Source organism: Variovorax sp. EBFNA2 (assembly GCF_033802765.1).
In the GTDB taxonomy this organism is placed as follows: Bacteria; Pseudomonadota; Gammaproteobacteria; order Burkholderiales; family Burkholderiaceae_C; genus Variovorax; species Variovorax paradoxus_H.
This window is the reverse complement of the sequence record NZ_CP138496.1, coordinates 1,443,205-1,663,555: the sequence shown is the minus strand read 5'-3', so window position 1 is coordinate 1,663,555 and position 220,351 is coordinate 1,443,205. Positions and strand designations below refer to the sequence as shown.

Sequence of the window (220,351 nt, the reverse complement as noted above, 5' to 3'; positions counted from 1 at the left end):
GCGCCTGCTGAAGCAGGCCGTGGCGCTGCTCGCGCGCGGTGAGATCGTGGCCGTGCCCACCGACTCCAGCTACGCGCTGGCCTGCCACCTGGACGACAAGGACGCGGTCGACCAGCTGCGCCGCATCCGCCAGGTCGACGAGAAACACCACCTCACGCTGCTGTGCCGCGACCTGAGCGAGCTGGCCAACTACGCGCGCGTCGACAACAAGCAGTACCGCCTGCTGAAGGCCGCCACGCCCGGGCCCTACACCTTCCTGCTCGAAGCCACCAAGGAAGTGCCGCGCCGCGTGAGCCATCCGCAGCGCAAGACCATCGGCCTGCGCGTGCCCGACCACAAGGTGCTGCTGGAGCTGCTGTCGCTGCACGGCGCGCCGCTCTTGGCCACCACCCTCATCGCGCCCGGCGAGACCGACGCGCTGAACGACGCGCAGGAAATCCGCGACCGCTTCGAAAAGCAGATCGGCGCCGTCATCGACGCCGGCGCCTGCCCTTCGCAGCCGACCACCGTGGTCGACCTCACGCCCATGGGCACGGGCGACGACCCGGTCGTGGTGCGCCAGGGCCGGGGTGCACTCGCGGTGCTTGGCCTCTGACAAACGGCTCGGCCGCCCCATTCCTCTCTGACACAATCACGCAGTGGATATTTCCAATCTGATACAGACGGTCCTGATTTACGCACTGCCGGTGATCTTCGCGATCACCGTGCACGAAGCGGCGCACGGCTACGTGGCACGCCACTTCGGGGACAACACCGCGGCCATGATGGGCCGCGTGACGCTCAACCCGCTGAAGCACATCGACCCCATCGGGACCATCCTGATGCCGCTGATGCTGTACTTCGCGACCTCAGGCGCCTTCCTGTTCGGCTACGCCAAGCCGGTGCCGGTCAACTTCAACCGCCTGCGCCATCCCAAGCGCGACATGATCTGGGTCGCGCTCGCGGGCCCCGCGTCCAATTTCATCCAGGCCATCCTGTGGGCCGTGCTGCTGATCGTGATCGTCGCGGCCGGCGTCAATGAAACCTTTTTCATCAAGATGTGCCAGGGCGGCGTGCTGGTCAACCTCGTGATGTGGGCCTTCAACCTGTTTCCGCTGCCCCCGCTCGACGGCGGCCGCGTGCTGGCCGGCCTGCTGCCCAGCGGCCCGGCGCAAAACTTCCTGGCGCGCATCGAGCCCTACGGTTTCTTCATCGTGATGGCGCTGGTGATTGCCGGCATCGTCAGCACCTACTGGCTGCGCCCGCTGATGGATGCCGGCTACTTCGTGGTCAACCTGCTCATCACGCCGCTCAAGGCAATGCTGCTCTAAGTTTCTCCTTCCGTCACATGGCTTCGTCTTCTCCCGCTCCCCTGCGCGTCCTGACCGGCATCACGCCGTCGGGCACGCCGCACCTCGGCAACTACGTCGGCTCGATCCGCCATTCGGTGCGCCAGAGCGTCGCGACCGGCGTCGAGAGCTACTTCTTCCTGGCCGACTACCACGCACTCATCAAGGTGCAGGAGCCCGCGCTCATCCAGCGCTCCACGCTCGAAATTGCGGCCAGCTGGCTGGCCTGCGGCCTCGACCCCGAACGCGTCACGTTTTATCGCCAGTCGGACATCGCCGAGATCACCGAGCTCACCTGGTTCCTGACCTGCGTCACCGGCAAGGGCGTGCTCAATCGCGCCCATGCCTACAAGGCCCAGCTCGACAAGAACATCGCCAAGGGCGAAGAGCCCGATGCCGACGTGACGGCCGGCCTGTTCATGTACCCCGTGCTCATGGGCGCCGACATCCTGATGTTCAACGCCCACAAGGTGCCCGTGGGCCGCGACCAGGTGCAGCACATCGAGATGGCGCGCGATATGGCGCAGCGCTTCAACCACCAGTACGGCGAGCACTTCACGCTGCCCGACGCCGAGATCGACGATGCGGTCGCCACCTTGCCCGGCCTGGACGGCCGCAAGATGAGCAAGAGCTACAACAACACGATCCCGCTGTTCGCGCCGCGCGCGCAGCTGCAAAAGCAGATCGCCAGCATCGTCACCGACTCGCGCGCGCCCGGCGAGCCCAAGGACACCGAGGGCTCGGCCCTGTTCCAGATCTACCAGGCCTTCGCCAGCGCCGAGGAAACCGAAGCCCTGCGCAAGGCGTACGCCGACGGCATCGCCTGGGGCGACGCCAAGCAGGTGCTGTTCGAGCGCATCGACCGCGAAGTGGCACCGCTGCGCGCGCGCTACGAGGCGCTCATGAACGACCCCGCCGAAATCGAACGCATCCTGCTGTTGGGTGCCGAGAAGGCGCGCAAGCTGTCGCGCCCCTTCATGACCTCGCTGCGCCACGCGGTCGGCCTGCGCAACCTCGCGGCGGGCCGCGACGGTGGCAACGCCAAGGCCGCGAAGGTGGCAAAGCCCAGCTTCAAGCAATATCGCGAGAAGGCCGACGGCCTTTTCTATTTCAAGCTGCTCGATGCGCGCGGCGAAACCCTTTTGCAAAGCCGTGGATTCGCGTCGCCGCAGGAAGCGGGCCGTACCATCGCCGACTTGCAGGCGCAACGCGGCGCGGCGCTCACGGCACTGGCCGCGCAGCTCGAACCGGTCGACGCGCAACAGGCTCACGCCGCCACCGAGGCGCTGGAGGCACTGGCGGAGGCAACGTCCACCACCCAGGGACATTGATCCGGCAACAACCCGCGGGCCATCCACCGGCGGGTGTGACAAGAGAGAAGACGGTGCGATCACAAAGGAAGAAAACATGAGCATTTATGTCATCGACGACCACCCCCTGATGCGCGACGCGATCGTGATGGTCCTGCGTCGCCTGCGCCCCGCCGAGAACATCGTCGAGCTCGAGCGGCTCGACAAGCTCGCCAGTTCGGTCCAGCAGCGTGGCGCGCCCACCCTTTTCTGCCTGGACCTGAAGCTGCCGGACACCAACGGGGTCTCGGGCGTGATCGCGGTCAAGCAGGTCTATCCGAACGTGCCGATCGCCGTGTATTCGGCGGCCCCGGCTGCCGACATGGAAGACGCCTGCATCGAGGCCGGCGCTGATACCTACATCGAGAAGTCGGCCAGCTCCAACGAGCTGGCAGCCGCCCTGCGCGGTCTGCTGATGGCCGGGTCGGAAGACGACACCGAAGAGATGCCGGCCGCCAACAGCGGCAAGCTCTCCAAGCGCCAGACCCAGCTGATCGCCATGCTCGACAAAGGCATGAGCAACCGCGACATCGCGACCGACCTGGAGATCAGCGAACACACGGTGAAGGTGCACCTGTGGCGCCTGTTCCGCCGCCTGGGCGTGAAGAGCCGTACGCAGGCGCTGCACTACGCACGCACCAACGGGCTGCTGTCGGGCTGAGCCCGCGAAGCTGCTGGCTTGATCAGGAACCGCGCCTCGTGCGCGGTTTTTTCATGGGCGGTGCAACAACAACCGATCAGCCGCCCGACGCACTCACCCGCGCCTGCGCCACCGCCTCGTCGGCATCGTGCAGCGCCACGCGGAACACGCTGCCGCTGCCCAGGCGCGAGCGCACGCTGACCGGGTGGCCCAGCACGTGCGACAGCCGTGCGACGATGGCCAGGCCCAGGCCGAAGCCGTCGGAGGTGCCGGCGTGGTCGGCCACCTTGTAGAACTCGAGGAACACGTCGCGCAGGTGCTCGGGCGCGATGCCGATGCCGGTGTCCCACACCTCCACGCGCATGCCCTCGCGGGTCTGGCGCGCGGCCAGCAGCACGCCGCCTTCGGTCGTGTACTTGATGGCGTTGGCGAGCAGGTTGCCGATCATGCGGCGCACGCGGATCGGGTCGGTGAGGAACGAGCCTTCGGTCACATGCACCCGGAAGTCCAGGCCCCGGCTCTCGGCCACGGGGCGGTACTGCAGCTCGAGGTCGTGCAGCAGCTCGGCCACGTCGACGCGCTCGATGTGCAGCCGCACCTGGCCCGCGTCGATGCGCGCGAGGTCGAACATGGAGTCGAACAGCGCGTTCACCGCGTGGGTCGCGCGCACGATCTTCGGGGCGAGCTCGAGCACCAGCTCGGGCTCGTTGCGCAGCCAGTCGGCGTACAGCGACAGCGCCAGTACGGGCTGGCGCATGTCGTGCGCGGCGCTGGCCAGGAAGCGGTTCTTCATGGCCACGGCCGACACCGCCGCCTGCCGCTGCTGCGTGAGCGACTTGATCAGGATGTGGTTGTGGAACAGCAGCTCCAGGCTGTTGCGCGCCGTCTCATGGATGTTGCGGCCGGCGCGCAACAGCAGGAACCAGTGCAGCGCCGGCAGCAGCGGCATCAGGTAGCCGTACTGGAAATGCGGGTGCTGCATGGTGACGGCCACGAGGCGCACCAGCACCGCGCCGAGCATGGTGATGAACAGTGTGTTGACGTAGCGCTTGAGCAGCGGCGGGTGCAGCGCCAGCCCGTTGAGCGGGAAGGTGCCCACGCCGGCCACGATGAGCCAGCTCATGAACTGGTTGACCTGCGGCGTGCGCTCGAAGAACAGCAGCACCGAACAACCCCAGACCACCGCACTGGTGCTCCACACGAAGCCGTAGCGGTCGGTGAACTGCTGCTGCGCGACCGCGCTGCGCCCGGCATAGCGCACGGCATACACGCGCGCGCCCCAGGCCCGGCAGGTGGTGGCGATGATGCCGGCGGCCAGCCAGGTCAGCAGCTCCCAGCGGGGCACGTGGCCCCAGCCCAGGCCGACCATGGCGGGCATGAGCGCCGCCGAAACGATATAGGAGCCGCGCGCCGAGCGCATCAGGCTGCGGATGAGTTCCCCGCGCACCCACGACTCGGCCTCGTCGGCCGACGCCGGAGCGGGTGTCACGCTTGCGATCGACGCATTCGCCATGGATGCATGACCGCGGTTGATGCGGCCAAACCAGAGAAAGATGGAGACAGACGCCTGCGCAGGCGCCAGAAGTTCGCGATCTTAACGGTCTGTCGCCCACGGTTTCGGGAAGTAACCGCAGAAAATCCGCCCTCCCCGCACGCCGGCCTGCCGCGACGCCCCGTTTACCATGCGGGCTGCCGACACACACCGCACGCCATGCTGAACAACATCACCCCTTTCCTCGTCCACTGGGCCATCACCGGCATCTCGCTGTGGGTCGCCAGCCACCTCTTCAAGGGGCTCAAGTTCGACAGCACCGCGGCGCTGATCGTGTCGGCGCTGCTGCTCGGCCTGGCCAACGCGGTCGTCAAGCCGCTGCTGATCTTCCTCACACTGCCGCTGACGCTGCTGACCTTCGGCCTGTTCCTGCTGGTCATCAACGCGCTGATGGTCATGCTCGTGGCGGCGCTGGTGAAGGGCTTCAAGGTGTCGGGCTTCTGGACCGCCCTCTTCGCGAGCATCTTCATCTCGCTGCTGAGCATCCTCATCGGCTCGTTCGTGACGGGCGGCGATCCGGCCGAGCAGATCCAGATGCCGCAGGGCGGCAACTGGCTCTGAGCGGCCAACGGAAGCAGCGCGCTCAGCGCTGCGCGCCCGCCATGTAGTCCACCGTCAGCTGCGACAGCGTGCGCACGCCGATCAGCAGGCTGGCTTCATCGACGAAGAAGCGCGGCGAGTGGTTGGGCTCGGCTTTGGCTGCGTCGCGACCGGGCGGCGTGGCGCCGATCATCACGAACAGGCCCGGCGCCTTCTGCGCGAAGAACGAGAAGTCTTCGCCGCCCGTGCCCTTCGGAATCACCACCGGCTTGGCGCCCGGCACGCGCTGCAGGCTGGGCACCATCTGCGCGGTCAGGGTGGCGTCGTTCACGGTCGGGGCGTAGCCGTCGGCCTCGAAGCGGACCTCCGCCGTGCCGCCGCCGCTTTGCGCGATGTGCGAGGCGGTCTCGCCCATGCGCTTCATGATGAACTGGCGCATCTCGTCGTCGTAGGTGCGCAGCGTGCCGCTCATCTCGACCGCGTCGGGAATGATGTTGTAGCGCGTGCCCGCGTTGAAGGTGCCCACGCTGAGCACCGACGGCTCCTTGGTCACGTTGACCTGGCGGCTCGCGATGGTCTGGAAGCCCAGCACGATCTGCGAGCCCAGCACGATCGGGTCGACCCCGCTCCAGGGTTGCGAGCCGTGCGTCTGGCGGCCCTTCACGCTCACCTTGAAGGTGTCCGAACTCGCGGTGATGGGGCCGGGCTTGTAGCCGATCTGCCCGGTGTTCAGCGCCGAGACCAGGTGCAGGCCGAACACCGCGTCGGGCGTGGGCGCGTCGAAGGCGCCTTCGGCCAGCATGCGGCGCGCACCGCCGATCTCGGCGTTGGGCAGTTTTTCTTCGGCCGGCTGGAAGATCAGCTTCACGGTGCCCGGCAGCTGCGCCTTCATCGAGGCCAGCACCTCGGCCACGCCCATGAGGATCGCCACGTGGCCGTCGTGTCCGCAGGCGTGCATGACGTCGACGGTGGCGAAGCCCCACTGCGCGCGGGCCTTGGAGGCGAAGGGCACGTCGACCTGCTCCTTCACGGGAAGCGCGTCCATGTCGGCGCGCAGCGCCACCACCGGGCCGGGCCTGGCGCCGCGCAACGTGGCGACCACGCCGGTCACGGCCACGCCTTCGCGCACCTCGTAGCCCAGCGCCTTCAGGTGGGCCGCGACCAGCGCGGCGGTGCGCTTTTCCTGGTTGCCGAGTTCGGGGTGCTGGTGGATGTCGCGGCGCCAGTCGATCACCTTCTGCTCGATGGCCTTGGAACGCTCGGCGATCAGCGGGTACAGCGGCACGGCGGCGGCCGGCGCGGGCGATGCCGCAGCGGCAGGCGCCTCCTGCGCCGAGGCGCACAGGGACGAGACGGCAAGAACGATGGGCAGGCACAGGCGTGCGGCCGGACGGAATCGGTGGGACATGGTGAGGTGTTGTCTGAAGAAGAAGGGAAGGACCCGCCGGGCGGGGGCCCTTCGTCCGCACGGCCCCGTCGGGCCGGCAGCCGATGCGCCCTTGTCTGCCGCCCGACCCCATGAGCGTAGGAAGGCCACCGATTGGCGTCCAATCGCTTTTGCATCGCTTGATAATGATTGCCTATCGATGGCCCCCGACACGCCCACACCCTCCTCCGTGCTGCACGAGCGGCTGCTCGCGCGGCTGCGGCTGCGTCACCTGAAGCTGATCGACGCGCTGGCCGCGCACTCGCACCTGCGCCGCGCGGCCGACGCGATCCACATCAGCCAGCCGGCGGCCACGCAGATGCTGCAGGAGGTCGAGAGCCTGATCGACACGCCGCTGTTCGAGCGCCACGCGCGCGGCATGCGCATCACCGAGGCCGGGCGCCTGCTGGCGCTGCATGCGCGCATGGTGATCGACGCGATGCAGGTCGCCAGTGACGGCCTCGCGGCGCTGGCCGCGCAAGAGACCCGCGCGCTGCGCATCGGTGCCATCGAGGCGGCCATCGCCAGCGTGCTGCAGCCCGCGCTCAACGGGCTGCATGCGAAGCACCCCAAGCTGCGCCTGTTCATCGAGGAAGGCAACATCGAACGTCTCACGATCGGCCTGCGCGCGGGCGCTTTCGACGCCGTGCTGCTGCGCCAGCCGGCGCGCGTGCCCGACGCCCACCGCTTCGTGCCGCTGCGCAGCGACTCGGTGGTGGTCATCGCCGGCATCAATCACCCGGCGGCGCAACGCAAGCGACTGCGGCTGCGCGACCTCGCCGACTCGCGCTGGGTGCTGCCGCCGTCGCACTTCGCGGTGCGTCAGGTGATGGAGGCCGCCTGGGCTGCCGAGCAGATCGTGCCGCGCCCGCACGCCATCCAGGTGCTCACGCCGCAGCTGGTGCGCGCCCTGCTCTCGCAGCCCGACGTGGTGGTGCCGGTGCCGCGCACCGTGCTCGACCAGCTCGACCGCTCGGCCGTGGTCGAGCTGCCGCTGCGCATGAACGCGCCCATCGCGCCGCTGGGCATCCTGTATCGCGCCGACCACGCGGTCGGGCCGCTGGTGCTGCTGGTCGATTTCCTGGTCGCGCAGGCGAAAAAGAAGCCGTGACAGAAGCCCAGACGGCCACGGGCATCGCCCTGCTTCACACCTGCTTAACCGGGCGATAGCACACTCGACCCCACCCGCCGGCCCTTCCCGGGCATGGCACGGTTTCCGCTCTGTAAAGTTCGCCGCCCCCGCGCCGCGGCATTGAACTCGACGGCGCGTGCCCGCTCCATCTTTGGCTTTCGTTACTTCTGCTTGCCCATGCCCGCCCACTTTGCCTTCCGTTCCGCCCCGCTCCTCACGGCCCTGTGCATCGCCGCCGCCCTCGTGGGGTGCTCGCGCACCAACGTGGAGTCTCCCGGCACGGCCAAGGCGCCCCCTGAAAAAGAAGTCGGCATCGTCACGCTCAAGTCCGAGGTGCTGGCCCTGAGCACCGAACTGCCCGGGCGCACCGCGGCCCCGGTGATCGCCGAGATCCGCCCGCAGGTCGGCGGCATCCTCAAGGAAAGGCTCTTCACCGAAGGCTCGCAGGTCAAGGCCGGCCAGGTGCTCTACCAGCTCGACCCGGCCTCGCTGCAGGCGGCGCATGCCAGCGCGCAGGCCAGCGTGCGCAAGGCCGAGTCGGCCCTGGCCACGGCCCGCACCGTGGCCAAGCGCAATGCCGAGCTGGTGAAGATCGACGCCATCAGCCGCCAGGTGTTCGATGAAACCCGGGCCGCCGCGCAGCAGGCCGAAGCCGACCTCGGCGTGGCGCGCGCCGCCGAACAGACCGCGCGCATCCAGCTGGGCTACACGCGCATCACCTCGCCGATCACCGGCTGGGCAGAGCTCTCGACCGTGACCCCGGGCGCGCTGGTCACAGCCAACCAGGCGGCTGCCATGACCACCGTGCAGCAGCTCGACCCGATCCATGTGCACGTCACGCAGTCGAGCAGCGAGTTGCTGCGCCTGAAGCGCGAGCTCGCCAGTGGCCGGCTGCAACGCGCCAGCGAGGCCGAGGCGCGCATCCAGTTGCTGCTCGAAGACGGCAGCCCCTACCCGCACGCCGGGCGCCTCACCTTCAGCGGCGTGACGGTCGATGCCGGCACCGGCAGCGTCACGCTGCGCGCCGTGGTGCCCAACCCCGACAAGCTGCTGATGCCCGGCATGTACGTGCGCGCCGTCTTGCAAGAGGGCGTGAACGACGCCGCGCTGCTGGTGCCGCAGCAGGCCGTGACGCGCGCGCCCGACGGCAGCGCCTCCACGCTGGTGATCGATGCCGACAACAAGGTCGAGAAGCGCCCCATCCGCATCGGCCGCGCCATCGGCACGCGCTGGCAGGTGATCGACGGCCTGGTCGCGGGCGACCGCGTGCTCATGGAAGGCTCTCAGCGCGTGAAGGTGGGCGACAAGGTGCGCACGGTCGACCTGGGCGCGCGCCCCGCCGGCGCCGCCGTCGCGAGCGCCAAGCCCGACGCCGCTTCCGCCACCCTCGCACGCTGAGGCCGATCCATGGCCCAGTTCTTCATCGACCGCCCCATCTTCGCGTGGGTGCTTTCCATCGTCGTCATGCTCGCCGGCCTGATGGCCATTCGCACGCTGCCGCTCGAGCAGTACCCCGACATCGCGCCGCCGCGCGTGTCCATCGGCGCCACCTACACCGGCGCCTCGGCCAAGACGGTCGAAGACTCCGTCACCCAGGTCATCGAACAGCAGATGAAGGGGCTGGACAACCTGCTGTACATGCAGTCGACCAGCAACTCGTCGGGGCAGGCGCGGCTGTCGCTCACCTTCGACGCGGGCACCAACATCGACGTGGCCCAGATGCAGGTGCAGAACAAGCTGCAGCAGGCCATGTCGCGCCTGCCGCAGCAGGTGCAAAGCCGCGGCGTCACCGTCACCAAGGGCGGCAACGACTTCCTCATGATCGTCTCGATGTTCTCCGGCGACGGCAGTGCCTCGGCGGTGGACGTGGGCGACTTCATCAGCAGCAATCTGGTCGACGTCATCAGCCGCATCGACGGCGTGGGCGAAGTGCAGACGCTGGGCACCGGCTACGCCATGCGCCTGTGGCTCGACCCCGACAAGCTGCGCAAGTACGCGCTCATGCCCTCCGACGTGGGCAGCGCCATCACCGCGCAGAACGCGCAGGTCTCCGCCGGCCAGCTCGGCGCGCTGCCGGCCGGTGCGCAGCAGCAGCTCAACGCCACCATCACCGCGCGCAGCAAGCTGAAGACGGTCGAGGAGTTCGAGAACGTGGTGCTGCGCGCCACGCCCGACGGCGCCGTGGTGCGCCTGAGAGACGTGGCCCGCGTCGAGCTGGGCGCCGAGAACCTCACGGTGCGCTCGGTGCTGAGCGGCCGCCCCGGCGCCGGCATGGGCATCGTGCTGGCCGACGGCGCCAACGCGGTGCAGGTGGCCGAGGCCGTGAAGGCCAAGGTGGCCGAGCTGCAGCCGCTCTTTCCCAACCAGATGCAGACCTTCGTGAGCTACGACACCACGCCCTTCGTGAGCGCATCGATCGACGAGGTGGTGAAGGCGCTGGCCGAGGCCATGGTGCTGGTCGTGCTGGTGATGTACGTCTTTCTGCAGAACTTCCGCGCCACGCTGATCCCGGCCATTGCCGTGCCGGTGGTGCTGCTGGGCACCTTCGGCGTGCTCTCGATGGCCGGCTACTCGATCAACACGCTCACCATGTTCGGCATGGTGCTGGCCATCGGCCTGCTGGTGGACGACGCCATCGTGGTGGTGGAAAACGTCGAGCGCGTGATGCACGAGGAAGGCCTCTCTCCCAAGGAGGCCACGCGCAAGTCGATGGCCGAGATCACGCCCGCACTGATCGGCATCGCGCTGGTGCTGTCGGCCGTGTTCATCCCGATGGCCTTCTTCGGCGGTTCGACCGGCGTGATCTACCGCCAGTTCTCGATCACCATCGTCTCGGCCATGGCGCTGTCGGTGTTCGTGGCGCTCACGCTCACGCCGGCGCTGTGCGCCACGCTGCTGAAGCCCGTTGCCAAGGGCGGCCATGCCGCGCCGCGCAAGGGCGTGCTGGGCGCGGTCGACCGCTTCTTCGCGGGCTTCAATCGCACCTTCGACAAGGGCGCCGACCGCTACCAGGGCGTGGTCGGCGGCATCATGCGGCGCGGCAAGCGCAGCCTCGTGGTGTACCTGCTCATCGCGGCCGTGATGGCGCTGCTGTTCATGCGGCTGCCCACGTCGTTTCTGCCCGATGAAGACCAGGCCTTCCTCCAGGTGCAGGTGACGCTGCCGCCGGGCGCGTCCGATGCGCGGCTGCAGCCGGTGGTCGCGCAGATGCAGGACTACTTCACCAAGCAGCCCGAGGTGGTGAGCGTGAACGTGATCACCGGGCAGAACGGCGACCAGAGTTCGGCACGCGCCTTCGTGAAGCTGAAGGACTGGGCCGAGCGCGAAGGCGCCGGCCAGTCGGCCGCCGAACTCGCGCGGCGCGCCAACAAGGAACTCTCGACGATCCGCGACGCGCGCATCTTCGTGCTGCTGCCGCCGGCGGTGCGCGGGCTCGGCGCCAACGCGGGCTTCAACTTCCACCTGAAAGACATCAACGGCCTGGGCCACGACGCGCTCGTGAAGGCGCGCGACCAGCTCATCGACCTGCTCTCCAAGCGCCCCGAGGTGGCGAACGTGCGCAGCAACAACCTGGACGACACGCCGCAGTTCGCGGTGGACATCGACGACGCGCGCGCCGGTGCATCGAGCCTGGCCACGTCCGACATTGACAGCACCTTGTCGAGCGCCATGGGCGGCACCTACATCAACGACTTTTTGGACAACGGCCGCGTCAAGCGCGTGTACATGCAGGGCGACACGGCCTTTCGCATGCTGCCCACCGACATCGACCGCTGGAGCGTGCGCAACAGCCTGGGCCAGATGGTGCCGTTCCCGGCGTTCTCGAGCTCGCGCTGGACCTACGGCTCTCCGCAGCTGCAGCGCTACAACGGCAGCCCGAGCTACGAGTTCGTCGGCGATGCCGCGCCCGGCGTGAGCTCCGGCGTCGCCATGGCCGCGGTCGATGAAGTGATGAAGCAGATGCCCGCCGGCATCGGCTACGAATGGACCGGCGCCTCGTTCCAGGAACGCCTGTCAGGCGCGCAGGCGCCGCTGCTCTACGCCATCTCGATCCTGTTCGTGTTCCTGTGCCTCGCCGCCCTGTACGAGAGCTGGTCGGTGCCGTTCTCGGTGATCCTCGTAGTGCCGCTGGGCATCGTCGGTGCGCTGCTGTTCACCAGCCTGCGCGGGCTGAGCAACGACGTGTACTTCCAGGTCGGCCTGCTGACCACCGTGGGCCTGTCGTCGAAGAACGCGATCCTGATCGTCGAGTTCGCCAAGCAGCTGCAGGAGCAGGGCAAGGGCGTGATCGAGGCCACGCTGGAAGCCGTGCGCCTGCGGCTGCGCCCCATCCTCATGACCTCGCTGGCCTTCGGCTTCGGCGTGCTGCCGCTCGCCATCGGCACCGGCGCGGGCGCAGGCGGACGCCACTCGATCGGCACCGCGGTGCTCGGCGGCATGGTGGTCGGCACGGCGCTGGGCATCTTCTTCGTGCCGCTGTTCTTCGCATTGATTCGCGGCTGGCTGGAAGGCCGCCGCAAGCCGGCCGCCGCGCCGGATGCAGTGCCCGCGGAACAGGGAGCACACTGATGAATCGCACCACCCTGCCCCGCCTTCCCCTGCGCGCACTGGCCTGCGTCGCCATGGCCTCGGTCGTGCTCGCGGGCTGCGTCAACCTCGCACCCGCGTATGAAACGCCCGCCTCGCCGGTGCCCGCTGCGCTGCCCTCGGCTGGCGTCACCGCCGCCACGCCACTCGACATCGGCTGGCGCGACTTCTTCGTCAACAAGCAGCTCCAAGGCGTGATCGAACTCGCGCTCGCCAACAACCGCGACCTGCGCGTGGCCGCGCTCAACATCGAACGTGCGCGCGCCCAGTACGGCATCGCGCGGGCCGACCTGTTCCCCACCGTCAACGCCGGCGCGGCTGGCACGCGCGCGCGCACGCCGGGCAGCCTGTCGACCAGCGGCGAGCCGCGCATCGCTTCGCAGTACAGCGCCAACCTCGGCATGACGGCCTACGAACTCGACCTGTTCGGGCGCGTGCGCAACCTCGGCGAATCGGCGCTGCAGAGTTACTTCCAGACTGAAGAAACACAGCGCAGCACGCAGATCAGCCTCGTGGCCTCGGTCGCCACCGCGTGGCTGCAGCTGGCCGCCGACGAGCAGCGCCTGCAGCTCGCGCGCAGCACGCTCGAGAGCCAGCGCAAGTCCTTCGAGCTGGTGCAGCGCAGCCATGCGCTGGGTGCGCAGTCGGGCCTGGCGCTGGCGCAATCGCAAAGCACCGTCGATGCCGCGCGCGCCGACGCCGCGGCCTTCGACAGCGAGGTCGAACAAGACCGCAACGCGCTCGCGCTGCTGGTCGGCGCCACGCCGCCACCCGAGCTGCTGCCGACCGCCGCGACCACCGCCGACGTGGCCCAGTTGCTCGTGCCCCCGGCCGGCCTGTCGTCGAACGTGCTGCAGCAGCGCCCCGACGTGCGCGCCGCCGAGCACGCGCTGCGTGCGAGCAATGCCGACATCGGCGCAGCACGCGCAGCTTTTTTCCCGCGCATCGCACTCACGGCCTCGGCCGGCACCGCGAGCAGCACGCTCTCGGGCCTGTTCACCAGCGGCAGCAAGGCCTGGAGTTTTGCGCCGTCGATCAGCGTGCCGATCTTCGACGGCGGCGCCAACCGCGCCACCCTGCAGGTCGCGCAGGCGCAGCAGAAGATCCAGATCGCCACCTACGAGAAGGCCGTGCAGACCGCGTTCCGCGAAGTGGCCGACGCGCTGGCCGAACGCCGCACGCTGGCCGAACGCCTCGACGCCCAGCGCTCGCTGCGCAGCGCGACCGCGCGCAGCTTCGAGCTCTCGCAGGCGCTCTTCAAGAGCGGCGCCGCCAACTACCTCGACGTGCTGGACGCGCAGCGCAGCGACTATGCGGCGCAGCAGACGCTGATCGGTTTGCAGCTCACGGAGCAGACGAACCGGCTGGCGATCTACAAGGCGCTGGGGGGCGGGTGGAGCGACGTGGGAACGGCCAAAAAAGAAAACGGTGCCTAAGGAACGCTGCGCCACGCCGCGATGGCTCGAGGCATACGTCAAGTCCGGCGGGTGCAGCGTCGATGGAGACATGAGAGTTGGCGTCGAGCGCGCACTCATGGTGCCTGGCTGGGTGTGCTGTTGGCGTAGCGCTGGAAAATTTGCGTCGCTCAGCGCTTTCTCATGGTTGCTGAGCCTGGGGCCCCGCCTCAATGCCTGCCTAGTGACCAAAGGGATCGATCCAAAGCCACCCTAACCCTATCGCCCAAGGGAGGCCCAGTGCCGCTTTCGACAGAGCCCGCGCAACCTCTTCCGAATCAGACCCAACCCAGGTCCAGCGCGCTTACTTCTCGCACTTTGAAACGGCAAGTATCTGCGCCTGATAGTCAGAGGCTTCGCGCCTGAGTTCGGCAACGCGCTTGTCGCGTTCCTCGGGGGTGAAGGTGTTCCAGTTGTCCTGCCCCACCTGCACTCGCCCCAGCATCACCTCGGCAGCCTGCTTGCCTACACGAAGATCACGGATGTGCTGAACCATGGAACAGGCATCGAGGGATTGGTCTGAAGCCGTCTTGACATTGTTCACGAGTTCCTCGTACAGCCTCTTCCACCCGATCGCGAATTCTTCGGCCTGAGTCGCCCGCTGCTTCTCGTTGGAGAGTTCGCGCTCCTGCAACGCAATGCGTCCCTCAAGACCGGGGATACGAACCTTCTCGTACGTAACCGCTGTCAATCCGACCGCTCCGGCGGCGACGACTCCCAAGGCCGCCAGCCAAACTGGCAAGCCGATTTTTGTAGCAACTTCGTTGATGTCAGCCACGCTCAATTGATCCTAGTGTTGCTCATTTGCATATTCTCAAACTGGCTGCCCGTGAAGTCCACGCGCTCGCCAGCCAAGCCATCGGCCTCCACGGTCGTTCCTGTGCTGTCCAGCACATCGACGTTGCGCCAGTGCGCCCCGTCGAAGGTCAACTCGTTCCATTGACAGCGCTCGAACCTGCAAGCATCGAACCGGCTTTGCCGAAACCGCGACTGCGTGAAGGTGCAATCGGTAAACGTGCAGCCTGCGATGGAGATGCCCTCGAAGTCACAGGCGGAGAAGGTGCAGCCCGTGAACTGGCAACCCGTCCAGCCGGCCTGCCTCAACGTGCACCCGGTGAAACTGCTGCCCGTGAAGACACTGGCAGCGAACTGCGCAAGGTTCAGGTCCAGGCTTGCATAGGCGTGGTTGTCGCTTTGTCCGGCCAAGCCAGCTGGCGCACCGCCGGCGCCTTTGCGCCATCGGTCGTGGTCCCGGATGATTTGCTGGCTGCTCATGGGCTGCTCCTTCGCATGCCTCCGGAGACGATCTCGCGCACGGCGCTCCACTGGTGGATCGCGTCTTCTTCGCCAGCACCGCCTTCGCTCTGAAAGCGGATGTCGGGCGTCGTTCCATCGATGGCCGAGGCCAAGGTGGTGTCGTCGGACAAAACGAGCGTGTGGCCTTCGCGCGTGTGCTCGTACCAGTAGCTGTAGCCGGCGGCCTCCCAGCGCCGGTGCAGGTAGTTGTGATCGCTCTCCCCTTGAGCGCCGCCGCCCTGCGCGGCCATGGTGATGGCCGCGTCTTCGCCGCGCACCTGCCACGTCCATTGGGGCAATGTGTCGTAGCCGTCGAAGATGGCCTGGGTCTGTTCCTGCAGCTTCTTGCGGTGGAACAGCCGATTGTTCGACCGCAGGCGCAGGTACTGCAGCCACGGGCCCAACCTTGCTTCATAGAACGCGAGATTGCCGTCGGTCTTGACGAGGCGAAACGCGAAGACGATGCCGTTGAAATGGCGCAACGTGCCGTCCGGGCGCACGAGTTCGATGCAGAGCATCTTGCCCTGCATGTCTTTCAATGCGAGATCGGCACGGTGCGAAAGCAGTTCCGCGGTGAACTCGAAGTCGCGCGACAGGCCTTCGCTGGCCTCCAAACGGTTGATGACCAAGTCGGCTTCGGCAGGCTCCCCACCCTTGGGGAACGAGAGGCGCAGCAGCCGGTGGTTCTGCCGATCGACAACCAACGGCGATGACGAGCGCGTGCGCAATGGCACACTGCCGTGAATGGACATGAGACTCCCTGAATAGCTTTTCTCCCTCGCGTCGCAAGGGGCGGTATTCAGTCGATTGTTCGAGTCCCTTCGGCTGCGCGGAAGTACCTGAAAGTAGCAAGCGCCCCTGTTTGTGACCAGCGCGGCAGCGAAAGCCGGTCAACCCATGCGTCATTCACACGCGAAGCGCATGCATGTGAATTTCTCTACAAGTTCAAGCATGCATGGTGACGTGCAAATGCCACGAAGCGTCTGTCATCCGCTGACGAATCACGCCCCCGCCACCGCATACGGTGTGAACCTGCTCTCGTTCTCGTTCACATCCAGCGGCCGCCCGATGAACGGGAACGCCCGCTGCGGGCAGGCCACGCGCTCGCACACCTTGCAGCCCATGCCGATGGGCGTGGGCACGTCGGGGTCCTTCAGGTCGAGGCCCTTGGCGTAGACCAGGCGCGGGGCGTGGCGGATGTCGCAGCCCAGGCCGATCGAGAAGGTCTTGCTCGGTGAGCCGAAGCCGCGCTGGCCGTGCGACACGGTGCGCGCAATCCACAGGTAGGCGCGGCCGTCGGGCATGCGCGCCAGTTGGGGCAACACGCGCCCGGGCTGCGCAAAGGCCTCGTACACGTTCCACAGCGGGCAGGTGCCGCCGGTCTTCGAGAAGTGGAAGTGCGTGGCCGACTGCCGCTTGGAGATGTTGCCGGCCCGGTCCACGCGGATGAAGAAGAAGGGCACGCCCGACGCGCCCGGCCGCTGCATGCTGCTGAGGCGGTGGCAGACCGTTTCGAAGCCGACGCCGAACTGGCGTGCGAGCAGATCGATGTCGTAGCGCAGCGCCTCGGCCGCCTGCAGGAACGGGCCATACGGCAACAGCACGGCCGCCGCGAAGTAGTTCGCCAGCCCGATGCGCGCCAATGCATGGGCCGGCGCATCGCCGAAGTCGGCCTGCGCCACCAGCAATTCGATGAGCGCGGCCTGCTCGAGCAGCGCCAGCTGCGTGGCCAGCTGGAAGGCCTGCTGACCCGGCTCGAGACCGGCCGACAAACGCAGCACGCGGCTGGCCGGGTCGTAGCGGCGCTGGCTGTCGAGCGCGCCCGCGGCGTCGTCGTCGGGCACCACGCGCACGCCGTGCACCTTCAGAAGCCGCTGCTGGAGCCATTCGGCGAGCGGTCCGCCGTGCGCGCGGGCTTCTGCGGCGAGCGATTCGGCGGCGGTGTCGAGCGGGTCGAAATGGTTCTGATGGGCAAAGAAGAAATCGCGCACCACCTCGAAGGGCATCGGCCGGCTGCGCGAGATGTCGCCGCGCCCGTCGCCGAGTTCGGCGGCCATGAGCTCCAGCCGCTCCTGCGCCTCCTGGTGGCGGCGGTGCAAGGCGAGCAGCGCGCGCGCCACGGCCGGCATTTGCGACGCCACCTCGCGCAGCTCGGGCAGTGCCACGGCCTCGCCGCCGGGGTTGTCCGCCAGCGCCTCGCGCATGTTCGCAACCAGCCGCGCCTCTTCGTCGTCGGAGAACTGCTGCACATCGACGCCGAGCGTCTTGCTGATGCGCAGCAGCACGGCCACGGTGAGCGGACGCTGGTTCTGTTCGATCTGGTTCAGGTAGCTCGGCGACAGGCCGAGCATCTGCGCCAGCGCCACCTGCGTGAGGCCGCGTTCGGCGCGCAGCGTGCGCAGGCGCACGCCCATGAAGGTCTTGCTCATCGGGTCACCTCGTGGGTCTTTGCGATATTCGCAATATTTGCAAAATCAGCTGTTTTCATTCGCAATGATTCGCCAATTCAGTCCTTCATTATGGGCGTTCGATTGCGTAAATTGCGAAGCATGACCCACCGATCTGCCGCCATCGAGCTGACCGACATCGTGTTCCCCGCGCACGCCAACCACTACGGCACGCTGTTCGGCGGCAACGCCCTGCTGCTGATGTCGAAGGCCGCGTTCCTCGCCGCGCGCGCCTTCGCCAAGTCCGACGTGGTCATGGCCAGCCTGGGCGACGCGCAGTTCTTGGCGCCCGTGCCGGTAGGCCACGTGCTGCGCCTGCGGGCCTGGGTGACGCGCGCCGGGCGCAGCTCGCTCACCGTCTGCGTCACCGGCGCGGCCGAGCCGCCCGACGGCGAGCCCCGCCCTTCGCTGAAGGGCCTGTTCGAGATGGTGGCCGTCGATGGCCGCGGCCGTCCGGCGCGCCTGCGCCACGCCTACCTGCACCCCGTGCCCACAGACAAGGAACCCGCATGAACGACATCGCCACCCCCACCGGCTTCAAGCCCAAGAAATCCGTCGCCCTGTCGGGCGTGACCGCGGGCAACACGGCGCTGTGCACCGTGGGCCGCACCGGCAACGACCTGCACTACCGCGGCTACGACATCCTGGACATCGCCGAGGTCTGCGAGTTCGAGGAAATCGCGCACCTGCTGGTGCACGGCAAGCTGCCCACGTCCGCCGAGCTGCGCGCCTACAAGGCCAAGCTGAAGGCCATGCGCGGCCTGCCCGCGAGCCTGAAGGAAGCGCTGGAGCAGCTGCCCGCCAGCGCGCACCCGATGGACGTGATGCGCACCGGCGTCTCGTCGCTGGGCTGCCTGCTGCCCGAGAAGGAAGACCACAACCTGCCCGGCGCGCGCGACATCGCCGACCGCCTCATGGCCTCGCTCGGCTCGATGCTGCTGTACTGGTACCACTGGTCCACGCAGGGCCGGCGCATCGAGGTCGAGACCGACGACGACTCGATCGGCGCGCACTTCCTGCACCTGCTGCACGGCCGCAAGCCCGGTGCGCAGTGGGAGCGCGCGATGCACACCTCGCTCAACCTGTATGCCGAGCACGAGTTCAACGCCTCGACCTTCACGGCGCGCGTGGTCGCGGGCACGGGCTCAGACGTGTACTCGGCCATCACCGGCGCCATCGGTGCGCTGCGCGGCCCCAAGCACGGCGGCGCCAACGAGGTGGCCTTCGAGATCCAGAAGCGCTACGACGCGCCCGACGAAGCCGAGGCCGACATCCGCCGCCGCGTCGCAGCCAAGGAAGTCGTGATCGGTTTCGGCCACCCGGTCTACACGGTGAGCGACCCGCGCAACGTGGTCATCAAGGGCGTGGCGCGCACGCTGTCGCAGGAGGCCGGCTCGACCAAGATGTTCGACATTGCCGAGCGGCTTGAAGCGGTGATGTGGGACGTGAAGCAGATGTTCCCCAACCTCGACTGGTTCAGCGCCGTGAGCTATCACATGATGGGCGTGCCCACGGCCATGTTCACGCCGCTGTTCGTCATTGCGCGCACATCCGGCTGGGCGGCCCACATCATCGAGCAGCGCATCGACAACAAGATCATCCGGCCGAGCGCCAACTACACGGGCCCCGAAGACCTGAAGTTCGCGCCGATCCAGGATCGGAAGTAAAAACACCAAAAGAAGAAAAGCACCCGTGCCTGCGTGCGGGTGCCGAGCGACAAGCGCCCCATGAACACCGACTACCGCAAGAACCTTCCCGGCACCGCGCTGGATTATTTCGACGCGCGCGAAGCCGTCGAAGCCATCTGCGCCGGCGCCTGGGCCACGATGCCCTACACCGCGCGCGTGCATGCCGAGAACCTCCTGCGCCGCTGCGACCCCGCGATCCTCGTGCAGAGCCTCACGCAACTCGCGCTGCGTCGGCGCGATCATGACTTTCCGTGGTTCCCCGCGCGCGTGGTCTGCCACGACATCCTCGGCCAGACCGCGCTGGTCGACCTGGCCGGCCTGCGCGACGCCATCGCCGAACAGGGCGGCGACCCGTCGCAGGTGAACCCCGTGGTGCCTGTGCAGCTCATCGTCGACCACTCGCTGGCCGTGGAGTGCGGCGGTTTCGACCCCGATGCCTTCGCGAAGAACCGCGCCATCGAGGACCGGCGCAACGAAGACCGCTTTCACTTCATCGAATGGACGAAGCGGGCCTTCCGCAACATGGAGGTGATCCCGCCGGGGAACGGGATCATGCATCAGATCAACCTGGAGCGGATGTCGCCCGTCGTGCATGCACAAGACGGCGTGGCCTACCCCGACACGCTGGTCGGCACCGACAGCCACACGCCGCACGTCGACGCGCTGGGCGTGGTCGCCATCGGCGTGGGCGGGCTCGAGGCCGAGAACGTGATGCTCGGCCGCGCCTCGTGGATGCGGCTGCCCGACATCGTCGGCGTGCGCCTCGCGGGCCGGCCGCAGCCGGGCATCACGGCCACCGACGTCGTGCTGGCGCTGACCGAGTTCCTCCGCGCGGCAAAGGTCGTGGGCGCGTACCTCGAGTTCCACGGCGAAGGCGCGGCCACCCTCACGCTGGGCGACCGAGCGACCATCTCCAACATGGCGCCCGAGTACGGCGTCACCGCCGCGATGTTCGCCATCGACACGCAGACGCTCGACTACCTGCGCCTCACGGGCCGCGCCGACGAGCAGGTGCGCCTCGTCGAGATCTATGCGAAGCAGGCCGGCCTGTGGGCCGACACGCTGAGCGAGGTCGTGTACGAGCGCGTGCTGCACTTCGACCTCTCGACGGTCGTGCGCAACATGGCCGGCCCGTCGAACCCGCATGCGCGCGTGGCCACCGCCGACCTCGCGGCGCGCGGCATCGCCGCCCCGTGGGACGACGTGCCCGGCCAGATGCCCGACGGCGCGGTGATCATCGCGGCCATCACCAGCTGCACCAACACCAGCAACCCGCGCAACGTGATCGCCGCGGGCCTGCTCGCACGCAACGCCAACCGCGTGGGCCTGACGCGCAAGCCCTGGGTCAAGACCTCGCTGGCGCCGGGCTCGAAAGCGGTGACGCTGTACCTGGAAGACGCGGGCCTGATGCGCGAACTCGAACAGCTGGGCTTCGGCGTGGTCGCCTATGCCTGCACCTCATGCAACGGCATGTCGGGCGCGCTCGATCCGGCCATCCAGCAGGAGATCGTCGAGCGCGACCTGTACGCCACCGCCGTGCTCTCGGGCAACCGCAACTTCGACGGGCGCATCCACCCGTACGCGAAGCAGGCCTTCCTGGCCTCGCCGCCGCTGGTGGTGGCCTACGCGATTGCGGGCACCGTGCGCTTCGACATCGAGAAAGACGTGCTCACCGTGGTCGACGGCAAGGAGATCCGCCTCAAGGACCTCTGGCCGCGCGACGAAGAAATCGACGCCATCGTCAAGGCCAGCGTGAAGCCCGCGCACTTCCGCCAGGTGTACGAGCCGATGTTCGCGATCCAGCCCGACACGGGCGAGAAGGTGGCGCCGCTGTACGACTGGCGCCCCGCCTCCACCTACATCCGCCGCCCGCCGTACTGGGAAGGCGCGCTCGCCGGTGAACGCGCGCTCAAGGGCATGCGACCGCTGGCGATCCTGCCGGACAACATCACGACCGACCACCTGTCGCCATCGAACGCGATCCTGCTGGACAGCGCGGCCGGCCAGTACCTGCACCGCATGGGCTTGCCCGAGGAAGACTTCAACTCCTACGCCACCCACCGCGGCGACCACCTCACGGCACAGCGCGCCACCTTCGCCAACCCCACGCTCAAGAACGAGATGGTGCGCAAGGCCGACGGCACCGTGCGCGCCGGATCGCTGGCGCGCGTGGAGCCCGAGGGCCAGGTGATGCGCATGTGGGAAGCCATCGAGACCTACATGCTTCGCAAGCAGCCGCTGATCATCGTGGCCGGTGCCGACTACGGCCAGGGCTCGTCGCGCGACTGGGCCGCCAAGGGCGTGCGGCTGGCCGGCGTCGAAGCGATTGCGGCCGAGGGCTTCGAGCGCATCCACCGCACCAACCTGATCGGCATGGGCGTGCTGCCGCTCGAATTCAAGCCCGGCACCAACCGCCTCACGCTGGGCCTGGACGGCACCGAGACTTACGATGTGACCGGCGAGCGCACCCCGCGCGCCGATCTCACGCTGGTCGTGCACCGCCAGAGCGGTGAACGGCTCGACGTGCCCATGACCTGCCGCCTCGACACCGCCGAAGAGGTCTCCATCTACGAAGCCGGCGGGGTGCTGCAGCGCTTCGCACAAGACTTCCTCGCCGCCACGAAAGCCGACTGACGATGCCGCACATTCCGCAGATCAAGATCCCCGCCACGTACATGCGCGGTGGCACCAGCAAGGGCGTGTTCTTCCGCCTGCAAGACCTGCCCGAAGCCGCGCAAGTGCCGGGCAAGTCGCGCGACGCGCTGCTGCTGCGCGTGATCGGCAGCCCCGACCCCTACGGCAAGCAGATCGACGGCATGGGCGCCGCGACGTCGAGCACCAGCAAGACCGTCATCCTCTCGAAGAGCGAGCGGCCCGGCCACGACGTGGACTACCTGTTCGGCCAGGTGTCGATCGACCAACCCTTCGTGGATTGGAGCGGCAACTGCGGCAACCTTTCGGCCGCCGTCGGGCCGTTCGCTATCAGCAACGGCCTCATCGATGCGGCACGCGTACCGCGCGATGGCGTGGCGGTCGTGCGCATCTGGCAGGCCAACATCGGCAAGACCATCGTCGCGCACGTGCCGATGACTGGCGGCGCGGTGCAGGAGAGCGGCGACTTCGAACTCGACGGCGTGACCTTTCCCGCGGCCGAAGTCCAGCTCGATTTCATGGACCCCGCCGCCGAACAAGAAGACGGCGCGGGCGGCGCGATGTTCCCGACCGGCAACCTCGTCGACAACCTCGACGTGCCCGGCACCGGCACGCTGCAGGCCACGATGATCAACGCCGGCATCCCCACCGTCTTCGTGAACGCCGACGCCATTGGCTACACCGGCACCGAGCTGCAGGACGCGATCAACGGCGATGCCGCCGCGCTCGCCCGCTTCGAGGCCATCCGCGCGCAAGGTGCGCTGCGCATGGGGCTCATCCGCACGCTCGACGAAGCGGCCAGCCGCCAGCACACGCCCAAGGTCGCCTTCGTGGCGAAGCCGGCGGGCTACACCGCATCGAGCGGCAAGGCCGTCGCGGCCGGCGACATCGACCTGCTCGTGCGCGCGCTGTCGATGGGCAAGCTGCACCACGCCATGATGGGCACGGCGGCCGTGGCCATCGGCACGGCCGCCGCCATTCCCGGCACGCTGGTGAACCTCGCGGCCGGCGGCGGTGCGCGCGAGGCCGTGCGCTTCGGCCACCCCTCGGGCACCTTGCGCGTGGGCGCACAAGCAAACCAGGTCGAGGGCGAATGGCGCGTGACCAAGGCCGTGATGAGCCGCAGCGCGCGCGTGCTCATGGAAGGCTACGTCCGCGTGCCCGGCGACACCCTTTGAACTTTCAGATTCATTCACAGGAAATTCCGATGTCGACTCGCAAGACCCTCCGTTCCCTGGCCGAGGCCCGCCGCGGCGTGCTGGTGCCGGGCGCCTTCAACGCGCTGTCGGCGCGCGTCATCGAAGACCTGGGCTTCGAAGCCATTTACGTCACCGGCGCGGGCGTCACCAACATGTGGTTCGGCCTGCCCGACCAGGGCTTCATGGGCCTGCACGAGATCGCCGACCACACGGCGCGCATCCGCGACGCCGTGAACCTGCCGCTGATCGTCGATGCCGACACCGGCTTCGGCAATGCGCTGAACGTGCGCCACACGGTGCGCGTGCTGGAGCGCGCAGGCGCCGACTGCATCCAGTTCGAAGACCAGGTCGCGCCCAAGCGCTGCGGCCATTTCTCGGGCAAGGAGGTGATCTCCACCGAGGAAGCCGTCAACAAGATCAAAGCCGCTGTCGATGCCCGCACCGACCCCGACCTGCTCATCATGGCGCGCACCGACGCGGCGGCGACGCTGGGTTTCGAGGCTGCGATCGAGCGCGCACAGAAGTTCAGCGAGGCCGGTGCGGACATCCTGTTCGTCGAGGCCGTCACCACGGCCGACGAGATTCGCGCGCTGCCGCAGCGCCTGCACAAGCCGCAACTCATGAACATGGTGATCGGCGGCAAGACACCGATCTTCGGCGCCGAGGAACTCGGTGGCCTCGGCTACGGCATCGTGCTGTACGCCAACGCCGCGCTGCAGGGCGCGCTGGCCGGCATGCAGAAGGCGCTCACGGTGCTGCGCGACACACGGCGCATGGACGAAGACCCGTCGCTGGTCGCTCCCTTCGCCGAGCGGCAGCGGCTGGTGCGCAAGCCCGAGCTCGATGCGCTCGACGCGCGCTACGCCAATTGACTTTTTCTACAGCGCGTCTTTGAGCTTCGCACGCAGCCGGCTCACCGCCTGCCCGTGCAGCTGGCAGACGCGCGACTGGCTCACCTCGAGGACCGCGCCGATCTCGCGCAGGTTCAGCTCTTCCTCGTAGTAGAGCTTGAGCAGCAGCTGGTCACGCTCGGGCAGCTCGCCAATCGCGTCCACCAGCTGGTGGCGAAAGCCGCTTTCGAGCAGGCGCGCCAGCGGGTCGTCGAACTGGCCGCGGCCCTTGCGCGCATCTTGCGCGTGCAGGTCGAGAAAGGGGTTGTCGGGGTCGCCCTTGGCGAAGTCTTCCACGTACAGCAGCTGGCTTCCCTGGATGTCCTGCAGCATCGACTGGTAGGTGTCCAGGTCGACCTTCAGCTCCTTCGCGATCTCGCCTTCGGTGGGCGCGCGGCCCAGCCGGTGGCCCAGTGCCTGGATCGCTTTCTCGATGCCGCGCGCCGACTGGCGCAGCCCGCGCGAACCCCAGTCGCTGGCGCGCAGCTCGTCGAGCATGGCGCCGCGGATGCGCTGGCTGACGAAGGTCTCGAACTGCGCGCCGCGGTGGTCCTGATAGCGGCTCGATGCATCGAGCAGGCCGAGCATGCCGGCCTGGATCAGGTCGTCCAGCTCCACGCTGGCCGGCAGCCGCGCCATCATCTGCAGCGCGATGCGGCGCACCAGCGGCTGGTGCTGTTCCAGCAGATGCGATTTCTCGATGGTGCCCTGCGCGGTGTACACGGCCGTCCGTCCTCGTCGTCGTGTCTCAGGCGGCGAGCGCCTGCGGGAACACGGCCGGGCGCGCGGGCGTGCGCCACGGCCAGCGGCCCATGTCGTCGGCGATGGCGCGGAAATCGACCGCCGCCGCGCTGGCCGGAAAGGCCTCGACCCCGGTCTGGCGCAACCGCGCCGCATCAGCCAGCCAAGGGTCGGTGCGCACCCAGCCCACGGGCAGCAGCGACAGCGCGAGGTAGCGACTGGCCGCCTGCGCGAGGTTGTGCATGACCTGCTGCGCGGTCGCCACGTCGGTCACACCGTTGAGCAGGAAGCGCAATTGCTTCAGCGCATGCGCGCGATGCAGGCGCTTGATGCCCGCGTAGGCCGAGGTGATGGCTGCCGGGTGGGGTTGCAGCACGAGCAGCAGTTCGTCGGCGCCTTCCGCCAGCGGCGACAGACGGCCCTCGTCATCGAAGGCCGCATCGACGAGCACGATGCCGCGTGGCCACAGCGTGCGCGGGTCAACCGTCGCGCCGGGGGACGCGGGCAGCACCTGCACGCCGCACACCGCGCTGGCGGCGGCCTGATCGACGCGCAACCGCCGACTCGTCACATCGGCCAGCGTTCCGCGCGGACCGAGCGCCCACACATCGCAAATTGAACGCAGCTTCGGGTGATGCTCGTCGAGCAGCAGCACGTCCTTGCCCTGCTGCGCCAGCGCTGCGCCCAGGCTCATCGCAGCCGTGGTCGCGCCCGCGCCGGGGCCCATGCCCGCCACGGCAACGACGCGCACCGGCGCCTGCCCGAGCAGCCGCCGCAGCCCGTCGGCCTGATCCGTGACGCGTCCACTCATGACGTTCAGCCCTGGCGTTCCAGCGTGCGGGGTGCTTGCGCAGGCGCAGCCGATTCCGTGCCCAGCGCATCGAGCAGCAGGAACAGCTTGCCCACGCCCGCGTACAACGCGCCGCCCGTCATGGCCCGGCCAGCGCGCGTGGCGCGGCCCGTGAGCTGGCCCAGCAGCAGGCGTGTGCGATCGGCCCATTCGCCCTCGGCCTGCAGCAGCCGCCACACGGTGGTCGTGACCTGTCCGGCGACGAGCAGGCGCTTCATCATGTGCGGATCGCCAGGCTCGCCCATGCCGCCCACGAGCTGCACGCCATCGCGCAGCAGGCGGAAGCACGGCTCGGCGTCAGCGGCCCAGCCCTGCCATTGGGCGAGCTGCGGTGCGCTCACTTCGTCGCCCAGGTTGGTGAGCACGCAGGTCTGCGACAGCGGTTTGCGGCTGCGCGCATCGACCACGCGGACGGCCACGCAGCGCAGCGCGGGCATGGCGTCGCGGTCGATGGCGCCGCGCGGCAGCACCTCGACTTGCGCTTCGCATTGCAGTGCACCCTTGCCGCGAAAACGCACAGCCCGTTCAGTCGCGTCATCGAATGCAAAGGCCAGGCGCGCGAGCGTGGTCGCGGTGCCGGTGCGCACGTCGGTCACGGCTGTGCTGCCCGGCGCGCGCGCCAGCCACTGCGTGCCTTCGGCCTGCCACGCCAGCATCTGTTCGACGGCCGGCGGCTTGCCCAGCACATGCACCAATCGCTTGCCGAAATCCTGCTGCCCCAGCCACTGCGCCTGACGCAATCCCGGTGCGGCCGACTGGCGCGCCGCGGCGGTCGAAAGCCACTGGTTCGGCGCGGCCAGCGGCAGGCCGCCTCGGTCCGACAGCAGCAGGCTGCCGTGGCACACGTAGGCATCGCCACTGTCCGTCGCGCGCAGGCCCACCTGCCCGGCCAGCGCGAGCACATGGGTGTCGCAACCCGCAGCCACCTCGCCGCGCGCGAACGCCGACAGGTCGTGCAGCACGGCCTTGGCATCGATCGCCTCGTCACCCGCCTGGCGCCACAGCGTGCGCGCACCGTCGAAGCCGATGTGCGCACCGGCCAGCGCGCCAGCCGTCGTCGCCAGTTCCTGCGCGTCATGCGCCATCGCACGGATCAGGCTCTGGTAGCGCAAGCGCAGGCGATCGGTCTCACCCTGTGCCTGCACCGAAGGCACAACGTCCTCCGCCAGATCAGCTTCCGCCGGCACGAACAACGGGCTGTGCTGGCGCGGCTGGAACACGCTGTCCACCAGCTGCACGCGGTCGGCGCGCAGCAGGTTCTCGGGCACCTTCTGGCCACCCGAGATGTAGTGCACCGGCAGGCGGTGGCGGATCACGGTGTCGATCAGCGCGCCCGGGTGCGTGGCCTCGTCGACCTTGGTGAAGATGCAACCCGCCAGCGCATGGCCCTGGCGGTAGGCGTGCACCACCTCGTTGAGCGTGTCGCCGTGGCTGGTGGCGTTGAGCAGCAACAGCCGCTTCACCGGCCGCTGGCTGCTGCCGAGCATGGCGATCTGCTCGGGCACGGCGCGGTCGCGCTGGCTCATGCCGACGGTGTCGATGAGCACCATGTGGCGGTCGCGCAGGTCGTGCAGCACCAGCTGCAGGTCGGCCGCGTCCTTCACGGCGTGCACCGGCACGTTGAGGATCTGGCCGTAGATGCGCAGCTGCTCGTAGGCGCCGATGCGGTAGCTGTCGGTGGTGACGAGCGCGAGCTTGTCGGCGCCGAAGCGCATCACGCAGCGCGCGGCCAGCTTGGCGGTGGTGGTGGTCTTGCCGACGCCGGTCGGGCCCATCAATGCATAGACGCCGCCCTGCGCGAACAGCGCGTCTTCGTCTTCATGCACCGGCACCGCGCGCACGAGTTCGGAGCGCACGAAAGCCATGCCGTCGGCGTAGCTCTGGCCCGTGGGCAGCTTCTCGAGCATGGCCTTCGACAGGCGTGCGCTGAAGCCGGCACCGAGCAGCGTGCGCAGCAGGCGTCCGCGCACGGGGTCGCGGCGCTGGCTGTCGCTCCAGACCACGCTGGCGAGCTGCTCTTCGATCATGCCGCGCATCGAATGGAGTTCGCTGAGCACGGTGGGGTCGGCGGATGCGGTCGCGACAGGCGCAACTGCGGGCACGGCGGGCACTGCGGCCTGCACCGTCTCCTGCACATCGCCCTCGGCCATGGCGACGATCTCGACGCCCTGCGCGGTGGCGCGGTGCGTGAGCACGATGGCCTCGGCGCCGAGGGATTCGCGCACCAGGCGCAGGGCCTCGCGGCCGGTGGCCGCGACGAATTTGCGTGCGGTGGTGCGCACGTCGCGCACATCGCGCACGTCGGTCTGTGGATTCAAACGGCTCGTCCTCCAATGGCGGCGGTGATCTTGATGGTCCGGGCGTCAGGAATCTCGGCGTGCGAGAGCACCTTCAGCTGCGGCAGGCTGCGCCGCAAAAAGCGCGACAGCAGCACGCGCAGCGCGTGCTGCACGACCAGCACCGGCGCCAGCCCCATCTGCTCCTGCCGCACGATGGCGGCCTGTGCCTGCTTGAGCAGGTTGTCGGCAATGCCCGGCTCGATGCCGCTGCTGTTGTTCAGGGCCTGCTGCAGCACGCTGTCGAGCGAGCCGTCCAGGCCGATCACCTGCATCTCCTCGTCGCCCGGGAACAGCTGCTGCGTGATGGCGCGGCCCAGCGCCAGGCGCGTGAGCGTGGTGAGCTCGGTCGGGTCTTTCACCGTCGGCGCGTGCTCGGCCATCACATCGAGGATGGTGCGCATGTCGCGGATCGGCACCTCTTCGTCGAGCAGGTTCTGCAGCACCTTGTGCAGCGTGCTCAGCGACAGCACCTTGGGCACCAGGTCTTCCGTGAGCTTGGGCGCGGTCTTGGCGATCTGGTCGAGCAGCTGCTGCACTTCCTGGCGGCCCAGCAGCTCGGCCGCGTGGGTGTGGATCAGGTGGTTCAGGTGCGTGGCCATCACGGTGCAGGCATCGACCACGGTGTAGCCGTACACCTGCGCCTGTTGCCTCAGGCTGCCGTCGATCCAGGTGGCCTCCAGGCCGAAGGCCGGGTCGCGCGTGGGCGTGCCGGTCAGCGTGCCCGTCACCTGCCCGGGGTTGATCGCCATCCACTGGTTGGGGAAGGCTTCGCCGCGGCCGATCTCCACGTCCTTCAGGCTGATGACGTAGGCGTTGGGCTTGATCTCCAGGTTGTCGCGGATGTGGACCACCGGCACCAGGAAGCCCAGCTCCTGCGCGATCTTCTTGCGGATGCTCTTGATGCGGCCCAGCAGCTCTCCCTGCTGCGACTGATCCACCAGCGGGATCAGCCGGTAGCCGACCTGCATGCCCAGCGGATCGACCATGGCCACGTCGTCCCACGTGGCTTCGGCCTGCTCGGCCGCGGCCGGCACGCCTGCCGCACCTTGCGCGGCTGCAGCAGCAGCTGCCTGCTTGGCGGCCTCCTGCGGCTTGCGCTGCACCAGCCGCCGCCCGAGCCACACCAGGCCGCCCGCGATCAGCAGGAAGGCCAGGTTCGGCATGCCCGGGATCATGCCCAGCAGGCCGACGATGCCGGCCGTGAGGAACAGCACCTGCGGGTTGGAAAAGAGCTGGCCCGTGAGCTGGCTGCCCACGTCCTCGTCGGTGGTCACGCGCGAGACGATCACGCCGGCCGCGGTGGAGATCACCAGCGCCGGAATCTGCGCCACCAGGCCGTCGCCGATGGCCAGCAGCGTGTAGGTCTTGCCGGCCGTCGAAAAGTCGAGCCCGTGCTGAACCATGCCGACCACCAGGCCGCCGATGATGTTGATGACCATGATGAGCAGGCCCGCGATCGCGTCGCCGCGCACGAACTTGCTGGCGCCGTCCATCGAGCCGTAGAAGTCGGCCTCTTGCGCGACTTCGGCGCGGCGCTTGCGGGCGATCTCTTCGCCGATCAGGCCGGCGTTGAGGTCGGCGTCGATCGCCATCTGCTTGCCCGGCATGGCGTCGAGCATGAAGCGCGCGCCCACCTCGGCAATGCGGCCCGCGCCCTTGGTGATCACCATGAAGTTGATGAGCACGAGGATGATGAACACCATCACGCCCACCGCGAAGTTGCCGCCCACGAGAAAGTGGCCGAAGGCCTCGATCACCTTGCCGGCCGCGTCGGGCCCGGTGTGGCCGTGCATCAGCACCACGCGCGTGGAGGCCACGTTGAGCGACAGGCGCAGCAATGTCGAGAACAGCAGCACCGCAGGAAAGGCCGCGAAGTCCAGCGCCTTCATGGTGTACATGCTCACCAGCAGCACCATCACCGACAGCGCGATGTTGAAGGTGAACAGCAGGTCGAGCAGGAAGGGCGGCAACGGCAGCACCATCATGCTCAGGATGAGAATGATGAGGATCGGGCCCGCCAGCCCCTTCACGTGCGAGCCGGAGAACATCCGCGCCGGCAGGCGCATCAAATCGGTCAGCGCGTTCATGCAGTGGCCGGCGAATACTGAAGATCGGCCGGCACGGGCAAATCGGTCGGCGTGCGCGGCGCCTCACCGCCTTCGCTGTTCCAGCGCTTGAGCTGGTACACCCACGCCAGCACTTCGGCCACGGCCGTGTACAGGCCTGTCGGAATTTCTTCGCCCAGCTTCGTGTGCCGGTAGAGCGCGCGCGTGAGCGGCGGCGCTTCAAGGATCGCGACCTTGTGTTCCTTCGCCAGTTCGCGGATGCGCGCGGCCACCAGCTCGGTGCCCTTGGCGACCACGCGCGGCGCGCGCATGTCGCTGTCCAGGTACTGCAGCGCCACGGCGAAGTGCATCGGGTTGGTGAGCACGATGTCGGCCTTGGGCACCTCGGCCATCATGCGGCGGCGTGCCATCTGCTGTTGTTGCCGGCGGATCTGCGCCTTGATGTGCGGATCGCCTTCGCTTTCCTTGTGCTCCTGGCGCACGTCTTCGCGCGACATGCGCAACTTGCGGTAGTAGTTCCAGAGCTGAAACGGCACGTCGACGAGCGCGACGAGAAAGAGCGTGGCGGCGATCAGCGCGCAGTGCTTGGCAACCAGCACCAGCGCGTGCGGCAGCGCCTCGTGCGCGGGCTGCGACATGAGCGCCATCACGGCTTCGATGTCGTCCACGATGACCCACCACGCCACGCCGCCGATCAGCGCCGACTTGGCCAGCGCCTTCACGAGTTCGGCCAGCGCCTGCGCCGAGAACATGCGGCCGATGCCGGCCAGGGGATTGAGTTTTCCGAAGTTGGGCGCGACGGCCTTCCCTGAGAACATCCAGCCGCCGAGCATCAGTGGCGCGGCCACGGCGGCCACGACCATCATGGCGAACAGCGGCCCGATGGCGACCAGCGCCTGCAACACCATGCGCCCGCTCTGCGAGAGCATGTGCGCGGGATCGAAGGCGCTGGCGCGGTCGAACTGCAGGCCATGGCGCAGCGCGCCGTTCAGGCTCGCGCCGAGCGATTCCGCCGCGAACCACAGGCCGGCGCTCGCGGTGGCGAGCATGACGAAGGTGGTGAGTTCGCGCGAACGGGCCACGTTGCCTTCCTCGCGCGCCTTCTCCAGGCGCCGCTCGGAGGCGGGTTCCGTTTTCTCGAGATCGCTTTCCTCAGCCATTCATGCTCCGAACCAGCACTGGCGACGTACGCCTTGCCCAGACCCAAATTATTGAATCCGGTGGTTCGGAACAATCGCCCGATCAGGGCCGGTATCGCCCTGCAATTCGGCCAATCAAGCGACTCAGAACCCGAGGCTCTCGAGCAGGTCGTCGACCTGCGACTGGTCGGTCACGGCATCGGGGTTGCCGGCCTTCACCTGCGGTCCGTTCTGCAGGCTCTGCACCGCCTCGTGGCGCTTCTCGGGCGGCGAGTTGTCGATGAGCACCTGCAGCAGCTGCGTCTCGACGTCGTTCACGACTTCCATCATCTTCTTGATGACCTGGCCCGTGAGGTCCTGGAAGTCCTGCGCCATCAGGATCTCCATGAGCTGCGTGTTGATGGCGCTCGCGCGCTGCGGCACGTCGCTCAGGTAGCCGCGCGTGTCGAGCACGAGCTCGCGCGCGTGGTCGAGTTCGATCGGGTTCTCGAACCACTGGTCCCAGCGCTGTGTCAGCGCCTTGGCATCGGTCGCCAATGCTTCCTGCAGCGGCTGCGCGACGTCGATGGCGTTGAGCGCGCGATGGGCGGCGCGCTCGGTGGTGGCCGCCACGTAGTTGAGGCGGTCGCGCGCATCGGGGATGGCCTGCGCGGCCTTGGCCACCTGCTTGTCCAGGCCCAGCTCGCGCAGGCCTTCGCGCAGCTGGCGCGTGAGGTGGCCGATGCGGCCTAGCAGTTCTTCGGTCGTGTTGGCGGGTTCCGGGGCGTTGTCGTTCATGTCAGTGATTCCTTGTGCTGCAGGGTCTGGTCTTTTCGGGGGGTGTGCACAGGCCACCGGGTACTTCCCTCCGCGAATGTCCCCCGCTTCGCTCCTCCTTGATTTCGCTGCGGGAAGCACCCAGTGTCCTGCGCACACTGAGCGCTGTCGTTGTGCTGGCCGATCAACGACCGCACTGAACACGCTCACGTCGATGGGGTGCCTTGCGCAGCGAAATTAAGGGGGAGGCCGCAGGCCGGAGGACATTCGCGGAGCAAGGTGCCCCGTCGGCGGGAGCGTCGCCCTGAACCAGAGCGCGCACACCCAAGCCACATCAAGCCGCCTCTTTGGCCAGCTTCTCGAAGATCTTCGTGATCTTCTCTTCCAGCGTCGCCGCGGTGAATGGCTTCACCACGTAGCCGTTGGCGCCGGCTTGCGCAGCCGCGACGATGTTTTCCTTCTTCGCCTCGGCCGTGACCATCAGCACCGGCAGCTTCTTCAGCTCGGGGTCGGCGCGAATCGTCTGCAGCATGGTCAGGCCGTCCATGTTCGGCATGTTCCAGTCAGAGACCACGAAGCCGAAGTTGCCGCCGCGCAGCTTCTCCAGCCCGGCCACGCCGTCTTCGGCCTCGTCGACGTTGAGGAACTCCAGCTCCTTCAGCAGGTTGCGCACGATGCGGCGCATGGTCGGGAAGTCATCCACAACCAGAATCTTGATGCTCTTATCGATCACGATGTTTCCAACTCCACAGGTCGTTATTCAAATTCGTCACACCCGGTTCGCGCGTTCACCGAACGTGCGAAGGTGCGCCATCACGCGGCGGCTGATTTCGTTCAGGGGCGACACCTCGTCCACTGCGCCCAGCGCCACCGCCTCGCGCGGCATGCCGAAGACCACGCAGCTGGCCTCGTCCTGCGCCAGCGTGTGCGCGCCCGCGCGCCGCATGCGCAGCAGGCCCTCGGCGCCGTCCTTGCCCATGCCGGTGAGGATGATTCCGATGGCGTTCTTGCCCGCGTGCTTCGCGGCCGAATCGAACAGCACGTCGATCGACGGCCGATGACGATTCACGGGCGGCTCCTGGTCCAGGTGCGCCACGTAGTTGGCGCCGCTGCGCGCCAGCGACAGGTGAAAGCCGCCCGGCGCAATGTAGGCATGGCCCGGCAGCACGCGCTCGCCCTGCTCCGCCTCCTTCACGCGGATGCGGCACAGGCCGTCCAGCCGCTGCGCGAAGGAGCGCGTGAAGCCGGCCGGCATGTGCTGCGCGATGAGCACCGCGGGCGCGTCGGGCGGCAGCGGCTGCAGCACCTCGCGGATGGCCTCGGTGCCGCCGGTGGAGGCGCCGATGATGAGCAGCTTCTCGGTGCTCAGCAGCGGGCTGCGCAGCAGCGCCTCGGGCGCAACCTCTTGGGTGGTGCGCGCCGCGGTGGCTGCGGGCCGGGCCGGCAGCAGCCGCGCGCTGGCCGCCGTGCGGATCTTGCCGGCGATGAGTTCGGTGTAGTTCAGCAGGCCGTCGCGCACGCCCAGGCGCGGCTTGGTCACGAAGTCGATGGCGCCCAGCTCCAGCGCGCGCAGCGCGATCTCCGAGCCGCGCTCGGTGAGCGACGACACCATGACCACCGGCATCGGCCGCAGGCGCATGAGCTTCTCGAGAAACTCCAGGCCGTCCATGCGCGGCATTTCGACGTCGAGCGTGAGCACGTCGGGGTTCGTGACCTTGATGAGGTCGCGCGCCACCAGCGGGTCGGCCGCGGTACCGACCACGGTCATGTCGGGCTGGCTGTTGATGATCTCGCTCATCACGCTGCGGATCAGCGCCGAATCGTCGACGCAGAGCACCTTGATCTTTTTTTGGCTCGTCAGGCTCACCGGCTTCCTTTGGTTCTGTCGTTCTCGTGCGGCGCGCCGGGCACCGACAGCCGGCGCAGCAGTTCGCCTTCGTCGTGGTGCACCCGCAGCACCTCGGTCTGCGCGCGCAGGCGGCGCACCACGGCCTTGCCGCTTTCGGGCATGAAGCACACGCGGCGCGCGTGCGGGCCGCGCAGGTCTTGTGCCGCCACTTCGATGCGTTCCGCCTGCAGGTAGCGCAGCACGAAGTCGGCATTGCGGTCGCCGATGTGGAGCGTCGTCATGCCGGCCAGCACGGCGCCGCCGCCGAACACCTTGGCCTGCAGCCGCTCGCGCCGCGCGCCCGCGCGCACCAGTTCGCGCACCAGCACGTCCATGGCGTAGGCGCCGTAGCGCATCGAGCCCGCACCGGGTTCGCCGTCGTCGGGCAGCATGAAGTGGTTCATGCCGGCCACGCCCGCCTGCGCGTCGTGCAGGCAGGCGGCCACGCAGGAGCCGAGCACGGTGCTCAGCACGGTGTGGTCGGTGGTCACGTAGTACTCGGAGGGCAGCAGCTTGACGGCCATGCGCCCGACATCGCGGTCGAAGTAGTGATGGCTCGCCAGGCTCATGCGAGGCCCGGCGTGCGCGACAGCTCGTACACCGTCTGCCCCAGCGGCCGGAAGGCCGGGTTGACGAGCGACGCGTTCTCGGAGTGCCCCGCAAACAGCAGGCCGCCCGGCTTGAGCAGCGGCGCGAAGCGGTCGAGCACCTTCTTCTGCGTCGGCTTGTCGAAGTAGATCATCACGTTGCGGCAGAAGATCGCGTCCACCGGCTCCTTCACCGCCCAGGTGTTGTCCAGCAGGTTGACGCGCGAGAACTTCACCAGCGCGGCGACCTCGGGACGCACGCGCACCTTGCCGGCGTTGGTGCCGGTGCCCTTGTTGAAGAAGCGCCGCAGCCGTTCGGGCGACAGGCGCCGCACCTGCTCGGTGGTGAAGACGCCGGTCGCGGCCTTGGCCAGCACGGCCGTGTCGATGTCGCTGGCGATGACGCGGGCCGAGCCCGCACGGTCGCCGAGGGCTTCCATCAGCGTGATGGCGATGGAGTACGGCTCTTCGCCCGTCGAGGCGGCGGCGCACCACACGGTGATCGGTCCGGGCATCTTGCGCACGTGCGCGCCGAGCGTGGGAAAGTGATGCGCCTCGCGAAAGAACGAGGTGAGGTTGGTGGTGAGCGCGTTGATGAACAGCTGCCACTCCTCCCCGTCGTGGCGCGCCTCGAGCTCGTCCAGGTACGACGCGAACGCGGGCACCTGCAGCTCGCGCAGGCGCCGCGACAGCCGGCTGTACACCATCTGCCGCTTCTGCTCGCCCAGGGCGATGCCGGCGCGGCGATGGATGAGGGTCCGGATTCGGGAGAAGTCGTGGTCGGTAAAAAGGAACTCGGTCGTCACAGCCAGCCTGGAAGCGTGACTTTCAATGGTCACAGAGGCCACCGTTTTCAATCGGCCGATCAGACGCGCAAATGCCCTGCATTTCCGTAGCTCAGGCAGGCGGCGCGGTCACGGCCGGGCCGGCGTCGAGCGCCCACACCAGCGCCGACAGCTGCGCGGCATTGACCTGCGCGGCACTCAGGAAGAGCGCCTCCGACAGCCGCGCCGCACGGCCGTCGTCGGTCTCGCAGCTTTCGGCCAGGGCCACGAAGGGGCCATAGACGCCGCTGCGCGAAAGAATCGCCTGCTGCACCGCTTCGGTGAGCTGCACCTTGCGCAGCACGCCTTCCATCGGCACACCCAGCAGCTGGTCGAGCAGCGAGAACATGCCGGCGACGAACAGGTTGTCGGCTTCGCTCGGCGGCAGCATGCCCTGCCCCATCAGCTCGACGAAGCGCCCGCGCAAAATCGCCTTCTTCATCATGAAGGGCGAGCTGACCTTGTTGCTGGTGGCCAGCAGCAGCGACAGCCAGCGGTACAGCGGCGAGTAGCCGAGCATGGCGACCGCATGGCGCAGCGAGTGGATCTCGACCGCGAGGCCCACCGAGGGCGAGTTGATGTAGCGCAGCAGCCGGTAGGTGAGCGCCGCGTCGTGCTTGAGCGCACCCTCGATGGCGCGCACGTCTTCGTTGCGCAGGATCATCTGCATCAGGTGCACGATGAGCTGCGACTCGGGCTGCAGCGCATCGGCGCTGTCGCGCGCGGGCGGCAGGCGCACGGCGCCGTCGACGAACACCTGCACGCCGCGTGCGGCGCAGGCCTCGAACTCGGACCAGTTCGCCACACGCGCGGCGATGGGCGCCGGGCCTGCGGGCGACACGGCCGCCAGGTCGGCGGGCGCCACCTCCACATGCGTGACGATGGCGCGCAGTTCGTCGTCGTCCGGCAGCGCAGCGCCGCCGCACAGCATGAAGCCGAAGCCCTGCTCGCGCAGGAACAGCAGGATGGAGCGCATCTCGGGGTCCGTCAGCTCGTCGGCCTTCATGCAGAGCACGACGTTGCGCGGCGGCAGCGACTGCAGCTCGCTCTGGAACAGCGCATCGACCGTGACATCGACGAACACCCGCTGTTCGCCCAGCAGCCAGCCGTGGCCGCCCGGGTTCAGGTGCAGGCCCAGCGTGTCCATGAGCGCCTTGACGCCGGCTGCTGCGCCGGCATCGGTGCCTTGCCCGGCCGCGCGCCAGGCCATGCGGTAGCCGACCACGCGGCGCTTGCCGTCGAGCAGCATGGCGTAGGCGACATGGCCGTCGGCGCCGACCGCGGGTGCGATGGGTGGCATTGCCTCGGCGGGCACGCCGTTGCCGTCGGCGCCCGGGCGCCGGAAGAAATCGAACCTCATGCGGCCGTCCGTCGAATGAACTGGTTCAGGACGCGAGGGCGTCGGTGCTGCGGCGTGCGGCGCCGGCCAGCGCCGCCGCACTCGCAGCCTGCGCGCGCTGGATGCGCGGCATCGCGCCCACGTCGACGATGAACGCCACGCTGCCGTCGCCCACGATGGTGGCGGCCGAGATGCCCGGCACCTTGCGGTAGTTGGTCTCCAGGTTCTTCACCACCACCTGGTGCTGGCCGAGCAGTTCGTCGACCAGCAGCGCGAAGCGGCTGTCGTCGGCCTGCACGATCACGAGGATGCCCTGCGTGGGCTGCGTCTGCGCGCCAGCCACGTCGAACACGCGGTGCAGCTCGATGAGCGGCAGATACTCGCCGCGCACGCGGATCACGTGGCCGTCGGCGGTGATGGAATGCAGGTGCTCCGGCAGCGGCTGCAGCGACTCGATCACGTAGCTCAGCGGAAGGATGTACGCCTCGCTGCCCACGCGCACCGACATGCCGTTGAGGATGGCGAGCGTGAGCGGCAGCACGATGCGCGTCGACGTACCCTGCCCGCCGCGCGAATGAATCTCGACGTGGCCGCCCATCTCCTGGATGTTGCGCTTGACCACGTCCATGCCCACGCCGCGTCCCGAGATGTCGGTGACCTGCTCGGCCGTGGAGAAGCCGGGCGCGAAGATCAGCTGCCACACCTCTTCGTCGGGCATGGCGTCGCTCACCGGCAGGCCCTGCTGGCGCGCCTTCGCGAGAATGCGCTCGCGGTTCAGGCCCGCGCCGTCGTCGCTCACCTCGATCACGATGTTGCCGCCGTGGTGCTGCGCCGACAGCAGCAACTGGCCCGTGGCGTCCTTGCCCTTGGCCAGGCGCACGTCGGGGGCCTCGATGCCGTGGTCCAGGCTGTTGCGCACGAGGTGCGTGAGCGGATCGACGATGCGCTCGATGAGGCCCTTGTCGAGCTCGGTCTCCTTGCCGTAGGTGTCCAGGCGCACCTGCTTTCCGAGCTTGGCGCTCACGTCGCGGATCACGCGCGGGAAGCGGCTGAACACGTAGTCCATCGGCATCATGCGGATCGACATCACCGATTCCTGCAGGTCGCGCGCATTGCGCTCCAGGTGGCCCAAGCCGCTCAAAAAGCGCTCGTAGGCCACGGGGTCGAGCACGGTCGCGGCCTGCGTGAGCATCGACTGCGTGATGACGAGCTCGCCCACGAGGTTGATGAGCTGGTCGACCTTCTCGACATCGACGCGGATGGAGCTGGACTCCTTGGCGCTGGCAGGCGCGGGTGCGGCTGCGGCCGGTGCAGGGGCCGGTGCGGCGGGCTGCACGACTGGCGCTGCAACTTCGACCACGGGTGCGGCAACGTCAGTCACTTCGCGCGTGATGTCGATCTGCGATTCGTCGATGACGAAGCAGCACACGGCCACGATGTCGTCGGGGTCGCAGGTGGTGGCGAGCCGCACGGTCAGCTGGTCGTTGCTGCGCGTGCGCGTCAGCACGGTGCCGAGGTTGGTCAGCTCGCCGGCGAGCAGGTCGCATTCGCTGTCGGACAGGCGCGCGAAGCGGATGACGAGCACGCCGTCGCTGCTGCCTTCATCGGCCGGTGCAGCGGCTTGAACGACAGGCGCCGGTGCAGGCGCGGGCGCGGGAACCGGCGCGGGCGCAGCGGCGTGGTGGTTCTCCATCGCCAGTTGCTGCAGCACGCCGCAGATGTGGGCGACCCGGTCGGCGTCCGGCTCCTTGCCGGCCTGGTAGGCGGTGAGTTGGTCTTGCAAGGCGTCCTTCGTTTCCAGAAAGGCATCGATCATCGGAGCGCTCAGGTGCAGCTGCCCGTGGCGGGCCCTGTCCAGCAGCGTTTCGAGCACATGCGTGGTGTTGGTCAAGGCGGTGAAACCGAAGGTGGCCGCGCCGCCCTTGATCGAGTGCGCCGCGCGGAAGATGGCATTGAGCTGTTCGCTGTCGGGCGCCTCGACGTCGAGGTCGAGCAGCAGCTGCTCCATCTCCGCCAGCAGCTCGATGGCTTCGACGAAGAAGGCCTGGGTGAATTGACTGAGGTCCATCTGTGGTGCTCCAGGGCCCGCGCTCACGCACGCGGCCGCTTCCTTGTTCTTGTTATCCCGCCGTGTGTCCCGCCGCCGTGCGGGCCTGCGCGGCCGGCGGCGGCAGGCCGATGCGCGTGGCGCCGGCGTCGTTGCTGTTCTCGCGCTCGATGCGCTCCTGCGTGCGGTGGTTCAGCAAGATGATGCTGATGCGGCGGTTGATGGGGTTGCGCGGGTCCGCGCGGTCCAGGTGCATGCTGTCGGCCAGGCCGATCACGCGCAGCACCTTGTCCTCGGCCATGCCGCCCGTCACCAGCTCGCGGCGCGAGGCGTTGGCGCGGTCGGCCGAGAGCTCCCAGTTGCCGTACGAACGATCGTTGGTGTAGACGATGGCGTCGGTGTGGCCCGACAGCGTGAGCTTGTTGGGCAGGCCGTTGAGCACCGGCGCCAGCTCGCGAAGAATGGCGCGCATGTGCGGCACCACGCGGGCGCTGGCCAGCTCGAACATCGGGCGGTTCTCGCTGTCCACGATCTGCAGGCGCAGGCCTTCGGTCGTGATGTCGATGAGGATCTGCGAGCGGAACTGCTGGAACACCGGGCTCTTCTCGATCAGTTCGTCGAGCTTCTTCTTCATCTCGGCCAGGCGGCTCGCGTCGGCCGCGTCTTCGCTGTCGGCTTCGGTCTGGCGCACTTCGCCTTCGGTGTGCATCACGTCGGCGCCGCCGCCGGGGATCATGCTGGTGCTCATGCTGCTCTTGTCGCCGCCGGCCAGCGCCACGCGCAGCGGCATGCGAAAGTGCTCGGCAATGCCTTCGCGCTGCTTCGGGCTCGAGATCGACAGCAGCCACATGACGAGGAAGAAGGCCATCATGGCCGTCATGAAGTCGGCATAAGCGATCTTCCAGCCGCCGCCCGCATGGCCGCCGCCATGCCCGCCGCCGTGGGCACGCTTGATGATGATGCGGGGCTTCGCGTCGCTCATGGCGGGTTGCGGGTCAGCGCGCCTTGACTTCGCGGACGTGGTCGTCCAGCTCGGTGAAGGACGGGCGCTCGGTCGAGAACAGCACCTTGCGGCCGAACTCCACGGCCAGCTGCGGCGCGTAGCCGTTCAGGCTGGCCAGCAGCGTGACCTTGGCGCATTGATAAGTCTTCATGGCCTCTTCGACCTTCTGCTCGATCAGCGAGGCCAGCGGCGACACGAAGCCGTAGGCCAGCAGCACGCCCAGGAAGGTGCCGACCATGGCGTGCGCAATGAGCGCGCCCATTTCCGACGGTGGCAGGTGGGCCGAGCCCAGCGCATGCACCACGCCCATCACGGCCGCGACGATGCCCAGCGCGGGCAGTGCGTCGCCCACGCGCGAGAGGCTGTGGCCGGGCACGGCGGCCTCGTGGCGGATGGTCTCGATCTCGTGGTCCATGAGGGCCTCGATCTCGTGGGCGTCGGTGTTGCCGCTGATGACCAGGCGCAGGTAGTCGCACAGGAACACGGTGATGCCCTCGTGCGCAAGGATGGTCGGGTAGCGGCTGAAGATTTCGCTCTGCGCTGGCGCTTCCACGTCGGACTCGAGCTTCATCATCCCCTCCTTGCGGGCCTTGGCGAGCAGCTCGTACAACAGCGCCAGCAGGTCCATGTAGAGCTGGCGGTTGTGCTTGGAAGAACGCAGCAGCAGCGGCAGCTCCCGGATGGTCGCCTTGATGGTCTTGCCGTTGTTGCCCGCAATGAACGCGCCGAGCGCGGAGCCGCCGATCATGAGCAGCTCCACCGGCTGGAACAGCACGCCGAAATGCCCGCCCATGAGGCCGTAGCCGCCGAACACGGCGCCGATCACCACCAGATATCCCAACAGAACCAGCACGCGCTTCCCCTATGCCCTGAGGCGTCCAAAACAAAAAACCCGCGCCGGGCGCCGGGGCACTTTCACGAGACGGCGCCGCCGATGTCGAGCACCGGACCGCCGGCGATGAGACCAGCGCGGCGCACGGGCGCGAGCTTGGGCTTGCGCGCCTTGCCCGCGCGCGAAGGCGGGCGGCACAGCACGCACACATAGCCGTGCTTGTGGTCGTGGGCATGCGCCACGAAGTGGCCGCCGCAGCGGCTGCACGGGCTGAGCTGCAGCATGTCGCTGTCGAAGAAACGCACCATGGTTTCGGCGCGCGTGAAGTCGAGCACGACCTCGCTGCCTTGCGATTCGACCTGCTCCGTGTACAGGCGGTAGGCCTTGATGAGCGCGGGCAGTTCGTCCTCGCCGGCCTCGTCGCGCATGAAGCGGTAGATGTTGTAGAACATCGACGAGTGGATGTTGGCCAGCCAGGTCATGTACCAGTCGGTAGAAAACGGCAGCAGGCCCTTGGGCGGCGAGACGCCCTTGAGTTCCTTGTACAGGCGGATCAGCCGTTCGCGGCTCAGCGCGACCACGCCCTCCAGGAACTGCAGGCGCGCCCCCAGGCCGATGAGCTCGACCGCGAGCTGCACCTGCCGGACCTCGCCCAGGATGCTCTTGGCAGTCATGCGCTGGCCGACCCCGCCTTGCGCATCTGCGGCTGGGCTTGAGCCTGGGCCTGCGCCTGGCGCGCGCTCATCAGGATCGACATGTGGGCCTGCTGCAGCGCCGACTCCTTGCCCTCGCCGACCACGGCAAACATGGGCCGGTCGTCTAGGCGAAAGCTGCACAGCAGGAAGTTGGACGCGGCCAGCTTCACGATCTGGCTGAGCGACATGTTCATGAGCAGATCGGCCAGCTCGCGCCCCACGCCGAGGCGGAACATGGCTTCCGCCCGATCCCGCTTCACCAGCTTCTGCGCGAGCAGCATGTAGGCCAGATTGATCTCGCCAATTTCCTTCGAAATCACACCGCCTGCGTTGACATTGCAATTTTCCACGTCTAGTTCCATTTCCGATTCCATGTCGACTCCGCCGTCCAATCCAACATGTATACATTATATACACACTTATTTACACTTAGAAGACAAGTAGCCCAAAAAGTTAAATGGACAGTCGACGGGAAAGCCCGACCTTCCCTCTGGGGAATCGGTTTCATGCACGGTGCGTGCGAGTGCTCGGGCAACGCAAGCAATTGTTACTGGCGTGTGTATTTCGTCATTGGCAATCACCTCGCCAATTGAATTTAAAAAGACTATCGAGCGACGTCCGGCGTTAAACGGCGGGCGGGTTATTTAAATCCTTCAATAGATCAATGACTTTCCATAGAAGATCAATCCGTCACGGCGCTGCAGCCTCGGCACCACCCTCCAGCCGATGAATCCAGGCCATCACTTCAGCGACCGCCTGGTACAGCTGCGGCGGAATCTGGCGGTCGAGGTCGACCTGCATGAGCAGCTTCACGAGGTCCGCCGATGCATGCACATACAGCCCGTGCGCGCGCGCCTCGCGCATGATCGATTCGGCCACCACGCCATAGCCCTTCGCGACCACGACGGGCGCCTTGCGCGTGTCCGCGTGCGAGAGCACGACGGCGCTGTGGCGGTTGCGAAGGTCATCGCTCATCCCGCTTCCTTCGCCGTGACCTGCAACTGCTGCAGCTGAAGGCCCACGGCTTCAAAACGTTGCGCGAGCCGGCCGGCGTCGCCGCGCAGGCGGGCCACGGTGCTGTCTTCGCGCGCATGCAGGTGCGCCTGCACGGTCGGACCGCAAAGGCTCAGGCGCAGATCGACTTCGCCGAGGCGCGGCAACACGAGCGACACCGTGGTGGACCAGCGGCGTGCGCCTTCTTCGTCGGATGGCTCGCCTTCGCGTGCACCGGGCCTGGCTTGCTCTTCCTCGATCGCCCACGCCATCGGTACCTCGGGCCACGCGTGGCCGCTCCAGCGGAAGGCGGCGCTGGCCAGCAGGTCGAGCTGCTGGTGCACGACGGTGACGGCTTGCGGGTGGATCACTTCGGCGCCGCGTGGGGCGGGCGTGCTGGCGACATCGACTGCGGCGCGTGCTTGTTCTGCGATGCGGGGCGCGGGCATTTCCGGCTCAGCATCGGACACACCGTAAGCCGCTTGCACGCGCGCCGCATCCGGCGCGGGAGCGGTGACGGTTTCGCTGCGCGCGACCACGCGCTCAGGTTGCGTGATTTCAGATTCCGGCGCGTCGGCCGGCGCCGCTGCATTCGGCGCGGGCTGCGTCGCACCATCAGCCACAGTCAACGCCGTCGCGGCAGTCACCACGCCCTGCCCTGTTGGTGCCAACGTCGTCGCCACCATCACCGGACTCGCCCAGCGCGCCTGCGGCTCCCGCGCCATCTGCGCCAGCGTGCGCGTGCCCGCCGCGAACTCGGCCAAGTGCGATTCGTAGAACAGCCCGCTGTCCGACACCGTCTGCGCCAGCGTGCCCGAGAGCGCGGCGGCATTCACGCCTTGTCGCGCCACGGGCAGCAACAACGGCGCCTCACCACGCACCGGCCCGGGCTCGGCCTGCAGATCGGCCAGCACCGCGCCGATCACGCGCGCAGCCACCGACAGGCGCGTGTCGATGGAAGACGGTGCACCGCCACCTGCAGGCGCAGCCACGTCACCACCCGACGCCCCCGAGGGCACGAGCCGGTCCAGCGCCGCACGCGAAGGCAGGCGCACATCGTTCGCCGTCTTCGGCACGGCCACCGCCGCACCGGGCGCGCCCACCGTGGTCTCCGACTTGAGGCCGAGCAGGTCCAGCCGCGGCGTCAGGCGCGCGGCCATCAGCGCATCGATCAGTCCGGTGAGTCCCAGCATGGCCACGGTGGTGTTGTCCTGTCGGTTCGCGTCAGTGCGCGAGGCCGTAGGCCCTGCCCAGGTTCTTCTGGTGGTTCAGCGAATCCATGCGGCGGATCAGGTCGTCGAGCTGCGGCTTGATCAGCCCCGACAGCTCGGCCTGCTCGGTACAGATGCGCTCGAGCAGATGCAGCACGAGGTCGCGCTGCGCAGGCTCCAGCGACGCCAACGGCTGGAGCGCCTTCAGGCGCTCGACCGATGCCGAGCACCGCGCCTCCAGCTCGGGCAGCTGCCCCCATTCCTTGGCGCGGGCCAGCGCCAGCATCCGCGAGATGCACGCGGCCAGCTGCTCGTAGCAATGAACGATCTCGCTGCGCACGGCCATCTGTTCCTGTCCCGGGGTCACACGCTGCACCATCAGTTGGAAGGCCTGTCGTCGATCTCCCGCCAGGCGGAAGCGAGGTGGTCGAGCAGGCGGTCGGCTTCGTCCAGCGCCTGCGCGTCGTTGCGCAGGTTGGCCTGCAGCAGGCGTTGCACGACGTAGTCGTACAGCGACGAGAGGTTGCCGACGATGTCGGTGCCGCCCTCGCCGGCCGCCCCGGCATCGAGGCTGGCCTTCAGGCCGTTGTCGACGATGTTGATCGCCTTCGAAATCGCCTGCCCCTTGGCGCCGATGTCGCCGGCCGCCATGTGCAGGCGCGCCGCGCCGATGGCGGTCTTCGCGCCGTCGAACAGCATGTGAATGAGCTGCAGCGGCGACGCGCTCATGGCGCGCGTCTCGATGCCGACACGCGCGTAGGCGCCGACACCGGTGCGGGAGTGGTGAGAGCTGTACATGCGGCCTCCTGTCCTCAGCCCTTGCTGGCGTTCATCGCGTCGAACTGCTGCGCGAGGTACTTCAGCGTGCCGTTCATGCTGCTCATCGCCACGTCCAGCTGCACGAACTGCTTGCGGTAGCGCTCCACGGTCGCGTCGGCCCGCTCCTTCATTTCGGCGTACTGGGTGTCGATCTGCTTGAGCGTGCTTGTCACGCCGTCGGTGGCGGCCTTGAGCGCGCCCTTGCTGCCGGTGAGGTCGTCGATCACCGCCGTGAGCTGCTTGCCGTAGCCGGTGGTGCTGCCGGTGCCGCTGGCAAAGAGCTTCGACACGCCTTCCAGGTTGGTGTCGATGGCCTTGTCGAGCTTGTCGTTGTCGACCGCGAGCGTGCCGTCCTTCTGGAACGAGATGCCGATCGACGTGAGCACCTTCAGGTCGTTCGCACCGCCGGGCTGGGGGCTGGTGAGCGTCTGGCGGATGCGCGTCTGCAGGTTGCGCAAGGTCGAGTCGCCCACGAGCGGCGCGGCGGTTTCGGCGTCGGTGTCGAAGGCGGTGAGCGACTTGGCCGTGCTCTGCAGCGCGTTGTAGGCCTTCACGAAATCGGTGATGGCCGTCTTCACTGCCGTCGTGCTGGCCTTCATCACGAGGTTGAGCTTGCCGGTCTGCACCAGCGTGAGCGTGGTGCCCTGGATGGCGTCGGTCACCGAGTTGGTCGTGCTGGTGACGGCGATGCCGTTGACGGTGAGCTTCGCGTTCTGCGCCGCCGCGGTCTGCTGCAGGTTCTGCGCGCCGGCGGGGTCGTTGCCCAGCAGGCCCTGCAGCGCGGCGTCGCCGTCCACCGAGATGCGCATGGCCGAGCTCTCGCCGGTCTGCGTGGAGGTGAGCACCAGCCGGTGGGGCGTGCCGCTGCCGTCGTTCACGATGGTGGCCGACACGCCCGCGTTGGCCGCGTTGATCGCATCGCGGATGCCGCCCAGCGTGTTGTTGCTGGCGTCGATGGTGATCGGCTTGGCCGTGCGCGTGGTGTCCTTGTCGAAGGTGGCGCCGGTGTACTGGCCGGTTACCGGGTCCAGCGTGCCGCCCGAGACCTTGCCGAAGTCGATGGTGATCTTGCCGCTGCCGATCGCGGTGGTGGTGTTGGCCTGCCCCTTCGCGATGACCGACTGCGCCTGCGCGAGCTGCGAGATGTCGATGGCATAGGTTCCCGCCGAACGCGGGTCGGTGCCGGTGGCCGCCATGATGCCGCTCACGCTGGGCGTGCCGGTGATGGCCTGAAACAGCGCCGGGTCGCCCAGCTTCTTGGCAGCGGCCTGGATGCCGGCGAGCGCGCTTTGCAGCGTGCCGTAGGCCGAGAGCTTGCTGTTGTAGCTGGTCTGCTTGGCCTTCAGGGCCACGAGCGGTTGGTTCTCCGCGGTCTGCAGTTGGGTCAGCAGAGCGCTGAGGTCAAGGTTGGCGCCAACGCCGATGCTGCTGATCGATGCCATGTCGAGTGGTGTCCTGAAAAGCGAATGAAGTGAAAGCTCGGAGGTTCGGCGGTCAGGCCTGCTGGCTCACCAGCAGGCCGGCCTGTTGGTCCATGACCTTGGCGATGCGAACGACCTCTTCGGTCGGAATCTGGCGAATGACGTCGCCGTTGCTGCGGTCGACCACCTTGACGATGAGCTTGTCGGTGTCGCGGTCGAGCTCGAACTGCAGGCTGATCGAACGGCTTTCGAGCGACGCGTTGACGGACTTCACCGCCATCTCGATCTGCACCGGCGTCGCTTCTTCGACCTCGGCCTTGCGCAGTGCCGTGGCCTCGGTCGCGGCTGTCGCAGCGGCGCCACCGGTGCGGCCGGCAAGCAGTTGCTGCAGCCATGGGCTTTCCACGGCAGAGGCGGCGGGTACGGGCTGGGACATGGTCTGCGTTCCGTTTCTTCTTCTGGAGTTCGTTGTCCTGTGCGGCCTCGCCCACAACGTGGCCGCACAGGACAACGCAGGCGGCTTCGGGTGTCCCCGAAGGCCTGCGAGCAAAAAAACAAAGACGCCGGGCGCCGCCCTCGCGAGGGGCGCCCGGCGGTCTTCGCGAATCAACGCAGCAGCGAGAGCACGCCTTGCGTGGTCTGGTTTGCCTGTGCCAGCACCGAGGTACCAGCTTGTTGCAGGATCTGCGCGCGCGTCATGTTCGACACTTCAACGGCGTAGTCCGCGTCTTCGATGCGCGAACGAGACGACGACAAGTTGGTGATGGTGGTGCCGAGGTTGGCGATCACCGAGTCGAAACGGTTCTGCACCGCACCCAGCGACGAGCGCAGCTGGTCGACCTTCGACAGGGCAGCGTCCAGGGCCTTGAGCGGGTCGACCGTTGCGGTGGTGTTGCTGACCGTCTTGGTGGTCAGGGCGCCGGTCTTCGTGGCGTCTGCGTAGACGGTGTTGGCCTTGCTGTCCGTCACGGCGCCGTTTTCGTGCATCGTGATCGTTTCCGACGTGGCGGCGCCGATGGCACCGCTGATGTCGACGAATTGCGCAGCAGCGGCGGCACCCGTCACCGCGCCGTTGACGGCCACGCTGAAGGGGTCGGTCGCACCAGCAGCACCGTCGATGTCGATGGCAGCGACAGCCGCGAACGAGTTGACGCGGGCATTGACCGTCGCAGCAGCCACGGGCTCGCTGGTCACGTCCATCGTGCCTGCAACAGCCGTGGCCGTGAACACGGCGCCGGTGTTGTTGATCTTGATCGTGTCGCCAGCGTTGTCCATCGCCGTGGTCAGCGACGAGACAGTTGCAAGCACAGCCGCGCCACCGCCGTTGTTGGTCGGCGTGAGGTTGCCGTCGGTGGCGTCGATGTACAGGGCCGAGCCATCGGCTGCCGTGATGCCGCCCGAGCTGTCGATCTTGACGTCCGTCGACTTGCCGCCGAGCGTCACCGTCGCGGACAGGCTCTGGCCAGCCGGCGCCTTCAGCGAATCGGTCAGGGCAGTGCCGGTGCGGCCGGTTTCAGCCAGCGTGTAGCTCTTCGAAGAAGCGCTGTAGGTGTAGGTGGCCGTACCAACGGCGACCGTGCCCTTGTCCTGCATCTTGCCGAGCACGTCGTTGGCCGTGGCGGCCACGGTGTTCTTCGTGTAGGCGGTGTTGCCGTTGGTGGTGGCGCCCTTGGCCCAGCCGGCGACCAGCAGGTCGGCTTCGGTGGCGGCCTTGTTGGTGGCGCCCTTGCCGTTCACGTTGAAGTTGTCCAGGCCCAGGGTCTTGGCGCTGATTTCCTGCAGGTCGATGTCGATGGTTTCGCCATCGTTCGCGCCCACTTGCACCGTCAGCTTGCCGGCGTCGGCCGACAGGACCTTCACGCCGTTGAACTGGGTCTGTTCCGAGACGCGGTTGATTTCGTCCAGGCGCTGGCCGATTTCAGCCTGGATCGAGTCCAGGTCGGTGGCCGAGTTGGTGCCGGTGGCGGCTTGCACCGACAGGTCGCGAATGCGCTGCAGGTTGTTGTTGACTTCGGTCAGCGCGCCTTCGGTCGTCTGGGCGATCGAGATGCCGTCGTTGGCGTTGCGCGAAGCTTGCGTCAGGCCCTTGATGTTGGCCGTGAAGCGGTTGGCGATGGCCTGGCCGGCTGCATCGTCCTTGGCGCTGTTGATGCGCATGCCGGACGACAGGCGCTCGATGGCCGTGTTCAGTGCCGATTGCGACTTGTTGAGGTTGTTCTGCGTGAGAAGAGAAAGGCTGTTCGTATTGATGACTTGCGCCATGTTCGACTCCTGATTGACAAAAGGTTGTGGACTCCGGCCATCGGCCGTAACGCTGGACCCGCTTCCACGGTGAGACTCAAGCCATCGTTGAAGGAGATATCGGCGGGTGTCCGCAAACCTTTAGGGCGACGACGAAAAAAGTTTGACGTCGCGGCCCTGCCTCGTCATGCCTGCATGCCCATGATTTCCTGGTAGGCCGTCACCAGCCGGTTGCGCACCTGCAGCCCGGTCTGGAACGCCACGTTGGCCTTCTGCAGATCGACCATCACGTCGTTGAGCGCCACGCCGGGCTTGCCCAGCTCGAACGATTCGGCCTGCGCATAGGCCTGCTGCTGCGCGCCGCTGATGTTGGCGAGCGAGCGCTGCAACTCGGCCGCAAAGCTGCCCGCGCCGGCCGGCGCAGAGGCCGCAGGCCCCATGCCGCTGGCGAGCGCGGTGGCGCGCATCTGCTGCAAAACGGATTCGATGGCATTGATGGAGGACATGGGGAAAAGTTCACTTCCAGCTGACTTGACACGGAGCGCGCGAGCCCTCCGACCGGCAGGCAGCGTACCAAGGGACAACCCCGATTCAAACGCGCAACTGAGGGCAAAACCCCCGGCTGTTCGACCGATCGAATTGGGCGGTGCCTGCTGAAAATCGTTCGCGAAACGAACAGGCCTTGGCCGAGATCGCCGGCCCCCTGGAATGACATCCCCCTACCGAATCCTCTCTCTCACCCCGGCGCCGGCCCTGTGCGGCGCAACGGCCGCAGCGAAGGCGCGCCGATGAGCATGGCCGCGCCCACGGGCAGCCTGCCGACGGGCGGCAACGGCCTGCCTCCGATGCTGGAGCGCATGCGCGCACAGCCGCGCCTGCCGCTGATCATTGGCGCCGCGGTGCTGGTGACGGTGGTCGCCGCCTTTGCGCTGTGGAGCCGCGGCCCCGACTACAAGGTGCTCTACACCAACGTGTCGGACCGCGACGGCGGCGCGATCATCGCGTCGCTGCAGCAGATGAACGTGCCCTACAAGTTCGCCGAGGGCGGCGGCGCGATCCTCATCGCGGGCGACAAGGTCGCGGAAACGCGCCTGAAGCTTGCGGCGCAGGGCCTGCCCAAGGCCGGCGGCGTGGGCTTCGAACTGATGGACAACCAGAAGTTCGGCACCAGCCAGTTCGCCGAACAGGTCAACTACCAGCGCGGACTCGAAGGCGAGCTGGCGCGCTCCATCGAATCGATCGGCACCATCGAAGCGGCGCGCGTGCACCTGGCGCTGCCCAAGCCGTCGCTGTTCGTGCGCGACCAGAAGAAGCCTTCGGCCTCGGTGGTGCTCACGCTCATGCGCGGGCGCAGCATCGACGAAGGCCAGGTGAGCGCCATCGTGCACATGGTGTCCAGCAGCGTGCCCGACCTGGACGCCAAGAACGTGACGGTGGTCGACCAGCGCGGCAACCTGCTGTCGTCGGCGCGCGGCACCAGCCAGGGGCTGGACGTGAGCCAGCTCAAGTACGCGCAGGAGATCGAGCAGGGCTACGTGCGCCGCATCGAGGCGATTCTTCAGCCGCTGGTGGGCGCGAGCAACGTGCGCGCGCAGGTCGCGGCCGACATCGACTTCTCGGTGGTGGAACACACCGACGAGAAGTACAAGCCCAACCAGGACCCGGCGCAGGCCGCGATCCGCAGCCAGCAGTCGAGCGAGTCGGCGCAGCAAAACGGCGCACCACCCGGTGGCGTGCCGGGCGCGCTGTCGAACCAGCCGCCGGTGAACCCGACGGCGCCGATCACGACGCCCCGGCCGCCGAACGCACCCAACGCACCGGGCGCGGCGAACACGCCGCCCGCTGCCGCACCGGCCACCGGCCCGAGCAACACGCGCAAGGACGTCACGACCAACTACGAGCTCGACCGCACCATCCGCCACGTGCAGCAGGCCGCCGGCGGCGTGAAGCGCCTGTCGGTCGCCGTGGTGGTGAACCACCGCGACACGGTCGATGCCGCGGGCAAGGCCAGCAGCCACGCGCTCACGCCGGCCGAGCTGGAGCAGATCCGCAACCTCGCGAAGGAAGCGATGGGCTTCAGCACCGAGCGCGGCGACTCGCTCAACGTGGTCAACAGCGCCTTCGCCCGCGACGCCGGGGCTGGCCCCGCGCCCGCGCTGCCGTTCTGGCGCGACCGCGACCACCTTGCGCTCGCCAAGGCGCTGGGCCCGTACCTGCTCATCGGCCTGCTCGCGCTGTTCGCCTGGTTGGCCGTGGTGCGTCCGCTGATGCGCCGGCACCTGGCCCCGCCGCCGCCCGCGCAGCCCGTGGCCGATGCGGCCGACGTGACCACCACCCCCACCGACACGGCCCCGGCCGCGCCCGAAGAAACACTGCAGCAGCGCGAGTCCGCACGCCAGAAGGCCGACATGGACTACGCCCAGCAGACCGCCGACAAGGACCCCAAGCTCGTGGCCGCCCTGATCCAGCACTGGATGCACACCGATGACTAGCGAGGCAGGAACCCGCAAGAGCGCCATCCTGCTCATGGCGCTGGGCGAAGACCGCGCCGCCGCCGCGCTGCACCTGCTGCCCACCTCCGAGGTGCAGGCGCTGGGCCTGGCGATGTCGAAGCTCAGCGCGGTGTCGCGCGACGAGCTGGCCTCGGTGCTGGCCGAGTTCCGCCAGGAAACCGAGCAACTGTCGGCGCTGCACCTGGGCTCGACCAGCTACATCCGCGCCGTGCTCAAGAAGGCACTGGGCGAGGACCGCGCGAGCAACCTGCTCGAGGACATCCTGCAGCCCGACGAGCCGCACGGCGGCATCGAGCGCCTGAACGAACTCGAGGCCGGCGAGGTGGCCGAGCTCATCCGCGACGAGCACCCGCAGATCCTTGCGACGCTGCTGGTGCACCTGGACCGCATGAAGGCCTCGGAGGTGCTCGAGAAGCTGCCGGCGCGCCTGCGCCACGACGTGATCATGCGCGTGGCCACCTTCGGCGGCGTGCAGCCGTCGGCGCTCAACGAGCTGACCGAGGTGCTCACCGAAATGCTCGCGGGCCAGGGCTTGCGCCGCAGCCGCCTGGGCGGTGTGCGCACCGCGGCCGAGATCGTCAACCTGATGAGCACCACGGTGGAAGAAGAAGCCATTGCCCATGTGCGCGAGCAGGACGAGGCGCTGGCCCAGCGCATCGTCGACGAGATGTTCGTGTTCGAGAATCTGCTGGGCCTGGAAGACCGCAGCATCCAGCGCCTGCTCAAGGACATCGAGTCCGACTCGCTCATCATCGCGCTCAAGGGCGCGCCGCTGGAGCTGCGCGACAAGTTCCTCAGCAACATGTCGCAACGCGCCGCGGAAACGCTGCGCGAGGACATGGAGCTGCGCGGCCCCGTGCGCGTGTCACAGGTCGAGACCGAGCAGAAGGCCATCCTGCAGGTGGCGCGCCGGCTCGCGGACGCCGGCGAAATCGTGATCGCGGCGCCTGGCACCGATGACTTCGTCTGACCCCGACGCCTTCGGCGCCTTCGGCGCCTTCGGAGGCTCGCGCGAGCGACTCGCCGCCATCCATGCGGCCGCGCGCCAGGCCGGCGCCGGCACGCCCGCGCTCTCGGCCTGGGAGCGCTGGGAGATGGGCACGCTCGATGGCAAGGCGCCACCGTCCGCCACGCGGCAGGCTGCGCAACGCCTCGCCCCACCGCCTGCACCTCCCGCACCGAAGGTCGACCTCGCCGAACTGGCCCGCATCCGCAAGGAAGCACGCGCCACGGGCGAAGCCGAGGGGCGCGCCGCCGGGCTGGCCGAAGGCCGCCAGGTCGGCCACACCGAAGGCCTGGCCACGGGCCTCGCCGCCGCCAGCGTGCACGCCGAACGCCTGCGCGCACTGGCCCGCTCGCTGCCCGAAGCCTTGCGCAGCGCCGAAGCCGAACTGGCCGAAGCCGTGCTCGCACTCGCGCTCGACGTGGCGCGCCAGGTGGTGCACCGCACCTACCAGGCCGAGCCCGAATGGGTGCTGCCGCTGGTGCGCGACCTGCTGCACGCCGAGCCCGCGCTGCGCGGCGAACCGCGCCTGCTGCTGCACCCCGACGACGTGGCGCTGGTGAAGAACAGCCTGGGCAGCGAGATCGAGGCAGCGGGCTGGCAGCTGCGCGCCGACGACAGCCTGGCACGCGGTGGTTGCCGCGTCCAATCGGCCACGGGCGAGCTGGACGCCAGCCTGGTGACGCGCTGGGAGCGTGTGGGTGCGGCGCTGCGTGGTGACGCTCCCTGAGCCGATGCAGACCGCGGCCACCAACCCTCATCTGAACAGCGTGCGCGCCGCGTTGGAGCAGGCGCGCGCCGACGTCGCCCGCTGCACGACCACGACCGCCTCGGGCCGCCTCACGCGCGCCGTCGGCCTCGTGCTCGAAGCCGTGGGCCTGCAGCTGCCCGTGGGCAGCGACTGCCTCATCGAACTGCCGCCCGGCCATCCGCAACGGCATGCAGAAGCGGAGGTCGTCGGCTTCGCAGGCGACCGTCTTTTCCTCATGTCGCAGACCGAAGTGGCGGGCCTGCTGCCCGGCGCGCGCGTGTTCGCACGGCCCGGCCTGCGCGAGCCCGGTGTCACCGGCGACGCCCACACGAAGCGCCTGCCCGTCGGCGAAGGCATGCTCGGCCGCGTGGTCGATGCGGCCGGCCGACCACTCGACGGACTCGGCCCGCTCGACGTGGCACGGCAGGTGCCGCTCGCGGCGCCACCGATCAACCCGCTGTCGCGCGCGGCCATCGACTCGGTGCTCGACGTCGGCGTGCGCGCCATCAACGCGATGCTCACCGTCGGCCGCGGCCAGCGCATGGGCCTGTTCGCTGGCTCGGGCGTGGGCAAGAGCGTGCTGTTGGGCATGATGGCGCGCTACACCAGCGCCGAGGTGATCGTGGTCGGCCTCATCGGCGAACGCGGGCGCGAGGTGAAGGACTTCATCGAGAACACGCTGGGCGAGGAAGGCCTGGCCCGCGCCGTGGTCGTGGCCGCGCCGGCCGACAACTCGCCGCTGCTGCGTTTGCAGGGTGCGGCCTATGCCACCTGCCTGGCCGAGTACTTTCGCGACCAGGGCAAGGACGTGCTGCTCATCATGGATTCGCTCACGCGCTATGCGATGGCGCAGCGCGAGATCGCATTGGCCGTGGGCGAGCCACCCGCCACCAAGGGCTACCCGCCCTCGGTGTTCGCGCGGCTGCCTGCCTTGGTCGAACGCGCTGGCAACGGCGCGCGCGACGCGCAGGGGCGCGGCGGCTCGATCACTGCCTTCTACACCGTGCTGTCCGAAGGCGACGACCAGCAGGACCCGATCGCCGATTCGGCGCGCGCGATTCTCGACGGCCACATCGTGCTCTCGCGCTCGCTGGCCGAGGCCGGGCACTACCCGGCCATCGACATCGAAGCGTCGATCAGCCGCGCGATGACGTCGCTGATTCCGTCCACGCAGTTCGATACCGTGCGCCGCTTCAAGCAGATGCTGTCGCGCTACCAGCGCAACCGCGACCTGATCAGCGTGGGCGCCTACGCGCCGGGGCACGACCTGCAACTGGACCAGGCGATCGCGATGTACCCGCGCATCGAGGCCTTTCTGCAGCAGTCGATGCACGAACGCACCGGCTACGAAGAGGCCATCGCCCACATGGACAGCCTGTTCACGCACACATCATCACCGGGACGCCCATGAGCAGCAGCAACAAGCTCCCCCTCGGCATGCTCATCGACCTGGCGCAGAGCCAGACCGACGACGCCGCGCGCCGACTGGGCGCATTGCAGAGCGCGCACCTGAGCGCGCAGCAGAAGCTCGATCTGCTGCTGCAGTACCGCCAGGACTACCACGCGCAGCTCGACACGCTGATGCGCGGCGGCCTGCCGTCGTCGCAGTGGCGCAACTACCGCAACTTCCTCGGCACGCTCGACCACGCGATCGCGCAGCAGCGCGCCATCGCCGAACGGGCCGGGCACCAGCTCGACCGCGGCCGCACCGACTGGCAGCGCGAGAAGCGCCGCCTCAGTTCGTTCGACACGCTGGCCGATCGCGTGCGCGCACAGGCGCTGATGGCGCAGGCCAAGCGCGAACAGCGCGACAGCGACGAACGCGCCGCCCGCCAGTTCTTCGACCGCGCCTCGCACCCCACCCATTGAATCTTCGCCAGGAACCGACATGCCTCCCATGATCCCGCCGTCCGTCACCCCTGCCGCCACGTCGCCGGTGGCACAAGGCGGTGCACGTGGCCGCAGCAGCGCCGACGAGACGCAGGGCCGCGCGTTCGGTGCGGCGCTCGAACGCTCGCGCGCGAGCCATGCCGAGAAGACAACGGATGCCGACGCCGCGGTCGCGGAGGCCAAGCCGGCGCGCAAGACCGCGCTTTCTGAAGAGATGCGGGACGCGCAGCCCGCAGAGCCGGATCTCGCGTTCCTTGCTGCGGCTGTCACGCCGCAACAGGCATTGACTCTTGCGGGACGTGCGGCCACGCAGAACAGTGGTGCGCCAGACACTGTCCTAACGCCCGATGCGCCAGCCGCCCTGCCTGCAGGCCCGGCGCGCCTGAGCAGCGATGCCGCAATCACGCCCGAACCCGCCCTCGCCACTGAAGACGCGTCCGCTCCCACCGCAACCGCCGCCGCACAGAGCGCAGCGACCGAAGCCGAGAACGCGGCACCGTCTTCGCTGTACGAGATCGTGCGCGCCGCCGTGGCCGCGCAGCCGATGGCTGTCGATGGAAAGAAGCCGACTGCCGCACCTGCAGGCCCACCCGTCGGCACCGCCGCACCGGGCCGCGCCGGCGCACCGCGCACCGTGAGCGCCACCACCACCGAACAACTCGCAGCCGCTGCGCAAGCCCAGCCCGCTGGCGATGCGAAGCCTGCGACGACAGAAGCCGCACCCGTCGCCGCAGCGCCCGCCACCGCTTCAAGCGACGATGCGGCAACACCGTCCGCGTCCTTCGCGCTTCAGCAACCTGCCGCGGCCTCCACCGAACGCACGACCGAGAGCCCCGCCGCGCGCCCCGCCATGCACACGCTCGCCCCCGAAGTCGGCAGCGAGAAATGGGCACCCGCGCTCGGCCAGCAGCTCGCGCGCATGAGCCTCACCGGCACGCACACGGCCGAGCTGGACCTCAACCCCGCCGGCCTCGGCCCATTGAAGGTCACGCTGTCGATCGGCGAGCACCAGGCGCAGGCCGCGTTCGTGTCGGCGCACGAGAGCGTGCGCAAGGCCGTCGAAGCCGCGCTGCCGCAGCTGCGCACCAGCCTGTCGGAACAAGGCATCACGCTGGGCCAGACCTCGGTCGGTGCGGACACGCGCGCACCGTTCGGCCAGGACGCCACGTTCGCGCAGCAGCAACAGCAGCAACAACACCAGCGGCAAGGCGCGTGGCGACCGCAGGGCACGTCTGCCGCAGCCGACATCGCCCGCGCGACCACGGCGGCACCCCGCCCCGCTGCCACCTCACGCACCGGCCCGGGCGTCGACACCTTCGCCTGAAACCGCCCCGCCCGCCTCCCGCAATGAACGGATGTGAAGCGCCTTTGTGCGCTTGTTCGGCCGTTCGCTCGCGGGGGACTTCGCAAAGAATAGACCGGACCCGTCCACCGTTTCACCATGGCTACCTCTTCTCCCGCCGCCACCGCGGCTGCGTCGGCCGCGACCGACCCGCCGGCCTCGCGCCGCACCTCGAAACTGCTGATCGGATTCGTGGCCGCCCTCGGCCTGGCCGCGGCCGGCGCGGCTGCGTACGTTTTCGTGCTTCCCCGCTTCACCGACCACGCGGCCGCCGAGACGGCCAAGGCGCCGGTGCCCGAGAAGCCCATCTTCCTCATGCTGGAGCCGCTCACCGTCAACCTGCAGTCCGAAGGCCGCTCGCGCTTCCTGCAGATCGGCTTGGCGCTGAAGCTGCGCGACGAGCAGGCCAAGGCGCAGATCGTGGAGTTCATGCCCGAGCTGCGCAGCCGCCTGCTGGTGCTGCTGTCGAACCGCCCGCCCGAATCGCTGGTCACGTCGGAAGACAAGGCCCGGCTGGCCACGGAGATTCACAGCGCCCTGAACGCGCCGCTGGCCGAGGGCCTGCCCGAGCTGGGCATTGCGAGCGTGTCCTTCAACTCCTTCGTCGTGCAGTGACGGCGATGCCCGTTTGCGGACCCGCGATCCATGGCGTATGAACAGGTGCTCTCCCAGGACGAGGTCGATGCGCTGCTGCAGGGCGTCACCGGCGGCGACCTCGACCAGGCCGCCGCGCCCGCGCCGCCGCCCGACGGCCTGCCGGCCTACGACCTCGGCGCGCCCGACCGCGTGGTGCGCAACCGCATGCACACGCTGGAGGTCATCAACGACCGCTTTGCGCGCGGCCTGCGCAGCGCGCTGCTGAACTTCATGCGCCGCAGCCCCGACATCTCGGTCGGGCCGGTGCAGATCCAGCAGTTCGGCGAGTTCGTGCGGCACCTGCCGGTGCCCGCGAACATCAACATGATCCACATGAAGCCGCTGCGCGGCACCGCGCTCTTCGTGTTCGACCCGAAGCTCGTGTTCCTCGTGGTGGACAACCTGTTCGGCAGCGACGGGCGCTACCACGTGCGCGTGGAAGGGCGCGACTTCACGCGCACCGAGCAACGCATCATCAAGCGCCTGCTCGACCTGTCGCTGCAGTGCTACGGCGACGCGTGGCAACCCGTGTTTCCGCTGGACTTCGACTACGTGCGCGCCGAGATGCACGGCAAGCTCGCCAACATCGTCGCGCCCAACGAGGTGGTGATCAACACCACGCTGCAGATCGAGTTCGGCCCCATCGGCGGCTTCCTGCATGTGTGCCTGCCCTACTCGATGATCGAGCCGATCCGCGACCTTCTGTCCAACCCGATCCAGGACGAGGTCGAGGTCGACAAGCGCTGGGTCACGCAGATGTCGCGCCAGATGCAGGCCGCCGACGTCGAGCTCACCGCCGACTTCGTGACCATGCCCTCGACGCTGGGCGACGTGATGAAGCTGCGCGTGGGCGACGTCATTCCCATCGAGCTGCCGTCGACGGTGGTCGCCAAGGTCGGCGGCGTGCCCGTGATGGCCTGCGGCTACGGCACCTCCAACGAGCGCTACGCCCTGCGCGTGCAACACATGATCTCCCACCAAGACAGCGATTCGAAGAACGACCATGACTGACAACACCTCTGCCGCCAGCGACGCGGACGACTGGGCCAGCGCACTGGCCGAGCAGACCGCGGCCAGCGCGCCCACGCCCGAGCCGGCCGCAGCGCCGGCCACCGCGCACGTCTTCCAGCAGATCCAGGACGCACCGGCCGCCTCATCCACCACGCCTGTCGACATCGCGCGCGTGCTCGACGTGCCGGTGCAGCTCACCGCCGAGATCGGCCGCACGCGCATCACCATCAAGAACCTGCTGCAGCTGTCGCAGGGTTCGGTGGTCGAGCTCGACGGCCTGGCCGGCCAGCCGCTGGACGTGCTGATCAACGGCTACCTCATTGCGCAGGGCGAGGTCGTGGTGGTGAACGAGAAGTACGGCATTCGCCTGACCGACATCGTCACGCCCTCCGAGCGTATGCAGAAGCTCGCGCGCGCATGAACCTGACGCGGGTGTCTTCGTTGGTCGCGCGCGGAACCGCGCTGCTCGCACTGGGACTGCATGCGGCCCATGCGGCCTTGCCCACCGTGCCCACGCCGGTGCGCGAAGCCGCGCCGCCGTCCGCGGTCGGCGGCGCCGGTCTGCTGCAAGCGGGCTTCGGCATGGCGGCGGTCGTCGGCCTGATCTTCCTGTGCGCGTGGCTGGCGCGGCGCTTCGGCCTGCAGCGGCTGGGCGGCGGCCAGGTGGTGAAGGTGGTGTCCACCGCCATGGTCGGCCCGCGCGAGCGCGTGGTCGTGGTGGAAGTGGCCGGCCAGTGGCTGGTGCTCGGCGTCACCGGCAGCCAGGTCAACACGCTGCACACGCTGCCGGCGCAGGCAACGCCTGCGGCAGTCACACCCATGTCGCCACAGAACCCCGTGGGCCTGTTCGCACAGAAGCTGCGCGACTCCCTCGCCGGCAAGGCCCGCGCGACCTCATGACCCGCCCCGCTTTGCACCGCGGCCTGCGCACCGCCTTGCTGCTGCTCGCCGCCACGCTGCCCGCTGCTGCATGGACGCAAGGCCTGCCCGGCCTCACGAGCACGCCGGGCCCCGGCGGCAGCCAGACCTGGTCGCTGAGCGTGCAGACGCTGGTGCTGCTGACCTCGCTCACCTTCCTGCCCGCGCTGCTGCTGTCGATGACCAGCTTCACGCGCATCCTCATCGTGCTGGGCCTGCTGCGCACCGCCATCGGCACGCAGACCTCGCCGCCCAACCAGATCCTCGTGGGGCTGTCGCTGTTCCTCACCTTCTTCGTGATGTCGCCGGTGTTCGACAAGGCTTACACCGAGGCCTACGTGCCGTTCTCCGAGAGCAAACTCAGCGCCGAAAAAGCGCTGGAGCGCGGCATTGCGCCCTTCAAGACCTTCATGCTCAAGCAGACGCGCGAGACCGACCTGGCGCTGTTCGCGCGGCTCGCCAAGGTGCCCGAAATGCAGGGCCCCGAAGACGTGCCGCTGCGCATCCTGCTGCCGGCCTTTGTCATCAGCGAGCTGAAGACCGCGTTTCAGATCGGCTTCACCATCTTCATTCCCTTTCTCATCATCGACCTCGTGGTGGCCAGCGTGCTGATGTCGATGGGCATGATGATGGTGCCGCCCGCGTCGATCGCGCTGCCCTTCAAGCTGATGCTGTTCGTGCTGGCCGACGGCTGGCAGCTGCTCATCGGCGCGCTCTCGCAGAGCTTCTATTTATGACGCCCGAGTCCGTCATGACCATGGGCCACCGGGCCATGGAAATCTCGCTGCTGCTGGGCGCACCGCTCTTGCTGGTGGCGCTGGTGATCGGCCTGGTGGTCAGCATCTTCCAGGCGGCCACGCAGATCAACGAGGCCACGCTGTCCTTCATTCCCAAGCTGCTCGCCGTGTTCGCGACGCTGGTCATCGCCGGGCCGTGGATGCTCGACCGCATGCTCGACTACATGCGCGCCCTGTTCGCCAGCATCCCGCAGATGCTGGCGTGACGCCCTCGGTTTTCTCCGTCACCTCGGGGCAGCTCGAGGCCTGGACGGTCGCCTTCCTCTGGCCCTTTGTGCGCATGCTGGCCATGGTCTCCACGGCGCCGGTGTTCGGCGAGCCGTGGGCGACGCGGCAGCTGAAAGTCGGCATCGCCGCCGTGCTCGCAATCGTGATCTCGCCCACCCTCGGGCCGCTGCCCGCAGTGCCCGTGGTGTCGGCAGGCGGCTTCTGGATCATCGTGCAGCAGGTGCTGATCGGCGCCGCCATGGGCTTCTCGATGCGGCTCGTGTTCACCGCCGTGCTGGCCGCGGGCGAGTACATCGGCCTGCAGATGGGTTTGTCGTTCGCGTCGTTCTTCGACCCCATGAGCCACGGCAGCACGATGGTGGTGTCGCGGCTGCTGAACATGCTGGCGATGCTGATCTTCATGGCGCTCGACGGCCACCTGCTCATGCTGGAAGCGCTGGCCGCGAGCTTTCACACGCTGCCCATCGCCGACGCGCCGTTGGCGGCCGGCGGCTGGATGTTTTTGGTGCTCGCGGGCGGCGACATCTTCGCGACCGGCCTGCTGCTGGCATTGCCGCTGATCACCGCGCTGCTCACGCTCAACCTCGCCATGGGCATCCTGAACCGCGCCTCCCCGCAGTTCAGCATCTTCGCGGTGGGCTTTCCGCTGACGCTGCTGGCGGGGCTGGTGATGCTGCAGTTGCTGATGCCGCACCTGGCGGCGTTTCTGGAGCCGCGGTTTGCGCAGTCGCTGGCGAACATGCTGCGGTTCACGCAGGGACTGCGGCCTTGAGGGCTGGACGCCTGCTTCCGGCTGTTCCGCCATTTCGAAGAACGGCAGTTTCTTTTTGAGGCTGAAGCCGCTCTGGGGCCCGTTGCAGATATTTGGCTTCCCCGGAAGCAGACGTCTGTGAGGCAACCACCGGCTTGCGGGTGTTTATCCTCCCGATTCAGGCGTCAGGTTTCACTGAGGTAGCCCCTCTCCACCTGCTGTTGCTGATTCTCGAAGATGGCCATGGCAGTCTTCATTCGCATGAAGCCGAGCTTCCTGTAGAAAGGTTCTTTTCCAGGGACCGCATACAAGATGATCTTCTTGTGACCGCATGACATCTCCACCAGCTCGCTGACAACCTGTTTGCCGAGGCCTGTGCCCTGATGGCTCGGCAATACCGCAATGTCGCAGATGTACGAGCAGTCTCCACCATCGGCAAGCGCACGCCCCGCCGCCACGAGCTTCCCGTGCTCGTAGACGAAACACTTGAACATGCTGTTCGAGAAGACCTTTTGCAGATGAAGCGGCTTCTTCTCGCCCAGTGGGGCGGCGCGATACAGGGCAGAAAGTTCTTCCCAGTCGATTCCATCGGTGGCGTGTTTCCATTCGAGTGTCACTTGGGGCTCCGATGTCGGGTTGTGGCCGGCTGTAGCGGGTCGAGATAGCGTCGCGAAGGCCCGCAGCAGGCATGTGGCGCTCCGGGGAGCGGTCGTTCAAGTCCCACGCGAGGGCGGCACACGGCGGTAATTCACTTCAACAGCCAGAGCCTCGTCGCCGGCGGGGCTGATGTTGTACATGCGCAGGTCGAGCGTGTCGTCGTCCGGTTGTTCGATGGTCGTGCGCCAGCCCCAGCGCGAGCCCCCTTGTCCGTCGCCGTAGCTGCCCAGCATCGACAGGCGCGGGTCGCCGCTGGCGCCGGTGCTGAACATGAGCGACGTGCCGGTGCCAAAGCTCTCGGCCCAGGCCGATTCGTAGCGGCGCTCGTCCAGGTGGTGGGCGATCAGTGCCACACCTTCCATCGGCTCGCCGCCGCAGTGGCCCGTGTATTCATGCAACAGCACGCGGCCGCCCAGCAGCACGCGGATGCTGCCGCGCTGCACCGAATCGTCGGCCGGCGCCCCGGGCTCGAACCAGAGGCGAAATCGGCCCTCCCACTGGCCCGCCATGCGCGCCAACTGCGCGTGCACACCTTCAGCCAGCGATGCTTCGAATTCCTTGCGACCCATGGGCTTTCCTTCAAGGCGATGACGTGTTCGACGGATGAACTTTGCCACGACGGAAGAACGCGTCAACTCCCGGCACGCCCTGCAAGAACCTGGTTGGCGGCCGAAACCTGAACCGCGAGAATGCAGCCAACACCCTACAGAGGAGCTCATCTTGACCACCGTCGCCATCACCCCCGCAATCAACGTCAGCAACAGCGACGGCTTTGTCCTGTTCGGCGGCGTGAACGTCCTCGAGTCGAAGGACATGGCCCTGCGCGCCGCGGAAGAATACGTCCGCGTCACGCAAAAGCTCGGCATTCCCTACGTCTTCAAGGCCAGTTTCGACAAGGCGAACCGCTCGTCCATCCACTCCTACCGGGGCCCCGGCCTGGAAGAGGGCCTGAAGATCTTCGAGGCCGTGAAGGCGGCGTTCGGCGTGCCGGTTCTCACCGACGTGCACGAGCCATGGCAGGCGGCTCCCGTTGCCGAAGTGGTCGACGTCCTGCAGCTGCCCGCGTTCCTCGCCCGCCAGACCGACCTGGTCGTCGCGCTCGCCAAGACGGGCAAGGTCATCAACGTCAAGAAGCCTCAGTTCCTGAGCCCGACGCAGGTGCTCAACATCGTCGAGAAGATCAAGGAAGCGGGCACCTCCCCCGTCATCCTGTGCGACCGTGGCACCTGCTTCGGCTACGACAACCTCGTGGTCGACATGCTCGGCTTCGGCACCATGAAGAAGGTCACGGGGAACCTGCCGGTCATCTTCGACGTGACCCATGCGCTGCAGCAACGCGAGGCGAACGCCATCGCTTCGGGCGGGCGGCGCGAGCAGGTGGCGGAGCTGGCGCGCGCGGGCCTGGCGGTGGGCCTGGCGGGCCTCTTTCTTGAAGCGCATCCCGACCCGGCGCAGGCCAAATGCGACGGTCCCAGCGCGCTGCCGCTGGACCAGCTGGAGCCGTTCCTCACGCAGTTGAAGGCGTTGGACGACCTGGTGAAGTCATTCGCGCCGCTGAACATCCGCGCCTGAACCAGACGCCGCGGCTCAGGCGGCCTTCTGCTCTTTCTGCACGGACCTGGGCGCCTCGCTGCGCGCCAGCCACAGTCCGCTCGCGATGATCAACGCGCCGCCGCCCAGCGTCCACGCGTCGGGCGCGGCCTGCCAGAACACCCAGTCCAGCACGAGCGCCCACGCGAGGGCGCTGTATTCGAAGGGCGCGATGGCCGCGGCCTGGCCGTGGCGGAAGGCCTCGGCGATGGCCAGCTGGCCCAGGAAGCCACTGACGGCCAGGCCTGCAAGCACCCACATGTGCTCCGCCTGGATCGGCACCCAGTGCGGTGCCGCCAGCAGGCTTCCGCCGAGCGCCATGCCGGCCGTGGTCCAGAAGACCAGCGCGGTGCTCGGTTCGGTGCGGCTGATGAGCCGGCCCAGCATGTTCGACAGCGCGTAGCAGACCGCAGCCACCAGAATCGCCACGGCGCCCGTCGAAAGAAAGGCGTCCTGCTCGGGCCGCAGCGCGATCACGACACCGACAAAGCCCAGCCCGATGGCGATCCAATGGCGCGGAAGAATCGACTCGCCCAGCAGCGGCACGGCGATGAGCACCATCAGCAGCGGCGCGATGAACGTGAGCGTGTAGGCCTCGGCCAGGCCCAGGGTCTTCAGGCCGTGCACGAAGAGCACGAGCATCGCCATGTTCAACCCAGTGCGCAGCAGGTGCAAAGGCCAACGCAGCCGGCGGTTGAAGACACCGGCGGCCTCGCGCCGCCAGGCGATGTACAGGCACACCAACGGCAGCGCCGTGAGGCCGCGCAGCGCCATCACCTGCACCGGCGGGTAGTGCCCGGCCAGGTTCTTGAGCAGCGCGTCCATGCAGGCGAAGAAGGCGCAAGCCAAGAGCATCGCGGCAATGCCGCGCAGGGTTCCGGTCGGGTGCATGGTGACGTTGTCTCGCGGCAGTGGCCGGCAGAGACGGGGCTTGTTCTTGACCGCCAAGCATAGGCCCTGCGAACGCCTGGTGCTGCAGGGGCCGCCGTCTTGGCGCAAGCCGCCACGGTCGCCCCGCGCACCCTTACAGGTAGTTGAACAACGAAATACTGTTCAACCGCGCAAAGGTCATCTGCGTCGCCTGCAATGACGTCTGCCGCTGGTAAAAATCCGAGATCGCGGCGTACGGATCGAGGTCCTCGATCGACGACAGGTAGCTCTCCTCCTGCAGCTTGTTCATCGCACCGGCGCTGTCGAGCGCCTCCAGTTCGACCTGGCGCGAGCCCACCGACGACAGCACGGTGAGCACGTTGTCGTGCGCGTTCGTCACCTTCACGTTGGCGGTGCTCAACGCGTTGCGCAGTTGCGCCTGAGCCGCGTCGCCGCCGCCGTTGAGCGGTGCGCGCAGCGCGGTCACCAGCTCGCCCAGGGCCGCGAAGATGTCGGTGCCGGCGTTCTGCGCGGTCGACACATCGAAGCTGTCGCCGTTGGCGGGCGTGCCGCTGATCGCAATCTGCACACCACCGAACGTGATCGGGCTTCCCGCGGTGAACGTGCCGCTCGCGGCCACGACCGGCGGCGTGTCCTTGGTCATCACCGTGTAGTCGGTGCCGGTGAAGCGGATGGTGAGATCTTTGCCGTAGTTGGGTGCGGTGGCATCGGTGGTGCTCACCGCACCGAACACGCCGGAGCCGGTGTTGCCGGGCGCGCCCGAGGCCACATAGCCCGCGCCGCCTTGCACCGTCTGAAAGATGCTGCGGCCGTCGTCCGAGGTCGACATCTGGCGCGCCACGTCGATCTGCATCAGCCGCTCGCCCTGGTCGCCCACGTACTGCACGCCGCCGCCGTCGGCCGTCACGAAGGGCGGGCTGCCGCTCTTGAAGCCGGCGAACAGATACTGCCCGCTGCCGTTGTCGCTGTTGGCCACGCCCACGAGCTGCTCCAGGCTGCTCTGGATGGCGGTGGCGAGCGAGCCGCGGTCGGCGTCCGACAGGCTGCCGCCGCCGGCCTGCACGACCAGCGTCTTCACGTGCTGCAGGATCGACGTCACCGAGTCGAGCGCGTTCTCTTCGGCCGACAGCGCCAGCGCCGCGCGCTGGCGGCTGGTGGTGAACTGGGCGCCCTCCGCCAACGTCTGGCTCACGCCGAGCGCGCGCGCCGCGCCCACCGGGTCGTCGCCGGCCGACAAGAACTTGGAGTTGGTCGCCAGCTGCTGCTGGACCCTGAACAGCTTCTGCTGCTGCAGGCCCATCGACTGCAGGCTCTGTTCGAAGAAGGATTGGGTGCTGATGCGCATCGCGGGTCCTGGAATCTGTGCGGGGGGTGGGGAGTTCAGTTGCTGATGCCAAGGATCGCGTCGAACATCGCCGAGGCGGTCTGGATCACCTTGGCGTTGGCCTGGTACATCTGCTGGAACATCAGCAGGTTGCCGGTTTCCTCGTCCTGGTTGACGCCGGAAATCGCGCGCTGGCTGGCCTTGATCTGGCCGGTCACGCTGTCCTGCGTGGTGGCGGCCACCTTGATCGACATGGCGCGGTTGCCGACGTCGCTCACCAGCTGCGAGTAGGCGCCGTTGAAGGTCGCGGTGCCGTTCGACATGGTGGTCTTGCGCTGCAGCGCGCCCAGCAGCAACGCGTTGCCGCCGTCGGAGACGCCGCCGGTGTTCTTGCCGAGGGTGAAGGTGTCGCCCTGCGCGGGCGCGCCCGTCATGCCCACGGTGATGCCGTCGAAGCTCATCTTCGCGCCCGCCGTGTACGGCACGGGCGTGCCGGCCGGGTAGCTGGTGGCGGTGCCGTCGGCGCGCGTGACGGTCACGGCCGAGCCGGCCGGAAAGCCCGACAGCGTGCCGGTGCCCGCGTTGAAGCTCAACGTGACGTTGCCGGCCAGCGGCGAGCCCGGATAGGCGGCATCAACGGTGGCCGCGCCCAGTGCGCCGCTGCCCTTGTTGCCCGCGGTGTTGCCGGTGATCACGGGCGATGCGGCGGCCACCTTGGCCGGATCGCGCACCAGCACGTCGACATCGCGCGCGCCGGTGCGCGTGGGCTGCACCAGGAACGAATCGCCGGCCTGCGCCGTGCCGCTCGCGGCCGTGAGGCTCACGCCGTCGAAGCTGATCGGGAAGGTGGTGAAGCTGCCCATCGGCGTCTTGTCCGAGAGCCGCGTGACGGTGTAGGTGAGCGTGCCCGCCACGTCGGTCACGCTCACGTTGTAGTCGCTGGTCGTGAGCTTCGACGCATCGGTCAGCGCGGCGCCGAACTCGAGGGTGCCGGTGTTGCCGGCATTGGCGATCGTGCCCGGCACGGCCTGCGAGAAGAAGTTCTGGCCCAGCGCGCCGTTCAGGTCCACGCCCAGCTTGTGCTGCGCATTCACCGCGTCGGCCACCGACATGGCGAGCCGGCCGATGGCGTTCTGCGTGGGAATCAGCGTGTCCTTGCGGAAGGCCATGAGGCCGCCGAGCACGCCGCCGGTGAAGGCGCTGTCGTCGAGCTCGACGGTGTTGCCGGCAAAGCCCGACAGCGCCACCACCTGGCGCGTCGGGTCCGACGACGACGCCACCGCCGCCATCTTCGACGCATGGTCGCCCACCACCAGCGACTGGCCGGTGGCGATGAACACGTTGTACTTGCCGTTGTCCTGCTGCAGCACGCGCACGTCGACCACCTGGCTCAGCTCGCTCACGAGCTGGTCGCGCTGGTCGAGCAGGTCGTTCGGCGCCTGGCCGCCCGCCACCGCGCTCATCTGGCTGATCTGCTGGTTCAGGCTGGCGATCTTGGCGGCGTAGGTGTTGATCTGGCTCACGCTGCCCACGATCTGCTCGTTGACCGAGGTGTTCAGGTCCGACAGGTACTGGTCGGTTGCGCGGAACTTGCTGGCCAGCGACTGCGCCGCACTGATCATCTGCTGGCGCGCCGCCGGATCGGCCGGCGTGTTGGCCACGCCCTGCACGCTGGTGAAGAAGCTCTGCATCAGCGGCGCGATGCCCGAGGTCTTGTCGGCCAGCAGCGTGTCGATGCGGTTGACCTGCACGCCGTTGGTGGCCAGCGCGGCCGACTGCGACTGCGCGGTGGCCAGCTGCGCCGTGAGGTAGCGGTCGTAGCTGCGCGCCACGGTCGTCACGTTCGCGCCCGAACCGATGAAGCCCGAGCCGCTGGCAATGCCGCCGGCCGTGGCGATCTGCGCGATCTGGCGGCTGTAGCCGGCCGTGTACACGTTGGCGGTGTTGTGGGCCGTGGTCATCAGCGCGGTGCGGGCGACCGCGAGGCCGCTCAGACCTGTGTAGAACATGCTTCCGGACATAAGGCTTTACCTGTCAAAGGGGTGTGTGGGAGCGGCATCGCGCGATGCCTCTCTCTGGTTATCGGCAGCGCGCGGCCGAAGTTGAGGGCGCGCGTGCTGATGCGTCTTTCTCAGAACTCCGACCAGTCGCCCTTCGCGTCGCCGGCCATGGCGAGCTGCGGTGCGCCACTCGGCTCGCGGCGCGTGGGCAGCGCCTTGGCGCGCGGCTTGGGCGTCGGCTTCGGTGCTTTCGGAATCGGCGTGATGCGCGTGAAGCCGGCGCGGGTCGACGCGACCGCGTTCGCGTCGAGCTTGAAGACACTCACGGCCTGCACGAGGCTGCCGGCCTGCTCCTGCAGCGACTGCGCCGCGGCCGAGGCCTCTTCGACCAGCGCCGCGTTCTGCTGCGTCACCTGGTCCATCTGCGTGATCGCCTGGTTGATCTGCTCGATGCCCGAGGTCTGTTCCTGGCTGGCGGCGGTGATCTCGCCCATGATGTCGGTCACGCGCTTCACGCTGCCCACGATCTCTTCCATCGTGCGGCCGGCTTCTGCGACCTGCTTGCTGCCCTCTTCGACTTTTTCCACCGAGTCGCCGATCAGGGTCTTGATTTCCTTGGCTGCGGCTGCAGAGCGTTGCGCGAGGCTACGAACTTCCGAGGCAACGACAGCAAAGCCGCGACCTTGCTCGCCTGCTCGTGCGGCTTCGACCGCCGCGTTCAGCGCCAGGATGTTCGTCTGGAACGCGATGCCGTCGATCACGCCGATGATGTCCACGATCTTTTTCGACGATGCATTGATCGAGCCCATCGTGTCCACCACCTGCGACACGACTGCGCCGCCCTTCACCGCAACCTCAGATGCGGAGACGGCCAGCTGATTCGCCTGCCGCGCGTTGTCCGCGTTCTGCTTCACCGTCGAGGTCAGCTCTTCCATCGACGCCGCCGTCTGCTCCAGCGAACTCGCCTGCTCTTCGGTGCGCGACGACAGATCCTGGTTGCCCGAAGCGATCTGACCCGACGCCGTGGCGATCGTCTCCGTGCCCGTGCGCACCTCGCCCACCACCTTCGCCAGGTTGGCGTTCATGTCCTTCAGCGCCTGCATCAGCTGGCCCGTCTCGTCGCGGCTTTCCACGCGGATGTTCGCGCTCAGGTCGCCGGCGGCCACCGTCTCGGCCACGCCGACGGCCTTGGCCAGCGGGCGCACGATGCTGCGCGAGATGAAGAAGGCGAACAGGCCGCCCAGCAGCACCGTGAGCGCCGTCAGCAGCAGCCGCAGGTTGAAGCTCTTCGAATTCGCCGCGTCGATGGCGTGGCTCATGTCGTCGATGGCGCGGCGTTCGAGGGCCAGCAGCTCGAGCACGCGGTTCTCGTACGCCTTGGCGGCCGGCTGGAACGACAGCTGGTAGGCGCGCACGGTCTCGACCGTGTTGCCACTGGCCTTGGCGCGGGTCACGTCGTCCTTGGCGGCCTGGTACTTGGCGCGCAGCTCGACGATCGACTTGTAGGTCGCTTTCTCTTCGTCGGTGACCAGCAGCGCCTCGACCTTGGCCATGGTCTCGCTGCCCTTCTTCACGCTGTCAGTGATCACGTCGGCAAACAGCATCGGCAGCGCCTCGTCGGTGGTGCGCGCGATCATCGAGGTGCGCGCAATGGCCGAGTAGGTCAGCACGTACCAGTCGGAAATGAGCCGCTCCTTGGCCAGCGGGCTCTGCATCATGATCCGCGTGGCCTCGGCGTTCTTGTGCGCGGACATCAGCCCCACGGCGCTGGAGATGATCGACAGCCCCAGCACGACGGCGAAGGCGAGCGTCAGGCGGGTGCCGATGCGAAGGTTCAAAAAGAAGGTCATGGGGTGGTCTTCAAACGGTGGCGGCCGCTTCGATGAGGCCCATCTCTTCGCTGGACATCAGCCGGTCGATGTCCACCAGGATCAGCATGCGTTCGTCCAGCGTGCCCAGGCCGATCAGGTAGTCGGTGTCGAGCACCGAGCCCATCTCGGGTGCCGGCTTGATCTGCTCGGCCGTGAGCGTGATCACGTCCGACACGCTGTCCACCACCATGCCCACCACGCGCCCCGAGATGTTCAGCACGATCACCACCGTGAACTGGTCGTAGGTGGGTGCGCCCAGCTCGAACTTGATGCGCATGTCGATGATCGGCACGATGATGCCGCGCAGGTTGACCACGCCCTTGATGTAGTTCGGCGCGTTCGCGATGCGCGTCACGGCGTCGTAGCCGCGCAGCTCCTGCACCTTCTGGATGTCGATGCCGTATTCCTCGTCGCCGAGCTTGAAGGTCACGACCTCCAGGCGGTTGGCCACGGCGGACGCGGACGACGATGTGTTGTCTCTGGTGTGGTTCAGCATGTGTTCTTCTCCTCGTTCAATACGCATTCCGGACGCCGGCACCCTCGCCCGCCCCGGTCCTGAATACCCCTGCGGCCTGGACCAGGTCCTGCGCCTGTTCCTGCAGCGACTGCGCCGTGGCCGTGGCCTCTTCGACCAGCGCGGCGTTCTGCTGCGTCACTTGGTCCATCTGCGCGATGGCCTGGTTGATCTGCTCGATGCCCGAGGTCTGCTCCTGGCTCGCCGTCGTGATCTCGCCCATGATGTCGGTCACGCGCTTCACGCTGCCGACGATCTCCTGCATGGTCCGGCCGGCCTCGGCCACCTGCTTGCTGCCCGCCTCGACCTTCTCCACCGAGTCGCCGATGAGGGTCTTGATTTCTTTCGCGGCAGCCGCCGAGCGCTGCGCCAGGCTGCGCACTTCCGACGCGACCACCGCAAAGCCCTTGCCCTGCTCGCCCGCGCGCGCCGCTTCCACCGCCGCGTTCAGCGCGAGGATGTTCGTCTGGAACGCGATGCCGTCGATCACGCCGATGATGTCGACGATCTTTTTCGACGAGGCGTTGATCGAGCCCATCGTGTCCACCACCTGCGACACCACGGCGCCGCCCTTCACGGCGACCTCCGATGCGGAGACAGCCAGCTGGTTCGCCTGCAGTGCGTTGTCCGCGTTCTGCTTCACCGTCGAGGTCAGCTCTTCCATCGACGCGGCCGTCTGCTCCAGCGAGCTGGCCTGCTGCTCGGTGCGCGACGACAGGTCCTGGTTGCCCGAGGCGATCTGGCTCGACGCCGACATCACGCCCGCGACATTCGCGCCCACGTCCGCGACGATCGCGAAGAGGTTGGCGCTCATCTGGTTCAGCGCGCGCAGCAGCCCCGCGATCTCGTCGCCAGGCCGCACCGTGAAGCGCACGAGGTCGCCGCCCGCGATGGTTCGCGCGACCTCGATGGCCTCGTCGAGCGGACGGAAGACCGTGCGGCCGAGGAACGCACCGAGGCCCAGCCACGCCAGCGCAGCGCCGAGGCTGCCCGCTGCCACGGCGGCAGGCAGCCAGCTGTGCGCGCCGGACGCTGCCGTCAGGCGGGATGCTTCCATCCAACCCACCGCGCCCAGGCCCGCTGACAGTGCAGCCGCCGCGACGGTCACGCCGAACACGCGGCGGCGTACGGGGATGCGCCGCAGCCGCGCCAGCGGATGGGCCCAGCCGCTGCGCACCACTTCGCCCTGCAGCAGCTCGAGGCCCTTGGCCTCGCCCTCGCGCATGCGGCGGTAGAGCGCATTGGCTATCGCCACGTCTTCGCGCGCAGGACGGCTGCGCACGGACATGTAGCCCTCGACGCCGCCCTGGTGGCGGATCGGCGTGACGTTGGCGAGCACCCAGTAGAAGTCGCCGTTCTTGCGCCGGTTCTTGATGAGGCCGGTCCACGGCAGGCCCTGGTCGAGTGTTCGCCACAGGTCGGCGAAAGCCTCGGGCGGCACGTCGGGATGGCGCACGATGTTGTGCGCCTTGCCCAGCAATTCGGCGGGCGTGAAGCCGCTGGCCGCGACGAAGGCCGGGTTGACGTAGGTGATGCGGCCCTTGAGGTCGGTGCGGGACACCAGGGCCTCTTCCTTCGAGAGTTCGTATTCGATGTCGGTGACGGGCAGATTGACGCGCATGGCCGGTGTGCCGCCTCAAGCCAGCGCCAAGGCGCTGCTGCTGCTGCCGCCGAGGCGGAACACGCCGACGACCTGCGACAGGCTGCCGGCCTGCTCCTGCAGCGACTGCGCCGCCGCCGAAGCCTCTTCGACCAGTGCCGCGTTCTGCTGCGTCACCTGGTCCATCTGCGTGATCGCCTGGTTGATCTGCTCGATGCCCGAAGTCTGCTCCTGGCTCGCCGCAGTGATCTCGCCCATGATGTCCGTCACGCGCTTCACGCTGCCCACGATCTCTTCCATCGTGCGGCCGGCTTCTGCGACCTGTTTGCTGCCTTCTTCGACCTTTTCAACCGAGTCGCCGATCAGGGTCTTGATCTCTTTGGCGGCGGCGGCTGAGCGTTGAGCCAAGCTGCGAACTTCCGAGGCAACGACAGCAAAGCCGCGACCTTGCTCGCCTGCTCGTGCGGCTTCCACGGCCGCGTTCAGCGCCAGGATGTTGGTCTGGAACGCGATGCCATCGATCACGCCGATGATGTCCACGATCTTCTTGGACGACGCATTGATCGAGCCCATCGTGTCGACAACCTGCGAGACGACAGCGCCGCCCTTGACGGCCACTTCAGAAGCGGAGACCGCCAGCTGATTGGCTTGCCGCGCGTTGTCCGCGTTCTGCTTCACCGTCGAGGTCAGCTCTTCCATCGACGCTGCCGTCTGCTCCAGCGAGCTGGCCTGCTCTTCCGTGCGCGAAGAAAGGTCCTGATTGCCCGAAGCGATCTGCCCCGAGGCCGTGGCGATCGTCTCCGTGCCCGTGCGCACTTCGCCCACCACCTTGGCGAGATTCGCGTTCATGTCCTTCAGCGCCTGCATCAGCTGGCCCGTCTCGTCGCGGCTTTCCACGCGGATGTTCGCGCTCAGGTCGCCGGCCGCCACCGTCTCGGCCACTTCGAGCGCATGGCCCAGCGGGCGCACGATGCCCAGCGTGAGGCGCCAGGCGAACAGCGCGCCCAGCACCAGGGCGATGGCCGACAGCGCGAGCAGCGTGGTGCGGCCGTCGGTGTGATCGGCCGCGATGCCCTTGGCGGCGGCGTCGATCTTCTCGCGCTGGTGGTTCGCCAGGCTCTCGACCGCGTTGGCGTAGACGGAGAGCGCCGCGCTGAACTTGGTGTCGACCAGCACATTGGCTTCGTCGAGCTTCTTCTCGTCTTTCAGCTTGTTGAGCGTGCCCACGGTCTCGAGCACGACGACGCGCGCCGCGACCACGGCGGCATAGAGCGCCTTTTCTTCCGGGCTGGCGAGCATGGCCTCCAGCTGCTTCTGCGCCGGCGTGATGCGCGCCGACCCTGCGGCCTGGACCTTGGCGAAATACGCCGCAACCTCGGGATCGGTGGTCTTCACCATCGCGTAGTTGGCGACGGTGTTCGACCTGAGCAGGCTGAGCCATTCGTTCGCCAGCCGCTCCTTGACCAGCGCACCCTGCACCATCTCATCGGTCGCCTGGCCCACGTTCGTGAGGCGCAGCACGCCGGTGCCCGCGATGAACGCCATCAGCAGCAGCAACGCCGCGAAGCCGAGCCCGAGGCGGGTGCCGATTTTCAGATCCTTCAAACTCATTGCGCTTTTCTTCCTTCCAGAACGGGGACCATGTCGGAGTGGCTCGAGCCACCCCGTCTCCCTGTTATCGGCAGCGGCCCGCCAGACTTGAGTTCTTTTTTCTCAAAATTCGGTCCAGTCGTTCTTGCCGTCGGTGGCCATGGCAAGTTGGGGTGCGCCGCCGGCCTCGCGGCGGGCAGGCAGTGCCCCGGTGCGCGGCCAGGCGGTCGGCGCAATGCGCGTGACGCCGGCGCGTTGGGCCTGTGCCGGGTGGGGGTGGGCATCGAGTTTGAAGACGCTCACGGCCTGCACGAGGCTGCCGGCCTGCTCCTGCAGCGACTGCGCCGCCGCCGAGGCTTCCTCGACCAGCGCTGCGTTCTGCTGCGTCACCTGGTCCATCTGGACGATGGCCTGATTGATCTGCTCGATGCCCGAGGTCTGTTCCTGGCTCGCCGCCGTGATCTCGCCCATGATGTCGGTCACGCGCTTCACGCTGCCCACGATCTCTTCCATCGTGCGGCCGGCTTCGGCGACCTGCTTGCTGCCCTCTTCGACTTTTTCCACCGAGTCGCCGATCAGGGTCTTGATTTCCTTGGCTGCGGCTGCGGAACGTTGGGCGAGGCTGCGGACTTCCGAGGCAACGACCGCAAAGCCTCGGCCTTGTTCACCGGCGCGTGCCGCTTCAACGGCTGCGTTCAGCGCGAGGATGTTGGTCTGGAACGCGATGCCGTCGATCACCCCGATGATGTCCACGATCTTCTTGGACGACGCATTGATCGAGCCCATCGTGTCGACGACCTGCGACACCACAGCGCCGCCCTTCACCGCGACTTCCGACGCCGTCACCGCCAGCTGATTCGCCTGCCGCGCGTTGTCCGCGTTCTGCTTCACCGTCGAGGTCAGTTCTTCCATCGACGCCGCCGTCTGCTCCAGCGAACTCGCCTGCTCTTCCGTGCGCGACGACAGATCCTGGTTGCCCGAAGCGATCTGCCCCGACGCCGTGGCGATCGTCTGCGTGCCCGTGCGCACTTCGCCCACGATCTTCACCAGGCTTTCGTTCATTTCCTTGAGCGCATGCATCAGGCGGCCGGTCTCGTCCGTCGACCGCACCTCGATGCGCGAACTGATGTCCCCCGCGGCCACCTTCTCGGCCACCTGCACGGCCTCGTCGAGCGGGCGCGTGATCGAACGCATGATGAGCCACGCAATGGCGGCGCCCACCAGGATCGCCACCGCACCCAGTGCCAGCATCAGGTTGCGTGCCCACAGGTAGCCGGCCATGGCCTGCGCGTTGGCCGACGCGGCCAGGACGCTTTCCTGGGCACTCATGGCGTCGAGCTCCGTGATCACGCTGCGCACGGCCGGCTGGAACTTCGAGATGAAGAGCGTCGTCGCCTCTTCGTTGCGGTTCTGCAGCGCCAGTTCGGTCATCTGGTTGTTCAGCGGCACGACCACCGCCACCTTCTCGTCGGCTCTCGCAAGCAGCGCCTTGCCGTCGGCCGTGTCCACCAGCCCGGCGAGCACCTTGCGCGCCCCGGAAAACTGCTCGCGGGCCGCTGCGATGCGCCCGGCCTCCTCGCGCATGGTGTCCGCATCGGTCAGCAGGATCATGTTGCTGTCGAAGATCGCGATGTCGCGGATCGCATCCGCCATCTTGTTGACGGCTTCCAACCGCGCGTTGTTGCCGGTGACGATGCTGTCCAGGCGCGCCTGCACGTCGGCCATCGACCGCAGGCCAAGGCCGGCCACGCCGGCCAGCAGAAGGAGCACGGTGGCAAAGCCCAGGCCGAGGCGGGTGCCGATCTTGAGATTGGAGAATGAATTCATGGGGTTGTCAGGAGTCTTTTGCGTTGACGTTTTGGAAGATCCGGTCGAGCCGCTCGGCGACCTTCGCGTCCCGGTGGCACGCACCGGCCCTGGCATGTGCCGCGAAACACGCGAGGCCCAGGCCCAGGCCGGTCAGGCAGGCGGCGATCGCCAGCGCCCACACGGCGTGGAGCGCACAGGCGCAGCCGGTGCTGGTGACGACATGGAAGCCGGCAAAGAGCGCCATGCACAGCAGCAGGAGCAATGCGGCCAGGCCGAAGCCGACGCGGTGCAGGGCTTTGGGAGCGACATGCGTAGCCATGGCGCGTTCAGGCCGCAACGGCTTCGTCGGCGTCGAGCTTGAAGGTGCTCACCGCCTCCACGAGGTTGCCGGCCTGCTCCTGCAGCGACTGCGCGGCCGCCGAGGCTTCCTCGACCAGCGCCGCGTTCTGCTGCGTCACCTGGTCCATCTGCGTGATCGCCTGGTTGATCTGCTCGATGCCCGAGGTCTGCTCCTGGCTCGCCGCGGTGATCTCGCCCATGATGTCCGTCACTCGCTTCACGCTGCCCACGATCTCTTCCATCGTGCGGCCGGCTTCGGCGACCTGCTTGCTGCCTTCTTCGACCTTTTCCACCGAGTCGCCGATGAGGGTCTTGATCTCTTTGGCCGCTGCGGCGGAGCGTTGCGCGAGGCTGCGAACTTCGGAGGCAACCACTGCAAAGCCGCGACCTTGCTCACCCGCACGAGCCGCTTCGACCGCCGCATTCAGCGCGAGGATGTTGGTCTGGAATGCGATGCCGTCGATCACGCCGATGATGTCGACGATCTTCTTGGACGAGGCGTTGATCGAGCCCATCGTGTCCACGACCTGCGACACCACAGCACCACCCTTCACCGCCACCTCAGAAGCCGACACCGCCAGTTGATTAGCCTGTCGCGCGTTGTCCGCGTTCTGCTTCACCGTCGAGGTCAGCTCTTCCATCGACGCCGCCGTCTGCTCCAGCGAACTCGCTTGCTCTTCGGTGCGCGACGACAGGTCCTGGTTGCCCGCCGCAATCTGCCGCGACGCCACCGCGATCGAATCGGTCGACGCCTTGATGCGCGTCACGAGGTCGGTGAGCGTGTCTTCCATCTCGCCCATGCCGCGCAGCAGCCGGCCGAAGTCGCCGCCGCGGTCGGTCTCGAATTCCTGACTCAGGTCGCCGGCGGCCACGGTCTCGGCGATCAGCAGTGCCTCGGCGACCGGCTCGGCGATGCTGCGTGTGAGCAGCCATGCGAGCACCGCGCCCAGCGCGAGCGCGGCCGCGGCCAGCGCGACGATGTAGAGCCGGCCCGCGCGGTACTGCGCGTCGATGGCGGCCGCCGTGCTGTCGATGTGCTGCTGCTGGTGCGCCACCATCGCGCGGATGCTCGCGTCGTAGCCGTCGAGCATCGGCAGCAGCTGCGTGTCGGTGCGCGTCGCGGCCTCGTCCTTCCGGCCGTCGGCCTTGAGCTGGAGGATCTGCTTGCGCAGCGCGATGTAGTCGCCGCGCCGCTTCTGGATGTCGGCGCTCAGCGCCAGCTCGGCCGGCGACACCAGCAGCGCCTCGAGCGCCGTCTGCGTCTCGGAGATGGTGGCGCTGGTGGCGGCAATCTGCTTTTGCAGGTGCGCCTGCACCTGCGCATCGTCGCTCTTGAGCAGCGAGAAGGTGCGCACGCTGTTGGTGGCGGTGCCCAGCTGCCAAGCCGTGGCCAGCCGCTCCTTCGACAAGGTGCGCGAGGCCAGGTCGTGCGTGGCCTCGCCCACGCCCTGCAGCCGCAACACGCCGATGCCCGCCACGGCCACCAGCAGCGCCAGCACCAGCGCAAAGCCGGCGCCCAGGCGCATTCCGGTCGTCCAATTCTTGATCGTCATTCGCTTGTCTCCTCTAGGGGCCTCTGGTGTCGTTGTTCTCGGGTCCGGGCAGTCAAGTCGGGCTGTGCGATCGGCTCAGCCGAACTTCTGCATGATGCGAACCAGCTTCTCGCCGTACTTCGGGTCGGTCGCATAGCCCGCGCGCTGCAGGCCGTGCGCGGCCTGCGCCGGGTCGGCGGTGGCCAGCACGTTCGCGTAGCGCGGGTTGCGCGTGATGAAGCGCGCGTAGTCGGTGAAGGCCTCCTCGTACGAGGCGTAGGCGCGGAACTTCGCGCGCACCTTCTGCGGCTCGCCGTCGATGTACTCGGTGGTCGTGGTCTCGACGGTCGCGCCCTTCCAACTCTTGTCGGCCTTGATGCCGAAGAGGTTGAAGCTCCGCGTGCCGTCGTCGGCGCGAATTTCTCGCTTGCCCCAGCCGGATTCGAGCGCGGCCTGCGCCAGGATCAGCGGGGCGGGCACGCCGCTGGCGGCGCTGGCCGCCTGCGCCGAAGCGCCCATGCGGTCCACGAACGCATCGACCTGGCCTTGCAGCGAGGCGTTGGCCGCCGGTGCGGGGCCGCTCTTCACTTGATAGACGCCGAGGTCGGCGGCGGTCGACACGCGCGCGCCCGGCGCCGAACCGACGGGAATGCCGGCGCGCGGGCCGTACGGCAAGCCGCCCGGCGGCTCGAGCGAGATCGGCCGCGTGCCGATGCCGTCGTCGGCTTCAGGCGCCGCCGAAGGCATCTGCCGCCGCAGCTGCGCCAGCATCGCCTCGGCCAGCCCCACGCCGCGCCCCGAGAGGTTCTGCGTGAGCTGCTGGTCGAACATCGACAAATAGACCTTCTGGTCCTGGCTGTCGAGCAGGCCGCTCGAAGGCGTCGCCTCGCGCATGCTCTTGAGCACCATGTTCATGAACAGCGCTTCGAACTGGCGCGAGACCTGCTGCAGGCCTTCCTCGGGCGAGGTGCGCACGGTGCGCCGCAGCGCATCGACACCCTGCACGTCGAGCGCGAAACGCTGGTCGAGCGCGCCGCTGCGGCTGGCCGCGTCGGTGCCGGTCCATGCGGTGTGGGCGGAGATGGTCATGCCGTCGTCCTCAGATGATTTCGAGTTCGGCGCTCAAAGCACCGGCCGACTTCATGGCCTGAAGAATCGACACCAGGTCCTGCGGGTTGGCGCCCAGGCTGTTCAGCCCCTTCACCACGTCGGCGAGCGAGGCACCGCCGCGCACCATCTGGATCGCACCGCCGCCCTGGTTGACGGAAATCTGCGAGGTCTGCGCCACCACCGTGCTGCCGCCCGAGAGCGCGCCCGGCTGGCTGATCACCGGTTCGGTGTTGATGACCACCGACAGGTTGCCGTGCGCCACGGCGCAGTCTTTCACGCGCACCGCCTGGTTCATCACGACCGAGCCCGTGCGCGCATTCACCACCACGCGCGCACCCGCCTGCGTGGGCGTGACTTCGAGCTCCTGCAGCTGCGCGAGAAAGCCCACGCGCCGCTGCGGCTCGGGCGCCTGCACGCGGATCACGCGCGCGTCCATTGCCTCGGCGGTGCCGGCGCCGAACTGGCGGTTGATGGCGTCCATGGCGCGCTGCGCGGTGCCGAAGTCGGAGCGGTTCAGCTCGATGGTGAACGAGCCTTCCGCGCCCACCGGCGCCTCGACCGTGCGCTCCACCAGCGCGCCGGCGGGAATGCGCCCCGAGCTCAGCTGGTTGACCTGCACCCTGCTGCCGTTGGCCGCGGCACCCGCGCCGCCCACCACCATGTTGCCCTGCGCCACGGCATAGGTCGCGCCGTCCACGCCCTTGAGCGGCGTCATCAGCAGCGTGCCGCCGCGCAAGCTCTTGGCATTGCCCATCGACGACACCGTGACGTCGATGTTCTGGCCCGGCCGCGCGAACGACGGCAGCGTGGCCGTCACCATCACGGCCGCCACGTTCTTCAGCTGCATGTTCACGCCCTGCGGGATCGTGATGCCCAGCTGCTGCAGCATGTTGTTCAGGCTCTGTGTGGTGAACGGCGTCTGCATCGTCTGGTCGCCCGTGCCGTCCAGGCCGACCATGAGGCCGTAGCCGATGAGCGGGTTGTCGCGCACGCCCTGGATGCTGGCGAGTTCTTTCAGGCGCTCTGCGTGCGCAGGCGCGATGAACAGGAGCGCGCAGAACGCGGCAATGCGCCAGCGCGTCGAAAAAGATGAAGCCTGGAGGTGTGTCATCAGAACGGCATCACGTTCAGGAAAATTCTTTGCATCCAGCCCATGTGCTGGGCTTCATCGATGTAGCCCTTGGCCGAATACTCGATGCGCGCATCGGCCACCAGCGTCGAAGGCACGGTGTTGTTGCCCGACACGGTGCGCGGGTTCACCACGCCCGAGAAGCGGATGTACTCCGTGCCCTGGTTGATGCCCATCTGCTTCTCGCCGCTCACCAGCAGGTTGCCGTTGCTCATCACGTCGGTCACGGTGACGGTGATCACGCCGTTGAAGGTGTTGTTGGCGTTGGCGCCGCCCTTGGCGTTGAGCGTGTTGGTGCCCGACAGCTTGGTCTCCTGCCCGTCGAGCAGGCCGCCGATGAGCTTCGGAATGGCCGCGAACACGCCGGTCGTATTGCCCGTGCGGCTGGCGTTGGCGCCCGAGTTCTTGGTCGCGTTGACCTTCTCGCTGATGACGATGGTGAGGATGTCGCCGACATTGCGCGGGCGGCGGTCTTCGAACAGCGCGTTGGCGCCGGGGCCGTCCTGGAAGATCGCACCGGGGGCGCGCCGCGCCTGCACGGCCGCGTACTGGTCGGCGCGCGCCGTCATCGGCTGGTGCACCAGCGGCTCGCGCGGCACCTGCGCGCAGCCGGCGGCCAGCGCGGCCACGAGCAGCAGCGCCGCCGCACGGCGAAGAAGACGCTCCCCCGCACGCATCACAACTGGGCCAGGCGCTGCAGCATCTGGTCGGACGTCTGGACCGCCTTGCTGTTGATCTCGTACGAGCGCTGGGTGGCGATCATGTTGACCAGCTCTTCCACCACGTTGACGTTGGAGGCCTCGACATAGCCCTGGCTCAGCGTGCCCGCGCCGTCCACGCCGGGGTTCACCTGGTTGGGTGCGCCCGAGGCGTCGGTCTCGGCATACAGGTTCTCGCCCTGGCTCTGCAGGCCCGTCGGGTTGACGAAGGTCGCCAGCTGCAGCTGGCCGATCTGCACGGTGTTGGTGGCGCCCGCCTGCACCACCGACACGATGCCGTCGCGGCCCACGGTGATGCTGGTGGCGTTGGCCGGAATGGTGATGGCCGGTTGCACCGGGAAGCCGCTGGCCGTGACCAGCTGGCCGTCGCGGTCGGTCTGGAACGAGCCGTCGCGCGTGTACGAGGTGGTGCCGTCGGGCATCAGCACCTGGAAGAAGCCGCTGCCGCTGATGGCCACGTCGGTCGGCTTGTCGGTCTTGGTGAGGTTGCCCTGCGAGTGGATGCGCTCGGTGGCGACCACGTGCACGCCGGTGCCGACCTGCAGGCCCGAGGGCAGGCGCGTCTGATCGGAGCTCTGGCCGCCGACCTGGCGCAGGTTCTGGTAGACCAGGTCTTCGAACACGGCGCGGCTGCGCTTGAAGCCGGTGGTGCCGACGTTGGCCAGGTTGTTCGACACGACGTCGAGCTGCGTCTGCTGCGCGTCCAGGCCGGTCTTGGCGATGTAGAGGGAGCGGATCATTTCGAGAGTTCTTGAGAAGGGTTTAGCCGTAGGCCAGCAGCTTGTTGGCGGTCTGCGCGTTGATGTCGGCGGTCTGCAGCGACTTCATTTGCATCTCGAAGCTGCGCGCGTTGGCGATCATTGCGACCATGGCATCGACCGGCTGCACGTTGCTGCCTTCGATGGCGCCCGAGATGAGCGTCACGGCCTCGTCGGCCTCGGCCGGCGGCAGGTCGGCGCGCATGCGGAACAGGCCGTCGTCGCCGCGCACGAGGTCGGTCGTCGGCGGGTTGACCAGCTTGAGCCGACCCACTTCGGCGATGCCGGTAAGCACGGTCGAGGCTGCGTCGCGCGAACCCACGAGGCCGTTCGACGCAATGCTCACGGCCGAACCCGGCGGCACGGTGAGTGCGCCGTTGTCGCCCACCACGGGGCGCCCGCCCATCGTCGTGAGCTGGCCGTCGGCACCGATCTGCAGATTGCCGACGCGCGTGTAGGCCTCGCCGCCGTCGGCCGCCTGCACCACCAGCCAGCCCTCGCCGCCCACGGCCACGTCGAGTGCGCGGCCGGTCTGCGTGAGCGGACCGTGGGTGAAGTCGGCGCCGGGCGTGGTCGCGGCCACGAAGGCGCGCGTGGGCGCTTCGTCGCCGACCACGGGCACGGCGCGGAAGGTCGCGATCTGCGAGCGGAAGCCCGGCGTCGAGACGTTCGCCATGTTGTTGGCGACGACGGCCTGCTGCTCCATGGCCTGCTTGGCGCCGCTCATGGCGACATACAGCATTCGGTCCACGCGATGCTCCCGGTCAGCGGATGTTCATGAGCGTCTGCATGACCTGGTCCTGCGTCTTCACGGTCTGTGCATTGGCCTGGTAGTTGCGCTGCGCGACGATGAGGTTCACCAGCTCGGAGGTCAGGTCGACGTTGGACGACTCCAGCGCACCCGAGGCCAGCGAGCCGGCCTTGGTGCCTTCGCCCGGCGTGCCGGTGAGCGCATTGCCCGAGGCCTGCGTCTCGGCCCACACGTTGTTGCCCTTGGGCTCCAGGCCGTTCGGGTTGGCGAACGACGACAGCACGACCTGGCCCAGCAGGCGCGTCTGCTCGTTGGAGAACTTGCCGGTGATGGTGCCGTCGGGGTTGATCGAGAACGCGGTGAGCTCGCCCGACTTGTAGCCGTCCTGGCCCAGCTTGCTCATGCCGTTGGCACTGCCGAACTGCGTGGTGCCCGTGAGGTCGACCGAGGTGGTGAGCGGCGAGGCGCCGTTGGTGAAGGTGAGCGGCCCGATGTCGAACCTGCCCGAGGCCGGCGCGGTCATGACGCCCTTGGCATCGAAGGTCACGTTGGACAGCGCGGCGCCGCCGTTCAGCGGTGCGCCGTCGGAGGTGCCGTACACGTTCCAGGTGTTGGCCGCCGTCTTCACGAAGTACACGGCCACGTCGTGCGGATTGCCCAGCGAGTCGTAGATGGGCCCGATCGCGTTCGGGTAGTTGTAGGTGGTGGCGTCGGTGGGGCTGAACGGCGTGCGGGCGGGCACCGTGCTGCGCGCGTCGAGGTTGAACTGCGCGTTGATGTTGGCCGTGGGCTTGGGCGGCATCATGCCGCCCTGCACCTGGATCGGCCCCGGCGTGCCGCCGCTGATGCCGCCGCTGGCGTTGGCGCCGTAGCCGGTGAGCTGCAGGCCCTGCGCGTTGACGATGTAGCCGTCCTTGTCGCGCGTGAACTGGCCGTTGCGCGAGTAGAAGACCTCGCCGCTGGTGCTGGCCAGGCGGAAGAAGCCGTCGCCGTTGAGGATGGCCACGTCGAGCGGGCGCGTGCTCGACTGCGTCACGCCCTGCGTGAAGTTCTGCGTCACGCCCGACACCGAGGCGCCCAGGCCCACGCGCGAGCCGGCGTACACGTCCTGGAACGTGGCGGCGGCCGACTTGTAGCCCACGGTGCCCGAGTTGGCGATGTTGTTGCCGATGACGTCGAGGTTTGCCGCGGCCACGCCGAGTCCGCTGATGCCTTGGGAAAAACTCATGAGAGGGTCCTTGTTCGATGCGAGGAAAAGATGCGCAGCCCACGCGGGCCACGGCGAAAACGGAGACGAAAGCTCAGAGGAACAGGCGCACGTCGCCCAGGCCGATGCTGGCGCCCGAGGCCAGCTCCAGCGTGACGCCGTCGGCGCCCTGCTTCACGGCGGCCACCTGCGAGAAGGTGAGCGCGGTGGCCTTCACCGTCGTGCCGTCGTTGCTGGCATCGACCGTGAAGCGGTAGGCGCCCGGCGGCACGGCCACACCGAGGTCGTCCTTGCCGTCCCAGGTGACGGCGTTGACGCCTTCCTTCATGGCGCCCGCGTCGAGCGTGCGGATCACCTTGCCGGTGCTGTCGACGATCTTGATCTCGACATCGGCGGCGGTGCCCGGCAGCTGCACGGCGAAGGCCTGCGTGGCGGGGTCCTTGCCGTCTTCGGGCTTCTTGGTGGTGAGCACGTCGCCGGGCGACAGCACGTTGTAGCCAATGAGCGAGGTGGCCTGCAGCAGCTGGTTGGCGCCGCCCTGGTTGACGAGGCCGGAGAGCGTGGCGTTGAGCTTCTCGATGCCGCTCACGGTGCTCATCTGCGCGAGCTGCGAGGTGAGTTCGGCGTTCTGCATCGGGTTGAGCGGGTCTTGGTTGTTCAGCTGCGTGACGAGCAGCTTGAGAAAGCGCTGTTCGCTGTCGGCGCTCGATACGTTGTTGTTGCTGTTCGCCGCCGTGGGCGCGTTCAGCCCACTGATGGACGAGGTGTCGGAAAGGGCCATGGGGTCGGGGGTCTTCCTGCGGGAGGTGTGCGTGCGTGGATTACTGGCCGATGGTCAGCGTCTTGACCATCAGCGTCTTGGCCGTGTTGAGCACCTCGACGTTGGCCTGGTAGCTGCGCGAGGCCGAGATCATGTTGGTCATCTCTTCGACCACGTTGACGTTGGGCATCGCCACGTAGCCCTGCGCATTGGCGTGCGGGCTCTTGGGGTCGAACACCAGCTTGGCGGGCGACGGGTCCTCGATGACACCGGCCACCTTGACACCGCCGATGTCGCGCCGACCCGAAGCCGCCACCTCGAACACCACCTGCTTGGCGCGGTAAGGCTGGCCGTCGGGGCCGGCCACGCTCTCGGCGTTGGCGAGGTTGCTCGCGGTCACGTTCATGCGCTGCGATTGCGCGGTCATGGCGGAGCCCGCCACGTCGAAGATGTTCATTGCTGTACCGCCGACAGGAGCGACTTGATCTTGGCGTTGATGAGGGTCAGGTTCGACTCGTAGCGCAGCGCGTTGTCGGCGAAGGCGACGCGCTCGACGTCCATCTCGACGGTGTTGCCGTCGAGGCTGGACTGGTGCGGCACGCGGTACTGCAGGTCGTGGCCGGCCGTGGCCTGCGCCTGGCCTGCGAGGTGGCGTGACGAGGTGAGCGCCATCGACACCGACGACGATGCGCGGCCGCGCTCGACGGCTTCGCTCAGGCGCGCGCCGAAGTCGAAGTCGCGCGCCTTGTAGTTCGGCGTGTCGGCATGGGCGATGTTGGCCGCGAGCACCTCCTGGCGTTCTGCCCGGAGATGGAGCGCTTCGCGGTGGAAGCGAAACGCCGCATCCAGCTTGTCGATCATCTTTGTTCCATCTGTTGAGGCGTCGCCAGTGCACGGGGCGCAGCGACCGATGGAAAGCGAGTCTATGCATGCCGCGCGTTGGCAATCGCCCGAACAAAGGGGGGTTTCGCCTGCTGCTTGCACCTTCGCTTGAGGGGCAAATTCATAAAAATCCAGGGGCGCCGGCTGTGGGTTCCTTGCACCGGCGCCTTCGATTTTTCACCCACTTCTCTCGCCTTCGATGACCCTCTCGCCGCTTCACCGACGCCTGCTGTGCACTGCCTGCGCGATGGGGCTGGCGTGCGCGATGTCGTCCGTTGCGATTGCAAGCGACGCGGCCGAGAAGGCCGTCGAAACCTACCTCCAGGTGCAGAGCGCCGGCCTGCCCGGCAAGGTGACGGTCAGCCTCGAAGGGCGTGGCACGTCGGCACTGCCGCCCTGCGATGCGCCCGAGGTGTTCCTGCCGCCGGGCGTCACGCCCTGGGGCCGCATCTCGGTGGGCGTTCGTTGCCATGCCGAGCGGCCATGGACGCGTTTCGTGCAGGCGCGCGTCGCGGTGACAGGCCGCTACTTGGTGGCCGCGCACGCCATCGACGCGGGCCGCGCGCTGGGCGCCGGCGATGTGGTCGAGCGCACCGGCGACCTCACGCGGCTGCCGCGCTCGGTGGTCACCAGCGCGGCCGAACTGGCCGGGAGGGTGAGCGCCAACCGCGTCGCGCCCGGCGCCCCGATCCGCAAGGAACTGCTGCGCGGCGTCGCCGTGATCCAGCAGGGCCAGGCCGTGAAGGTGGTGGCGCAGGGGCCGGGCTTTGTGGTCAGCACCGAGGGCAAGGCCTTGAGCGGCGCCGCGGTGGGCGCCGTGGTGCAGGCCAAGACGCTGGACGGCCGGGTGATTCGCGGCGTGGCCGACGAGGAAGGACAGGTCCGGCTGGTGCAGTAGCGGCCGCCGCGTTTGCGCAGGCTTCACTTCATGCACGCCCTTCCTAAAGTTCTTGCACCGGCTGCCGATATACGGGTCAGCCCCTGAGGAATCACCTTGAAAATCGATCCCACCGCCCCCTCGGCCACGCCCCCGCATCGCACGGGTGCTCCGACGACGTCCGCCGAGGCCGTGCAGCGCCCCAAGGAAGCGCCCCCCGTTTCCGCGCTCGTCCATGCCATGCCCGCCGCCGTGGGGGGCCGCGATTTCGACGCGGCGCGCGTGGCCGCGATCCGCGAGGACATCCGCGCCGGCCGCTACGAGATCCGCCCCGAGCGCATTGCCGACGGCCTGCTGGCCAGCGTGCGCGAGCTGCTTGCACCGAAGGGTGAGGCATGACGACCTTGCTGACACAGCTGCGTGAGGAAGCCGCCTGCATCGGCGAATTTCTCGTCGCGTTGGGCGAAGAAGCCCAGGCCATGTCGGACAGCGCCTTCGACGCACTGAACACCATCGCCGGCCGCAAGACCGCGCTGCTGGACCGCATGGCCGAGCTCGACCAACAACGCGAATCGCTGCAGGCGGCATTGGGCTTCGCGCCCGGCCGCGCAGGTGCGGACGCCGCCGCTGCAGCGGGCGGTGAACCCACGCGCCAAGCCTGGCGCGAACTGCTGGCGCTGGCCGAAGACGCGCGCAACCGCAACCTGCACAACGGCACGCTCGTGTACGCGCACCTCGACTTCACGCAGCAGGCGCTGCACTTCCTGCAGGCGCGCGCTCAACCTTTCTACGGCCCCGACGGCGTGCGCAAGACGCAGGCCGGCGCGGGCACCCGGTTGGCGGCCGGCTGAGCAGTCTCGTGAACGCGTCCGCACGTTTCGCCGCCCCACGCACAGCGATTTCGTTGGTGCTGCTGTGGCTCGCGTGCGCCGGCGTCCATGCCTTCGAGCTCGCGCCCGCCGTGCGCTCGGACGACGCCATCAACCTCGGGCAGCTGCACCCGGTGCGCACGGCCGTCGGCGAAACGGCGCGCATCGCGTACTCGGGCGCGGCAATGGCCATCGCCATGTCGGCCGCCTACGTGCCGTCGTACCGCCCCGGCGAACAGGCCCTCGGCCTGGCTTTCGGCAACTACCGGGGCTACACGGCCGCGTCGCTGGGCTTCAAGCGCACGTCGGGCGACGGCGACACGGCCTGGGGCATGGCGGTGTCCAGCACGGGCCGGGCGTGGGGCTTCAACGCGGGCATCGGCTGGAAGCTGCCGCGCAGCACCGCCGCCGCCCGCCCCTGACGCCATGCCATTGCCCCGGGACGCCCTTCACCACCTTCGCATGGATGCCACCGACATGAAGACCCTTCCTTCCACGCCAACGTCCCGTCACCCGAAGCTCGCACCTCGAGGAGCCTGCGCATGATGGCCGCGCAGCAGGGCGCGCGCCGCATCGCGATGGTCGGTTGCGACGAAGCGCAAGAAGCCGGCTGGGGCAACCGCCTGCGCCTGATGGGCTGCGACCCCGTGTGCTTCGGCGACAGCACCGACTTTTTGCTGGCCATCACACAGGGCCAGCAGTTCGGCCTGCTGCTGGTCGTGCTGAAGGACGAAGGCGCGTGGCCGATCCTCACGGCGATGTGCCGTGCGCTGCGCATTCCGATCTTCCTGGTGGCGCGCGCCTCGCAGCGCGACCTGCTGGTCGATGTGCTGTCGGCCGCGGGCGGCGAGACGCTGGGCGCGAGCATCGACTTCGCGGTGCTCCCCGTCGACGAGTTCGAGCTGGAGCTGCGCGTGCGCGAATCGCTGCGGCGCAACCGCACGCTGCTGCAACCGCAGGCCACGGCCGCGTGCTTCGGCGATTACCAGTTTCTCGGCGAGCGCCGCGTGGTGGCCTACGGCGGCACCGAGGTTCGCCTGAAGCCGCGCGAGTTCGAACTGGCGCTGCTGCTGTTCCGCAACGCCGGCCGGCTGCTGGAGCGCGACTGGTTGCTGGCCTCGCTGTGGGTGGACGCGCGCATCGAACGCACGAGCCGCACGCTGGACTGCTGCGTGGCCAGCATCCGCCGCAAGCTGTCGCTGCACAAGGGCGGCGAGTTCGTGCTGGTGTCGGTGTATGGGCGGGGCTACGAGCTGCGGCACATGGCGCCGGCGGCGCGTTGCGCGTCGAGAGCCAGTGAAGGCGATGACGCCTCGCTGGTCGACACCGCCGACTTCCCCGATACATCGAACGAGCCGGTGTGGCTCGGCGAAAGCGCGCGGGCATGAGGCCACGCGTTGTTGAGAAAACTGTGACGACCTCCGGCCTCGAGGAACCACCCCGGAGGGCGGGTGCCGAAGCGTCCTCTACCAACGCCAGAAGACCGTCGCCGCCAGTATCGGCCTCGAACCTGAAGCCCGGCTGAAGCCCCGCACAAAACCCCTCTCGCTTCCGCACTCAGCCGCCAGTCAGCGAACGCATGTTCAATGGCCAGCCACACCGTGAGGGGGAGATTCATTGCAAGACACCATGAGATTACTCGCAGAGGCATCGCTGATCCTGGCCCTGGCCGTCGTCCTCGGCGGGTTCGTGCTGGGCCTGCTGGCCGGGCCTCAGGACCCTGACGACTAGGGCTTTTTCACCTGCGCACCCGGCGCCATCGCCGCGAGGAACTGCTGCGCCACGGCCGCGATGATTTCCGCCCGGGGCGCATTGCGCAGCTGCACCAGTGCGAGTTCGCGGCGCTCGGCGGCCTGTGGAATGGGCAGCAGCCGCAGCATCGGGTCGGCGCCCCAGTCACGCTCGGCCAGGTGGGGCAACACGGCGACGCCCAGCCCGTCGCGCACCAGATCGACGATCGCCTCGATCGAGTTCAGCTCCAGAAACTCCTGCGGTTTGGCGCGCAGCCGGCGCAGCGTGCGCTCCACCAGCTCGCCGGTGTGCTCGCCGCGGTCGAAGCGGATGAAGGGATAGCGCTCCACCATGGCGCGCGGGCTGGCCGGGCGCGAGGCGGCCGGCGTGAGCAGCACCATCGGTTCGGCATACAACGGCGTCCAGACGAGCGACGGCCGGTGCAGGGCCGGGTTGTGCACCACCACCGCGGCATCGAGTTCGCGGCTTTCCACCTGCGCGATGAGCGGGTTCGACTTGCCCGAGACCACATGCAGGTCGACCGCCGGATGGCGGCGCTTGAGCTCCAGCGTGGCGCGCACCAGCTGCCCCAACCCCGACACGATGGCGCCGAACTGCACGGTGCCGGCCAGCGGCGCGTCGGCCTGCGTGCCGTGCCGGGCCTGCTCGTACAGCGTGACGATCTGCGTGGCCACCGGCACCAGCGCACGCCCCTGTTCGTTGAGCGTGACCAGCTTGCCGCGCCGCGCGAAGAGCGGGCGCTTGAGGTCGCTTTCGAGGGTGCGCATCTGCAGGCCGACGGCCGCCTGCGTGAGCGCGACACGCTGCGCGGCTGCGGTGAAGGAGCCTTCGGCGGCCACGGCAAGGAAGGTGCGAAGCACGCGCAGGCTGGGCATGGTGGTGAGAAAGTATTTCTTTCAAGTTGACGAAGAAATTATCGCTTTCGCAAAAGTTTTCCCATCATCAGAATCGATGCTTCCGCCCGCGCGCCCGCGGGCGCCCTTCCCTGTTTCCGGACTTCCCCTTGACCACGCATCCCACCCGCCGACTGTTCGCTGCCCGCACCTTCACTCTCGCCCTGCTCGCCGGCGCCATGGGCCTGGCGGGCGCTGCCACTGCCGCCGAGGCCTGGCCCACGCAGCCGCTGAAGATGATCGTCGGCTTTGCGCCCGGCGGCGGCAACGACATCCTGGCGCGCATCCTCGCCAAGGAACTGCAGCAGAGCCTGGGGCAGACCGTGGTGGTCGAAAACCGCGCGGGCGCCGGCGGCCTCATCGCCGGCGAGTTCGTCGCCAAGGCACCGAAGAACGGCCACACGCTGCTGCTGGGTTCCATCGGCGGCAACACGATTGCGCCGGTGCTGGCCAAGAGCCTCAGCTTCGATCCGCGCAAAGATCTCGCGCCCGTCTCGCTGGTGGCCGAGTCGGGCAACGCGCTGCTCGTCAACGCGAAGCTGCCGTACAAGAACGTGAAGGCCTTCATCGAGGCCGCGCGCAAGGAGCCGGGGCTCATCAACTACGCGTCGTCGGGCACCGGCTCGACCTTGCACCTGGCGGGCGCGCTGTTCGCGCAGCAGGCCAACGTGAACATCGTGCACATCCCGTACAAGGGCAACAGCCAGGCCCTCACCGACGTGGCCGGCGGCCAGGTGCAGGCGATTTTCTCGGGCATTCCGCCCGCCATCGTGTCGGCCAAGACAGGCCAGACCCGCATCCTGGCCGTGACCAGCAAGCAGCGCGTGAAGTCCCTGCCCGACGTGCCCACCGTCGCCGAGGCCGGCCTGCCGGGCTACGCCTTCACCTCGTGGTATGGCCTCTTCACCACGGGCGGCACCGACCCGGCCATCGTCGAACGCCTGGCGCGCGAGGTGCACAAGATCATCCACAAGCCCGAAGTGCGGGCGCAGTTCGAGATGCAGGGCGTGGAGCCGGTCACCAGCGAGCCCAAGGCTTTTGCCGCGCAGATCGACCGCGAACTCACGCGCTGGGGCCGCGACGTGAAAGCGATGAACATCACGCTCGATTGAGCGTACATAAGCCCTAGGCCTTGGCCGGCACCGGGTACGCCTCTTGAATCAGCAGGCGCACCGCATCCGCCACGCCCTGGCGGCCCCGGCGGCGCCAGGCCAGGTGGACCTCGACATCGAAGCTGTCGACCTCGTCCAGCGGCCTGAAGCGCACGCCCGCGTAGCCCAGCTTCTGCGCCGAGCGCGGCACCAGCGCCACGCCCACGCCCGCATCCACGAGCGCCAGGATCGAATGCGTGTGGCTCAAGGTCTGCACCGTTTCCGGCGCGACACCTTGCGCGCGCAGCCGGCCCGCAATCAGCTCGTAGAGGTAGCGCGATTCGGACGGGCAGAACTGGATGAAGGCCTCGCCTTCCAGGTCCGACAGGCGCATGCACGCCTGCTCGGCCAGGCGGTGCTCGCTGGGCATCGCGAGCACGAAGGGCTCGCGAAAGATCGCGGCCGATTCGGCAAAGCTGCGCGGGGCAAACGGCCGCACGATGCCCAGCTCGATGCGGTCGGTGCCGATCGCCTCGAGCTGGTCGAGCGTCTGCATCTCGCGCAACACGATCTGCACATCGGGCAGTTGCGCCTGCACTGACGCCAGCAGCTGCGGCAGCAGCGTGAAGCTCGCCGCGGGAATGAAGCCCATCGTCACGCAGCCGGCATCGGCGCGCATTGCACGGCGCGCGGCGAGCGCGGCCGACTGGCTGCGGCGCAGGATGTCTTCGGCCTCGCGCAGGAACACGACGCCCGCGGGCGTGAGCCGCACGTTGCCGCCCGAGCGCTCGAGCAGCAGCACGCCGAGTTCGTGCTCCAGCAGCTGGATCTGACGTGTGAGGGGCGGCTGGGTCATGTTCAGCGAGACGGCCGCACGTCCGAAGTGAAGTTCGGTGGCCACGGCCACAAAGCATCGGAGTTGGGTCAGCTGGAACACGGCGATTCAATTCTTGGATTGCAGCATCCCGTGTATGGATTGGACGCTGCTTCAGGTGACTTCTAGAGTAGCCGTTTTCTCCGCCACTCCACTTCGGGACAACCAGATGAGTCACTTTCACGGCGCCGCGCTGCGCGCTGCGCTCCACGGCATTTCGGGCATCCTGATCACGCCCTTCGATGCCGACGACACGCTCGCGCCTTCGCGCCTGAACGTCGTGGTCGACCGCGCGATCGATGCCGGCGTGCACGTGCTCGTGGCCAACGGCAACACGAGCGAGTTCTATGGTCTGCAGGCGCATGAAGCCGAGCAGATGGTGCATGCCGCCGCCGAATGCATCGGCGGGCGCGCGCCGCTCCTGGCCGGCGTGGGCCGCAGCGTGCACGAAGCCTGCGCGCTGGCCCGCGCCTCGCGCAAGGCCGGTGCCGATGCCTTGATGGTTCACCAGCCGCCCGATCCGTTCGTGGCACCGCGCGGCGTGGTCGCCTACCTGCGCCAGATCGCCGACGCGGCCGACGGCCTGCCGCTCGTCCTCTACCTGCGCAACGAGGCCATCGGCCTGGCCGCGATCGAAGAACTCTGCCGCATCCCGCAGATCGTCGGCGTGAAGTGGGCGTCGCCCACGCCGCTGGTGCTCGCCGAAGCCATGCGCCGCACGGCCGATCTCGGGCTGGCCTGGGTCGGCGGCCTGGCGGAAGTCTGGGCGCCGCCGCTGTATGCGGTGGGTGCGCGCGGCTTCACGTCGGGCCTCATCAACGTGCGGCCAGAACGCTCGGTCGCCATCTACCAAGCGCTGGAGGCGGCCGACTATCCGCAGGCCATGCGGCTGATCGAAGAGATGCTGCCCTTCGAAGAGCTGCGCGCCCAGGAAAACAACGGCACCAACGTGACCGTGGTGAAGACCGCGCTGCAGATGATGGGCAACGACTGCGGCGCGGCGCGCGCGCCTTCGGCGTGGCCCCTGTCGGACAGCCAGCAGCGGCAGCTGCATGCGCTGATGGCGGGCTGGAACCTGCTGCGCTGACCGTTCCCCTCGCGGTGCCGACGCGGCGCCGCTGTTCGAAGCTTTCCCACAACTATCAAAGACAAACCATGAACCGCCGATCTCTGCTCGCTCTCGCCGCCCTTCTTTCGTTGAACGGCGCTGCCGCCATCGCCCAGGAATTTCCTGCACGCCCGCTCACCATCGTCGTGGGCTCGAGTGCCGGCAGCGCCACCGACGGTCTGGCACGTGCCGTGGCGCAGGAGGTGACGAAGGCGACCGGCCAGTCGGTGATCGTCGACAACCGGCCCGGCGCCTTCGGCGGCATTGCCGCGCAGTTCGCATCGCGCGCGCAGCCCGACGGCTACACCGTGTTCATGACCACCAACACCACGCAGGCCGCCAACCCGCACCTGCAGAAGAAGCTCTCGTACGACCCCATCAAGGACTTCGCGCCCGTCGCCTTGCTGGCCAAGGGCTATCAGTTGCTGGTGGTGAATCCGCAGGTCAAGGCGAACAGCGTGGCGGAGTTGATTGCGCTGGCCAAGGCGTCGCCGGGCAAGCTCAACTACGGCTCGGGCAGCTCGTCCGCGCAGGTCGCCACCGAGCTGTTCCAGCAGATGACGGGGACCAAGTTCAACTACGTGCCCTACAAGGCCAACCCGCCGGCCGTGATCGATCTCGTGGCAGGCCAGACCGACCTGATGATTGCCGACCTCGCCACGACCTTGCCGCAGGTCAAGGCCGGCAAGCTGCGCGCGCTGGGCCTGACCAGCCCGAAGCGCCTGTCGCTCGTGCCGGGCACGCCCACGGTCGCCGAGTCGATCAAGGGCTATGAGTTCGGCTACTGGAACGCGCTCTATGCACCCGCAGGCACGCCGGCACCCGTCGTGAGCCGTCTGAACGCGTTGATGCAGGCCGCGATGAAGGCGCCCGCCGTGCGCAACGCGGCCGAGCAGGCGGGCATGGAGGTGTCGCTGTCGAGCCCTGAGGAGCTGGACAAGTTCCAGCAGGCCGAGCTGGAACGCTGGGGCCAGATCATCAAGACCGCGGGCATCGTGGCGGAGTGATTTCCTTCGGGCCGCTGCCGTTGGCGGCCCCGTCTTTTCGACGCAGACACGGGGCGAGATGGGCCGCAGCCTTCGCCCCGCGAGGCGTTGTTCCGTAACGAACAGGCAAAAAAATAGCCCCTTGCGGGGCCATTCTTGGAGGAGAGGGAGGGATTCGAACCCTCGGTACTATCGCTAGTACGCCTGATTTCGAGTCAGGTACATTCGACCACTCTGCCACCTCTCCGGTGCTGTCGAGCCTCAGATTATAGCCAGAAAAATCTGACTTTTGACGCTTTGAATCTCAACCGCGCAAAACTTCAAGGCCGCCGAGGTACGGACGCAACGCCGCCGGCACGTTGACCGAGCCGTCTTCGTTCTGGTGGTTCTCCAGCACGGCGACGAGCGCGCGGCCCACGGCCAGGCCGGAGCCGTTGAGGGTGTGCACCAGCTCGTTCTTGCCCTGGGCGTTCTTGAAACGGGCCTGCAGGCGGCGCGCCTGGAAGGCTTCGCAGTTCGACACCGAGCTGATCTCGCGGTAGGTGTTCTGCGCGGGCAGCCACACCTCGAGGTCGTAGGTCTTGGCGGCGGTGAAGCCCATGTCGCCGGTGCACAGCAGCACCACGCGGTACGGCAGCTCCAGCGCCTGCAGCACGGCTTCGGCGTGGCCGGCCATCTGCTCGAGCGCGTCGTAGCTCTTCTCGGGGTGCACGACCTGCACCATCTCGACCTTGTCGAACTGGTGCTGGCGGATCATGCCGCGCGTGTCCCGACCGGCGCTGCCGGCTTCCGAGCGGAAGCAAGGCGTGTGGGCGGTGAGCTTGATCGGCAGTTGCGCCTCGGGCACGACCTCGTCGCGCACGAAGTTGGTCAGCGGCACTTCGCTGGTCGGGATGAGGTACAGCGCCGAATGGTCGGGCGCAGCCTCGCCGTCCTGGCCGCCCTTCTTGGCGGCGAACAGGTCGCCTTCGAACTTGGGCAGTTGGCCGGTGCCGCTGAGCGTGGCGGCATTGACGATGTAGGGCACGTAGCACTCGGTGTAGCCGTGCTGTTCGGTCTGAAGGTCGACCATGAACTGGGCCAGCGCGCGGTGCAGGCGGGCGATCGGGCCCTTCATGACGGAGAAGCGCGAGCCCGAGAGCTTGGCGCCCATCTCGAAATCGAGCCCCAGCGGTGCGCCGAGGTCGACGTGGTCCTTGGGCGCGAAGGTCAGCGGCGTGGCGTTGGCGCCGGCGCCACCCTTCGGGGCCCAGCGGCGCATCTCGACGTTGCCGGCTTCGTCTTCCCCGAGCGGCACGCTGGCGTGCGGCAGGTTGGGCACGGCGAGCAGCAGCGCGTGCAACTCGGGCTGGATTTCTTCGAGGCGCTTGGACTGCGATTCCTGCTCGGCCTTGAGCGCGTTGACCTCGGCCATGAGCACGTCGACCGACTCGCCCTTGGCCTTCAGCGGACCGATCTGCTTGTTCAGCGTGTTGCGGCGCGCCTGGATTTCCTCGGTGCGGGTCTGCAGCGTCTTGCGCTCGGCCTCGAGCGCGCTGAACGCCGAGACGTCGAGGTAAGGCTGGTTCTTCTTGCGTTTTTCGAGGCCGGCCACAGCGGAGGCCAGGTCTTTGCGGAGCAGGGTGATGTCGAGCATGGGGAGATTTTAGGTGGGCGCCCGGCCCGTGCCCGCCCTCCCCGCTCGCACGCCTGCGACGACTCAGGCGACCGTGGCCGGATCGACGTTCGCCCCGCAGATGATCAGGCACACCTTCTCGCCCTCGCGCGGCACGTAGGCGCCGGTCTGCAGCGCGGCCAATGGCAGCGCGGCGGCCGGTTCCACGGCGAGCTTCAGCTCTTTCCACAGCCACTGCTGGGCGGCGCGGATGGCGTCGTCGGACAGCAGCAGCGCATCGCGCACCTGCTGCTGCGTGATCTCCCAGGCGATGGCGCCGATGCGGCGCGCGCCGAGCGAATCGGCTGCCACGCCGCCAACGTCCACGTCGACGGGCTCGCCGGCCTCGCGGGCGCGGAACAGCGTCGGGGCCTTCTCGGGCTCGAGCGCGACCACGCGGGCGCGCTGCTCGAACCAGCCGGCGAGGCCGCCGATGAGGCCGCCGCCGCCCACACTCACGAGCACGGCGTCGGGCAGTCCGCCCTGCGCCTCGATCTCGCGGCCGAGCGTGCCGGCGCCGGCCACCACTTCGGGCTGATCGTAGGCGTGGGTGAGCAAGGCGCCCGTTTCCTTCTGGCGCGTCAGGCAGGCGGCCAGGGCGTCGGGGTACAGCTCGCCGACCACGACCACTTCGGCGCCCAGCGCCCGCAGGCGCGCGCGCTTGGCTTCGGGCGAGACGCCCGGCAGGAACACCTGGCAGGGCACGCCCAGCGCCTTGGCGGCCGCGGCGGTGGCGATGCCGGCGTTGCCGCCCGAGGCGACGATCACGCCCGCGGCGGGGATGTCGTTGGCCAGCAGCCGGTTCATCATGCCGCGGGCCTTGAAGCTGCCGCTGACCTGCATGTGCTCGAGCTTGAGCCAGACTTCGGCGCCCGGCGCGGTCACGCCGACGGCGGCGGCCGGCAGCTTCCACAGCGGCGTTTCACGCAGAAAGTGGCCGGCGCGTTCGCCCAGCCTGCGGGAGGCGCTTTCGATGTCGGAGCGCCAGTGGGTGTTTGTCATGGGATTCAGGAGATGTGCCCGGGGGGCGGAATGTCGTCGAGCTTGAGGCCCTTGGGAAGCGGGAACTTGATGGTTTCTTCGATGCCGTCCATCTTGCGCACCGACACGGCGCCGAACGCGCGCACGCGCTCGATCACCTCGTGCACCAGCACCTCGGGCGCCGACGCCCCAGCCGTGAGGCCCACGCGCGACTTGCCTTCGAACCACTCGGGCTTGAGCTCGTCGGCCGAATCGACCATGTAGCTTTCGGTGCCCAGGCGCTGCGCCAATTCGCGCAGGCGGTTGCTGTTGGAGCTGGTGGGGCTGCCGACCACGATCACGAGGTCGACCTGCGGGCTCATGATCTTCACCGCGTCCTGGCGGTTCTGGGTGGCGTAGCAGATGTCCTGCTGCTTGGGCTCGCGCACGTTCGGAAAGCGCGCGCGCACGGCGGCGGCGATCTCTGCGGCGTCGTCCACGCTGAGCGTGGTCTGCGTGACGACGGCGAGCTTCTCGGTCTGCAGCGGCGCGGCGTTGGCCACGTCGGCCACGTCTTCCACGAGGTGGATGCCGCTCGACAGCTGACCCATCGTGCCTTCGACCTCGGGGTGGCCCTTGTGGCCGATCATGATGAATTCGTAGCCCTCTTTCGCGAGCTTGGCCACCTCGACGTGCACCTTGGTCACGAGCGGGCAGGTGGCGTCGAAGATCGAGAAGCCGCGGTCGCGCGCCTCTTGTTCCACGGCCTTGCTCACGCCGTGCGCGCTGAACACCAGCGTGGAGCCGGGCGGCACATCGGACAGCTCTTCGATGAAGATCGCGCCCTTGGCCTTGAGCTCGTTCACCACGTAGGTGTTGTGCACGATCTCGTGGCGCACGTAGATCGGCGCGCCGAACTTGGCGAGGGCGCGCTCGACGATCTCGATGGCGCGGTCCACGCCGGCGCAGAAACCGCGCGGCTCGGCCAGGAGGACTTCTTCGATGCTGGGGTTCATAGCACGCCGATCAGCTTCACTTCGAAAGTGACCGGTTGGCCGGCGAGCGGATGGTTGAAGTCGAAACGCACGCCGGTCTCGTTCGACTCGACGACCGCGCCCGCGTAGCTGCCCGAGCCGTCGGGCGTGGGGAATTGCACCACGTCGCCGACGGCGTACTGCTCGTCGGGGTCGCCCATCTGGGCCAGCAGCTTGCGCGCCACCCATTGCTGCATGTCGGGGTTGCGCTCGCCGAAGGCCTCGCCGGCGGGCAGCTCGAAGGTGGCGTGCGCGCCCTCTTCCATGCCCATCAGGCGCTGCTCCATGGCGGGCGAAAGCTCGCCGGTGCCGAGCGACAGCGTGGCGGGCTTGTCGGCGAAGGTGTTGATGATGTCGCCCGCCGGACCGGCCAGCCGGTAGTGCAGGGTCAGGAAGGAGCCGGAAGTCACAACTTGGGACATGGGTGCAGCAAAGGTGGGCAAAGAGGAGGGAGGTGTCCCGATAAACTGACCCTCATTTTAAGGATCGGGGCAACATCTCGCCTCGGCCAAGGTTTCAGCAGGGTTTCATGGCATTCAAGGATCTCCCTCTCGACGCCCGCCCGCGCGAAAAGCTCATGGCGCGGGGCGCCGCCGCGCTGGCCGACGCCGAGCTGCTGGCGCTGCTGCTGCGCACCGGCGTCGCGGGCAGCAATGTGCTCCAGCTGGCCCAGCAACTGCTCGAACGCTTCGGCGGCCTGTCGGGGCTGCTGCACACCGCCCCCGACGACCTCAAAGAGGTCAAGGGCATGGGCGGCAGCGCCAAGCGCTCCGAACTCATGGCGGTGCTCGAGCTGGCGCGCCGCGCCATGGGCGAGCGCCTGAAGGAGCGCACGGTGTTCGACTCGCCCGAGGCGGTCAAGCAGTACCTGCAGCTGCACATCGGCTCGCGCCCGCACGAGGTGTTCGCGGTGCTCTTTCTCGACGTGCAGCACCGCCTGCTCACGCTCGAAGAACTGTTTCGCGGCACGCTCACGCAGACCAGCGTCTACCCGCGCGAGGTCGTCACCCGCGCGCTGCACCACAAGGCTGCGGCCGTGGTGCTGGCCCACAACCACCCGAGCGGCAGCATCGAGCCCTCGCGCGCCGACGAATCGCTCACGCAAACCTTGCGCGCCGCGCTGGCGCTGGTCGACGTGCGCGTGCTCGACCACGTCATCGTGAGCCCGGGCCAGAGCTTCTCGATGGCGGAACGGGGACTGATCTGATGGCTTCATCTTCCCGTCCTCCTGCCCTGAAAACCCTCGCCGACCTCAAGCAGGTGCAGCGCGTGCTCGCTGAAACCCGCGAGCGCGAAGCCGCCGAGGCCTCCGCGCGCGCCGCGGCCGAGCGCAAGCGCGCCGCCGAGAAGGACCTGTTCACGCGCGCCATCGGCGCCACCGAGCCGCTGCGCCGCAAGGCCTCGGTGCCGCTCGCGCCCGAGCCGCCCGCGCCCATTCCGTTTCAGCACCAACTCGACGAGCAGCGCGTGCTGCGCGAGTCGCTGTCCGACGAGTTCGACGTGACCACGCTGCTCGACGTCGACGACGCCATGAGCTTTCGCCGCCCCGGCATCGGCACCGAGATCACGGCGCGGCTGCGCAAGGGCGACTGGTCGATCCAGGCGCAGGTCGACCTGCACGGCCTGCGCAGCGACGAGGCGCGCGAGGCACTGGGTGGTTTCATCCGCAATGCCCACAAGCAGGGGCTGCGCTGCGTGCGCGTGGTGCATGGCAAGGGCCTGGGCTCGCCCGGCAAGCAGCCGGTGCTCAAGACCAAGACGCAGCGCTGGTTGATCCAGAAGAACGAGGTGATTGCGTTCGTGCAGGCGAAGCCGGCGGAGGGTGGGGCCGGGGCGCTGGTGGTGCTGTTGGCGCCCGTGCGGCGCTGAATTGCGTGTCTTGCTCCTTCCCCTTCCGGGGGAAGGTTGGGATGGGGGCACGCGGCCTTCGAGGCTGCGCGGCGTTGGAGGCCGCGAGCCCCCACCCCTGCCCTCCCCCAGCGGGGGAGGGAGAAACTCAGGTCACTTGCTCAGATCGACCTTGTAGACCGAGCGCCCCTTGCCGCTGTTGTCATCCGCCGTCAGCAGCGAGATGTTCGTCAGCCCCGCATCCGTCGCCGCGCTCAATTGCCCCTGCCCCGACGTGATCGTCACATTCCCCGCCGTCGTCACCTTGGTGAAGCGCCAGCTGCGCGCCGCGCCGTTGGCCGCGCGCGTGATGGTCTTCTTCGCCTTGATGTACGCGATCAGCACGTCGCGGTTCGCATCGGGCGAGGCGTAGATCGTCGCGCGTCCGTCCAGCGCCGGAATGAAGCTCGCACCGCTGGTCGCGCGGTAGTTGTTCGTCGCAATGACGAACTCCTTCGCCGCGTCGATGGGCGCGCCCAGGTACATGAGGTTCTTGATGCGGCTGCCCACGGCCTGCGTCACGTCGATCTCGTACTGCATGTCGGGCGTGGTGAACATGTCGAAGTTGTAGCCCGGGAACGTGCTGATCAGCGGCTGGTCGGTCGTCAGCGCCGGGTCGATGGTGTTGAAGCGCTTGGCCGCGGCTTCGAGCCAGCCCTTGATCTCGGCGCCCGTCACCTTCACCGCGTACACCGTGTTCGGGTACAGGTACAGGTCGGCGGCGCTGAAGATCGCGAGGTTGCCCACGGCCACGTCGGTGTAGTCGCGCCCGCCCTCGAAGCCCGACTTGAAGGGCGCGCTCACCGACAGCACCGGCAGGCTCGCGTACTGCGGCAGGTTGGCCTGGATATAGGTCTTCACGTAATCGGTCTGCGCCTGGTTCACGATCTGGATCGCGCCCGGGTCGCCCACGTCGGCGAAGAAGGTGTTCATGCGGAAGTCTGTGGTGCCGATGGGCGTCTTCACGTAGTCGATCGCGGCCTGATGCTGCGTGTCGACCAGCGGCGCCACGCTCGGGTCGGCATCGACGTACACGGCCTTGCCTGCGCCGTCCTTGCCGGTTTGCGTGGAGCGCGCCTCGACCAGCGTCTTGCTCTTGTCCACGCCCCAGGCCTTGCCGTCCCACACGAGCTCGAGCTTCACGAGCCCCAGCGCCTTTCCCCACGAGCTGGGCATCACGGCCGGCACGCCATTGACGGTGCCGGCGGCGTTGTCGACACCCGCCTGCGTGTAGCCGGGCTTGGCGCCGCGGTCGGGGAACAGGCCGTGCTGGTGGCCCATCATCAGCACGTCGATGCCGGGCACCTTCGACAGGTACAGGCCCGGGCTTTCCATGGTCGGCGAATACGGCGAGCCGTCGAGGCCGCCGTGCTGCAGCGCGACGACGATGTCGGCGCCCTTCTCGCGCAGCTCGGGCACGTAGCGCTTGGCGGCTTCGACCGCGCCTTCGGTGCGCAGCTTGCCTTCGAGAAAGCGCTTGTCCCAGTTCATGATGCCGGGCGTGGTGAAGCCGATCACACCGACCTTCACCGGCACCGTCACGCTCTTGCCGTCAGGCGCCGTCGCGGTGAACTGCTTGGTGACGATGGTGTACGGCGCCACGAGCGGCTTGCCGCTCTTGAGGCTGTGCACGTTGGCCACGACCATCGGGAAGTTCGGGCCCGCGCACTTCTTGCTGCCGTCCACGCCCTCGACATCGAGGCCGCCACCGAGCACCTGGTTGAGGAAGTCCAGGCCGTAGTTGAACTCGTGGTTGCCCAGCGTGCCGGCGTCGTAGCCGGTGGCGTTCATCACCTTGTACATCGACAGCGGCTGCGTGCACGGGATGCGGCTGATCAGCGCCTCGTAGTCGGCCAGCGCGGTGCCCTGGATGGTGTCGCCGTTGTCGAACAGCATCGTGTTCGCGAACTCCTTGCGCGCGGCGTTGATGAGCGTGGCGGTGCGCTCGTAGCCGTACGACTTGTCTTCGGCAAGCTTGAAGTAGTCGTAGCTGCGAACGTTGAAGTGCAGGTCGGTCGTTTCGAGCAGCGCGACCGTGGTGCGCGTGCCGGCAGCCACGGGCGCCGGAGCCGGGGGCGGAACGATCGGCGGAAAGGCGGTGCCGCCCCCGTTGCCACCGCCACAGGCGGTGAGCACGGCGGCCAGAACGGCGGCACAGGTGGACATGGGGGCGAGGCGCGCAAGCGACGCGGCCACTGCGTTGTTCATCGAGAGGTCTCCCTACGGATATGAGGAAGGCCAGTCTCCGAAAGCAGGGTGACAGACCGGTGAATCCGGGCCTGTCGTGCAGCGCCTTTGCGACAGCAGTTACACCAGGTTCAGGCCAGGTGATTCTTTAGTGGTACCGCCGCATCCGCCACCGCTTCCGGCGCGGGGCTGCGGCCCGCTTCGAGCAGCTTGCGGCTCATCATGTGATCGACCGGCGCGTTCACCGATTCGACGCACACGAGCTGGCCATCGACGTAATGAAACAGCGAGAACGCCTCGGGCTTCGGCCCCGCGCGGCGCACGCTCACCAGGCCCGCCGTGCCTTCGGCCGGCATGAGGCCCGCCATCTGCAGGCGCAGGCCGCCCTGGTCGGACCAGAACCACGCGACCGCGTCGTGATCGCGTGCGGCGCCGGTCAGCGTGGCCACGGCCGTGCGCGCCTGGTCGTTCGCGTTCTGCACCGATTCGAGCCGCAGCGCGCGGCCCGCGCGGCGGTCGGGGAAGCGCGTGCAATCGCCCACCGCGAGCACGTCGGCCGCGCTGGTCTGCATGTGCGCGTCGACCACGATGCCGTCGGCGCACTCGATGCCTACCGCTTGCGCAAGCGCGGTCTCTGGCACGGCGCCGATGCCCAGCAGCAGCAGGTCGACCGGCTGCTTCGTGCCGTTGACTTCAACCGACACGAGCCGGTCGCCCACGACTTCGAAGGCGCCGGTCTGCGCGCCCAGCACGATGTCGATGCCGGCCGCGCGGTGCGTGGCCAGCACGTGCGCCGACAGCTCGGGCGACACCGCGCGGCCGAGCAGGCGCGGCGCGCATTCGATCACCTGCACGCGCTTGCCCAGCGCCTGCGCGGTGGCCGCCACTTCGAGGCCGATGAAACCACCGCCCAGCACCGTGACCTGCTGCGCATCCGCCAGCCGCGTGCGCAGGCGATGTGCCTCATCGGCGGCGCGCAGGCTTGCGACGTTCTCCAAACCCTGCGGCAGGTCAGGCATCTGACGTGCGCGTGTGCCGGTGGCCAGCACCAAGCGCTCCCACGGCAGCACCGCGCCCGAGCGCAGCGTGACGGTGTGCGCCTCGCGGTCGATGGCCACGGCGGCGTCGCCCAGGTGCAGCGTGATGCCCGCTTCACGGTACCAGTCGGTGGCCTTGTGCGGCTGCGTGGTTTCTTCGGCGCTCTTGAGGAAGGCCTTCGACAGCGGCGGGCGGTGATAGGGCTCGCAGGCCTCTTCGCAGACCAGGTGCACGCGCGCGCCCTGCCCGGCTTCCGCCAGCCCCGCGCAGAGCTGGGCCGCGGCGTGACCGCCGCCGATGATGACGATGGAATTCATGGAGAACAGTCTTTCGGGAATCGTTGTCTGGTCACTCACCGCGGTTGCGCATCCAGTCCGCGGTTTTGAAGAAGGAGTCGCGCAACCTCGCGCGCAGGTCTTCAGGCACACCGGTCTCGCCCATCGCCTGGTCCATGCAGGCCAGCCACTGGTCGCGTTCCTTGATGCCGATGCTGTGGCCGCCGATGGCCTGCGGCATGTGTCGCGCGCGCAGCATCGGGTGGCCGAAGCGGTCGGTGTAGTGGGCGGGCCCGCCGAGCCAGCCGCACAGGAACCAGAAGAGGCGCTGGCGCGCGTTGTCGAGGTCGGTGCCGTGCACGGCGCGCAGTTGCGCGTAGGCCGGCTCGAGGTCCATCAGGTCGTAGAAGCGCTCGACCAGCGCCTCCACCTTCGGCTCGCCGCCGATCCACTCGAAGGGCGTGCCGGCGGGCGGTTTGTCTTGAATCTGCATGAAAGCGAGTATCCCTGCGGGGGCACTCTAGAGTTGGATCAGATCGGGAATGCCCACATCCGTGCTCACGTCGGCCGTGTAGTCCACGCCGTCGACGGCAAAGCCGAACAGGCGCAGGAACTCGGTCTTGTAGCCCGCGAAGTCGGTCAACTCGTTGAGGTTCTCGCCAGTCACCTGCGGCCAGAGTTCCTGCACGCGCGCCTGCACCTGCGGCGCCAGTTCCTTGTAGTCGGCGCGCAGGCGGCCTTCGTCGTCCAGGTGCGGCGTGGCGCCGTACAGGCTGTCCGCGTACAGGCCGTGCACCTGCTCGATGCAGCCCTCGTGCGTGCCTTCGGCCTTCATCACCTTGAACAGCAGCGAGAGGTACAGCGGCATCATCGGAATGGCCGAGCTGGCCTGCGTGACCACCGCCTTCAGCACCGACACGCGCGCGTCGCCGCCCTTGGCGGCAAGCTGCGCGCGGATGTCCAGCACCTTCTCGTCGAGATCCTTCTTGGCGGCACCGATGGAGCCGTTCCAGTAGATGTCGTGGGTGATCTGCTCGCCCAGGTAGGTGAAAGCCGTGGTCTTGGCGCCGTCGGCCAGCACGCCGGCCTGCTGCAGCGCGTCGATCCACATCTGCCAGTCTTCGCCGCCCATGACGGCCACGGTGTTGTCGATTTCTTCCTGCGTGGCGGGCTCGAGCACCGACTCTTTCACGGCCCCGCTGTCGGTGTCCAGGCCGCGCAGCGTCACGGCCTTGCCGATGGGCTTGAGCACGGAGTTGAAGACCTGCCCCGTCTTCGGGTGCGTGCGGCGCGGCGCGGCCAGGCTGTAGACCACGAGGTCGACCTGGCCGAGGTCGGCGCGGATGGTCTCGATGGTCTGCTGCTTCACCGCGTCGGAAAAGCCGTCGCCGTTGATGCTCTTGGCGTAGCGCCCTTCGGCCTTGGCGGCGCGGTGGAACGCGGCGGTGTTGTACCAGCCGGGCGAGCCGGGCTTGGTCGCGCTGCCTGCGCGTTCGAAGAACACGCCCAGCGTGTCGGCGCCGCAGCCGAAGGCCGCGGTGATGCGCGCGGCCAGGCCGTAGCCGGTGGAGGCGCCGATCACCAGCACGCGCTTGGGGCCGCCCGCGATGGGGGGCCTGGCTTTGACGTAGTCGATCTGTTGCCGGACATTGGCTTCGCAGCCCACGGGATGGGTGGTGACGCAGATGAAGCCGCGCACGCGGGGTTGGATGATCATGAAAAGCTCGCTCGGTAAGACATTGGGGGGACGGCGGCGGGGCACGTCGCGGCGCCGCGAATTTAACCCAGCCGGCAACAGGCCGATTCATCAGCCCCATATGCATATGTCGATTGACGATTTAATAATCTTGGGTTTTATTGATATGGTTCCGGCCTGAATTTCACTCTAGAGAGAGGACGATCCCCACCATGCGCCACACCCTGCTTGCCGCGGCCCTTGCCGCTTCCGCCCTGCTGACCGGCGTTGCCGCCCACGCGGACCAGCTCGCCGACATCAAGAAAAAGGGCGAACTCGTGGTCGGCGTGCTCGGCACCGACGAGCCCGCCACCTTCATCGATCCGAAGACGCGCCAGATCGTCGGCTACGAGGTCGACCTGGTGAACGCGATCGCGAAAAAGATCGGCGTGAAGCCGGTGCTCAAGCAGATCGCCGTGGCTGCGCGCATTCCCGAACTGCAGCAGGGCCACGTGGACCTGGTGGCGGCCGGCCTCACGCACAACAAGGAGCGCGAGGCGCAGATCGACTTCTCGCTCACCACCTTCGTCACCGGCCAGAAGGCCGTCGTGAAGAAGACCAGCGGCATCACCGACGTGCCGCAGCTCGGCGGCAAGAAGGTGCTGACCATCCGCGGCGGCACGCAGGAACCCAACATCCGCAAGGCCGTGCCCACCGCCGAGGTCGTGACCTTCGACACCAGCCAGCAGGCCTTCCAGGCGCTGCAGCAGGGCAAGGGCGTGGGCTACGTGGACGACGAGGCCGCGCTGCTGCGCAGCTACGCCAAGCTGGGCCCGCAGAAGGCGCAGTACGTGGTGCTCAAGCAGAACCTGAGCACCGAGTCGCTGGCCATCGGCATCAAGAAGGGCGAGAGCGGCCTGAAGGCCGTGGTGGACGACACGCTGCGCGAGCTCGAGAAGTCGGGCGAAGCGCAGAAGATCTTCCTCAAGTGGTACGGCCCGAACACGGCGTCGGGCTTCCAGACGCGCGACTTCAAGCTCGAGACCGACAAGATCGACTGACCGGTCTTTTGACTTTCTCCTTCCCCTTCCGGGGGAAGGCCGGGATGGGGGGCTGACAGCCTTCGCACAGGCCGCGGTGCATCAACCGCCGCCGTGCCCCCACCCCTACCCTCCCCCAGCGGGGGAGGGAGAAGATTCCCCTCGCGACGGTGATACTGTCGCCCCCCATGCCCCTGTTCGACTATTCGCTGCTGCTCACCGGCCAGTACCACGACATGCTGGTCGCGGGCCTGTGGCTGTCGCTGCAGCTGCTCGCGGTCTCGCTCGTCCTTGCGCTGCCGCTGGCGCTGGTGGTGGCGCTGCTGCGGCTCTCGCCGCTCGCACCGCTGCGCTGGCTCGGCTTTGCGTACGTGGAATCGATCCGCAACATCCCGCTGCTGGCCCACATGCTGTTCTGGTATTTCGGTGCGCCCGAGCTGCTGCCCGAAGGCATCAAGACCTGGCTCTATGAAGGCCACATCGAGGCCTACAGCGCGATCGTCGCGCTGTCGCTGTACACGGCCGCCTTCATGGCCGAGGACATCCGCAGCGGCATCCGCTCGATCCCGGCCGTGCAGTTCGAGGCCGGCCGCGCGCTGGGCTTCAGCTTCCTGGCCACCATGCGCCGCGTGGTGCTGCCGCAAGCGCTGCGCGTGACCGTGCCGCCGCTCATCTCGCAGACGCTGAGCCTGTGGAAGAACACCTCGATCGCCACGGTGATCGGCGTGGCCGAGCTGATGTACCAGGCCGGACAGGTCGAGAGCGCGACCTTCCGCAGCTTCGAGTCGTTCGCGTTCGCGAGCGCGGCTTATCTGACGGTGTCGCTGGCCATCACCGGATTGGCGACCTGGTACCACCACCGCTTCCCGGTGCGGACCATCTGAAGGCACGGTCGACATGTTGGAAATCATCAACGACTACTGGGTCTACTTCCTCATCGGCCAGTACCCGAACGGCCCGCTCGGCGGCCTGGTGCTCACGCTGCTGCTGGCTTCGTGCGGGCTGGTGCTCGCGCTGCCGCTGGGCATCGTGCTGGGCCTGGCGCGCGTGAGCCCGTGGCGCTGCGTGCGCTGGCCTGTCACGGCGCTGGTGTTCGTGGTGCGCGGCCTGCCGCTGTTGATGGTGATCTTCTGGGCCTACTTCTTCCTGCCCAGCGTCACGGGCGTGAAGACCGACCAGTTCACCACCATGCTGATCGCGCTCGTGATCTTCGATGCCGCCTACCTCGCCGAGATCGTGCGCGCCGGCATCCAGGGCCTGCCGCGCGGGCAGATGGAAACCGCGCGCGCGCTCGGCCTGAGCTACATCGGCGCGATGCGCCTCGTGGTGCTGCCGCAGGCGCTGCGCAGCATGCTGCCCTCGCTGGTGAACCAGTTCGTCTCGACCATCAAGGAGACCTCGCTGGGCTACATCATCGGGCTGGCCGAGGTGTCGTTCATTGCCACGCAGATCAACACGCAGGTGTTCACCAAGCCGGCGCAGATCTACCTGATCCTGGGCCTGACCTACTTCATCCTGTGCTTCGGCCTCTCGCGCTTCGCCTACTGGCTGGAGCGCCGGCTCGCGCGCCGCGGCCTTCCCGCCGCGACCCTCAAGGTGCCCGCATGATCGAACTCCAACAAGTCAACAAGTGGTACGGCAGCTACCACGCACTGGTCGACGTGACCGAAACCATCCACAAGGGCGAGGTGGTCGTGGTGTGCGGGCCTTCGGGCTCGGGCAAGTCGACGCTGATCCGCACCTTCAACCGGCTGGAGCCGATCCAGTCGGGCCGCATCACGCTCGACGGGCAGGACATCCACGCGCCCGGCCTGGACGTGAACGCGTTTCGCTCGCGCATCGGCTTCGTCTTTCAGCAGTTCAACCTGTTCCCGCACCTCAGCGTGCTGCAGAACTGCTCCATGGCGCCGATGCAGCTGCACGGCCTCTCGCGCAAGGAGGCCGACGCGCGCGCGATGGCGCTGCTGGAGCGCGTGGGCCTCGCGAACAAGGCCAATGCCTGGCCCGGCGAGCTGTCGGGCGGCCAGCAGCAGCGCGTGGCCATTGCGCGCGCACTCGCCATGAAGCCGCCGCTGATGCTGTTCGACGAGCCCACCAGCGCGCTCGACCCCGAGATGGTCGGCGAGGTGCTGCTGGTGATGCGCGACCTCACGCGCGACGGCATGACCATGGTGTGCGTCACGCACGAGATGGGCTTCGCCCGCGAGGTGGCCGACCGCGTGCTCTTCATGGACCAGGGCCAGGTGCTCGAACGCGCCACGCCCGACGATTTTTTCAACCGCCCGCAGCACCCGCGCGCGCAGCAGTTCCTGTCCGACATCCGTTCGCCTTTTTCGAGAGACGCATGACCGACTCCACCCTTCCCCTCATCGACGTCGCCCCGCTGGTGGCCGGCGCGCCCGAACGCGCACGCGTGGCGGCGCAGATCGGCGACGCCTGTCGCGCGCACGGCTTCTTCTACGTCACGGGCCATGGCGTCGACCCAGCGCTTATCCAGCGGCTCGAAAACCTGAGCCACCAGTTCTTCGACCTCCCCGAGGAAACCAAGATGCAATGGCGCATGGCCCTGGGCGGCCGCGCCTGGCGCGGTTATTTCCCGCGCGGCGGCGAGCTGACCTCGGGCCGGCCCGACTGGAAGGAAGGCCTCTACCTGGGCACCGAGCTGCCCGCCGACCACCCGCTGGTGCAGGCGAAGACGCCGGTGCACGGGCCGAACCTCTTTCCCGATGTGCCGGGTTTTCGCGAGACCATCCTCGCGTACATGGATGCGGTCACGCAGCTGGGCCACCGGCTCATGGAAGGCATCGCGCTGAGCCTCGGCCTGCCCGCGAACTACTTCGCGCAGCGCTACACGGCCGACCCGCTGATCCTGTTCCGTATCTTCAACTACCCGACGCAGGCCGTGCCCGAAGGGCTCGATGTGCAATGGGGCGTGGGCGAACACACCGACTACGGCCTGCTCACGATCCTGCACCAGGACACCGTGGGCGGCCTCGCGGTGCACACGCCGGGCGGCTGGATCGACGCGCCACCGGTGCCCGGCGCCTTCGTCTGCAACATCGGCGACATGCTCGACCGCATGACCGGCGGGCTCTACAAGTCGACGCCGCACCGCGTGAAGCGCAACACCTCGGGCCGCGACCGGCTGTCGTTCCCGCTGTTCTTCGACCCGAACTTCGAGGCGCGCGTGCAGCGCATCGAAGGCCTGGCCGGTGCCGATGCGCTGGACGACAGCGCCGAGCGCTGGGACCGCGCCAACGTGCATGCCTTCAGTGGCCGCTATGGCGATTACCTGCTGGCCAAGGTGTCGAAGGTGTTTCCGCAGCTGCGGGACGAAGTTCTCTGAACTGAACGCGGGCCCTGACCTCGTCAGGGAAACCAGCGCGTCAGATGCGGCACGGCATCGTGCAGCGAATCGAGCACATGAAAGGCCTGCGCGACGATCGCCTCGGGCGGGTGCTTGAGGTCGGGCACCACCACCACGCGCATCCCGGCGGCCAGCGCGGCCTTGGCGCCGTTCTCGCTGTCTTCGAAGGCGACGCAATCGGCAGGGTCCACACCCAGGCGCTCGGCCGCGAGGCGGTAGAGCGCGGGGTCGGGCTTGGCGCGCGCCACTTCGTCGCCGCCCGCGAAGGCCTCGAAGTGATGGAGCACGTCGAGGCTGCCCAGGCAGGCCGCGATCTGGCCGCGCGTGGACGATGAGGCGACCGCGCAGCGCGTGCCGCGTCCGCGCAAGGCGGTGAGCAACTCGGCCGCGCCGGGCTTGATCGGAAAGAGCGGCCGCACGTCGCCTGCCAGACGTTCCAGCTGCAGCGCGGCAGTCACTTGCGCCGCCGCATGCTGGTAGGCAGCGACGCCGCCGAGCAGCCCCGCAAGGATCTGCTTCGATTCGCCCATGGCCAGCCCCACGCATTGCAGGTACTGGGCGTGCGAAAGCTCGACATCGAGCGTGCGGGCCGCGGCAATCCAGGCGGCCATGATGGGGCGCTCCGAATCGATCAGCAGCCCATCCATGTCAAAAATGGCGGCGGTGAACATCGAGGCGAATCCTAAGCGAGCCCGCGCCTGTGCTGCCGCGGCCATGAAAAAAGGGGCCATCGGCCCCTTCGTTCGAGAAACAGCAAAACTGCCGGTCAGTCCCGCGCCAGCGCCCGGTTCAGCCCCAATGCGGCCAGCGTGCCGAGCGCGCCCGACAGCAGGTAGACGCTCACGAAGGCCAGGCCGAAGTGCGCCGACAGGCCCAGGGCGACCAGCGGGGCAAAGGCCGCGCCGATGAGCCAGGCCAGGTCGGCCGTGAGGGCCGCGCCGGTGTAGCGGTACTTGGCTTCGAAGTTCGAGGTCACGGCGCCGGCCGCCTGGCCGTACGACAGGCCCAGCAGCGCAAAGCCCAGCACGATGAAGATGTCCTGGCCGATGCGTCCGCCGTCGAGCAGCGTGGGCGCGAAGCCGCTGAACACGGCGATCATCGCGGCCAGGCCGCCGAGCGTGAAGCGGCGGCCGATGCGGTCGGCGATGAGGCCCGAGGCCACGATGCCGATGGCGCCGAACACCGCGCCGACCATCTGCACGATGAGGAACTCGGTGATCGACTGGTCGGAATACAGCGAGATCCACGACAGCGGGAACACCGTGATCAGGTGGAACAGCGCGTAGCTGGCCAGCGCGGCGAACGCGCCGATCAGCAGGTTGGCGCCCTGCGAACGCGTCAGCTCGACCACGCTGGTCGGCTGCAGCTCGCGCTCTTCGAGCAGGCGCGAATACTCGTCGGTGGCCACGAGACGCAGGCGCGCGAACAGCGCCACGACGTTGATGGCGAAGGCCACGTAGAAGGTGTAGCGCCAGCCCCAGTCGAGGAAGTCGGCCAGCGGCAGGCTGGAGTACAGGTACGCGAACAACGCGCTGGCCACGAAGAAGCCCAGCGGTGCGCCCAGCTGACCCAGCATGGCGTACCAGCCGCGCTTGTTGGGCGGTGCGTTCAGCGCCAAAAGCGACGGCAGGCCGTCCCACGAGCCGCCCAGCGCCAGGCCCTGGGCAAAGCGGAACACCGACAGCAGCACGATGGCCGTGAAGCCGATGCTCGCGTAGCCCGGCAGGAAGGCGATGCCGGCGGTCGAGGTGCCCAGCAGGAACAGCGCAATCGTGAGCTTGGTCTCGCGCCCGAAGCGCCGCTGGATCGCCATCGAGATCACGGTGCCGAAGGGGCGCGCGATGAAGGCGAACGAGAAGATCACGAAGGCCCAGAGCACGCCTTCCAGGCGCTGCTCGAACGGAAAGAACACCGCCGGGAACACCAGCACCGAGGCGATGCCGTAGACGAAGAAGTCGAAATACTCGGACGCGCGGCCGATGATCACGCCGACCGCGATCTCGCCCGGGGCGATGTGCGAATGGTCGGCGTCTGCGGCGCGGGCGCCGCCTTCGGGCGTGTGCGACACAGGCTGGGCGCCTTGTGGACTGATGCTGGACGTCGTCATCTTGCTGGCTGGCTGTAATTCAGGCGTCACGCCGGAGCGCGACACAGAGGGGAATTCTGGACACCCTGTAGCGTCTCACCGATTTGCGTTTACCGCCATAGGACAAAACGTCCAATAGGCGAAATCCCTCGGGCGGCGTAGATTGCAGGGTCATTTTTGCGCGGCCTTCGCACTCTCCTCTCCCGGCATGCACATCCTCAAGACCCTTCGCCGAGCGCTCCTGCTGCTCTCCGCCATTTTCCTGGCGGGCTGTAACACAGTGCTGTTGAACCCCTCCGGCGACATCGCCAACCAGCAGGGGCGTCTCATCATCGTCTCGACGGTGCTGATGCTGATCATCATCATCCCGGTGATCGCGCTGACCATCTTCTTTGCCTGGCGATATCGCCAGTCGAACAAGGAGGCCACCTACAGCCCCGACTGGGACCACTCCACGCAGCTCGAGCTGGCGATCTGGGCCGCGCCGCTCCTGATCATCATCGCGCTGGGCGCGATCACCTGGATCAGCACCCACACGCTGGACCCGTACCGTCCGCTGAGCCGCCTGGACGCGCAGCGCCCGATTCCCGCCGAAACCAAGCCCCTGGTGGTCGAGGTGGTGGCGCTGGACTGGAAGTGGCTCTTCATCTACCCCGAGCAGGGCATTGCCACGGTGAACGAACTGGCGGCTCCGGTGGACCGCCCGATCAGCTTCAAGATCACGGCCTCGTCGGTCATGAACTCCTTCTTCATCCCCGCGCTGGCCGGCCAGATCTATGCCATGCCGGGCATGGAGACCAAGCTGCACGCGGTGATCAACAAGCCGGGCGAGTTCGACGGCTTCTCCGCCAACTACAGCGGCGCGGGCTTCTCGGGCATGCGCTTCAAGTTCCACGGCCTGAGCCACGACGGCTTCGACCAGTGGGTGGCCAAGGTCAAGACCGGCAAAGAGGGCGAACTGACCCGCGAGCAATACAAGAAGCTCGAAGTGCCGAGCGAGCGCGAGCCCGTGCGCCACTACGCCGCGGTCGATCCCGCCCTGTACGACGCCATCCTGAACCTGTGCGTCGACCGCAACAAGATGTGCATGAAGGAAATGATGGCCATCGACGCCGACGGCGGCCTGGGCAAGCCGGGCGCTTTCAACATCGCCACCAAGCAGGCCTGGCAGGCCGACTCCCTCGACACGCCCAAGCGCAAGTACGTCACCGCGATGTGCACCACCGAAGACTAAGAAGATGCTGCAGAACCTAGACCTGACGAAGCTCGTCTTCGGCCGCCTCTCCTGGGAGGCGATTCCCCTTCACGAGCCGATTTTGCTCGTGACCTTCGCGGCCGTGATCCTGGGCGGCCTGGCGCTGCTGGGCGCCGTGACCTACTTCAAGCTGTGGGGCACCTTGTGGAATGACTGGATCACCAGCATCGACCACAAGAAGATCGGCATCATGTACATCATCCTGGGCCTGGTGATGCTGCTGCGCGGCTTTGCCGACGCGCTGATGATGCGGGCCCAGCAGGCCGTCGCCTTCGGCGACAACGCGGGCTTTCTGCCGCCGCACCACTACGACCAGATCTTCACCGCCCACGGCGTGATCATGATCTTCTTCGTGGCGATGCCGCTGGTCACGGGCCTCATGAACTTCGTGGTGCCGCTGCAGATCGGCGCACGCGACGTGGCCTTTCCGTTCCTGAACAACTTCAGCTTCTGGATGACCACCTTCGGCGCCGGCCTCGTGATGGCCTCGCTGTTCGTGGGCGAGTTCGCCAAGACCGGCTGGCTGGCGTACCCGCCGCTGTCGGGCATCCTGTTCAGTCCTGACGTGGGGGTCGATTACTACATCTGGTCCCTGCAGATTGCGGGGGTGGGCACATTGCTGTCCGGCGTGAACCTGCTGGCGACCATCGTGAAGATGCGCGCGCCCGGCATGACCATGATGAAGATGCCCGTCTTCACGTGGACCGCCCTGTGCACCAACGTGCTGATCGTGGCTGCCTTCCCGGTGCTCACGGCCGTGCTGGCCCTGCTGTCGCTCGACCGTTATGTCGGCACCAACTTCTTCACGAACGACCTCGGCGGCAACGCCATGATGTACGTGAACCTGATCTGGATCTGGGGCCACCCCGAGGTGTACATCCTGATCCTGCCGGCCTTCGGCATCTTCTCGGAAGTGGTCTCCACCTTCTCGGGCAAGCGCCTGTTCGGCTACGCCTCGATGGTGTACGCCACAGTCGTGATCACGATCCTGTCGTACCTCGTGTGGCTGCACCACTTCTTCACCATGGGCTCCGGCGCCAGCGTGAACTCGTTCTTCGGCATCACGACGATGATCATCTCGATCCCGACAGGCGCGAAGATCTTCAACTGGCTCTTCACCATGTACCGCGGCCGCATCCGTTTCGAGCTGCCCATGATGTGGACCATCGGCTTCATGATCACCTTCGTGATCGGCGGCATGACCGGCGTGCTGCTGGCCGTGCCCCCGGCCGACTTCGTGCTGCACAACAGCCTATTCCTGATCGCCCACTTCCACAACGTGATCATTGGCGGCGTGCTGTTCGGCATGCTGGCGGGCATCACCTACTGGTTCCCGAAGGCCTTCGGCTACAAGCTCGATCCGTTCTGGGGCAAGTGCTCGTTCTGGTTCTGGATCGTCGGCTTCTGGATGGCCTTCATGCCGCTGTACATCCTGGGCCTGATGGGCGTCACGCGCCGCATGAGCCACTTCCAGGACATGTCGCTGCAGATCTGGTTCCAGGTCGCCGCCGTCGGCGCGGTGCTCATCGCACTGGGCATCGCCTCGTTCCTGATCCAGCTGGTGGTGAGCTTCATCCGCCGCGAGTCGCTGCGCGACACCACGGGCGACCCGTGGAACGGCCGCACGCTCGAGTGGTCGACCTCGTCGCCGCCGCCGGCCTACAACTTCGCGTTCACGCCGCGCGTGCACGACAACGACGCCTGGACCGACATGAAGGCCCGCGGCTACCAGCGTCCGCTGGACGGCTTCAGCCCCGTGCACATGCCCAAGAACACGGCCGCCGGCTTCATCATCGCGGCGCTGAGCGCGGTGTGCGGCTTTGCGTTGATCTGGCAGATGTGGCTCCTGGCCGGCATCGGCTTCGTGGCCATGCTGGTCGCGATCATCGTCCACACCTTCAACTACAAGCGCGACTACTACATCCCCGCGGAAGAAGTCGTGCGCACCGAAGCCGAACGCACCCGCCTGATGGCTGCCGCCCATGTCTGATACCACCGCTCTCTCCACTCCCCCGGGCGTGCACGTGCACGCCCACAGCGACCTGACGGGCAAGCCGCCGGTGTTCGAGCTGTTCCACGTGCGCAACGAGGACCACCACCCCGAGAACGGCACGCTGCTGGGCTTCTGGCTCTACCTGATGAGCGACTGCCTCATCTTTGCCTGCCTGTTCGCGGTATACGGCGTGCTGGGCCGCAGCTACGCGGCCGGCCCCTCGGGCGCCGACCTGTTCGACCTGCCGCTGGTGGCGATGAACACGTCGCTGCTGCTGCTGTCGTCCATCACCTACGGCTTCGCCATGCTCGAGATGCAGCGCAAGCGCATGGGCGGCGTGCTGCTGTGGCTGGGCATCACCGGCCTGCTGGGCCTGGGCTTCATCGGCCTGGAGCTGTACGAGTTCGCGCACCTGCTGCACGAAGGCGCCGGCCCGCAGCGCAGCGCCTTCCTGTCGTCGTTCTTCGCGCTGGTGGGCACGCACGGCCTGCACGTGAGCTTCGGCATCATCTGGCTCGTCGTGCTGATGTTCCAGCTGCCCAAGCACGGCTTCACCCCCGCCAACCGCCGCCGCCTGATGTGCCTGTCGATGTTCTGGCACTTCCTGGACGTCGTGTGGATCGGCGTCTTCACTTTCGTCTACCTCATGGGATCGATGGCATGAGCGCCCCCGCACACACCGACGCGCACGGCCACGGCGCACACGACAGCCACGGCCACGGCGACCACCACGACGACGGTCCGGTCAGCCACAGCACCTTCAAGGGCTACATGACCGGCTTCGTGCTGGCCGTGATCCTGACCGCGATCCCGTTCTGGCTCGTGATGGGCAAGGTGATCGCCAACCCCAGCACCACCGCGCTCGTCATCCTCGGCTTTGCCGTGGTGCAGATCGTGGTCCACATGGTGTACTTCCTGCACATGGACGCCAAGTCCGAAGGCGGCTGGAACATGCTGGCGCTGATCTTCACGCTGGTGCTCGTGGTCATCACGCTGGCCGGGTCGTTGTGGGTCATGTATCACATGAACACCAACATGATGCCGGCCATGGTCCACGACATGAAGAACATGCCCTGATGGCATCGACCGCCCGCCCGCGCTCGGTTGTCACGCGTGCGGCGCTGGCGGTCTGCGCCGTCCTTGCCTTTGCCGGCTTTCTTGCACTCGGCACCTGGCAGGTCGAGCGCCGGGCCTGGAAGCTCGATCTCATCGCCCGCGTCGACCAGCGCGTGCACACCCCGGCCACCGACGCACCGGCGCGCTCCGAATGGCCCACGGTCAACGCGGCCAACGACGAATACAGACACGTGCGCCTTCGCGGCACGTTCCTCCATGACAAGGAAGCGCTGGTGCAGGCCAGCACCCGGCTCGGCGCCGGCTTCTGGGTGCTGACGCCGCTGCGCACCGCCGACGGCAGCGTCGTGCTCGTCAACCGCGGCTTCGTGCCGCCCGAGGCACGCGAGCGCGCGGCCCGCACCGCCCCCGAGCCCCAGGGCGACACCACCGTGGCCGGCCTGCTGCGCCTCACCGAGCCGAAGGGCGGCTTCCTGCGCACGAACGACCCCGCGGCCGACCGCTGGTTCTCGCGCGACGTGCAGGCCATTGCCGCCGCGCGCGGCCTGGCCGACGTGGCGCCCTACTTCGTCGATGCCGAGGCCGGCCCCGCGACTGCGCAGGCCGCGCCCACGTGGCCGGCAGGCGGCCTGACCGTCATCGCCTTCCCCAACAGCCACCTCGTCTACGCCCTGACCTGGTACGGGCTGGCGCTGATGGTGCTCGGCGCCGCGTGGTTCGTGTGGCGCGACGACCGGCGCCGGCAGGCGGCACCCGGCGGCAGCGGCGAAAATGCACCGCATGCCGACGCCGCACGCCCCGATCACGCCGGTCCCGCCGATGTCCGCCGCGACTGACAAGCTCGCCGCGGTGGCCGGCGAGCTGCACGCCCCGCGCGCGGGCGTCGCGAGCCTGGACAACGTCATCGGCCACCAGAACATGCAGCAGCTGATCCAGCTGCGCTGGTTCGCCGTCGTCGGGCAGGTCGCCACCATCCTCGTGGTGCACTACGGCTTCGGCATCCGGCTGCCGCTGAATCACATGCTGCAGGTGCTCACCTGCCTGGCACTGTTCAACATGGTGAGCCTGCTGCGCCTGCGCATCCACGGCCGCGTGACCAACGGCGAGCTGTTCGTCGCGCTGCTGGTCGACGTGGCCACGCTCACGGCCCAGCTGTACCTCAGCGGCGGCGCCACCAACCCCTTCGTCTTTCTGTACCTGCTGCAGGTGATCCTGGGCGCGGTGCTGCTCAAGGCCTGGTCGACCTGGACCATCGTGGTCATCACCGGCCTGTGCTTCGCCGGCCTGGCGCTGTTCTCGCGCCCGCTGCCGCTGCCGCTGGACCACGACCGCGGCCTGTGGAGCCCCTACGTGCAGGGCATGCTGGTGTGCTTTGCGCTCAACGCCGCGCTGCTGGTGGTCTTCATCACCCGCATCAGCCGCAACCTGCGCGTGCGCGATGCGCGGCTGGCCGACCTGCGCCAGCGCGCGTCGGAAGAAGAACACATCGTGCGCATGGGCCTGCTGGCCTCGGGCGCGGCGCACGAGCTGGGCACGCCGCTGGCCACGCTGGCCGTGATCCTCGGCGACTGGCGCCGGTTGCCGCACTTCAGCTCCGACCCCGAGCTGCTGCAGGAAGTGGCCGAGATGGAAGTGCAGATCCAGCGCTGCAAGAGCATCGTGAGCGGCATCCTGCTGTCGGCCGGCGAGACGCGCGGCGAGTCGTCCGAAGAGACCACCGTGCGCACCTTCCTGGACGACCTCGTCGAAGAATGGCGCACCACGCGCCCGGTCGAGGAGTTCGACTACGAAAACCTGTTCGGGCAGGACCTGCCCATGGTGTCCGACTCGGCGATCAAGCAGATGGTGTGCAACGTGCTCGACAACGCGCTCGAGGCCTCTCCGCACTGGCTGCGCCTGGAAGCCACGCACGACGCCGACGCGCTCACCATCACCGTCACCGACGCGGGCCCCGGCTTCATGCCGGCCATCCTCGCGGAGTTCGGCAAGCCCTACCAGTCGAGCAAGGGCCGCCCCGGCGGCGGGCTGGGCCTGTTCCTGGTCGTGAACGTGGCGCGCACACTGGGCGGGCGCGTCGCCGTGCGCAACCGCCCCGAGGGCGGCGCCATCGTGACCATCACGCTGCCGCTGGCGGCCATCGTGCTCGAAGAGGACGAGGAAGAAGCCGCCCTCGCCGACCACGCCACCCCCAAGGCCCCCACCAGCCCATGACGCCCACACCCGACACCGCCGAGGTCCGCCAGCTGCTGATCGTCGAGGACGACGAGGCCTTCGCGCGCACGCTCGCACGCTCGTTCGAGCGGCGCGGCTACGTCGTGGTGCATGCGCGCAACCTCGAGGAAGTGGAAGCGCTGCTCGAGGAAGGCGACGGCCCCTCGCCCGGCTACGCGGTGGTCGACCTGAAGCTCAACGGCGAGGCCTCGGGCCTGGCCTGCGTGCAGATCCTGCACCGGCACGACGCCGAGATGCTGATCGTGGTGCTCACCGGTTTCGCGAGCATCGCCACCGCCGTCGAGGCCATCAAGCTCGGCGCCTGCCACTACCTGGCCAAGCCCTCGAACACCGACGACATCGAGGCCGCCTTCGGCCGCGCCGCCGGCACCACCGAGGTCGAACTGACCAACCGCTCGACCTCGATCAAGACGCTGGAGTGGGAGCGCATCCACGAGATGCTGGCCGAGACCGGCTTCAACATCTCGGAAACCGCGCGCCGGCTCGGCATGCATCGGCGTACATTGGCGCGCAAACTCGGCAAACAGCAGGTCAAGTAACATGATCTGCAGGTTTCGCGCATTTTGCGGAACCAACCCGATCCTGGAGGCTCTGTTCCTGATGACGAATAGCCCGCCGCTGCAGCTGCAGCCCGCCCTTTCCGCCGATCCGAAGAAAAAGCCGGCGTCCGCCGCGCGCGACCAGACCGCGATGGAAGAGCTCTTCAACGCCCTGAGCCATGGCCTGGGCCTGCTGCTGGCGATTGCCTCGCTGCCCATCCTGGTCTACAGCGCTGCCCAGAAGGGCCAGGCCGCGGCCGTGGTGGGCGCGTCGCTGTTCGCGGGCACGGCCATCGTGCTGTACCTGATCTCCACGCTGTACCACGCGCTGCCGACCGGCCGCGCCAAGGCCTGGTTCAACCGGCTCGACCACGCGGCCATCTATTTGTTCATTGCGGGCAGCTACATGCCCTTCTTGTTCGGCGTGCTGCGCGGGCCCTGGGGCTGGACGCTGTTCGGCGCCATCACCGCCGCCGCCGTGCTGGGCGTGAGCGCCAAGCTGTTCAACCGCCTACAGCACCCGCTGTGGTCCACCGGCCTGTACGTGGCGATGGGCTGGATGGCGCTGATGGCGGCGGTGCCGCTGTGCGAGCGCATGTCATCGGCCGGTCTGGCCTGGCTCGTGGCCGGTGGGCTGTTCTACACGGCCGGGGCCGTGGTGTTCCTGTTCGACAACAAGGTGCGCTACGCGCATTCGGTGTGGCACCTGTTTGTGCTGGCCGGCAGCACCTGCCATTTCTTCGCCGTGCTCTGGCACGCGCACGGCTGAACGATCTTCCTCAGTAGTGAGGCGGGAGTTCGTCGCGCAGGTTGCGCGCGCCCCCGTCCTGCCCTGCGTTCTGGCTCTGCAGCCGCAGCTGCGCGACCTGCAGGATCAGGCTGTCGATCTGCTGCTGTTGCCGGTAGATCGTCATGTTCAGCTGCTCGAGCAGGTCTTCGGCATAGCTCGACTTGATCTCGAGGTCGTTCAGACGCTCTGTCACGTCGTTCGGTGAATGTTCCATGGGGCTATTGGACAGGAAAACGGCGCAGCGTCTTGCGACGGCCGTGAGCCCCCATCCCGGCCTTCCCCCGGAAGGGGAAGGAGCGAGACAGCCTCTTTTTCAACAGGCTGGTGACTCCAGCGCCGCGGCGCCCGCATCAGCGTGCGTCTCGCCGCGCAGAAACGCAAACACCACCACCGCCGTAACAGCGTCACCCCGGCGAGTTGCAGCGCGTGCTGGCGCCGCACCTCGTGCGGCGAGGGCAGTTCTCGGCACTGTGGCCGTCGAGCCGGCAGTTGTCGCCGAAGGTGCGGGCGTTTGTCGACTTTGCGGGTGAGCACATGTTCAGGGGCGACGGCGCAGACGCACAAACGACCTGAACCCGATTCAGACCACAATCCGGCTGATTCACGGCACCCACGGGACGCGCAATGAGTTCTTCCATGCAGATCAAATCCATCGACGATCCCGAGCGTCATGCCACAGAGGTCGTGAAGCCGCTGTTGGTCGGCTCCGACAAAGAACACGAAGAAGCGCCCGTGTTGCTGAAAGTCCCGGTGCTCGGCAGTCACGAAATCGAGCAGAACCAATTCAGGTCTTCGGATGAAGTGTTCGCTGAACTGGACCAAGAAGACACGAGCAGCACTCCCGCATGAAGCGCTCGACGGACCGGCGCGACATCGTGTTCGCGCCCATCCTCTCGCCCCACGACATCGACACGATGTAGCGGGAATTCCTGCAAGGCACCACGCATTGACGCGGGTGCCGGACCGGATCAAGCGACAGCTTCAGCGACGACTCTTGGCTCGGCGGACACCGCCTCGACCTGCGGGGCGCTGTCCTTGGGCGGCGCCTTTACAGGCTCGCTTCCCATCCGGCTCAACGCCAGCGCCACCTGCAACGGATACAGCGTGCGCGCATCCCCCTCGGCCTTGTTGCTCACCGTCGTGCCGGCGGCCTCGCTCATGCGGGCCGTGCGCACCGCGTCGAGGCGGTGGGTCGGCACCATGAACGGCGAGTGCGTCGTGTAGAGGATCTGGTTGCCGAAGTCGTGCTCCAGGTGCGCCAGCAGATCGGCCTGCGAATGCGCGTGCAGGTGCAGGCCGGGTTCGTCCAGCAGCAGGATCGCATCGCTCGCGCCCTTCGTGTCCGCGAAGAACGCGATGTAGAACGAGAAGAACCACTGGAAGCCGCGGCTGCGTTCGTCGAGGTTCACTTCCACCTCATAAGCAGCGTTCGGGTCGGACACCAGCGTCTCCAGGTGCTGCCCGTCGAGGTTGAAGCGGACCTTGAGTTCGCGGTCTTTCCACACGCGGCGGATTTCCGACGTGACGACCGAGCCGGCACGGTTCACCAACTGATTGCGCGTCGCCAAGTCGTTCTTCGCCAGCAGGTCCTGCAGCTGCTGCGGATCGAGCCCCGCCACCTGGCACAGCTTCTCGAAATTGCGCTCGCCGGCCGTGCGCTCGCCCCAGCCCTTGCGCGTGAGGTACTCGGCGATGTTCTGACGGCCGGGCAGCGAGGCGTAGTCCTCGACGTAGATGAAGCGCGGCAGTTTCTGCAGCACCCAGGCGCGGGCGTGGGCCAGCGCGGGCTGGTCGTTGTCGATCGTGCGTGCCAGCTCTTCGAGCTCGGTCAGCATCTGCGCCTGCTTGTCGGCGATTTCCGCGCCGGCCGTGGCCAGCGCCTGGCGCAGGGCCTGCAGTGCCAGCAGTGCGCCGGCCGACCACTTCACGAAGTCGGGGCTCGGGATCATCGCGGCGTCGAAGGCGTCGGCCTCCTGTTCGAGCGGTGCCTTCAGTTCGTCGGCGACCTTCTCGGTCGCCGCCTTCACGGCGGGCACGATCTTGCGGACCTTGGCCTTGATGTCGCTCACGTCGATCGACAGCGGGCCCAGGCCCTCGAAGCCGGTCGTGCGCGTGGCGCCGTAGCCGCGGCCAGCCGTGACCTGGCGCACGCCGGCGGCGCGCGGCAGGATGGCGGCGAGCGCCAGCTGCTCGGAGGCGTCGAGGTCCCAGCGCGTGTGCACGACGGGGGTGTCGTCGGTGCATTCGTCGAGGCGGCGGTGCCGCGGAAAGTCTTTGATGGGGCTGAGTGCCGTGAGCCCGTCGGTCGGGTTCAGGCTGTGCAACGCGCGCAGCAGGTTCGACTTGCCGCTGTCATTTCGGCCGAGGATCGCTGTGATCTGGGAGGAATCGATGGAGCCGCTGTCGTGGATCGAGCGATAGTTGGTGATCTGGAATGACGCCAAGCGCATGCAGGAATTTCTCTTCTGAATTGGATACGGGGCCGGGGAATGTATTGCATCCCCGGCCCCGTCCTGCCGATCGCGGAAGAAAAAAACTGTACGGCGCTGTGCCGCCCTACTCGGCCGCGCGGCGCAGCGTGTCGACCACCGGCCGGCGCAGCACATCGCGCAGGCCCCACCACCCCGCCGCCAGCGCGAGCACCGCGCCGGCCAGCGCGCCCGCCACCGGCACGAGCGGCGACGCGGTCCAGGTGAACTCGAACACGTAGCGCGCGAGCCCCCAGCCGATCACCGAGGCCACGATGCTCGCGAGGAAGCCCGCCAGCAGACCGACGCCGATCAGCTCGGCGCGCTGCACCTGCCGCAGCAGGCTGGCGCGGGCGCCCACGGCGCGCATCACGGCGAACTCGCGCGCACGCTCTTCGCGCGTGGCGGTGACGGCGGCGAACAGCACCACCAGCCCGGCCGCCAGCGTGAAGCCGAACAAAAATTCGACCGCGCGGATCACCTGGTCGAGCACGCGCTGCACCTGGTTGATGGTGGCGCTCATGTCGACGTTGGTCACGTTGGGAAAGCTGCGCACGAGCGCGTTGTCGAAGCCGCGCGTCTCGGGCGCGCGGAAGGCGCCCATGTAGGTCACGGGCACGTCGGCCAGCGAGGCCACGGTGTACATCACGAAGAAGTTGGCGTGCAGCGAACCCCAGTCGACCTTGCGCAGCGAGGTGACGCGCGCGTCGTTCTGCATGCCGCCGATGTCGAAGCGCAGGGTGTCGCCGAGCTTCAGGCCCAGTGTTTCGGCCAGGCCTTCTTCCACGCTCACCTCGTTCTTCGCCTCGGGCGTCCAGGCACCGGCGGTGACGGCGTTGTGCGCGGGCGCGGCGGTGCTGTTGCTCAGGTTGAACTCGCGGTCGACGAGGCGCTTGGCGCGGTCTTCGGTGTAGTCGTCGGGCGTCACGGGCTTGTCGTTGATCGCCACCAGCCGGCCGCGGATCATCGGGTACCAGTCGAACTTGCCGACGCCCGCGTCGCGCAGCGTCTTCTGGAACGCGTCGCTCTGCTCGGGCATCACGTTGATGACGAAGCGGTTGGGCGCGTCGGGCGGCGTGGCCTTGCGCCAGCTCGCCACGAGGTCGGTGCGCAGCAGCACGAGCAGCACCAGCGCCAGCAGGCCCACGGCGAGCGCACTGACCTGCACCACGGCATAGGCCGGGCGCGCCGAGATCTGCCGCGTGGCCAGCACCAGCCAGCGCGGCGCGGTGGTCTCGTTGACGCTGCGGCGCAGCACCTTCACCGCCAACCAGCTCAGCAACGCGAACACGGCCACGGCACCGGCAAAGCCGCCGACCGCAATGAGGCCCAGCTTGATGTCGCTGCTGGCCGCCATCAGCAGCGCCGCAAAGCCCGCCACGCCGATGCCCAACACGGCGAGCGATGCAGGCTTGAGCCCGCCCACGTCGCGGCGGATCACGCGCAGCGGCGGCACGCGCGCCAGCTGCAGCACCGGCGGCAGGCCGAAGGCGAACAGCAGCGTGAGCCCCATGCCCAGGCCGAAGGCCACGGGCCACAGCGTGGCGGCGGGCAAGGCGGTTTCGACCAGCCCGGCCAGCAGCAGCACGAACACATAGTGAACGGCGAAGCCGATGGCCACGCCGATCGCGCTGGCCACGGTGCCGATCACCGCGAACTCGAAGGCATAGGCCGCGGCGATGGTGCGCTGGCTCTGGCCGAGCACACGCAGCATGGCGCAGTCGTCGAGGTGGCTGGCCGCGAAGCCGCGCGCGGCCAGCGCCACGGCCACGGCCGACAGCAGCGCCGCGAGCAGCGCGACGAGGCTCAGGAATTTCTCGGCGCGGTCGAGCGTCTGGCGCATCTCGGGCCGGCCGCCCTCGAAGGAGTCGAGCCGCACGCCGCGCAGCTCGCCCTTCTTGATGGTCGCCTCGGCCCAGTCGCTGAAGCGCTTCACGGCGGCATCGTCGCCCGCCACGGCGTAGCGATAGCCCACGCGGCTGGCCGGCTGCACGAGGCCGGTGCGCGCCACGTCGGACTGGTTGAGCATCACGCGCGGCGAAAAGCTCATGAAGCCCGCGCCCCGGTCGGGCTCGAGCGTGATCACGCGGCCCACGCGCAAGCCGGTGTCGCCCAGCAGCAGCGTGTCGCCGACCTTCAGGCCCAGCGAATCGAGCAGCGAGGCATCGACCCAGACCTCGCCCGACGCCGGCACGTCGCGCGTCACCGTGCCCGCACCTTCGGCCGTGGTGGCCGTCTGCAGGTTGCCGCGCAGCGGGTAGCCCGGCGTCACGGCCTTCAGGGCCACGAGCTTGCTGGCGCCGCCTTGCGTCTCTTCGGCCCGCGCCATGGTCGGAAAGCCGAAGGTGCCGGTGCCCGCGAGGCCGAGCGATTCCGCCTGCTTGATGAAAGCTTCGGGCGTCGGGTTGTCGCTCACGATCACCGCGTCGCCGCCCAGCAGCTGGCGCGCGTCGCGCTGCAATCCGCCCTGCAGCCGGTCGGCAAAGAAGCCGACCGCCGTGAGCGCGGCCACGGCCAGCACCACGGCCACGATCAAGAGGCGCAGCTCACCGGCGCGCAGGTCGCGCCAGAGCGTGCGCCAGCCAAGGCGAAGGGAAGCATTCATGGCGCGAACGATAGCCGACGCCTACCGGCACTGGCGGACTCAAGGGTTATTTATGCCGCAGGAGCTTTGTCTGGCTCCTTCCCCTACCGGGGGAAGGTGGGGATGGGGGCACGCGGCGCTCGCACGATGTCTGTGTCTGATCGACCGCCGCTGGCCCCCACCCCCGCCCTCCCCCAGTTGGGGGAGGGAGAAATACAGGGTGCCCCGGACCCTTGTCTTGCTCCTTCCCCTCCCGGGGGAAGGTGGGGATGGGGGCACGCGGCGCTCGCACGAGGGCTGTGCCGGATCGAACGCCGCTTGCCCCCACCCCTGCCCTCCCCCAGCGGGGGAGGGAGAAACACGGGGTACTACGGCAGCACGACGAGGCCCGGCGCGCCGGCCTCCACACGGCCAATCACGGCCGCCTGCCCGAACCCCTCCTGCCGGAAGATCTCGAGCACCGCCTCCGCCACCTCGGGCGCGCAGCTCACGAGCAAGCCCCCCGACGTCTGCGGATCGGTCATCAACGCCTGCGCCGTCGCCGGCAGCCCTTCGTGCAGTTGCACGTCACCGCCATACCCCGCCCAGTTGCGCCCCGACGCGCCGGTGACCAGCCCACCCGCCGCCATCGCGATCACGTTGTCCAGCAGCGGCACGCGCGACCATTCGACGACCGCCGTCAGCCCCGCGCCGCGCGCAAGTTCGAGCGTGTGGCCGGCCAGGCCGAAGCCGGTGACGTCGGTCAGCGCATGCACGCCGTCGAGCGCCGAGAGCGCGATGCCGGGCGTGTTGAGCTTGGTGGTGTTCTCGATCAGCTGGCGGTAGCCGGCCTCGGACAGCTGCTGCTTCTTCAGCGCCGCCGACAGCACGCCCACGCCCAGCGGCTTGCCGAGCACCAGCACGTCGCCCGCCCGCGCGTCGGCGTTGCGCCGCACGCGCTTCGGATGCACCAGTCCCATCGCGACCAGCCCGTAGATCGGCTCGACCGAATCGATGGTGTGGCCGCCCGCAATGGGAATGCCGGCCGCGCGGCACACGTCCTGCCCGCCGCGCACGATCTCGGCGATGACCTCCACCGGCAGTTCGTTGATCGGCATGGCAACCAGCGCCAGCGCCATGATCGGGCGCCCGCCCATTGCGTAGACGTCGCTGATCGCGTTGGTCGCGGCGATGCGGCCGAACTCGTAGGGGTCGTCCACGATGGGCATGAAGAAGTCGGTGGTGGCGATCAGCGCCTGCTCGTCGTTGAGCCGGTAGACTGCCGCGTCGTCGGCGGTCTCGATGCCGACCATGAGTTCGGGCGGAATCAGCCCGCCCCCATGGTGGCGCAGGATCTGCGACAGCACGCCCGGCGCGATCTTGCAGCCGCAGCCGCCCCCATGCGAGAAGCTGGTGAGCCGCAGCGGCGCCAACGGATTCAGGAGCTTGGAAGGTGCGGCTTCGATCATGGCGGCGGGTCGGTCGAATGGAACAAGCCGCAATTATCGAAGCCCGCGCCACCGTCTGCCTGCGCACCCGAACACACCCTTTTCTTTCTTCTCCACTGAACGCTTCACCCACACCATGCAAACGAAACAAACCGTGTCCCGGCTGGCCATCGCGCTGGCCCTGTCCCTCACCGCCGTGGGCGCCTTCGCCCAGGGCGTGCTGCGCGTGTCGGCCATTCCCGACGAAGCGCCCACCGAGCTGCAACGCAAGTTCACGCCCCTGGGCGACTACCTGAAGAAGGAAACCGGCATGGACGTGCAGTTCACGCCCGTGACCGACTACGCCGCCGTGGTCGAAGGCCTGGCGACGAACAAGATCGACATGGCCTGGCTCGGCGGCTTCACCTTCGTGCAGGCGCGCATCCGCACCAACGGTGGCGCGGTGCCGATCGTGCAGCGCGCGGAAGACGAGGTGTTCACCAGCAAGTTCATCGTGCCGATCGACAGCCCCGCCAAGACGCTGGCCGACCTGAAGGGCAAGACCTTCGCCTTCGGCGCGCCCTCGTCCACCTCGGGCAGCCTGATGCCGCGCTACTTCCTGCTGCAGGCCGGCATCAACCCCGAGAAGGACTTCAAGACCGTCGCGTTCTCGGGCGCGCACGACGCCACCGTGGCCTTCGTGGCCGCCTCGCGCGCCGAAGCGGGCGTGCTCAACGCCTCGGTGTGGGACAAGCTGGTCGAGTCGAAGAACCCCAACGCCGCCAAGGTGCGCGTGCTCGCGACCACGCCGACCTACTACGACTACAACTGGACCGTGCGCCCGGGCATGGACGCAGCACTGCACAAGAAGCTGACGGATGCGTTCCTGAAGCTCGACCCGGCCAACCCGGCGCACAAGGAGATCATGGCGCTGCAGCGCGCGAGCAAGTTCATCCCGACCAAGTCGTCGAACTACGACGGCATCGAGACGGCGGGCAAGTCGGCAGGACTGATCAAGTGACTTTGAGCGTGGGGGCTTCACCCTCACCCCAACCCTCTCCCGCCAGCGGGAGAGGGGGCCCACAGCCGGGCCCCGCTTTGCGCCCTCTCCCGCTGGCGGGAGAGGGCCGGGGTGAGGGAACGGCGCAAGAAAGACCTGCAGCGTGAGCTTCTCCCTCGAAGCCATCGGCGTCGTCCACCCCAACGGCCAGCGCGCGCTGGCCGGCGTGACGCTGGCCGCGCGCGACGGCGAGCGCATCGCCGTCATCGGGCCCTCGGGCGCGGGCAAGACCACGCTGCTGCGTGTGCTGGGCGCGGCGCTGCGGCCCGGCGAAGGCGAGGTGCAGGCGCTGGGCCAGCAGCCGTGGCGGCTGCCGGCGCGTGCGCTCAAGCAGCTGCGCGCGCGCATCGGCACCGTACACCAGGCGCCGCCGATTGCGCCGCGCCTGCGCGTGGTCACGGCCGTGCTCGCGGGCCGGCTCGGCCAGTGGTCGGTGCCGCGCGCGCTGGGTTCGCTTTTTTATCCGTCCGACATCGCGGGCGCGCACGAGGCGCTGGCCCGGCTCGCGCTCGAAGACCGGCTGTTCGACCGCTGCGACCGCCTCTCGGGCGGTCAGCTGCAGCGCGTGGGCATCGCGCGCGTGCTGTACCAGCGCCCCGCGCTGCTGCTGGCGGACGAGCCGGTGTCCGCGCTCGACCCCACGCTGTCGCATGCGGCCGTGGGCCAGCTGGTCGCGCAGAGTGAATCGACCGGCGCCACGCTGGTCGCGTCGCTGCACGCGGTCGACCTGGCGCTGCGCTGGTTTCCGCGCATCGTGGGCATGCGCGACGGGCAGGTCGCCTTCGACCTGCCAGCCGCCGAAGTGACGCCGGCGCTGCTCGAGGCGCTCTATGCGAGCGAAGGCGGCGTGGCGACGCAGGGGCCGCTGCCGCTCGCGCAGCCGGTCGGCACCGCCGAGCCGGCCTTCCATCGGCCGGACTGCCCGTGACCGCCATGACCACGCTTTCGTCTCCCGCCCTGCGCGATCCGCAGGCGGGCCGCCGGCTGGCCGGCTGGCTCGCGGCGCTGGTCATCGCGTGGCCGGTGCTGGCGCTCTCCGAATTCAAGCCGTGGGCGCTGTTCGGCAGCGGGCAGCTCGCCGTCATCGGCGGTTTTCTCGCGGGCTTCTTCCCGCCCGACGGCTCACCGGCCTTTCTCGCACTGCTCGCCAAGGCCACGCTCGAGACGCTCGCCATGGCCACGGCCGGCACCGCCATGGCGCTGCTGATCGGCGCGCCGCTGGGCTTCGTGACCACGCGGGCGCTCTCCATCTCGCGCATCGGCCCCGGCCCTGGCCGGCTGCAGGCCGGCATCGTCCGCCAGGCAGCGCGCTGGCTGCTGATGGTGCTGCGCGCCATTCCTGAAATCGTGTGGGCGCTGCTGTTCGTGCGCGCGCTCGGGCTCGGCCCCGCGGCCGGCGTGCTGGCGCTGGCCATCACCTACGGCGGCATGCTGGGCAAGGTCTACGCCGAGATCCTCGAATCGACCGACACACGCCCCGCGCGCGCCCTGCTCGAAAGCGGCAGCGGCCGGCTCGCGGCGCTGTGCTACGGCCTGCTGCCGCACACGGCGCAGGAGCTGGCCTCGTACACCGTGTACCGCTGGGAATGCGCAGTGCGCGCCTCGGTGGTGATGGGCTTCGTGGGCGCAGGCGGCCTCGGGCAGCTGATGGACCAGTCGATGAAGATGCTCAACGGCGGCGAAGCGAGCAGCATCCTGCTTGTGTTTCTCGCGCTCGTGCTGCTGGCCGACATGCTGAGCAACGCACTGCGAAAGCTCTTGGCATGACGACGCTGCCGCCACGCCCTCCCCTGTGCCTGCGCTGCTGGCTCGCCGTGGCGCTGATCGCCGCGGCGGTGGTCGCGAGTTTTGTCTACCTGGGCATCGACTACGGCGCGCTGGGGTCGGCCGAATCGCTGCGGCTGATGGGCAAGTTCATCGCCGAGTTCTTCCCGCCCGACGTGTCCTCCGAGTTTCTCGCCAAGGTCGGCCACGGCGCACTGCAGACGCTGGCCGTGTCGGCGCTGGGCACCGTGCTCGCCGCCGTGGCCGGCGCCGTGCTCGCGCTGCCGGCCTCGGGGCGCACCGGCGCGCCGCTGCGCCATGGCGCGCGCTTCGTGCTCAACTTCTTGCGCAGCGTGCCCGAGCTGGTGTGGGCCGCGCTCATGGTGCTGGCCGCCGGCATCGGGCCGTTCGCGGGCGCGCTGGCCTTGGCGCTGCACACCACGGGCGTGCTCGGCCGGCTCTTTGCCGAGGCGCTGGAGAACGCACCGCGCGAGCCCGAGCAGGCGCTCGCGCTCTCGGGTGCCGGCCCGGTCACCGCCTTCAGCTACGCCAGCCTGCCGATCGTGCTGCCGCAGTGGGTGGCCTACACGCTCTACCGCTGGGAAATGAACATCCGCATGGCGGCCGTGCTGGGCTTCGTCGGTGGCGGCGGGCTGGGGCAGCTGTTGTACTTCCACCTGTCGATCTTTCAGCAGCAGCAGGCGATGACGGTGCTGATCGCGATGTTCGTGCTGGTCACCTTTGTCGACTTGGCGAGCGCTCGCTTGCGAAAAGGCCTAGGTCCCGCCTACGCCTGAGTGGCCGACAATCGGGGCATGAGGTCCCCACTGCCATGAGTCATCGCCAGCCCGTACGGATCGGCGACCGCCACGCCTTCGACACGCTGATCGACGCCCGCTCGCCGGCCGAGTTCGCGCTCGACCACATCCCCGGTGCCATCAACTGCCCGGTGCTCAACGACGAGGAGCGCCACATCGTCGGCACGGTCTACGTGCAGACCGGCGCCTTCGAGGCACGCCGCATCGGTGGCGCGATGGTGGCGGCCAACATCGCGACGCATCTGCGCGACACGCTGGCCGACCGGCCCGAAAAGTGGAAGCCGCTGGTCTACTGCTGGCGCGGCGGCATGCGCAGCGGCTCGATGGTCACGTGGCTGCGGCTCGTGGGCTGGGACGCGCAGCAGCTCGCGGGCGGCTACAAGAGCTTTCGGCGGCATGTGATCTCGCAGATCGACGCACTGACGCCGCAGCTCGACCTGCGCGTGGTCTGCGGCGCCACCGGCAGCGCCAAGACGCGCGTGCTGCATGCGCTGGCCGAACGCGGCGCGCAGGTGCTCGACCTCGAAGACTTCGCGAACCACAAGGGCTCGCTGCTCGGCGCGCTGCCGGGCGTGGCGCAGCCTTCGCAAAAACACTTCGAGACGCGCATCGCGACCGTGCTCGAAGCCATCGACCTTTCGCGTCCGCTGTATGTCGAGGGCGAGAGCGTGCGCATCGGGCGGCTGTCGCTGCCGCTGTCACTCGTCGCGCAGATGCGCGCCGCGCCGTGCATCGAGGTGGCCGCCACGCCCGAGGCGCGCCTGAGCTACCTATTGCGCGACTACGCCTACCTGGGCGACGACCGCGCGGCGCTCGCCGAAAAGATGGGCGTGCTGAAGGAAATGCAGGGCAAGGAAACGGTGACACGCTGGCAGCAGTGGGCACACGATGCCGACCTGCCGCACCTGTTCGCCGAACTCATGTCATTGCACTACGACCCGCACTACGAGAAGTCGCAAGAAACGCACTTTCGCGCGTGGGCCAGGCGCCAGCGCGTGGCGGCGTCCGACCTGTCGGATCAGGGCATCGAGGCCGTGGCCGACGCGGTGCTGGCGCTCGGCGATCCACCCGTCGCACCGAGCCCGTCTGCGTAAAGCACGCCGCGCGGCGCGCGGCACAGCCCCCAGAAACGCAGGCCGCTGAGCTCGGCCATGCGCACGCCCATCGCGGTCGGCGCCGAGATGGTCGCCATCGCCGCAATGCCCAGGCGCGCGCACTTGCGCACCAGCTCATGGCTGCCGCGGCTGGACATCAGCACGAAGCCGGGTTCATCGAGCCGATTCGCACGCGCGAGCTTGCCGAGCAGCTTGTCGAGCGCGTTGTGGCGGCCGACGTCTTCCATCAGGTCGGTCAGTTCGCCGTCCACCGTGGCCCAGGCCGCCGCATGGATCGCGCCGGCTTCGGCATTGAGCACCTGGCGCGGCGACATGGCCGCGAACGCGCGCAGCACGGTGGCCAGGTCGATGCGCTCGATCCAGTCGCGCGGCGGCACGCGCTGCGGCGACAGGTCGAGTCCCGCGAAACTTTCGACGCCGCACACCCCGCAGCCGGTGCGGCCTGCGAGGCTGCGGCGCCGGTCCTTCAGGCGTTCGAAGCTGCGCGTGGCAATGTCGAGCTGCACCTCGATGCCGGGCATGCCCTCGGGCAGGCCGGCGTCGGAGGCATCGACCACCTGCACGTCGATGCCGCGGCAATCGGCGGCGCTGTCGAGGATGCCTTCGCTGAGCGCAAAGCCGAGCGCGAAGGCTTCGAGGTCTTGCGGCGTGGCCATCATCACGGCGTGCGAGACGCCGTTGAACACCAGCGCCACCGGCACCTCGGCGGCCAGCGTGTCGTCGCGCACCACGCCTTCGGGCGCGAGGCCGCGCTCGCCGAAGACGTGCACGGCATGCCGTGCGAGCGGCGGCAGGGAGTCGGGTTCGGGGGGGTTTGTCATGGCCGCGGCCATTGTCGGCTCAGCTACGGTTTTCGTCAGCCGGCAGACTGTCGACCATCGCGCGCCCGGCGTCGGTGAGGTGCGCGACCCAGCGGTCGTCCTGCTGCACCACGCGCACCCAGCCGGGGCCGCGCACGCCACCGAGGGTGGCATCGCCCATCAGCGTGAGCTGGCGCATGACCACGCTCGCGCCCTGCCCCAGCCGCTTGCCCAGGCGCGGCAGCGACATGCCGCCTTCGCCGGGCGCTTCGGCGAGCGCGCGCAGGATCGCGATGAAAAAAGCGTCGGCGTCGAACCCGGCGCTCATGCCGCCACGGCGTCGACGTCCACCACGACCGGCGCCACATGCAGCGACAGCACCACGGGAATCGACTTGGACGTCGGCGTGCCCGCGTTCTCGGCCACCGACGACAGCGGCACCAACGGGTTCGTCTCGGGGTAATAGGCCGCGAGGTTGCCGCGCGGAATGTCGTAGGCCACCAGCTTGAAGCGGTCGGCGCGACGCTGAATGACGGCCCCCTCGCTCGGCACTTCGTGTCCTCGCTGCCCCCCAAGGGGGGCCTCGCTTGCTTGGGGCGGCCCGGCGCGGCGCTCGGGCCCGTCGCTCCACACGGTCTGGATGTCGACCCAGTCGCCGTCCTTCATGCCGAGCTGGCGAATGTCGTCGGCGTGGATGAACACCACGCGGCGCTGGCCGAACACGCCGCGGTAGCGGTCGTCCATGCCGTAGATCGTGGTGTTGTACTGATCGTGCGAGCGCGTGGTGAGCAGCGTGAACACCAGCGTGTCGCGCTGCGACGCAAAGCGCGCGCGGGCCCGGTGTGCGTGCGTGTCCATCGGCACGGCGTGCGTGAAGAACACGGCCTTCTGCGACGCGGTGGCCCACACGCGCTCGCTCGCCGTGTTGCGCAGGCGAAAGCCGCCGGGGTGCGCCACGCGCGCGTTGAAGTCCTTGAAGTCGTCGAACACGGCTTCGATCTTGTCGCGGATGCGGGCGTAGTCTTCCACCAGCCAGAGCCACGGCGTCTTGCTGCGCGCGCCGATGGTCGCTGCAGCAAGGCGCGCGACGATGGCGGGTTCGGACAGCAGAAGCTCCGACGCGGGCGGGTTGATGCCCATCGAGAGGTGGACCATGCTCATCGAGTCTTCAACCGTCACGCCCTGCGGGCCGTTCGCCTGCATGTCGATCTCGGTGCGGCCCAGGCACGGCAGGATGAGCGCCTCGCGCCCGTGCACGATGTGGCTGCGGTTGAGCTTGGTGGTCACATGCACCGTGAGGTCGCACTGCTGCAGCCCCTTCCAGGTCTGGTAGGTGTCGGGCGTGGCCGCCGCGAAGTTGCCGCCCAGCGCAAAGAACACCTTGCCCTTGCCGTCGAGCATGAGCTGGATCGCCTCGACCGTGTCCACGCCGTTCTCGCGCGGCGGCTCGAAGCCGAACACCTGCTGCAGCCGGTCGAGCAGCGCAGCCGGCGGCTTTTCCCAGATGCCCATGGTGCGGTCGCCCTGCACGTTGCTGTGGCCGCGCACCGGGCAGGCGCCCGCCCCTTCGCGCCCCATGTGGCCGCACAGCATGAGCCAGTTGCCGATCATCTGGATCGTGGCCACCGAATGCTGGTGCTGCGTGATGCCCATGCCCCAGCAGGCGATGACGCGCTTGGCGCCCAGGTACACGTCGGCCGCCGCGCGGATCTGCGCTTCGCTCAGGCCCGACTCCTGCACCAGCAGCGGCCACGATTCGGCGCGCAGGTCGTCGGCCAGCGCTTCGAAGCCCAGCGTGTGGGTGGCGATGAATTCATGGTCGAGCACCGACGGCTCGCCGCGCGCCACCGCCGCGTCTTCGCGCTCGATGACGTGCTTCATCATTCCCTTCACGGCCGCGAAGTCACCGCCCACGCGCAGCTGGAAGTAGTGCGTGCTGATCGGCGTGGCGCCCAGCGTGGCCATCTCGAGCTTGTCCTGCGGGTCGGCAAAACGCTCCAGCCCGCGCTCGCGCAGGGGGTTGAAGCTCACGATGCGCGCGCCGCGCTTGGAGGCCGCGCGCAGTTCGCCGAGCATGCGCGGATGGTTGGTGCCCGGGTTCTGGCCGAAGATGAAGATCGCGTCGGCCTTCTCGAAATCTTCGAGCGTGACCGTGCCCTTGCCCACACCGATCTGCGGGCGCATGCCGCTGCCGCTGGGCTCGTGGCACATGTTCGAGCAGTCGGGAAAGTTGTTGGTGCCGTACTCGCGCACGAACAGCTGGTACAGGAAAGCCGCCTCGTTGCTCGCGCGGCCCGAGGTGTAGAAGATCGCCTGGTTCGGGTCGGGCAGCGCGTTCAGGTGGCGCGCGATCAATGCGAAGGCGTCGTCCCAGTCGATGGGCACGTACTTGTCGCTGGCCGCGTCGTAGGCCATCGGGTGCGTGAGCCGACCCTGGTCTTCGAGCCAGAAATCGCTCTGCTGGGCCAGCTCGGCCACGGTGTGCTTCGCAAACAGCGCCGGGCCCGCGCGGCGCGCGGTGGCCTCGGCCGCCACGGCCTTCACGCCGTTCTCGCAGAACTCGAAGGTCGAGGCATGGTTGCGGTCCGGCCAGGCGCAGCCCGGGCAGTCGAAGCCGTCGGGCTGGTTGGCCGAGAGCAGCGTCTTCGCGCCCTTGACCGGAATGTCCTGCCGCAGCAGTGCATTCGTCACGCTGCGCAACGCGCCCCAGCCACCGGCCGGACCCTTGTAAAACTCGATCTTCTGCTCGCTCATGGCGGCAGTGTTGGCTTGTGGGGGCGTGGCGTCAAATTGAATCGGGACATGCGGCGATTCAAAAGGGAAATGACGGGGGAAGGAAAAGCCGCTCAGGCCTCGCGCGCACCGCCCATCAGCAAACCCCGCAGCTTGCTGCGCAGTGACGTCTCCTCGACTTCCTGCACACCCGCAATCTCGCGCAGCGCGAAGTCGCGGCTCTCGGCGTTGTGCAGGTCGATCTCCCGCACCACCTGGCCGTCCTTGTAGACGAAGGCGACGTCGGCCAGGGCGAGCACGTCTTCGATGTCGTGCGTGATCATCAACACCGGGATGCCCCACTGCTTGCGCACCTGCGCGAGCTCGTTACGCAGCTCGGCGCGCAGCATGGGGTTGAGCGCAGCAAAGGGTTCGTCTAGCAGCAGCACCTGCGGCTCGCAGGCCAGTGCGCGCGCCAGCGCCACGCGCTGCTGCTGGCCGCCCGAGAGTTTCTGCGGCCGGCTGTCGGCCAGTGCGGCGAGGCCGAAGCTGTCGAGCAGCGCCTGCACGCGCTCGGCGTCGCGCGCCGGCAGCGTGCGGCGGTGCCATGCCGTGAGCCCGAAGGCCACGTTCTCGCGCACCGTGAGGTGCGGGAACAGCGCGTAATTCTGGAACAGGTAGCCGATGCGGCGCGCCGGCGCGGGCACGTCGATGCGCTGGGCCGCGTCGTAGAGCGTGCGGCCATCGAGGCGCACATGGCCCGCCGACGGATGCAGCAGGCCGGCGATGGCCTGCAGGGTCAGCGACTTTCCTGCCCCCGAGGGGCCGTAGAGCGCGGCGAAGGGAACGTCGGTCTGGAAGCGCACGGCGAGGTCGAAGCGCCGGGCGCCGTCCTTCACCGTGAGCTGCAGATCGACATCGATCATGGCTTGCCGAAACCGTAGCGCGTGAGCACTTCCTGGGCGGCGGGCGTCGACAGGAACGCAATGAAATCGCCGGCCAGCGCCTTCTGCCGGCTCTCGGCCACCACCGCGATCGGGTACGTCACGGGCGTGTGGCCCGTGGGCGTGAAGGCGACCTTGACCTTGTCGCCGGCCACGGCCGCGTCGGTGCGGTAGACAAAGCCGGCCTCGACCTCGCCGCGGCTCACGTAGTCGAGCACCTGGCGCACGCTGTCGGCCTGCACGAACTTGGGCTCGAGCACGGTCCAGAGCTTCGCGTTGTCCAGCACCTGTCGGGTGTAGCGGCCGACCGGCACGGTGGCGGTCTTGCCGACGGCGATCCGCTTCACGCGGGCGCCGCTCAGGTCTTGCAGCGACTTCAGGCCGACGGCGCCCTGCGCGGGCTCGACCAGCACGAGGCTGTTGGTGACGAAGTCCTTGCGGGTGGCGGTGTCGACGAGCTTCTGGTCGGCGCCGCGGCTCATCGTCTCCTGGTCGGCGCTGGCGAACACGTCGACCGGCGCGCCCTGCCCGATCTGCTGCAGCAGCACGCCCGAAGCGGCGAAGTTGAAGCGCACGGTGCGGCCCGCCTTGGCGGCTTCGAACTTGGGACCGATTTCCTTGAATGCGTCGGTCAGGCTCGCGGCGGCGGACACGGTGATCTGCTGCGCGGCGGCTGCGAGCGGCAGGGCCAGGGCGAGCACGACAGACAGGAGGCGCAAGGGACGCATGAACACAGTCTCCAGGAAAAAGTGGGAATCAACGAAGCGAAAAGAAGCGGTTCGACACGACCAGCACCGCGATCGACAGCACCGACGTGACGACCACCAGCAGCAGCGCCAGGTCGTCGTGCCCGGACTGCACGGCGTCGTAGATGGCCATCGACAGGGTCTGGGTCTGCTTGGGAATGGAGCCGGCCACCATCAGCGAGGCGCCGAACTCGCCCATGGCGCGCGCGAACGCGAGCAGCGTGCCGGCCAGGATGCCGGGCCAGGCCAGCGGCAGCGTGACACGCAAAAACACCGAGAGCGGCGACTGGCGCAAGGTGCTGGCGGCGGCTTCGAGCGAGCGGTCGACGTTCGAGAACGCCGCGCTGGCCGACTTGAGCACCAGCGGCAGCGCGACCACGGCCGAGGCCACCACGGCGCCGTGCCAGCTGAAGATGAGGGTGTAGTCGAAGTGCTCGCGCAGCCACGCGCCGAGCGGGCTGCGGCGCCCCGCCGCCACCAGGATGGCGTAGCCGATCACTGTGGGCGGCAGCACCAGCGGCAGCATGAACACGGCCTCAAGCACGCCCGATCCGACGAACTGCTTGCGCGCGAACACCCAGCCCAGCGCCACGCCCACGACCAGCGCCAACAAGGTCGCGACCGCCGCGACCTGCAGCGACAGGACCAGCGGAGACCAGTCGGTGGTGGCGATGAGCGAAGCGGTCGTCGTGTTCATTTGAATACGGCGCGATTGTTACACGCACCGCCATTTTTTCGCTTGCAGAGATGCGTGAAAGCGCCCGTCTTCATATCCTGTCGAATACAGCGAATTCTGGACGCCGGCGACTTTCATCCCGTCGAGCATCGCGCCGCGCGACGAGAGCCAGTCGTTCCTGATGGCGCTGCGCGATGCGCTCGGCACGAGCCTCCGACCGATGCGTTGCTGCGGCTTAGGGGGCCAGCAGCCGCGTGAGCGCGCGAACATCGGCGGCCGTCGCCAGGCGCGCGGCGTTCTCGATCGCGCGGTAGCGCTTCACGATGTCCTCGCCCACCGGCGTGAGCGCCGTGCCGCCGCCGCGCGAGCCGCCCGCGGCCGTGTTCACCGCGGGCGAAGCCAGCGTCTGGTTCATCTCGTCGATCAGCATCCACGCACGTCGGTACGACATGCCGAGCAGGCGCGCCGCCGCCGAGATCGAGCCGGTCTCGGCCACGGCTTCGAGCACGGCGATCTTGCCGGGGCCGATGGCGATGGCGTCGTCCCGGTAGATGCGCAGGCGGAACTGGGCTTTGGATTTCATGGTGGCGCGAAGGGTAAACCATCCGGTGCCGTCGGCACTCGGTTGTGGGGCTACGCGGCGTCGAGCGCGCCGCTGTGCTCGCGCGCCTGCGCCTGCCATTCGGGCGTCTGCAGAAAGGCCAGCGCCGCATCGAGCGCGCGCGCGGGCCGCACGCCCTCCTGCGTCATGAAGCCGATGGGCGTGCGCACTTCGGGCGATACCAGCGGCAGTGCCTCCAGTTCGCGATGACTGCGCACGGCCGCCACCATGGCGCCGGGCAGCACGCTGCTGACGGTGCCCACGCTCACGGCCAGCGCGAGCGTGAGCACGGAATTGGTTTCGATGGCGGGCGCCACCGCGGCCACGCCAGCGTCGCGCAGGGCCTGGTCGATGATGGCGCGGTTGTGCATGTCGGGCGTGAGCAGGCACAGCGGCAGCTTGCCGGCTTCGGCCCAGGTGATGGGTCGACCGATGCGCAACCGGTCGGCCGACGGCTTCTTCGCGCGCCGCAGCAGGAAGTAATGTTCGATGCTCTGCGGCCAGGCCTTGAGCTTGACGCCCGGCAGGTGCATGCGCTCGGTGTAGCCCAGTGCGAGATCGACCGAGAGGTTCTCGAGACCCGTTTCCAGCTCCTGCGAACTCATGGAAAGCACGGCCGGCACGATGCCCGGATGGCGCTGCTGCAGCATCGCGGCAAAGCGCGACAACATCGGGATCGCGGTCGGCACGGCGGCCATGCGCAAGCGCCCGCGCGGGTCGTCGGCCTCGCTGCGCAGCTCCTGCAACAGCACCTCGTTGTCGCGCAGCATGCGCTGCGCCGTGGCCAGCACGCGCTCGCCTTCGTGCGTGAGGCCCACGTACACGCGGGAGCGCTTGACGATGACGACGCCGAACTCGCCTTCCAGCGCGCGCAGTGCGTTCGAAAGTGCCGGCTGCGTGATGTGGCAGGCCTGCGCGGCGCGGCCGAAATGCTTGTGCTCGCTGAGTGCGACGAGGTAGCGCATGGAGGCGAGCAGGTTCATTTCTTCTTGTCCTTTGTGTGCGCTCGTTCGGGGCGCGTGCACAGGCCACCGGGTACTTCCCTCCGCGAATGTCCCCCGGGCTTCGCCCTCCTCCTTGATTTCGCTGCGGGAAGCACCCAGTGCCCTGAGCACACTGGGCGCTGCCGTTGCGCGGCCCGATCAATCCGCGCTCAGCACGCGCTCACGTCGACGGGGTGCCTTGCGCAGCGAAATCAAGGAGGAGCGAAGCGGGGGACATTCGCGGAGCAAGGCGCTCCGTCGGCGGGAGCGTCGCCCTGAAACGCCCCTATCTCACGTGTTCTTGCTGATCGAAATCGTCGGAAACTTCGCCGAGAAGTCCTTCGCCTTCTCCGCAATCCCCACCGCCACGCGACGCGCCACGGCCTTGTAGAGCGCGGCCACTTCGCCGTCGGGGTCGGACACCACGGTCGGCGCCCCGCTGTCCGCCTGCAGCCGGATGTTGATGTCCAGCGGCAGCGCGCCCAGGTATTCCATCTGGTATTCGGCCGCCATCTTCTTGCCGCCGTCCGCGCCGAAGATGTGCTCCATGTGGCCGCAGTTCGAGCAGATGTGCACCGCCATGTTCTCCACGATGCCCAGGATCGGCACGCCGACCTTCTCGAACATCTTGATGCCCTTGCGCGCGTCGAGCAGCGCGATGTCCTGCGGCGTGGTGACGATCACCGCGCCCGTCATCGGCACGCGCTGGCTCAGCGTGAGCTGGATGTCGCCGGTGCCCGGCGGCATGTCGACGATCAGGTAGTCGAGGTCTTTCCAGTTGGTCTGGCGCAGCAGCTGCTCGAGCGCCTGCGTGGCCATGGGGCCGCGCCAGATCATGGCCTGGTCGGCGTCGACCAGGAAACCGATCGACATCACCTGCACGCCATGGCGCTCCTTGGGCTCCATGTTCTTGCCGTCGATGCTCTCGGGGCGGCCGTCCAGGCCCATCATCATGGGCTGGCTCGGGCCGTAGATGTCGGCGTCGAGCAGGCCCACGGTGGCGCCCTCGGCGGCCAGCGCCAGCGCCAGGTTGGCGGCCGTGGTGCTCTTGCCCACGCCGCCCTTGCCCGAGGCCACGGCCACGATGTTGCGCACGTTGGGCATCAGCTGCACGCCGCGCTGCACCGCATGGCTGATGACCTTGGTGACGATGTTGACCGACACGTTCTCCACGCCCGGCACCGCCTTGGCCGCGGCCACGAGCGACTTGCGGATGGCCGCGTGCTGGCTCTTGGCCGGGTAGCCCAGTTCGAGCTCGAACGAGACGTCGCCCTCGGCGATCTGGAGGTTTTTGAGCGAGCGCGTCGCTGCGAATTCTTTGCCGGTGTTAGGGTCCGTGACGCTCTTGAGCGCGTCCATGAGCCCGTCGGGGGTGAGTGCCATTGATCAAACTCCTGAATGGCGGGTAGTCTATTCCGCCTGCCAAGCCCGCACCGGACAGCGTTCAATACCCGAAAACCCAGACGCCAAAAAAAGAATGCCCGAGACACGCCCCGCCACCGGCCTGCTGCTGACAGGCGGCGGCGCCCGCGCCGCCTACCAGGTCGGCGTGCTCGAAGCCATCGCCGAGATCCGGCGCGACGCCCTGGCGGCCGGCGCGGCCATCGGCAGCGGCAATCCGTTCCAGGTCATCACCGGCACCTCGGCCGGCGCCATCAACGCCGCCGCGCTGGCCTGCGGTTCCGACGACTTCGACCGCGTGGTCGCGCACATCGCGCAGGTGTGGGGCAACTTTCGCGCCGAGCAGGTCTACCGCGCCGACTCGCTCTCGGTGCTCGGCAGCGGCGCGCGCTGGCGCATGCTGCTCGGCCTCGGGCGCTTTGCGGCCAACTGGATGCGCATCAAGCCGAAGTCGCTGCTCGACAACGCGCCGCTGGCCGACCTGCTCGCGCGCCTGGTGCCGCTGGACCGGCTGCCGCAGCTCATGCAGCAGGGCCACGTGCAGGCGCTGGCCGTCACGGCGTCGAGCTACAGCTCGGGCGAGCACGTCACCTTCTTCGAGGCGGCCGTGCCAATGGAACCGTGGGTGCGTTCGCAGCGCCTGTCGGTGCGCGACCGCATCACGCATGCGCACCTGATGGCCTCGTCGGCCATTCCGTTCGTGTTCCCGGCCACCGCGCTACCGATGCCGCCGGGTCACACCGAGTACTTCGGCGACGGCTCGATGCGCCAATCGGCGCCCATCGCGGCGGCGATCCATCTGGGCGCACAGCGCATCGTGGTGATCGGCGCAGGCCGCATGCATGAGCCGCGCGACGAAGCCGGGCCCAACACGCACAGCGGCTATCCGACCATGGCGCAGATCGCGGGTCATGCGCTGTCGAGCATCTTTCTCGATGCGCTCGCGGTCGACATCGAACGGCTGCGCCGCATCAACCACACGCTGGGCCTGATCCCCGAAGAGGCGCGCGCCGCCAGCACGCTGCGCCCGCTCGACCTGCTGGTGATCTCGCCGTCGGAGCGCATCGACATGATCGCGGCGCGCCACGTCGACGCGCTGCCGGGTGCGGTGCGGCATCTGCTGGGCGGCTCGAAGGTCGCGGCCGACGTGAAGGGCGGCGCGCTCGCGAGCTACCTGCTGTTCGAGTCGGGCTACACGCGTGAGCTGATGGCACTCGGGCGCGCGGATGCGATGCGCCAGCGCGATGAAGTGGTGCGGTTCTTTGGGTGGGCGTTGAAGTGAGGGCGCCAGCGGTCGACTGACATCCCGCCGCTCACCCCGCCTCGTCCACCAGCCCCAACACCACATCCAGCAGCACATTCGCGCCCTGCACCAAGTCGGCGCTCGCCGTGTGTTCCTTCGGGTTGTGGCTGATGCCGCGCACGCTCGGCACGAAGACCATGGCGGCGGGGCAGATGCGCGCCATCATCTGCGCGTCGTGGCCGGCACCTGAGGTCATGCGGCGGTGGCTGAGGCCGCGCGCGTGCGCACTGGCTTCGATGACGCGGACCAATCGCTCGTCGAAGGGCACCGGTTCGAAACGCGCGAGCGTGCGGGCTTCGATGGTCACGCCTTCGGTCGCTTCGAGTTGCCGCAGGTAGTCCGCCAACTCGCCCTCGGCGTCCTTCAGCGTCGCCTCGTCCGTGTTGCGCAGATCCACCGTGAGCGTGGCGCGCGCCGCGATCACGTTGATGAGGTTGGGGTGCAGGTCGATCGCACCGACGGTCGCGACCTGGCTGCCGCCATAGCGTCGCGCCAGCTCGCGCACGAACACCGCGATGGCGGCGGCGCAGTAGCCCGCGTCGTGGCGCAGGCGCATCGGCGTGGTGCCCGCGTGGTTCGACTGGCCGGTGACGACGATCTCCTGCCATGAGATGCCCTGCAGGTCGGCCACCGCGCCGATGGTGACGCCTTCGGCCTCCAGCACCGGGCCCTGCTCGATGTGCAGCTCGACGAACGCATGCGGCACCAGCGTGCCGCAGGCCATGTCGCCCGCGTAGCCGATGCGCGCGAGTTCGTCGCCCAGTCGTGCGCCGTCGGTGGCGACGGTGTCGAGCGCCGCGTCGAGCGCCAGGCCGCCCGCGTGCACCAGCGAGCCCAGCATGTCGGGCATGAAGCGCACGCCCTCCTCGTTGGTGAAGGCGGCGACGACGAAGGGGCGCAGCGTCTGGCGCTGGCGTTCGTTGAGCCAGCGCACCACCTCGAGGCCGGCCATCACGCCGTAGTTGCCGTCGTAGCGCCCCCCCGTGGCGACGGTGTCGATGTGCGAGCCGGTCATCACGGGTTTGGCATCGGGCAGTTGGCCGGGGCGGATGCCGAAGATGTTGCCGATGCGGTCGATGCGCACGGTGAGGCCCAGGTCTCGCATCCACTGCACGAGCCGGTCGCGGCCTGCACGGTCAGCGTCGGTGAGTGCGATGCGGCAGACGCCGCCTTGCGCCGTCGCGCCGATGGCGGCGTGCGCGTCGATGCGCGCCATCAGTGCGGCTTCGGCGATGCCTTCGCGTTGCAGCCATTGCGTCTGCGCCGCCACGACTTCTTCGCCCGAGCGGCCGGTCAGCGCGCGGTACACGCCGGGTGCGGTTGCGCCTTCGGTGCTGAACAGCAGCACGCGCGAGCTGGCGTCGAGGCCAGCGGCACGCGCCAGCTCGGGGTCGGCCGCGAGCACCTGCAGCGCAGCCAGGCCTGCGGCGCCGGATTCCCCGACCAGCACGGGCACGTCGCCCGCCGCGCCGCTGGCGAAGGTGCGCATGGCGTGCTCGGCGTCGGCATCGGTCACGGTCATGAAGAGATCGACCGAGGGCTGCAGAAAGCGCCATGCGAGCGGCGAGGTTTCGCCGCAGGCCAGCCCGGCCATCACCGAATCGACGCTGCCGGTGGCACGGTCTGGGCGGCCGCTGCGCGCGCTCTGCAGTAGGCAGTCGGCCTGCTCGGGCTCGACCACGATGAGCGTCGGTCGCGCGGCGCCGTAGCGCTCCCAGACATGGCTGGCCACGCCGGCCGCGAGCCCGCCGACGCCGCCCTGCACGATGACGTGGGTGTAGGGGCACGGCGCGCCGGGCGCGGTGTTCTCGAGCAGCTCGTCGACGAGGATGCCGTAGCCCTGCATCACGTCGCGCGGAATCTCTTCGTAGCCGTCGTAGGAGGTGTCGGAGACCACCTCCCAGCCATTCGCCTTTGCCAGGCGGGCGGCCTCTTCGACCGAGGCGTCGTAGTTGCCGGCGATGCGCACGATCTTGGCGCCGAGCGCGGCGATGGGCGCCTCGCGCTCCTCGCTGACCTGCGCGTGCAGCACGATCACGCAGCGGCAGCCCATGCTCTGCGCGGCCGCGGCCAGTGCACGGCCGTGGTTGCCGTCGGTCGCGCTGATGACGACGAAGTCGCGCAGCGCTGCCGCGTGCCGGCCCGCGAACAGGTCGGCCGGCGTCCAGCCCCGGTCGGGCCAGCGGCGCAGCACGAGCCGCAGCAAGGCCACGGGCGCGCCGAGCACCTTGAAGCTGCCGAGCGCGGAACGGCGCGATTCATCCTTCACGATGACCTGCGCGATGCCCAGCTGCGCGGCGAGCCGGGGCAGCGGCCACGCGGGTGTCGGCTGCGGCGAGAGCCGGTCCCAGGTGGACAGCCACTGACGGCTCTCGCGGCCGCGTGCGATGTTCATGACGGCCTGCAGGGCCGCGTCGTAGCCGCGCCGTTGCGCGTGAGGGTTGGCGAAGAGCATGGGAAGAAAACCGGAAAGGGAAAAGAGACGATCAGGCGGCGGTGCGCGCGGGAAGCCGCAGCCGCACGATCTCCGCGAAGTAGCGCGCGCCCGTGGTCAGCACCGCATCGTTGAAGTCGTAGCGGCCGTTGTGCAGTGGCGTGCCGCCAGGCTCGCCCTCGGCGCCGTTGCCCAGGAAGACGAAGGCGCCCGGCACGGCGCGCAGGAAGGCGCCGAAGTCTTCCGAGATCATCATCTGCGCGACATTCGCATCGACCTTCTCGGCGCCCACCACGGCCGTGGCGGCGGCCACCGCGGTCGGCACACATTCGGCCCAGTTCACGGTGGGCGCGAACTCGTGCGTGTAGCTGAACGAGCATTGCGCGCCGTGCATGCGGCAGATGCCGTCGCTGATCTCGCGCATGCGTGTTTCGAGCATGCGCTGCACGGCGGGGTCGTAGCTGCGCGTGTCGCCCTTGATGACCACGTTCGACGGAATGGCGTTGCGGATGCCGTCGGTGATGAACTCGGTGCACGACACCACGGCCTGCGCGCCCGGATCGAGCGTGCGCGAGACGATGGTCTGCAGCGCCAGCACGATCTGCGCGCCGATCACGATCGGGTCGATGCCCATGTGCGGCCGCGCGGCGTGCGTGCCCCGGCCGTGGATGTGGATGACGAAGTTGTCCTCGCTCGCCATCAGGCCGCCCACGCGCGTGGCGAAGGTGCCGGCGGGCAGGCCGGGCATGTTGTGCAGGCCGTAGATCTCGTCGACCGGGAAGCGCGTGAACAGGCCGTCGTCCATCATGGCCCGGGCGCCACGGCCGTGTTCTTCGGCGGGCTGGAAGATGAAGCGCACGGTGCCGTCGAAATCGCGCCGCTCGCGCAGCAGCTGCGCCGCGCCGAGCACCATCGCCATGTGGCCGTCGTGGCCGCAGGCGTGCATGCGCCCGGGCGTGCCGGAGGCGTAGGGCCGCTCGGTCGCCAGCTCGGTGATGGCCAGCGCGTCCATCTCGGCGCGCAGGCCGATCACGCCCGGCCCGCTGCCCACCGTGAGGCTGGCGACCACCCCGGTGCCGCCAATGCCGGTGTGCACCTCGAGCCCCAGCGCCCGCAGCGCGTTGGCAATGAAGGCCGAGGTCTTGGCTTCCTCGAAGCCGGTCTCGGGCATCGCATGCAGCTGGTGCCGCCAGCCGGCCAGCTGGTCGCGCAGGGGGTGGTCTGGAAACTTCATGGCGAGATGCTATTGACAACGCGACGGGACAGGCGCGCAAAATGAGCTGTTCCTACGCAACGTTTTTGCGCGAATACCCCCTCTTTCCATGACGCCCCTCGACGCCCTCGATCTGCACCTGCTCGAACTGATCCAAGCCGACAGCCGCCTCTCGCAGGGCGAACTCGGCGAGCGCATCCACCTGTCGACGGCGGCGGTGAACCGCCGGCTCAAGCGCCTGCGCGACGAGGGCGTGATCCAGCGCCACGGCGCCGTGCTGTCACCGACCGCGCTCGGGCATCCGCTCACCATCGTGGTCGAGGTCGAGGCCGAGAGCGAGCAGATCGAACGGCTCGACGCCATGAAGCAGAGCTTTCGCGACTGCCCGCAGGTGCAGCAGTGCTACTACGTGACGGGCGAGTGGGACTTCATCCTTGTGTGCGTGGTGCGCGACATGGCGCAGTACACCGCGCTCACCCGCCAGCTGTTTTTCCAGAGCAACAACGTCAAGCGCTTTCGCACGCTGGTGACGATGGACCCGGTGAAGGTGAGCCTGGATGTGCCGGTGTTGGTGGGGGCCTGAGGGCGCGGGTTCAGCGCACCGGCAACATCGAGCGCAGCATCAGCAGCACCGCGCCGACGATCGGGGCCATGGCCAGCAGCCGGCCGGGTTCGAAGGCCAGCCCTGCGATGGCGCCGAGGAAGCAGCCGGCCTTGACCCACGTCGGCACCGCGCCCCAACCGCGCCCGTGGGTCACAGCGAGGGCGACCAGCGCGACCCAACCGACCGCACCACCGAGGACCGACAGCGTCCAGCTCAGCAGGTAGAACGCCGAGTCCGCGTCGCGGAACGCGAGGGCCGTGCCCAGGCCGCGCCAGGTGTGCCACCAGCCGTCGAACAGCAGGAAGCCGGTGGCCGAGGCAGCCCACCAGAAGAAGGCGTAGAGGCTGGCAAGGCCGGCGAGGGCCGCCAGCCCGCCCAGCAGGCGGCGGGTGATGTCGTCGAAGGGCGTGTGGTCGCGCCAGGCGGCTGTCTGTCCGTGGTCCATGGTCGGAGCTCCATTGGGTTCGCAATGGGTCCGACGGTAGGCAGCGAATGTGCGGGCTGGATGAAGCCTGTGTGAACGCGGGGGGATCAGGCCTCGGGTGCTTCTGGCGTGGCTGGCGCGTCAGGGGAAATGCCCAGCTCCGAGCACACACGTCCCAGCAGCGCCTTCAGCGAGGCCACCTCGGTTTCGAGCCGCGCCACGTTGGCCTTGAGCGCCGCGACTTCGCCGAGCGAATCGCCGTGCGTGGAAAACGCGCCGTCGCCCGATGCGCCTGGCCCCGCCACCTCTTCCGCCGGCGGCCCGCTCAACAGGTGCGCCCAGCGGCTTTCGCGCGCGCCGGGCAGGCGCGCCAGCTTCACCACGAGCGCACCGGCCGGACGCTCGGCCAACTCGTTGAGGAAGCCCTCGACCGAGGAGATGTCGGCGAAGTTGTGCATGCGGTCGCAGGCGATGCGCAGCTCGCCGGCGGTCTGCGGGCCGCGCAGCATCAGCACCGTGAGCAGGATGACCGACTGCGACGGAATGCGCAGCACGCGGTCGGCGTTGTGCTCGTAGCGGAAGGCGCGCCCGCCGCTGGTTTCGGCCACGAGGCTGTAGCCCTTCAGGCTCTCGATGGCGGCCTGCACCTGCGACTCGCTGAGTTCGAGCACGGGGTTGCGGCTGGTCTTCTGGTTGCAGCCCGACACCAGCGAGTTGAGCGTGAGCGGGTAGCTGTCGGGCACGGTGCGCTGCTTTTCGGCCAGCACCCCGAGCACGCGGGTTTCGAGGAGGGACAGGACGGGCAGCGGTGTGGACATGGCTCTGGGAGAAAGGGCAGAAGTGAAAAGGCAACCGGGCTTCAGGGCGCCACCACGGCCAGCATCGGCCCGAGGTCGCGCACGAAGTCGTTGCGCTGCAGTGTCTTCGAATAGATCGCCGACACGGTGCCGTCGAGGTACAGCGCATCACGGCAATGCAGCACATCGCGGAAGTAGAGCGCGAAATCGTAAAAATTCACCGGCGTTTCGGCAAAGACGAAGACGGCCGTCGAGCCCGAGACGCACACGCCGTTGCGGGACTTGCGCGAATCCGAGTTCGGAATGAGCGCCGGGTGCACCGCGCCATGACGCAGCAGCAGCGGGCCCGACTGCGTCGCCAGCTGCACGCCGCCCTTCGCAGCCAACGCCGGGTACTCCGACGCCTCGACGATGCGCGGCCCGTCGGCCGTCACCAGGAACACGCCGTTGGGCTTGCGAAAGAAATTGCCGACGCCGTCGGCAAGATTCAGTGGCGCTTCCTCGCGGCCTTCGCGCACCAGCAGTCCAACCGGTGCAAAGTCGGCGTGGTACATGCCGGCGTTCACCGCGAAGAGCAGCTGCTTGTGGCGCGCCTTCAGCCAGGCCTCGAGCCGGTCGAAGCGCTTGAAGGCGACACCCGTGTCGTCGTTCAGGAACAGCGCGAGCCGTTCGGTGCGAAGGTCGACCTTGACGACGGTGTAGCGCGGCGGGTCGTTGGCCCCGGCGGCGGACCACGCCAGGCCGGCGAGCAGAAAGACCAGCGCAGGCAGCAGCAGTTTCTTCATGCGACGACCTGCGCGGCCTGTGCCTGGCTCAGCCGCCGTTGATGCGCGCAACCAGCGCCTTGGTGAAAGCGGCGGTGTTCGCCGTGCCGCCCAGGTCGCCGGTGCGCACGTTGTCGATGTTCAGCGTCTGGTCGATGGCCGTGCGCAGGCGCGTGGCCAGCTCGGGCATCTTCGTGTGGTCGAGCATCATCGCGGCGGCCAGCAGCAGTGCCGTGGGGTTGGCGATGCCCTTGCCGGCGATGTCGGGCGCCGAGCCGTGCACCGCTTCGAAGATCGCGGCGTCGGTGCCGATGTTGGCGCCCGGTGCCATGCCCAGGCCGCCGACGAGGCCGGCCACGAGGTCCGACAGGATGTCGCCGAACAGGTTGGTCGTCACCAGCATGTCGAACTGCCAGGGGTTGAGCACCAGCTTCATGGCGCAGGCGTCCACGATGATCGAATCGAGTTCGAACTTGCCCTTGTACTTTTCGGCATAGAGCTGCTCGCCGGTCTCCAGGAACAGGCCGGTCAGCACTTTCATGATGTTGGCCTTGTGCACCAGCGTGACCTTCTTGCGGCCGGTGGCGATCGCCGTATCGAACGCGTACTCGAGCACGCGGCGGCAGCCCTGGCGCGTGTTGATGCCGGTGGCCATGCCCACGGCGTGCGGGTCGCCGTCGATGCGCACGTAGTGCTCGTGGCCGATGTAGAGACCCTCGAGGTTCTCGCGCACGATCATCAGGTCGATCTTGTCGAAGCGCCCGCCCGGAATGATGGTGCGCGCGGGGCGCAGGTTGGCGTACAGCTGGAACTCCTCGCGCAGCCGCACGTTCGACGAGCGATAACCACCGCCCGAGGGGGTTTCGAGCGGGCCCTTGAGGGCTAGGCGGGTGCTGCGGATGCTGTCCAGCGTGGCCTTGGGCAGCGGATCGCCCGAAGCCTTCACGCCGCCGAGGCCGGCGATCTGGGTGTCCCAGGCGAAGGGGGCTTTCAGCGCATCGAGCGCGGCCAGCGTGGCGTCGACGATTTCGGGGCCGATGCCATCGCCGGGGATCAGGGTTGCGGGGATCGAGGTGGTCATCGGCGGCGGCTCACTTTCTGGCGTTCTGAATCGGAGATCGAAGCATACGTCGCGCACGAGACACCCCGCGCGTTTGTGGGTCACTCGCGCCTTCAAACACCGGGGCGGGCGCACGGGCCGGACGCCGCCACCTAAAATGCCCGGTTCCGTCCGTACCACTCTCGAAAGCGCCCTCCCCGATGTCCGCCCCGCGCAAGCTCTTCGTTACCACCGCCCTGCCGTATGCCAATGGCAAGTTCCACATCGGCCACATGATGGAATACATCCAGGCCGACATCTGGGTGCGGAACCAGCGAATGAATGGCGCCGAGGTCAACTTCGTGTGCGCCGACGACGCGCACGGCGCGGCCATCACCATCGCGGCCGACAAGGCCGGCGTGACGCCGCAGGCCTTCGTGGCCGAGATCGCCGCGGGCCGCAAGCCCTACCTGGACGGCTACCACATCGCCTTCGACAACTGGCACTCGACCGACGCGCCCGAGAACCACCAGCTCGCACAAGACATCTACCGCGACCTGCGCGCCAACGGCCTCATCGAAACCAAGAGCGTCGAGCAGTTCTACGACCCGGCCAAGGGCATGTTCCTGGCCGACCGCTTCATCAAGGGCGAGTGCCCCAACTGCCACGCGAAGGACCAGTACGGCGACAACTGCGAGGTGTGCGGCGCGGTGTATGCGCCCACCGAGCTGATCAACCCGTACTCGGCGCTGTCGGGCGCCAAGCCCGAGCTGCGCAGCTCGGACCACTTCTTCTTCAAGCTCTCGGACCCGCGCTGCGAGGCCTACCTGAAGGAATGGACCGCCGCCCCCGGCCATGTGCAGCCCGAGGTGCAGAACAAGATCCGCGAGTGGCTCTACAAGGACGACGAAGGCAAGGGCGGCCTGGGCGACTGGGACATCAGCCGCGATGCGCCCTACTTCGGCATCGAGATCCCCGATGCGCCGGGCAAGTACTTCTACGTCTGGCTCGACGCGCCCGTGGGCTACCTGGCCTCGCTGAAGAACCTGCTGGACAAGCGCTGCATCGAACTGGGCGGCGACGGCATCTCGTACACCGAGTACATGGCCGACCCCGAACTGGAGCAGGTGCACTTCATCGGCAAGGACATCATCACCTTCCACACGCTGTTCTGGCCCGCGATGCTGCATTTCAGCGGCCGCAAGGCGCCCAACGCCATCTACGTGCACGGCCACCTCACGGTGAGCGGCGAGAAGATGAGCAAGAGCCGCGGCACCGGCATCGACCCGCTCAAGTACCTGTCGATCGGGCTCGACCCGGAATGGCTGCGCTACTACATCGCCGCCAAGCTCAACGGCCGCAACGAGGACATCGACTTCAACCCCGACGACTTCGTGGCGCGCGTCAACAGCGACCTCGTGGGCAAGTACATCAACATCGCCAGCCGCGCGGCCGGCTTCATCGGCAAGCGCTTCGGCGGCCAGCTGGGCGCGGTGTCGGCCGACGGCGAAACGCTGCTGTCGACGCTGCGCGCTGCAGCCACGCAGGTGCAGTCGCTGTACGACGGCCGCGACTACGCCCGCGCGCTGCGCGAGGTGATGGCGCTGGCCGACAAGGTGAACGAGTACGTCGACCAGAACAAGCCCTGGGAACTGGCCAAGAAGGAAGGCGCCGAGGCGCGCCTGCACGACGTGTGCACGGTGTGCATCGAGGCCTTCCGCCTGCTCACGCTGTACCTGAAGCCGGTGCTGCCGGCGCTGGCCGTGAACGTCGAGGCCTTTCTGAAGATCGCGCCGCTGACCTGGGCTGATGCCGCGCAGGCCCTGCCGGCCGGCCACGCCATCGGCGACTACAAGCACCTGATGCAGCGTGCCGATGCCAAGGTGGTCGACAAGCTGTTCGACGTGCCTGAAGCCGCAGCAACCGCCGCGCCTGTCGCCGTGGAAGCGCAAGACCTGCCGGGCGGTGAAGCCATCGCGCCGACGATCACGATCGACGACTTCGTGAAGATCGATCTGCGCCTCGCGAAGATCGTGGCCTGCGAGAAGGTCGAGGGCTCAACCAAGCTGCTGCGCCTGACGCTCGACGCGGGCGAGGGCAAGACGCGCAACGTGTTCAGCGGCATCGCCTCGGCCTACCAGCCCGAGCAGCTCGTGGGCAAGCTCACGGTGCTGGTCGCCAACCTCGCGCCGCGCAAGATGAAGTTCGGCATCAGCGAAGGCATGGTGCTGGCCGCGAGCCACGGCGATGAAAAGGCCCACCCGGGCATCCACGTGCTCGAGCCTTGGGCGGGCGCGACGCCGGGCATGCGCGTGCGCTGATCAGTTCAGAAGACGAGAAGAACTAGCCGAACTTGTTGTTCAACACGAGGTCGGCAAACACCTTGCCGCCCACCGAGATGTGGTCGCGCATCGCCTCCGCGGCGTTGTCCGCGTGGCCTTTCAGAATCCACTCGACCACCCGTTCGTGCTCCCGCTGTGAAGCGGCGAGCCGGCCGGGCTTCTCGAACATCCGCCCGCGGTAGGCCGAGATGCGCAGCCGCACGGTCTGCGCCTGTTCCACGATGAAGGGGTTGCCGCTGGCGCGGTAGATCACGCCGTGCAGCGCGGCGTTGGCCTGCTGGTAGGCCTCGGCGTCGTCCGCCTGCGCCTGCGCTGCGGTGTCGGCCAGGGCACGCAGCAGCTCGTCGCGCAGCACCGGGCCGATGCGCAGCGCCGCCAGCCGCGCCAGCACGCCTTCGAGCTCGCCCAGCGCTTCCATCATCGCCACCAGTTCGTTCGCCCGCAGCTGGCGCACGTAGATGCCAGTGCGCGGAACGATGTCGACCAGCCCGCGCGCACTGAGCAGCAGCAGCGCCTCGCGCACTGGCGTGCGCGAGGTGTTGAAGCTCAGGGCCAGCGCCTTTTCGTCGATGGGCATGCCGGGCGACAGCACGCCGCCCAGGATGTCTTGTTCGAGCCGGGCGCGGATGCGGTCCTGCAGGCTGGTGGTGTCGAGGGTTTTCGCGGGTTGCATGGCGATCTGGATATTAGCTAACCTTACAGATATATCAATTCATCTGTTTGGTACATCAATGCCCCCCACCCTCGCGATCGACGGCCACGTCGCCTACCTGACGCTGCACCGTCCTCAAGCCGCCAACAAGCTCACGCCGGACGACCTGCCCGTGCTGATCCAGCATGTGGACACGGTGAACCGCACGCCCGAGGTGCTGGTGCTGGTCCTGCGCGCCGAGGGCAAGTACTTTTGCAGCGGGTTTGATATATCAGAAGTGGCCAGCCAGAGCCAGACCGAGGGCCGCAGCTTCGGCGAGATGGTCGATGTGTTCGAAAACTGCCGCGCGGTCACCATCGCGGCGGTGCACGGCGGCGTCTACGGCGGCGCGACCGACCTCGTGCTGGCCTGCGACTTCCGCGTGGGCGCCCGCGCCGCCGAGATGTTCATGCCGGCCGCCCGGCTCGGCCTGCACTACTACCAGAGCGGCATGGAGCGCTACGTGTCGCGGCTCGGGCTGGACACGGCCAAGCGGCTGTTCCTCACTGCCGAGAAGCTCGACGGCGCCGCGATGCGCGACTGCGGATTTCTCACGCAGCTGGTCGAAGACGCAGCAGCGCTCGACACCGAGGTGCAGCGCCTGCGCACCGTGCTCGCCGGCATGGCGCCGCTGGCGCTGCTGGGCATGAAGAAGCACCTGAACCAGATCGCGCGCGGCACCGCCGATGCCGCCGCGATCGCGCGCGAGGTGCAGCGCACCGTCGCGTCCGAAGACCTCGCCGAGGGCGGCCGGGCCTGGCGCGAGAAGCGCACGCCGGCGTTCCAGGGCCGCTGAGCGCGCCCGCCCTTTCCCCACAAGTCTCAGGAGACAAACCCATGAAGCAAGAACTGCGAGCCCTCTCGTTCGCGGCCGCCGCGCTGCTGGCCTCGGCCGGCGCGCTGGCCGACACCTACCCCTCGCGCCCGATCACGCTGGTGGTGGGCTTCCCCGCCGGCGGCGGTGCCGACACCGTGGCGCGCATCGTGAGCGACAAGATGGCCAAGCTGCTCGGCCAGCCGATCGTCATCGACAACAAGCCCGGCGCCGGTACCACCATCGCATCCGACCAGGTCGCGCGCGCCGCGCCCGACGGCTACACGCTGCTGCTGGGCAGCGCCAACCTCTACGGCAGCGACAAGCTGCTCTACAAGAGCGTGAAATACGACGGCGCCAAAAGCTTCGTGCCGATCTCGCGCTGGAGCTCCGCGCCGATGCTGCTCGCCGTCAACAAGGACGTGAGCGCGAAGACCGTGCAGGCGCTGATCGCCGAGGCGCGGCAGAACCCCGGCAAGCTGGCGTACTCGTCGTCGGGCGCGGGCGTGGTCACGCACCTGGCCGGCCTGTCGTTCGAGAAGGCGGCCGGCGTGCAGATGCTGCATGTGCCGTACAAGGGCGGCGCCCCGTCGATCCAGGCCGTGGCCGCGGGCGACGTGCAGCTCACCTTCGGCACGCCGCCCTCGGTGCTGCCCATGGCGCAGGGTCAGAAGCTGCGCGTGCTGGCCGTCACCTCGGGCCAGCGCTCGCCGCTCTTTCCTGATGTGCCCAGCGTGGCCGAAGCCGGCGTGAAGGGCTACGACTACACCTTCTGGTTCGGCCTCTTCGCACCCGCAGGCCTGCCGCCGGAGGTGACGCAGAAGCTGTTCGACGCCAGCGTGGCGGCGCTCAACGACCCCGAGGTCAAGGCGCGGCTGGAGAAGTCGGGCAACGAGTCGGCGCCCTCGAAGTCGCTGGCCGAATTCCGCGACTGGGCCCTGGCCGAAGGCGTGAAGTCGAAGGAACTCACCGCGCGCTCCGGCGCGAGCATCGAATGACGCAAGACGCAGCAAAAGCAGGCCCGCTGCAGGGCTTCACCGTCATCGACCTGACCCGCGTGCTCGCGGGCCCGTACTGCACGATGCTGCTCGCCGACCTGGGCGCGCGCGTCATCAAGGTGGAGCAGCCCGGCCTGGGCGACGACGCACGGCAGATCGGCCCCTTCGTCGAGGGCGACTCGGCCTACTTCATGTCGGTCAACCGCAACAAGGAATCGATCGCGCTCGACCTGAAGGCGCCGGCCGACCGCGCGGTCTTCGAACAGTTGCTGGCCACGGCCGACGTGCTGGTCGAGAACTTCCGGCCCGGCACGATGGAAAAGCTGGGCTACGACTGGCCGACGCTGCAGGCGCGTTTTCCCAAACTGGTGTTCACCTCGGTCTCGGGCTTCGGTCAGACCGGGCCGTACAGCAGGCGCCCCGCCTACGACATGGTGGTGCAGGCGATGGGCGGCATCATGAGCCTCACCGGCCACCCGGGTGCACCGCCGACGCGCGTGGGCGTGTCGATCGGCGACCTGGGCGCCGGGCTGTACGCGGCCATCGGCACGCAGGCTGCGCTGCTGCAGCGCAGTCGCACGGGCGTGGGGGACAGGGTCGACGTGGCGATGCTCGACTGCCAGGTCGCGCTGCTTGAGAACGCGATCTCGCGCATGGAGGCCGAGGGCCGCGCGCCGGGGCCGATCGGTTCGCGGCACCCGTCGATCACGCCCTTCGACGTGTTCCGCGCAGCCGACGGCTGGTTCGTGATCGCGGCGGGCAACGATGCGCTGTTCCAGCGCCTGTGCACCGCGCTCGACCTGCCCGCGCTCGCCGAGGACGCGCGCTTTGCCACCAACGCGGCGCGCTGCCAGCACCACGAGACGCTGAAGCAGCTGCTCGAGGAACGCCTGTCGACTGCGCCCTGCGCGCACTGGCAGGCGCTGCTGATGCAGCACAACATTCCCACCGGCGACTACAACGACGTGGCGGCGGTGGTGAAAGACCCGCAGGTGCAGGCGCGCGAAATGCTGGTGCAGGTGCGCACGCAGAGCGGCCAGTCGCTCACGGTGGCGGGCAACCCGGTGCACGTCGGCGGGCTGCGCACGCAGGTGCGGCGGCAACCGCCGCGGCTGGACCAGGACCGCGAGGCCATCCTGGCGTCACTGGCGCGGGCCTGAGCAGATCAGGCGCTGCGGGTGCAGAATCCGGCCCATGCAACGCAGTGACCGCCTTCGCCCCTTCGTCCTTTCCACACTCGGCCTCGCGAGCGCCCTGCTGCTGAGCGGCTGCGCGGTGGTCAGCGTCGCGAGCACCGCCGTGAGCGTGGGCGCCGGCGCGGTCGGCCTCGCGGCCGATGCCGCCATCGGCACCGCGCGCATCACCGGCAAGGTGGTGGGCGCGACGGCCGATGCGGTGATCCCCGACAGCGAAGACTGACAGCCGTTCAGCGTGGCAGGCCCAGCGCCGCGAGGTGCGCGGGCGTGTGCTGCGCTTTTTCCTTGCGCACGAAGGCCGAACGCAGCGCCGCGTGCGGCTCGGCGGGATCGAAGAAATTGCGCCGCATGTGCGCCAGCTCCTCATCGCGATACGCCTGCAGCGGCTTGACCGCCTCGTCGCGGGCGCGCGCCGCCTGCTTGTCCGCAATGCGCACAGCCAGGTCCGGCGATGCCGCCAGTTGCGCGGCCAGCCGGCCGACCTCGTCACCCAGTTCTTCCGGTGCGGCCTGCAACACGCGCTGCGCCAGGCCCAACGCCACCGCGCGCTTCGCGCTCACGGGCAGCGCCGACTGCGTGAGCCGCATGGCCTCGTCGGCGCCCACGCGGCGCGGCAGACTGTAGGTCCAGTATTCGGAGCCGTGCAGGCCCATCAACGTGTAGTGCGGGTTGAGCACCACGCCGTCGCGGCACCACACCTCGTCGGCCGCGAGCGCGAGCATCACGCCGCCCGCTGCGGCATTGCCGCCCAACGCGGCCACCGTGAGGCGGTCGGTGGTGGTGAGCACGGCCTCGACCAGGTCGTTCATCGCGTGGATGTTGGCCCACGATTCTTCGGCCGGATCGGCCGCCGCCTCGATCACGTTGAGGTGGATGCCGTTGGAGAAGAAGTCGCGCAGCCCGCCGAGCACCAGCACCGACGTCGGCCGCGTGCAGGCGAACCGGTAGGCAGTGAGCAGACGCCGGCATTGCGCGGTGCTCATGGCCCCGCCTGCGAACGAGAAGTTCAGCACGCCGACGGGCCCGTGCTCGCTGTAGCGCATGTCGGTCCAGGTGCGGCGGCCGGCGGGCAGTTCGAGCGGCGCAGGCACTTCGGGCAGGCCCGCAGGCAGCCGCGCGCCCAGCGCCTCGACGGCCGGCAGCTTGTAGCTCGGCAGGCCGGCGCCCGGTTCGCGCCAGGGCCGCAGCTGGGTGAGCCAGACCGCGCCGTCCACGGTGGCGCGGCAGACGGCGCCGGTGCGGGTGGCGACCAGTTCGCCGGGCGTGCCGCGCAGTTCGTCCTCGGCATGGCCGCCGTGCAGGTACCACGACGCGCCCAGCAGTTCGTCAAGCACGCCGGGCTGCGAATCGGCCGCGCGCAGGTGCTGCAGCACCGATTCGGTGGTCTGCGTCGCCCAGTCGATGCGGCGCTCGGCCTGCTTCATGAACGGTCGCCAACCGGCGGCGAGGTCGGCCGCCTTCTGCCGCTTCGGCTTGTAGGTGCCCGAGGCGAAGCGCTCGACAGCGAGCAGCACCGCATCGACGGCGGCATCGGCCACCTCGCCGCGGTAGAGATCGCTCTTGCCCACCTGCGGCGGCACCTTCAGCGGCGACCAGGCCCAGACATCGCCCGCGTCCATCTCGGCCACGGCTTCGAGCACGGTGACGCCCCAGCTGTCGACGCCGTCCTGCAGCGTCCGGTCGAGCGACGAGGGCCCGCGGTCGCCTGGCGGGCCCGGATGCACGATCAGGCAGGTGTGGACGCGCCAGACATCCTCGGGAATCGCCGTGGTCAGCATCGGCGCGATGAGCAGCGCGGGCGCGTGCTGGCGCACGGCTTCACGCAGCGCCTCGTCATCGCCGAGCGCCAGCACGATGCCTGCGGTGTGGCCCCGGTCCTGAAGCTCGGCCAGCACGCGCTGCGTGAGGCTGTTGAAGGCGCTCGCGACGAGCAGGATGTGCATGGGCAACCTCGTTGACGTTTGTTTCTAAACGTCAAAAATGTATCTTTCAGCCTCGCTGCCGATAAGCTGACTGAAAGTACTCACCCCGGGAAATCGCAGGCCCCTCGTGACGGCGGGGCCACAATGACCGCACATGTCTTCACCGCTGAACCTCACCCGCTTTCGTCCCCGCCTGATGGACACGATGGCGGGCTACGACCGGGGGCGGTTCCTGAGCGACCTCGGCGCGGGCGCCACGGTGGGCATCGTGGCGCTGCCGCTGGCCATGGCGTTTGCCATCGCCTCGGGGCTCAAGCCCGAGGCCGGCATCTGGACGGCGATCATCGCGGGCTTCCTGATCTCGTTCCTGGGCGGCTCGGCCGTACAGATCGGCGGACCGGCGGGCGCGTTCATCGTGATCGTCTACGGCATCGTCGAGCGCTACGGCGTGGCCAACCTGCTGATCGCCACTGCCTGCGCGGGCGTGCTGCTGTTCATGGCGGGGCTGTTCGGGCTCGGGCGGCTGGTGCGCTTCGTGCCGCTGTCGATCGTGGTGGGTTTCACCAACGGCATCGCGGTGCTGATCCTGCTGTCGCAGCTCAAGGATTTGCTCGGCCTCACGGTGGAGCGCATGCCGGCCGACGTGTTCTCGCAGCTGCACGCGATGGCGCTGCGGCTGGACACCTTCAATCCGCAGGCCTTCGCGCTCGGGCTGGCCTGCGTGCTCGGCCTGCTGGCGTGGTCGCGGCTGTTTCGCGGCGACTCGGCGCTGGCGCGCGCGGTGCAACGCGTGGCCGGGCGATGGGTACAGACGCGCCCGGTGCAGATCCTCGGGCGCATTCCGGGGCCGATCGTCGCGCTGGTGTCGCTCACGCTGGTGTCGTGGGGTTTCGCGCTGCCGGTGGAAACCATCGGCACGCGCTTCGGCGGCATTCCCGAGGGCGTGCCGGCCTTCGCGCTGCCCGATTTTTCGTGGGAGACCGTCAAGCAGCTGGTGACGCCGACGCTGACCATCGCGCTGCTCGGCGCCATCGAGTCGCTGCTGTGCGCGCGCGTGGCCGACCAGGTCAGCGGCCAGCCGCGCCACGACCCCAACCAGGAGCTGATGGCGCAGGGCATCGCGAACATCGTCACGCCTTTCTTCGGCGGCATGCCGGCGACGGGCACCATCGCGCGCACCGTGACCAACATCCGCTCGGGCGGCAGCTCGCCCATTGCGGGCATCGTGCATGCGGTCACGCTGCTGCTCGTCGTGCTGCTGGCGGCACCGCTGGCGCGCCACGTGCCGCTCGCGGTGCTGGCGGGCATCCTGGTGTTCGTCGGGCTGAACATGGGCGAATGGCGCGAGTTCACGCCCGGCCAGCTGCGCCACTTCAGCCGCCACTACCGGTTGCTGATGCTCGGCACCTTCTTCCTCACCGTGGTGTTCGACCTCACGGTGGCGGTGCAAGTGGGCATCGTGCTGGCGTGCGCGCTTTTCATCCGGCGCATGAGCGGGCTGTTCAGCGTCGAACTCGTGACCTTGCAGCCGCCGGTGCTCACCTACCGGCTGTACGGCGCGATGTTCTTCGGCGCGGCGGCCAAGCTCGACGAAGCAGTGAACGCCGCCGAGCGCGCACCGCGCGGCATGACGGTGGTGCTCGACGCCACGCACCTGATCTACATCGATGCCACCGGCGTCGATGCGCTGCGGCAGCTGCACCGGGCGGTGCTGGCGCGCGACGGACTGCTGCGCATCGAGTCGCTGCAACCGCAGCCGCTGGAGGTGCTGGAGCGTTCAGGCTTTGCCGAGGAGTTGACGACGGGCCAGCCCGGCGCGTCGCACGGCGCGTAGCTGTTACGGCGCTTCGGTGCCCCGATCAGGCGACGACCCGCTGCGCACCACGCGCTGGTCGTCGTTCAGCGTGGCGGTGAAGACCATCGCCGAGCTGGGCGGCTGCACCCAGCGCCATTCCCATTCAGTTTCGCGCTTGAGCGCATAGGGCGTGACCTTGGCGGGCTTGCCGAGCAGCTTGCGCAGGTCTTCCATCATCATGCCGGGCTGCACCTTGGCGAAGTTCTCGGGCGTGAGCACCTGGCGCAGCGCGCTCATCTTGCCGTCGGCGCCGATGGTGATCATGTAGTTCTTCTGGCCCTGCGGCTGGCGGTTGAACTCCAGGACGCGGCCGTTGGGCACGTCCCAGACGTTCTCGGGCTCGCCGAAGCGCGCGCGCACGTCGGCTTCGGTCGAGACGCCTTCTTCGAGCTCGCTGATGCGCTGCGGATCGCAGCCGGCGAGCCCGATGAGTGCTGCCAGCAGTCCTGTCATGAGGCCGATCCGGGCCTTCTGGAATCGTTGCATGCGGTCCCCGGTAAAATTCGAGCGATAAAGGTCCAGTCTATGTCTATCTTCCGTCGCCCCCACTACACCTCCGAGATCACGAACTTCATCGAGGAGATGAAGGAAAAGAAGCCGACGCTGGAAGCCGAGCAGCGCGCCGGCCGCGCCTTGCTCTGGGACAAGCACCTCGACCGCAGCCTGCTCGAGGAGTACAGCGAAGCCCGCGTGCCGATGCAGCCGTACGTCTACCAGACCCAACCCAAGTGAATGGTGCCCACCCGGCATCCCGCCGCCCCGCGTGCGCGCACAGCTATTAAGTTGATAGCAACCGCCTCATGAGCGCAGACGAGGACAACGGCACGATCGTGGCCAGCATGCCCGAGGTCGTCGACCAGGTCGCCCTGGCCCGGCTCTACGGTGAGCCGCTGTTCGCGATGCCGAAAGACCTGTACATCCCGCCCGAGGCGCTGCAGGTTTTTCTGGAGGCCTTCGAGGGCCCGCTCGACCTGTTGCTGTACCTGATCCGCAAGCAGAACTTCAACATCCTCGACATCCCGATGGCGGGACTCACGCGGCAGTACCTGAGCTACGTCGACGAAATCCGCCAGACCAACCTCGAACTCGCGGCCGAATACCTGCTGATGGCCGCGATGCTGATCGAGATCAAGTCGCGCATGCTGCTGCCGCCCAAGAAGGTGGCCGACGGCGAAGAGGCCGAAGACCCGCGCGCCGAGCTGGTTCGCCGGCTCATGGAGTACGAGCAGACCAAGCTGCAGGCCGCCGCCCTCAGCGCGCTGCCCACCTACGGGCGCGACTTCTGGAAGGCGCAGGTCTACATCGAGCAGTCGATCAAGCCGCGCTTCCCCGAGGTCGACGTGGTCGAGCTGCGCGACGCGTGGGCCGACATCATGAAGCGCGCCAAGCTCGTGCAGCACCACAAGATCTCGCGCGAAGAGCTCAACGTGCGCGAGCACATGAGCATCGTGCTGCGCCATCTGCAGGGCCAGCGTTTCGTCGAGTTCGAAAAGCTCTTCGATGTTTCGCGCGGCGTGCCCGTGCTGATCGTCACCTTCATCGCGATGCTCGAGCTCGCGAAGGAAACGCTGATCGACATCACGCAGGCCGAGGCCTTCGCCCCCATCTACGTCCGACTGGCCTATTCGCCCGCCTGACCCAACCGGTTCCACTCCCCGTGACTTCTGCCGTACGTGACTTCGACGTCCTCATCGTCGGCAGCGGCCTCGCAGGCCTCTCCGCCGCGCTGCACCTGGCCCCCACGCACCGCGTGGCCGTGCTCACCAAGCGCGCGCTGAACGACGGCTCCAGCGCCTGGGCGCAGGGCGGCATCGCGGCCGTGCTGGCGGCGGGCGACAGCTTCGACGCTCATGTGGAAGACACGCTGGTGGCCGGTGCCGGCCTGTGCGACCCCGAGGCCACGCGCTTCGTGGTCGAAGGCGCGCCCCAAGCCATCGGCTGGCTGCGCGAACTCGGCGTGCCCTTCTCCGAAGAAGGTGGCGACCTGCACCTGACGCGCGAAGGCGGCCACAGCCAGCGCCGCATCGTGCACGTGACCGACGCCACCGGCGCGGCCGTGCAGCAGGTGCTGATCGAGCGCGTGCGCCGCACGCCCAACATCACGCTGTTCGAGCACCACACGCTGGTCGACCTGGTCACCGGCACCAAGCTCGGGCTGGCCGATCCGTCGTGCCAGGGCCTGTACGCGCTGGACGACGAGACCGACGAGGTGCTGGCCTTTCGCGCGCCGCACACCATCCTGGCGACCGGCGGCGCGGGCAAGGTGTACCTGTACACCACCAACCCCGACACCGCCACCGGCGACGGCATTGCCGCCGCCTGGCGCGCGGGCTGCCGGGTGTCGAACCTGGAGTTCATCCAGTTCCACCCGACCTGCCTGTACCACCCGCACGCCAAGTCGTTCCTGATCAGCGAGGCGGTGCGCGGCGAAGGCGGCTTGCTCAAGTTGCCTGAATCGGCAGGTGGCACGCGCTTCATGCCCACGCATGACGAACGCGCCGAACTCGCACCGCGCGACGTGGTGGCCCGCGCCATCGACTTCGAGATGAAGAAGCACGGGCTCGACTGCGTCTACCTCGACATCTCGCACCAGCCGCCCGCGTTCCTGAAAGAACACTTCCCCAACATCCTGGCGCGCTGCCTCGAATTGGGCATCGACATCACGCGCGAGCCGATTCCCGTCGTGCCCGCCGCGCACTACACCTGCGGCGGCGTGCTCAGCGACCTGGCCGGGCGCACCGACATCCCGGGCCTGTACGCCATCGGTGAAACCGCCTGCACCGGCCTGCATGGCGCCAACCGGCTGGCCAGCAACTCGCTGGTCGAGTGCATGGTGTTCGCACGCGCCGCAGCCGACGCCATTGCGCAGGCGCCGTCGCGCGAACGCGCCGCGCTGCCCGCCTGGGACGAAAGCCGCGTCACCGACGCCGACGAAGCCGTGGTCATCTCCCACAACTGGGACGAGCTGCGCCGCTTCATGTGGGACTACGTCGGCATCGTGCGCACCAACAAGCGCCTGGAGCGTGCGAGCCATCGCATCGCGCTGCTGCAGGCCGAGATCCAGGAGTTCTACGCGAACTTCCACGTCACGCGCGACCTGCTCGAACTGCGCAACCTGGTGCAGGTGGCCGAGCTGATCGTGCGTTCCGCGCAGGCCCGCCACGAGAGCCGTGGCCTGCATTTCAGTCGCGATTACCCTTCGCTGGCCGAGCCCACCGCACCCACCGTGCTGGTGCCGCCGGTCGACTGAGCCCACCCTTCGTCACCTTTCGATCACCCTCAGGATGCCCGGCCACCGACGCCCGCAGGGAGAAAGCCAACCATGTCGAACACACCTTCCACACCCACCCCACCGTCCGAAGCCCCGGCCGGCACGCCCTACGGCACGCTGCCGCCCGCCTCGCCGCTGGCGCAGCGCAAGCCCGTGAGCCTGCCGCGGCTGGCCGACATGCATGCGCGCGGCGAAAAGATCGCCATGCTCACCGCCTATGACGCCACCTTCGCGGCCATGGCCGACGCCGCCGGCATCGACTGCCTGCTGGTCGGCGACTCGCTGGGCATGGTCTGCCAGGGCCTGAACAGCACCGTGGGCGTGAGCCTCGACGCCATGCGCTATCACACCGACAGCGTCTCGCGTGGCCTGCGCCGCGTGCAGGGCACGACCTGGCTCATCGCCGACCTGCCCTTCGGCAGTTATCAAGAATCGCGCGAGCAGGCCCTGCGCAGTGCCACCGTGCTGATGCAGGCGGGCGCGCACATGGTCAAGCTCGAAGGCGGCGGCTGGACCACCGAGACCGTGCGCTTCCTGGTCGAACGCGGCATTCCCGTGTGCGCCCACCTCGGCCTGACGCCGCAGACCGTGCATGCGCTCGGCGGCTACCGCGTGCAGGGCAAGGGCGACACCGCCGGCGCGCTGCTCAAGCAACAGGCCCACGCGCTGCAGGATGCAGGCGCCGCCATGCTGGTGCTCGAGATGGTGCCGGCCGCGCTGGCCGCAGAACTCACCACGGAGCTGAAACACTGCGCCACCATCGGCATCGGCGCCGGCAAGGCCACCGCCGGCCAGGTGCTCGTGCTGCACGACATGCTGGGCATCAACCTCGGGAAGATGCCGAAGTTCGTGCGCAACTTCATGGCCGACGCGCCGGGCGTGCTGCCCGCGCTGCAGGCCTACGTGCAGGCCGTGAAGAACGGCAGCTTCCCCGACGACCGCCTCCACGCCTGGTAAGCCCCGAAGGACACCGACCATGTACATCGCCAAGACCATCGACGAACTGCGCCAGCATCTGTCTTCCAGCCAGCGCCCCGCCTTCGTGCCCACCATGGGCAACCTGCACGAGGGCCACCTCGCGCTCGTGCGCCAGGCCAAGCCACTGGGCGACGCCACCGTGGCGAGCATCTTCGTGAACCGCCTGCAGTTTTTGCCGCACGAAGACTTCGACACCTACCCGCGCACCTGGGACAGCGACTGCGAGAAGCTGCGCGCCGCCGGCTGCGACGTGCTGTTCGCGCCCGACGAGAAGGCGCTCTACCCCGAGCCCCAGACCTGCAAGGTGCACCCCGACCCGGCGCTGGCCGACCTGCTCGAAGGGCACTTCCGCCCCGGCTTCTTCATCGGCGTGTGCACGGTGGTGATGAAGCTCTTTCAGTGCGTGCAGCCGCGCGTGGCCGTGTTCGGCAAGAAGGACTACCAGCAGCTCATGATGATCCGCCACATGGTGCGGCAGTTCGCGATGCCCATCGAGATCGTCGGCGGCGAGACCTTCCGCGCCGACGACGGCCTGGCGCTTTCGTCGCGCAACGGCTACCTGAGCGCCACCGAACGCGCCGAAGCCGTGCAGCTGTCGAAGGCGCTGCGAGACATGGCCGAAGCCGTGCGCGCCGGCGAGCGCGACGTGGCCATCCTCGAGGCGCGCGCCATGCAGTCGCTCGCGCAGCGCGGCTGGCAGCCCGACTACCTCGTGCTGCGCCGCCGCGCCGACCTGCAGACGCCCCAGCCCGGCGATGCGCTCGTGGCCCTGGCCGCCGCGCGGCTGGGCAGCACGCGGCTCATCGACAACCTCGAAATCGACACCCCGCTCGCTTCATGACCTACAGCGTCAAGGAAATCTTCTACACCTTGCAGGGCGAAGGCGGCCAGGCCGGCATGCCGGCCGTGTTCTGCCGCTTCGCCGGCTGCAACCTCTGGACCGGCCGCGAGGAAGACCGCGACACGGCCGTCTGCCGTTTCTGCGACACCGACTTCGTCGGCACCGACGGCACGCTGGGCGGCAAGTTCAAGAGCGCCGACCAACTCGCCGACACCATCGCCGCGCAATGGCCCGCCGGCGACACCGCGCACCGGCTGGTCGTGCTCACGGGCGGCGAGCCGCTGCTGCAGGTCGATGCGGCGCTGGTCGACGCACTGCACGCGCGGCACTTCCGCATCGCCGTCGAGAGCAACGGCACGGTCGCCGCACCCGCCGGCATCGACTGGCTGTGCATCAGCCCCAAGGCTGGCGCGCCGTGGGTGCAGCAGCACGGCCAGGAGCTCAAGCTGGTGTGGCCACAGACCGGGTTCGACCTCGACACGATGGCGCGCACGGGCGAGTTCACGCACCGCTTCCTGCAACCGATGGACGGGCCCGACCGCCTCGCCAACACCGAACGCTGCATCGATGAATGCATGAAGCAGCCGGTGTGGCGCCTCAGTGTGCAGACCCACAAGATCACGGGCATCCGCTGACGCGGCGGCTTTTTTATTTTCGAGTTTCTTTTTTTCGACGATGCGCTTCACCATCAGCCAACGCTTCTTCTTCGACGCCGCCCACACGCTCAAACGCGAGATCGAAGTCGAAGGCAGCCGCCGCATTCACGGCCACACCTACCACGCGGAGGTGTGGCTCGCGGGCGAGCGCGATCCGGTGACGGGCATGGTGATCGACCTGGGCCTGCTGCGTCGGCGGCTCGAGGATGTGCGCGAGCAGCTTGACCACCATCTGCTGGACGACGTGCCGGGGCTGCATCCGCCGACGCTGGAGAACCTGTGCGTGTTCATTGCGGAGGCGCTGCCGGATCTGCGGGCGTCGCTGGCGCGCGTGCGTGTGTGGCGTGAGGCGCTGGGCGATTCCTGTACGGTGGAGTTCTAGGTTTTTCTCCCTCCCCCGCTGGGGGAGGGCCGGGGTGGGGGCACGCAGCGGATCCATCGGACGCTCTGCCTGCCCCCATCCCAACCTTCCCCCAGCGGGGGAAGGAGCAAGACAGGATCAGGCCGCGCCGATGCCGGCGACCAGACTGCCCGGCGCCTGTCCGTTCTTCAACCCCGCCGTGAACGCCAGCATCCGATCGATCGGCACGCGCGCCCGCACGCCCAGCGCCGGATCGACATGGATCTCACCCGCGCCGGTTTCCAACGCATTCGCCAGTTCAACCAGCCCGTTCATCGCCATCCACGGGCAATGCGCGCAGCTCTTGCACGTGCCGCCATTGCCCGCCGTAGGCGCCTCGATGAAGGTCTTGCCCGGGTTCAGCGTGCGCAGCTTGTGCAGCATGCCGGTGTCGGTCGCGACGATGAACTCGGTCGCGTCGAAGCGCTGCGCCGCGCTCAGGATGGCCGAGGTGGAACCCACCGCGTGCGCCAGTGCGATCACGTCCGACGGCGACTCGGGGTGCACCAGCACCTTGGCCTTCGGGTGCTCCTTCATGAGCAGCTCGAGTTCGAGCGACTTGAATTCGTCGTGCACGATGCAGGCACCGTTCCAGCTGACCATGTCGGCGCCGGTCTGGCGGCGGATGTAGTCGCCCAGGTGGCGGTCGGGGCCCCAGAGGATCTTCTGGCCGGCCGCATGCAGCGCGTTCACCACGTCGAGCGCGCAGCTGGAGGTGACGAGCCAGTCGGCGCGCGCCTTCACGGCCGCGCTGGTGTTGGCATAGACCACCACGGTGCGGTCGGGATGCGCATCGCAGAAGGCGCTGAATTCGTCGACCGGGCAGCCCAGGTCGAGCGAGCAGTTCGCGTCGAGGTCGGGCATCAGCACGCGCTTCTCGGGCGAAAGGATCTTCGAGGTCTCGCCCATGAAGCGCACGCCCGACACCACCAGCGTGGTGGCGGCGTGGTCGCGGCCGAAGCGCGCCATCTCGAGCGAATCGCTCACGATGCCACCGGTTTCCTCGGCCAGATCCTGCAGGTCGGGGTGCACGTAGAAGTGCGACACCATCACCGCGTTGCGTTCGCGCAGCAGGCGGCGGATGCGCTCCTTCAGCGCGATGCGTTCATCGGGCGAAGGCTCGGGGGGCACGCGGGCCCAGGCGTGGCGCGTGTCGCAGACCGAGCCCTGCGCGGGCTGTTCGTAGTCGACATCGATGACGGAAGCGGTCGTCATGGCGGTTCAGTGGTTCAGGAAGCGCATCGAGTAGTCGATGGCCTTCACGTCCTTGGTCAACGCGCCGATCGAGATCCGGTCGACACCGGTCTCGGCCAGGGCGCGCAAGCCGTCCAGCGTGACGCCGCCCGAGATCTCGAGCACGGCCTTGCGATCGTCGCCCACGGCGTCGTTCAGGCGCACGGCCTCGCGCAGCGTGGGCAGGTCCATGTTGTCGAGCAGCACCATGCGGGCGCCGGCGTCCAGCGCTTCCTGCAGCTGGGCCAGGGTCTCGACCTCGACCTCGACGAACGCAGCCTGCGCAGCCACGGGCGCTACCGCGCGCAGGGCGGCGGCCACGCCACCGGCCGCGGCAATGTGGTTTTCCTTGATGAGCACCGCGTCGTACAGGCCGATGCGGTGGTTCAGCCCGCCTCCCGTGCGCACCGCGTACTTCTGCGCCAAGCGCAGGCCCGGCAAGGTCTTGCGGGTGTCGACGATGCGCGCGCGCGTGCCCTTCACGGCGTCGGCGTACAGCGCGGTCTTGGTGGCGACGGCACTCAGCAGCTGCAGGAAGTTGAGCGCGGTGCGTTCGGCCGTCAGCAGCGCGCGGGCTCCGCCTTCGATTTCGAGCACGGGCTGGTCGGCGGCGCAGCGTTCGCCCTCGCCGCACAGCCAGGTGATGCGCGCCTGCGGATCGAGCCGCCGCACGGTGGCCTCGACCCAGGGCGCGCCGCACACCACGGCGGCTTCGCGCGCGAGCACGCGGGCATGGGCCGTGCGGGAGGCGTCGACCAGCGAGGCGGTCAGGTCGCCGTCGGCGACGTCTTCCTGCAGGGCGCGGGCGACGTCGGACTCGGCCAGCGCAGCGACGGCCGACGCCGAGAAATCAAAGCGAAGGCTCATGTCTCTGGAATGTCTGATTTTCAGGAGGAGTGGCGGGGGACCGAACCGGCTTGCACCGACTCGGGCACCGGGTCGCGCCCGGTCAGCGCCGCGACGGCGTCGCGCGGGCTCACCTGGCCGTCGAGCAGCGCGACCACGCCTTCGGCGATGGGCATCTCGATGCCCAGGCCGCGCGCGCGCTGCACCACGGTGCGGGCGCAGTACACGCCCTCGGCCACGTGGCCCAGCGAATCGACGGCCTGCGCGAGCGTGTGGCCCTGGGCCAGCAGCAGCCCGACCTTGCGGTTGCGCGAAAGGTCGCCGGTGGAAGTCAGCACGAGGTCGCCCAGGCCCGACAGGCCCATGAAGGTCTCGGCGCGAGCGCCGAGCGCCAGGCCGAAGCGGGTCATTTCGGCCAGGCCGCGGGTGATCAGCGCCGCGCGGGCGTTGAGCCCGAGCGCGAGGCCGTCGCACAGCCCGGTGGCGATGGCGAGCACGTTCTTCACGGCGCCGCCGACTTCGACACCGACGATGTCGTCGTTGGCGTACACGCGCAGGGCCGGGCCGTGGAAGGCGTCGACCAGCGCATCGCGCACGCCGGCATGCGGGCTGGCGGCCACCAGCGCGGTCGGACGCCCTTCGGCGACCTCCTGCGCAAAGCTGGGGCCGCTGAGCACGCCCGCCTTCAGTTCGGGCGCGACCTGCGCCCAGATTTCGTGGGCGAGCAGGCCGAAGGCAGTGGGAGAGGTGCTGTCGAGCGCGGGCTCGACGCCCTTGCACAGCCACGCCACCTGGGCGGTGGTGCCGCGCAGGGCGATCAGCTGTTCGCGCAGCGCCGCCATGGGCGTGGCGACGATGACGAGGTCGGCCCCGGCCTGTGCCTGGGCGATGTCGCCCGCGCGCACGGCCAGCGAGGCCGGCAGGGCCAGTCCGGGAAGGTAGCGGGTGTTTTCACGCGCGGCCGACATGGCGTGGGCCTGGGCGGCATCGCGCGCCCACAGCGTGACCTCGTGGCGGGTCGCCGCGTTGACTGCGACGGCCGTGCCCCAGGCACCGGCGCCATGAACGCAGATCTTCATCGTGCGCTGGCGGCGTCGTGCGGCCGGTTTACTGGGCCAGGGTGGGTGCAGCCTGGCCGGCGGCCTGGGCTTGCTGCTGCTCGTACATGGCCTGGAAGTTGATTTCGGCCAGGTGCACGGGCGGGAAGCCGCCGCGCTGGATCACGTCGGCGACGTTGCCGCGCAGGTACGGATAGACGATCTGCGGGCAGGCGATGCCCAGGATCGGACCCATCTGGTCTTCCGGCAGGTTGCGGATCTCGAAGATGCCGGCTTGCTTGGCCTCGACCAGGAACACGGTGCGGTCGTCGATCTTGGTCTGCACGGTGGCCGACACGGTGATCTCGAAGATGCCGTCGGCCACGGGCTGGGCGTCCACGCCGAGCTGGATGTCGACGGTGGGCTGCGTCTGCTCCAGCAGGATCGCGGGCGAGTTGGGTTGTTCGAGCGACAGGTCCTTGAGGTAGACGCGCTGGATCTGGAACACGGGATCTTGGGCTTGCTGGTCGGCCATGGCTGAACTTTCGAGGATCAAAACAATGCCCGCCGGGGAGAGGGTCCCGCAGCGGGCTGCAGATGAGGGAACAAACGATTATCGCCCGACGGCCCGCGCACTTTCGTGACGCTGGGCCGCGGTGGGCTTCAGGCGGCCTGCAGCAGCGGGACCAGGCCGCCGCGGCTATCGAGCGCCTGCAGGTCGTCGCAACCGCCCACGTGGGTGTCGCCGATGAAGATCTGCGGCACCGTGCGGCGCTGGGTGATCTCCATCATGGTGTTGCGGGCCTGCGGGTCGGTGTCGATGCGGATCTCTTCGATCGCTTCGACGCCCTTGGCCTTGAGGATCTGCTTCGCACGCGTGCAGTACGGGCAGAACGCGGTGGTGTACATCTTGACGGCTTGCATGCGCTTTACCTTGGGGAAGAGTTAAGCCTTTTCAACCGGCAGATTAGCCTCTTTCCAGGCCTTGAGCCCGCCAGCCACCGCTTGGGCCTGCTCGTAACCGAGCTTCTTGGCCGTGGCCACGGCACGCTGGGCGCGGGCGCCGGTGGCGCACACCAGCAGCAGCGGCACGTTCTTGTTCTTGACCGTGCCAGCCAGCTTTTCCTCGAGCAGGTTCAGCGGGACGTTCTTGGCGCCGATCATGTGGCCGCCGGCAAACTCTTCGGGTTCGCGCACGTCGACCAGCACCGCGCGCTCGCGGTTGATGAGCTGCACGGCACCCTGGGCCGTGAGCGTGCCACCGCCCGCACCGCGGATCATCGGCCAGGCCAGCATGCCGCCCGAAGTGAGCGCCATCAGGATCAGCATCCAGTTCGCGGTGACGAATTCGATCAATTTCACGGGGGTTCCTTGGATGGCAAACCCGGGATTTTAGAATGCTGGTTTTCCCACGCGCTTCCAAAGGCCTCCGACATGCACAAACTGGTACTGATCCGCCATGGCGAATCGACCTGGAATCTCGAAAACCGTTTCACCGGCTGGACCGACGTCGACCTGACCGAGACCGGCGTCGAGCAGGCCAAGCAGGCCGGCCGGCTGCTCAAGGCCGAGGGCTATGACTTCGACGTGGCCTACACCAGCGTGCTCAAGCGCGCCACCCGCACCCTCTGGCACACGCTCGACGAACTCGACCGCACCTGGCTGCCCGTGGTGCACTCCTGGCGCCTCAACGAACGCCATTACGGCGGCCTGCAGGGCCTGAACAAGGCCGAAACCGCCAAGAAGTACGGCGACGAGCAGGTGCTGGTCTGGCGCCGCAGCTACAGCACGCCGCCGCCGCCGCTGGAAGCCGACGACCCGCGCAGCGAGCGCTCCGACGTGCGCTACGCCAAGCTGTCGCCCGAGCAGATTCCGCTGACCGAGTGCCTGAAGGACACGGTGGCGCGCGTGCTGCCGTTCTGGAACGAGTCGATGGCGCCGGCCATCCGCACCGGCCGCAGGCTGGTGGTGGCCGCGCACGGCAACTCGATCCGCGCGCTGGTGAAGTACCTGGACGGCATCTCGGACGACGCCATCGTCGGCCTGAACATCCCGAACGGCATTCCGCTGGTGTACGAGCTCGACGACGACCTCAAGCCCCTGCGCCACTACTACCTGGGCGATGCCGCAGCCGCCGAAAAGGCCGCCGCCGCGGTGGCGTCGCAAGGCAAGGGCTGAAGACGTAAGCAAAAGAAGAAAACCCGGCCTGCCGGTCCCTCCGTGGAACCCCGGCAGGCAATTTGCTTCCAAGCTGTGTATATTGGTTCGACAGCCGTCGACATACAGGACATTTCACTCATGATGGGCCAGAAACTGAAGATCACCGGCTGGGTCGCCGCCGGCGCCGTTGCTGGCGTCCTGACCACCGTCTCGCTGCAGACGGTCGCGCGAGGTTCGCTCGCGCCGCTCCCCCTCGAGGAACTGCAGCAGCTCGCGGCCGTCTTCGGGATGGTCAAAAGCGACTATGTCGAGGCGGTCGATGAGAAGAAACTCATCTCTGACGCCATCTCGGGCATGGTCGCCGGGCTCGATCCGCACTCGCAGTACTTCGACAAGAAGTCCTTCAAGGAATTCCGCGAGGGCACCACCGGCCGCTTCGTCGGCGTGGGCATCGAAATCTCGCAGGAAGACGGCCTCATCAAGGTCGTCTCTCCCATCGAGGGCTCGCCGGCCTTCCGCGCCGGCTTGAAGCCGAACGACCTGATCACCAAGATCGACGACACGGCCGTGCGCGGCCTGTCGCTCAACGAGGCCGTCAAGCGCATGCGCGGCGAGGCCAACACCAAGGTGCTGCTGACCATCTTCCGCAAGGACGAGAGCCGCACCTTCCCGGTCACGATCACGCGCGAGGAAATCCGTACCCAGTCGGTGCGCGGCAAGATGATCGAGCCGGGCTACGGCTGGATCCGCCTGTCGCAGTTCCAGGAGCGCACGGTCGACGACTTCGTCAAGAAGATCGAAGAGCTCTATAAGGAAGACCCGAACCTCAAGGGCCTGGTGCTCGACCTGCGCAACGACCCGGGCGGCCTGCTCGACGCGGCGGTGGCGGTGTCGGCGGCCTTCCTGCCCGAGAACGTCACGGTGGTCACCACCGACGGCCAGTTGGCCGAAAGCAAGTCGATTTACAAGGCGGCGCCCGAGTTCTACCAGCGCCGTTCGGGCAGCGATCCGCTGCGCAACCTGCCGGCAGCGCTCAAGAACGTGCCGCTGGTGGTGCTGGTGAACGAAGGCTCGGCCTCGGCCAGCGAAATCGTGGCCGGCGCACTGCAAGACCACAAGCGCGCCACCATCATGGGCAGCCAGACCTTCGGCAAGGGCTCGGTGCAAACCGTGCGCCCGCTCGGCCCCGACACCGGCCTGAAGATCACCACGGCGCGCTACTACACGCCGAGCGGCACCTCGATCCAGGCCAAGGGCATCGTGCCCAACGTGCTGATCGACGAAAGCGCCGAGGGCAGCCCGTTTGCCGCCCTGCGCATGCGCGAGGCCGACCTCGAGAAGCACCTGGCCAGCGGCCAGGGCCCCGAAGTGAAAGACCCCGAGCGTGAAAAGGCCCGCGACGAAGCCCGCAAGCGCCTCGAGGAAGAAGCCAAGAAGCCGCCGCAGGACCGCAAGGTGCCCGAGTTCGGCACCGACAAGGACTTCCCGCTGGTGCAGGCGCTGAACCGCCTGAAGGGCCAGCCGGTGCTCGTGAGCAAGACGCAGGTCATCGTCGACAACAAGGACGAGAAGAAGGAAAACTGATCCGGCGAGCGGGCCGCACCCTGCGTGCGGTTCGCGCCACCGGCGTTTTTTTCCTTCCTCCGCGAAGTTCCAGGCAGCGCGCATGGACGATCACGACCTGCTGCGCTATTCGCGCCACATCCTCCTCGAAGAATTCGGCATCGACGGCCAGGCGCGCGTCAGTGCCGGGCGGGTGCTCGTCATCGGCGCCGGTGGGCTGGGCTCGCCGGTGGCGCTGTACCTCGCGGCAGCGGGAGTCGGCCACATCGCGCTGGTCGACGACGACGAGGTTGACCTCACCAACCTGCAGCGGCAAGTGGCCCACACGCACACGCGGGTCGGCCAGCCGAAGGTCGCATCGGCCGCGCAGGCCATGCGCGACATCAATCCCGACATCGCCATCGAAACCCACGCCGTGCGCGCCGACGAGGCGCTGCTGTCGCAGCTGGTGGCCGCGGCCGACGTGGTGGTCGATTGCTGCGACAACTTCGCCACCCGGCAGGCCGTGAACCGCGCCTGCGTGGCGCATGCCAAACCGCTGGTGGCGGGCGCGGCGATCCGTTTCGACGGCCAGCTGAGCGTCTACGACACGCGTGACGCCGCCTGCCCCTGCTACGCCTGCCTGTTCCCGCCCGAGGCCAGCTTCGAGGAAACGCGCTGCGCGGTGCTCGGCGTGTTCGGTCCGGTCGTGGGCACCATCGGCACGCTGCAGGCCAGCGAGGCGCTCAAGCTGCTGGCGGGCATCGGCCCGTCGCTGGCGGGCAAGCTGCTGATGTTCGACGGGCGCAGCACGAGTTTCGACACGCTGCGCGTCTCGCGCGACCCGCACTGCGGCGTCTGCGCGCAGCGCCAGACGGCGAGCGCCTGAGCGCCCGCCCTCCTCTTTCTTTCGTGTTTCCTCAGGGCTGACGTGCGCCCTTGGCCCGCGCCGCACCGCGCGACGCAGCGCCTGTGGTGGGCCGGTTCGCCAGCGCCAGCACACCCGAGCAGTCGGCGTTCTCGCCGGGACCCGTCTCGATGGTCGCGGCCAGTGCCAGCAGCGGGTTGATGGCACCGAGCGCCAGCGCTGCAAGACCCCGGCCGGCCAGCGGCCCCACCTCGACACCGCCCCGGGGTGCGCCGAAGGTGCCGCTCACGACCAAGGGCGTGCGCAGCGACAGGAGGTTCGGGCTCTTGGGCTCGGGGCGGACCACGAAGTCCAGCGACTCGGTCGCGAGGTTGGCCTGGCCGGTGGCGGTGAAGACGGCGTTGGTGGTGTCCAGCACCAGCGTGCGCGCGTTCATCACGCCCTTGTTCACGTCGAAGGCCAAGGCCGCGCAGCGCAGTTCGACGTCGCGGTCGCCGCGCAGCAGGAACTTGAGGATGTCGCCGCCCACCAGCGTCGCGAACACGGGCATCAGGTTGCCGAACTGGCCGCGTCCCGACAGCACCGCCATGTCGCCCGACGCGCCGCCGAGCCAGCTGGCCACCGAATTGCCGGCGCCCGAGAGGTTGATGCGCCCGTCGAGCCGGCCGACGCTGTTGCCCGAGTTTTCGAGCTTGGGAATCAGCCGCGCCAGCCGCAGGCCGCGCACGTCGAGCGAGGCGCGGATGTCGGCCGGTGTCTTGGTGGCGTCGATGCGGATCGCGCCCGCGAGCTTGCCGTTGGCCACGCCCAGGTCGAGCGGGTCGAGCGACAACACGCCGTCGGTCAGCTTGATCTTGACGCTGCCGCGGTCCAGCGGCATCTGGCGTACGTTGCGGATGGTTTCGGCGGTGTAGCCCACGTCGGCGTTCATGGCGTGCAGCCGCGCGAAGTCGAAGCGGTGGGTCGGCAGCACCTTGCCGCCGGGCGGGCGCTTGGGCTGGGCCGAGGCGACCGGCGCCACGCCTTCCACCGCATTGGCGGAACGCGCCGTGGGCGGCAGGCCGATCAGCGGGCCGAGGTCGTCCATGTCCATCACGCGGGAGCGCAGCGTGCCCGACAGGCGCGGCACCTTGCCGGCCTGATCGAAGCTCATGTCGCCGCCGATGTCCGACAGGCCCAGCCGGCCGGTGAGCCCCGCCGCCTCCCAGAGCTTGCCGCGCTTGCGCAGGCCGCCGCTCAGGGCATAGGGCGGGGTCTGAGGCAGCACGACACCGATCAGCGGGTACAGCGCGCTCAGCGTCTGGCCCTTGACCTGGAATCGGGCATCGATGCCATCGAAACCCGCCAGTTGCGCCACGGTGCCGCTGGCCTTGAGCTTCGTCTGGCCGGCGGCGGCGTCGATCTCGAGCGGGAACGGCGGCGCGCCGGCGGCATTGATCTGCAGCACATTGCCGGTGCGCCCGCTCGCCGTGAGCGGCTGGCCCTGGTAGCGGCCCTTGATGCGGTAATGCAGCGGCAGCTCGCCGCGGTTGCTGTCGTAGTCGAGGTCGGCATGCACGTCGACGCCCAGGTGCGCGGCCAGGAAGTCGACGGCGCCCTTGTCGACCTGGATCAGGCCGATGGTGGGCACGGTGCCGGTGTCCGAGGTGTCCTTGCCGAAGGCCCAGGTGCGGCGCCCGTCGGGCTCCATCTGCAGGCCCACGGTGGGCGCGGTCAACGCCAGGCTCGGAATGACCACCCGCCTGTCGATCAGCGGCCACAGCCGGATCTCGAAGCTCGCGCGCTCGGCCTTCACCAGATAGGGATCGCGCGCCCATTCGGGGTTGGCAAACTCGATGCCGTCGAAGTTGATGGTGGCGGCTTTCCAGCCCAGGTCCACGTCGAGGCGGCGGGTGATCTCGAACTTGCGCCCCGTCTTCTCGCTCACGAAGCGGTTGAGCGGTTCGCGCAGCGTGTCCCACGGAAAGAAGGCGACGAGCAGCGCTAGCGCGGCCAGCAGTACGGCGACCAGCAGCACGAAGGCCGCCAGCAGCTTCTGCCAGCGCGGCCGGGCGCGAAGGGATTGGGTTGCCATGGTCGATTCTTACCCGGAAGCGCACCCGGGCCGGGTCGGCGGCGGGCCGCAGACCCCGTGCGGCTTGGCCTACGGGAAGGCGCAAGGCAGCGCCGGGACAGCCGCCTGCACAGGCGTCGGAACCCGCCTACAACGCGCGGCCCTCGAACCCTTCATGATCCGGTGCGGGAAAGCCTCAACGTCCATAGGCAGGCTCTCTCCTCCACAGGGCGCTTGGACATGAGCACCTGCCCACCTCAGAGGAAGCGCGGTTCGGCATGGATTCCAGATTGCAGACCTACGTTGTCGAAGACAACCCCACGATCCGTGAAAACCTCATCGGCACTCTGGAAGAGCTCACCTGCACCACGGTCGTCGGCTTTACCGACAACGAGCAGCACGCACGCGACTGGTTGCGCGACCACGCCGACGAGTGGCACCTGGCCATCGTCGATCTCTTTCTCAAGCAAGGAAGCGGCCTGGGCATCCTCCAGGCCTGCCGGTCGCGCAAGCCCGGCCAGACGGTGGTGGTGCTCAGCAACTATGCGACGCCCGACATCCGGCGCCGCTGCGCCGAGTTCGGGGTCGACGCGGTGTTCGACAAGTCGAACGAGATCGACGCACTGGTCGACTTCTGCATCCGCCAGGCTGCCGCGCTGCGGCCCGCGCCCGGCGATGCCTAGCCGGGGCTCAATCGATGAGCTTGTTCTTCAGGGCGTAGTAGGTCAGGTCGCTGTTGGACGACAGGTTCATCTTCTCCATCAGCCGCGTGCGATAGGTGCTCACCGTCTTCACCGACAGCGACAGCGTCTTGGCGATGTCGCCCGCGGTCTCGCCCTTGGCCAGCTTCAGGAACACCTGGAACTCGCGCTCCGAGAGCTGCTCGTGCGGCGCGGCGTCGTCCTTGCGGTCGAGCTGGCGGGCCAGCAGTTCGGCCACGGCGGGCGTGATGTAGCGCCGGCCCAGCGAAATGGTGCGAATGGCGTTCACGATCTCGATGGGATCGCACTCCTTGTTGAGGTAGCCGCTCGCGCCCTGACGGATCAGGTTCATCGCGTAGTGCTCCTCGGGGTAGCCGCTGAGGATCAGGATGCCCACGTCCGGCGCCTTGGCGCGGATCATGGCCAGGGCATCGATGCCGCTTTGCCCCGGCATGGACAGATCCATCACCAGCACGTCCAGTTCGGTGGTGCGCACCAGTTCGATGGCTTCGCGGCCGCTCGCTGCCTCGCCCGCCACGCGCAGGTCCACGTGCTCGGAGAAGAACTGCCGGAGGCCCGATCGCACGATGGCGTGGTCGTCCACAATTCCAATTTTGATCATCTGTTACTTTCGTCGTTGTGCTGCACGGGTGGAAGCCGCAGCATGCCGGTCCCTGATTGTTGTCAATTATTCACGAAGTTGCATTGAATGCGACCCTGAAGGTGTCATGCACTGGTTAGCCCCTCAAAAAATGGCCATGAGCCTCCTGCTCGCGGCGCTGGCCGCACTGGCCCTCGTGGGCATCAACGAGGCAGGATACCGGCAGTCGAGCCGCGCGCTGGCGGACATCGACGAGGCGCAGCAGATCCGCGGCGCGCTCAACCAGATTCTGCAGAACATGCTGGACGCCGAAACCGGCCAGCGCGGCTTCCTGCTCACGGGCGAGGCCGCCTACCGCCAGCCCTACGACATCGCGGTCAGGCAGGTGGACGGCAACCTGGCCACGCTGCGCCAGCTGTATGCCGAGCGCCCGGCCGAGCGGGCCCAGCTGTCCGAGCTCTCGAAGCATGTGCTGCGCAAGATCGCCGAGATGGACATGAGCGTGCGGCTGCGCCACGAGGGCAACGAGGACGCCTGGAAGTTCGTCATGACCACCGACGTCGGGCGCGAGGAGATGGAAGCCATCCGCGCCACCGCCAACGCGCTGGTGAAGGCCAGCAACACCACGCTGCAGGCCGGCCAGCAGCAGGTGATGAAGTCGCTGCAACTGGCGCGCATCGGCACCGGCATCGTCGCACTGGCCGCGCTGATCGCCTTCTTCCTGTACCTGCGCCAGACGCACGCGCTGCGCTCTGTCGGCGAGCGCCAGCAGGAGGCGTTGCAGCGCGAACGCAATGCACTCGAAGACGAGGTGCGCGAGCGCACCGCCTCGCTGGGCGAGCTCGCCACCCACCTGCAGGACGTGCGCGAGACCGAGCGCGGCTACCTGGCGCGCGAGCTGCACGACGAACTGGGCTCGCTGCTCACGGCCGCCAAGCTCGATGTGGCGCGGCTGAAGTCGCGGCTGGCCGACTCACCCGACGCGATCCAGCGGCTGCAGCATCTGACCGAACTGCTCAACAGCGGCATTGCGCTGAAGCGCCGCATCATCGAAGACCTGCGGCCCTCGTCGCTCTCCAACCTCGGGCTGGTCGCCTCGCTGGAAATCCTGGGACGCGAGTTCGGGGAGCGCTCGGGGCTGGAGATCGAGATGGCGCTGGAGCCCGTGACCATGGACGAGTCGCGCCAGCTCACGATCTACCGCATGGTGCAGGAGAGCCTGACCAACATCGGCAAGTACGCCGAGGCCACCGAAGCCACCATCGTGCTGAAGAACTACGCCAACCACGTGATCGTGGAGGTGGCGGACAACGGCAAGGGCTTCGACGCGCAGCGCATGCGCCCTTCGACGCACGGCCTGGCGGGCATGCGCCACCGGGTCGAGGCGGCGCGCGGCAAGCTCACCATCACCTCGACACCCGGGCAAGGCACGCGGCTCAGCGCGATGCTGCCGGTGGTGAAGCCGGCGGCCTCCGACACCGCCGCGCCGCGCGCGGCCTGACGGGCGGTGGCATTTCTTCACGCCCCGGCCTGCGGCGACTCGGTCGCCTCCTACGCTCCCCCGCCCCGGTCGCTGACAGGGCCGTCGCGGCCCTGCCCTTAAGGTGGGTCCTGTGTCATCCGGCACCGGGCCGCTTCTTCACCGATGCGCCCCGATGCACGGCTTCAAACCACAAAGAGGGAAGCCTCGAAGGAGTTCCGCATGCTGCACTACGCCGTGGTATTTCTGGTCATCGCACTCATCGCCGCCGTGTTCGGCTTCGGTGGCATCGCTGCCAGCGCGGTGGGTATTGCCAAGGTCCTTTTCATCATCTTCGCCGTGCTCGCCATCGCCAGCTTCCTGGCCGGCTTGCTACGACGCAAGTAGCGTAGTTACGATCCACAGGCTCCCGCATTTCATCTTCCCGGAAAGGACTCTCCCATGAACACGACCAAGACCCCTTCGCAACTCGCCGACGACGCGCGCCAGACCGCCCACGAGGCGGCCGAAACCACCCGCGCCTACGCTCAGAACGCGGTGAATGCGGCGGGCGAAAAGGTCCGCGAATTGCGCCGCGACGCCGAGCCTGCCGTCGAGCAACTGGCCGCCCGCGTGCAGCAGGCCGTGCAGCGCGGCCTCGATGCCGCCTCGACCACCAGCGCCCGCGCCCAGCGCCGCATCGAACAGGCCGCCGACGTGACGGGCCGCTACATCTCCGACCAGCCCGTGCGCTCGGTGCTGCTGGCCGCTGCCGCCGGTGCCGCCATCACGGCGCTGATCGTGCTGGCCAGCCGCCGCAGCCGCGACGACTACTGATCCGTTGCATCGCCACTGACCGACCGACCGACCGACTCCCCGCCCGACCACCCTCGCACATGCTTCATCCGATCTTTTCGACGGTGCTCGGGCACCCGGGGCTCATTGCCGATCACCTCGCCAACTACGCCGCCCTGGTCCGGCAGGAGAGTGCGGAGGCGGGGCGCGGCCTCATGGCACGCCTCATCGCAGGCGTGCTGGCGGTGGCCACCGCCGTGCTTGCACTCGGGCTGATCGGCGTGGCCGTGCTGCTCGGCGTGTTGCACGGCAGCTTCCATTGGGTGCTGGTGGCCGTGCCTGCGGTCGCCGTGGTGATCGCGGCGATCTGCGCCTGGATCGCCGCCCGCCCGAGTCCGAACTATGGTTTCGACGATCTGCGGGCCCAGTTGGCCGCCGACGTCGAAGCGCTGCATGCCGCCGGAGCCCGCCATGAGCAGCACTGATCCCCGCCGCACTGCCGCATCGCAGCTCACCCCGCAGCAGCGGCTGGCCCTCTCGCGCCGGGCGCTCGTGCGGCAACTGAACGGCGAGGAGCCTGAGGCCCCGGCGCCGCGCCGCGCCTTCGATGGCGACGACGCCGGCGACGATCTCGAATACGCGCACCACGACACCGGCACGGGCGAATCATCCGCTTCGCCGGGGCGCCGCCGCAACGTCTGGAGCGCCATGGCGCGCGGCGTGATGCAGCGCTGGTGGCGCCGCCATCCCGCGCACGCGGCCGGTCAACTGGTCCGTCCCCTGCTCGAACATTACGCCCGCACGGAACCGGTCAAGCTCATGGCCGCCGCGGCGGCCACGGGCTCGCTGCTGGTGCTCGTGCGCCCTTGGCGACTGCTCTCGGCCACGGCCGTGGTCGCGGCCGTGCTCAAGACTTCCGACGTGGCCGATCTGGTCAACACGCTGATGCAGAAGCCCGCGCGGCCGTCGCGGCAAGACCCGCCCTGACCCCGCGCCCGCTGCACGCACCCAAGAAAAAGCCCGGTCGAACCGGGCTTTTTGCTGGGCGCAGCGGAAGGACCGGTCAGCCCTTCACTTCAAGCTGGTTGTCCACCGACTTCACGCCTTGCACGGCCTTGGCGATCTCCTCGGCGCGCGACTTGGCGGCGGCCGTGGGGGCCGGGCCCTTGAGGCTCACGGCGCCGCCCTTGGTGTCGACGTCGATCTTGATCGCGCTCAGGTCCGGGTCCTTGGCCAGGCCAGCCGAGACCGAGGCAGTGATGGCGGCGTCGTCGACCGTCGCGCTCACGGCGGCGGAGGCGTCCTTGGCGGCTTCCTTCACATCGGCCGTGGCGCCGGCCATGCCGGTCTTGGCGTCGGCCGCGGCCTGTTCGGACTTGGCCTTGGCATCGGAGGCCGCCTGCTCGGTCTTGGCGACGGCGCTGTCGAGCTTCTCGCCTGCCGTCTGGTTGCCCGGCTTGTCGCAGGCGGCCAGGGTCAGCGCGGCACCGGCGGCAAACACGGCCAGCCAGGTGCGCGAGGCGGCAAAGGGCGCGAGGGAATGGTTCGATGTTGTCATGGGTAATCCTCCTTCGATCAGGGGTGCGTGGACCGGCTGGTCCACTCCCGACAATCTATTCCCCTCCCCCTGCGCACGGGCGGCGCCACAGCCCCGAAGCGCTGTAGGACAAGCAAGCGAGGGCGAGCCGCTCAGGCGCTGACGATCCAGCCTTCGAGCGGGTCGATGGCCCACGGCAATCCGTAGCCAGGCCCGGGAGTGTCGGCACGCTGACGGGCCCATGCGGCCTGCAGCAGGCACAGCACCGCATCGAGCTCGTCGCCCTTGGCATCGGCCCTCAATCCGTCGCGCTGCGCGGCGGTGAGTTCGAGCCGCAGGCCCAGGCGTGTCTGCCCGGCCTCGAGTGCGGCCAGCAGGTCGGCGCGCGCCACCTCGCGCTCGGGCGACTGGCGCGCAAGCTCGTCGCTCTTGTAGCTGCGCCGGCCGATGAGTTCGCGCGCCAGCAGGCCTGGGTAGGCCTCCAGCGCGATGCGGTCCGGGTGCGCGCCGGCGTGCAGACCTGGCAGCGTGGCTCCCGCCGCGAGCAGGCGCGGCACGCCGGCGTGCAGCATGTAGGCGACGGGCGGGTTCACCCACTTCATCGACGGACTCGACCCCGCCGGCGCATCGGTCGCACGGTGTGCGAACTTGCCGCCAATGGGACGCGCCGCGCAGAAGGCGGCGAAGGTGTCGCGAATCTCGGCGCGGCTCAGGGCGGCGTAATGGGCGATCAGCGCGTCCCATGCCGTGGGCCACTGCAGGTGCTCGACCAGCTCGCGCGGCAGGCCGAAGGGAAAATCGAAACCGCCGACCCAGGCGGGCGTGCCGCTGTCGAGCCACTGGCCCCACGCGTCGAGCGCGGCGAAGCGGTGCAGGCGGGTCAGCGCGACGATGCCCGGGCCTGCCATCTCGCCGACAGCCACGACGATGGGTTTGCGGGCGGTCGGTGCGCTCGAGAAATCGCAGCCGAAGAGCATCGTCTGCCTTCGGTCAACCCAGTGCCAGCGCGATCACGCCGGCCGCGATGAACAGCGCGCCCAGCAGACGCAGCATGCGATCGCCTTCGCGCAGCAGATGGCCGCCGATCAGCGCCGCGAACAGCATCGAGACCTCGCGCGCCGGCGCGACGTGCGAGATGGGCGCCTGCTGCACCGCGTACAGCACGAGCACGTACGAGACGGGGCTGATCGCCGCCACCAGCAGCGCGTACTTCCACTGTTCGCGCCACATGCGCGCGGTGGTCGCGCGGTCTTGCAGCGCGGCGGGCAGCAGCAGCACGAGGCGCACGAAGTTGCTCATGTAGTCGAGCAGGATCGGCGACATCGCAAGGAACTTGACGGCGTAGCTGTCGGTGATCGTGTAGGCCGCGATGAAGGCGCCGGTCAGCACGCCGTAGCGCAGGCCCTTCTGCACGCGCTCGCGCTGCACCGGGTCGTGCTTCTTGTGAAAGAGGCGCGGGCCGCCGGCCACCAGGAACACGCCGAGCACCACGCCGAAGATGCCGGCCACGCCGACGAGGCTGATCTTCTCGCCGAGGAACAGGATCGCGACCAGCGACGAGAGCAGCGGCCCCGAGCCGCGTGCCAACGGATAGACCACCGTGAGGTCCGACTTGCGGTAGCCGCGCAGCAGCACGACGTAATAGAAGACGTGCAGCACACCGCTCAGCACGATGAACATCCACTCCTTCGTGCCCCAGGTCGGCACGACGCTCCAGCCGAGCGTGATGCCCACGGGCGCCCACACCACGGCCATGAACACGCCGCTCTGGAACGCGAAGCGCGCGTCGCCGTTCGCCTTCTTGGCGGCGATGTTCCAGCTGGCGTGAATGACCCCGGCCAGCAGGATCAGCGCAAAGGCAGAAAGCGGCACCCCGGCGGAACCGGGATCAGTGGCGGCCGACGATGGCGGCGGTGGCCATCAGTTCTTCAAGCAGCGCGAGCGAGACCTTGCCCGAGACCTTGTACGGGTCGAGTTCGGGTTTCTCGGAGTACTTGAGCAAGGTCGAGGCGTTGAGCTTGGAGAGGTTGACCTGCCCCATCGTCCAGCCGCCAAAGCGGCGCTCGGAGATTTCTTCGTAGTGCAGCAGCACCACGTCCTTGTGGCGCGCATCGCGCTGGATGTGGCCGTACAGATCGCTGATGGCGTCGCGCCCGCCCTCGATGGCCTGCAGAAAGGTGCCAGCGCCGTAGCAGAGGATGCCGGTGATGCCGCAGGCCGGGTTGTGCGTGCGCGATTTTGCGAGGATCGCCTCGATGGCTTCGGGGCTGGTATCGACGGCGCGGCTGGCGTAGAGAAGACGGACCAGCATGGCTCAGCTCTTTCGTGGCAGGAGGGAGAGAAATTCGCGGCGCAGGCTCGGATCCTTGAGGAACACGCCGCGCATGACGGAGTTGATCATCTTGCTGTCCATTTCCTTCACGCCGCGCCAGGCCATGCAGAAGTGCTCGGCTTCCATGACCAGCGCCAGGCCGTCGGGCTGCGTCTTTTCCTGGATCAGGTCGGCCAGCTGCACCACGGCCTCTTCCTGGATCTGCGGGCGGCCCATGACCCATTCGGCCAGGCGCGCGTACTTCGACAGCCCGATCACGTTCGTGTGCTCGTTGGGCATCACGCCGATCCAGAGCTTGCCGATGATCGGGCAGAAGTGGTGCGAGCAGGCGCTGCGCACGGTGATCGGGCCGACGATCATCAGCTCGTTCAGGTGCTCGGCGTTAGGGAACTCGGTGAGCGGCGGCGGCGGTACGTAGCGGCCGCGGAACACCTCGTTGAGGTACATCTTGGCCACGCGGCGCGCGGTGTTGTCGGTGTTGTGGTCGTTCTCGACGTCGATGACGAGGCTGTCGAGCACGCCCTTCATCTTGACCTCGACCTCGTCGAGCAGCGACTCCAGTTCGCCGGGTTGGATGAACTCGGCGATGTTGTCGTTGGCGTTGAAACGCTTGCGCGCTGCATTCAGTCGCTCGCGGATCTTGACGGAGACGGGCGTGCCCTCGTCATCGTCTTTTCGATCGGGAAGCGGTTCGACGTCGGTTTTCCTCAGCATGGCGGGGATCGTACCAGTGAATGGCTCCAAGGGATTCGGGCTGCAACGCCCGCCCCTTCTCGGAGCAATGCTATCAATTAGGTAGCGAGAAGTCAGCTACCAGCGGGAGGTGGTCAGACATGCGGGCCCAGATCGGGCCGCGCGGTACCGAGCAGGCCAGCGGTTCGAGCTGGCGGCCGTAGACGAAATCGAGCTGCGCCACCGGCAGCCGCGACGGATACGTGAGCGTGCGCGGACCGCGCAGGTCGCTGGCGTCGCGCAGGCCCATGGCGTTCATGGCGTAGCGCATGCGCGCGCCCCAGTCGTTGAAATCGCCGGCCACCACCACGGCCTCGTCGACCGGCACCTCGCGCTCGATGAACTCCCGCAGCCGCGCCACCTGCCGCACGCGGCTGCCCTTGATGAGCCCCAGGTGCACCACGATGGCATGAATCGGACGGCCTTCCACTTCGATCACCGCGTGCAGCAGGCCGCGCTGTTCAAAGCGGTGGTCGGAAATGTCCTGGTGGCTGGTGCGGATCACCGGCCAGCGCGTGAGCAACGCATTACCGTGCTCGCCATGGCGCGTGACGGCATTGGTCTCGTAGACGGCCGTGTAGCCCTCGGGCGCCAGGAAGTCGGCCTGCGGCAGTTCGGGCCAGCGCGGGAAGCGGGCGGCCGCCTGGCGGTTCATCTTGCGCACCTCCTGCAGGCAGACGATGTCGGCATCGAGCTGCTCGATGGCGTGGCCCAGGTTGTGGATCTCAAGCCGGCGCGCCGGCCCGATCCCTTGGACACCCTTGTGGATGTTGTAGGTCGCGACCCGAAGGTTGTGCGCTGCTGATGCTGCCGGCTGGTTCATCGCGCAAATTCTGGCAGCAACAGAATGGCTTCGGCGTTCGACGGGGAAAAGCAGGCGTCTGCTGCCTCGCGGTACGGCAGCCATTGCCAGTCGGTGTGCTCGCGCGCGGCGAGCACGGGCGTCAGGCGCCCGGGCACGCACAGGCCGAACAGGTGCTCGGTGTTGTGGGTGATGCCGGGTTCGTAGCGCGCGCGCCATCCGGGGTAGATCTCGTAGATGTTGCGCAGCTGCCAGTCGATCAGCTGCGACGCCAGGGGCGTGCCCTCGCCGCACTGGATGCCGGTTTCCTCGGCGACTTCACGGGCGGCCGTGAACGCGAGCGGCTCGTCGAGAGTGTCCTTGCTGCCGGTGACCGATTGCCAGAACTCATGGGCATCGGCGCGCCGGATCAGCAGCACGTCGAGCGCGGGCGTGTGGATCACGACCAGCACCGATTCGGGGATCTTGAAGGGGCGCGGATCAGAAACCACTGAGCACAGCATCCAATGCGGCTGCCACCTCACCAGCGCGGGGAGCGAGCGAAGCGACTGGTTTCTTGAGAAGTCTTGCTGAGAGAGGGGCCGCCAGGTGCGGCATCAAGGACAACGTCTCTCCATCCATTTCAACTGTCGGGCACAAGTTGACCGGTGCTTGGCGCGCACCAACGCGAAACACGGGAATGACAAGGCGCGTCGACAAATGATCGAGCAGGCCGCTTTGCACATCAACGACGTAGGGAACCGTCCGGCGCGCCTCGAGCCGAGGGTTCTCGTAGATGTCGAACTGTGCCATTCAAGGCGCGTCCTGCCAGGCCACCATGCCCTCGCACCACAGCCCGTGCTTCTCCACCAGTTCGTTCTGCGCAGCAATCCAGTCCTTGTATTCCGCATTGAACTCGCGCCTGCGCTGCGCCATCGATTTCTTTTGCTCCAGCGCTTCGAGTTCCGCAAAGCGCGCCGCAGAAACAAGAACGACCGCCACGCGGTCGTTCTTCATCACGTGCACCGGTTCGCGCTCGGCCTGGCCGAGGTAGTAGCCGAATCGGTTCTTGGCTTCGGTGGCGGTGATCTGCATGGCGGGCTCCGGGGAATGATTAGCCATTTTAGCCAATCACCCTGCCCGAGCCAACCGGCCGGCCTCAGGCCGCGGCTTGCGGCGTGTTGCGCAGCTTGATGTGCAGTTCGCGCAGCTGCTTCTCGTCGACCGGGCTCGGCGCCTGCGTCAGCAGGTCTTGCGCGCGCTGGGTCTTGGGGAAGGCGATCACGTCGCGGATCGACTCGGCGCCGGTCATGAGCATGACGAGGCGGTCCAGGCCGATGGCAATGCCGCCGTGCGGCGGGGCGCCGTACTGCAGCGCGTCCAGCAGGAAGCCGAACTTGAGCTGCGCGTCTTCGGCGCTGATCTTCAGCGCACGGAACACCTTGCTCTGCACTTCCTCGCGGTGAATACGCACCGAACCGCCGCCCATCTCGATGCCGTTGAGCACCATGTCGTAGGCTTTGGCAATGCACTTCTCGGGCGCGGTGTCCATGAGGTCTTCATGGCCGTCCTTCGGTGCAGTGAACGGATGGTGCACGGCGCTCCAGCGCTGGCCTTCCTCGTCGAACTCGAACATCGGGAAGTCGACCACCCACAGCGGGGCCCAGCGGTCCTCGAAGAGGCCGGCCTTCTTGCCGAAGGCGCTGTGGCCGATCTTCACGCGCAGCGCGCCGATGGCGTCGTTGACGACCTTTTCCTTGTCGGCACCGAAGAACAGGATGTCGCCGTTGCGGGCGCCCGTGCGGGCGATGATCTCGGCCAGCGTGGCGTCGTCGAGGTTCTTGACGATCGGGCTCTGCAGGCCTTCGCGGCCGGCGGCTGCGTCGTTGACCTTGATGTAGGCCAGGCCCTTGGCACCGTAGATCTTCACGAATTCTTGATAGGCGTCGATCTCGCCGCGCGACAGGCCGCCCTCGGCACCGCCGCCGGGCACGCGCAGTGCGACGACGCGGCCGCCGGCCATGGTGGCGGCGTTCGAGAACACCTTGAACTCGACGCGCTTCATCAGTTCGGTGAGTTCGGTGAATTCGAGCTTGACGCGCAGGTCGGGCTTGTCCGAACCGTACTTGAACATCGCGTCGGCGTAGCTCATGGTCGGGAACACCGGCAGGTCGATGTCCGCGGCGTTGCGGAACATGGTGCGGACCATGCCTTCGAACATCTCGCGGATTTCTTCTTCGGCGAGGAACGAGGTCTCGATGTCGATCTGCGTGAATTCAGGCTGGCGATCGGCGCGCAGGTCTTCGTCGCGGAAGCACTTCACGATCTGGTAGTAGCGGTCGTAGCCGGCCACCATCAGCAGCTGCTTGAACAGCTGCGGCGACTGCGGCAGCGCGAAGAAGCTGCCGTCGTGCACGCGGCTGGGCACGAGGTAGTCGCGCGCGCCTTCGGGCGTGGACTTGCCGAGCATCGGGGTCTCGATGTCGATGAAGCCGTTGGCGTCGAGGAACTTGCGCGTTTCCATCGTCACCTTGTAGCGCAGCATCATGTTGCGCTGCATGGCCGGGCGGCGCAGGTCGAGCACGCGGTGCGTGAGGCGGGTGGTTTCCGACAGGTTGTCGTCGTCCAGCAGGAACGGGGGCGTGACCGACGGGTTCAGCACCTTCAGTTCGTGGCACAGCACTTCGATCTTGCCGCTCTTGAGGCTGTCGTTGGTCGTGCCCTCGGGGCGCGAACGCACGAGGCCGGTGATCTGCACGCAGAACTCGTTGCGCAGGTTCTCGGCCACGGCGAAGGTCGAGGCGCGATCGGGATCGCACACCACCTGCACGTAGCCTTCGCGGTCGCGCACGTCGATGAAGATCACGCCGCCGTGGTCGCGGCGACGGTTGACCCACCCGCACAGGGTGACGGTCTGGCCCAACAGGGCTTCGGTCACAAGACCGCAATAGTGAGTACGCATGGCCATAGAAAGGACTTCCGGCGCCGTCGTGGCGCGTTCGTTTTTATGAGTGGGATGGCTTGATCGCCACCGAGGAGGGGCCGCCTGGAACGACCACGCCCATCGAGACGATGTACTTGAGCGCTTCGTCCACGCTCATCTTCAGTTCGACGCAGTCGCTGCGCTTGAGCATGACGAAGTAGCCGCCGGTGGGGTTGGGCGTGGTCGGCACGTAGACGCTGAGGAATTCCTCGCTGCCCAGGTGCTCGGCCACCTCGTTGCCCGGCGCGCCGGTCACGAAGGCAATGGTCCACACGCTCTCGCGCGGCCACTGGATCAGCACTGCCGTGCGAAAGGCGTTGCCGTTCTCGGAGAACAGCGTGTCCGACACCTGCTTGACGCTCGAGTAGATCGAGCGCACGACCGGAATGCGCCGCACCACGGCGTCGCCCCAGCCGAGCAGGCGCTTGCCGACGAAGTTGCTCGCAATAGCGCCGACCACCAGCAGGATGGCCAGCGTGAGCAGCACGCCGAGCCCGCGGATGTTGTTGTCGTACAGCCAGCGCTGCCAGGCGCCCGGCAGCACCCACAGCGTCTGGTCGAGCGTGTCGATGATCCACTTCAGCACCGCCAGGGTGATGAACAGCGGAACGATCACCAGCAAGCCGGAGAACAACCATTTGCGGAGGGCGGACATGAAAGGGTTCCGTCAGTCGCCGCTCTTGGCCGCAGCCGGGGCAGCCGGAGCAGCGGGGGCCGGCGCGGGCGCCGGTGCGGGGCTGGAAGCGGAGGACGAAGAAGGCGCATCGGCCGACTTGGCACCGTCGCCGGAAGCAGCGGGCGCGGTGGTGGTGGCCTCGGACTTCTTGCCGCCGCCCTCACGGAAGTCGGTCACATACCAGCCCGAGCCCTTGAGCTGGAAGCCGGCGGCCGTGACCTGCTTTTCAAATGCGCTCGCACCGCATTCCGGGCACACCGAGAGCGGCGCGTCCGACATCTTCTGCAGAACGTCCTTGGCAAAGCCGCAGGAACTGCACTTGTAGGCGTAAATGGGCATGGGAATCGGGGTGGAAATGAGCGACGCAGCTGCCGCTCGCAAAGCCCTCGATTATAGGGGCGACCCCGCCCGCAAGGGCCGCAGGGGTGCGGCCCTGCCCGCGGTCAGGCCGGCTCGGTCGCCAGGAGGCGGTGCGGCGTGTGAGTGTTCGCTATCCATTGCGGCAGCAGCGAGCCGATGACCATGCCCGCGAACGCGGACAGCACACCGGCCAGCTGCGCCGGGAATGCGGCCCCCCAGGGCATCGCCATGAACAGCAGCCAGACGCCGATGCCGCCCGCGATCGAGGCAATGGCCCCCTGGGTGGTGGCGCGGCGCCAGTACAGGCCGCACACCAGCGGCACGAAGGCCCCGACCAGCGGCACCTGGTAGGCGCCCGACACCAGTTCGTAGATCGGCGTGCCCTGCATGCGAATCGCGTAGGCCAGCACGGCGGCGCTGAACAGCAGCACCGTGATGCGCATCGTCATCAGGTTCTCGCGGTCGGTGCCGGCGGGGCGGAACTGGCGCCAGATGTTCTCGGTGAAGGTGACGCTGGGCGCCAGCAAGGTGGCCGAGGCCGTCGACTTGATGGCCGACAGCAGCGCGCCGAAGAACAGCACCTGCATCACGAACGGCATCTTCTGCAGCACCAGCGTGGGCAGCACCTTCTGCGGATCTTCCTTCAGCAGCACGGCGACCTCGTCCGGCATGATGAGGAGCGCGCTGGCCACGAGGAACATCGGCACGAAGGCGAACAGGATGTACGCCACGCCGCCGATCACGGGGCCGCGCGTGGCCGCCTTCACGCTGTTGGCCGACATCACGCGCTGGAACACGTCCTGCTGCGGAATGGAGCCCAGCATCATCGTGATGGCCGCGGCAAAGAAGAACACCATGTCGTGCCAGTTGGGCTCGGGCCAGAACTTGAAGAGGTCCTTGCTGACCGCGAAGGCGATCACCTTGTCGGCGCCGCCGGCCATGTCGCCCGCGAACATCGCGATGACCGCCAGGCCGACGACCAGGATGATCATCTGGATGAAGTCGGTCACGGCCACCGACCACATGCCGCCGAACAGCGTGTAGGCCAGGATCGAGACCACGCCGATCACCATGCCCACCGGAATGCTGATGGCGCCGGCCGACAGCACGTTGAACACCAGCCCCAGCGCCGTGACCTGCGCCGACACCCAGCCCAGGTAGCTCAGCATGATGATCAGCGAGCAGGCCACTTCCACGCTGCGGCCGTAGCGCTCACGGTAGTAGTCGCTGATGGTCAGGAGCGTCATGCGGTACAGCTTGCCCGCGAAGAACAGGCCCACCAGGATCAGGCAGGTGCCCGCGCCGAACGGGTCTTCGACCACGCCGCCCAGGCCGCCCTCGATGAACTTGGCCGGAATGCCGAGCACCGTCTCGGACCCGAACCAGGTCGCGAAGGTGGTCGTGATGATCATGAACAGCGGCAGGTGCCGCCCCGCGATCGCGAAGTCGGTGGTGTTCTTCACCCGCTTGGCCGCGTACAGGCCGATGGCGATGGTGACCAGCAGATAGACGATGACCAGCGTCAGCAACACGGCGAAACTCCTCCAGCCTCTAGAACAAGCGCACGCGCAGCAGCAGTTGCATGGCGAGCAAACCCAGGACGAATCCGACGCCACCATAAAGAATGGCCTGCAGCAGCCGGTTGGTGCGCTTCTGCGCGGCCAGCAGTTCCAGCAACTCGCGGCGGTGATCGGGCGGCCGATTTTCCAGGAAATCGTGCAGCAGACGCGGCAATTGCGGCAGCAATTTCGCATAGCGCGGCGCCTCGGCCCGCAGCTGCTGGAACAGCTTCTTCGGCCCGATCTGGTCGACCATCCACTTCTCGAGGAAAGGCTTGGCCGTGGCCCAGAGGTCGAGCTCGGGGTCGATGCTGCGGCCCAGTCCCTCGATGTTCAGCAAGGTCTTCTGCAGCAGCACGAGCTGCGGCTGGATCTCGACGTGGAAGCGGCGCGAGGTCTGGAACAGGCGCATCAGCACCATGCCCAGCGAGATTTCCTTCAGCGGCCGGTCGAAGTACGGCTCGCACACGGTGCGGATCGCGGCCTCGAGTTCGTCGATGCGCGTGCCCTGCGGCACCCAGCCGCTTTCCAGGTGCAGCTCGGCCACGCGCTTGTAGTCGCGTCGGAAGAAGGCCGCGAAGTTCTGCGCGAGGTACTCCTTGTCGGACTCCGTGAGCGTGCCGATGATGCCGAAATCGAGCGAGATGTAGCGCCCGAACGTCTCGGGCGCCAGGCTCACCTGGATGTTGCCCGGGTGCATGTCGGCATGGAAGAAACCGTCGCGGAACACCTGCGTGAAGAAGATCGTCACGCCGTCGCGCGCGAGCTTGGGAATGTCGACGCCGGCCGCGCGCAGCTTCTCGAGCTGGGCAATGGGCACGCCGTTCATACGCTCCATCACGATGACCTCGGGGTGGCAGAAGTCCCAGAACATCTCGGGGATCAGCACCAGGTCGAGCGAGGCCATGTTGCGGCGCAGCTGCGCGGCATTGGCCGCCTCGCGCACGAGGTCGAGCTCGTCGTGCAGGTACTTGTCGAACTCGCCGACCACCTCGCGCGGCTTCAGGCGCTTGCCGTCGGGCGAGAGCTTTTCGATCCAGCCGGCCATCATCGCCATCAGGGCCAGGTCCTTCTCGATCACGCCGCGCATGTTGGGGCGCAGCACCTTCACCGCCACGTCGCGGATCTCCCCCTGGTTCGTGCGAATGGTCGCGAAGTGCACCTGCGCGATCGAGGCGCTCGCAATCGGCGTCTCGTCGAACTGCACGAACACGTCGCTCACCGGACGGCGGAAGGCGCGCTCGATGGTCGCGACCGCCACCGCCGAGGGAAACGGCGGCACGCGGTCCTGCAGGAAAGCCAGCTCGTCGGCGATGTCGGGCGGCAGCAGGTCGCGCCGCGTGGACAGCACCTGGCCGAACTTCACGAAGATGGGGCCGAGCCGCTCCAGCGCCTCGCGCAGGCGCTGGCCGCGCGGTGCGTCGAGGTTGCGGCCGACAGAAACGATGCGTGCCACCACGCGCAGCCAGGGCTTCTGGAAGCTCGTGAGCACGAGCTCGTCCAGGCCATAGCGCAGTGCGACCCAGACGATGAACAGGCCGCGATAGAAGCGACTCATTCGGCGTGGCCCGCCGCACCGCCGGCGCGTGCCGAGCGGTCGCCGACGAACTGGCGCAGCGCGCCCACCACGCGGCGCACGCCGTTGCCCAGCGTGTGCGCAGGCACGTCGCCGATCACGCGGGCCAGGTCGTCCTCGACGTCCCAGCGCACATGGTCGACCAGCCAGTTGACCTCGGCCGCGAGCTGCACGTCGCCGACGATCTGCACGGAGGGCTTGTCGCCGCGCAGCGTGGCACGGGCGATGTCGAAGGGGGAGTCATCGATCACGGTGAGCGTGAGTTCGGGCGTGGAGCCGGCGGGTGCCAGGTCGAGCAGGCCGGCCGGTGTGGCCACCAGCTCCATCGTCACGAAGCGCCATTGGAAGCGCACCACCCGGCCCTGCTGGCGCAGCAGCCGCTGCTGTGCTTCGGGCTCCTGCTGCAGCACGTGGTTCATGAACAGGACCACGCGGTGCTGGATCTCGTGGATCGCCCAGTCCGGCGGTTGCAGGCGTTCGCCGATGCGGTTGAACAGGTCGCCGAGCAAAGAAAAAGGGGACGATGGTGTAGCCATGGTCCCCATTATCCCGTCAGTGCTACAGCCGGGTCACGGCTGTAGCCCAGGTTTTTGTCATTGCAACGCTTGCACGCCTGCCACCAGCCAACCGGCGCTGCCGGTCTTGGTCATGTTCCAGACTTCGCGGAACGGGGCCGGGCCCGCCGAGGCGTCTTCGCGGATCATGCCGGAGAACTCCACGCTCGCCATGTAGGCATCGGGCAGCTCTTCAATGCCGAGCAGCTTGGCGTCGAGCATCACGACTTCGGTCTTGTTCGACGAACCACCCGTGTGGCTGGCGCGATCGGCCAGTTGCGTGCGGATCTCTTCGACCATGCTGTCGGTCATCATGGAACGCAGCATCGACACGTCGGCGCGGTCCCAGGCGTCTTGCAGGGTCACGAAGTTGCGCTTGGCGGCGGTCAGGAAGCCGTCGGCATCGAAGCCCGCGGGGACACCCCAGGACTGCGAACCGGCGAGCGCCGAACCGATCATGCTGCCACCGGCTGCGGCACCCGCGGCCGACAGGCTGCTGCCATGACGCTCCGACTCGGCGGGCGTGGCATCGAACGCCGTGGCGTTGCGCTCCCACGGCCGTGCCGAGGCGTCGTTGCCGACGTTGGCCGGGCTGTACTGTGCCGGTGCGCGTGCATCGGCGGGGCTGCCGGCGCCCTGGAACGCGAACGCGCCCTGGCGGTTGGCGTTGCCCGACGACGCGGCCGAGCGCGCCTTGAAGATGCGCCACACCGCGAATGCGGCAAAGGCCAGCAGCGCGATCAGCAGGATGTTGGCGAAGCCGGCACCCAGGCCCAGCGAATTCGCGAGCCATGCCAGACCCAGGCCGGCGGCGAGACCGCCGAGCATCGCGCCCCACGGACGCTTCGGTGCAGCGGCGGCGGGCGTTGCGGGCTTCGGCGCCGCATTGGTCGCGTTCTGCTGCGCGGGGGCCGTCGGCTGCGTGGCCTGGCGCTGCGTCACGTTGGACGACTGGCGACCGACGGACTTGCCGCCGCCCATGCGAGCGGCTTCCGCCTGAACACTCACCAGCACCAGCGCAGCCGCCAAAAACAAAGAACCCAAACTCTTCATGCCGTCTCCTCTTGAGCGAAAAATTCGCGTCGTCATCGTGATCAACACTTGATTCCAACATGGAGGGCTGCAATTCCCCCCGTCATGTTGTGATAGTCCACATGTCCGAAACCGCCCTCTTTCATGAGGGTCTTGAGCTCCTCTTGCGAGGGATGCATCCGGATCGATTCGGCCAGGTAGCGATAGCTCGCGTCGTCGCCGGCCACGAGCTTGCCCAGGCGCGGCAGCACGTTGAACGAATACCAGTCGTAGGCCTTCGTGAGCGGCTTCGCGACCTTCGAGAACTCGAGCACCAGCAGCTTGCCGCGCGGCTTGAGCACGCGGTTCATCTCCTTGAGCGCGACGTCCTTGTGCGTCATGTTGCGCAGGCCGAAGGCCACGGTGACCACATCGAAGTGGTCATCGGGAAAGGGCAGCTTCTCTGCATCGCAGACGGTGGTGGGCAGCACCACGCCGGCGTCGAGCAGGCGGTTGCGGCCGGTGCGCAGCATGGCTTCGTTGATGTCGGTGTGGACCACCTGGCCCGTGGCGCCGACCTTCTTCGAGAAGGCGAGCGCGAGGTCGCCGGTGCCGCCCGCGATGTCGAGCACGCGCGAGCCTTCGCCCACGTTCGCGACCATCACGGTGTAGGCCTTCCAGGCCCGGTGCAGGCCGGCCGACATCAGGTCGTTCATGATGTCGTAGCGCGAGGCCACCGAGTCGAAGACGCCGCGAACGCGTTGCGCCTTCTCGCTTTCGTCGACTTTCTCGAAGCCGAAGTGGGTTGTACTCATGCGCTGGATGTTAGGCCGGAAGGCATTCCTTCAAGGCGACGACCCCGCGGGCACGGCGGACATTTGTTGCTTTTTCCTCCAAGGGAGGGCCGCCGCAACACGCATGCTTGCTGCGTGTAATGCTATCTTTTCAATAGCAACAGGGTATGTTTACCCTCGGTTCCGGTGGCGCTCAGTGACTGCTGCAGGCGCTGCCGCCCTTGTCGGCCATCGGCGCATCGCGGTCCACGCCGGCCGCAGCCAAGCGCCGCTCGTAGTCGGCCCACAGTTCGGCCTGCCGGGCGCCCAGGTCGTACAGCAGGCTCCAGGTGTAGATGCCGGAGTTGTGGCCGTCGCTGAAGGCGGGCTGTACCGCGTAGTTGCCGACCGGCTCCAGCCCCACCAGTTCGACCTCGCGCTTACCCGTCTGCAGCACTTCCTGCCCCGGGCCGTGGCCCTGCACTTCGGCCGACGGCGAATAGATGCGCATCAGCTCGAAGGGAATGCGAAAGGTCGCGCCGTCCGAGAAGCCGACTTCGAGCACACGCGACTGGCCGTGCACGGTGATCGATTGGGGCGTCGGCGCGCCGGCTTGCAAACCTGCCATGGGGAATCCGTTCGAAGGAAGAGAAGAAAAGAGAAAAGGGATCGGAGTCGCGCAGTATGCCGCGCGCTCCGCGGCGGCGTGCCCGCTGCCTGCGCTTAGCATTGCGGCATGCCGTCACGCACACGCTTTCACCCTCTCCTGTCGCGTCCGAGCCGGGCCGCCCTCGTCCTCTGCGCCGCGCTCGCAGGCGCCGCCCTCGCCCCGCCCGCTTACGCTTTCTGGGGCCTGATCGGCAAGGCGGCGGGCAAGGCTGCAACCGCCGGCAAGGCGGCCGGCGTGGCAGGCAAAGGGGCCGCAGTCGGCGCTGGTGCAGTAGCAGCCGAAGGCGCGACGGGCGTGGCCGCCAAGGGCGCGATGGCGCTGGGCGACGACGCAGCGCATGCCGCGCAGGCCGGCTCGCGAGGCTTCGGCGGCGCGCACGAACTGAGCACCGTGAACGCGGCGCTGCCGCCCGAGGTCGCGGCCTACCTCGCCAAGCCGGCGAAGGAGCTCACGCCCAAGGACACGTCGCGCATGATGGACAGCTACCGGCAGATGGTCGAGCGCGCCGGCAAGAGCGGCGACTTCACCGCCGTCGAGCGCCTGCCGACGTCGGCGAGCACCGCACGCACGCTGCCCGCGGAGCCCGTCAAGGCCGCAGCAGCACCGCAGCCGACGACCGCTGCAGCCACCGCGTCGTCCGGCAGCTCGGGCGCGCTGCCCTTCCACGCGGTGCGCCTGCTGGCCCATGCCGCGCATGCGGGCAACAAGAGCGCGCAGGCCGAACTCGACCGCGTGTGCATGGACGGCAGCGTGGCCTCGAAGCGCTTCTCGAAGGAAACACGCGCCACGCCGGAATTCAAGCAGGCCTGTGCGGACCGCAAGGCGGGCCGTGCGACGCGCACCGCCGCAGCCAGCTGAAGAAAAACCAGGGCGTCAGGCCAGCGTCGCGAGCCGACGGACCATGTCGGCCTCCGCCTGCGGCAGCAGCGCCTGCACGGCGGCCAGCCGCTCGGCCGGCGCGGTTCGCTGCACGGCGGCCCAGACCGACCCGGGGAAATGGCTGTCCCAGTCGAAGCGCGCGATCACATGCCAGTGCAGGTGCGCCACCATGTTGCCGAGCGCGGCAATGTTGAGCTTGGTGGGCGCGAGCGCGTCGCGCAGGCATTGCTCCACGCGCACCACGGCCTCCATGCACAGCACGCGGTCGGCCGTGTCGAGATCGGAGAACTCCGCTGCATGGTCACGCCACACCACGCGATAGAAAGCCGGAAAGCCTTCCTCCTGTGCATGGATGACGCGCAGCTTCGCGCCTTCGAACACGACACGCCCGCCGGGCGCGTCGCACAGCGGGCAACCTGCGACTGCCGTCATACCAGCACCCGCTCGATGCCGCCCTGGTTGGCGGCCGCCACGTACTTCGGCATCCAGTCGTCGCCGAGCAGCTTGTTGGCCATCTCGACCACGATGTAGTCGGCTTCGAGCAGGCCGTTGTTCAGGTCGTTGCCGTAGCGCGAGAGGCCTTGCAGGCAGCTCGGGCAGCTGGTGAGGATCTTCACGTTGTCGGTCGCGCCGACCTGGCCGGCGTCGCGCAGGGCGGCTTCGCCCTTTTTCAGTTCTTCTTCCTTGCGGAAGCGGATCTGCGTCGAGATGTCGGGGCGCGACACACCCAGCGTGCCCGACTCGCCGCAGCAGCGGTCGTTCTTGAGCACGTTGTCGCCGACCAGCGCCTTCACGGTCTTCATCGGGTCCTGCAGCTTCATCGGCGAATGGCAGGGGTCGTGGTACAGGTAGCCGCCACCGCCCGCATCGGCCAGCGTGATGCCCTTTTCGAGCAGGTACTCGTGAATGTCGATGATCCGGCAGCCCGGGAAGATCTTGTCGAACTGGTAGCCCTGCAGCTGGTCGTAGCAGGTGCCGCAGCTCACCACCACCGTCTTGATGTCCAGGTAGTTGAGCGTGTTGGCGACGCGGTGGAAGAGCACGCGGTTGTCCGTGATCATCTTCTCGGCCTTGTCGAACTGGCCGCTGCCGCGTTGCGGATAGCCGCAGCACAGGTAGCCCGGCGGCAACACGGTCTGCACGCCCGCGTGCCAGAGCATCGCCTGCGTGGCCAGGCCGACCTGCGAGAACAGCCGCTCCGACCCGCAGCCCGGGAAGTAGAAGACCGCCTCGGTTTCCGACGTGGTCGTCTTCGGGTCGCGAATGATCGGCACGTAGTCGGCGTCCTCGATGTCGAGCAGCGCGCGCGCCGTCTTCTTCGGCAGGTTGCCCGGCATCTTCTTGTTGATGAAGTGGATCACCTGCTCCTTGATCGGTGCCGGGCCCAACGTGGCCGGCGGGAGCGCCGTCTGCTTTTTCGCCAAGCCACGCAGCAGGTCGTTGGCCATGCGCTGCGCCTTGAAGCCGATGCCCACCATGCCCGCGCGCACCGCCTTGATGGTCTGCGGGTTGGTCGCGTTCAGGAAGAACATCGCGGCCGCGTTGCCGGGGCGGAAGCTCTTCTGGCCCATCTTGCGCAGCAGGTTGCGCATGTTCATCGACACGTCGCCGAAGTCGATCTTCACGGGACACGGCGTGAGGCACTTGTGGCACACGGTGCAGTGGTCGGCCACGTCCTCGAACTCTTCCCAGTGCTTGATGCTGATGCCGCGCCGCGTCTGCTCTTCGTAGAGGAAGGCCTCCACCAGCAGCGAGGTCGCGAGGATCTTGTTGCGCGGGCTGTACAGCAGGTTGGCGCGCGGCACGTGCGTGGCGCACACCGGTTTGCACTTGCCGCAGCGCAGGCAGTCCTTCACGCTGTCGGCAATGGCGCCGATGTCGCTCTGCTGCATGATCAAAGACTCGTGCCCCATGAGACCGAAGCTCGGCGTGTAGGCGTTGGTCAGGTCGGCGTGCAGCGTCTGCGGCTGCCCCGCGGGCGCGCGCAGCAGCTTGCCCTTGTTGAAGCGGCCTTCGGGGTCGACCCGGGCCTTGTACTCGGTGAACGGGCGCAGCTCTTCGTCGCTCAGGAATTCGAGCTTCGTGATGCCGATGCCGTGCTCGCCCGAGATCACGCCGTCCAGGCTGCGTGCCAGCGCCATGATGCGCACCACCGCGGCGTGCGCGGTCTGCAGCATCTCGTAGTTGTCGCTGTTGACGGGCAGGTTGGTGTGCACGTTGCCGTCGCCCGCGTGCATGTGCAGCGCGACCCACACGCGGCCCTTGAGCACCTGCTTGTGGATGGCGGTGCACTCGGCCAGGATCGGCCCGAACTCGGCGCCCGAAAAAATCTCCTGCAGCGGCTGGCGCAACTGGGTCTTCCAACTCGCGCGCAGCGTGTGGTCCTGCAGTTGCGGGAACAGCGCGTCAACGTTCTGCAGCCAGCCGGCCCACAGCGCGCGCACCTCGTGCACCAGCGCCACGGCCTGCGCCACGCGGTCTTCCAGCAGCTCGGCCGCGGGAATCTCGTGCGCGTCGTCGGTCTTGCCCAACGGCAGGTTGCCGCGTGTGAAGAACGCTTCGAGCGCGTCGGTGAGCGCCAGCTTGTTCTGCAGCGACAGCTCGATGTTGATGCGCTCGATGCCGTCGCTGTACTCGGCCATGCGCGGCAGCGGAATCACCACGTCTTCGTTGATCTTGAAGGCGTTGGTGTGCTTGCTGATGGCGGCCGTGCGCTTGCGGTCGAGCCAGAATTTCTTGCGCGCTTCGGGGCTGATGGCAATGAAGCCTTCGCCGCTGCGCGAGTTGGCGATGCGCACAACTTCCGAGGTGACGCGGGCCACCGCGTCGGCGTCGTCGCCCGCGATGTCGCCGAACAGCACCATCTTCGGCAGGCCGCCGTGCTTCTTCGACTTGGTGGCGTAGCCGACGGCCTTGAGGTAGCGGTCGTCCAGGTGCTCGAGGCCGGCCAGCAGCACGCCCGAGCGCTTCTGCTCGGCGAACATGAAGTCCTTGATCTCGACGATGCTGGGCACCGCATCCTTGGCGTTGCCGAAGAATTCGAGGCACACGGTGCGCGTGTGCGCCGGCATCTTGTGCACCACCCAGCGGCAGCTGGTGATAAGGCCGTCGCAGCCTTCCTTCTGGATGCCCGGCAGGCCCGAAAGGAACTTGTCGGTCACGTCCTTGCCCAGGCCCTCCTTGCGGAAGGTCTTGCCGGGAATGTCGAGGCGCTCGGTGCGCAGCGGGGTCTTGCCGTCGGCGGCGAAGTACTGCAGCTCGAACAGGGCGCTCTCGGCGTCGTGGATCTTGCCCAGGTTGTGGCCGATGCGGGTCACTTCGAGCCATTCGGCCTGCGGCGTGACCATGCGCCACGAGGCGAGGTTGTCGAGCGCCGTGCCCCAGAGCACGGCCTTCTTGCCGCCGGCGTTCATGGCGACGTTGCCGCCGACGCACGAGGCCTCGGCCGAGGTCGGGTCGACCGCGAACACGAAGCCCGCACGCTCGGCCGCGTCGGCCACGCGCTGGGTGACCACGCCGGCCTCGGTCCAGATGGTGGGCACGGGCGCGTCCAGGCCGGGCATCGAGATGTGCTCGACCTCGGTCATGGCCTCGAGCTTCTCGGTGTTGATGACCACGCTCTTCCAGGTCAGCGGAATGGCGCCGCCGGTGTAGCCGGTGCCGCCCCCGCGCGGAATGATGGTCAGGCCCAGCTCGATGCAGCCCTTGACCAAGAGCGCCATCTCGACCTCGGTGTCGGGGCACAGCACGACGAACGGGTACTCGACGCGCCAGTCGGTGGCGTCGGTCACGTGCGACACGCGCGAGAGGCCGTCGAACTTGATGTTGTCCTTGGCTGTGAGCCGGCGCAGCACGCGCGTGGCCTTGCGGCGCAGGGCGGCGACTTCGCGGAAGGTCTCGTCGAAGGCGGCGACGGCCTGGCTGACGAGGCCGGTGAGCTCGCCCACCAGCTGGTCGCGCGGCAGGTCGCTGTCGGGGGTGCGGCGCTTCTGCACTTCGCCCAGGCGGTGGCGCAGGGCGTCGACCAGCTGGCCGCGGCGGCGCGGGTTGTCGAGCAGGTCGTCGACGAGGTAAGGGTTGCGCTGCACGACCCAGATGTCGCCCAGCACCTCGTAGAGCATGCGCGCGGATCGGCCGGTGCGGCGCTCGGCACGCAGGGTCTGCAGCAGGTCCCAGCCGCGTTCGCCCAGCAGGCGAAGCACGATCTCCCGGTCGGAGAAGCTGGTGTAGTTGTACGGGATCTCGCGCAGTCGTACAGGCTCTGCGGCCTGTGACAACAGCGTATTCAACGCGGTCGGAGCATTCATCGGGTGGGGCCCTTGGCCAGGCGCTGCGCGCCCATGTAGCCGGGGGGTGGATTTTAGGGCAGGCCTTGGGGTCTTTGCCCTTCCCGTTCCGCTATTCCCTATGGCAGGCCCGATGCCTGCCTTGGCGTGGGGCCGCCGGCTCTCACGCCGCCCTCTCCCGGCGGGAGAGGGAGAAAGACAAGGGGCTTAGAACAGCACCCGGCTGCGGATCGTCCCGTTCACCTTGGCCAGCTTCTCCAGCGCCAGGTCGGACGAGGCCGCGTCGATGTCCATCACGACGTAGCCGACCTTCTCGTTCGTCTGCAGGAACTGCGAGGAGATGTTGATATTGTTGTCCGAGAAGATCTTGTTGATCTCGGACAGCACGCCCGGCACGTTGCGGTGGATGTGCAGCAGGCGGTGCTTGCCCGGGTGCGCCGGCAGCGCCACCTCGGGGAAGTTGACCGACGAGGTCGAGGTGCCGTTGTCGCTGTACTTCACCAGCTTCTCGGCCACTTCGAGCCCGATGTTGGCCTGCGCCTCCATGGTCGAGCCGCCGATGTGCGGCGTGAGGATCACGTTGTCCAGCCCGCGCAGCGGCGACTGGAACTCGTCCTTGTTGGTGCGCGGCTCGACCGGGAACACGTCGATGGCGGCGCCCAGCAGCTTCTTGCTCTTCAGGGCCTCGGCCAGCGGCTCGATTTCGACCACGGTGCCGCGCGAGGCGTTGATCAGGATCGAGCCCGGCTTCATGGCGGCGATCTCGGGCGCGCCGATCATCCATTGCGTGGCCTGCGTCTCGGGCACGTGCAGCGTCACGATGTCGCTCTGGGCCAGCAGCTGGTGCAGCTCGCGCACCTGGCGGGCGTTGCCCAGCGGCAGCTTGGTGACCACGTCGTAGAAGGCCACGTGCATGCCCAGCGCCTCGGCCAGCACCGACAGCTGCGCGCCGATGGAGCCGTAGCCCACGATGCCCAGCGTCTTGCCGCGGATTTCAAAAGCGTTGTCGGCCGACTTGAGCCAGCCGCCGCGGTGCGCCACGGCGCTTTTCTCGGGCACGCCGCGCAGCAGCAGGATGGCTTCGGCCAGCACCAGCTCGGCCACCGAGCGGGTGTTGGAATACGGGGCGTTGAACACGGCCACGCCGTGCTCGCGGGCGGCCTCGAGGTCGACCTGGTTGGTGCCGATGCAGAAGCACCCGGCCGCCACCAGCTTGTGCGCGGCAGCGAACACCTCGGCCGTCAGCTGGGTGCGCGAGCGGATGCCCACGAAGTGCACGTCGGCGATCTTGGCCTTGAGTTCGGCGTCGGGCAGCGCACCCGGCAGCGCCTCGATGTTGGTGTAGCCGGCGGCGCGCAGCACCTCCACGGCCGAGGGGTGGATGCCTTCGAGCAAAAGGAACTTGATCCTGCTTTTGTCGAGGGAGGTTTTGCTGCTCATGGCGTACTCAGGAAGACCCCGGCCATGGCGACAAGCTAGGCCAGAAAAAGGGGAGGACGATGCTAGCATGGTGCAGCGCAGCAAGCGCCCCGCAAGCCGCGCCGGGCTTGACGCTAAAGGGGTTTCCCCGATTGGAATAGCCCCCGGGTCCGTGCCCCAATGTGACGCGGCTGTGTCACGCACATGCCCTAGCATTCGCGCTTTCCATTTTTTCCCCGAGGAGACTTCATGCGATTCAAGACGCTCGCGTTGGCATCGGCGCTGGCCGCCACGCTGTTCAATGCAGCCCAGGCCCAGACCGAAATCCAGTGGTGGCATTCCATGACCGCCGTCAACAACGAGTGGGTCAACGACCTGGCCAAGCAGTTCAACGAAAGCCAGAAGGACTACAAGATCGTGCCGACCTTCAAGGGCACGTACGACGAATCCATGACGGCCTCCATCGCGGCCTTCCGCGCCGGCAACGCACCGCACATCCTGCAGGTGTTCGAAGTGGGCACCGCCACCATGATGGCCAGCAAGGGCGCGATCATTCCGGTCGGCCAGGTCATGAAGGACGCGGGCGAGAAGTTCGACCCGGCCGCCTACATCCCCGCCGTGGCCGGTTACTACACCGCCCCCAACGGCCAGATGCTGAGCTTCCCGTTCAACAGCTCGACCACGATCTTCTACATCAACAAGGACGCCTTCAAGGCCGCCGGCCTGCCCACCGACAAGGCACCGTCGACCTGGCCCGAAGTGGTGGCGGCCGCCGCCAAGCTCAAGGCCAGCGGCCACAAGTGCCCGTTCACCACGGCTTGGCAGAACTGGACGCAGGTCGAGAGCTTCTCGGCCTGGCACAACGTCGAGTTCGCCAGCAAGGCCAACGGCCTGCAGGGCCTGGACGCGCGCCTGAAGGTGAATTCGCCGCTGCACCAGCGCCACATCGAGAACCTGGCCAGCATGTCCAAGCAGGGCCTGTTCATCTACAAGGGCCGCGGCAACGTGCCTGAAGCCTCGTTCGTGTCGGGCGAGTGCGCCATGATCAACACGTCGTCGGGCTTCTACGGCAACGTGGCCAAGAACGCCAAGTTCGCCTACGGCCTGGCACCCCTGCCCTACTACCCGGACGTGCCGGGCGCACCGCAGAACACCGTGATCGGTGGCGCCAGCCTGTGGGTCATGTCGGGCAAGAAGGCCGCCGAGTACAAGGGCGTGGCCAAGTTCTTCAGCTTCATCTCGACGCCTGAAGTGCAGTCCGCCAGCCACAAGCGCACCGGCTACCTGCCGGTGACCACGGCCTCGTACAAGCTCACCGAAGACTCGGGCTTCTACAAGCAGAACCCCGGCACCGACGTGGCCGTGACGCAGATGATCCGCAAGGTCACCGACAAGAGCCGCGGCATCCGCCTGGGCAACTACGTGCAGATCCGCGCCATCGAGGACGAAGAGCTCGAACAGGTCTGGGGCGGCAAGAAGACCGCCAAGGAAGCCCTCGACGCCATCGTGACCCGCGGCAACGAGCAGCTCGAACGCTTCCAAAAGGCGAACAAAAGCTAACGATTGAAGTTCCGGGCTCCGTGTCCGGCTAATATCGCCCGCCCCCGCACGCCCTTGTTCAAGGGCGTGCCGGGCGGGATTTTTATGTAGAGGCTTCATGGAAAAACGCGTTTTCTTTCGCTCGGGCTGGTTGCCCTGGCTGCTGCTGACACCGCAGATGGCGGTGATCCTCGTGTTTTTCTTCTGGCCGGCCGGCCAGGCGCTGTTGCAGTCGCTGCAGCAGCAGGACGCGTTCGGCACGTCGGTCGAGTTCGTCGGGTTCGACAACTTCCGCCAGCTCTTCAACGACCCGGCCTATGGCGAGTCGTTCAAGACCACCGCGCTGTTCTCGGTGCTGGTGGCCGGCATCGGCATCAGTCTGTCGCTGATGCTGGCCGTGTTCGCCGACCGCATCACCCGCGGCGGCATGTTCTACAAGACCATGCTGATCCTGCCCTACGCCGTGGCGCCCGCCGTGGCGGCCGTGCTGTGGGTCTTCATGTTCTCGCCCTCTCTGGGCGTGGTGGCCTATGCGCTGGGCAAGATCGGCATCAACTGGAACCACCTGCTCGACTCGGGCCACGCCATGACGCTGATCGTGATGGCCTCGGTGTGGAAGCAGATCTCGTACAACTTCCTGTTCTTCCTGGCCGGGCTGCAGTCGATTCCGAAGTCGCTGATCGAGGCCGCGGCCATCGACGGCGCGCGCCCGTGGCGCCGCTTCTGGACCGTGCAGTTCCCGCTGCTGTCGCCCACCACCTTCTTCCTGCTGGTGATCAATGTGGTCTACGCCTTCTTCGACACCTTCGCGATCGTCGATGCGGCCACGCAAGGCGGCCCGGGCAAGGACACGACCATCCTGGTCTACAAGGTCTACCACGACGGTTTCAAGGGCCTCGACCTGGGCGGTTCGGCCGCGCAGTCGGTGGTGCTGATGGTGATCGTGGTGGCGCTGACGGTCATCCAGTTCCGCTACGTCGAGAAGAAGGTGCAGTACTGATGAAGCAACAAGAACAAATCAAACTGGGCGGAGCGCAGCATGGTTGAGAAACGCGGCACGCAGGGCATCCTGGCCCACGTCATCATGATCCTGGGCGTGTTCATCGTCGCCTTCCCGCTCTACCTGGCGTTCGTGGCCTCCACGCACACGGCCCAGGAGATCGTGCAGGCGCCGATGCCCCTCACACCGGGCTCGAACATCGTCGACAGCTACAAGGGCGCGCTCTTCGGACGCGAGAACAGTGCGGGCTCCAACGCCCCGGTGGCGCACATGATGTGGGTGAGCTTCGTGACGGCCATGGTCATCGCCATCGGCAAGATCACCATCTCGCTGCTGTCGGCCTTCGCCATCGTGTACTTCCGCTTCCCGTTCAAGAAGATCTGCTTCTGGGCGATCTTCGTGACGCTGATGCTGCCGGTGGAGGTGCGCATCCTGCCCACCTACAAGGTGCTGTCCGACCTGAACATGCTGAACACCTACGCGGGCCTGACGGTGCCGCTGATCGCGTCGGCCACGGCGACCTTCCTGTTCCGCCAGTTCTTCCTCACGGTGCCCGACGAGCTCACCGAAGCGTCGCGCATGGACGGCGCGAGCCCCATGCGCTTCTTCTTCGACGTGCTGCTGCCGCTGTCGAAGACCTCGATCGCGGCGCTGTTCGTGATCCAGTTCATCTACGGCTGGAACCAGTACCTGTGGCCGCTGCTCGCGACCACGAGCGAAGACATGTACCCCGTGGTGGTCGGCATCAAGCGAATGATTGCCGGCGGCGACGGACAGAACGAATGGAACGTCGTGATGGCCACCGCCATCCTGGCGATGCTGCCGCCCGCGCTGGTGGTGATCCTGATGCAAAAGTGGTTCGTCAAGGGCCTCGTGGACACTGAAAAATAACTATGGCTGCTCTCTCCCTACGCAACGTCATCAAGCGCTACGGCCACGGGCCGAAAGCCAACCAGGTCATCCACGGCGTGAGCGCCGAGATCGCCGACCATGAGTTCATCGTCATCGTCGGCCCCTCGGGCTGCGGCAAGTCGACGCTGCTTCGCATGGTGGCCGGCCTCGAGGAAATCTCGGCCGGCGAGATCGCCATCGGCGGCAAGGTCGTGAACCAGCTCGAACCTTCCGAGCGCGATATCGCGATGGTGTTCCAGAACTACGCGCTCTATCCGCACATGAGCGTGTTCGCCAACATGGCCTACGGCCTGAAGATCGCCAAGGTGCCGAAGGACGAGATCAAGGTGCGCGTCGACAAGGCGGCCAAGATCCTCGAGCTGGGCCACCTGCTGGAGCGCAAGCCGCGCGAACTCTCGGGCGGCCAGCGTCAGCGCGTGGCCATGGGCCGCGCCATCGTGCGCCAGCCGCGCGTGTTCCTGTTCGACGAACCGCTGTCGAACCTCGACGCCAAGCTGCGTGCGCAGACCCGCCTCGAAATCCAGAAGCTGCACCGCGAACTCGGCATCACCTCGCTGTTCGTCACGCACGACCAGGTCGAGGCCATGACGCTGGCGCAACGCATCATCGTGATGAACGGCGGCGTGATGGACCAGTTCGCGACGCCTGAAGAGGTGTATTCGCGCCCGGCCACCACGTTCGTGGCGAGCTTCATCGGCTCGCCGCCGATGAACCTGCTGCGGCACGCACCGGGCGTGCGCCCGGGGCAGATCCTCGGCATCCGCCCCGAGCACATGAAGCTCGACGAAAGCGGCTGGACGGTGCAGGTCGAGCAGGTCGAACTGCTGGGCGCCGAGCGCCTGGTGTACGGCCGCATCGGCGAGGAGCAGATCATCATGCGCACCGACGAGGGCGACCATCCGCCGGTGGCCGGCGACACGGTGAAGATTGCCGCGCGCGAAGACAAGCTGCACTGGTTCGACGCCGGATCGGGCAAGCGGGCAGACTGAGCGATGGCCGAACGCAGCCCCTGGCCCTACCCCCGCTGGGTCGCGCACCGCGGCGCCGGCAAGCTGGCGCCTGAAAACACGCTCGCCGCCTTCCGCTTCGGCGCGTCGCACGGCTACCGCATGTTCGAGTGCGATGCCAAGCTCAGCGCCGACGGCGTGGTCTTTTTGATGCACGACGCCACGCTCGATCGCACCACCAACGGCCACGGCATCGGCGGCCAGCAGGCGTGGGGCGCGCTGTCGCAGCTCGACGCCGGCGGCTGGCATTCGCGCGCCTTCGCAGGCGAGCCGCTGCCCACGCTGGAGAACCTGGCGCGCTTCTGCCTGGCCAACGACCTGCTGCTGAACATCGAGATCAAGCCCACGCCCGGCACCGAACGCGAGACCGGCGAAGTGGTGGCACGCGAAGCCGCGCGCCTCTGGCAGGGCGCGGCCGTGCCGCCGCTGCTCACCTCGTTCCAGATCGACGCGCTGAAGGGCGCCCAGGCCGTGCAGCCCGAACTGCCGCGCGGCCTGCTGCTCGACACGCTGTGGAACGGCTGGCTCGACACCGCGCTGAGCCTGGGTTGCCAGGCCATCGTCTGCAACCACGCGCTGTGGGACGCCGCCACCGTGGCGCAGGTGCATGGCGCGGGCCTGCGCTCGCTGAGCTACACGGTGAACGACGACTGGGCCGCGCAGCGGCTCATCGACCTGGGCACCGACGGCATCATCACCGACCGCGTCGACCTGTTCAGTCCCGCGGGCTGAGGCTGCATTTCTTACCCGTTCTTACGTCATGGCGGCTTCTATGATGCGGCCATGAATCGGACCTCTCGCCTCGCGGGCCTGCGCCTCCCCGCCCTCCTGGCCGCGTTGACCGTGTGGGCCCTGCTGATGTGCGGCAGCGCCCTCGCGCAGCCCGACGCCAGCATGAACGCCGGCAACGGCAACCCCAACAACAGCGCCAACACCGCGGCCGCCGCCGCAGCCCCGCCACCCACCATTGCAGAGCTGCGCGCGCAGTTCGCGCGCATCGCGCCGACGGGCAAGGCCAACGCCAGTGTCGTGCCGGGCGCCGAAGACGACGACGCCCGCAAGCAGCTCGCGCAGATCAACGAAATCGGCGTGCAGGCCGACAAGTTCGTCGCCGCCCGCGCCAGCGAACTGGCCGACCTGAACGCACGGCTCGGCGAGCTCGGCAACCCGCCCGCCGCCGGCGCCACCGAAGACCCCAACATCACGCGCCAGCGCGCGCAGCTGACCAAGGAGCGCAATGCGCTCGACGCGGACATCCGCCTGGCCCGGCTGCTGGCGATCGACGTGCGCCAGCGCGGCACCGACGTGGTGTCGCAGCGGCGCCAGCAGTTCGAGGCCGAGCTCACCAGCCGCGCCGCCTCGCCGCTCGGCGGCGAGTTCTGGGACGACCTGCGCGAGGCCTGGCCCGACGACCTGGCCCGGTTGCAGGCGATCGGGTCGGCGCTCGGCGACGGTTTCGATCAGGCGCTGCAGCCCGAAAGCCGCACGCCGGTGATCGCTGCCTTCATCGGCGCGCTGCTGCTCGCGTGGCTCGGTGTGTGGGCCGCCGAGCGCGGGCTGACACGGCTGGCCACGCGCGTGCTGCCGGCCGGGCGGCTGCGCCGCTCGCTGCTGGTGATCGCCATCGTCGCCACGCACGTGCTGCTGGTCGCCGTGGCGGCGCACGGCGTCGTCGAAGTGCTCAAGGCCCACGCGATGTGGGACGCGCAGGCGCGCAAGGCACTGCAATCGGCGGCGCAGACGCTGACCTTCATGGCGTTCATCATCGGCCTGGGACGCGGGCTGCTGGCCACGGGGCGGCCGTCGTGGCGCCTGCCGGCCATTCCCGACCTCACGGCCCAGCGCCTGTCGGCGCTGCCGTGGCTGGTGGCGCTGGTGGCCGCGCTGGCATGGACGCCCGCCGAGATCAACGCGCTCATCGACGCCAGCTTTGCCGCCGTGGTCACCACGCACGTGGCGACGGCGCTGCTGCTCACCGCGCTGGTCGGCACCGTCGTGTACCGCCTGAAGGCGCTGCGCGCCGACGCGCCCGACGCCGGCCTGCCGGAACGGCCGATGTGGGTCGGGGTGCTGGTGGCGCTGATCGTGGTGCTGGTGATCGCGATCTGGGTGCTGGTGGCCTTCGGCTACGTGGCGCTGGCGAGCTTCCTGGCTTCGCAGCTCACCTGGAGCGGCATCGTCGCGGCGGCCTTCTACGTGCTGTTCAAGTTTGCCGACGACCTGTTCATGGCCGTGGTGTCCTCGCGCAGCGCTTCCGGCCAGCGGCTGCAGAAGAGCTTCGGCCTGGCGCCGCAGACGCTCGACCAGGCGGCCACGGTGCTCTCGGGCCTGAGCCGCGTGGCGCTGTTCTTCTACATGCTGGTGGCGCTGGCCGCGCCGCTGGGCACGGGCCCGGGCGAGGTGTTCCAGCGCGGCGGCAAGCTCGGCACCGGCGTGAAGGTGGGCGAGTTCCAGCTGGTGCCGGGCGCGATCCTCAGCGCCGTGGCCGTGGCGGTGATCGGCTTCATCGTGCTGCGGGTGTTCAAGCGCTGGCTCTCGCGCAGCTACCTGCCGAGCACGCAGTTCGAGCCCGGCATGCAAAGCTCGATCACCACGCTGCTGGGCTACGTGGGCGGCATCCTGGTGGTGGCGTTCTCACTGTCGGCACTGGGCATCGGCATCGAGCGCATCGCTTGGGTGGCGAGCGCGCTGTCGGTGGGCATCGGCTTCGGCCTGCAGGCCATCGTGCAGAACTTCATCTCGGGGCTCATCCTGCTGGCCGAGCAGCCGGTGAAGGTGGGCGACTGGGTGGTGCTGGGCACCACCGAGGGCGACGTGCGGCGCATCAACGTGCGCGCCACCGAAATCCAGCTGGGCGACCGCTCGACGCTGATCGTGCCGAACTCGGAGTTCATCACCAAGACCGTGCGCAACATGACGCTGGCCAACGCCGAGGGCCGCGTGCTGATCCGCCTGCCAATGCCGCTGACCACCGACGCGCAGCGCGTGCGCGACCTGATCCTCGAAGCCTGCCGCGCGCATGAAGGCGTGCTCGAAACGCCGGCCCCCTCGCTCACGCTCGAAGGCATCGAGAACGGGCTGCTGATCTTCCAGGCCATCGCCTACGTGCCGAGCCCCCGGCTGGCGGGCGGCGTGCGCAGCGACCTGCTGTTCACGATCCTCGATGCGCTCAAGCAGGCCGACCTGCCGCTGGCCACGCCGACGACGCTCGTGATGGCGGCCGCCGCGCCGGTGCTGCCCGCCGAGCCGTCGCCGGCGCCGGCCACACCGGCGTCTCCTTTGCCGAGCACCACCAGCACCTGAAGCACTCGCCGCGCTACTCGAGCGGCAGTGCCCCCGTGCACTTGATCTCGTTCAGGCACACGCTGGAGCGCACAGCCGACACGCCCGGCATGTGCATCAGCGTGTGCATCAAGAACTGCGACAACGCCTCCAGGTCGCGCGCGACCACCTTGAGCACGTAGTCGAAGTCGCCGGTCACCGAGTAGCACTCCAGGATCTGCCGCATGTCGGCGATCAGGTCCTGGAACTTGGGCAGCTCGTCGACGTGGCCGCGCGCCATCGTGACGTGGATGAAGGCGATCACGCCCAGCCCGATGTGGCGCGCATTCAGCCGCGCGGCGTAACCGCTGATCAGCCCCAGTTCTTCGAGCCGCCGGTGGCGCCGCAGGCACTGCGCGGGCGACAGCTGGGCCACCTCGGCCAGGTCCAGGTTGGACGCGCGGCCGTGCGCCTGGAGGTGCTCCAGAATCCGCCGGTCGGTGCGGTCGAGTTCGATGATCTGCAATTTCGTTTCCTAATATGCCTCAATGATGCAATTATGTTTCTTAAAGCGGGGAAAGCCCGAGGGGTTCATGCACCTTAATTGTGCAAAGTACGATCTAGACTTCGACGCGCCCGGACGGCGTTGCATCCATCCGGGCCGCTGAATGGCGCCCCAGGCTTTGCCGGCGGCTTCGAACGCACCCACACCCCCCTTCCCCTCCCGGAGACCCTTACGTGAAAAACGCTTTGCTTCGCACCCCCTTCAGCGCCGTGGCCCTGGCCCTCGGCGTGCTCGCCGCCGCACCGGCGCTGGCCGCCGACAAGTCGGTCGCCGTGACCGCCATCGTCGAGCACCCGGCGCTGGACGCCGTGCGCGACGGCGTGAAGGAAGAGCTGAAGGCCGCCGGCTACGAAGTGGGCAAGAACCTCAAGTTCAGCTACCAGAGCGCACAGGGCAACGTGGGCACCGCCGCCCAGATCGCCCGCAAGTACGTGGGCGATGCGCCCGACGTGATCGTCGCCATCGCCACGCCGTCGGCGCAGGCGACCGTGGCCGCCACCAAGACGATTCCCGTCGTGTACTCGGCCATCACCGACCCGGTGGCCGCCAAGCTGGTGAAGAACTGGGAGCCCTCGGGCACCAACGTGACGGGCGTGTCCGACCTGTCGCCGCTCGAAAAGCACATCGACCTGATCAAGAAGGTCGTGCCGAACGCCAAGCGCATCGGCGTGATTTACAGCCCCGGCGAAGCCAACTCGGTGGCCATCGTCACAGCGCTGAAGAAAGCCGCTGCCGACGCTGGCATGACCGTGGTCGAAGCCGCCGCCGCGCGCACGGTCGACGTGCCCACCGCCGCCCAGAGCCTGGTCGGCAAGGCCGACGTGATCTACACGCCCACCGACAACAACGTGGTCTCCGCCTTCGAGGGCATCGTGAAGGTGGCGCAGCAGGCCAAGCTGCCCGTGGTGGCCGCCGACACCGCCACCGTCGAGCGCGGCGCCGTGGCCGCACTGGGCCTGAACTACACCGACATCGGCCGCCAGACCGGCAAGATCGTGGTGCGCATCCTCAAGGGCGAGAAGCCCGGCGCCATCGCCTCGCAGACCAGCACCAACTTCGAGCTGGTGGTGAACCCCGGCGCGGCCAAGCTGCAGGGCGTGACCCTGTCGGACGCGCTGCTGAAGTCGGCGAAGGTCGTCAGCACCAAGTAAAAGCCGCCCCGGCGGGCCTTTTGCTCCCGGCGCAGGCCGGGCGCCGGGGCCCGCCGACTGCGCTCCCCGGAAGCCCCCATGTCCCTCATTGCTTCGCTGGGCGCCATCGAGATCGGTCTGATTTTCGGACTGGTCGCGCTGGGCGTCTTCATGTCGTTTCGCATCATCAACTTTCCCGACCTCACGGTGGACGGCAGCTTTCCGCTGGGCGCCGCCGTGGCCGCGACGCTCATCGTCGCGGGCTGGAACCCCGCCGCCGCCACGGCCGTCGCCTGCGTAGCCGGTGCCGCGGCGGGCTGGCTCACGGCCTGGCTCAACGTCAAGCTGAAGATCATGCAGCTGCTCGCGAGCATCCTGGTGATGATCGCGCTGTACTCCATCAACCTGCGCGTGATGGGCAAGCCCAACGTGGCGCTCATCACCGAACCCACGGTGTTCAGCATGGTCAGCTTCGGCGGCATGCCCGAGCAGTGGGCCAAGCCGCTGTTGCTGCTGTTGATCGTGATCGTTGCGAAGATCCTGGTCGACATGTTCTTCGCCTCCGAAGCCGGCCTGGCGATGCGCGCCACCGGCGGCAACGCGCGCATGGCGCGTGCGCAGGGCATCTCGACCGACTTCCACACGATGGCGGGCCTGGCGCTTTCCAACGCGCTGGTGGCGCTGGCCGGTGCGCTGTTTGCGCAGAGCCAGGGCACGGCCGACATCTCGATGGGCGTGGGCACGATCGTGATCGGCCTGGCCGCCGTGATCATCGGCGAGACCCTGCTGCCCGCGCGCAGCATGGTCATCACCACGCTGGCCTGCGTGCTGGGTGCGCTGCTGTATCGCTTCTTCATCGCGATGGCGCTCAACACCGACTTCATGGGCCTGCAGGCGCAAGACCTGAACCTGGTCACCGCCGTGCTCGTGGCCTTCGCGCTGCTGGTGCCCGCCTACAAGCGCAAGCTGGGCGGACTCTTCAAGGGGAAGAACTGATGCTGCGCGCGCAACAACTCGAAATCACCTTCAACCCCGGCACGCCGATCGAAAACCGCGTGCTGCGCGGCCTGAGCCTGGACATTCCGACCGGCCAGTTCGTCACCGTGATCGGCTCGAACGGCGCGGGCAAGTCGACCTTTCTGAACGCGATCAGCGGCGACCTGATGGTCGACAAGGGCCGCCTCGAAATCGACGGCAAGGACGTGACCCGCCTGAACGCCTGGCAGCGCTCGGGCATGGTGGCCCGCGTGTTCCAGGACCCGATGGCCGGCACCTGCGAGGCGCTGACCATCGAGGAAAACATGGCGCTGGCGTGGAAGCGCGGCGAGCGGCGGGGCTTCGGCTTCTCGCTCAATCGCAACCTGCGCGAACTGTTCCGCGAGAAGCTGTCGATCCTGAAGCTGGGCCTCGAAAACCGACTGGCCGACCGCATCGGCCTGCTCTCGGGCGGCCAGCGCCAGGCCGTGAGCCTGCTGATGGCGTCGCTGCGGCCCTCGCGCATCCTGCTGCTCGACGAGCACACGGCCGCGCTCGACCCGAAGACCGCGGCCTTCGTGCTGGAACTCACCGCCAAGATCGTCGAAGGCAGCCAGCTCACCGCGATGATGGTCACGCACAGCATGCGCCAGGCGCTGGACTACGGTTCGCGCACCGTGATGCTGCACGAAGGCCAGGTGATCCTCGACGTGGCCGGCGACCAGCGTTCGGGCCTCGATGTGCCTGATCTGCTGCGCATGTTCGAGCAGACGCGCGGCGAGAAGCTGGACGACGACAAGCTGCTGCTCGCCTGATGGACGCAGCGCCTTCTCTTCTCGTGCGCGACATGCGCGCGGACGATCTCGCGGCCGTGCTGGCGATCCAGCTCGCCTGCTACGGCGCGGGGTTCATGGAGGACGGCGTGCTCATCGCGCGGCGGCTGGCGGCCTCGCCGCACACCGGCTGGGTGGCCGAGCACGGCGGCGCCGTGCGGGCCTACCTGGCGGCCTACCCCTCGCAGCGCGGCAAGCTCACGCCGCTGCACGGCGACTTCGACGTCGCGCCCGACGCCGACGCGCTCTACCTGCACGACCTGGCGGTGCACCCCGAGGCCTCGGGGCTCGGCCTGGGGCCGCGCCTCGTGCGCCACGCTTGGGCCCACGCACTGCGCGCGGGCTGGCGGCATTCGACGCTGGTGTCGGTGCAAGCGTCGGTCGGGTTCTGGGAGCGCCAGGGGTATGCGGCCACGGCGCCGGCCGGCGAGGCGCAACAGGCCCGGCTGGCAACCTACCCCGGGCTGTCGGTCTACATGGCCCGCCGGCTCGATTGACGCCGGCTCAGCGGCCCCAGCCGCGCATCACGAACCACTGCACGGTGCCGCAGACCGCCGCCAGTGCGGCATAGGTGGTCATCGAACCGTCGCGGCCCGTGACGATCAGGCCGGCCAGCGAGGTCAGCAGGCCGGCCCCGAAGGTGATCGCCCATTGCATCCACCAGCGCGGAATGCCGGTGCGCGGGCCGCCGAGAAAGCGCCCCACGGCCACGAGCACCCAGGCGATGAAAGCCGCGGGTGCCGCAAAATTAAGCAGGTGATTGAAGAGGTCCAGCAGGTCCATGAGGGGCCGTGAGTGAGCGCGAAGGCCATGTGGCGGCGCATATGGCTGTCATAGGGAAAGCCATTTGCCCCTCGGCAAACCTCGCCCGGCTGCTGATTTTATAATCATGGAATGTCAGTCTGGGCTCTCGGCTTGAACCACACGACCGCGCCGCTCGATCTGCGCGGTCGTTTCGCGTTCGCGCTCGATCAGATCGCCCCGACGCTGCACAGTTTGCGCAGTTCTTTTGGCAGCAGCAGCCACCCGCAGGTCGAGGCCGCGATCATCTCAACCTGCAACCGCACCGAGATCTATTGCGCCTCCGAGCACATCGCGCTCGACCACACCTTCGGCTGGTTGGCCCAGAGCGGCGGCGTGGCCCCCGCCCTGCTGCGCTCGCACGCCTACACCCTGCACGACGACGAAGCCGCACGCCATGCCTTCCGCGTGGCCAGCGGGCTCGACTCCATGGTGCTTGGCGAGGCCCAGATCCTCGGCCAGATGAAGGACGCCGTGCGCGCGGCCGAAACCGCCGGCGCGCTCGGCAGCACGCTCAACCAGCTGTTCCAGCGCTCGTTCGCGGTCGCCAAAGAAGTGCGCACCGCCACCGAGATCGGCGCCCATTCCATCAGCATGGCCGCCGCCGCCGTGCGCCTGGCCGGCCAGCTGTTCGAAGACCTGCGCACCACGCGCGTGCTGTTCGTCGGCGCGGGCGAAATGATCGACCTCGCGGCCACGCACTTCGCGGCCAAGGAACCCAAGGCCATCGCCATCGCCAACCGCACGCTGGAGCGCGGCGAAAAGCTGGCGTCGCGCTTCGGCGGCGAAGCCATGCGGCTGGCCGACCTGCCGGCGCGGCTGGCCGAGTTCGACATCGTCATCAGCTGCACCGCGAGCACGCTGCCGATCATCGGCCTGGGCGCCGTGGAGCGCGCGCTCAAGGCACGCAAGCACCGCCCGATGTTCATGGTCGACCTGGCCGTGCCGCGCGACATCGAGCCCGAAGTGAAGGCCCTCGAAGACATCTACCTGTACACCGTGGACGACCTCGCCCAGGTCGTGCAGCAGGGCCAGGCCAACCGCCAGGCCGCCGTGGCGCAGGCCGAAGTCATCATCGACGCCGGCGTGCAGAGCTTCATGCACTGGCTGGGCCAGCGCGGCACCGTGCCGCTGATCCAGCAGCTCAACGCGCAGGCCGACGAATGGCGCGCCACCGAAATGGCCCGTGCGCGCAAGCTGCTTGCCAAGGGCGAATCGGTCGAGGCCGTGCTCGAAGCCATGTCGCGCGGGCTCACGCAGAAGATGATGCACGGCGCCATGGCCGAGCTGCACGCGGGCGATGCCGCTGCGCGCGAGCAGACGGCGCAGACGCTCTCGCGCCTGTTCCTGCGCAAAGAGCGTTAGCGACGACGCGCGTTGATGGCCCGCCCGCCGCGCGGGCTGTGCTTTTCATGCGCCCTGCCGCTGCACTGCGGCGTCCCCCTCCCCATTTTTCGAGTCCCTTCCGTCGTGAAATCCTTTCTGCGCCACCAACTCGAACGCTATGTCCAACGCCTGGGCGAGCTCGACTTCCTGCTCTCGCGCGAAGACATCATGAGCGACATGGCGCAGTACCGCACCATCTCGCGCGAGCACGCCGAGGTCACGCAGATCGCCGGCCGCTACGAGCGCTTCAAGCAGCGCGAGGCCGACATCGCGGGCGCAAAAGAAATGCTCGACGACCCCGACATGGCCGAGATGGCAGCGGAAGAAATCGCCGGTGCCGAGGCCGAGCTGGTGCAGCTCGAAGACGAGCTGCAGCGCCTGCTGCTGCCCAAGGACCCGGACGACGCGCGCAATGCCTTCATGGAAATCCGCGCCGGCACGGGCGGCGACGAATCGGCGCTGTTCGCCGGCGACCTGCTGCGCATGTACACGCGCTACTGCGAGCGCGTGGGCCTGCGCTGCGAGGTGGTGAGCGAGAGCGCGAGCGAGCTCGGCGGCTACAAGGAAGTAGTGATCCGCATCGTCGGCGACGAGGTCTTCGGCAAGCTGCGTTTCGAATCGGGCGGCCACCGCGTGCAGCGCGTGCCGGCCACCGAGACGCAGGGCCGCATCCACACCAGCGCCTGCACGGTCGCCGTGCTGGCCGAGCCCGACGAGACCGTGGCGGTGCAGATCAACCCGGCCGACCTGCGCATCGACACCTACCGCGCGAGCGGCGCCGGTGGCCAGCACATCAACAAGACCGACTCGGCCGTGCGCATCACGCACATCCCGACCGGCATCGTGGCCGAGTGCCAGGACGACCGCAGCCAGCACCGCAACAAGGCCAAGGCGCTGCAGGTGCTGTCGGCGCGCATCCAGGAAAAGGACCGCAGCGAACGCGCGGCCAAGGACGCCGCCATGCGTAAGGGCCTGATCGGCAGCGGCGACCGCTCGGACCGCATCCGCACCTACAACTTCCCGCAGGGCCGGCTCACCGATCACCGCATCAACCTCACGCTCTACAAGCTGCTCGCCATCATGGAAGGCGACCTGGGCGACGTGCTCGAGGCGCTGCGCGCCGCGCGCGAGGCCGAGCAGCTGGCCGAGCTGGAATCGAGCCTGCCCGCGTGATGACCGAATCCGCCGCACCGTCCACCGTGGCACAGGCCCTTGCCGCGGCCGCAGCCTTGGGCATCGACCGCCTCGATGCCCAGTTGCTGCTGCTGCACGCGCTGGGTCGCCCCGTGAACGACCGCGCCTGGCTGCTCGCGCATGACACCGACCCGTTTCCCGGCGAGGCATGGCCTGCGTTCGCGGCCCAGCTGTCGCGCCGCACGGCGGGCGAGCCGGTCGCCTACTTGCTGGGCGAGAAGGAATTCCACGGCCTGCAGCTGCAGGTCGACGCCCGCGTGCTGGTGCCGCGCCCCGACACCGAAACGCTGGTCGAGTGGGCCCTCGCCTGCCTTGATGGCCGCCTAGCCCCGCGTGTGCTCGACCTCGGCACGGGCAGCGGCGCGATTGCGCTGGCGCTGCAGCATGCGCGCCCCGATGCGCAGGTCGACGCGGTCGATGCCAGCGCCGACGCGCTCGCGGTGGCCCGGGCGAACGCACAGCGCCTGGGTCTGCCGGTGCGCTTCACCGAAGCGAGCTGGCTCGACGGCGCCGCCGACGGCTACGCGGTCATCGCCAGCAACCCGCCCTACATCGCCGATGGCGACCCACACCTGCCCGCGCTGCGCCACGAGCCGACCCGCGCGCTGGTGGCGGGCGCCGACGGCCTCGACGACATCCGCCAGATCGTGCGCGACGCGCCCGCCCACCTCGCCGACGGCGGCTGGCTGCTGCTGGAGCACGGCCACGACCAGGCCGCAGCGGTGCGCCAACTGCTGGCCGAACGCGGCTTCGCCGAAGTGCAAAGCCGCGACGACCTTGCCGGCATCGCCCGCTGCTCCGGCGGCATCTGGCGCACGGTGAAATAATCCCCCCAGCCCACTTTTCTTCAGGAGTCCCCATGTCCGACGCTCAACAACGCATCGACGACCTCGTCAAATCCAACGAACTCGTGCTCTTCATGAAGGGCAACGCCAGCTTCCCGATGTGCGGTTTCTCGGGCCGCGCCATCCAGATCCTCAAGGCCGTGGGGGTCGACACCAAGGCGCTCAAGACCGTCAACGTGCTCGAAGACGACGGCATCCGCCAGGGCATCAAGGAATACAGCAACTGGCCCACCATCCCCCAGCTCTACGTGAAGGGCGAGTTCGTGGGCGGCTCGGACATCATGATGGAGATGTACGAGTCGGGCGAGCTGCAGCAGGTGATCGGCGGCGGCGCGTCCGCCTGAGCCTTTCGCTTCTTGTTTGACGGGCGCCGCGCCCCGCGCGCGCCCGAACCCGGTGCCAGTCATGGCACCATGGCGGTCTACAACGTGCCGCCATGACTCTCACCCAAAGCCTGCTCATCATCGCGCTGCTGATCGCGATGAGCGCCTTCTTCTCCCTCGCCGAAATCTGCCTGGCCGCCTCGCGCCGCCTGCGTCTGCGCCAGATGGCCGACGAGGGCGACTCGCGCGCGGAAAAGGTGCTGCGCGTGCAGGAGCAGCCGGGCCACTATTTCACCGTGGTGCAGATCGGCCTGAACGCCGTGGCGATCCTCGGCGGCGTGGTCGGCGAAGGCTCGTTGAGCCCGTATTTCGCCCGCTTCTTCGAGAACTGGCTGAGCGTGGAGGTCGCGGCCAACATCGCCTTCCTGTGCTCGTTCGTGACCGTGATTGCGGTGTTCCTGGTGTTCGCCGACCTGTTCCCCAAGCGCCTGGGCATGAGCGCGCCCGAGCGGCTTGCCGTGCGCATCGTCGGGCCGATGCTGCTGCTGATCACCGCCTTCAAGCCGCTGGTGTGGTTCTTCACGCGCGCGACCGACCTGCTGTTCAAGGTGCTCGGCATGCCGATGGCGCGCGACGACAAGATCACCTCGGCCGACATCCTTGCCATGACCGAGGCCGGCGCGCAGGCCGGCGTGCTGGCGGCGCGCGAGCAGCAGGTGATTGCCAACGTGTTCGAGCTCGACACGCGCCTCGTCAGCAGCGTGATGACGGCGCGCGAAAGCATCGCCTGGTTTTTGCACGACGACCCCGAGTCGGTGCTGCGCGCGCGCATCGTGGCCGAACCGTTTTCGGCCTACCCGGTGTGCGACGGCGACATCGACCACGTGCTGGGCTACGTGGACGCCAAGGACATGTTCCAGCGCGTGCTCAGCGGCCAGCCGCTGGCCTTCGACCAGGGCCTGACGCTGCACAAGGCGCTGGTGATTCCCGACCGGCTCTCGCTCACCGAAGTGCTCGAACAGTTCCAGCAGGCGCGCGAAGACTTCGCGATCATCGTCAACGAATACAGCCTGGTGGTCGGCGTGATCACGCTCAACGACGTGATGAGCACGGTGATGGGCGACCTGGTGTCGACGTCGACGCCCGAAGAAGAACAGATCGTGAAGCGCGACGAGAACTCCTGGCTCATCGACGGCATCACGCCCATCCAGGACGTGCAGCGCGCACTGCACATCGACGAGCTGCCGCATGCCGAGGAATATGAAACGCTGGCGGGCTTCCTCATGGTGATGCTGCGCCGCGTGCCCAAGCGCACGGACAGCGTGACCTGGGGCGGCTACACCTTCGAGGTGATGGACGTCGACAGCTACCGCATCGACCAGGTGATGGTGACCCGAGGCTCGGCCACCGCCAAGGCCGTGGTCGCCGACTGAGCGAGGGCCTTCAGGCCGCCGAGCGGTCGCGCTCGCGTTCCTTGTCGACGTAGGCCCAGAGCCGCTGGTTCGCGAACACGGCGTTCGGATACGGCGCCCTGCCGCGGCTGCCGTTGTAGCGGCCCAGCGTCATGAACAGGTCGCCCTTCTCGCGGTCGAGGTAGTGGCGCAGGATCACGCAGCCGAAGCGCAGGTTGGTCTGCATGTGGAACAGCTTGGCGGAGTCGCTGTCGCCGATCACGCGGGTCCAGAACGGCATCACCTGCATGTAGCCGCGCGCGCCCGCACTCGACACCGCGAACTTGCGGAAGTTGCTCTCGACCTGGATCAGGCCCAGCACCAGGCTCACGTCGAGCCCCGAGCGCTTGGCCTCGTACCAGACAGTCTGCAGGAACTCGATGCGCGTCGATGGGTCGGCCACCTTCTTGCGCAGGCGCTCGCTCATTTCGCCGAGCCATCGCAGATACGCAAGGCGGGCCTCGGTGTCGGCAAACTGCGGCACCGGCGGCGCCTTGTTGTGGACGGCCGAACTCAGCGCGGTGCGCACCGAGTCGATCAGCGGCTCTTCGATCTGCGCGCCGGCCCAGGCCGTTTGCGGCAGCGAGAGCGCAGTCAGGGCGCCGGCGGCGGCACTGCCCAGCAGGCAGCTGCGTCGCGACAGGCCGCCCGCCACGCTCATGCCGCGAGCTTGCCGGCGATGAAGTCGGCGATGCCGGCGGCGGGCACCTTGGTGGCCGCGGTGTCGCGCCGGCCCTGGTACTCGAGCTGGCCTTCCTTGAGGCCGCGGTCGGAGATGACGACGCGGTGCGGCACGCCGATCAGTTCCCAATCAGCGAACATCGCGCCGGGGCGCTCGCCGCGGTCGTCGAGCAGCACGTCGACGCCCTTGGCCAGCAGCTCGTCGTAGAGCGCTTCGGCCGCGACCTTGACCTCGGGGCTGCGGTCCATGCCGATCGGGCAGACCACCACGGTGAACGGCGCCAGCGCGTCGGGCCAGATGATGCCGCGCTCGTCGTGGTTCTGTTCGATGGCAGCGGCCGGCAGGCGCGTGATGCCGATGCCGTAGCAGCCCATCTCGAGGAACTGCGGCTTGCCGCCTTCGTCGAGGTAGGTGGCGTTCATGTCCTTGCTGTACTTGGTGCCGAGCACGAAGACGTGGCCCACTTCGATGCCGCGCTCGATGGCCAGCACGCCCTTGCCGTCGGGCGAGGCGTCGCCGGCGACCACGTTGCGCAGGTCGGCCACCAGGTCGGGCTCGGGCAGGTCGCGGCCCCAGTTGACGCCGGTCATGTGGAAGTCGACCTCGTTGGCGCCGGTGATCCAGTCGGCCAGCACGGCGGCTTCGCGGTCGGCCACGAGCTTGACGGGCTTCTTGAGGTTCAGCGGGCCGAGGTAGCCCGGCTTGCAGCCGAAGTGCTCGTCGATCTCGGCGGTGGTGGCAAAGCGGAAGCCCTTGTCGAGGCCCGGCAGCTTGCTGACCTTGATCTCGTTCATGTCGTGGTCGCCGCGCAGCAGCAGCAGCCAGACCTGTGCGCCCTTGATGTTGCCGGCCGCGTCGAGGACGTCGGTGGCGAGCACCAGCGACTTGACGGTGGTGGCCAGCGGCACGCCGAGCAGCTCGGCCACGTCGGCGCAGGTCGCCTTGCCGGGCGTGGGCGTCTTCTCGAGCGCGTTGGCAGCGGCAGGACGCGGGCCGGCCGGGGCCAGTGCCTCGGCCTTTTCCATGTTGGCGGCGTAGGTGCTGTCAGGGCAGTAGACGATGGCGTCTTCGCCCGTGGCGGCGATCACCTGGAACTCTTCGCTCAGGTCGCCGCCGATGGCGCCGCTGTCGGCCGCGACGGCACGGTAGCGCAGACCGAAGCGGTCGAAGATGTTGCGGTAAGCCTGCGCCATGATCTGGTAGCTGGCCTTGGCCGCGTCGAGGTCGCGGTCGAAGCTGTAGGCGTCCTTCATGATGAACTCGCGTCCACGCATCAGGCCGAAGCGCGGACGGCGCTCGTCACGGAACTTGGTCTGGATCTGGTAGAAATTCTTCGGCAGCTGCTTGTAGCTGCGGATTTCCTGGCGCGCGATGTCGGTCACCACCTCTTCGCTGGTCGGCTGGATCACGAAGTCGCGGTCGTGGCGGTCCTTGATGCGCAGCAGCTCGGGGCCCATCTTGTCGAAGCGGCCGGTCTCTTGCCAGAACTCGGCCGGCTGCACCACGGGCATCGCGAGTTCGACGGCGCCGGCGCGGTTCATTTCCTCGCGCACGATGGCCTCGACCTTGCGGATCACGCGCAGGCCCATGGGCATGTACGTGTAGATGCCCGTGCCGAGCTTCTTGATCATGCCGGCGCGCATCATGAGCCGATGGCTCGCGACCTCCGCGTCAGCGGGCGCTTCCTTCAGGGTGGAGACAAAAAATCGGGAAGCTTTCATCGGGATCGCGCAGGTGGGTTCGAAGTGAGGAGGGAGACAGGCACCCCGGATAGACCCTGAGAGCCCGGAACCGGTCGCTTGCCGAGGGCAACCCGGCATGCATAATCGACTCAGTTCAAAAATTGGGGTTTGATTATGCTCGACCGGGACGGCTTCAGGCCCAACGTCGGCATCATCCTGCTCAACCAGAGAAACCAGGTTTTCTGGGGCAAGCGCATACGCACGCATTCCTGGCAGTTTCCGCAAGGCGGCATCGACCGTGGCGAAAGTCCCGAGCAAGCCATGTTCCGGGAACTGCACGAGGAAGTCGGGCTCCATCCGGAGCATGTGCGCATCGTGGCCCGTACCCGCGACTGGTTGCGCTACGAGGTGCCGGATCGGTTCATCCGCCGTGACGCACGGGGCCACTACAAAGGCCAGAAGCAGATCTGGTATCTGCTGCAACTTGTCGGCCACGACTGGGATCTCAACCTGCGTGCCACCGACCATCCCGAATTCGACGCTTGGCGCTGGCATGACTACTGGGTCCCGCTCGACGTGGTCGTCGAGTTCAAGCGCGGCGTCTACGAGATGGCGCTTACCGAGCTTGCTCGCTACCTGCCCCGGCAGGATTTCCGCAACCGCTTCCTGCGCAGCAACGTGCGCGCCCGAGAATTCGAGCGCCACACGCTGGACCATGGAGCACCTGCGGGCCTCGACCTGCCGCCCGGCGGCAGCTTCGATCCGCATCCCGACATTCCTTCTGCGAGCGATGAACCTCCTCCCAAGAACAGCGCGCCTTCTTCTTTCCCGACGCCACGCTGAGCGTGCGCTCGTCATCGCCTGCGTCAGCCTGCTGGCTGCCTGCGCCTCCCGCGGCTACGACACCGACAACCCCGACTGGGCCCAAGCCGGCATGCCACCTGCGCCGAAGAGCACCGAGCAGGACAAGGAGTGGGAAGAAACCGCAGTGCCGCCGCCGCCCGCCTTCAGCGAAGCGCGTCTGCTGCCGATCGCGATGCCGCCCTACATGACGCTGAAGTTCGGTGTCGACCCGAACACGATCGCCATCACGAAGGACGGCATCGTGCGTTACGTGGTGGTGGCACAGAACCGGGCCGGCGGTGCCGTCAATGCGTTCTATGAAGGCGTGCGCTGCTCGACGGCCGAGATGAAGAGCTATGCCCGCTACAACAACGGCGCCTGGCAGGAAACGAAGTCGCCGGAGTGGAAGCGCGTGAAGGACATGAACTCCAGCTACGTGCCGGCGCTGGCGTCCCAAGGCCTGTGCCGGGGCAACGCGCCGCGCAGCTCGGTCAACGAGATGGTGCAGAACATCCGCAATCCGCTGCGCGAAATGCCGTGAACTGGCGGCGGGGCATCGCGCCCCGCCTTGGCGATCAACCCGGCATCAACACCATGTTGTCGCGGTGCACCATCTCCGGCTCGGCCGCGTAACCCAGCAGTCGCTCGAATTCCGCTGACGGCTTGCGGCACAGCAGCCGGGCCTCCACGCTCGAATAGTTGGCCAGCCCGCGGGCCAGCTCGACGCCGTCGACATCGCGCACTGCGATCACGTCGCCGCGCGAGAACTCGCCCGACACGCTCGTCATGCCGATCGGCAGTAGGCTCTTGCCTTCGCCACGCACCTTCGCGGCCGCGCCGGCGTCGACGATGACAGCACCGCGCAGCTGCAGGTGATCGGCCATCCAGCGTTTGCGCGCCTGATGCTTGGCGGTCTGCGCTACCAGCAGCGTGCCGATGGACTCGCCGCGCGTGAGCCGCAGCAGCGCGTCGGCTTCGCGACCCCAGGCGATGACGGTAGAGGCGCCAGAGCCCGCCGCACGCTTGGCTGCAAGGATCTTGGTGATCATGCCGCCCCGCCCGATGCTCGAGCCGGCACCGCCGGCCATGGCTTCGAGTGCCGGGTCGCCTGCGGCGGCTTCGTGCACGAACTTGGCGTCGGGGTCCTTGCGCGGGTCGGCCGTGTACAGGCCCTTCTGATCGGTCAGGATGATCAAGGCATCGGCCTCGACCAGGTTGGCGACCAGGGCACCGAGCGTGTCGTTGTCACCGAACTTGATCTCATCGTTGACCACCGTGTCGTTCTCGTTGATCACCGGCACCACGCCCAGGCGCAGCAGCGTGACAAGGGTCGAACGCGCGTTGAGGTAGCGCTCGCGGTCCGCGAGGTCGGCGTGCGTCAGCAGCACCTGCGCGCTGCCGATCTGGTTCTCGCGCAGCTTGGTCTCGTACATCTGGGCCAGGCCCATCTGTCCGACGGCCGCAGCGGCCTGCAACTCGTGGATCGCGTGCGGCCGGGTTTTCCAGCCGAGGCGCTTCATGCCTTCGGCAATCGCGCCGCTCGACACCATGACAACCTCGCGCCCGTCGCGCACCAGCTCGGCCAGTTGCCGGCACCACTCGCCGATGGCGCCTTCATCGAGGCCGCGCCCCTCGTTGGTCACGAGGCTGGAGCCCACCTTGACGACGATACGGCGGGCATCCCGCAAGGCAGTGGAACCGGAATTCGAGGTCATGAAGGAAGAAGGCGTGTTTCAGGGATGCAGCCTGCGCTGCTTGCTATCCATTTTGCAGCACCGAAGGCGCCGCGACGCCCTCAGTTTCCTTCGGGCGGCAGCGGAACGAAGCGCGGATCGACCACGACGGTTTCGTGCTCGGCCACCTGCTGCGCCTTGACCTGCTGGTACACGGCTTTGATCAGATGCTCGCAACCCTCGCGCGTGAGCGCCGAGATCTCGAAGACCGGGCCCTTGAAGCGCAGGCGCTTGACGAAGTCCTTGACCAGTGCCGCGCGTTCGTCGCCAGGCACCATGTCAAGCTTGTTCAGCACCAGCCAGCGCGGCTTTTCGTAGAGCGCGGCATCGTACTTCTTCAGTTCGCCCACGATGGCCTTGGCCTGGGCGACCGGGTCAACGGCATCGTCGAACGGTGCCATATCGACCACGTGCAGCAGCAGGCGCGTGCGCTGCAAGTGCCGCAGAAACAGGTGACCGAGGCCAGCGCCTTCGGACGCGCCTTCGATCAGACCGGGCAGGTCGGCGACCACGAAGCTTTGCTCCGGGCCGACGCGCACCACACCCAGGTTGGGGTGCAGCGTGGTGAAGGGGTAGTCCGCGATACGGGGGCGGGCATTCGAGATGGCGCTGATCAGGGTCGACTTGCCCGCATTGGGCATGCCCAGCAGGCCCACATCGGCCAGCACCTTGAGCTCGAGCTTGAGGCTCTTCTTCTCACCGGGCCAGCCGGGCGTCTTCTGACGCGGCGCACGGTTGATCGCGCTCTTGAAGCGCATGTTGCCGAAACCGCCGTCACCGCCCTTGGCGATCGTGACGACCTCGCCTTCGGTCAGCATCTCGTACAAGACCTCGCCGGTTTCGGCGTCGGTGATGATCGTGCCGACCGGCATCCTGAGGACGATGTCATCGCCCGCGGCGCCGAACATGTCGGAGCCCATGCCGTGCTCGCCGCGCTTGGCTTCGTGCCGGCGCGAGTAGCGGAAATCGACCAGGGTATTGAGGTTCGAGTCGGCCACCGCGAACACGTGGCCGCCACGGCCGCCGTCGCCGCCATTGGGGCCGCCGAACTCTTTGTACTTCTCATGTCGGAACGACACGCAGCCGTTGCCGCCATCGCCCGCGGCGATGTCGATGAAGGCTTCGTCGACGAACTTCATGGGATGTCCAGTTTACAAATGAAGAAGCCCCGGCAATGCGGGGCCTCGGAAAGATCGAAGTGACTGGCGGGGCTTAGGCCGCGGGCGTCACGTTGACCATGTGCTTGTTCAGCGCACCCTTGTGACCGAACGACACGTGGCCGTCGACCAGGGCGAAGAGCGTGTGGTCCTTGCCCACGCCGACGTTGACGCCGGGGTGGAACTGGGTGCCGCGCTGGCGCACGATGATCGAGCCTGCGCTGATCAGTTCGCCGCCGAAGGCCTTCACGCCGAGCATCTTGGGCTTGGAATCGCGCCCGTTTCGCGTTGAGCCGCCGCCTTTTTTCTGTGCCATGGAATGTGCTCCTTAGCCGGCGATCGCGCCGATTTGCAGTTCGGTGAACTGCTGGCGATGGCCTTGACGTTTTTGATAGTGCTTGCGACGGCGCATCTTGAAGATGCCGACCTTGTCGTGCTTGCCGTGCGACAGTACCGTGACTGTCACCGTTGCGCCGGACACCAGGGGCGTGCCAACCTTGATTTCAGCGCCGTTTCCGACAGCCAGAACCTGGTCGATCACGATTTCCTGGCCTACGTCCGCAGCAATCTGTTCTACTTTAATTTTTTCGCCGGAAGCAACGCGATATT

At 68.0% G+C, this 220,351-nt stretch carries 221 protein-coding genes, 1 tRNA gene and 2 pseudogenes (2 of these 224 running past the window's edge); 100 read left to right on the top strand and 124 right to left on the bottom strand.

The annotated features are described in order from the left end of the window. The 4 genes from RZE79_RS07610 to RZE79_RS07595 all read left to right on the top strand — a co-directional run. A protein-coding gene (locus tag RZE79_RS07610) for an L-threonylcarbamoyladenylate synthase (RefSeq protein WP_319359663.1) crosses the window boundary here: on the top strand, positions 1 to 595 show its 3' portion. It extends 41 nt beyond the left edge of the window; the window shows 595 of its 636 coding nt (coding positions 42-636); its start codon lies beyond the left edge, outside the window; the stop codon is at positions 593 to 595. 43 nt (positions 596 to 638) lie between these two features. After that, on the top strand, positions 639 to 1,310 hold the full coding sequence (locus RZE79_RS07605) for a site-2 protease family protein (RefSeq protein ID WP_319359662.1): 672 nt from the start codon (positions 639 to 641) through the stop codon (positions 1,308 to 1,310). A gap of 17 nt (positions 1,311 to 1,327) precedes the next feature. Continuing rightward, on the top strand, positions 1,328 to 2,659 hold the full coding sequence (locus RZE79_RS07600; RefSeq protein WP_319359661.1) for a tryptophan--tRNA ligase: 1,332 nt from the start codon (positions 1,328 to 1,330) through the stop codon (positions 2,657 to 2,659). Positions 2,660 to 2,735: 76 nt separating this feature from the next. Beyond that, positions 2,736 to 3,338, top strand: a complete 603-nt coding sequence (locus tag RZE79_RS07595; protein ID WP_056578680.1) for a response regulator transcription factor — start codon at positions 2,736 to 2,738, stop codon at positions 3,336 to 3,338. A gap of 76 nt (positions 3,339 to 3,414) precedes the next feature. On the opposite strand, the gene RZE79_RS07590 is transcribed toward RZE79_RS07595, so the two are convergent. After that, a complete protein-coding gene (locus RZE79_RS07590; protein ID WP_319359660.1) occupies positions 3,415 to 4,806 on the bottom strand; it encodes a HAMP domain-containing sensor histidine kinase in 1,392 nt (463 codons plus the stop codon). Between the two features lie 222 nt (positions 4,807 to 5,028). On the opposite strand from RZE79_RS07590, the gene RZE79_RS07585 reads away from it, so the two are divergent. Next, a complete protein-coding gene (locus RZE79_RS07585) occupies positions 5,029 to 5,430 on the top strand; it encodes a phage holin family protein (protein WP_101489232.1) in 402 nt (133 codons plus the stop codon). 22 nt (positions 5,431 to 5,452) lie between these two features. On the opposite strand, the gene RZE79_RS07580 is transcribed toward RZE79_RS07585, so the two are convergent. Further along, positions 5,453 to 6,817 carry an amidohydrolase gene (locus tag RZE79_RS07580; protein WP_319359659.1) on the bottom strand — a complete coding sequence of 455 codons (1,365 nt, stop codon included), beginning with the start codon at positions 6,815 to 6,817 and terminating at the stop codon, positions 5,453 to 5,455. Positions 6,818 to 6,995: 178 nt separating this feature from the next. Between RZE79_RS07580 and RZE79_RS07575 the strand changes: the two genes are divergently transcribed. The 4 genes from RZE79_RS07575 to RZE79_RS07560 all read left to right on the top strand — a co-directional run bounded on the left by RZE79_RS07575 (position 6,996) and on the right by RZE79_RS07560 (position 13,990). Beyond that, the gene (locus tag RZE79_RS07575; RefSeq protein WP_319359658.1) at positions 6,996 to 7,946 is read left to right on the top strand and encodes a LysR substrate-binding domain-containing protein; all 951 of its coding nucleotides are present in this window, start codon (positions 6,996 to 6,998) and stop codon (positions 7,944 to 7,946) included. A gap of 198 nt (positions 7,947 to 8,144) precedes the next feature. Continuing rightward, positions 8,145 to 9,365 carry an efflux RND transporter periplasmic adaptor subunit gene (locus RZE79_RS07570; RefSeq protein WP_319359657.1) on the top strand — a complete coding sequence of 407 codons (1,221 nt, stop codon included), beginning with the start codon at positions 8,145 to 8,147 and terminating at the stop codon, positions 9,363 to 9,365. Between the two features lie 9 nt (positions 9,366 to 9,374). Then, the gene (locus RZE79_RS07565) at positions 9,375 to 12,536 is read left to right on the top strand and encodes an efflux RND transporter permease subunit (protein ID WP_319359655.1); all 3,162 of its coding nucleotides are present in this window, start codon (positions 9,375 to 9,377) and stop codon (positions 12,534 to 12,536) included. Next, a complete protein-coding gene (locus tag RZE79_RS07560) occupies positions 12,536 to 13,990 on the top strand; it encodes an efflux transporter outer membrane subunit (RefSeq protein WP_319359653.1) in 1,455 nt (484 codons plus the stop codon). The genes RZE79_RS07565 and RZE79_RS07560 overlap by 1 nt, the downstream gene beginning before the upstream one ends. A gap of 322 nt (positions 13,991 to 14,312) precedes the next feature. On the opposite strand, the gene RZE79_RS07555 is transcribed toward RZE79_RS07560, so the two are convergent. From RZE79_RS07555 to RZE79_RS07540, 4 genes are all read right to left on the bottom strand, one after another. Beyond that, a complete protein-coding gene (locus RZE79_RS07555; protein WP_319359652.1) occupies positions 14,313 to 14,786 on the bottom strand; it encodes a hypothetical protein in 474 nt (157 codons plus the stop codon). 2 nt (positions 14,787 to 14,788) lie between these two features. After that, positions 14,789 to 15,283, bottom strand: a complete 495-nt coding sequence (locus RZE79_RS07550; protein ID WP_319359651.1) for a pentapeptide repeat-containing protein — start codon at positions 15,281 to 15,283, stop codon at positions 14,789 to 14,791. Beyond that, positions 15,280 to 16,056 (bottom strand): type VI secretion system Vgr family protein, encoded by a 777-nt coding sequence (locus tag RZE79_RS07545; protein ID WP_319359650.1) that lies wholly within the window; start codon positions 16,054 to 16,056, stop codon positions 15,280 to 15,282. Before RZE79_RS07545 ends, RZE79_RS07550 begins: the two co-directional genes overlap by 4 nt. Before the next feature lie 249 nt (positions 16,057 to 16,305). Then, positions 16,306 to 17,733 (bottom strand): short-chain fatty acyl-CoA regulator family protein, encoded by a 1,428-nt coding sequence (locus RZE79_RS07540; RefSeq protein WP_319359649.1) that lies wholly within the window; start codon positions 17,731 to 17,733, stop codon positions 16,306 to 16,308. A 120-nt stretch (positions 17,734 to 17,853) separates the two neighbouring features. Here RZE79_RS07540 and RZE79_RS07535 point away from each other — a divergent pair, with 120 nt between their 5' ends. Genes RZE79_RS07535 through RZE79_RS07515 form a run of 5 tightly spaced genes read left to right on the top strand, consistent with a single transcriptional unit; the run spans position 17,854 to position 24,162 of the window. Beyond that, on the top strand, positions 17,854 to 18,264 hold the full coding sequence (locus RZE79_RS07535; protein ID WP_101489224.1) for an acyl-CoA thioesterase: 411 nt from the start codon (positions 17,854 to 17,856) through the stop codon (positions 18,262 to 18,264). Continuing rightward, complete coding sequence (gene prpC, locus RZE79_RS07530; protein ID WP_319359648.1) at positions 18,261 to 19,418, top strand: 2-methylcitrate synthase; 1,158 nt, start codon at positions 18,261 to 18,263, stop codon at positions 19,416 to 19,418. Before RZE79_RS07535 ends, prpC begins: the two co-directional genes overlap by 4 nt. A gap of 60 nt (positions 19,419 to 19,478) precedes the next feature. After that, the gene (gene acnD, locus RZE79_RS07525) at positions 19,479 to 22,073 is read left to right on the top strand and encodes a Fe/S-dependent 2-methylisocitrate dehydratase AcnD (protein ID WP_319359647.1); all 2,595 of its coding nucleotides are present in this window, start codon (positions 19,479 to 19,481) and stop codon (positions 22,071 to 22,073) included. Positions 22,074 to 22,075: 2 nt separating this feature from the next. Continuing rightward, positions 22,076 to 23,269 carry a 2-methylaconitate cis-trans isomerase PrpF gene (gene prpF / locus RZE79_RS07520; protein ID WP_319359646.1) on the top strand — a complete coding sequence of 398 codons (1,194 nt, stop codon included), beginning with the start codon at positions 22,076 to 22,078 and terminating at the stop codon, positions 23,267 to 23,269. A gap of 29 nt (positions 23,270 to 23,298) precedes the next feature. Then, positions 23,299 to 24,162 carry an isocitrate lyase/PEP mutase family protein gene (locus RZE79_RS07515; RefSeq protein ID WP_319359645.1) on the top strand — a complete coding sequence of 288 codons (864 nt, stop codon included), beginning with the start codon at positions 23,299 to 23,301 and terminating at the stop codon, positions 24,160 to 24,162. Positions 24,163 to 24,168: 6 nt separating this feature from the next. Here the strand turns inward: RZE79_RS07515 and RZE79_RS07510 are convergent, their stop codons facing one another. The 24 genes from RZE79_RS07510 to fliE form a co-directional block, all read right to left on the bottom strand. Continuing rightward, complete coding sequence (locus RZE79_RS07510; RefSeq protein ID WP_099791951.1) at positions 24,169 to 24,903, bottom strand: RNA polymerase sigma factor FliA; 735 nt, start codon at positions 24,901 to 24,903, stop codon at positions 24,169 to 24,171. A 25-nt stretch (positions 24,904 to 24,928) separates the two neighbouring features. Then, on the bottom strand, positions 24,929 to 25,732 hold the full coding sequence (locus tag RZE79_RS07505; RefSeq protein WP_319359644.1) for a flagellar biosynthesis protein FlhG: 804 nt from the start codon (positions 25,730 to 25,732) through the stop codon (positions 24,929 to 24,931). Positions 25,733 to 25,737: 5 nt separating this feature from the next. Further along, complete coding sequence (gene flhF / locus RZE79_RS07500; RefSeq protein WP_319359643.1) at positions 25,738 to 28,089, bottom strand: flagellar biosynthesis protein FlhF; 2,352 nt, start codon at positions 28,087 to 28,089, stop codon at positions 25,738 to 25,740. Then, positions 28,086 to 30,197 carry a flagellar biosynthesis protein FlhA gene (flhA, locus tag RZE79_RS07495; protein ID WP_319359642.1) on the bottom strand — a complete coding sequence of 704 codons (2,112 nt, stop codon included), beginning with the start codon at positions 30,195 to 30,197 and terminating at the stop codon, positions 28,086 to 28,088. The genes flhF and flhA overlap by 4 nt, the downstream gene beginning before the upstream one ends. Further along, a complete protein-coding gene (flhB, locus tag RZE79_RS07490; RefSeq protein WP_319359641.1) occupies positions 30,194 to 31,336 on the bottom strand; it encodes a flagellar biosynthesis protein FlhB in 1,143 nt (380 codons plus the stop codon). Before flhB ends, flhA begins: the two co-directional genes overlap by 4 nt. A gap of 123 nt (positions 31,337 to 31,459) precedes the next feature. Beyond that, complete coding sequence (cheZ, locus tag RZE79_RS07485) at positions 31,460 to 32,092, bottom strand: protein phosphatase CheZ (protein ID WP_319359640.1); 633 nt, start codon at positions 32,090 to 32,092, stop codon at positions 31,460 to 31,462. 313 nt (positions 32,093 to 32,405) lie between these two features. After that, positions 32,406 to 32,801, bottom strand: a complete 396-nt coding sequence (gene cheY / locus RZE79_RS07480) for a chemotaxis response regulator CheY (RefSeq protein WP_180288722.1) — start codon at positions 32,799 to 32,801, stop codon at positions 32,406 to 32,408. Between the two features lie 39 nt (positions 32,802 to 32,840). After that, positions 32,841 to 33,869, bottom strand: a complete 1,029-nt coding sequence (locus RZE79_RS07475) for a chemotaxis response regulator protein-glutamate methylesterase (RefSeq protein ID WP_319361121.1) — start codon at positions 33,867 to 33,869, stop codon at positions 32,841 to 32,843. A gap of 65 nt (positions 33,870 to 33,934) precedes the next feature. Next, on the bottom strand, positions 33,935 to 34,528 hold the full coding sequence (gene cheD, locus RZE79_RS07470; protein WP_319359639.1) for a chemoreceptor glutamine deamidase CheD: 594 nt from the start codon (positions 34,526 to 34,528) through the stop codon (positions 33,935 to 33,937). Further along, the gene (locus tag RZE79_RS07465) at positions 34,525 to 35,352 is read right to left on the bottom strand and encodes a CheR family methyltransferase (protein WP_319359638.1); all 828 of its coding nucleotides are present in this window, start codon (positions 35,350 to 35,352) and stop codon (positions 34,525 to 34,527) included. The genes cheD and RZE79_RS07465 overlap by 4 nt, the downstream gene beginning before the upstream one ends. Before the next feature lie 91 nt (positions 35,353 to 35,443). Then, positions 35,444 to 36,730: an HDOD domain-containing protein gene (locus RZE79_RS07460; protein ID WP_319359637.1), complete on the bottom strand. Its 1,287-nt coding sequence runs from the start codon at positions 36,728 to 36,730 to the stop codon at positions 35,444 to 35,446. A gap of 25 nt (positions 36,731 to 36,755) precedes the next feature. Continuing rightward, a complete protein-coding gene (gene cheA, locus RZE79_RS07455) occupies positions 36,756 to 38,777 on the bottom strand; it encodes a chemotaxis protein CheA (RefSeq protein ID WP_319359636.1) in 2,022 nt (673 codons plus the stop codon). A gap of 52 nt (positions 38,778 to 38,829) precedes the next feature. Beyond that, on the bottom strand, positions 38,830 to 39,738 hold the full coding sequence (motB, locus tag RZE79_RS07450) for a flagellar motor protein MotB (RefSeq protein WP_319359635.1): 909 nt from the start codon (positions 39,736 to 39,738) through the stop codon (positions 38,830 to 38,832). A 13-nt stretch (positions 39,739 to 39,751) separates the two neighbouring features. Continuing rightward, the gene (gene motA / locus RZE79_RS07445) at positions 39,752 to 40,612 is read right to left on the bottom strand and encodes a flagellar motor stator protein MotA (protein WP_319359634.1); all 861 of its coding nucleotides are present in this window, start codon (positions 40,610 to 40,612) and stop codon (positions 39,752 to 39,754) included. Positions 40,613 to 40,674: 62 nt separating this feature from the next. Further along, complete coding sequence (gene flhC, locus RZE79_RS07440; protein ID WP_319359633.1) at positions 40,675 to 41,265, bottom strand: flagellar transcriptional regulator FlhC; 591 nt, start codon at positions 41,263 to 41,265, stop codon at positions 40,675 to 40,677. Further along, entirely contained in the window at positions 41,262 to 41,567 is a 306-nt protein-coding gene (gene flhD, locus RZE79_RS07435) for a flagellar transcriptional regulator FlhD (protein WP_319361120.1), read from the bottom strand. Before flhD ends, flhC begins: the two co-directional genes overlap by 4 nt. A gap of 409 nt (positions 41,568 to 41,976) precedes the next feature. Next, entirely contained in the window at positions 41,977 to 42,261 is a 285-nt protein-coding gene (locus RZE79_RS07430) for an EscU/YscU/HrcU family type III secretion system export apparatus switch protein (protein WP_319359632.1), read from the bottom strand. After that, positions 42,258 to 43,472, bottom strand: a complete 1,215-nt coding sequence (locus RZE79_RS07425) for a flagellar hook-length control protein FliK (RefSeq protein WP_319361119.1) — start codon at positions 43,470 to 43,472, stop codon at positions 42,258 to 42,260. Before RZE79_RS07425 ends, RZE79_RS07430 begins: the two co-directional genes overlap by 4 nt. A gap of 31 nt (positions 43,473 to 43,503) precedes the next feature. Continuing rightward, positions 43,504 to 43,869, bottom strand: coding sequence for a flagellar protein FliT (locus tag RZE79_RS07420; RefSeq protein ID WP_319359631.1), 366 nt, complete (start codon positions 43,867 to 43,869; stop codon positions 43,504 to 43,506). Next, positions 43,869 to 44,288: a flagellar export chaperone FliS gene (gene fliS, locus RZE79_RS07415; protein WP_319359630.1), complete on the bottom strand. Its 420-nt coding sequence runs from the start codon at positions 44,286 to 44,288 to the stop codon at positions 43,869 to 43,871. Before fliS ends, RZE79_RS07420 begins: the two co-directional genes overlap by 1 nt. A gap of 14 nt (positions 44,289 to 44,302) precedes the next feature. Next, a complete protein-coding gene (gene fliD, locus RZE79_RS07410; RefSeq protein WP_319359629.1) occupies positions 44,303 to 45,751 on the bottom strand; it encodes a flagellar filament capping protein FliD in 1,449 nt (482 codons plus the stop codon). Positions 45,752 to 45,803: 52 nt separating this feature from the next. Further along, a complete protein-coding gene (locus RZE79_RS07405) occupies positions 45,804 to 46,166 on the bottom strand; it encodes a flagellar protein FlaG (protein WP_319359628.1) in 363 nt (120 codons plus the stop codon). Between the two features lie 170 nt (positions 46,167 to 46,336). After that, on the bottom strand, positions 46,337 to 47,992 hold the full coding sequence (locus RZE79_RS07400; protein ID WP_319359627.1) for a flagellin: 1,656 nt from the start codon (positions 47,990 to 47,992) through the stop codon (positions 46,337 to 46,339). A 164-nt stretch (positions 47,993 to 48,156) separates the two neighbouring features. Next, positions 48,157 to 48,477: a flagellar hook-basal body complex protein FliE gene (fliE, locus tag RZE79_RS07395; protein WP_319359626.1), complete on the bottom strand. Its 321-nt coding sequence runs from the start codon at positions 48,475 to 48,477 to the stop codon at positions 48,157 to 48,159. A 282-nt stretch (positions 48,478 to 48,759) separates the two neighbouring features. Here fliE and fliF point away from each other — a divergent pair, with 282 nt between their 5' ends. The 13 genes from fliF (at position 48,760) to fliR (ending at position 59,832) form a co-directional block, all read left to right on the top strand. Further along, positions 48,760 to 50,463 (top strand): flagellar basal-body MS-ring/collar protein FliF, encoded by a 1,704-nt coding sequence (fliF, locus tag RZE79_RS07390; RefSeq protein ID WP_319359625.1) that lies wholly within the window; start codon positions 48,760 to 48,762, stop codon positions 50,461 to 50,463. Continuing rightward, the gene (fliG, locus tag RZE79_RS07385) at positions 50,456 to 51,454 is read left to right on the top strand and encodes a flagellar motor switch protein FliG (RefSeq protein ID WP_153285649.1); all 999 of its coding nucleotides are present in this window, start codon (positions 50,456 to 50,458) and stop codon (positions 51,452 to 51,454) included. The genes fliF and fliG overlap by 8 nt, the downstream gene beginning before the upstream one ends. After that, positions 51,441 to 52,217 (top strand): flagellar assembly protein FliH, encoded by a 777-nt coding sequence (gene fliH / locus RZE79_RS07380; RefSeq protein WP_319359624.1) that lies wholly within the window; start codon positions 51,441 to 51,443, stop codon positions 52,215 to 52,217. Before fliG ends, fliH begins: the two co-directional genes overlap by 14 nt. A gap of 4 nt (positions 52,218 to 52,221) precedes the next feature. Then, a complete protein-coding gene (gene fliI, locus RZE79_RS07375; RefSeq protein WP_319361117.1) occupies positions 52,222 to 53,649 on the top strand; it encodes a flagellar protein export ATPase FliI in 1,428 nt (475 codons plus the stop codon). Next, complete coding sequence (gene fliJ / locus RZE79_RS07370; protein ID WP_319359623.1) at positions 53,646 to 54,107, top strand: flagellar export protein FliJ; 462 nt, start codon at positions 53,646 to 53,648, stop codon at positions 54,105 to 54,107. The genes fliI and fliJ overlap by 4 nt, the downstream gene beginning before the upstream one ends. A gap of 19 nt (positions 54,108 to 54,126) precedes the next feature. Then, positions 54,127 to 55,452, top strand: coding sequence for a flagellar hook-length control protein FliK (locus RZE79_RS07365; protein ID WP_319359622.1), 1,326 nt, complete (start codon positions 54,127 to 54,129; stop codon positions 55,450 to 55,452). Between the two features lie 117 nt (positions 55,453 to 55,569). Continuing rightward, positions 55,570 to 56,085, top strand: coding sequence for a flagellar basal body-associated protein FliL (gene fliL, locus RZE79_RS07360; protein WP_319359621.1), 516 nt, complete (start codon positions 55,570 to 55,572; stop codon positions 56,083 to 56,085). Between the two features lie 30 nt (positions 56,086 to 56,115). After that, positions 56,116 to 57,117, top strand: a complete 1,002-nt coding sequence (fliM, locus tag RZE79_RS07355; RefSeq protein WP_319359620.1) for a flagellar motor switch protein FliM — start codon at positions 56,116 to 56,118, stop codon at positions 57,115 to 57,117. Further along, positions 57,110 to 57,538 carry a flagellar motor switch protein FliN gene (gene fliN / locus RZE79_RS07350; RefSeq protein WP_319359619.1) on the top strand — a complete coding sequence of 143 codons (429 nt, stop codon included), beginning with the start codon at positions 57,110 to 57,112 and terminating at the stop codon, positions 57,536 to 57,538. Before fliM ends, fliN begins: the two co-directional genes overlap by 8 nt. After that, positions 57,535 to 58,017 (top strand): flagellar biosynthetic protein FliO, encoded by a 483-nt coding sequence (gene fliO, locus RZE79_RS07345; protein ID WP_319359618.1) that lies wholly within the window; start codon positions 57,535 to 57,537, stop codon positions 58,015 to 58,017. Before fliN ends, fliO begins: the two co-directional genes overlap by 4 nt. A 23-nt stretch (positions 58,018 to 58,040) precedes the next feature. After that, complete coding sequence (gene fliP, locus RZE79_RS07340; protein ID WP_373696566.1) at positions 58,041 to 58,772, top strand: flagellar type III secretion system pore protein FliP; 732 nt, start codon at positions 58,041 to 58,043, stop codon at positions 58,770 to 58,772. Further along, positions 58,769 to 59,038: a flagellar biosynthesis protein FliQ gene (gene fliQ, locus RZE79_RS07335; RefSeq protein ID WP_062469313.1), complete on the top strand. Its 270-nt coding sequence runs from the start codon at positions 58,769 to 58,771 to the stop codon at positions 59,036 to 59,038. Before fliP ends, fliQ begins: the two co-directional genes overlap by 4 nt. Continuing rightward, complete coding sequence (gene fliR, locus RZE79_RS07330; protein WP_319359617.1) at positions 59,035 to 59,832, top strand: flagellar biosynthetic protein FliR; 798 nt, start codon at positions 59,035 to 59,037, stop codon at positions 59,830 to 59,832. Before fliQ ends, fliR begins: the two co-directional genes overlap by 4 nt. Before the next feature lie 164 nt (positions 59,833 to 59,996). Here the strand turns inward: fliR and RZE79_RS07325 are convergent, their stop codons facing one another. Beyond that, positions 59,997 to 60,428, bottom strand: coding sequence for a GNAT family N-acetyltransferase (locus RZE79_RS07325; protein WP_319359616.1), 432 nt, complete (start codon positions 60,426 to 60,428; stop codon positions 59,997 to 59,999). A 96-nt stretch (positions 60,429 to 60,524) separates the two neighbouring features. Continuing rightward, positions 60,525 to 61,037: a DUF1579 domain-containing protein gene (locus RZE79_RS07320; RefSeq protein ID WP_319359615.1), complete on the bottom strand. Its 513-nt coding sequence runs from the start codon at positions 61,035 to 61,037 to the stop codon at positions 60,525 to 60,527. A 151-nt stretch (positions 61,038 to 61,188) separates the two neighbouring features. On the opposite strand from RZE79_RS07320, the gene kdsA reads away from it, so the two are divergent. Beyond that, the gene (gene kdsA / locus RZE79_RS07315) at positions 61,189 to 62,040 is read left to right on the top strand and encodes a 3-deoxy-8-phosphooctulonate synthase (RefSeq protein WP_319359614.1); all 852 of its coding nucleotides are present in this window, start codon (positions 61,189 to 61,191) and stop codon (positions 62,038 to 62,040) included. Positions 62,041 to 62,055: 15 nt separating this feature from the next. Here kdsA and RZE79_RS07310 read toward each other — a convergent pair whose 3' ends face one another. From RZE79_RS07310 to flgB, 19 genes are all read right to left on the bottom strand, one after another. Continuing rightward, positions 62,056 to 62,949, bottom strand: coding sequence for a DMT family transporter (locus tag RZE79_RS07310; RefSeq protein ID WP_319359613.1), 894 nt, complete (start codon positions 62,947 to 62,949; stop codon positions 62,056 to 62,058). A gap of 133 nt (positions 62,950 to 63,082) precedes the next feature. Then, positions 63,083 to 64,294: a flagellar hook-associated protein FlgL gene (flgL, locus tag RZE79_RS07305; RefSeq protein WP_319359612.1), complete on the bottom strand. Its 1,212-nt coding sequence runs from the start codon at positions 64,292 to 64,294 to the stop codon at positions 63,083 to 63,085. A 35-nt stretch (positions 64,295 to 64,329) separates the two neighbouring features. After that, complete coding sequence (gene flgK / locus RZE79_RS07300; protein WP_319359611.1) at positions 64,330 to 66,294, bottom strand: flagellar hook-associated protein FlgK; 1,965 nt, start codon at positions 66,292 to 66,294, stop codon at positions 64,330 to 64,332. Positions 66,295 to 66,404: 110 nt separating this feature from the next. After that, positions 66,405 to 68,123, bottom strand: a complete 1,719-nt coding sequence (locus RZE79_RS07295; RefSeq protein ID WP_319359610.1) for a methyl-accepting chemotaxis protein — start codon at positions 68,121 to 68,123, stop codon at positions 66,405 to 66,407. Positions 68,124 to 68,133: 10 nt separating this feature from the next. Further along, a complete protein-coding gene (locus RZE79_RS07290; protein ID WP_319359609.1) occupies positions 68,134 to 68,640 on the bottom strand; it encodes a chemotaxis protein CheW in 507 nt (168 codons plus the stop codon). Positions 68,641 to 68,656: 16 nt separating this feature from the next. Continuing rightward, complete coding sequence (locus tag RZE79_RS07285; protein WP_319359608.1) at positions 68,657 to 70,279, bottom strand: methyl-accepting chemotaxis protein; 1,623 nt, start codon at positions 70,277 to 70,279, stop codon at positions 68,657 to 68,659. A 15-nt stretch (positions 70,280 to 70,294) separates the two neighbouring features. After that, complete coding sequence (locus RZE79_RS07280) at positions 70,295 to 71,869, bottom strand: methyl-accepting chemotaxis protein (protein WP_319359607.1); 1,575 nt, start codon at positions 71,867 to 71,869, stop codon at positions 70,295 to 70,297. 102 nt (positions 71,870 to 71,971) lie between these two features. Next, positions 71,972 to 73,675 (bottom strand): methyl-accepting chemotaxis protein, encoded by a 1,704-nt coding sequence (locus RZE79_RS07275; RefSeq protein WP_319359606.1) that lies wholly within the window; start codon positions 73,673 to 73,675, stop codon positions 71,972 to 71,974. Between the two features lie 7 nt (positions 73,676 to 73,682). Then, positions 73,683 to 73,976 carry a hypothetical protein gene (locus tag RZE79_RS07270; RefSeq protein WP_319359605.1) on the bottom strand — a complete coding sequence of 98 codons (294 nt, stop codon included), beginning with the start codon at positions 73,974 to 73,976 and terminating at the stop codon, positions 73,683 to 73,685. Positions 73,977 to 73,983: 7 nt separating this feature from the next. Further along, entirely contained in the window at positions 73,984 to 75,549 is a 1,566-nt protein-coding gene (locus RZE79_RS07265) for a methyl-accepting chemotaxis protein (protein ID WP_319359604.1), read from the bottom strand. Positions 75,550 to 75,624: 75 nt separating this feature from the next. After that, entirely contained in the window at positions 75,625 to 76,617 is a 993-nt protein-coding gene (gene flgJ, locus RZE79_RS07260) for a flagellar assembly peptidoglycan hydrolase FlgJ (protein WP_319359603.1), read from the bottom strand. 10 nt (positions 76,618 to 76,627) lie between these two features. Beyond that, a complete protein-coding gene (locus RZE79_RS07255; RefSeq protein WP_319359602.1) occupies positions 76,628 to 77,749 on the bottom strand; it encodes a flagellar basal body P-ring protein FlgI in 1,122 nt (373 codons plus the stop codon). Next, positions 77,749 to 78,444: a flagellar basal body L-ring protein FlgH gene (locus tag RZE79_RS07250; RefSeq protein ID WP_319359601.1), complete on the bottom strand. Its 696-nt coding sequence runs from the start codon at positions 78,442 to 78,444 to the stop codon at positions 77,749 to 77,751. The genes RZE79_RS07255 and RZE79_RS07250 overlap by 1 nt, the downstream gene beginning before the upstream one ends. After that, positions 78,444 to 79,226: a flagellar basal-body rod protein FlgG gene (gene flgG, locus RZE79_RS07245; RefSeq protein ID WP_319359600.1), complete on the bottom strand. Its 783-nt coding sequence runs from the start codon at positions 79,224 to 79,226 to the stop codon at positions 78,444 to 78,446. Before flgG ends, RZE79_RS07250 begins: the two co-directional genes overlap by 1 nt. A gap of 22 nt (positions 79,227 to 79,248) precedes the next feature. Then, a complete protein-coding gene (locus RZE79_RS07240) occupies positions 79,249 to 79,995 on the bottom strand; it encodes a flagellar basal body rod protein FlgF (protein WP_319359599.1) in 747 nt (248 codons plus the stop codon). 13 nt (positions 79,996 to 80,008) lie between these two features. Continuing rightward, positions 80,009 to 81,223, bottom strand: a complete 1,215-nt coding sequence (gene flgE / locus RZE79_RS07235) for a flagellar hook protein FlgE (protein ID WP_319359598.1) — start codon at positions 81,221 to 81,223, stop codon at positions 80,009 to 80,011. A gap of 73 nt (positions 81,224 to 81,296) precedes the next feature. After that, positions 81,297 to 81,983 (bottom strand): flagellar hook assembly protein FlgD, encoded by a 687-nt coding sequence (locus RZE79_RS07230; RefSeq protein WP_319359597.1) that lies wholly within the window; start codon positions 81,981 to 81,983, stop codon positions 81,297 to 81,299. Between the two features lie 40 nt (positions 81,984 to 82,023). Then, the gene (gene flgC / locus RZE79_RS07225) at positions 82,024 to 82,419 is read right to left on the bottom strand and encodes a flagellar basal body rod protein FlgC (protein WP_307586288.1); all 396 of its coding nucleotides are present in this window, start codon (positions 82,417 to 82,419) and stop codon (positions 82,024 to 82,026) included. Then, on the bottom strand, positions 82,416 to 82,823 hold the full coding sequence (flgB, locus tag RZE79_RS07220; RefSeq protein WP_319359596.1) for a flagellar basal body rod protein FlgB: 408 nt from the start codon (positions 82,821 to 82,823) through the stop codon (positions 82,416 to 82,418). The genes flgC and flgB overlap by 4 nt, the downstream gene beginning before the upstream one ends. Before the next feature lie 220 nt (positions 82,824 to 83,043). Between flgB and flgA the strand changes: the two genes are divergently transcribed. The 5 genes from flgA to RZE79_RS07195 all read left to right on the top strand — a co-directional run bounded on the left by flgA (position 83,044) and on the right by RZE79_RS07195 (position 85,978). Then, positions 83,044 to 83,742 (top strand): flagellar basal body P-ring formation chaperone FlgA, encoded by a 699-nt coding sequence (gene flgA / locus RZE79_RS07215; RefSeq protein WP_319359595.1) that lies wholly within the window; start codon positions 83,044 to 83,046, stop codon positions 83,740 to 83,742. A 96-nt stretch (positions 83,743 to 83,838) separates the two neighbouring features. Then, complete coding sequence (gene flgM / locus RZE79_RS07210; protein ID WP_319359594.1) at positions 83,839 to 84,120, top strand: flagellar biosynthesis anti-sigma factor FlgM; 282 nt, start codon at positions 83,839 to 83,841, stop codon at positions 84,118 to 84,120. After that, complete coding sequence (locus RZE79_RS07205) at positions 84,117 to 84,572, top strand: flagellar protein FlgN (RefSeq protein WP_319359593.1); 456 nt, start codon at positions 84,117 to 84,119, stop codon at positions 84,570 to 84,572. Before flgM ends, RZE79_RS07205 begins: the two co-directional genes overlap by 4 nt. 8 nt (positions 84,573 to 84,580) lie before the next feature. Next, positions 84,581 to 85,012 (top strand): YadA-like family protein, encoded by a 432-nt coding sequence (locus RZE79_RS07200; protein ID WP_319359592.1) that lies wholly within the window; start codon positions 84,581 to 84,583, stop codon positions 85,010 to 85,012. Positions 85,013 to 85,132: 120 nt separating this feature from the next. Then, positions 85,133 to 85,978 carry a winged helix-turn-helix domain-containing protein gene (locus tag RZE79_RS07195; protein ID WP_319359591.1) on the top strand — a complete coding sequence of 282 codons (846 nt, stop codon included), beginning with the start codon at positions 85,133 to 85,135 and terminating at the stop codon, positions 85,976 to 85,978. A 339-nt stretch (positions 85,979 to 86,317) separates the two neighbouring features. On the opposite strand, the gene RZE79_RS07190 is transcribed toward RZE79_RS07195, so the two are convergent. Beyond that, positions 86,318 to 87,217: a LysR family transcriptional regulator gene (locus tag RZE79_RS07190; RefSeq protein WP_319359590.1), complete on the bottom strand. Its 900-nt coding sequence runs from the start codon at positions 87,215 to 87,217 to the stop codon at positions 86,318 to 86,320. Between the two features lie 128 nt (positions 87,218 to 87,345). Here RZE79_RS07190 and RZE79_RS07185 point away from each other — a divergent pair, with 128 nt between their 5' ends. Beyond that, the gene (locus RZE79_RS07185) at positions 87,346 to 88,347 is read left to right on the top strand and encodes a tripartite tricarboxylate transporter substrate binding protein (protein WP_319359589.1); all 1,002 of its coding nucleotides are present in this window, start codon (positions 87,346 to 87,348) and stop codon (positions 88,345 to 88,347) included. A gap of 13 nt (positions 88,348 to 88,360) precedes the next feature. Here the strand turns inward: RZE79_RS07185 and RZE79_RS07180 are convergent, their stop codons facing one another. After that, positions 88,361 to 89,263, bottom strand: coding sequence for a LysR family transcriptional regulator (locus tag RZE79_RS07180; protein ID WP_319359588.1), 903 nt, complete (start codon positions 89,261 to 89,263; stop codon positions 88,361 to 88,363). Positions 89,264 to 89,369: 106 nt separating this feature from the next. Between RZE79_RS07180 and RZE79_RS07175 the strand changes: the two genes are divergently transcribed. Beyond that, entirely contained in the window at positions 89,370 to 90,287 is a 918-nt protein-coding gene (locus tag RZE79_RS07175; protein ID WP_319359587.1) for a dihydrodipicolinate synthase family protein, read from the top strand. Positions 90,288 to 90,355: 68 nt separating this feature from the next. Then, positions 90,356 to 91,315 carry a tripartite tricarboxylate transporter substrate binding protein gene (locus tag RZE79_RS07170; protein WP_319359586.1) on the top strand — a complete coding sequence of 320 codons (960 nt, stop codon included), beginning with the start codon at positions 90,356 to 90,358 and terminating at the stop codon, positions 91,313 to 91,315. A gap of 136 nt (positions 91,316 to 91,451) precedes the next feature. Here RZE79_RS07170 and RZE79_RS07165 read toward each other — a convergent pair. From RZE79_RS07165 to RZE79_RS07145, 5 genes are all read right to left on the bottom strand, one after another. Beyond that, a tRNA-Ser gene (locus tag RZE79_RS07165) sits at positions 91,452 to 91,541 on the bottom strand. 57 nt (positions 91,542 to 91,598) lie between these two features. Continuing rightward, positions 91,599 to 92,930: a serine--tRNA ligase gene (gene serS, locus RZE79_RS07160; RefSeq protein ID WP_319359585.1), complete on the bottom strand. Its 1,332-nt coding sequence runs from the start codon at positions 92,928 to 92,930 to the stop codon at positions 91,599 to 91,601. Positions 92,931 to 92,993: 63 nt separating this feature from the next. After that, positions 92,994 to 93,950 carry a threonine/serine dehydratase gene (locus RZE79_RS07155; protein ID WP_319359584.1) on the bottom strand — a complete coding sequence of 319 codons (957 nt, stop codon included), beginning with the start codon at positions 93,948 to 93,950 and terminating at the stop codon, positions 92,994 to 92,996. Between the two features lie 5 nt (positions 93,951 to 93,955). Beyond that, positions 93,956 to 94,924, bottom strand: coding sequence for a 4-hydroxy-3-methylbut-2-enyl diphosphate reductase (gene ispH, locus RZE79_RS07150; protein WP_319359583.1), 969 nt, complete (start codon positions 94,922 to 94,924; stop codon positions 93,956 to 93,958). Then, positions 94,921 to 95,364: a peptidylprolyl isomerase gene (locus tag RZE79_RS07145; protein ID WP_062469447.1), complete on the bottom strand. Its 444-nt coding sequence runs from the start codon at positions 95,362 to 95,364 to the stop codon at positions 94,921 to 94,923. The genes ispH and RZE79_RS07145 overlap by 4 nt, the downstream gene beginning before the upstream one ends. Before the next feature lie 107 nt (positions 95,365 to 95,471). Between RZE79_RS07145 and radC the strand changes: the two genes are divergently transcribed. Then, positions 95,472 to 96,149 (top strand): DNA repair protein RadC, encoded by a 678-nt coding sequence (gene radC, locus RZE79_RS07140; RefSeq protein ID WP_319359582.1) that lies wholly within the window; start codon positions 95,472 to 95,474, stop codon positions 96,147 to 96,149. Beyond that, positions 96,149 to 96,811, top strand: coding sequence for a Smr/MutS family protein (locus RZE79_RS07135; protein ID WP_319359581.1), 663 nt, complete (start codon positions 96,149 to 96,151; stop codon positions 96,809 to 96,811). The genes radC and RZE79_RS07135 overlap by 1 nt, the downstream gene beginning before the upstream one ends. Before the next feature lie 132 nt (positions 96,812 to 96,943). Here RZE79_RS07135 and RZE79_RS07130 read toward each other — a convergent pair whose 3' ends face one another. The 4 genes from RZE79_RS07130 to fabV form a co-directional block, all read right to left on the bottom strand. Further along, the gene (locus tag RZE79_RS07130; RefSeq protein ID WP_319359580.1) at positions 96,944 to 99,037 is read right to left on the bottom strand and encodes a bifunctional 2',3'-cyclic-nucleotide 2'-phosphodiesterase/3'-nucleotidase; all 2,094 of its coding nucleotides are present in this window, start codon (positions 99,035 to 99,037) and stop codon (positions 96,944 to 96,946) included. 110 nt (positions 99,038 to 99,147) lie between these two features. Further along, entirely contained in the window at positions 99,148 to 100,371 is a 1,224-nt protein-coding gene (locus RZE79_RS07125) for an FAD-dependent oxidoreductase (protein WP_319359579.1), read from the bottom strand. 31 nt (positions 100,372 to 100,402) lie between these two features. After that, positions 100,403 to 100,822, bottom strand: coding sequence for a group II truncated hemoglobin (locus RZE79_RS07120; RefSeq protein ID WP_099792083.1), 420 nt, complete (start codon positions 100,820 to 100,822; stop codon positions 100,403 to 100,405). A 27-nt stretch (positions 100,823 to 100,849) separates the two neighbouring features. Further along, on the bottom strand, positions 100,850 to 102,046 hold the full coding sequence (fabV, locus tag RZE79_RS07115) for an enoyl-ACP reductase FabV (RefSeq protein ID WP_319359578.1): 1,197 nt from the start codon (positions 102,044 to 102,046) through the stop codon (positions 100,850 to 100,852). Positions 102,047 to 102,237: 191 nt separating this feature from the next. Here fabV and RZE79_RS07110 point away from each other — a divergent pair, with 191 nt between their 5' ends. The 5 genes from RZE79_RS07110 to RZE79_RS07090 all read left to right on the top strand — a co-directional run bounded on the left by RZE79_RS07110 (position 102,238) and on the right by RZE79_RS07090 (position 106,390). Beyond that, positions 102,238 to 103,065, top strand: coding sequence for an ABC transporter substrate-binding protein (locus RZE79_RS07110; protein ID WP_319359577.1), 828 nt, complete (start codon positions 102,238 to 102,240; stop codon positions 103,063 to 103,065). A gap of 167 nt (positions 103,066 to 103,232) precedes the next feature. Next, entirely contained in the window at positions 103,233 to 103,928 is a 696-nt protein-coding gene (locus tag RZE79_RS07105; RefSeq protein WP_101489078.1) for an amino acid ABC transporter permease, read from the top strand. Positions 103,929 to 103,941: 13 nt separating this feature from the next. After that, the gene (locus RZE79_RS07100) at positions 103,942 to 104,652 is read left to right on the top strand and encodes an amino acid ABC transporter permease (protein ID WP_101489077.1); all 711 of its coding nucleotides are present in this window, start codon (positions 103,942 to 103,944) and stop codon (positions 104,650 to 104,652) included. Continuing rightward, positions 104,649 to 105,392, top strand: a complete 744-nt coding sequence (locus RZE79_RS07095) for an amino acid ABC transporter ATP-binding protein (RefSeq protein WP_319359576.1) — start codon at positions 104,649 to 104,651, stop codon at positions 105,390 to 105,392. Before RZE79_RS07100 ends, RZE79_RS07095 begins: the two co-directional genes overlap by 4 nt. Further along, entirely contained in the window at positions 105,389 to 106,390 is a 1,002-nt protein-coding gene (locus RZE79_RS07090; protein WP_319359575.1) for an isopenicillin N synthase family oxygenase, read from the top strand. Before RZE79_RS07095 ends, RZE79_RS07090 begins: the two co-directional genes overlap by 4 nt. A 23-nt stretch (positions 106,391 to 106,413) precedes the next feature. On the opposite strand, the gene RZE79_RS07085 is transcribed toward RZE79_RS07090, so the two are convergent. Both RZE79_RS07085 and RZE79_RS07080 read right to left on the bottom strand, forming a co-directional pair. After that, the gene (locus RZE79_RS07085; protein WP_319359574.1) at positions 106,414 to 107,082 is read right to left on the bottom strand and encodes an HAD family phosphatase; all 669 of its coding nucleotides are present in this window, start codon (positions 107,080 to 107,082) and stop codon (positions 106,414 to 106,416) included. 95 nt (positions 107,083 to 107,177) lie between these two features. Then, positions 107,178 to 108,518, bottom strand: a complete 1,341-nt coding sequence (locus tag RZE79_RS07080) for an MFS transporter (RefSeq protein ID WP_319359573.1) — start codon at positions 108,516 to 108,518, stop codon at positions 107,178 to 107,180. A 187-nt stretch (positions 108,519 to 108,705) separates the two neighbouring features. Between RZE79_RS07080 and cyoA the strand changes: the two genes are divergently transcribed. The 8 genes from cyoA (at position 108,706) to RZE79_RS07040 (ending at position 116,359) form a co-directional block, all read left to right on the top strand. Further along, a complete protein-coding gene (gene cyoA, locus RZE79_RS07075; RefSeq protein WP_319359572.1) occupies positions 108,706 to 109,731 on the top strand; it encodes a ubiquinol oxidase subunit II in 1,026 nt (341 codons plus the stop codon). Positions 109,732 to 109,735: 4 nt separating this feature from the next. After that, positions 109,736 to 111,742: a cytochrome o ubiquinol oxidase subunit I gene (cyoB, locus tag RZE79_RS07070; protein ID WP_319359571.1), complete on the top strand. Its 2,007-nt coding sequence runs from the start codon at positions 109,736 to 109,738 to the stop codon at positions 111,740 to 111,742. Next, complete coding sequence (cyoC, locus tag RZE79_RS07065; RefSeq protein WP_101489072.1) at positions 111,735 to 112,409, top strand: cytochrome o ubiquinol oxidase subunit III; 675 nt, start codon at positions 111,735 to 111,737, stop codon at positions 112,407 to 112,409. Before cyoB ends, cyoC begins: the two co-directional genes overlap by 8 nt. Beyond that, positions 112,406 to 112,822: a cytochrome o ubiquinol oxidase subunit IV gene (cyoD, locus tag RZE79_RS07060; protein WP_192193238.1), complete on the top strand. Its 417-nt coding sequence runs from the start codon at positions 112,406 to 112,408 to the stop codon at positions 112,820 to 112,822. The genes cyoC and cyoD overlap by 4 nt, the downstream gene beginning before the upstream one ends. Continuing rightward, positions 112,822 to 113,655, top strand: coding sequence for an SURF1 family protein (locus RZE79_RS07055; RefSeq protein ID WP_319359570.1), 834 nt, complete (start codon positions 112,822 to 112,824; stop codon positions 113,653 to 113,655). The genes cyoD and RZE79_RS07055 overlap by 1 nt, the downstream gene beginning before the upstream one ends. After that, positions 113,639 to 115,030, top strand: a complete 1,392-nt coding sequence (locus tag RZE79_RS07050; protein ID WP_319359569.1) for an ATP-binding protein — start codon at positions 113,639 to 113,641, stop codon at positions 115,028 to 115,030. Before RZE79_RS07055 ends, RZE79_RS07050 begins: the two co-directional genes overlap by 17 nt. Then, positions 115,027 to 115,590, top strand: a complete 564-nt coding sequence (locus RZE79_RS07045; protein ID WP_319359568.1) for a response regulator transcription factor — start codon at positions 115,027 to 115,029, stop codon at positions 115,588 to 115,590. Before RZE79_RS07050 ends, RZE79_RS07045 begins: the two co-directional genes overlap by 4 nt. Before the next feature lie 61 nt (positions 115,591 to 115,651). After that, entirely contained in the window at positions 115,652 to 116,359 is a 708-nt protein-coding gene (locus RZE79_RS07040; protein WP_319359567.1) for a hemolysin III family protein, read from the top strand. Between the two features lie 10 nt (positions 116,360 to 116,369). Here the strand turns inward: RZE79_RS07040 and RZE79_RS07035 are convergent, their stop codons facing one another. Next, positions 116,370 to 116,594 (bottom strand): SlyX family protein, encoded by a 225-nt coding sequence (locus tag RZE79_RS07035; RefSeq protein WP_062469081.1) that lies wholly within the window; start codon positions 116,592 to 116,594, stop codon positions 116,370 to 116,372. A gap of 197 nt (positions 116,595 to 116,791) precedes the next feature. Here RZE79_RS07035 and RZE79_RS07030 point away from each other — a divergent pair. Together RZE79_RS07030 and RZE79_RS07025 are read left to right on the top strand one after the other, a co-directional pair. Beyond that, positions 116,792 to 116,953 (top strand): annotated as a pseudogene (locus RZE79_RS07030) (LysR family transcriptional regulator); the annotation flags it as partial. Between the two features lie 63 nt (positions 116,954 to 117,016). Then, positions 117,017 to 117,229 carry a prevent-host-death protein gene (locus tag RZE79_RS07025; RefSeq protein WP_319359566.1) on the top strand — a complete coding sequence of 71 codons (213 nt, stop codon included), beginning with the start codon at positions 117,017 to 117,019 and terminating at the stop codon, positions 117,227 to 117,229. 119 nt (positions 117,230 to 117,348) lie between these two features. Here RZE79_RS07025 and RZE79_RS07020 read toward each other — a convergent pair whose 3' ends face one another. The 3 genes from RZE79_RS07020 to selD form a co-directional block, all read right to left on the bottom strand. After that, on the bottom strand, positions 117,349 to 118,830 hold the full coding sequence (locus tag RZE79_RS07020) for an AAA family ATPase (RefSeq protein WP_319359565.1): 1,482 nt from the start codon (positions 118,828 to 118,830) through the stop codon (positions 117,349 to 117,351). A 106-nt stretch (positions 118,831 to 118,936) separates the two neighbouring features. Beyond that, complete coding sequence (locus RZE79_RS07015) at positions 118,937 to 121,453, bottom strand: FtsX-like permease family protein (protein WP_319359564.1); 2,517 nt, start codon at positions 121,451 to 121,453, stop codon at positions 118,937 to 118,939. A 347-nt stretch (positions 121,454 to 121,800) separates the two neighbouring features. Next, positions 121,801 to 122,880, bottom strand: a complete 1,080-nt coding sequence (gene selD / locus RZE79_RS07010) for a selenide, water dikinase SelD (protein ID WP_319359563.1) — start codon at positions 122,878 to 122,880, stop codon at positions 121,801 to 121,803. A gap of 115 nt (positions 122,881 to 122,995) precedes the next feature. On the opposite strand from selD, the gene RZE79_RS07005 reads away from it, so the two are divergent. The 5 genes from RZE79_RS07005 to mnmH all read left to right on the top strand — a co-directional run bounded on the left by RZE79_RS07005 (position 122,996) and on the right by mnmH (position 127,574). After that, positions 122,996 to 123,859 (top strand): putative selenate ABC transporter substrate-binding protein, encoded by an 864-nt coding sequence (locus tag RZE79_RS07005; RefSeq protein ID WP_319359562.1) that lies wholly within the window; start codon positions 122,996 to 122,998, stop codon positions 123,857 to 123,859. A gap of 142 nt (positions 123,860 to 124,001) precedes the next feature. Further along, positions 124,002 to 124,826 carry an ATP-binding cassette domain-containing protein gene (locus RZE79_RS07000; protein WP_319359561.1) on the top strand — a complete coding sequence of 275 codons (825 nt, stop codon included), beginning with the start codon at positions 124,002 to 124,004 and terminating at the stop codon, positions 124,824 to 124,826. A 5-nt stretch (positions 124,827 to 124,831) separates the two neighbouring features. Continuing rightward, positions 124,832 to 125,665 (top strand): ABC transporter permease, encoded by an 834-nt coding sequence (locus tag RZE79_RS06995; protein ID WP_319359560.1) that lies wholly within the window; start codon positions 124,832 to 124,834, stop codon positions 125,663 to 125,665. Then, a complete protein-coding gene (gene phnE / locus RZE79_RS06990) occupies positions 125,662 to 126,459 on the top strand; it encodes a phosphonate ABC transporter, permease protein PhnE (RefSeq protein ID WP_319359559.1) in 798 nt (265 codons plus the stop codon). The genes RZE79_RS06995 and phnE overlap by 4 nt, the downstream gene beginning before the upstream one ends. Positions 126,460 to 126,494: 35 nt before the next feature. Next, entirely contained in the window at positions 126,495 to 127,574 is a 1,080-nt protein-coding gene (mnmH, locus tag RZE79_RS06985; protein WP_319359558.1) for a tRNA 2-selenouridine(34) synthase MnmH, read from the top strand. On the opposite strand, the gene fdhD is transcribed toward mnmH, so the two are convergent. The 9 genes from fdhD to apbC form a co-directional block, all read right to left on the bottom strand. After that, positions 127,499 to 128,416, bottom strand: coding sequence for a formate dehydrogenase accessory sulfurtransferase FdhD (fdhD, locus tag RZE79_RS06980; protein WP_319359557.1), 918 nt, complete (start codon positions 128,414 to 128,416; stop codon positions 127,499 to 127,501). The two genes, mnmH and fdhD, sit on opposite strands and share 76 nt — an antisense overlap. A gap of 19 nt (positions 128,417 to 128,435) precedes the next feature. Then, a complete protein-coding gene (locus RZE79_RS06975; RefSeq protein ID WP_319359556.1) occupies positions 128,436 to 128,723 on the bottom strand; it encodes a hypothetical protein in 288 nt (95 codons plus the stop codon). After that, positions 128,720 to 131,149 (bottom strand): FdhF/YdeP family oxidoreductase, encoded by a 2,430-nt coding sequence (locus RZE79_RS06970; RefSeq protein WP_319359555.1) that lies wholly within the window; start codon positions 131,147 to 131,149, stop codon positions 128,720 to 128,722. The genes RZE79_RS06975 and RZE79_RS06970 overlap by 4 nt, the downstream gene beginning before the upstream one ends. A gap of 92 nt (positions 131,150 to 131,241) precedes the next feature. After that, complete coding sequence (locus RZE79_RS06965; protein WP_319359554.1) at positions 131,242 to 132,033, bottom strand: ATP-binding cassette domain-containing protein; 792 nt, start codon at positions 132,031 to 132,033, stop codon at positions 131,242 to 131,244. Further along, on the bottom strand, positions 132,030 to 132,779 hold the full coding sequence (gene modA, locus RZE79_RS06960) for a molybdate ABC transporter substrate-binding protein (protein WP_319359553.1): 750 nt from the start codon (positions 132,777 to 132,779) through the stop codon (positions 132,030 to 132,032). The genes RZE79_RS06965 and modA overlap by 4 nt, the downstream gene beginning before the upstream one ends. Positions 132,780 to 132,807: 28 nt before the next feature. Next, positions 132,808 to 133,494, bottom strand: a complete 687-nt coding sequence (gene modB, locus RZE79_RS06955; protein WP_319359552.1) for a molybdate ABC transporter permease subunit — start codon at positions 133,492 to 133,494, stop codon at positions 132,808 to 132,810. Positions 133,495 to 133,708: 214 nt separating this feature from the next. Then, on the bottom strand, positions 133,709 to 134,056 hold the full coding sequence (locus RZE79_RS06950; protein ID WP_056578386.1) for a winged helix-turn-helix domain-containing protein: 348 nt from the start codon (positions 134,054 to 134,056) through the stop codon (positions 133,709 to 133,711). A 50-nt stretch (positions 134,057 to 134,106) separates the two neighbouring features. Continuing rightward, a complete protein-coding gene (locus RZE79_RS06945; RefSeq protein WP_319359551.1) occupies positions 134,107 to 135,057 on the bottom strand; it encodes a LysR substrate-binding domain-containing protein in 951 nt (316 codons plus the stop codon). A gap of 291 nt (positions 135,058 to 135,348) precedes the next feature. Beyond that, on the bottom strand, positions 135,349 to 136,440 hold the full coding sequence (gene apbC, locus RZE79_RS06940; RefSeq protein WP_319359550.1) for an iron-sulfur cluster carrier protein ApbC: 1,092 nt from the start codon (positions 136,438 to 136,440) through the stop codon (positions 135,349 to 135,351). A gap of 94 nt (positions 136,441 to 136,534) precedes the next feature. Here apbC and RZE79_RS06935 point away from each other — a divergent pair, with 94 nt between their 5' ends. Further along, complete coding sequence (locus RZE79_RS06935) at positions 136,535 to 137,740, top strand: patatin-like phospholipase family protein (RefSeq protein WP_319359549.1); 1,206 nt, start codon at positions 136,535 to 136,537, stop codon at positions 137,738 to 137,740. Between the two features lie 31 nt (positions 137,741 to 137,771). On the opposite strand, the gene RZE79_RS06930 is transcribed toward RZE79_RS06935, so the two are convergent. The 3 genes and pseudogenes from RZE79_RS06930 to RZE79_RS06920 all read right to left on the bottom strand — a co-directional run bounded on the left by RZE79_RS06930 (position 137,772) and on the right by RZE79_RS06920 (position 141,429). Next, complete coding sequence (locus tag RZE79_RS06930; RefSeq protein ID WP_319361116.1) at positions 137,772 to 138,977, bottom strand: M20 family metallo-hydrolase; 1,206 nt, start codon at positions 138,975 to 138,977, stop codon at positions 137,772 to 137,774. 42 nt (positions 138,978 to 139,019) lie between these two features. Beyond that, positions 139,020 to 140,216: pseudogene (locus RZE79_RS06925) on the bottom strand (diaminopropionate ammonia-lyase); the annotation flags it as partial. Between the two features lie 31 nt (positions 140,217 to 140,247). Then, entirely contained in the window at positions 140,248 to 141,429 is a 1,182-nt protein-coding gene (locus RZE79_RS06920) for a M20 aminoacylase family protein (RefSeq protein ID WP_319359548.1), read from the bottom strand. Positions 141,430 to 141,517: 88 nt separating this feature from the next. On the opposite strand from RZE79_RS06920, the gene RZE79_RS06915 reads away from it, so the two are divergent. Beyond that, a complete protein-coding gene (locus tag RZE79_RS06915; protein WP_319359547.1) occupies positions 141,518 to 141,991 on the top strand; it encodes an Lrp/AsnC family transcriptional regulator in 474 nt (157 codons plus the stop codon). A gap of 10 nt (positions 141,992 to 142,001) precedes the next feature. Here RZE79_RS06915 and RZE79_RS06910 read toward each other — a convergent pair whose 3' ends face one another. The 4 genes from RZE79_RS06910 to RZE79_RS06895 form a co-directional block, all read right to left on the bottom strand. Then, entirely contained in the window at positions 142,002 to 142,457 is a 456-nt protein-coding gene (locus tag RZE79_RS06910; protein ID WP_319359546.1) for a hypothetical protein, read from the bottom strand. A gap of 86 nt (positions 142,458 to 142,543) precedes the next feature. Next, a complete protein-coding gene (locus tag RZE79_RS06905) occupies positions 142,544 to 143,254 on the bottom strand; it encodes a YceH family protein (protein WP_319359545.1) in 711 nt (236 codons plus the stop codon). Between the two features lie 41 nt (positions 143,255 to 143,295). Next, positions 143,296 to 144,018, bottom strand: a complete 723-nt coding sequence (locus tag RZE79_RS06900) for a phosphodiester glycosidase family protein (protein WP_319359544.1) — start codon at positions 144,016 to 144,018, stop codon at positions 143,296 to 143,298. A 28-nt stretch (positions 144,019 to 144,046) separates the two neighbouring features. Then, complete coding sequence (locus RZE79_RS06895) at positions 144,047 to 145,078, bottom strand: isocitrate/isopropylmalate family dehydrogenase (RefSeq protein ID WP_319359543.1); 1,032 nt, start codon at positions 145,076 to 145,078, stop codon at positions 144,047 to 144,049. 179 nt (positions 145,079 to 145,257) lie between these two features. Here RZE79_RS06895 and metG point away from each other — a divergent pair, with 179 nt between their 5' ends. Beyond that, positions 145,258 to 147,357, top strand: coding sequence for a methionine--tRNA ligase (gene metG / locus RZE79_RS06890; RefSeq protein ID WP_319359542.1), 2,100 nt, complete (start codon positions 145,258 to 145,260; stop codon positions 147,355 to 147,357). Between the two features lie 22 nt (positions 147,358 to 147,379). Here metG and RZE79_RS06885 read toward each other — a convergent pair whose 3' ends face one another. Next, a complete protein-coding gene (locus RZE79_RS06885) occupies positions 147,380 to 148,051 on the bottom strand; it encodes a GntR family transcriptional regulator (RefSeq protein WP_319359541.1) in 672 nt (223 codons plus the stop codon). A 58-nt stretch (positions 148,052 to 148,109) separates the two neighbouring features. On the opposite strand from RZE79_RS06885, the gene RZE79_RS06880 reads away from it, so the two are divergent. The 4 genes from RZE79_RS06880 to RZE79_RS06865 are packed head-to-tail and all read left to right on the top strand — an operon-like array spanning position 148,110 to position 151,300. Then, the gene (locus tag RZE79_RS06880; RefSeq protein ID WP_319359540.1) at positions 148,110 to 148,865 is read left to right on the top strand and encodes an enoyl-CoA hydratase/isomerase family protein; all 756 of its coding nucleotides are present in this window, start codon (positions 148,110 to 148,112) and stop codon (positions 148,863 to 148,865) included. Between the two features lie 41 nt (positions 148,866 to 148,906). After that, a complete protein-coding gene (locus tag RZE79_RS06875) occupies positions 148,907 to 149,881 on the top strand; it encodes a tripartite tricarboxylate transporter substrate binding protein (RefSeq protein WP_153285730.1) in 975 nt (324 codons plus the stop codon). Then, on the top strand, positions 149,878 to 151,041 hold the full coding sequence (locus tag RZE79_RS06870) for a CoA transferase (RefSeq protein WP_319359539.1): 1,164 nt from the start codon (positions 149,878 to 149,880) through the stop codon (positions 151,039 to 151,041). The genes RZE79_RS06875 and RZE79_RS06870 overlap by 4 nt, the downstream gene beginning before the upstream one ends. 34 nt (positions 151,042 to 151,075) lie before the next feature. Continuing rightward, positions 151,076 to 151,300 carry a hypothetical protein gene (locus RZE79_RS06865; RefSeq protein ID WP_319359538.1) on the top strand — a complete coding sequence of 75 codons (225 nt, stop codon included), beginning with the start codon at positions 151,076 to 151,078 and terminating at the stop codon, positions 151,298 to 151,300. A 7-nt stretch (positions 151,301 to 151,307) separates the two neighbouring features. Here the strand turns inward: RZE79_RS06865 and RZE79_RS06860 are convergent, their stop codons facing one another. Then, a complete protein-coding gene (locus RZE79_RS06860; RefSeq protein WP_319359537.1) occupies positions 151,308 to 153,020 on the bottom strand; it encodes an enoyl-CoA hydratase-related protein in 1,713 nt (570 codons plus the stop codon). A gap of 133 nt (positions 153,021 to 153,153) precedes the next feature. Between RZE79_RS06860 and RZE79_RS06855 the strand changes: the two genes are divergently transcribed. Further along, on the top strand, positions 153,154 to 154,833 hold the full coding sequence (locus tag RZE79_RS06855; RefSeq protein ID WP_319359536.1) for a SulP family inorganic anion transporter: 1,680 nt from the start codon (positions 153,154 to 153,156) through the stop codon (positions 154,831 to 154,833). Positions 154,834 to 154,836: 3 nt separating this feature from the next. Here the strand turns inward: RZE79_RS06855 and RZE79_RS06850 are convergent, their stop codons facing one another. Further along, the gene (locus RZE79_RS06850; protein ID WP_101489026.1) at positions 154,837 to 155,340 is read right to left on the bottom strand and encodes an outer membrane protein assembly factor BamE; all 504 of its coding nucleotides are present in this window, start codon (positions 155,338 to 155,340) and stop codon (positions 154,837 to 154,839) included. Positions 155,341 to 155,379: 39 nt separating this feature from the next. On the opposite strand from RZE79_RS06850, the gene RZE79_RS06845 reads away from it, so the two are divergent. The 7 genes from RZE79_RS06845 to RZE79_RS06815 all read left to right on the top strand — a co-directional run bounded on the left by RZE79_RS06845 (position 155,380) and on the right by RZE79_RS06815 (position 160,982). Further along, positions 155,380 to 155,586 carry a DUF3460 family protein gene (locus RZE79_RS06845; protein WP_056578352.1) on the top strand — a complete coding sequence of 69 codons (207 nt, stop codon included), beginning with the start codon at positions 155,380 to 155,382 and terminating at the stop codon, positions 155,584 to 155,586. A 68-nt stretch (positions 155,587 to 155,654) separates the two neighbouring features. Continuing rightward, positions 155,655 to 156,491, top strand: a complete 837-nt coding sequence (locus tag RZE79_RS06840; protein WP_319359535.1) for a ScpA family protein — start codon at positions 155,655 to 155,657, stop codon at positions 156,489 to 156,491. 20 nt (positions 156,492 to 156,511) lie between these two features. Continuing rightward, positions 156,512 to 158,104, top strand: coding sequence for an L-aspartate oxidase (gene nadB / locus RZE79_RS06835; RefSeq protein ID WP_319359534.1), 1,593 nt, complete (start codon positions 156,512 to 156,514; stop codon positions 158,102 to 158,104). A gap of 72 nt (positions 158,105 to 158,176) precedes the next feature. Further along, positions 158,177 to 159,082, top strand: a complete 906-nt coding sequence (gene panB, locus RZE79_RS06830) for a 3-methyl-2-oxobutanoate hydroxymethyltransferase (protein ID WP_319359533.1) — start codon at positions 158,177 to 158,179, stop codon at positions 159,080 to 159,082. A 19-nt stretch (positions 159,083 to 159,101) separates the two neighbouring features. After that, the gene (gene panC / locus RZE79_RS06825; RefSeq protein WP_319359532.1) at positions 159,102 to 159,944 is read left to right on the top strand and encodes a pantoate--beta-alanine ligase; all 843 of its coding nucleotides are present in this window, start codon (positions 159,102 to 159,104) and stop codon (positions 159,942 to 159,944) included. Beyond that, positions 159,941 to 160,579, top strand: a complete 639-nt coding sequence (gene queE, locus RZE79_RS06820) for a 7-carboxy-7-deazaguanine synthase (RefSeq protein ID WP_319359531.1) — start codon at positions 159,941 to 159,943, stop codon at positions 160,577 to 160,579. The genes panC and queE overlap by 4 nt, the downstream gene beginning before the upstream one ends. A gap of 40 nt (positions 160,580 to 160,619) precedes the next feature. After that, positions 160,620 to 160,982: a 6-carboxytetrahydropterin synthase gene (locus tag RZE79_RS06815; RefSeq protein ID WP_056578341.1), complete on the top strand. Its 363-nt coding sequence runs from the start codon at positions 160,620 to 160,622 to the stop codon at positions 160,980 to 160,982. A 117-nt stretch (positions 160,983 to 161,099) separates the two neighbouring features. Here the strand turns inward: RZE79_RS06815 and nadA are convergent, their stop codons facing one another. The 6 genes from nadA to RZE79_RS06785 form a co-directional block, all read right to left on the bottom strand. Continuing rightward, positions 161,100 to 162,215: a quinolinate synthase NadA gene (gene nadA / locus RZE79_RS06810; RefSeq protein WP_319359530.1), complete on the bottom strand. Its 1,116-nt coding sequence runs from the start codon at positions 162,213 to 162,215 to the stop codon at positions 161,100 to 161,102. 6 nt (positions 162,216 to 162,221) lie between these two features. Continuing rightward, positions 162,222 to 163,100 (bottom strand): carboxylating nicotinate-nucleotide diphosphorylase, encoded by an 879-nt coding sequence (gene nadC, locus RZE79_RS06805; RefSeq protein ID WP_319359529.1) that lies wholly within the window; start codon positions 163,098 to 163,100, stop codon positions 162,222 to 162,224. Between the two features lie 20 nt (positions 163,101 to 163,120). Beyond that, on the bottom strand, positions 163,121 to 164,158 hold the full coding sequence (locus RZE79_RS06800) for an NAD(P)H-dependent glycerol-3-phosphate dehydrogenase (RefSeq protein WP_319359528.1): 1,038 nt from the start codon (positions 164,156 to 164,158) through the stop codon (positions 163,121 to 163,123). 28 nt (positions 164,159 to 164,186) lie between these two features. Next, positions 164,187 to 164,651: a protein-export chaperone SecB gene (gene secB / locus RZE79_RS06795; protein ID WP_099792246.1), complete on the bottom strand. Its 465-nt coding sequence runs from the start codon at positions 164,649 to 164,651 to the stop codon at positions 164,187 to 164,189. Positions 164,652 to 164,779: 128 nt separating this feature from the next. Continuing rightward, positions 164,780 to 165,040, bottom strand: coding sequence for a glutaredoxin 3 (gene grxC, locus RZE79_RS06790; RefSeq protein ID WP_319359527.1), 261 nt, complete (start codon positions 165,038 to 165,040; stop codon positions 164,780 to 164,782). Positions 165,041 to 165,061: 21 nt separating this feature from the next. Further along, positions 165,062 to 165,445 (bottom strand): rhodanese-like domain-containing protein, encoded by a 384-nt coding sequence (locus RZE79_RS06785; RefSeq protein WP_373696565.1) that lies wholly within the window; start codon positions 165,443 to 165,445, stop codon positions 165,062 to 165,064. Positions 165,446 to 165,550: 105 nt separating this feature from the next. Here RZE79_RS06785 and gpmA point away from each other — a divergent pair, with 105 nt between their 5' ends. The 3 genes from gpmA to RZE79_RS06770 all read left to right on the top strand — a co-directional run bounded on the left by gpmA (position 165,551) and on the right by RZE79_RS06770 (position 168,707). Next, the gene (gpmA, locus tag RZE79_RS06780) at positions 165,551 to 166,294 is read left to right on the top strand and encodes a 2,3-diphosphoglycerate-dependent phosphoglycerate mutase (protein ID WP_013543140.1); all 744 of its coding nucleotides are present in this window, start codon (positions 165,551 to 165,553) and stop codon (positions 166,292 to 166,294) included. Between the two features lie 123 nt (positions 166,295 to 166,417). Further along, the gene (locus RZE79_RS06775) at positions 166,418 to 167,860 is read left to right on the top strand and encodes a S41 family peptidase (protein ID WP_153286197.1); all 1,443 of its coding nucleotides are present in this window, start codon (positions 166,418 to 166,420) and stop codon (positions 167,858 to 167,860) included. Positions 167,861 to 167,942: 82 nt separating this feature from the next. After that, positions 167,943 to 168,707, top strand: a complete 765-nt coding sequence (locus tag RZE79_RS06770) for a molybdopterin-synthase adenylyltransferase MoeB (protein ID WP_319359526.1) — start codon at positions 167,943 to 167,945, stop codon at positions 168,705 to 168,707. A gap of 31 nt (positions 168,708 to 168,738) precedes the next feature. On the opposite strand, the gene RZE79_RS06765 is transcribed toward RZE79_RS06770, so the two are convergent. Beyond that, positions 168,739 to 170,760 carry an AsmA family protein gene (locus RZE79_RS06765; RefSeq protein WP_153285746.1) on the bottom strand — a complete coding sequence of 674 codons (2,022 nt, stop codon included), beginning with the start codon at positions 170,758 to 170,760 and terminating at the stop codon, positions 168,739 to 168,741. 257 nt (positions 170,761 to 171,017) lie between these two features. Here RZE79_RS06765 and RZE79_RS06760 point away from each other — a divergent pair, with 257 nt between their 5' ends. After that, entirely contained in the window at positions 171,018 to 171,422 is a 405-nt protein-coding gene (locus RZE79_RS06760) for a response regulator (protein WP_153285747.1), read from the top strand. A gap of 7 nt (positions 171,423 to 171,429) precedes the next feature. Here the strand turns inward: RZE79_RS06760 and RZE79_RS06755 are convergent, their stop codons facing one another. Further along, the gene (locus RZE79_RS06755) at positions 171,430 to 172,062 is read right to left on the bottom strand and encodes a response regulator transcription factor (protein WP_007837167.1); all 633 of its coding nucleotides are present in this window, start codon (positions 172,060 to 172,062) and stop codon (positions 171,430 to 171,432) included. 130 nt (positions 172,063 to 172,192) lie between these two features. Between RZE79_RS06755 and RZE79_RS06750 the strand changes: the two genes are divergently transcribed. The 5 genes from RZE79_RS06750 to RZE79_RS06730 all read left to right on the top strand — a co-directional run bounded on the left by RZE79_RS06750 (position 172,193) and on the right by RZE79_RS06730 (position 175,282). Then, a complete protein-coding gene (locus tag RZE79_RS06750; RefSeq protein ID WP_153285748.1) occupies positions 172,193 to 173,542 on the top strand; it encodes a CHASE3 domain-containing protein in 1,350 nt (449 codons plus the stop codon). A gap of 201 nt (positions 173,543 to 173,743) precedes the next feature. Continuing rightward, positions 173,744 to 173,908: a DUF1328 domain-containing protein gene (locus RZE79_RS06745; protein WP_070063586.1), complete on the top strand. Its 165-nt coding sequence runs from the start codon at positions 173,744 to 173,746 to the stop codon at positions 173,906 to 173,908. Positions 173,909 to 173,962: 54 nt separating this feature from the next. Then, the gene (locus RZE79_RS06740; protein ID WP_153285749.1) at positions 173,963 to 174,337 is read left to right on the top strand and encodes a hypothetical protein; all 375 of its coding nucleotides are present in this window, start codon (positions 173,963 to 173,965) and stop codon (positions 174,335 to 174,337) included. A 59-nt stretch (positions 174,338 to 174,396) separates the two neighbouring features. Next, positions 174,397 to 174,780 carry a hypothetical protein gene (locus RZE79_RS06735; RefSeq protein WP_319359525.1) on the top strand — a complete coding sequence of 128 codons (384 nt, stop codon included), beginning with the start codon at positions 174,397 to 174,399 and terminating at the stop codon, positions 174,778 to 174,780. Next, complete coding sequence (locus tag RZE79_RS06730) at positions 174,767 to 175,282, top strand: hypothetical protein (protein ID WP_319359524.1); 516 nt, start codon at positions 174,767 to 174,769, stop codon at positions 175,280 to 175,282. Before RZE79_RS06735 ends, RZE79_RS06730 begins: the two co-directional genes overlap by 14 nt. Positions 175,283 to 175,358: 76 nt before the next feature. On the opposite strand, the gene RZE79_RS06725 is transcribed toward RZE79_RS06730, so the two are convergent. From RZE79_RS06725 to RZE79_RS06640, 18 genes are all read right to left on the bottom strand, one after another. After that, positions 175,359 to 175,853: a BON domain-containing protein gene (locus tag RZE79_RS06725; RefSeq protein ID WP_319359523.1), complete on the bottom strand. Its 495-nt coding sequence runs from the start codon at positions 175,851 to 175,853 to the stop codon at positions 175,359 to 175,361. Positions 175,854 to 175,984: 131 nt separating this feature from the next. Further along, a complete protein-coding gene (locus RZE79_RS06720; protein ID WP_319359522.1) occupies positions 175,985 to 176,809 on the bottom strand; it encodes a DUF429 domain-containing protein in 825 nt (274 codons plus the stop codon). Between the two features lie 13 nt (positions 176,810 to 176,822). Beyond that, complete coding sequence (locus tag RZE79_RS06715) at positions 176,823 to 177,704, bottom strand: DMT family transporter (RefSeq protein ID WP_319359521.1); 882 nt, start codon at positions 177,702 to 177,704, stop codon at positions 176,823 to 176,825. A 16-nt stretch (positions 177,705 to 177,720) separates the two neighbouring features. Next, entirely contained in the window at positions 177,721 to 178,143 is a 423-nt protein-coding gene (locus RZE79_RS06710) for a BLUF domain-containing protein (protein WP_101489005.1), read from the bottom strand. Between the two features lie 3 nt (positions 178,144 to 178,146). Continuing rightward, positions 178,147 to 178,878, bottom strand: a complete 732-nt coding sequence (gene folE, locus RZE79_RS06705) for a GTP cyclohydrolase I (RefSeq protein WP_153285755.1) — start codon at positions 178,876 to 178,878, stop codon at positions 178,147 to 178,149. Between the two features lie 73 nt (positions 178,879 to 178,951). Beyond that, positions 178,952 to 179,719 (bottom strand): endonuclease/exonuclease/phosphatase family protein, encoded by a 768-nt coding sequence (locus RZE79_RS06700; RefSeq protein WP_319359520.1) that lies wholly within the window; start codon positions 179,717 to 179,719, stop codon positions 178,952 to 178,954. After that, complete coding sequence (gene nudB / locus RZE79_RS06695; RefSeq protein WP_373696544.1) at positions 179,716 to 180,201, bottom strand: dihydroneopterin triphosphate diphosphatase; 486 nt, start codon at positions 180,199 to 180,201, stop codon at positions 179,716 to 179,718. The genes RZE79_RS06700 and nudB overlap by 4 nt, the downstream gene beginning before the upstream one ends. Continuing rightward, positions 180,179 to 180,490, bottom strand: coding sequence for a CcdB family protein (locus RZE79_RS06690; RefSeq protein ID WP_153285758.1), 312 nt, complete (start codon positions 180,488 to 180,490; stop codon positions 180,179 to 180,181). Before RZE79_RS06690 ends, nudB begins: the two co-directional genes overlap by 23 nt. Next, entirely contained in the window at positions 180,491 to 180,772 is a 282-nt protein-coding gene (locus RZE79_RS06685) for a type II toxin-antitoxin system prevent-host-death family antitoxin (protein ID WP_153285759.1), read from the bottom strand. A 64-nt stretch (positions 180,773 to 180,836) separates the two neighbouring features. Continuing rightward, positions 180,837 to 182,645: an aspartate--tRNA ligase gene (gene aspS, locus RZE79_RS06680; RefSeq protein ID WP_153285760.1), complete on the bottom strand. Its 1,809-nt coding sequence runs from the start codon at positions 182,643 to 182,645 to the stop codon at positions 180,837 to 180,839. A gap of 37 nt (positions 182,646 to 182,682) precedes the next feature. Next, on the bottom strand, positions 182,683 to 183,315 hold the full coding sequence (locus RZE79_RS06675; RefSeq protein ID WP_056578295.1) for a DUF502 domain-containing protein: 633 nt from the start codon (positions 183,313 to 183,315) through the stop codon (positions 182,683 to 182,685). Between the two features lie 12 nt (positions 183,316 to 183,327). Beyond that, a complete protein-coding gene (locus tag RZE79_RS06670) occupies positions 183,328 to 183,675 on the bottom strand; it encodes an FmdB family zinc ribbon protein (RefSeq protein WP_153285761.1) in 348 nt (115 codons plus the stop codon). 104 nt (positions 183,676 to 183,779) lie between these two features. Beyond that, on the bottom strand, positions 183,780 to 185,228 hold the full coding sequence (locus RZE79_RS06665) for a sodium:solute symporter family protein (RefSeq protein ID WP_319359518.1): 1,449 nt from the start codon (positions 185,226 to 185,228) through the stop codon (positions 183,780 to 183,782). A 19-nt stretch (positions 185,229 to 185,247) separates the two neighbouring features. Further along, complete coding sequence (gene ubiB, locus RZE79_RS06660; RefSeq protein ID WP_153285763.1) at positions 185,248 to 186,813, bottom strand: ubiquinone biosynthesis regulatory protein kinase UbiB; 1,566 nt, start codon at positions 186,811 to 186,813, stop codon at positions 185,248 to 185,250. After that, a complete protein-coding gene (locus tag RZE79_RS06655; protein ID WP_153285764.1) occupies positions 186,810 to 187,367 on the bottom strand; it encodes an SCP2 domain-containing protein in 558 nt (185 codons plus the stop codon). Before RZE79_RS06655 ends, ubiB begins: the two co-directional genes overlap by 4 nt. 57 nt (positions 187,368 to 187,424) lie before the next feature. Next, positions 187,425 to 188,438 carry a Tim44-like domain-containing protein gene (locus tag RZE79_RS06650; RefSeq protein ID WP_319359517.1) on the bottom strand — a complete coding sequence of 338 codons (1,014 nt, stop codon included), beginning with the start codon at positions 188,436 to 188,438 and terminating at the stop codon, positions 187,425 to 187,427. A gap of 41 nt (positions 188,439 to 188,479) precedes the next feature. Beyond that, on the bottom strand, positions 188,480 to 189,211 hold the full coding sequence (gene ubiE, locus RZE79_RS06645; protein WP_056578284.1) for a bifunctional demethylmenaquinone methyltransferase/2-methoxy-6-polyprenyl-1,4-benzoquinol methylase UbiE: 732 nt from the start codon (positions 189,209 to 189,211) through the stop codon (positions 188,480 to 188,482). A gap of 172 nt (positions 189,212 to 189,383) precedes the next feature. Then, positions 189,384 to 189,797 carry a DUF971 domain-containing protein gene (locus tag RZE79_RS06640; protein WP_319359516.1) on the bottom strand — a complete coding sequence of 138 codons (414 nt, stop codon included), beginning with the start codon at positions 189,795 to 189,797 and terminating at the stop codon, positions 189,384 to 189,386. A gap of 108 nt (positions 189,798 to 189,905) precedes the next feature. Here RZE79_RS06640 and RZE79_RS06635 point away from each other — a divergent pair, with 108 nt between their 5' ends. After that, positions 189,906 to 190,697, top strand: coding sequence for a hypothetical protein (locus RZE79_RS06635; RefSeq protein WP_319359515.1), 792 nt, complete (start codon positions 189,906 to 189,908; stop codon positions 190,695 to 190,697). Between the two features lie 15 nt (positions 190,698 to 190,712). Here the strand turns inward: RZE79_RS06635 and RZE79_RS06630 are convergent, their stop codons facing one another. The 3 genes from RZE79_RS06630 to serA all read right to left on the bottom strand — a co-directional run bounded on the left by RZE79_RS06630 (position 190,713) and on the right by serA (position 196,444). Then, positions 190,713 to 191,150, bottom strand: coding sequence for an HIT family protein (locus RZE79_RS06630; protein WP_319359514.1), 438 nt, complete (start codon positions 191,148 to 191,150; stop codon positions 190,713 to 190,715). Then, the gene (locus RZE79_RS06625) at positions 191,147 to 195,025 is read right to left on the bottom strand and encodes an FAD/FMN-binding oxidoreductase (protein ID WP_319359513.1); all 3,879 of its coding nucleotides are present in this window, start codon (positions 195,023 to 195,025) and stop codon (positions 191,147 to 191,149) included. Before RZE79_RS06625 ends, RZE79_RS06630 begins: the two co-directional genes overlap by 4 nt. Before the next feature lie 186 nt (positions 195,026 to 195,211). Next, the gene (gene serA / locus RZE79_RS06620; RefSeq protein ID WP_319359512.1) at positions 195,212 to 196,444 is read right to left on the bottom strand and encodes a phosphoglycerate dehydrogenase; all 1,233 of its coding nucleotides are present in this window, start codon (positions 196,442 to 196,444) and stop codon (positions 195,212 to 195,214) included. A 228-nt stretch (positions 196,445 to 196,672) separates the two neighbouring features. Here serA and ugpB point away from each other — a divergent pair, with 228 nt between their 5' ends. The 6 genes from ugpB (at position 196,673) to RZE79_RS06590 (ending at position 204,184) form a co-directional block, all read left to right on the top strand. After that, positions 196,673 to 197,983, top strand: a complete 1,311-nt coding sequence (ugpB, locus tag RZE79_RS06615) for a sn-glycerol-3-phosphate ABC transporter substrate-binding protein UgpB (protein ID WP_319359511.1) — start codon at positions 196,673 to 196,675, stop codon at positions 197,981 to 197,983. Between the two features lie 97 nt (positions 197,984 to 198,080). Beyond that, positions 198,081 to 198,962 carry a sn-glycerol-3-phosphate ABC transporter permease UgpA gene (ugpA, locus tag RZE79_RS06610; protein WP_153285772.1) on the top strand — a complete coding sequence of 294 codons (882 nt, stop codon included), beginning with the start codon at positions 198,081 to 198,083 and terminating at the stop codon, positions 198,960 to 198,962. Between the two features lie 39 nt (positions 198,963 to 199,001). Beyond that, positions 199,002 to 199,853, top strand: coding sequence for a sn-glycerol-3-phosphate ABC transporter permease UgpE (gene ugpE / locus RZE79_RS06605; RefSeq protein ID WP_099792315.1), 852 nt, complete (start codon positions 199,002 to 199,004; stop codon positions 199,851 to 199,853). A gap of 2 nt (positions 199,854 to 199,855) precedes the next feature. Continuing rightward, the gene (locus tag RZE79_RS06600; RefSeq protein ID WP_319359510.1) at positions 199,856 to 200,863 is read left to right on the top strand and encodes a sn-glycerol-3-phosphate import ATP-binding protein UgpC; all 1,008 of its coding nucleotides are present in this window, start codon (positions 199,856 to 199,858) and stop codon (positions 200,861 to 200,863) included. Between the two features lie 3 nt (positions 200,864 to 200,866). After that, positions 200,867 to 201,613, top strand: coding sequence for a glycerophosphodiester phosphodiesterase (ugpQ, locus tag RZE79_RS06595; protein ID WP_319359509.1), 747 nt, complete (start codon positions 200,867 to 200,869; stop codon positions 201,611 to 201,613). A gap of 51 nt (positions 201,614 to 201,664) precedes the next feature. Then, entirely contained in the window at positions 201,665 to 204,184 is a 2,520-nt protein-coding gene (locus tag RZE79_RS06590) for a DUF3772 domain-containing protein (RefSeq protein ID WP_319359508.1), read from the top strand. 13 nt (positions 204,185 to 204,197) lie between these two features. On the opposite strand, the gene RZE79_RS06585 is transcribed toward RZE79_RS06590, so the two are convergent. After that, entirely contained in the window at positions 204,198 to 204,668 is a 471-nt protein-coding gene (locus RZE79_RS06585) for an Lrp/AsnC family transcriptional regulator (RefSeq protein WP_153285776.1), read from the bottom strand. A gap of 212 nt (positions 204,669 to 204,880) precedes the next feature. Between RZE79_RS06585 and RZE79_RS06580 the strand changes: the two genes are divergently transcribed. The 4 genes from RZE79_RS06580 to RZE79_RS06565 all read left to right on the top strand — a co-directional run bounded on the left by RZE79_RS06580 (position 204,881) and on the right by RZE79_RS06565 (position 208,142). After that, entirely contained in the window at positions 204,881 to 205,858 is a 978-nt protein-coding gene (locus RZE79_RS06580; protein ID WP_319359507.1) for an ABC transporter substrate-binding protein, read from the top strand. Positions 205,859 to 205,936: 78 nt separating this feature from the next. Beyond that, positions 205,937 to 206,833: an ABC transporter permease gene (locus tag RZE79_RS06575; protein ID WP_319359506.1), complete on the top strand. Its 897-nt coding sequence runs from the start codon at positions 205,937 to 205,939 to the stop codon at positions 206,831 to 206,833. Further along, on the top strand, positions 206,833 to 207,627 hold the full coding sequence (locus RZE79_RS06570) for an ABC transporter ATP-binding protein (protein ID WP_099792327.1): 795 nt from the start codon (positions 206,833 to 206,835) through the stop codon (positions 207,625 to 207,627). Before RZE79_RS06575 ends, RZE79_RS06570 begins: the two co-directional genes overlap by 1 nt. After that, positions 207,627 to 208,142 (top strand): GNAT family N-acetyltransferase, encoded by a 516-nt coding sequence (locus tag RZE79_RS06565; RefSeq protein WP_319359505.1) that lies wholly within the window; start codon positions 207,627 to 207,629, stop codon positions 208,140 to 208,142. Before RZE79_RS06570 ends, RZE79_RS06565 begins: the two co-directional genes overlap by 1 nt. A 7-nt stretch (positions 208,143 to 208,149) precedes the next feature. Here the strand turns inward: RZE79_RS06565 and RZE79_RS06560 are convergent, their stop codons facing one another. Beyond that, the gene (locus tag RZE79_RS06560) at positions 208,150 to 208,428 is read right to left on the bottom strand and encodes a hypothetical protein (protein ID WP_319359504.1); all 279 of its coding nucleotides are present in this window, start codon (positions 208,426 to 208,428) and stop codon (positions 208,150 to 208,152) included. Between the two features lie 111 nt (positions 208,429 to 208,539). On the opposite strand from RZE79_RS06560, the gene hemA reads away from it, so the two are divergent. The 5 genes from hemA to RZE79_RS06535 all read left to right on the top strand — a co-directional run bounded on the left by hemA (position 208,540) and on the right by RZE79_RS06535 (position 213,627). Next, positions 208,540 to 209,811, top strand: coding sequence for a glutamyl-tRNA reductase (hemA, locus tag RZE79_RS06555; protein WP_319359503.1), 1,272 nt, complete (start codon positions 208,540 to 208,542; stop codon positions 209,809 to 209,811). 105 nt (positions 209,812 to 209,916) lie between these two features. Further along, entirely contained in the window at positions 209,917 to 211,005 is a 1,089-nt protein-coding gene (gene prfA / locus RZE79_RS06550) for a peptide chain release factor 1 (RefSeq protein ID WP_319359502.1), read from the top strand. Further along, positions 211,005 to 211,853 carry a peptide chain release factor N(5)-glutamine methyltransferase gene (gene prmC / locus RZE79_RS06545; RefSeq protein ID WP_319359501.1) on the top strand — a complete coding sequence of 283 codons (849 nt, stop codon included), beginning with the start codon at positions 211,005 to 211,007 and terminating at the stop codon, positions 211,851 to 211,853. The genes prfA and prmC overlap by 1 nt, the downstream gene beginning before the upstream one ends. A gap of 32 nt (positions 211,854 to 211,885) precedes the next feature. Beyond that, positions 211,886 to 212,215 (top strand): Grx4 family monothiol glutaredoxin, encoded by a 330-nt coding sequence (gene grxD, locus RZE79_RS06540; protein WP_056578246.1) that lies wholly within the window; start codon positions 211,886 to 211,888, stop codon positions 212,213 to 212,215. A gap of 92 nt (positions 212,216 to 212,307) precedes the next feature. Further along, a complete protein-coding gene (locus tag RZE79_RS06535; protein ID WP_319359500.1) occupies positions 212,308 to 213,627 on the top strand; it encodes a hemolysin family protein in 1,320 nt (439 codons plus the stop codon). 10 nt (positions 213,628 to 213,637) lie between these two features. Here the strand turns inward: RZE79_RS06535 and RZE79_RS06530 are convergent, their stop codons facing one another. Both RZE79_RS06530 and RZE79_RS06525 read right to left on the bottom strand, forming a co-directional pair. Beyond that, positions 213,638 to 214,306 carry a lytic transglycosylase domain-containing protein gene (locus RZE79_RS06530; protein WP_153285785.1) on the bottom strand — a complete coding sequence of 223 codons (669 nt, stop codon included), beginning with the start codon at positions 214,304 to 214,306 and terminating at the stop codon, positions 213,638 to 213,640. Beyond that, entirely contained in the window at positions 214,303 to 216,048 is a 1,746-nt protein-coding gene (locus tag RZE79_RS06525; RefSeq protein ID WP_319359499.1) for a proline--tRNA ligase, read from the bottom strand. Before RZE79_RS06525 ends, RZE79_RS06530 begins: the two co-directional genes overlap by 4 nt. A gap of 135 nt (positions 216,049 to 216,183) precedes the next feature. On the opposite strand from RZE79_RS06525, the gene RZE79_RS06520 reads away from it, so the two are divergent. Both RZE79_RS06520 and RZE79_RS06515 read left to right on the top strand, forming a co-directional pair. After that, the gene (locus RZE79_RS06520; protein ID WP_062474507.1) at positions 216,184 to 216,852 is read left to right on the top strand and encodes an RNA pyrophosphohydrolase; all 669 of its coding nucleotides are present in this window, start codon (positions 216,184 to 216,186) and stop codon (positions 216,850 to 216,852) included. Next, the gene (locus RZE79_RS06515) at positions 216,800 to 217,393 is read left to right on the top strand and encodes a CNP1-like family protein (RefSeq protein WP_319359498.1); all 594 of its coding nucleotides are present in this window, start codon (positions 216,800 to 216,802) and stop codon (positions 217,391 to 217,393) included. Before RZE79_RS06520 ends, RZE79_RS06515 begins: the two co-directional genes overlap by 53 nt. Positions 217,394 to 217,427: 34 nt before the next feature. On the opposite strand, the gene proB is transcribed toward RZE79_RS06515, so the two are convergent. From proB to rplU, 4 genes are all read right to left on the bottom strand, one after another. Beyond that, complete coding sequence (proB, locus tag RZE79_RS06510; protein ID WP_319359497.1) at positions 217,428 to 218,567, bottom strand: glutamate 5-kinase; 1,140 nt, start codon at positions 218,565 to 218,567, stop codon at positions 217,428 to 217,430. Between the two features lie 80 nt (positions 218,568 to 218,647). After that, positions 218,648 to 219,724 carry an Obg family GTPase CgtA gene (cgtA, locus tag RZE79_RS06505; RefSeq protein WP_192193331.1) on the bottom strand — a complete coding sequence of 359 codons (1,077 nt, stop codon included), beginning with the start codon at positions 219,722 to 219,724 and terminating at the stop codon, positions 218,648 to 218,650. A gap of 73 nt (positions 219,725 to 219,797) precedes the next feature. Continuing rightward, the gene (rpmA, locus tag RZE79_RS06500; RefSeq protein ID WP_013543198.1) at positions 219,798 to 220,058 is read right to left on the bottom strand and encodes a 50S ribosomal protein L27; all 261 of its coding nucleotides are present in this window, start codon (positions 220,056 to 220,058) and stop codon (positions 219,798 to 219,800) included. Positions 220,059 to 220,070: 12 nt separating this feature from the next. After that, a protein-coding gene (gene rplU / locus RZE79_RS06495) for a 50S ribosomal protein L21 (RefSeq protein ID WP_042578903.1) crosses the window boundary here: on the bottom strand, positions 220,071 to 220,351 show its 3' portion. The gene runs 31 nt beyond the window's last position; 281 of the gene's 312 nt are visible here — the last part of the coding sequence; its start codon lies beyond the right edge, outside the window — the gene reads right to left on this strand; it ends in the stop codon at positions 220,071 to 220,073.

Bases quoted from the DNA above. Each gene is read 5' to 3' on its own strand.
- RZE79_RS07195 (WP_319359591.1), top strand. From the start codon at position 85,133: ATGATGGCCGCGCAGCAGGGCGCGCGCCGCATCGCGATGGTCGGTTGC.
- RZE79_RS06525 (WP_319359499.1), bottom strand. From the start codon at position 216,048: ATGAAAGCTTCCCGATTTTTTGTCTCCACCCTGAAGGAAGCGCCCGCT.
- RZE79_RS06995 (WP_319359560.1), top strand. From the start codon at position 124,832: ATGACCACGCTTTCGTCTCCCGCCCTGCGCGATCCGCAGGCGGGCCGC.
- RZE79_RS07285 (WP_319359608.1), bottom strand. From the start codon at position 70,279: ATGCGCGTCAATCTGCCCGTCACCGACATCGAATACGAACTCTCGAAG.
- flgJ (WP_319359603.1), bottom strand. From the start codon at position 76,617: ATGACCATCTCCGCCCACACCGCATGGACCGGCACCGACGCGGCCAGC.
- RZE79_RS06655 (WP_153285764.1), bottom strand. From the start codon at position 187,367: ATGGCTACACCATCGTCCCCTTTTTCTTTGCTCGGCGACCTGTTCAAC.
- RZE79_RS06970 (WP_319359555.1), bottom strand. From the start codon at position 131,149: ATGAGCGAGCAGAAGATCGAGTTTTACAAGGGTCCGGCCGGTGGCTGG.
- RZE79_RS07600 (WP_319359661.1), top strand. From the start codon at position 1,328: ATGGCTTCGTCTTCTCCCGCTCCCCTGCGCGTCCTGACCGGCATCACG.
- RZE79_RS07545 (WP_319359650.1), bottom strand. From the start codon at position 16,056: ATGTCCATTCACGGCAGTGTGCCATTGCGCACGCGCTCGTCATCGCCG.
- flgE (WP_319359598.1), bottom strand. From the start codon at position 81,223: ATGAGTTTTTCCCAAGGCATCAGCGGACTCGGCGTGGCCGCGGCAAAC.
- flhA (WP_319359642.1), bottom strand. From the start codon at position 30,197: ATGAACGCGCTGACCGATTTGATGCGCCTGCCGGCGCGGATGTTCTCC.
- RZE79_RS07145 (WP_062469447.1), bottom strand. From the start codon at position 95,364: ATGTCCCAAGTTGTGACTTCCGGCTCCTTCCTGACCCTGCACTACCGG.
- cheA (WP_319359636.1), bottom strand. From the start codon at position 38,777: ATGGACCTCAGTCAATTCACCCAGGCCTTCTTCGTCGAAGCCATCGAG.
- fliS (WP_319359630.1), bottom strand. From the start codon at position 44,288: ATGTACAGCTCTCACCACTCCCGCACCGGTGTCGGCGCCTACGCGCGT.
- proB (WP_319359497.1), bottom strand. From the start codon at position 218,567: ATGACCTCGAATTCCGGTTCCACTGCCTTGCGGGATGCCCGCCGTATC.
- RZE79_RS06745 (WP_070063586.1), top strand. From the start codon at position 173,744: ATGCTGCACTACGCCGTGGTATTTCTGGTCATCGCACTCATCGCCGCC.
- grxD (WP_056578246.1), top strand. From the start codon at position 211,886: ATGTCCGACGCTCAACAACGCATCGACGACCTCGTCAAATCCAACGAA.
- RZE79_RS07190 (WP_319359590.1), bottom strand. From the start codon at position 87,217: ATGCCCAGCCTGCGCGTGCTTCGCACCTTCCTTGCCGTGGCCGCCGAA.
- nadC (WP_319359529.1), bottom strand. From the start codon at position 163,100: ATGAGCCTTCGCTTTGATTTCTCGGCGTCGGCCGTCGCTGCGCTGGCC.
- grxC (WP_319359527.1), bottom strand. From the start codon at position 165,040: ATGCAAGCCGTCAAGATGTACACCACCGCGTTCTGCCCGTACTGCACG.
- RZE79_RS07175 (WP_319359587.1), top strand. From the start codon at position 89,370: ATGAGTCACTTTCACGGCGCCGCGCTGCGCGCTGCGCTCCACGGCATT.
- RZE79_RS06800 (WP_319359528.1), bottom strand. From the start codon at position 164,158: ATGAAGATCTGCGTTCATGGCGCCGGTGCCTGGGGCACGGCCGTCGCA.
- RZE79_RS06570 (WP_099792327.1), top strand. From the start codon at position 206,833: ATGCTGCGCGCGCAACAACTCGAAATCACCTTCAACCCCGGCACGCCG.
- cgtA (WP_192193331.1), bottom strand. From the start codon at position 219,724: ATGAAGTTCGTCGACGAAGCCTTCATCGACATCGCCGCGGGCGATGGC.
- acnD (WP_319359647.1), top strand. From the start codon at position 19,479: ATGAACACCGACTACCGCAAGAACCTTCCCGGCACCGCGCTGGATTAT.
- RZE79_RS07265 (WP_319359604.1), bottom strand. From the start codon at position 75,549: ATGACGATCAAGAATTGGACGACCGGAATGCGCCTGGGCGCCGGCTTT.
- RZE79_RS06785 (WP_373696565.1), bottom strand. From the start codon at position 165,445: ATGCTGATCCTGATGGCGCTCACTTCGGGCGGCATGCTGGCCTGGCCG.
- RZE79_RS07125 (WP_319359579.1), bottom strand. From the start codon at position 100,371: ATGAATTCCATCGTCATCATCGGCGGCGGTCACGCCGCGGCCCAGCTC.
- fliN (WP_319359619.1), top strand. From the start codon at position 57,110: ATGACTGACAACACCTCTGCCGCCAGCGACGCGGACGACTGGGCCAGC.
- cyoA (WP_319359572.1), top strand. From the start codon at position 108,706: ATGCACATCCTCAAGACCCTTCGCCGAGCGCTCCTGCTGCTCTCCGCC.
- RZE79_RS06535 (WP_319359500.1), top strand. From the start codon at position 212,308: ATGACTCTCACCCAAAGCCTGCTCATCATCGCGCTGCTGATCGCGATG.
- RZE79_RS07460 (WP_319359637.1), bottom strand. From the start codon at position 36,730: ATGAGGTTCGATTTCTTCCGGCGCCCGGGCGCCGACGGCAACGGCGTG.
- RZE79_RS07540 (WP_319359649.1), bottom strand. From the start codon at position 17,733: ATGAGCAAGACCTTCATGGGCGTGCGCCTGCGCACGCTGCGCGCCGAA.
- RZE79_RS07475 (WP_319361121.1), bottom strand. From the start codon at position 33,869: ATGAGCGAGATCATCAACAGCCAGCCCGACATGACCGTGGTCGGTACC.
- RZE79_RS06760 (WP_153285747.1), top strand. From the start codon at position 171,018: ATGGATTCCAGATTGCAGACCTACGTTGTCGAAGACAACCCCACGATC.
- RZE79_RS06900 (WP_319359544.1), bottom strand. From the start codon at position 144,018: ATGAAGAAACTGCTGCTGCCTGCGCTGGTCTTTCTGCTCGCCGGCCTG.
- RZE79_RS07040 (WP_319359567.1), top strand. From the start codon at position 115,652: ATGACGAATAGCCCGCCGCTGCAGCTGCAGCCCGCCCTTTCCGCCGAT.
- prpC (WP_319359648.1), top strand. From the start codon at position 18,261: ATGAACGACATCGCCACCCCCACCGGCTTCAAGCCCAAGAAATCCGTC.
- RZE79_RS06560 (WP_319359504.1), bottom strand. From the start codon at position 208,428: ATGGACCTGCTGGACCTCTTCAATCACCTGCTTAATTTTGCGGCACCC.
- RZE79_RS06910 (WP_319359546.1), bottom strand. From the start codon at position 142,457: ATGGACCACGGACAGACAGCCGCCTGGCGCGACCACACGCCCTTCGAC.
- RZE79_RS07250 (WP_319359601.1), bottom strand. From the start codon at position 78,444: ATGCGTGCGGGGGAGCGTCTTCTTCGCCGTGCGGCGGCGCTGCTGCTC.
- RZE79_RS07580 (WP_319359659.1), bottom strand. From the start codon at position 6,817: ATGTCCCACCGATTCCGTCCGGCCGCACGCCTGTGCCTGCCCATCGTT.
- RZE79_RS06725 (WP_319359523.1), bottom strand. From the start codon at position 175,853: ATGACAACATCGAACCATTCCCTCGCGCCCTTTGCCGCCTCGCGCACC.
- serS (WP_319359585.1), bottom strand. From the start codon at position 92,930: ATGCTCGACATCACCCTGCTCCGCAAAGACCTGGCCTCCGCTGTGGCC.
- RZE79_RS06905 (WP_319359545.1), bottom strand. From the start codon at position 143,254: ATGTCCACACCGCTGCCCGTCCTGTCCCTCCTCGAAACCCGCGTGCTC.
- ubiE (WP_056578284.1), bottom strand. From the start codon at position 189,211: ATGAGTACAACCCACTTCGGCTTCGAGAAAGTCGACGAAAGCGAGAAG.
- RZE79_RS06920 (WP_319359548.1), bottom strand. From the start codon at position 141,429: ATGAAGTTTCCAGACCACCCCCTGCGCGACCAGCTGGCCGGCTGGCGG.
- RZE79_RS06710 (WP_101489005.1), bottom strand. From the start codon at position 178,143: ATGCTGGTCCGTCTTCTCTACGCCAGCCGCGCCGTCGATACCAGCCCC.
- RZE79_RS06670 (WP_153285761.1), bottom strand. From the start codon at position 183,675: ATGCCCATTTACGCCTACAAGTGCAGTTCCTGCGGCTTTGCCAAGGAC.
- RZE79_RS07560 (WP_319359653.1), top strand. From the start codon at position 12,536: ATGAATCGCACCACCCTGCCCCGCCTTCCCCTGCGCGCACTGGCCTGC.
- RZE79_RS06770 (WP_319359526.1), top strand. From the start codon at position 167,943: ATGGACGATCACGACCTGCTGCGCTATTCGCGCCACATCCTCCTCGAA.
- RZE79_RS06915 (WP_319359547.1), top strand. From the start codon at position 141,518: ATGACGCCCCTCGACGCCCTCGATCTGCACCTGCTCGAACTGATCCAA.
- RZE79_RS07405 (WP_319359628.1), bottom strand. From the start codon at position 46,166: ATGTCCCAGCCCGTACCCGCCGCCTCTGCCGTGGAAAGCCCATGGCTG.
- RZE79_RS07430 (WP_319359632.1), bottom strand. From the start codon at position 42,261: ATGAGCGATGACCTTCGCAACCGCCACAGCGCCGTCGTGCTCTCGCAC.
- RZE79_RS07585 (WP_101489232.1), top strand. From the start codon at position 5,029: ATGCTGAACAACATCACCCCTTTCCTCGTCCACTGGGCCATCACCGGC.
- ubiB (WP_153285763.1), bottom strand. From the start codon at position 186,813: ATGAGTCGCTTCTATCGCGGCCTGTTCATCGTCTGGGTCGCACTGCGC.
- rpmA (WP_013543198.1), bottom strand. From the start codon at position 220,058: ATGGCACAGAAAAAAGGCGGCGGCTCAACGCGAAACGGGCGCGATTCC.
- RZE79_RS07515 (WP_319359645.1), top strand. From the start codon at position 23,299: ATGTCGACTCGCAAGACCCTCCGTTCCCTGGCCGAGGCCCGCCGCGGC.
- RZE79_RS07155 (WP_319359584.1), bottom strand. From the start codon at position 93,950: ATGACAAACACCCACTGGCGCTCCGACATCGAAAGCGCCTCCCGCAGG.
- prpF (WP_319359646.1), top strand. From the start codon at position 22,076: ATGCCGCACATTCCGCAGATCAAGATCCCCGCCACGTACATGCGCGGT.
- serA (WP_319359512.1), bottom strand. From the start codon at position 196,444: ATGAGCAGCAAAACCTCCCTCGACAAAAGCAGGATCAAGTTCCTTTTG.
- RZE79_RS06935 (WP_319359549.1), top strand. From the start codon at position 136,535: ATGCCCGAGACACGCCCCGCCACCGGCCTGCTGCTGACAGGCGGCGGC.
- RZE79_RS07005 (WP_319359562.1), top strand. From the start codon at position 122,996: ATGCAAACGAAACAAACCGTGTCCCGGCTGGCCATCGCGCTGGCCCTG.
- RZE79_RS06945 (WP_319359551.1), bottom strand. From the start codon at position 135,057: ATGAACCTGCTCGCCTCCATGCGCTACCTCGTCGCACTCAGCGAGCAC.
- RZE79_RS07550 (WP_319359651.1), bottom strand. From the start codon at position 15,283: ATGAGCAGCCAGCAAATCATCCGGGACCACGACCGATGGCGCAAAGGC.
- RZE79_RS07570 (WP_319359657.1), top strand. From the start codon at position 8,145: ATGCCCGCCCACTTTGCCTTCCGTTCCGCCCCGCTCCTCACGGCCCTG.
- RZE79_RS07170 (WP_319359586.1), top strand. From the start codon at position 90,356: ATGAACCGCCGATCTCTGCTCGCTCTCGCCGCCCTTCTTTCGTTGAAC.
- RZE79_RS06740 (WP_153285749.1), top strand. From the start codon at position 173,963: ATGAACACGACCAAGACCCCTTCGCAACTCGCCGACGACGCGCGCCAG.
- fliH (WP_319359624.1), top strand. From the start codon at position 51,441: ATGACTTCGTCTGACCCCGACGCCTTCGGCGCCTTCGGCGCCTTCGGA.
- phnE (WP_319359559.1), top strand. From the start codon at position 125,662: ATGACGACGCTGCCGCCACGCCCTCCCCTGTGCCTGCGCTGCTGGCTC.
- RZE79_RS06930 (WP_319361116.1), bottom strand. From the start codon at position 138,977: ATGGCGCGCATCGACGCGCACGCCGCCATCGGCGCGACGGCGCAAGGC.
- secB (WP_099792246.1), bottom strand. From the start codon at position 164,651: ATGGCCGACCAGCAAGCCCAAGATCCCGTGTTCCAGATCCAGCGCGTC.
- RZE79_RS06815 (WP_056578341.1), top strand. From the start codon at position 160,620: ATGCGCTTCACCATCAGCCAACGCTTCTTCTTCGACGCCGCCCACACG.
- RZE79_RS06520 (WP_062474507.1), top strand. From the start codon at position 216,184: ATGCTCGACCGGGACGGCTTCAGGCCCAACGTCGGCATCATCCTGCTC.
- flgL (WP_319359612.1), bottom strand. From the start codon at position 64,294: ATGCGCATCAGCACCCAATCCTTCTTCGAACAGAGCCTGCAGTCGATG.
- RZE79_RS06730 (WP_319359524.1), top strand. From the start codon at position 174,767: ATGAGCAGCACTGATCCCCGCCGCACTGCCGCATCGCAGCTCACCCCG.
- RZE79_RS06775 (WP_153286197.1), top strand. From the start codon at position 166,418: ATGGGCCAGAAACTGAAGATCACCGGCTGGGTCGCCGCCGGCGCCGTT.
- flgB (WP_319359596.1), bottom strand. From the start codon at position 82,823: ATGATCGACAAGCTGGATGCGGCGTTTCGCTTCCACCGCGAAGCGCTC.
- cheD (WP_319359639.1), bottom strand. From the start codon at position 34,528: ATGAGCCTGGCGAGCCATCACTACTTCGACCGCGATGTCGGGCGCATG.
- RZE79_RS07050 (WP_319359569.1), top strand. From the start codon at position 113,639: ATGTCCGCCGCGACTGACAAGCTCGCCGCGGTGGCCGGCGAGCTGCAC.
- prmC (WP_319359501.1), top strand. From the start codon at position 211,005: ATGACCGAATCCGCCGCACCGTCCACCGTGGCACAGGCCCTTGCCGCG.
- RZE79_RS06850 (WP_101489026.1), bottom strand. From the start codon at position 155,340: ATGCAACGATTCCAGAAGGCCCGGATCGGCCTCATGACAGGACTGCTG.
- RZE79_RS07420 (WP_319359631.1), bottom strand. From the start codon at position 43,869: ATGGTGCAGCGTGTGACCCCGGGACAGGAACAGATGGCCGTGCGCAGC.
- RZE79_RS07110 (WP_319359577.1), top strand. From the start codon at position 102,238: ATGCGCCACACCCTGCTTGCCGCGGCCCTTGCCGCTTCCGCCCTGCTG.
- fdhD (WP_319359557.1), bottom strand. From the start codon at position 128,416: ATGACAAACCCCCCCGAACCCGACTCCCTGCCGCCGCTCGCACGGCAT.
- RZE79_RS06950 (WP_056578386.1), bottom strand. From the start codon at position 134,056: ATGAAATCCAAAGCCCAGTTCCGCCTGCGCATCTACCGGGACGACGCC.
- fliJ (WP_319359623.1), top strand. From the start codon at position 53,646: ATGAGCAGCAGCAACAAGCTCCCCCTCGGCATGCTCATCGACCTGGCG.
- folE (WP_153285755.1), bottom strand. From the start codon at position 178,878: ATGCTGAGGAAAACCGACGTCGAACCGCTTCCCGATCGAAAAGACGAT.
- RZE79_RS06735 (WP_319359525.1), top strand. From the start codon at position 174,397: ATGCTTCATCCGATCTTTTCGACGGTGCTCGGGCACCCGGGGCTCATT.
- RZE79_RS06880 (WP_319359540.1), top strand. From the start codon at position 148,110: ATGCCCCCCACCCTCGCGATCGACGGCCACGTCGCCTACCTGACGCTG.
- RZE79_RS07120 (WP_099792083.1), bottom strand. From the start codon at position 100,822: ATGCAGATTCAAGACAAACCGCCCGCCGGCACGCCCTTCGAGTGGATC.
- RZE79_RS07105 (WP_101489078.1), top strand. From the start codon at position 103,233: ATGCCCCTGTTCGACTATTCGCTGCTGCTCACCGGCCAGTACCACGAC.
- queE (WP_319359531.1), top strand. From the start codon at position 159,941: ATGACCTACAGCGTCAAGGAAATCTTCTACACCTTGCAGGGCGAAGGC.
- flgK (WP_319359611.1), bottom strand. From the start codon at position 66,294: ATGTCCGGAAGCATGTTCTACACAGGTCTGAGCGGCCTCGCGGTCGCC.
- flhB (WP_319359641.1), bottom strand. From the start codon at position 31,336: ATGGCTGAGGAAAGCGATCTCGAGAAAACGGAACCCGCCTCCGAGCGG.
- fliM (WP_319359620.1), top strand. From the start codon at position 56,116: ATGGCGTATGAACAGGTGCTCTCCCAGGACGAGGTCGATGCGCTGCTG.
- RZE79_RS07100 (WP_101489077.1), top strand. From the start codon at position 103,942: ATGTTGGAAATCATCAACGACTACTGGGTCTACTTCCTCATCGGCCAG.
- modA (WP_319359553.1), bottom strand. From the start codon at position 132,779: ATGCGTCCCTTGCGCCTCCTGTCTGTCGTGCTCGCCCTGGCCCTGCCG.
- RZE79_RS06840 (WP_319359535.1), top strand. From the start codon at position 155,655: ATGAGCGCAGACGAGGACAACGGCACGATCGTGGCCAGCATGCCCGAG.
- panB (WP_319359533.1), top strand. From the start codon at position 158,177: ATGTCGAACACACCTTCCACACCCACCCCACCGTCCGAAGCCCCGGCC.
- RZE79_RS07045 (WP_319359568.1), top strand. From the start codon at position 115,027: ATGACGCCCACACCCGACACCGCCGAGGTCCGCCAGCTGCTGATCGTC.
- modB (WP_319359552.1), bottom strand. From the start codon at position 133,494: ATGAACACGACGACCGCTTCGCTCATCGCCACCACCGACTGGTCTCCG.
- flgC (WP_307586288.1), bottom strand. From the start codon at position 82,419: ATGAACATCTTCGACGTGGCGGGCTCCGCCATGACCGCGCAATCGCAG.
- nadA (WP_319359530.1), bottom strand. From the start codon at position 162,215: ATGACGACCGCTTCCGTCATCGATGTCGACTACGAACAGCCCGCGCAG.
- RZE79_RS06965 (WP_319359554.1), bottom strand. From the start codon at position 132,033: ATGATCGATGTCGATCTGCAGCTCACGGTGAAGGACGGCGCCCGGCGC.
- RZE79_RS07205 (WP_319359593.1), top strand. From the start codon at position 84,117: ATGACGACCTTGCTGACACAGCTGCGTGAGGAAGCCGCCTGCATCGGC.
- fliL (WP_319359621.1), top strand. From the start codon at position 55,570: ATGGCTACCTCTTCTCCCGCCGCCACCGCGGCTGCGTCGGCCGCGACC.
- RZE79_RS06750 (WP_153285748.1), top strand. From the start codon at position 172,193: ATGGCCATGAGCCTCCTGCTCGCGGCGCTGGCCGCACTGGCCCTCGTG.
- RZE79_RS06575 (WP_319359506.1), top strand. From the start codon at position 205,937: ATGTCCCTCATTGCTTCGCTGGGCGCCATCGAGATCGGTCTGATTTTC.
- RZE79_RS07595 (WP_056578680.1), top strand. From the start codon at position 2,736: ATGAGCATTTATGTCATCGACGACCACCCCCTGATGCGCGACGCGATC.
- RZE79_RS07130 (WP_319359580.1), bottom strand. From the start codon at position 99,037: ATGAACAACGCAGTGGCCGCGTCGCTTGCGCGCCTCGCCCCCATGTCC.
- gpmA (WP_013543140.1), top strand. From the start codon at position 165,551: ATGCACAAACTGGTACTGATCCGCCATGGCGAATCGACCTGGAATCTC.
- RZE79_RS07085 (WP_319359574.1), bottom strand. From the start codon at position 107,082: ATGTTCACCGCCGCCATTTTTGACATGGATGGGCTGCTGATCGATTCG.
- RZE79_RS06860 (WP_319359537.1), bottom strand. From the start codon at position 153,020: ATGCACATCCTGCTCGTCGCGAGCGCCTTCAACAGCCTCACGCAGCGC.
- ugpQ (WP_319359509.1), top strand. From the start codon at position 200,867: ATGGCCGAACGCAGCCCCTGGCCCTACCCCCGCTGGGTCGCGCACCGC.
- RZE79_RS06640 (WP_319359516.1), bottom strand. From the start codon at position 189,797: ATGGCAGGTTTGCAAGCCGGCGCGCCGACGCCCCAATCGATCACCGTG.
- flhD (WP_319361120.1), bottom strand. From the start codon at position 41,567: ATGCTGCTCGCGCAGAAGCTGGTGAAGCGGGATCGGGCGGAAGCCATG.
- RZE79_RS06630 (WP_319359514.1), bottom strand. From the start codon at position 191,150: ATGACGGCAGTCGCAGGTTGCCCGCTGTGCGACGCGCCCGGCGGGCGT.
- RZE79_RS07365 (WP_319359622.1), top strand. From the start codon at position 54,127: ATGCCTCCCATGATCCCGCCGTCCGTCACCCCTGCCGCCACGTCGCCG.
- RZE79_RS07505 (WP_319359644.1), bottom strand. From the start codon at position 25,732: ATGAGTGGACGCGTCACGGATCAGGCCGACGGGCTGCGGCGGCTGCTC.
- flhC (WP_319359633.1), bottom strand. From the start codon at position 41,265: ATGACTGCCAAGAGCATCCTGGGCGAGGTCCGGCAGGTGCAGCTCGCG.
- ispH (WP_319359583.1), bottom strand. From the start codon at position 94,924: ATGAACCCCAGCATCGAAGAAGTCCTCCTGGCCGAGCCGCGCGGTTTC.
- RZE79_RS07025 (WP_319359566.1), top strand. From the start codon at position 117,017: ATGCAGATCAAATCCATCGACGATCCCGAGCGTCATGCCACAGAGGTC.
- hemA (WP_319359503.1), top strand. From the start codon at position 208,540: ATGTCAGTCTGGGCTCTCGGCTTGAACCACACGACCGCGCCGCTCGAT.
- RZE79_RS07275 (WP_319359606.1), bottom strand. From the start codon at position 73,675: ATGAATTCATTCTCCAATCTCAAGATCGGCACCCGCCTCGGCCTGGGC.
- RZE79_RS06895 (WP_319359543.1), bottom strand. From the start codon at position 145,078: ATGACCACCTCGATCCCCGCAACCCTGATCCCCGGCGATGGCATCGGC.
- fliF (WP_319359625.1), top strand. From the start codon at position 48,760: ATGAGCATGGCCGCGCCCACGGGCAGCCTGCCGACGGGCGGCAACGGC.
- RZE79_RS06635 (WP_319359515.1), top strand. From the start codon at position 189,906: ATGCCGTCACGCACACGCTTTCACCCTCTCCTGTCGCGTCCGAGCCGG.
- apbC (WP_319359550.1), bottom strand. From the start codon at position 136,440: ATGGCACTCACCCCCGACGGGCTCATGGACGCGCTCAAGAGCGTCACG.
- RZE79_RS06720 (WP_319359522.1), bottom strand. From the start codon at position 176,809: ATGCTCTTCGGCTGCGATTTCTCGAGCGCACCGACCGCCCGCAAACCC.
- fliO (WP_319359618.1), top strand. From the start codon at position 57,535: ATGAACCTGACGCGGGTGTCTTCGTTGGTCGCGCGCGGAACCGCGCTG.
- RZE79_RS07135 (WP_319359581.1), top strand. From the start codon at position 96,149: ATGGCTTCATCTTCCCGTCCTCCTGCCCTGAAAACCCTCGCCGACCTC.
- RZE79_RS07425 (WP_319361119.1), bottom strand. From the start codon at position 43,472: ATGCTGGGACTCACCGGACTGATCGATGCGCTGATGGCCGCGCGCCTG.
- RZE79_RS06675 (WP_056578295.1), bottom strand. From the start codon at position 183,315: ATGTCCGCCCTCCGCAAATGGTTGTTCTCCGGCTTGCTGGTGATCGTT.
- RZE79_RS06590 (WP_319359508.1), top strand. From the start codon at position 201,665: ATGAATCGGACCTCTCGCCTCGCGGGCCTGCGCCTCCCCGCCCTCCTG.
- flgA (WP_319359595.1), top strand. From the start codon at position 83,044: ATGACCCTCTCGCCGCTTCACCGACGCCTGCTGTGCACTGCCTGCGCG.
- fliG (WP_153285649.1), top strand. From the start codon at position 50,456: ATGACTAGCGAGGCAGGAACCCGCAAGAGCGCCATCCTGCTCATGGCG.
- fliD (WP_319359629.1), bottom strand. From the start codon at position 45,751: ATGGCATCGATCAGCAGCATCGGCGTTGGCGCCAACCTTGACCTCAGC.
- RZE79_RS06875 (WP_153285730.1), top strand. From the start codon at position 148,907: ATGAAGCAAGAACTGCGAGCCCTCTCGTTCGCGGCCGCCGCGCTGCTG.
- RZE79_RS06755 (WP_007837167.1), bottom strand. From the start codon at position 172,062: ATGATCAAAATTGGAATTGTGGACGACCACGCCATCGTGCGATCGGGC.
- mnmH (WP_319359558.1), top strand. From the start codon at position 126,495: ATGAGTCATCGCCAGCCCGTACGGATCGGCGACCGCCACGCCTTCGAC.
- fliI (WP_319361117.1), top strand. From the start codon at position 52,222: ATGCAGACCGCGGCCACCAACCCTCATCTGAACAGCGTGCGCGCCGCG.
- RZE79_RS07080 (WP_319359573.1), bottom strand. From the start codon at position 108,518: ATGACGACGTCCAGCATCAGTCCACAAGGCGCCCAGCCTGTGTCGCAC.
- RZE79_RS07535 (WP_101489224.1), top strand. From the start codon at position 17,854: ATGACCCACCGATCTGCCGCCATCGAGCTGACCGACATCGTGTTCCCC.
- RZE79_RS06685 (WP_153285759.1), bottom strand. From the start codon at position 180,772: ATGCAGATCACCGCCACCGAAGCCAAGAACCGATTCGGCTACTACCTC.
- RZE79_RS07230 (WP_319359597.1), bottom strand. From the start codon at position 81,983: ATGGCCCTTTCCGACACCTCGTCCATCAGTGGGCTGAACGCGCCCACG.
- RZE79_RS07575 (WP_319359658.1), top strand. From the start codon at position 6,996: ATGGCCCCCGACACGCCCACACCCTCCTCCGTGCTGCACGAGCGGCTG.
- cyoB (WP_319359571.1), top strand. From the start codon at position 109,736: ATGCTGCAGAACCTAGACCTGACGAAGCTCGTCTTCGGCCGCCTCTCC.
- RZE79_RS07400 (WP_319359627.1), bottom strand. From the start codon at position 47,992: ATGGCGCAAGTCATCAATACGAACAGCCTTTCTCTTCTCACGCAGAAC.
- fliQ (WP_062469313.1), top strand. From the start codon at position 58,769: ATGACGCCCGAGTCCGTCATGACCATGGGCCACCGGGCCATGGAAATC.
- RZE79_RS06975 (WP_319359556.1), bottom strand. From the start codon at position 128,723: ATGAGCGCCGGGTTCGACGCCGACGCTTTTTTCATCGCGATCCTGCGC.
- RZE79_RS07310 (WP_319359613.1), bottom strand. From the start codon at position 62,949: ATGCACCCGACCGGAACCCTGCGCGGCATTGCCGCGATGCTCTTGGCT.
- RZE79_RS06600 (WP_319359510.1), top strand. From the start codon at position 199,856: ATGGCTGCTCTCTCCCTACGCAACGTCATCAAGCGCTACGGCCACGGG.
- RZE79_RS06700 (WP_319359520.1), bottom strand. From the start codon at position 179,719: ATGAACCAGCCGGCAGCATCAGCAGCGCACAACCTTCGGGTCGCGACC.
- RZE79_RS06845 (WP_056578352.1), top strand. From the start codon at position 155,380: ATGTCTATCTTCCGTCGCCCCCACTACACCTCCGAGATCACGAACTTC.
- RZE79_RS07290 (WP_319359609.1), bottom strand. From the start codon at position 68,640: ATGCTGAACCACACCAGAGACAACACATCGTCGTCCGCGTCCGCCGTG.
- cyoD (WP_192193238.1), top strand. From the start codon at position 112,406: ATGAGCGCCCCCGCACACACCGACGCGCACGGCCACGGCGCACACGAC.
- RZE79_RS07035 (WP_062469081.1), bottom strand. From the start codon at position 116,594: ATGGAACATTCACCGAACGACGTGACAGAGCGTCTGAACGACCTCGAG.
- RZE79_RS07320 (WP_319359615.1), bottom strand. From the start codon at position 61,037: ATGGGTCGCAAGGAATTCGAAGCATCGCTGGCTGAAGGTGTGCACGCG.
- cheZ (WP_319359640.1), bottom strand. From the start codon at position 32,092: ATGAACGACAACGCCCCGGAACCCGCCAACACGACCGAAGAACTGCTA.
- panC (WP_319359532.1), top strand. From the start codon at position 159,102: ATGTACATCGCCAAGACCATCGACGAACTGCGCCAGCATCTGTCTTCC.
- RZE79_RS06515 (WP_319359498.1), top strand. From the start codon at position 216,800: ATGAACCTCCTCCCAAGAACAGCGCGCCTTCTTCTTTCCCGACGCCAC.
- motB (WP_319359635.1), bottom strand. From the start codon at position 39,738: ATGAGCGACGCGAAGCCCCGCATCATCATCAAGCGTGCCCACGGCGGC.
- ugpA (WP_153285772.1), top strand. From the start codon at position 198,081: ATGGAAAAACGCGTTTTCTTTCGCTCGGGCTGGTTGCCCTGGCTGCTG.
- RZE79_RS06625 (WP_319359513.1), bottom strand. From the start codon at position 195,025: ATGAATGCTCCGACCGCGTTGAATACGCTGTTGTCACAGGCCGCAGAG.
- nudB (WP_373696544.1), bottom strand. From the start codon at position 180,201: ATGCTGTGCTCAGTGGTTTCTGATCCGCGCCCCTTCAAGATCCCCGAA.
- cyoC (WP_101489072.1), top strand. From the start codon at position 111,735: ATGTCTGATACCACCGCTCTCTCCACTCCCCCGGGCGTGCACGTGCAC.
- RZE79_RS06870 (WP_319359539.1), top strand. From the start codon at position 149,878: ATGACGCAAGACGCAGCAAAAGCAGGCCCGCTGCAGGGCTTCACCGTC.
- RZE79_RS07020 (WP_319359565.1), bottom strand. From the start codon at position 118,830: ATGCGCTTGGCGTCATTCCAGATCACCAACTATCGCTCGATCCACGAC.
- ugpB (WP_319359511.1), top strand. From the start codon at position 196,673: ATGCGATTCAAGACGCTCGCGTTGGCATCGGCGCTGGCCGCCACGCTG.
- RZE79_RS06530 (WP_153285785.1), bottom strand. From the start codon at position 214,306: ATGAGCGTGGCGGGCGGCCTGTCGCGACGCAGCTGCCTGCTGGGCAGT.
- ugpE (WP_099792315.1), top strand. From the start codon at position 199,002: ATGGTTGAGAAACGCGGCACGCAGGGCATCCTGGCCCACGTCATCATG.
- RZE79_RS07015 (WP_319359564.1), bottom strand. From the start codon at position 121,453: ATGAATGCTTCCCTTCGCCTTGGCTGGCGCACGCTCTGGCGCGACCTG.
- selD (WP_319359563.1), bottom strand. From the start codon at position 122,880: ATGATCGAAGCCGCACCTTCCAAGCTCCTGAATCCGTTGGCGCCGCTG.
- metG (WP_319359542.1), top strand. From the start codon at position 145,258: ATGTCCGCCCCGCGCAAGCTCTTCGTTACCACCGCCCTGCCGTATGCC.
- RZE79_RS06765 (WP_153285746.1), bottom strand. From the start codon at position 170,760: ATGGCAACCCAATCCCTTCGCGCCCGGCCGCGCTGGCAGAAGCTGCTG.
- RZE79_RS06690 (WP_153285758.1), bottom strand. From the start codon at position 180,490: ATGGCACAGTTCGACATCTACGAGAACCCTCGGCTCGAGGCGCGCCGG.
- RZE79_RS06650 (WP_319359517.1), bottom strand. From the start codon at position 188,438: ATGAAGAGTTTGGGTTCTTTGTTTTTGGCGGCTGCGCTGGTGCTGGTG.
- RZE79_RS07095 (WP_319359576.1), top strand. From the start codon at position 104,649: ATGATCGAACTCCAACAAGTCAACAAGTGGTACGGCAGCTACCACGCA.
- RZE79_RS07295 (WP_319359610.1), bottom strand. From the start codon at position 68,123: ATGACCTTCTTTTTGAACCTTCGCATCGGCACCCGCCTGACGCTCGCC.
- flgG (WP_319359600.1), bottom strand. From the start codon at position 79,226: ATGATCCGCTCCCTCTACATCGCCAAGACCGGCCTGGACGCGCAGCAG.
- RZE79_RS07055 (WP_319359570.1), top strand. From the start codon at position 112,822: ATGGCATCGACCGCCCGCCCGCGCTCGGTTGTCACGCGTGCGGCGCTG.
- RZE79_RS06565 (WP_319359505.1), top strand. From the start codon at position 207,627: ATGGACGCAGCGCCTTCTCTTCTCGTGCGCGACATGCGCGCGGACGAT.
- RZE79_RS07090 (WP_319359575.1), top strand. From the start codon at position 105,389: ATGACCGACTCCACCCTTCCCCTCATCGACGTCGCCCCGCTGGTGGCC.
- RZE79_RS06885 (WP_319359541.1), bottom strand. From the start codon at position 148,051: ATGCAACCCGCGAAAACCCTCGACACCACCAGCCTGCAGGACCGCATC.
- RZE79_RS07270 (WP_319359605.1), bottom strand. From the start codon at position 73,976: ATGGCTACGCATGTCGCTCCCAAAGCCCTGCACCGCGTCGGCTTCGGC.
- aspS (WP_153285760.1), bottom strand. From the start codon at position 182,645: ATGGCCATGCGTACTCACTATTGCGGTCTTGTGACCGAAGCCCTGTTG.
- RZE79_RS07280 (WP_319359607.1), bottom strand. From the start codon at position 71,869: ATGAGTTTGAAGGATCTGAAAATCGGCACCCGCCTCGGGCTCGGCTTC.
- fliE (WP_319359626.1), bottom strand. From the start codon at position 48,477: ATGTCCTCCATCAATGCCATCGAATCCGTTTTGCAGCAGATGCGCGCC.
- fabV (WP_319359578.1), bottom strand. From the start codon at position 102,046: ATGATCATCCAACCCCGCGTGCGCGGCTTCATCTGCGTCACCACCCAT.
- RZE79_RS06855 (WP_319359536.1), top strand. From the start codon at position 153,154: ATGTCTTCACCGCTGAACCTCACCCGCTTTCGTCCCCGCCTGATGGAC.
- RZE79_RS07255 (WP_319359602.1), bottom strand. From the start codon at position 77,749: ATGACACACCTCCAGGCTTCATCTTTTTCGACGCGCTGGCGCATTGCC.
- RZE79_RS06865 (WP_319359538.1), top strand. From the start codon at position 151,076: ATGCAACGCAGTGACCGCCTTCGCCCCTTCGTCCTTTCCACACTCGGC.
- RZE79_RS07565 (WP_319359655.1), top strand. From the start codon at position 9,375: ATGGCCCAGTTCTTCATCGACCGCCCCATCTTCGCGTGGGTGCTTTCC.
- radC (WP_319359582.1), top strand. From the start codon at position 95,472: ATGGCATTCAAGGATCTCCCTCTCGACGCCCGCCCGCGCGAAAAGCTC.